The following is a 222,973-nucleotide window of genomic DNA, read 5'->3' as shown; positions in this document are numbered from 1 at the left end:
ACTGGCAGTCGAAAGCGGCGGTGGTGGTGGTGATGGTGTTCTTTCCCATGCTGGTGAACACCGTGCAGGGGCTTCAGGCCAGCGAGCGGATGCAGCGCGACCTCATGCGCACCTATGCCGCGAGCTATTGGCAGACGCTTTTCAAGCTGCGCCTGCCAGCCGCGATGCCCTTTGTCTTCAACGGGCTCAAGATCACCACCACGCTGGCGCTGATCGGTGCCATAGTTGCCGAATTCTTCGGCTCTCCGATCAAGGGCATGGGGTTTCGCATCTCGACCAGCGTCGGACAGCTTGCGCTCGATCTGGTCTGGGCCGAGATTGTGGTGGCGGCGATGGCCGGTTCGGCGTTTTATGGCGGGGTCGCTCTGCTGGAGCGGTCTCTGACCTTCTGGCATCCGTCGCAACGGGGGCGAGCATCATGATGGCAATAACAAGAATAACGACAACACCAACACGGAGAGAAAAACCATGAGACCGATTGGAATGACACTGGGTGCCGCGGCGCTTGGCCTCTGGGCCGGGATGGCGGCGGCGGCGGATCAGGTGGTGCTGCAACTCAAATGGGTCACGCAGGCGCAGTTCGCGGGCTATTATGTGGCGCTCGACAAGGGGTTCTACGAGGAGGAAGGGCTTGACGTGACGATCAAGCCCGGCGGCCCCGATATCGCGCCGACGCAGGTGATCGCGGGCGGCGGGGCCGATGTGACGGTGGAATGGATGCCCGCGGCGCTGGCGGCGCGCGAGAAGGGCCTGGCGCTGGTCAATATCGCGCAGCCGTTCAAGTCCTCGGGTATGATGCTGACCTGCCGCAAGGATAGCGGCGTGGCCACGACGGATGATTTTGTCGGGCGCACGCTGGGCGTCTGGTTCTTCGGCAACGAGTTTCCGTTCCTGAGCTGGATGAGCCAGCTTGGCCTCTCCACCGAGGGCGGCTCGGATGGCGTGACGGTGCTCAAGCAGGGGTTCAATGTCGATCCGCTGATCCAGAATCAGGCGGCCTGCATCTCGACCATGACCTATAACGAATACTGGCAGGTGATCGATGCAGGCTTTACCCCCGAGGAGCTGGTGGTGTTCAAGTATGAGGATCAGGGCGTGGCCACGCTTGAGGACGGGCTTTATGTGCTTGAGGACAAGCTGGCCGATCCGGCCTTTGCCGACCGCATGGTGCGGTTCGTGCGCGCCTCGATGAAGGGTTGGAAATGGGCCGAGGAGAACCCTGACGCCGCCGCCGATATCGTGCTGGAGAATGACGCCACCGGGGCGCAGACCGAAGCGCATCAGCGGCGGATGATGGGCGAAGTCGCCAAGCTGACGGCGGGCAGCAACGGCGCGCTTGACCCGGCCGATTACGAGCGCACGGTGCAATCGTTGCTTTCGGGCGGGTCTGATCCGGTGATCACGCGCGAGCCCGAGGGGGCCTGGACCCATGCGATCACCGATCTGGCGCTGAACTGAGCGCCGCGCAAGGCCCGGTCCGCACCGGGCCTTGACGTCACGGGGGGCGGATGCCCCGATGCCGTGTCTTTCATGGCCGTTTTTTCCTGTAGCGATGATGACAAGCCCGATTGCCGGGTCTAGAACGTCGCGAGCAAGAAGCGGGGGAACAGTCGTGCAGGGACATCAGGCGATCACGGGACGGATGGCTTTGCGGGCGGTGCGGCATGCCGCCTGCCCACGGGGTTGAGGCCACGCGCCCGCCGCGCGCCTCGAGGAGAAAGCAATGTCCTGGGTCCTTCTTGCCGAGCAGACGCTGAACGGGCTGTCCTTGGGGGTGATGCTGTTCCTGATGGCGGCGGGGCTGACGCTTGTTTTCGGCGTGATGGGGCTGATCAACCTCGCTCATGGCTCGCTCTACATGGTGGGGGGGTTTGCGGCGGCGGCGGTGGCGGCGGCGACGGGATCGTTCCTGCTGGCTCTTGCCGCGAGCCTTGTCGCGGCGGCCATCGCCGGGGTGATCGTGGAAATGACGGTGATCAGGCGGTTATACGACCGCGATCACCTCGATCAGGTTCTGGCAACATTCGCGCTTATTTTGGTGTTTTCCGAGGCCACGCGATGGGTTTTCGGCTCTTTTCCGCTGTTTCTCGACCGGCCCGACTGGCTTGGGGGGACGGTGACGCTGCCCCTGGGGATTGAGTATTCACGCTACCGGCTGGCGCTGATCGGGATCGGCCTGGCGATCGCGGGGGCACTGTTCTGGATGATCGCACACACGCGCATCGGCATCCGCATCCGCGCGGGTGAGAACGACCGCGAGATGATCGCGGCGCTAGGCGTCGATATCTCGCGGCTTTACACGCTGGTCTTCGCGCTTGGCGCGGCGCTGGCGGGACTGGCGGGGGCGCTGATCGGTGCGATTCAGTCGGTTCAGGTGGGCATGGGAGAGCCGGTTTTGATTCTGGCCTTCGTGGTGATCGTGATCGGGGGCATCGGCTCGATCAAGGGGGCGCTGGTGGGGGCACTGCTGGTGGGGCTGACCGACACGCTGGGAGGGTTTTTGCTGCCGAAGGCGCTTGGCCTTGTCCTGTCGGCTCCGGCAGCCACCTCGGTGGGGGCGTCTCTGGCGTCGATGTCCATCTACATCCTGATGGCGCTGGTGCTTCTGTTCCGGCCCCGTGGCCTGTTCGGAGGGGGCTGAGATGACACGCGAAAGCGCGCTGAACCTCGCAGTGATGGGGGCCTTGCTGGCGGTGCCGCTCTGGGCCTGGGCGGCGGACGAACCGTTCCTGATCACGCTCAGCACCCGCGCGGTGATCTTCGCCATCGCGGGCGTGGGTCTCAACGTTGCGCTCGGGCTTGGCGGGCTGGTCAGCTTTGGCCACGCGCTGTTCTTCGGGCTGGGCGGTTATGCCATGGGCATCCTCGCCTGGCACGCGCAGACCTACACCAATGTGACCGACTGGCCACTTGTCCTTGGCGGGACGAAATCCATGCCGCTGATCTGGCTGGTGGCGGTAATCACGAGCGCGCTTGCGGCGCTTGCTTTCGGTGCGCTGAGCCTGCGCACGGCCGGGGTGTATTTCATCATGATCACCCTCGCCTTTGCGCAGATGTTCTATTATTTCGCCATCTCCTGGCCGGCCTATGGCGGCGAGGACGGATTGTCGATCTATGTGCGCAACGGATTTCCCGGTCTCAACACCATGGACCCGATCCAGTATTTCGCGATCTGCTATGTGCTTTTGCTGATCGTGGTGCTTGCGGTCGGGCGACTGGCGGGATCGTCCTTCGGGCTGGTTCTGCGCGCCGCGCGCCAGAACGAAGAGCGCGTTCGGGCAGTGGGGCAGGCACCCTACCGGCTTTATCTGCTGGCCTTCACGATCTCGGGGGCGATCACCGGGTTGGCGGGGGCGCTGTTCGCCGATCTCAACCGCTTCGTGAGCCCGACAATGTTCAGCTGGCAGACCTCGGGCGAGATCATGATCTTTGTCATTCTCGGTGGGGTGGGGCGTGTCTATGGCCCGGTCGCGGGTGCGGCGCTTTTCATCCTGCTCGAACATGTGCTGGGCGGGCTGAGCGAGTTCTGGCACATCTATCTGGGCGCGATGCTGCTGGGGGTGGTGCTGTTCGCGCGCGGCGGCATCTACGGCCTTCTGGCGGGGCGGGAAGCGGGCCATGGCTGAGCCGATCCTCGATATCCGCGGGCTGACAAAGCATTTCGGTGGGCTGTGCGCGAGCCGCGACATCACTCTCGATCTGCGGCCTGGAGAGATCCACGCGCTGATCGGTCCCAATGGTGCGGGCAAGTCCACCCTCGTCAAGCAGATCGCCGGGGCACTTGTCCCCGATTCGGGCACGGTGCATTTCAGGGGGCAGGACGTGACCCGCCTTTCCACGGCGGCGCGGGCGCGCATGGGGATGGGACGGACCTTTCAGATATCGTCGCTGGCGATGGAGTATACCGTGTTGCAGAACGCGGTTCTGGGCGCGCTTTGCCATCGTGGCACGGTCTGGCGTCTGTTCGACCGGGTGATGCGCGACAAGGGCCTGCTGGCGGTGGCCGAGGAGGCGCTGGAGCAGGTGGGTCTGGCCGAGTTCCGCGCCGTGCGCACCGCAGAGCTGTCGCACGGGCAGCGGCGGCAGCTGGAAGTGGCTGTGGCGCTGACGCTCAGGCCGCAGGTATTCCTCATGGATGAGCCGATGGCGGGGCTGGGCGCAGAAGGCTCGCGGCGGTTGATAGAGTTCCTCTCGGGGCTGCGCGCGACGGCGCCGATCCTGCTGATCGAGCATGACATGGACGCGGTATTCAGTCTTGCCGATCGCGTCTCGGTGCTGGTCTATGGCGAGATCATCGCCACCGGCCCGGTCGCAGATATCCGGGCCAACGCGACCGTGCGCGCCGCCTATCTGGGCGAGGAGAACGCGCCATGACGTTGCTGTGGCTTGATCGCATCGCGGCCTTCTACGGCCCGTCGCAGGCGCTGTTCGACGTGACCATGACGGTCGCGGATGGCGAGGTGGTGGCGCTTATGGGGCGCAACGGCATGGGCAAGACCACCACCGTCAAGGTGATCTGCCGCCTGCTGCGCCAGCGCGGTGGCCATGTCCTGTTCGACGGCCGGCCGCTTGACCGGTTGCCTGCCCACAAGGCGGCGCGGGCGGGTATCGGGCTGGTGCCCGAGGGGCGACGCTGTTTCAGCAATCTCACTGTGCACGAGAACCTGATCGCGGCGGCGCGGTCCGGCCCCTGGGATCTTGCCGCCGTCACCCGGCTTTTCCCGCGCCTGTCCGAGCGGCGGGACCAGAACGCGGGCTCGCTCTCGGGGGGTGAGCAGCAGATGCTGGCGATCGGGCGGGCGCTGATGACCAACCCGCGGTTGCTGGTGCTCGACGAGGCGACCGAGGGCCTGGCGCCGGTGGTGCGGCAAGAGATATGGGCCGCCATTTCGCGCCTTAAGGCCGAGACCGGCATGGCCATCATCGTCATTGACAAATCGCTCGGGGAGTTGCGGCAGGTGGCAGATCGGGCGGTGATCCTGGAAAAGGGCGTGTCGGTCTGGACCGGCGCCATTGCGGGGCTCGGCCCCGACATCACCAATCGCTATCTCGGGATCTGAGCGGCCCCGGCGCTTGCGGGCGCGGCGTCTTCGAGGCGCAACTGCACCACCTGCCGCCCGCCCCAATGATTGATCTCCACCCGCCCCGCAAGGTGGAACCGCGCGCCGCCATGGCTGAGAAGCGCCGCGCCAAGCGGCCCCTCGGCGGCGCCGAAGGCGATGGCGTCAAGCGCCGCGCCCGTCCCGTCGTCAAAGCGCAGCTTGAGATGCGCGTCGCCCAGAACCTTGGAAAAACCGATCCGGCAATCGGGAAACACATAACGCGGCCCCGGCGCACCCGCGCCGAACGGCCCTGCCGCCTCGATCTGCTCGATCAATTCCACCGTCGCGGCACCGGGCATCAGCACCCCGTCAAGGCGCAGATCGGCGGGGCCGCCCACGCCTGCGCCCTGCCGCGCCAGCAACTCCGAAAGTCGCGCCATCGCCTCTTCCAGCCGGTCGCGCGCCACGCTCAGCCCGGCAGCCATCCGGTGCCCGCCGCCCTTGAGCAGCACGCCCTCGCGTGCCAACCGCTGCACCGCCGCACCAAGATCGACCCCCGCAACCGAGCGCCCCGAGCCCTTGCCCTCGGTCCCGTCAAGCCCGATCACCACAGCGGGGCGGTTCGCCGCCTCCTTGAGGCGGCTTGCCACGATCCCCACCACGCCGGGATGCCAGCCCTCGCCCGCGGCCCAGACCAGCGGCGCGTCAAACCCGCGCGCCTCGGCCTGCGCCATTGCGGCGGCGCGCACCTCCGCCTCGACCGCGCGCCGCTCCTCGTTGAGCGCCTCCAGCCGAAGGGCCAGCGCGCGCGCCTCGTCCGGATCATCCGTCGCCAGCAGCCGCGCGCCCAGATCCGCCTGCCCGATCCGCCCGCCGGCATTGACGCGCGGGCCAAAGACGAACCCCAGATGATAGGCGGCGGGGGCCGCATCGAGCCGCGCCACATCGCCAAGCGCCACCAGCCCGGCACGCTCGCGCCGCGCCATCACCCGCAACCCCTGCCGCACGAAGGCGCGGTTGATTCCCACCAGAGGGGCCACATCCGCCACCGTCGCCAGCGCCACCAGATCGAGAAGCGCCATCAGATCCGGCCCCGCGCGCCCTGCCTCGCGCAACTGCCGTCCCGCCTCTACCAGCATCAGGAACACCACGCCCGCCGCGCAGAGATGCCCCAGATCGCCGCTCTCGTCCTGCCGGTTGGGATTGACCACGGCCAGCGCGGGCGGCAGCGTTTCGCCCCCGAGATGGTGATCGAGCACCACCACATCCGCGCCGGACGCGGCGGCCAGCGCCTCATGGCTCATCGTGCCGCAATCCACGCAGAGGATCAGCTCATGACTCGCCGCCAGATCGCGCATCGCGGGCACGTTGGGGCCATAGCCCTCGTCGATCCGGTCGGGGATATAGAGCGTCGGCCGCCCGGCGCCCATCCGCCTGAGCCAGTCGATAACAAGCGCCGCCGAGGCCCCGCCATCCACGTCGTAATCGGCAAAGACCGCGATGCGCTCGCGGCACGCGACCGCGCGCAGGACCCGCGCCGCCGCCGCCTCCATGTCGCGCAAGGACCGAGGATCGGGCATCAGATCGCGCAGGGTGGGGCTGAGATAGTCCTCTGCCCCGGCCATCGGCACGCCAAGCCGCGCCAGCGTCTGACAGAGCGCGCGCGGCAACCCGGTCGCCTGCGCCATCGCTTCGGCCTGCCGCTCGACCTCGGCCCCCGGTCCGACCCAGCGCCGCCCGGTCAATGACGTTTCGACGCCAAGATAGGCCGTCATGCCCGCGCCCCGGCTTCTTCTGGCCCGAAATATCCCGGGGGAGTCGCCGCTTGCGGCGACGGGGGCAGCGCCCCCGGCCTTGGCGCGGTCTCAGTCACGCTTGCTGCGATAGGTCATGCGCCGCACCGATCCCGTGCGCGAACGCATCAGCAGCGTTTCGGTCTCGACGAAACCGGGGCGGCGATGCACACCCTTGAGGATCGAGCCATCGGTGACGCCGGTGGCGGCAAAGATCACCTGATCGGTCACCATCTCGTCACGGGCATAGACGCGGTCGAAGTCGGTGATCCCGGCTTTTGCCGCGCGCGCGCGTTCGTCGTCGTTGCGAAACACCAGTCGCCCCCACATCTGTCCGCCCATGCATTTGAGTGCGGCCGCCGCCAGTACGCCCTCGGGCGCGCCGCCGGTGCCCATATACATGTCGATACCGGTCGTGTCGGATTCCGCGCAATGGATCACGCCGGCCACATCGCCATCGGTGATGAGATGAACCGCCGCGCCGGTCTCGCGCAATTCGGCGATCATCGCCTCGTGGCGGGGCCGTTCGAGTACGCAGACGGTTATCTGCGAGGGGCGGCAGCCGCGCGCGGCGGCCAGAGCCTCGACCCGTTCGCGCGGGCTCATGGCGAGCGAGACGACATTCTCGGGGTAGCCCGGCCCGATGGCCAGTTTGTCCATATAGGTGTCGGGCGCGTGCAAGAGCGTGCCGCGCGGGGCCATGGCGATCACGGTGAGCGCATTGGGCATGGCCTTGGCGGTCAAGGTTGTGCCCTCCAGCGGGTCGAGCGCGATATCGACGCCGGGGCCGTCGCCGGTGCCCACCTCCTCGCCGATGAACAGCATCGGCGCCTCGTCGCGCTCGCCCTCGCCGATCACCACCACGCCCTTGATCGCCAGCATGTTGAGCTGTTCGCGCATGGCGTTGACGGCGGCCTGGTCGGCGGCCTTCTCATCGCCGCGCCCGATGAGATCGGCACAGGCGAGTGCGGCCTGTTCGGCCACGCGCGCGAGGCCAAGCGAGAGCATGCGGTCATTGAAAGCGATATCGGAACTCATGGGGCGATCCTTGCTGAAAGCGTCGGGTGAAAGACTAGAGAGCGCGCGGCGCACGCACAAGCCGCGCCTCAGACCTGTTCGATGCGCAGCGCGACGGGGGCCTCGGCCAGCACGTCGAGGCGGCGAATGGCGGCGAGGGCCGTGTCGAGCGCCTCGCGGTTGGTCTTGTGGGTGACGATGAGAACGGGCGCGGCCGATTCCTCGTGCTGATACTGACGCATCCGGTCGATGGACACCCCGGCTTCGCCCAGACAGGTCGCGACCTTGGCCAGCGCGCCGGGTTTGTCCACCAGCGCCATGCGCAGGTAATAGGGCGCGGGCGTGGCGCAGCTTGCGGGGGTGCAGCGGGTTAGGGTCGCTGCAGGCTGCCCGAAGGTCGAGAGCCGTGTGCCGCGCGCGATGTCGATCACATCGGCCATGACCGCGCTTGCCGTCGGGCCCATGCCCGCGCCGGGGCCGCGCAGCACGATCTGTTCCACCGAATCGCCTTCGAGCACGACCATGTTGGTGCCGCCTTCAAGCTGGCCAATCGGGCTGCCCGCAGGCACGAGACAGGGCGACATGCGGCTCTCCAGCCCGCGCCCGGTCATCTGCGCCACGCCCAGGAGCTTGATGCGATAGCCCATGTCGGCGGCGCGGCGGATATCATCGAGGGTGATACTCTGTATTCCCTCCAGACTCACCGCGTCGAAATCGACCTGGCAGCCAAAGGCTATGGCGGCAAGCAGGGCAAGCTTGTGGCCCGCGTCGATGCCGCCCACGTCGAGATTGGGATCGGCTTCGAGATATCCGAGCCGCGCCGCTTCCTCGAAAAGCGCGTTATAGCCCTGCCCGGTGGCTTGCATCCGCGTCAGGATATAGTTGCAGGTGCCGTTCATGACACCCATCACGCGGGTGATCTCGTTGCCCGCCAGCCCCTCGGTCAGGGCCTTGACGACCGGGATGCCGCCCGCGACGGCGGCCTCGAAGCGGATCACGCGGCCCGCCGCCTCGGCTGCGAGCGCGAGCGCCTGCCCGTGATGGGCCAGCATCGCCTTGTTGGCGGTGACCACATCCTTTCCGGCGGCGATGGCGGCCTCGGTTGCGGCCTTGGCGGGGCCGTCCGAGCCACCCATGAGTTCCACGAACACATCCACATCAGCGCGGCGGGCCAGCGCCACGGGATCATCCTCCCAGGCGTAGCCCGCAAGGCTCACGCCGCGGTCCTTGTCGCGCGAGCGGGCCGATACGGCACTGATCACCACCGGGCGTCCGGTCCGCGCCTCAAGCAGAGAAGCCTTCTGTCGCACGATCCGGACCACGCCGGTGCCGACTGTGCCAAGCCCGGCAATACCTAGGCGCAGGGGGGTGCTCATGGGGCCTCCGATCTTCGATCTCGCGTCACTTTCGGCGCGATGTAACGGGTTCCTCCGGCCCTTGCAACGCGGCATGGTGCCGGGTGTCGCGGTTTCAACCGTTCACGTCCCGTTGCATCCTGTCGTGTGTCGCGGCGTCGATCACGGGCGCACGCAGCCGGACCGCGCGCGCGCGCAGACGCTCGGCGCGGGCGTCAAGTTCCGATCCGGTCTCGGGTGTGATGCGGGGGGCGGGCACGGTGGCCCTGACATCCTCGACCGGCAACAGCGCGGGATAGGTCGCGGCCCGGTCGGACTCGGTCAGATCGCTGCGTGGGTAGGGATCGGCGCAGGCCCCGAGCAGGCTCAGACAGGTGAGGGCAGGGACAAGGCGCATGGGGCGAGGTCTCCGGGAAGCGGTGACCTTTCTTGCCATTCCCGCCGCGCAGGGGCAAGCGGGGCTTTGATCTGAACACATGTTCAGATAAACCGGGGGAATGGCACGAACCCAAGGCTCTCATTCCGACATCACCGGCCCGCGCGTGCGCGAGACCGCGTTGCGGCTTTTCGCGCGGCAGGGCTATGCCGCCGTCTCCATGCGGCAGATTGCGGGCGAGGTGGGGGTGCAGGCGGGCGCGCTCTACAACTACACACCCGACAAGCAGACGCTGCTGTTCGATCTCATGCGCACGCATATGGAGGATCTGCTGGCCGACTGGGATGCCGAGGCCCCGAAGGGCGGGGCGCGTGATGCGCTTGAGGCATTCACCCGCTTTCATATCCGCTTCAACACGCGCCGGGCCGATGCGGTCTTTGTGTCCTATATGGAATTGCGCAATCTCGAGCCGGACAATTTCGCGGTGATCGAGAGGCTGCGCCGCGCCTACGAAACCCGGCTGGAAACGATCCTGCGCCAAGGCGTTGCCGAAGGCGTCTTTGCCGTGGCCGAGCCGCGCATCGCGGCGATGGCGCTTATCGCCATGCTCACCGGCGTCAACACCTGGTTCCGCGAGCGCGGGCGCCTCAGCCTGACGCAGGTCGAGGCGCTTTACTGGGACATGGTGCGCAAGGCGGTCGCGGCCTGATGCGCCCGACCGCACCGCCACCACAGGAAAATTCCGGGATTTGCCCGCGGTTGAATTTTTTTCGGCGAAAAAAAATTCGGGTGGGGCGCCTAGCGGGGCTGATCGCGGATGAAGGTGCCGTTGCGCAGATCGCGCATCGCCTGGCGCAGCTCGTCCTCGGTGTTCATCACGATCGGTCCATGCCAGGCCACCGGCTCTTGCAGCGGCGCGCCAGAGATCAGAAGAAAGCGGATACCCTCGGGGCCTGCCTGCACGGTGATCTCGTCACCGCTGCCGAAACGCACCAGCGTGCGGTCGCCCGATGGGTCGCGAACATGCACCTCGCGGCCCGCTACCTCCTTTTCCAGCAGCACGCCGGCGGGGGCAGAGGCCGCGTCGAAGCGTCCGCTGCCCGCGAATATGTAGGCAAAGCTGCGCCGGTATGTATCGACCTTCAGCGTCTTGCGCCGACCCGGCGGCACCGAGATATCGAGGTATTGCGGATCGGCGGCAATGCCGTCGACAGGCCCGCGCCGCCCCCAGAAGCTGCCGGTGATGATGCGCGCGCGCGTGCCGTCATCGTCGATGACCTCTGGAATGTCGGCGGCCTTCACGTCCTGATAGCGCGGCGCGCACATCTTCTGCGCCGAGGGCAGGTTGGCCCAGAGCTGGAAGCCGTGCATCTGCCCGCTTGCGTTGCCGCGCGGCATCTCCTGATGCAGGATTCCCGAGCCGGCGGTCATCCACTGGACATCGCCCGCGCCGAGCGTGCCGGTATTGCCAAGGCTGTCGCCGTGATCGACCTCTCCGGCGAGCACATAGGTAATCGTCTCGATGCCGCGATGGGGATGCCACGGAAAGCCCTTGGCGTAACGCGCCGGGTCATCGTTGCGGAAATCGTCGAAGAGCAGGAACGGGTCGAGCTCGGTGGGGTCGAGAAAGCCGAAAGCGCGGTGCAGGTGTACGCCCGCTCCCTCCATCGTGGGAAGTGCGGTGCGGGTCTCGACAACGGGTCTGATGGACATGGTCACTCTCCTTCGCAGGGGATATAGGGGATCGAAAGGGCCGCAGGCAGGGGTGCGGCTGTTCGCAGGCAAAGACGGGCTGTGCATTTCTGCGCGCCCGCAAAGGGAGAGGGTCATGGGCAAGACAGAGCTTGACGCGGTGCTGGCCGCATCGCCGGGGCGGCGGATGATCGGCGTGGGGTCGCTCGGAGGGCTTGGCGCGATCATGCTTTACATGGCGCTTGCGCTTGCGCCCGGCCTTGGCTGGCAGGCGTTTCAGGTGGGGCTTGGGGGTGTCGCGCTGTGGTGCGCGCAAAGGATGTGGCGCGCGACGGCCGAGCGGCTGGAACTGAGCGCCGAGGGGCTGCGATCGAGCGACGGGCGTATCCTTGCGCCCATGGACGATATTGTTGCGGTGGATCGCGGTGTGTTTGCCTTCAAACCTTCGAACGGGTTCATGATCACCCTGCGCCACAAGGGTCCCTTTGTGTGGGAGCCGGGCCTTTGGTGGCGGATCGGGCGCAAGGTGGGGGTGGGCGGTGTCACCCCCGGAACGCCGGCCAAATACATGGCCGAACTGATCCAGGAGCGTATCGCCGCGCGCGGCAGTTGAGCGCGCTTAGCTGGTGCCAGAGGGGGCGCAGAGGTCGGTGAAGCAGAGCTGGGATGAAAAGCGCAGCGTCATGAACATGCGCGTGTCAAGGAACTGATCGCTGAGAAGACCGTTGGTGATGACCGGAACGTGCTTGCTGCGGCCTTCGACCATGATGAGATCCTGCCCCGCGACCATGAGCGGCACGATCGCGTTGACTGCCTCCATGTCGGCCTGGCTGAGAGGGGCCATCTCGCCCTGGCCGCGCACCTCGCTCCAGCGCAGTTCATGGCTGCCGCCATTGACCGTGTGAAAACGCACCACAGAGACGCGTAACTGTGACGGGCTGCGGGTGCCGACCATCATGTCGAAGGTGGCTTTGAGGTTGTCGAGAAAGGCGTCGTCGATCACTTCATTCTCGCGCGACAGGGCGTCTGTCACCGTATAGGTGGCCTTTTCCATAAGGCTTTTCTGGCGGAACATGTCGTAATACTCGAACGACAGGAACAGCCCCATCAGCAGAAAAGGCGTGATGACCACGGTCTCGACTGCGATCACTCCTCGCTCGTCATCGCGCAGGCGCGCAAGGCGTTTTGCCATCGACCGGAAAAGAGAGACAATCATCACAGTGGCTCCTGAACGAACGCGGATACGGCGATCAATGCGGCCTCGCCGCTGGTATCCTTGGTAAGGGCTCTTCCCAGGATCGCCTCGGGAAAGATCGGCCGATACTTGAGGCAGGCGCGCAGCAGCATCAGCTGGTTCTGCGAGCCGGGCGTGAATTCGCGCAGCGGGCGGGCGGGTTCTGCCTCGTCGGTGCAGTCGGGGGTCGCGTCGAGAGTTACGAAGTTGCGCAGGTCGGTCGGGACCATTTCGAGACGCAGCTTTTCCGTGCAGTTCAGCACCCCGATGGTATTGTCGCAGATGCGCTGCTTGATCTGGTCGTGTTGCGGCGCGGTGCCGGTGCCGAGCCGCACGTCGCGCACCGCGATATCGAGGCCGCGTTCCAGCATGACGGCACGGAAGGTCACAATCCCGAGCTCGATCGAGAAGATCATGAAGCCGATCAGGAACGGCGACAGGATCACGAACTCCATGCTCACCGTCCCCTCCTCGCGCCGCGTGAAGCGGCGCAACCATCGCACCATGCGCCGGGTCATTGTGTCAGCCTCAGATGCTTCACGTTGGCGGCGATCGAGCTGAAGGCAGAAGAGATCTCTTCGCCCTCGGAGCGATAGTAATGGCTGCCCGAGGTGGCGCATTTGGCCAGTTCGCGGTCTGCGGTGCCACCCTTGGGCACCTCGAAGCCGATCGAATAGACCACCACGCCCGCGCGCTTGGTGGCGCTGCACACGCTTTGCATCAGGGTGTTCTTCCTGGCTCCGTTCACGAACTCCGAACCGATATAGTCGTTCCACGCCCGGTCATCGCCCGTGATCCGTCGGTGATAATCCGGAGACATCAGGCCCCAGGCGATTTCCCAGTCAAGCTGAACGGTGGCGATGTAACCATCGACGGTATTCTTGAGGTTGCTGAACTGGGTGGGCGAGAGCCAGACCTGCTGTTCTTCCGTCGACTCGTCGATCGAATAGTACTGTTTCTTCGTCTGACTGTAGAGGTAATAGATCGATTTTCCGATGCCGTCGCCTTCGAAGATGCAGACCCACCTGTCGTCCGTGCACTTGGCCAGACCTGTGCTGCCTTCGAGGCGGATTTGCACGTTATTCTTGTTGTAGGCGTATTTGAACTGGCTGTCCCTATACCGAACCTCGAAGAGATCGGAATGCTTGCCACGATAGGCGGGGTTCGACCTGTCGAAGAAATAGGAGGTGGTGTTGGCGCCGTCGCCCATGAAGATGATCGCCTTGAGCGTTTCGCTGTCGCCGTAATCCGCAGGCACGCGGGCCAGGTCCGGATCCAGGTCGTTGGCGGCGATCATGGCGCTGGTGACCTGCCGGAAGGTCGGGTCAAGCAGCGCCGCGCCCCAGTTCATGCCCTCGTTGCCCGAGGTGTTGCCCGCGGGCAGCAGGCCGTCGATCTTGGCGTGCAGTTCCGAGACGCTCTTCGAATAGGGCAGGATACGGATGTAGTCGTCGTTGTAGCACGACCGCCAGCTTTGGTTGAGTTCGTCGCTGTAGAACCCGCCATAGACCGAGGTGTAGACCATCTGGTTCACCGGGATGCCGTTGCTGAGGGACGAGCTTCCGCTGGTCAGCGTGGCATGGGTGTAGTCGTTGTCCTTGAACTCCAGACAGGTCGAATAGTCGTGCGTCTCTTCCACGGCGAGCGCGTTGTAGATCGAAAGCGGCGGGCTGACCGAAAAGCTGAACGGCACGATCGAGATCACGGTGGAGCCGTCACGGGCATTGCCCATCACCAGATCGACGAATTCCTTGGCGGCCTTTTTCAGGTTGTCGATCTTGTTGTTGCTGGACATCGAACCCGACACGTCGAGCACCAGCACCACCTCGAGATTGGGAATGCGCACCTCGGCTGCGGACAGGGCGCTGACGTTGAGCGTATCGACCCCGTTGAGCTTCATCAGGTAGGTGTCGATTTCGGTCTGGGCCCGTGCGACGATGCGCGCGCTGTTGAGCGTCACGCTGATATCGCCCTTCTGCTGGCCCAGAAGGTAATCGGACTTTCCGGCCTTCGCGAAGTAATCCTCGATGATCGCCCGCGCCTCGGTTTCGTTGGACGCCGAAGCCGCAGCCAGAACGGCCCGGTCGAGCGTGGCCTGAAGACTGGAGCGTTCGGTTTCGTGTCGCATGGTGTCGAGCGCGAAGCCACCCATGACCAGCATTATGATGAAGAGGAAGAAGGCAAAAACGGTGGCCGACCCATCTTCTTGCCGCGCGAAGCGGTGCAACCGGACATGCAAGCCGCCATGCGTCTTGCGGCCCTGCATGGTCGGGGCGGTCATTAATTGTGGTCTTTCAAACAAACGCATCTCGTCACCTGTTCATAATGCCCGCACAGCAATGGCGGGCGAGCCGAAGGATCAATGTCTTTTCATCCCGAAATGTGGTATAAATGTGGCTTTCTGGGCGTCGAGAAGGATGCGTTAACCATTTGTAATTACAATTCAATACGCATGTTGATGTTGTCTCGGTTTCGTCAACAATCGATTTAACCCCTCCGGGAGCGTCCGGAATGAGTCGCACGCATGACGGGAAAGGGCCGGAATTTCGACTCGACATGCCGCCCGCGCCGCATAACCATGGCCCGTGCAAGGCGGCCGGCACGCATCGGTCTGCCCAAGCCGAGAGAGGGTAATCATGACCGACAGAAAAGAGCCGACATTCCGCGAAAGCGTGGACCTGATGTTCAACCGCGCGGTGGCGCTGATGGATCTTTCGCCGGGGCTCGAGGAAAAGATCCGCGTCTGCAATGCCACCTACACGGTGCGCTTTGGCGTGCGGCTGCGCGGGCAGATCCACACCTTCACCGGCTATCGCAGCGTCCATTCCGAGCATATGGAGCCCGTGAAGGGCGGCATCCGCTATTCCATGGCCGTGCATCAGGACGAGGTCGAGGCGCTCGCCGCGCTGATGACCTACAAATGCGCGCTGGTCGAGGTGCCGTTCGGCGGTTCCAAGGGGGGCTTGCGCATCGACCCGCGCGAATGGGAGGAGCATGAGCTTGAACAGATCACCCGCCGCTTTGCCTATGAGTTGATCAAGCGCGATCTGATCCACCCCGCGCAGAACGTGCCCGCCCCCGACATGGGCACGGGCGAGCGCGAAATGGCCTGGATCGCAGATCAGTACAAGCGCATGGCCACAACCGATATCAACTATCGCGGCTGCGTCACTGGCAAGCCGGTCAATGCCGGTGGCATCCAGGGCCGCACCGAGGCCACCGGGCGCGGTGTGCAATATGCGTTGCAGGAATTCTTTCGCCATCCCGAGGATATCGCGGCAGCGGGCCTGTCGGGCACGCTCGACGGCAAGCGGGTGATCGTGCAGGGCCTTGGCAATGTGGGCTATCATGCCGCCAAGTTCCTGTCGGAGGAAGACGGCTGCAAGATTACCGCAATCATCGAGCGCGACGGCGCGCTTCTTGATGACACCGGGCTTGATGTTGAGGCTGTGCGCAACTGGATCGCGCGCCATGGCGGCGTCGAGGGTTATCCGGGCGGGAGCTTTGTCCGCGAGGGGGCGAAGGTGCTCGAGGGTGCGTGCGACATCCTGATCCCGGCGGCTCTCGAAGGCGTGATCAATCTCGAAAACGCCGAGCGTATTACTGCGCCGCTCATCATCGAGGCCGCGAACGGGCCGATCACGGCGGGCGCGGACGAGATACTGCGCCAGAAGGGCACGGTGATCATTCCCGACATGTATGCCAACGCGGGCGGCGTGACGGTGTCCTATTTCGAATGGGTCAAGAACCTCAGCCATATCCGCTTTGGCCGGATCGGACGACGGCAGGAGGAGGCGCGCCACCAGTTGATTGTGAACGAGTTGGAGAGGCTCAACCGCGGCATCGGCGATGCCTGGGACATTTCGCCCGATTTCAAGCAGAAATACCTGCGGGGCGCGGGCGAGCTGGAACTGGTGCGCTCGGGGCTGGATGACACCATGCGCACCGCCTATCAGGCGATGCGCGAGATCTGGCATGGGCGCGAGGATGTGACCGACCTGCGCACCGCCGCCTATCTGGTGGCCATTGCCCGCGTGGCCGCAAGCTATCGCGCGATGGGGCTCTGACGCGGCCAGGTCGCGGAGCGACAAGAAAATGGCGCTAACGGGGGCGGAGTCCTGGCCTCGCTGTTGTTAAGACGGGGCAAGGCGCGCTCTGGCACGGAGGCAACATGCGGTTCTCGGCGCTGCGAATACTGAAGGAAGGGTTGACCGGCAATCGCGGTTGGCAGGCGCATTGGGCCGACGCCACGCCTAAGGATCGCTATGAGGTGGTGATCATCGGCGGCGGCGGGCATGGGCTGGCCACGGCCTATTACCTTGCCGCGCGGCACGGGATCACCAATGTGGCGGTGCTGGAAAAGGGGTATCTCGGCGGCGGCAATGTGGGGCGCAACACCACCATCGTGCGCGCCAATTATGGCTTGCCGGGAAATTCGGAATTCTACAGCCATTCGCTCCGGCTCTGGGAGGGGCTGGAGCAGGAGCTTAACTACAACGTGATGATGAGCCAGCGTGGCGTGCTCAACCTGTGCCATTCCGATGGCCAGCGCGACGCCTTCGCCCGGCGCGGCAACGCCATGCGAAATCAGGGCGACGATGCGGAACTTCTCGACCGCGAGGGCGTGCGCCGGATGGTGCCGTTCCTCGATTTCGAATCCGCGCGCTTTCCGATCCATGGCGGCCTCTTGCAGCGCCGCGCGGGCACCGCGCGCCATGACGCGGTGGCCTGGGGCTTTGCGCGGGGGGCAAGCGCGCGCGGCGTCGACCTGATCCAGAATTGCGAGGTCACGGGCATCGACATCGCGGACGGTCGCGTTACCGGCGTGCAGACCACGCGCGGGGCCATTCGCGCAGGCAAGGTGGCGATGATCGTCGCGGGCCGCTCCAGCCAGGTGGCGGCGATGGCCGGAATGCGCCTGCCGATCGAGAGCCATGTGCTCCAGGCTTTCGTCACCGAGGGGCTGAAGCCCTGCCTTGATCACGTCGTGACCTTCGGCATGGGGCATTTCTATATCAGCCAGTCCGACAAGGGCGGGCTGGTCTTTGGCGGCGATCTGGATTTCTACGCCTCTTACGCCGCGCGCGGCAACCTGCCCATGGCCGAGCATGTGATGGAGGCGGGGCTTGCGCTCATGCCGATGATCGGCAACGCGCAGCTTTTGCGCAGTTGGGGCGGGATCATGGACATGTCGCCCGACGGCTCTCCGATCATTGACCGCACCCATGTGGAGGGGCTGATCGTCAATTGCGGCTGGTGTTATGGCGGGTTCAAGGCGGTGCCCGGCTCTGGCGATGTGACCGCGCATCTCATTGCCACCGGAACGCCGCACCCGGTCGCCGCGCGCTTTCGTCTCGACCGCTTCGCCACCGGGCGCGGGCTGATGGACGAAGAAGGCACAGGCAGCCAGCACAACCTGCATTGAGGCGTGTGGAAAGGGTGGAGAATTGAGTATTTTCAGAACGATGAAGGAACAGGCGCGATGAGGCTTCCCTGTCCGCTCTGCGGCGCGCGCGATATCCGGGAGTTCAGCCATATGGGCGCGGCTCTGGCGCGGCCCGACGGCGGCGACTGGGGGCCTGACTGGAATGACTACCTGCACAACCGCGACAACCCGGCGGGACAGACCGAGGAGCTTTGGTATCACGGGCAAGGTTGCGGCGGCTGGCTCGTGGTCACACGCGATACGGTGCGTCACGAGGTGCGCGGCGCGCGGCTCGCGGGCGAGGGAGCGGGCGCATGAGGATCGACGGCAAGGGGCGCGGTATCGATCACAGCCGGGTGCTGCGGTTCAGCTTTGACGGGCAGGGCTATGAGGGGGTTGCGGGCGATACGCTGGCCTCGGCGCTTCTGGCCAACGGGGTGCGTATGGTGGCGCGGTCCTTCAAGTATCACCGCCCGCGCGGCATCATGACGGCGGGCAGCGAGGAGCCGAATGCGCTTGTGACGCTGGGGCGCGGTGCGGCGCAGGCCCCCAACCAGCGCGCGACCGTTGTGGAGATGCACGAGGGGCTGGAGGCGCGCAGTCAGAACCGCTGGCCCTCGCTCGGGTTTGACGTGCTGGCGGTGAATGACCTGATGGCGCCCTTCATTGGAGCGGGGTTCTATTACAAGACCTTCATGTGGCCGCGCGCCTTCTGGGAGCGGGTTTATGAGCCGGCGATCCGTCGCGCGGCGGGGCTGGGGGCGCTGTCGGGCGTGGCCGCCGAGGATGGCCATGAGCGCGCCTATGCCCATTGCGATCTCTTGGTGATCGGGGCGGGGCCTGCGGGGCTGATGGCGGCATGGGCGGCGGCGGAGGCGGGGGCGGATGTGATCCTGGCCGAGGAGGATCTGGCCCCAGGCGGGCGGCTTCTGGCCGAGGCCGAGGAGGTGGACGGGATTGAGGGCGCGGATTGGGCGGCGGGGCTGGCACGCGATCTGGCGGCGCGCCCGAATGTGCGGATCATGACGCGCACCTCTGTCACCGGGGCCTATGACGGCGGCACCTATGGCGCGTTCGAGCGCAGCGCGCCGGGGATGGCGGCGCGGCACGGCGCGCCCAAGGGCTGTTTCTGGCGGATCGTGGCGCGGCGCGCGGTGCTGGCCTCGGGGGCGCTGGAACGGCCGGTGGCCTTTGCCGCCAATGACCGGCCCGGCGTGATGATGGCGGGGGCTGTGCGCGCCTATCTCAACCGCTGGGGCGTGGCGCCGGGGCAGTCGGCCGTGGTCTTTGGCAATAATGACGGCGCACATCGCACGGTGGCGGATTTGCAGGGCGCAGGCGTGCATGTGGCGGCGCTCGTTGATGCGCGCACCGGGGTGGAGTGCGCGCTTGATGTGCCGTTCTATGCGGGGGCGCAGGTGACCGGCACAAGCGGGCGGCGCGGGTTGGAGGCGGTGATGGTGGCCACGGCCAAAGGCGAAGTGCGGCTCGCCGCCGATTGTCTTGCGGTGTCGGGCGGGTGGAACCCGACGGTGCATCTGGCCTGTCACATGGGCGCGCGACCCGTATGGGACGAGAGCCTTGCCGCCTTTCTCGCGCCTGAGGGCGCGGTGCCGGGGATGGAGGTGGCCGGGGCGGCGGCGGGGCGGTTCTCGACCCGGGCCTGTCTTGCGAGCGGGCTGGAGGCGGGACTGCGCGCCGCGCGCGATCTTGGTTTGCCCGTGCCGAATATCACCGCCCCCCCGGCGCAGGACGGGCGCTATGACATCCTGCCGCTCTGGCAGGTGCCGGGGCGGGGGCGGGCCTGGCTCGATTTCCAGAACGATGTGACGGTCAAGGATGTGGTGCAGGCAGCAAAAGAGAATTTCCGCTCGGTCGAGCATATGAAGCGCTACACCACGCAAGGGATGGCCCCCGATCAGGGCAAGAATTCCAACGTGGCCGCCCTTGCCGTGCTGGCGGCGGCGAGCGGGCGCACGATCCCCGAGACCGGCACGACGACCTTTCGCCCGCCTTATGTTCCGGTTCCCGTCGCGGCCATGGGGGCAGGCGCGCGCGGCAAGGGGTTCGCGCCCGAGCGGCTGACCACCTCGCATGGCGCGAGCGTCGTGCGCGGCGCGCCGATGATCGAGGCGGGGCTGTGGTATCGCCCGAGTTATTTTCCGCGAGCGGGAGAGACGCATTGGCGGCAGTCCTGCGATCGGGAGGTTGCGATGGTGCGGCAGTCGGTGGGGGTCTGCGATGTCTCCACTCTTGGCAAGATCGACGTGCAAGGCCCTGATGCCGCGCGGTTTCTGGATTTCGTCTACACCAATGCCATGTCGAAGCTGGCAGAGGGTCGCGTGCGCTATGGCCTCATGCTGCGCGAGGACGGGCATGTGATGGATGACGGTACCTGCGCGCGGTTGGGCGCGGCGCATTACCTTGTGACCACCACCACCGCGGCGGCGGGGCAGGTGATGCGACATCTTGATTTCGCGGCTCAGGTGCTGCGGTCTGATCTGGACGCGCGCGCGATCTCTGTCACGGAACAGTGGGCGCAATTCGCCGTGGCGGGACCGAACGCGCGCGACGTGCTGGCAGGTGTGCTTGATGAGGTGCCGGACCTGCCCTTCATGGGCTTTGGCGAGGTGCGTATCGGCGCGGTTGCGGCGCGGCTTTTCCGTATCTCGTTTTCGGGCGAGCTGGGCTATGAGATCGCCGTGCCCGCGCGCTTTGGTGCCGCGCTTTCCGATCTGCTGGTGGCGCGGGCCGAGGCAATGGGCGGCGGGGCCTACGGGATGGAGGCGCTCAATGTGCTGCGGATCGAGAAGGGGTTCATCACCCATGCCGAGATCCATGGCCGGGTGACGGCCTTCGACATCGGGATGCAGGGGGTGATGAGCACGAAAAAGGACTTTGTCGGCCGGGCAGCGGCGTCGCGTCCGGGGCTGATGGAGGAGGGACGCGAGCAGTTGGTGGGGTTGAAACCCGTCGGTGAAATCAAGGAAATCCTGGCCGGGGCGCATCTCTTTGATGAGGGGGCCGAGGCGGTGAGCGCCAATGACCGGGGCTATGTGACAAGCGCCTGCTATTCGCCCACGTTGGGGCATGTGATCGCGCTCGGCTTCCTTGCGCGGGGGCGGGCGCGGATCGGCGAGCGGGTGCGCGCGGTCGATCATCTGCGCGGCTCGGTCACGATCTGCGAGGTCTGCGCGCCTGGCTGGGTCGATCCCGAGGGAGGGCGGATGCGTGGCTGATCTGGTGGAGAAAAGCCCCTGCGCGGGGCTGGTGCCGGTGGCGGCGGGTGCGCTGCGCCTCTCGGAAATCGCCTTGGGACCGATAACGTCTGTCGCGCCCTACAAGGGGCAGGCGGCGGCGGTGGCGGCCATGCTCGGCGCGCAGGGGCTGGGCTGGCCCGCACCGGGGCAGGTGATCGCGCAAGGTGCTGCGCGGGTGCAGTGGTTCGGGCTGGATCTGGCGTTGTTGATCGGGGTCGCACCGGGGGCGGGGCTGGCCGATCATGCCGCGCTTGCCGATCAGTCCGACGGCTGGGCGGTGCTGCGGCTGGAAGGGGCCGGGGCGGGTGACGTGCTGGCGCGGCTCACGCCGCTTGATCTGCGCGAGAGCATCTTTGGCGTGGGGCAGACCGCGCGCAGCGATCTGGGGCATATGGCGGCGGCGATCACGAGGGTTGAGGCGGAGGCTTATGAAATCATGGGGTTCCGATCCATGGCCGGAACGCTGGTGCACGAGATGGCCGCCGCCATGACGCGGGTCGCGGCGCGGCGGACTTCCCCGGCAAAGGGGCGCTGACAGCGCCGGAATTTTCGCCTAGAGTGGCACCGGACCAGAGCCGGAGACCCAATATGCGCGCGCTTTTCGCCTGCTTTTTCGTTGCCTTGCCCATGGCTGCCACGGCGCAGAATCCGATCTGCGCGCCCACGGGCGAGATCGTCGCCGCCGCCGTCGAGGCGCGCAAGGCGGGGCAGGGGGCAGATGCGGCCAAGGCCGACATCACCGCCGGTCTGGGCGCGGCGAATGCACCCTTCGCCCCGGCCGTGCAACCGCTTGTGGATTGGGTCTACGAATTGCCCCAAGCCGATCTTCAAAAGGATGTGGCCGGGTCCTGGGTCACGCAATGCGAGACGCAGTGAACCACTGGACAGCCACGCGCCCTAGGCCGATATATAGGGCATGAGCCTGCCACCCGGATTCCTCGACGAATTGCAATCGCGCCTGTCCATCGCGCAGGTCGTGGGCCGCAAGGTCATGTGGGACAATCGCAAATCCAATCCGGCCAAGGGCGATCTCTGGGCTCCATGCCCCTTTCATCAGGAAAAAACCGCGTCTTTTCATGTCGATGACCGGAAGGGATTCTATTACTGCTTTGGCTGTCACGCCAAGGGCGACGCGATTTCCTTTGTCCGCGAGACTGAGAATGTGGAGTTCATAGAGGCCGTGCGCATCCTGGCTGCCGAGGTCGGAATGCAGATGCCCGAGCGCGATCCTCAGGCGCAGGTCAAGGCCGACCGGCGCGGGCAGTTGACCGAGGTGATGGAGCAGGCGGTCAAATATTTCGGCCTGCAACTGCGCGCAGGTGCCGGGGCGGCGGCGCGGGACTATCTCAAGGGCCGCGCTCTGGCGCCGCAGGTGCAGGAGCGGTTCGAGCTGGGCTTTGCCCCGGACGGCTGGCAGGGGCTGTGGGATCACCTGACGGGCAAGGGCGTGGCCCCCGATCTGATCCTCGCCTGCGGGCTGGCAAGGGAGAGCGACAGGGGCAGCAAGCCCTATGACGTGTTCCGCAACCGCATCATGTTTCCGATCCGCGACGCGCGTGGGCGCTGCATCGCCTTTGGCGGGCGGGCGATGGATCCGAACGACAACGCGAAATACCTCAACTCGCCCGAGACCGAGTTGTTTGACAAGTCCCGCACACTCTACAATCACGGCCCCGCGCGCGAGGCGGCTGGCAAGGGGCAGCCGCTGATCGTGGCCGAAGGCTATATGGACGTGATCGCGCTGGTGGCGGGCGGGTTCGAGGCGGCGGTGGCCCCTCTGGGCACGGCTGTGACCGAATATCAGGTGCAGATGCTGTGGCGCATGGCCGACGAGCCGCTGATCGCGCTCGACGGCGACAAGGCAGGGCTGCGGGCGGCCGAACGCGTGGTCGATCTGGCGCTGCCGCTGCTGGAGGCCGGGAAATCGCTGCGTTTCGTGCTGATGCCCGAGGGCAAGGACCCCGACGACCTGCTGCGCACGGGCGGCGCGCGGGCGATGCAGGCGCTGATCGACGACGCGCAGCCGATGGTGCAGCTTTTGTGGCGGCGCGAAACCGAGGGGCGCGATTTCGACAGCCCCGAGCGCAAGGCGGCGCTTGAACGGGTCTGCCGCGAGGCGACCGGGCGGATACGCGATCCGTCGGTGCGTGGGTTCTACGAGCGCGAACTCAAGGATTTGCGCTGGCAGCTTTTCAATCCGCGCCGCGTGTCTCCCGCGCCGCAACCCGGTGCGCGCAAGGGCCGGTGGCAACCTCCCGAAAACGCCCGTGCCAGCACGAAATCCTCGGCCCTGGTGTCGGCGGACCCTGCCGAGGCGATGCGGCTGCGCGAAGCGGTGATCCTTGCCGCGCTCCTGTCCTGCCCCGAGCTGGCCGAGGACTTCGAGCCGCAGATCGAACGGATGGAGTGTCGCGACCCCGAGCACGCGGCCCTGCGTGGGGCGATCCTGCGCCATGCCCATGCCGGTGCCGAGACGCTGCGCGCGCAGATCGCGGCGGAAATCGGCGATGGCCCTCTTGAAAAGCTCATGCGCCTGCCCCACGTCGCGATATCACCGCCGGTTCGTCATCGCGGGGATGCCGGGCGCGCCGCGCAGACCCTGCGCGAGGAATTCGCCAAACTGAGCGCGGGCAAGGGCATCGAGGACGAATTGCGCGAGGCGGTCGAAGACATCGAGGGGCTGGCCGACGAGACGGTGACATGGCGGCTCAGGCAGGCGGCGGAGGCGCGCAACCGTGCGATCCGAAGCCAGCAGGAGGACCGGACGGAATATGAAACGAGTGAGAATGGCGCGCGGCTCAACCGTGAGGAGCGGGCGGAATTTGCCGCCCTTCTTGACCGGCTGGGCATGGGCAAAGCGCCACGCTGAGGAATTTTGGTGAGGAAGACAAGGGAAATACCGGGTAGACGGGTGTGCGAATCATCTGATCGCGCTATTGATTCGCCTTAGCGAATCACCCCGCCCGCAAACGTCAAGGAGATGCGCATGGCCGCCAAGGATACCGACGACCACAAGCCCGACGAGCAGGATGCCGATGTTTCGCTCGACATGTCGCAGGCCGCGGTCAAACGGATGATCGCCGAGGCGCGGGAAAAAGGCTTTATCACCTACGACCAACTCAATCAGGTTCTGCCACCCGATCAGGTCTCGTCCGAGCAGATCGAGGACGTGATGTCGATGCTCTCGGAAATGGGCATCAACATCATTGAGGAAGAAGATGCCGAGGAGGAAGACGGGCGCTCGACCGCGATCGCCGAGATCGGGCGGCGCGGCGAGATCACGCTCGGCTCGGGGAAAGAGGAAAAGCTCGACCGCACGGATGATCCGGTGCGCATGTATCTGCGCGAAATGGGCAGCGTCGAGTTGCTCAGCCGCGAGGGCGAGATCGCGATTGCCAAGCGCATCGAAGCGGGCCGCAACACGATGATCGCGGGGCTTTGTGAAAGCCCGCTGACCTTTCAGGCCATCACCATCTGGCGCGACGAGCTTCTGGGTGAGGATATCCTGCTGCGTGACGTGATCGACCTCGAGGCGACCTTTGGCAACCAGCCGGGCGAGGAGGCGGGCGAGCCGGTGTTGGCCGCCAATGTGAGCACCCCGCCGTCTCGAACGGTGCGCAACGGGGCAGACGAAGAATTTGACGCCGATGGCAACCCGATCCACCGCGAGGAGGACGAGGAAGACGACGAGCAGGCCAACATGAGCCTGGCCGCGATGGAGGCCGCGCTCAAGCCGCGCGTGCTCGACACGCTCGACCGCATCGCAGAGGATTTCGCGCGGCTGAGCGACATGCAGGACAGCCGCATATCGGCCACGTTGAACGAGCATGCGTTGTTCTCGGCCGATCAGGAGGCAATCTATCAGACGCTGCGCTCCGAGATTGTGGAAATGGTCAATTCGCTGCATCTGCACAGCAACCGGATCGAGGCGCTGATCGATCAGCTTTACGGCATCAACCGCCGCATCATGCAGATCGATTCGGCGATGGTGAAGCTGGCCGATCAGGCGCGGATCAACCGCTCTGAATTCATCGAGGCCTATCGCGGGCGCGAGCTTGACCCCAACTGGCTTGATGACATGACACGCAAATCAGGGCGCGGCTGGCAGATGTTCCTGGAGCGTAGCCGTGACAAGGTCGAGGAGCTGCGCGCCGACATGGCGCAGGTGGGCCAATATGTGGGTCTCGACATCAGCGAATTCCGCCGCATCGTCAATCAGGTCCAGAAGGGCGAAAAGGAGGCGCGGCAGGCCAAGAAGGAGATGGTGGAGGCCAACCTTCGTCTTGTGATCTCGATTGCCAAGAAATACACCAACCGCGGCCTGCAATTCCTTGATCTCATTCAGGAAGGCAATATCGGCCTGATGAAGGCGGTGGACAAGTTCGAGTATCGCCGCGGCTACAAGTTCTCGACCTATGCGACCTGGTGGATCCGGCAGGCGATCACCCGCAGCATCGCGGATCAGGCGCGCACGATCCGCATTCCCGTCCATATGATCGAGACCATCAACAAGCTGGTGCGCACCGGACGTCAGATGCTGCATGAGATCGGGCGCGAGCCCACGCCCGAGGAACTGGCCGAAAAGCTGCAAATGCCGCTGGAAAAGGTCCGCAAGGTGATGAAGATCGCCAAGGAACCGATTTCGCTCGAGACGCCCATCGGCGACGAGGAAGACAGCCAGCTTGGCGATTTCATCGAGGACAAGAACGTCATCCTGCCCCTCGACAGCGCCATTCAGGACAACCTCAAGGAGACGACAACGCGGGTTCTGGCCTCGCTTACCCCGCGTGAGGAACGGGTTCTGCGGATGCGATTTGGTATCGGCATGAACACCGATCACACGCTTGAGGAGGTGGGCCAGCAGTTCAGCGTGACGCGCGAGCGTATCCGGCAGATCGAGGCCAAGGCGCTGCGCAAGCTCAAGCATCCCAGCCGCTCAAGGAAGCTGCGGTCCTTCCTCGACCAGTAGGATCGGCGCCAGCCCCTGCAAGACATGCCCCCCGCCGTCTGACGCGCGGGGGATTTTCGTGCTGTGATCCTGCGCCCCTCGATTGCACGGGATTGACGCGGCGCCGGCTTCGTGCCTATAAATGAACATCTGTTCAATAACCGGGCCGGGGAGGGATGGCGCGATGTTCAATGCGGTGATGACGTTTGATCTGGGCGAGGACGTGAACGCCTTGCGCGACATGGTGCATCGCTGGGCGCAGGAGCGGGTGAAGCCGATGGCTGCGCAGATTGACCGCGACAATGCCTTTCCGCCGGAACTCTGGCCCGAGATGGGCGAACTGGGCCTTCTGGGCATCACCGTGCCCGAGGAACATGGCGGCGCGGGGATGGGCTATCTCGCCCATGTGGTCGCGGTGGAGGAGATTGCGCGCGCCTCGGCCTCGGTCTCGCTCAGCTATGGCGCGCATTCCAATCTCTGCGTCAATCAGATCAAGCTCAACGGTAATGACGCGCAAAAGGCGAAATATCTGCCGGGGCTGGTCAGCGGCGCGCATGTGGGTGCGCTTGCGATGTCCGAGGCCGGGGCGGGCAGCGACGTGGTTTCGATGAGCCTGCGCGCCGAGCGGCGCAACGACCATTACCGGCTGAATGGCAACAAATACTGGATCACCAACGGGCCGGATGCCGATACGCTTGTGGTCTATGCCAAGACCGACCCGGCGGCGGGCAGCCGGGGTATCACGGCGTTCCTGATCGAGAAAAGCATGAAGGGTTTCAGCACCAGCCCGCATTTCGACAAGCTGGGGATGCGCGGCTCCAACACCGCCGAGTTGATCTTTGAGGATGTCGAGGTGCCCTTCGAGAACGTCCTGGGCGAGGAGGGGCGCGGCGTGCGCGTGCTCATGTCGGGCCTCGATTACGAACGCGTAGTGCTGGCGGGCATTGGCACCGGGATCATGGCGGCCTGTCTGGACGAGGTCATGCCTTATGTTTCGACGCGCAGGCAGTTCGGGCAACCCATCGGGTCATTCCAGCTGATGCAGGGCAAGATCGCCGACATGTATACGGCCATGAATTCGGCGCGGGCCTATGTTTACGAGGTGGCCAAGGCCTGTGACCGGGGCGAGGTCACGCGGCAGGATGCGGCGGCCTGCTGTCTCTATGCTTCCGAGCAGGCGATGGTGCAAGCGCATCAGGCGGTGCAGGCCATGGGCGGCGCGGGGTTCCTCAACGATGCGCCCGTCGCGCGGCTGTTCCGCGACGCGAAGCTGATGGAGATCGGCGCGGGCACGTCCGAGATCCGGCGGATGCTGATCGGACGCGAGTTGACGGCGGCGATGGCATGAGAGGGCGTGATCTGCGCACAGTCCGACCGGAGGCATGAAACGATGGCGCGGCATCTCCTTTTGCCGTTGGCGGGGCTGGTCGGGCTGGCTGGCGTGTTGGGGCTGCTCATGGGCCTGCGGGCGTTGAACACGACCGAGACCGATGTGATCGAGCGGATCGCCGCGCGTTATGTGGCCGAGACGGGCGGGGAGGCGCGGCTCAGCGATTGCGCCGCTACCCCGGCGTCGAGCGCGGGCCTGTGGCTGGTGGTGGCCTGTGTGCCGCAGGCGGGCGGGCGTGTGGAATATTTCGTGGACCGGTTCGGGCGGGTCGCGGACCGACGGGAGGAGGTGTGATGGAGATGCGGCCCTTGCTGCGACGCGCTTCCTATGAGGCGCTGTGCGACGGGTTTGGCTGGGACATCCCAGAGCGGCTCAACATGGCGGCGCAGGTCTGTGACGACTGGGCGGCGCGCGCGCCGGACCGTCTGGCAATTCGAGATCTTTCGGGCGAAGGCGCGCGGGAGGTGAGCTATGGCGCCTTGCGCGCCATGGCGGACCGGCTGGCGCTGGGGCTTGTGGCGCGCGGCGTGATGCGCGGCGACCGGGTGGGGGTGTTGCGCTCTCAGGGTGCCTGGTGTGCGGTGGCGCATATCGCGATCTGGAAAATCGGCGCGATTTCAATTCCCTTGTTCAAACTCTTCAAGCAGGACGCGCTCTTGAGCCGCGTGGGCGATGCGGGCGCGCGCGCGGTGGTGACCGATGCCGAGGGCGTGGGGCTGCTCGCCGCGATGCCCGAGGTGGCCACGCTGGTGCCCGAGGCCGAGACGCTGCCCGAGGGGCTGTTCGAGACGGTGGACACGGGCGCGGACGAGCCTGCGGTGCTGATCTATACCAGCGGCACCACCGGCAGCCCCAAGGGCGCGCTGCATGCGCATCGGGTGTTGACGGGGCACCTGCCGGGGGTGGAGTTGAGCCATGATTTCCTGGGGCAGCCGGGCGATTGCCTCTGGACGCCGGCCGACTGGGCCTGGATCGGCGGGCTGTTCGATGTGCTGATGCCGGGGCTGGCGATCGGCGTGCCGGTGGTGGCGGCGCGGATGGCGAAATTCGGAGTCGCGGAGTGCCTGAGGGTCATGCGGGAAGGCGCTGTCAGAAATGTATTTTTCCCCCCCACGGCGCTCAGGATGCTGAAGGCCGAGGGCGCGCGGATCGAAGACCTGCGGAGCGTGGCGAGCGGCGGTGAGCCGTTGGGGGCCGAGATGCTCGACTGGGGGCGGCAGGCGTTTGGCCTTACCATCAACGAGTTTTACGGGCAGACCGAGTGCAACATGGTGGCCACGTCCTGCGCTGCCCTCTTCAGCCCGGTGCCGGGCTGTCTCGGGCGGGCCGTGCCGGGGCACGCGGTGGCGGTGATCGACGCCGAAGGGCACGAGGTGCCGGGCGAGGGCGATATCGCGGTCAGGCGAGGATCGGCCTCCATGATGCTGGAATATTGGAAAAAACCGCGCGAGACGGCGGAAAAGTTTCGCGGCGACTGGCTGGTGACGGGCGACCGGGGGGTGATCGAGGACGGGTATATCCGGTTCGTGGGGCGCGAGGATGACGTGATCACCTCCGCCGGCTACCGGATCGGCCCGGCGGAGATCGAGGATTGCCTGCTGACGCATCCGGCGGTGGCGACGGTAGGCGTGGTGGGAAAGCCCGATCCCCTGCGCACCGAGATCGTCAAGGCCTATGTGGTGCTGCGTGCGGGCGTCAACCCGTCAGAGGTGCTGGCGAAAGAGTTGCAGTCTCATGTCAAGGAGCGCCTTGCAAGCTATTCCTACCCAAGGGAAATTGCGTTTTTGGATGCGTTGCCGATGACGGTCACGGGCAAGGTGATCCGTAAGGAATTGAAGGCGCGCGCGGCGGCGGAGGCGAACGCATGACCGGGCGTGTGGGCACACTGGCCATCAATAAAAAAGGGCCGGTGCGATGACCGGCCCCATGGTTCTGCTCTCGGGAGGGGAGAGATCAGAATTTCATTACATAGGCGATGTTGAACACCCAAGGGTCGATCTTGACCTTGCCGATATCGGCGCTACCCACCTTCACATCGGTTTCGATGTCGATATAGCGGATGTCGGCACGCAGGGCTGCGCGTTCGGAAATCGCGTAGTCAAGTCCGGCGTGAAGCGCGAGGCCCCAGCTATCGTCGAGATCGACATTCACGCCCGCAAGAGCGCCCTTGCCGGTCTCATCGAAGAAATAGGTGTAGTTGATACCCGCACCGACGAAGGGCGTAATCGGGCTGGCGTTGACGAAGTGATATTGCAGCGAGAGGGTGGGCGGCAGGTGCTTGACCTCGGCCACCTTGCCCGCGCCTTGCAGGTTCACGTCATGCTGGAAGGGCCAGGCGGCGAGAAGTTCAATGCCGATGCGGTCGGCGATGAAATATTCCACCGTGAGCGTCGGGCGCAGGTTGCCATCGACATCGACCTTGCCGGCGAGCGTGTTGGAATTCTGGCTCGGTTCGACCCAGCCAAGACCGAGGCCGAGGGTGATGTCGCCCTTGGACTGCGCGAGCGCGGGGGCGGCGGTCGAGGCCATGAGGGCGGCGAGGGTGAGGGCGGTAATCTTGGTCATGGTCTATCCACTCTTGTTCTGACACGCCCCGGTATGGCGCGGGTTGCGTCAAGTCACTTTGACGTGAATCAAGTTCGGCCCGCTGTGCTGCGCCGCGGCAAAATTGCAACAGTATCGGTTGGAGAGGAGCGACAGCCATGCGTCTGAAATCATCGGCCCTGCCGTCGTCGGAAGGCTTTGCCGCCAATCGCGCGGCGCATCTGGACGCGCTGCGCGGGATTGCGGAGGCGGCGGAACGGGCCGCCGAGGGCGGCGGCGCGGGCGCGCGCGCGCGGCATCTGTCGCGTGGCAAGATGCTCCCGCGCGAGCGGGTGGCGGGGCTGCTCGATCCCGGCAGCCCGTTTCTGGAGGTGGGGGCGATCGCGGCGCATGGCATGTATGACGGTGCGGCCCCTTGCGCCGGGGTGATCGCGGGCGTGGGGCGCGTGATGGGGCGCGACTGCATGGTGGTGTGCAATGACGCCACCGTGAAGGGCGGCACCTATTATCCGATGACGGTCAAGAAACATCTGCGCGCGCAGGAGATCGCCGAGGAGTGTCATCTGCCCTGCATCTATCTGGTGGATTCGGGCGGCGCGAACCTGCCCAATCAGGACGAGGTGTTCCCCGACCGCGATCATTTCGGGCGCATTTTCTACAATCAGGCCCGGATGAGCGCGAAAGGTATCGCACAGATCGCCGTGGTGATGGGCAGTTGCACTGCCGGCGGGGCCTATGTGCCCGCGATGAGCGATGTCACCATCATCGTGCGGGATCAGGGCACGATCTTTCTGGCCGGTCCGCCGCTGGTCAGGGCGGCAACGGGCGAGGTGGTGACAGCCGAGGATCTGGGCGGGGGCGATGTGCACACGCGCCTCTCGGGGGTGGCCGATTATCTGGCCGAGGATGACGGGCACGCGCTGGCCCTGGCGCGGCGCGCGGTGGGAAATCTGGGGGGCGGGGCGGAACCCGCCATCCGGTTCGAGGCACCCGAGGAGCCTGCCTATGATCCCGAGGAAATCCTTGGCGTGGTGCCTGCCGATCTGCGCACGCCCTACGATATCCGCGAGGTGATCGCGCGGCTGGTCGATGGCAGCCGTTTCGACGAGTTCAAGGCGCGGTTCGGCGAGACTCTGGTGACGGGCTTTGCCCATGTGACGGGTTGCCCGGTGGGGATCGTGGCCAATAATGGCGTGCTCTTTTCGGAGGCCGCCGCCAAGGGCGCGCATTTCATCGAATTGTGCAGCCAGCGGCGCATACCGCTGGTATTTCTGCAAAACATCACCGGCTTCATGGTCGGGCGCAAATACGAAAACGAAGGTATCGCGCGGCACGGGGCCAAGATGGTGACGGCGGTGGCCACTACAAGCGTGCCCAAGATCACCATGCTGGTGGGCGGCTCTTTTGGCGCGGGCAATTACGGGATGGCGGGGCGGGCCTATCAACCGCGTTTCCTGTGGACCTGGCCGAATTCGCGGATCTCGGTGATGGGCGGCGCGCAGGCGGCAGGGGTTTTGGCCACGGTCAAGCGCGACGCGATGGAAAAGCGCGGCGAGGCGTGGTCGGTCGAGGATGAGGAGGCGTTCAAGCGGCCCACGGTCGAGATGTTCGAGCGGCAGGCGCATCCGCTTTATGCCAGCGCGCGGCTCTGGGATGATGGCGTGATCGACCCGAGGAAAAGCCGCGATGTGCTCAGCCTTAGTTTGCGGGCCGCGCTCAACGCGCCGGTGGAGGAGACGCGCTTTGGCGTCTTCCGGATGTGAGGGTGGTGATGTCGGAATTTGAGTATTTGAAGAACGATGAAAGCAGGGGAGCGCGCCATGTTTGAGCGGATTCTGGTGGCCAACCGGGGCGAGATCGCGTGCCGCGTGATGCGCACGGCGCAGGCCATGGGCGTCGAGGTGGTGGCGGTCTATTCCGACGCCGACCGCGGGGCGGCGCATGTGGCGCTCGCCGACCGGGCGGTGTGGATCGGCGGGGCGGCCCCGTCCGAGAGTTATCTGCGCGGGGAGGCGATCATCGCGGCGGCGCTGGAAACGGGCTGCGGCGCGATCCATCCCGGTTATGGATTTCTGAGCGAGAACCCCGATTTCGTCGCGGCGGTGGCGGCGGCGGGGCTGGTCTTTATCGGGCCATCCGCGGCGGCCATTCGGGCAATGGGCCTCAAGGATGCCGCCAAGGCGCTGATGGAAAAGGCGGGTGTGCCGGTGGTGCCGGGCTATCACGGGGCCAATCAGGACCCTGAGCATCTGGCGGGGGCGGCGGATGCCATCGGCTATCCGGTTCTGATCAAGGCCGTGGCGGGCGGTGGCGGCAAGGGCATGCGGTTGGTGGAGGCGCCGGAGGTCTTCATGGAGGCGCTGGAGAGCGCCAAGGGGGAGGCGAGAACCGCGTTTGGCAATGCCGACGTGCTGATCGAGAAATACATTCAGAAACCCCGGCATATAGAGGTGCAGGTGTTTGGCGACGGCAGCCGCGCGGTGCATCTGTTCGAGCGCGATTGCTCGTTGCAGCGCCGTCATCAGAAGGTGATCGAGGAGGCCCCGGCGCCGGGCATGACCGCTGAGATGCGCGCGGCCATGGGCGGGGCGGCAGTGCGTGCGGCCGAGGCCATCGGCTATAGCGGTGCGGGCACGGTGGAGTTCATCGTTGATGGTGCGGATGGGCTGCGGCCCGACCGCTTCTGGTTCATGGAGATGAATACGCGTCTTCAGGTGGAGCATCCGGTGACCGAGGCGATCACCGGCGTCGATCTGGTGGAATGGCAGTTGCGGGTGGCGGCGGGCGAGGGCTTGCCCGCGCGCCAGGAGGATCTGGCAATCAATGGTCACGCCTTCGAGGCACGGCTTTATGCCGAGGATGTGCCCAAGGGGTTTCTGCCCGCAACGGGGCGGCTCGCGCATCTGGCCTTTCCGGCGGGTTGCCGCGCCGATAGCGGCGTGCGGGCCGGCGACGAGATCAGCCCCTGGTATGATCCGATGATCGCCAAGGTGATCACTCATGGGCCGACGCGCGCCGTGGCGCTGCGGCGGCTGTCATCGGCGCTGGAGCGCACGGAGGTGGCGGGGACGGTGACGAATCTTGCCTTTCTGGGCGCGCTGGCACAGCACGAGGGTTTTGCGCGCGGCGAGGTCGATACCGGGCTGATCGCGCGCGACATTGACACGTTGGTGGTGGTGCCGGAACCGGGACCGCGCGAGGTGGCGCTGGCGGTGCTGGCGGGCCTTGACCTGCTGGAGGGCGCACCGGAGGCGGCGGGGTTTGCGCTCTGGCAGCCGCTCTCGCGTGAGGTGCGGCTGATGCAGGGCGGCGAGGAGATCGTGGCGCGGCTCACCACGCTCTCAAGCGGGGCGCATGACGTGGAGATTGGCGCGGTGCGCGTCGAGGCGCGGCGCGTGGGCGGCCTGTGGCGGCTGGACGGGGAGCCTGCCGCGCCGGTGGCGGTGGACGGGCGGCGGGTGACGGTCTTTGCCGGGTTTGGGCTGAGCTTCGATCTGATTGATCCGCTCGACCGCGAGGGCGCGGCGGGGGCGGATGCCGACATCATCGAGGCGCCGATGCCGGGGGTGGTAAAGGCGGTCTTTGCCGCGCCCGGGCAGGTGGTGGCCAAGGGCGACCGGCTGGCGGTGCTGGAGGCGATGAAGATGGAGCATGGTTTGCTTGCGGCGCGCGACGGGGTGGTGGCCGAGGTGCTGGCGCGCGCGGGCGATCAGGTGAGCGCGGGGGCCGCGCTGGTGCGGCTGGAGGCGGGGGAATGATCCGGCTGCATCATGTGCCGCTGGCGCGGTCGTTCCGGGTGCTGTGGCTGATGGAGGAGATCGGACTCGATTACGAGGTGGCCTATTACTCGATCCGCGACGGGTCAATGCGCAGCCCGGAGTTTCTGGCGCTCTCGCCCGCTGGCCGCGTGCCGGTGCTGGAGCATGAGGGGGCCGTGTGGTTCGAGAGTGGCGCCATCGTGCAGATGCTGTGCGAGACCTACCCGGAGGCGGGGCTGATGCCTGCGCCGGGAAGCGCCGGGCGGGCGCACTGGCTGGAGATGCTGAGCTATGCCGAAACGGTGGGCTGTCTGCTGGAGAATCTCAACCTGAACCTTGTCTTTCTGCGCCCGCCCGCGAAGCCCTCGGTGCCGGTCGTGAAGCTTCTGAATGCGCGACTCAGGGCGGCGCTGGCGGCGATGGAGGCGCGGATGGCCGGGGACTACCTGTTGCCCTCGGGCTTCTCGGCGGCGGATATCATGTTCGGCTACGGGTTCGAACTGGCGCGCTATTACGTCGATCTGGACGCCTACCCGCGCCTTATGGCCTATTGGGAGCGGTTGCGCGCGCGACCCGCCTACGGACGGGCGAAGGCGCGTGACGGGGAGCAGGATATCTATGCGCGGGATTTCTACCCTGTGCCGGAGGAATAGCCATGACCGGGACGGTCGAGATCTTCGAGGTCGGTCCGCGCGACGGGTTACAGAACGAGAAACGGCGCATCGCCACGCGCGACAAGATCGCGCTGGTGGACCTGCTGAGCGAAGCGGGGTTTTCGCGCATCGAGGTGGCGAGTTTCGTCAGCCCGAAATGGGTGCCGCAGATGGCCGACAGCGCCGAGGTGCTGCGTGGAATCTCGCGCGCGCCCGGTGTGCGCTATGCCGCGCTGACGCCCAATATGCGCGGGCTGACGGACGCGCTGGAGGCGGGGGCAGACGAGGTGGCGATCTTTGGTTCGGCGTCAGAAGGGTTTTCACGCGCCAATATCAACGCCACGATCGACGAGAGCCTCGCGCGGTTCGCCCCGGTGATGGAGGCGGCGGGGGCCGAAGGGCTGCGGGTGCGCGGCTATGTGTCCTGCGTGGTCGAATGCCCCTACGACGGGCCGGTTGACCCGGCACAGGTGGTGCGGGTGGCCGAGAGCCTGTGGGAGATGGGCTGCTACGAGATCAGCCTTGGCGACACCATTGGGCGGGCGGCGCCCGAGGCGGTTGATGTCATGCTCGCGGCGGTCTGCGAGTCCGTGCCGGCGGAGCGGCTGGCGGGGCATTTTCACGATACCGGCGGCCGCGCGCTCGACAATATCGAGGTGGCGCTTGGGCGCGGCCTGCGGGTCTTCGACGCCGCCGTGGGGGGGTTGGGGGGATGTCCCTATGCGCCGGGTGCCGCCGGCAACGTGGCGACCGAGGCAGTGCACGAACGGCTGGTGTCGCTTGGCTACGAGACCGGGCTGAACCCGGATGTGCTGTCGCGCGCGGCGGCGATGGCGCGGGCGATTCGGGGAGGGGACAGATGACCGAGACAATCAGTATCGAGAGGGACGCGCGCGGAGTTGCGACGCTCACGCTTGACCGGGCGGAGAAGCATAATGCGCTCTCGGCTCAGATGATCGCCGAACTGCACGCGGCGGCAGAGGCGCTTGGTGCCGATTCGCGCGTGCGTGTGGTGGTGCTGGCGGCGCGCGGCAGGACGTTCTGCGCGGGCGGTGATCTGGGCTGGATGCGCGAGCAACTCAGTGCCGATCCCGTGACGCGGAGCCGCGAGGCAGGCAAGCTGGCGCATATGCTTCAGGCGCTCAATACGCTGCCCAAGCCGCTGATCGGCCGGGTGCAGGGCAATGCCTTTGGCGGTGGTGTGGGGATGATGAGTGTCTGCGACGTGGCGGTGGGGGCCGATCATGTGCTCTGCGCGCTGACCGAAACGCGGCTGGGGCTGATCCCGGCCACCATCGGACCCTATGTGGCGGCGCGCATGGGCGAGGCGATGGCGCGGCGGGTCTTCATGTCGGGCCGCCGGTTCGATGCGGCAGAGGCCGTGCGGCTGGGGCTACTGGCGCGGGAGGTGCCTGAGGCAGATCTTGATGCGGCCGTCGAGGCCGAGGTCGCGCCCTATCTCGACTGCGCGCCGGGGGCGGTGGCGCAGGCCAAGGCGCTGTTGCGCGGGTTCGGGCCGCGCATCGACGACGAGGTGATCGCCGCCACCATCGGCGCGCTGGCCGAGACCTGGGCGGGCGAGGAGGCCCCTGAAGGCATCGCCGCCTTCTTCGAACGACGCAGGCCGCGCTGGCAGCGTCCCTGAGTCGCGCGGATTTGCCGCGGCGCGGCGCGGGCGGTCAGAATCCTTGGCCAATTGTGCGTGAATACCGCATGCCGTTGCATGCAAACTGCGAAAATCGCGCTGTTGCGGTGGTTAATCCGTCCTGCCCTCGGTTGACCGCGTGATGGGGCAGGTTTAAACCCCGAAGAAGTATGCAGCCATCTTGATGCGCGCCCGGCGCGCGCATGAAAGGAGCCATCCCGTGGAAGAGATGCTGAGGGAATATCTTCCCATTCTGATCCTCTTGGCCGTTGCCATCGGTCTGGGCCTTGTCCTCATCCTTGCCGCTGTCGTCATCGCCGTGCGCAACCCCGACCCCGAAAAGGTGAGCGCCTATGAATGCGGCTTCAATGCCTTTGACGATGCGCGGATGAAATTCGACGTGCGGTTCTATCTTGTGTCGATCCTGTTCATCATCTTCGATCTGGAAATTGTCATGCTCTTTCCATGGGCGGTGGCCTTCGCGGATCTCAGTATGGCGGCGTTCTGGTCGATGATGGTGTTTCTGGCGATACTGACTGCGGGCTTTGCCTATGAATGGCGCAAGGGAGCGATGGAATGGCAGTGATGACGGGGGCCAACACCGCCGGGCCGGACCGCGAGGTCGCGACGCAGGCGCTTAACCGGGAGTTGCAGGACAAAGGGTTTCTGCTGACCTCGACCGAGGATATCGTCAACTGGGCGCGCACCGGATCGCTGCACTGGATGACCTTCGGTCTAGCGTGTTGTGCGGTCGAGATGATGCACACATCGATGCCGCGATATGACCTTGAACGCTATGGCACCGCGCCGCGCGCAAGCCCGCGCCAGTCCGACCTGATGATCGTGGCCGGCACGCTGACGAACAAGATGGCCCCGGCGCTGCGCAAAGTCTACGACCAGATGCCAGAGCCGCGCTATGTGATTTCCATGGGTTCCTGTGCCAATGGTGGCGGCTATTATCATTACAGCTACAGCGTCGTGCGCGGCTGTGACCGGATCGTGCCGGTGGATATCTATGTGCCGGGCTGCCCGCCCACTGCCGAGGCGCTGGTCTATGGCATCCTGCAATTGCAACGCAAGATTCGCCGGACAGGGACGATTGTCAGATGAGCAATGCATTGAAGGAACTTGGCGAATATATCGAGCTGAAGCGCCGCGATTGCGTGCTGGGCTGGGAGGTCGCACATGGCGAGCTGAGCGTCGATGTGGCGCTCTCGAACATCGCCGGGCTGGTGGAGTTTCTCAAGACTGACCAGAACTGTGCCTTTTCCACGCTGGTGGACATAACGGCGGTCGATTACCCCGAACGGCCCAAGCGGTTCGACGTTGTCTATCACTTGCTCAGCATGTATCAAAACCACCGCATCCGCCTGCGCGTCGCGGCGCGCGAAGAGGACATGGTGCCTTCGCTCACCGGTGTGCATCCGTCGGCCAACTGGTTCGAGCGCGAGGTGTTCGACATGTTCGGCATCTTGTTCTCGGGCCACCCGGACCTGCGGCGCATCCTGACCGATTACGGCTTTCGCGGGCATCCTCTGCGCAAGGATTTCCCGACCACGGGCTACACCGAGGTGCGCTATGACGAGGTGCAGAAGCGCGTGGTCTATGAGCCGGTGAGCCTGGTGCAGGAGTATCGGCAATTCGATTTCATGTCGCCTTGGGAAGGGGCCGAGTACATCCTTCCGGGTGACGAGAAGGAGGCGAAGTGATGGGCGCGAACTATGGCATGGGCATGGGGATGGGCATGGGTGGCCTGATCATGATGCTGGTTTTCGCCGCGCTTGTGGTGATCCCGTTCTGGCGGCTTCTGCCGCAATATGGCATTCCAAACTGGCTGGCGCTGTTCTCGATCATTCCTCTCGGGGCGCTGATCCTGCTCTGGGTGATGGCCTTCCGGGACAAGCTTTATGGAGGGCGGGAATGATGGACGGTTCCAACTTCGCAGACGCTCAGACCGGCGAGCAGAGGATCCGCAATTTTAACATCAACTTCGGCCCGCAACACCCTGCTGCCCATGGGGTTTTGCGCCTGGTGCTGGAGCTGGACGGCGAGTTGGTTAAACGCTGCGATCCGCATATCGGCCTGCTGCATCGCGGCACCGAAAAGCTGATGGAGAGCCGAACCTATCTCCAGAACCTGCCCTATTTCGACCGGCTCGATTATGTGGCGCCGATGAACCAGGAACATGCCTGGTGCCTGGCCATCGAACGGCTTACCGGAACGCAGGTGCCGCGCCGCGCGAGCCTTATCCGCGTGCTCTATTCGGAAATCGGCCGCATCCTCAATCACCTGCTCAATGTCACCACGCAGGCGATGGATGTGGGCGCGCTGACCCCGCCGCTCTGGGGCTTCGAGGAGCGCGAGAAGCTGATGGTGTTCTATGAGCGTGCCTGCGGGGCGCGGCTCCATGCCGCCTATTTCCGCCCCGGCGGCGTTCATCAGGACCTGCCGCCCGCTCTGATCGACGACATCGAGACCTGGGCCAACGAATTTCCGCGCGTGCTCGACGATCTCGACGGGCTTTTGACCGAGAACCGCATCTTCAAGCAGCGCAATGCCGATATCGGCGTGATCACGCAGCAGGAGGCGCTGGATTGGGGCTTTAGCGGCGTGATGGTGCGCGGCTCTGGCATGGCGTGGGATCTGCGCCGCGCGCAGCCCTATGAATGCTATGACGAGTTCGAATTCCTCATTCCGGTGGGCAAGAACGGCGATTGCTATGATCGTTACCTCTGCCGGATGGAGGAGATGCGCCAATCGCTGCGGATCATCCATCAGGCGATTGCCAAGCTGCGCGCGCCCGAGGGGCAGGGCGATGTGCTTGCGCGGGGCAAGATCACGCCGCCGTCGCGCGCCGAGATGAAAACCTCGATGGAGGCGCTCATCCATCACTTCAAACTGTATACCGAGGGTTTTCACGTCCCCGAAGGCGAGGTCTATGCCGCCGTCGAGGCCCCCAAGGGCGAGTTTGGCGTCTACCTGGTGGCCGATGGCAGCAACCGGCCCTATCGCGCCAAGCTGCGCGCGCCGGGCTATCTGCATCTGCAGGCGATGGATCATGTCGCCAAGGGGCATCAACTCGCGGATGTGGCGGCGATCATCGGTTCTCTGGATGTCGTGTTCGGGGAGATCGACAGGTGACCACGCCGCGCCTTTCTCGCGCGGGTGGCGTCTCGCTCGTTGCGCTTGCTCTGGTGGCAGGTTGTGTCGTGCCGCCAGAGGGCACGACGCGCGACGACCTGACCCGCTACGAGGAGGCGGCGAAAAGTCTCGACTGCACCCTCGTCACCGAGGGCGATTTTCTGGCCATGGAGATGCAGACGGGGCTGGTGCGCCAGCAGCTTCTCGACATCACCGGCCGTTACCTGTCCACCGGAGGGGCCGAGCGGCTGCCTGGCGGTGGCGTGAAACTGACCACAGGAGCCTGTGCCTGAGATGCTACGCCGTCTTTACCACGAGCAGCCCGAGAGCTTTGCATTCACCCCTGCCAATCAGGAGTGGGCCGAGGCGCAGATCAGCAAATATCCCGAGGGGCGACAGGCGAGCGCGATCATCCCGCTTCTCTGGCGCGCGCAGGAGCAGGAGGGCTGGCTGAGCCGCCCGGCGATCGAACATGTGGCCGACCGGCTGGGCATGGACTATATCCGCGCGCTCGAAGTGGCCACGTTCTATTTCATGTTCCAGCTCCAACCAGTTGGCAGCTTGGCACATTTTCAGATTTGCGGCACGTTGACGTGCATGATTTGCGGCGCCGAGGACCTTATCGCGGTCTGCAAGGACAAGATCGCGCCGAGGCCGTTCCAGCTATCGGAGGATGGCAAGTTCTCGTGGGAAGAGGTGGAATGCCTGGGGGCCTGCACCAACGCGCCGATGGCACAGATCGGCAAGGATTATTATGAGGACCTGACCGCCGAGCGGTTCGCGGAGATCATCGACGAGTTGGCCGCAGGCAAGGTGGCTGTGCCGGGTCCGCAGAATGGCCGCTACGCCGCCGAACCGAAATCGGGGCTGACCAGCCTCAGGGATTTCGAGAGCGGGCGCGCGCAGTATAACGCCAGCGCGCAGCGCGCCGTTGATCTGGGTGAAACCGTCAAGCGTATCGACGGCACCGAGGTGCCGATCCTCGCGCCATGGCGCGAGAAAGGAGCCAATCACAAGCCCGCGCCATCCTCGGTCAAGCTCAACGACGAGCCGGTGAAGACGGAGGCGAAGGCCGAGGCCCCGAAGGTCGCCCCGACCGAGGCCAAGCGGCCCGAGGCTCTGGCCGCGCCGCGCGCAGGCAAGGCGGACGATCTGACGAAGATCAAGGGCGTCGGTCCGAAACTGGAAAAGCTGTGCAACGCGCTCGGCTTCTACCATTTCGACCAGATCGCCAGATGGACGGAGGAAGAAGTCAGTTGGGTGGACCAGAACCTTGAAGGGTTCAAGGGAAGGGTCAGTCGCGACAACTGGGTCGAGCAGGCGAAACTGCTGGCCGAGGGCAAGGAGACGGAGTTTTCCGCCGGGGTCAAGAAAGGCGGCGCCGATTGAGACGGTCCGCCTGAGAGCCAACGGGAGAGAGAGACATGTCCGACACGTCGAAACTAAGCACTTGCCAGCTCGTTTGCTGGGGCCTGTCCGCGATTGCCGGCCTGGCGGTGCTCTGGTCTGCTACGGGTGCGGTCGGTTTCGTCGCCGCGTTGCTGCTTGGGGTGGCTTTCGCGGTGTTTCTCGGGCTTGTGTTCGGGAGGCTGATCTGCACCGGCTACAAGGCGCCGGACGAAACCGACGAGCGGTCCGCGCCGGCGGCGGAACCGACGGCAAGCGTGGCCATAGCGGCCGTTTCTGAAACGGCGGCGCCTGCGGTGAAGTCGGGCACGCTGCTGAAGGGCGAGGAAGAGCTGTCCGCGCGCAAGGGGGCCTGGCACTATGGTGAGCCCATGGCCCCTGGTGTCGGAGATGAAGGCAACGCCGAGACCGGCACCCGCCCCGAGCTGCTGAGCGCACCCAGGGACGGCAAGGCGGATGACCTGACGCGCATCAAGGGTGTCGGGCCGAAGCTGGAAAAGCTTTGCCACGAGTTGGGCATTTATCATTTCGACCAAATCGCGGCTTGGACCGCGACCGAGGTGGACTGGGTCGATGAGAACCTCAAGGGGTTCAAGGGCCGGGTGAGCCGCGACAACTGGGTGGAACAGGCGAAAGCCCTCGCCGCTGGCGGCAAGGGTCAAGCGAATTGAGCATGAAGGGCAATGTCGCAGCAGGATGCACATATCGCGCGCATGGGGCGCAAGGCCGCGCTGGTGATCGCCGGGACGGGGGTTCTCTGGATCCTCGCCACGCTGATCGGGGCCGAGTATGGCCTGAGCCTGCGTGTGCGCGCGCTGTTCGATCTGATGGCGCTTGGTGGCTTCGTCTACGCCTTCGTGCTGATCTATCAACTCTGGCGTGCGCGTCAGGGCAACCGGAGGTGACGGGATGCTGAAAGACCAGGATCGTATCTTTACCAATCTCTACGGGATGCATGACCGCAGCCTCAAGGGGGCCATGGCGCGTGGGCATTGGGACGGGACGGCGAAAATCCTCCAGAACGGGCGCGACTGGATCGTGAACCAGATGAAGGCCAGCGGGCTGCGCGGGCGCGGCGGCGCGGGCTTTCCCACGGGTCTCAAATGGTCCTTCATGCCCAAGGAAAGCGACGGGCGGCCCGCCTATCTGGTGGTCAATGCCGACGAATCCGAGCCGGGCACCTGCAAGGACCGCGAGATCATGCGCCACGACCCGCATACGCTGGTCGAGGGTTGCCTGATTGCCTCTTTCGCGATGAATGCGCATGCCTGCTATATCTACATTCGCGGCGAATATATCCGCGAGAAAGAGGCGCTTCAGGCGGCGATCGACGAGGCTTATGAGGCGGGTCTGATCGGACGGAACGCCTGCAAATCCGGCTGGGATTTCGACATCTACCTGCATCACGGCGCAGGCGCCTATATCTGCGGCGAGGAAACCGCCCTTCTGGAAAGCCTTGAAGGCAAGAAGGGGATGCCCCGGATGAAGCCGCCGTTTCCGGCGGGCGCGGGGCTTTATGGTTGTCCGACGACCGTGAACAACGTGGAATCGATTGCCGTGGTGCCCACCATCCTGCGGCGCGGGCCGGAATGGTTCTCGGGCTTTGGGCGCCCCAACAACGCGGGCACCAAGCTTTTCGCCATCTCGGGCCATGTCAACAATCCCTGCGTGGTCGAAGAGGCCATGTCGATCCCCTTCGAGGAGCTGATCGAGAAGCATTGCGGCGGGATTCGCGGCGGCTGGGACAATCTGCTGGCGGTGATCCCGGGCGGTTCCTCCGTTCCGTGCGTGCGCGGCGAGAACATGCGCGACGCGATCATGGATTTCGACTATCTGCAAAAGGATCTGCGCTCGGGCCTTGGCACCGCGGCGGTGATCGTGATGGACCGCAGCACCGATATCGTCAAGGCGATCTGGCGCCTGTCGAAATTCTACAAGCACGAAAGCTGCGGGCAATGCACGCCCTGCCGCGAGGGCACCGGCTGGATGATGCGGGTGATGGAACGGCTGGTGCGGGGCGAGGCCGAAATCGAGGAGATCGACATGCTGTTCGACGTGTCCAAGCAGGTCGAGGGACATACGATCTGTGCGCTCGGCGATGCGGCGGCCTGGCCCATTCAGGGCCTTATCCGCAATTTCCGCGACGAGATCGAGGACCGCATCCGCGCACAGAAGGCCGGGCGCATAAGCGCGGTGGCGGCAGAGTGACGGCGCTGCCGACATATCGTGGCCTTCTGGCCCTTGTGGTTTTCGGCGCGCTTCTGGCGGGTTGCACCAACCGCGAGGAACGTGTGCTGTTCGACGGAAACTATTATCCGGGCAAGGTGCGTGCAGAGCGCGACGACCGGCGCAACTTTACCGCTTCGGTCGGTCGGGCCGGACGCGGCATCGAGGGCGCGCGCAAGGCCGTGGTGCATGAGGCCACGCGCTATTGCATCGAGAATTTCGGCACCTCCACCATCGAATGGGACGGTGCGCGCGAGGGACAGGCGGGGCCTGTCCATACCCGTTCTGGCGATCGGGTTTCGGCGTCGGGGACATGCGTGATATGGCGTTGATCTCTGTCAAATCCCTGGTTCGGTCCGCCTGTTATTGCATGACAGGCCGCCGCCTTCCCATCTGCATCGCAGATGGGCGGGCCGCTGTGGCCGCGCCCCGGAATGACAGGAAAGGAGCCAGATCATGCGCATGATCCTAGTGGCAGTTCTCGGGACGGGGCTGGTGGCGCCGGGAGCGGACGCGTCCTCGCTCTCGCAGGAGAGGGACATCAACCAGCGGCTGCTCGAAATGTCGGTGGCCGATGAAATCCGCAAGCGCTGCGACAACATCTCGGCGCGGATGATCCGCGGGCTTCGGCTGATGAACGCGCTCAAGGCCGAAGCCATGCGGCGCGGCTACTCCGAGGCCGAGATCGAGGCCTATGTGAAGGACAAGGACGAGAAACGGCAGATGCGCGCGCGCGCGGATGCCTATATCCGGGCGCGTGGCGCCGAACCGAATGACGGGCCAAGCCTCTGCGCGCTTGGCCGGGACGAAATCGCGAAGCAGAGCCGGATCGGCGCGCTTCTCTGGGCAAGGTGAGACGGGATGGCGGACCTACGCAAGATCATCATCGACGGGCAAGAGGTCGAGGTCGAGGGGGCAATGACCCTCATTCAGGCCTGTGAGCAGGTGGGGATCGAGGTCCCGCGCTTCTGCTATCACGAGCGTCTCAGCATCGCGGGCAACTGTCGGATGTGCCTGGTCGAGGTACAGCCGGGGCCGCCGAAACCGGCGGCGTCCTGTGCCATGCAGGTGCGCGACATGCGTCCCTTTCCAGATGGCAGCCCGCCGCAGGTGAAAACCAATTCGCCCATGGTCAAGAAGGCGCGCGAGGGTGTGATGGAGTTTCTGCTCATCAACCACCCGCTTGACTGCCCGATCTGCGATCAGGGCGGAGAGTGCGATCTTCAGGATCAGGCGATGGCCTATGGCGTTGATTTCTCGCGTTACCGCGAGACCAAGCGTGCCTCTGAGGATCTTGACCTCGGGCCGCTGGTCGAGACGCATATGACGCGCTGCATCTCCTGCACGCGCTGCGTGCGCTTCACGACCGAAGTGGCCGGGCTGCATGTCATGGGCCAGACCGGGCGCGGCGAGGATTCCGAGATCACCTCCTATCTGGGCGAGACGCTGAACAGCAACCTTCAAGGCAATATCATCGACCTGTGCCCGGTGGGCGCGCTTGTCTCAAAGCCTTATGCCTTTACCGCCCGGCCCTGGGAGCTGACCAAGACCGAGACTATCGACGTGATGGATGCGCTCGGCTCCAGTATCCGCGTCGATACCAAGGGGCGCGAAGTCATGCGCATCCTGCCGCGCAACCATGACGGCGTGAACGAAGAGTGGATTTCCGACAAGACCCGCTTTGTCTGGGACGGGCTGCGTCGGCAACGGCTGGACAAGCCCTATATCCGTGAGAACGGACGTTTGCGCCCGGCAAGCTGGTCCGAGGCGCTTGGGGTTGCGGCGCAGGCGATCAAGGGCGCGTCGAAGCTGGCGGGTCTGGTGGGCGATCTGGCCCCGGTTGAGGCAGCCTATGCGCTCAAGCTCTTGGTCGAGGGGCAGGGCGGCGTGGTCGAGTGTCGGACCGATGGAGCGGCGCTGCCTGCGGGCAACCGCTCTGCTTATGTCGGCACGGCGCGGATCGAGGATATCGACAGCGCGAAACATATTACGCTCATCGGATCCGATCCGGGCGTCGAGGCCCCGGTACTGGGCGCGCGCATCCGCAAGGCCTGGCTCAGGGGGGCCAACATCACCCATCTGGGGGCTGCGGCAGCTCTTACCTTCGAAGCCGAGCGCAAGGGCGCGGATTTGGCGGCGCTGGCCGCGCTTGTGGCCGAGGCCGCCCCGCTCGATGGCGCGCTGGTGATCGTGGGGCAGGGCGGTTTGCGTGGGGCGAATGGCGCGGGCGTGCTGAGCCATGCCATGCAACTGGCCGAAAGGCAGGGCGCGGGGCTTCTGGTGCTGCACACGGCGGCGGGCCGCGTGGGCGCGATGGATGTGAATGCGACCTGCGAGGGCGGGATCGCGGCGGCGCTCGACGGCGCGGACGTGATCGTGAACCTCGGCGCGGACGAGATCGAGATCGCCAAGGGCGCTTTCGTGATCTATCAGGGCAGTCATGGCGACCGGGGTGCGCATCGCGCCGATGTTATCCTGCCTGCTGCGGCCTGGACCGAGGAAAACGGCCTTTTCGTCAACACCGAGGGCCGCCCGCAACTGGCGCTGCGCGCGGGCTTTGCCCCCGGCGAGGCCAAGGAGAACTGGGCGATCCTGCGCGCGCTTTCCGGCGAGATGGGCGAGGCGCTGCCCTTTGACAGCCTTGCGCAACTGCGTCAGGCGCTGGTCAAGGCGGTGCCACATCTGGCGCGGATCGACGAAGTGTCCGTGAATGACTGGCAGGCGGTGCCTGCGGTTGATCTCGGGGCGGGACGTCTGGAAACGGCCATCGCCGATTTCTACCTTTCCAACCCGATTGCCCGCGCCAGCGCGTTGATGGCGGAACTGAGCGCCAATGCCTGCGCGCGCCGGTCGCGTCCGGTGGCGGCCGAGTGAAGATGGTCGCGCCCCTCATACCGGCGCTCGCGCTTGGCCTTTCTGGCGGTCTTGCGGGCTGTGCCGAGCCTGAAGCGGTTGCCTTTGCTCCCGATTATCTCGGGGTCGAGACACGGCTTCTGGATGGGGATCTGGTAAATTTCCGCGTCACCATGCGCGGGGCGCGGGTCGGGCGGGACGTGGAGCGTTACGCCGAATGCGCTGCCGCGCAATACACGCTGATCCGGGGCTATGGATTTGCGCGTCATGTGCGTACCAACATGGTCGAACAGGGTGGTATTTGGCGAGGCGATGCGGTTTATACGATCTCGGAATCGCTGCCCCGAGGACTGAAGACAATCGACGCCGAAGTCGTCGCCGCGAGTTGTGCGGAAAACGGAATACCGATGGTATGAGGACCTGACCTGATGGCTGAATTCTTGACAACCCCGTTCGGGACCTTTGTGCTGATCCTCGCGCAAAGTCTGGCGATTGTCGGCTTCGTGATGATATCTCTGCTGTTCCTCGTCTATGGCGACCGCAAGATCTGGGCCGCCGTGCAGATGCGGCGTGGGCCAAACGTGGTTGGCATCTATGGCATTCTGCAATCGGTGGCCGACGCGCTCAAATACGTCGTCAAGGAGGTGGTGATCCCGGCCGGGGCGGATCGCCCGGTATTCCTGCTGGCGCCGATGATATCGTTTGTGCTGGCGATCCTCGCCTGGGCGGTCATTCCGATGAACGAGGGCTGGGTTCTGTCGGATATCAACGTGGCCGTGCTTTTCGTCTTTGCCGTCTCCTCGCTCGAGGTTTACGGCGTGATCATGGGGGGGTGGGCGTCGAACTCCAAATACCCGTTCCTCGGTAGCTTGCGCTCGGCGGCGCAGATGATTTCCTACGAGGTGTCCATCGGCCTGATCATCATCGGGGTGATCATCTCGACCGGCTCGCTGAATTTCAGCGCCATCGTCGCGGCGCAGGACACGGCCTATGGCTTTTTCGGCTGGTATTGGCTGCCACACCTGCCCATGGTGTTTCTGTTCCTCATCTCCGCGCTGGCAGAGACGAACCGACCGCCGTTTGATTTGCCCGAGGCCGAGTCCGAACTCGTTGCAGGCTTCATGGTGGAATATTCCTCGACCCCCTACTTGCTGTTCATGGCCGGGGAATATATCGCGATCTTCCTGATGTGCGCGCTCATGTCGCTGTTGTTCTTCGGGGGCTGGCTGTCGCCCATTCCCGGCCTGCCCGACGGGGTCTTGTGGATGTTCGGCAAGATGGTCGTGTTCTTCTTCATCTTCGCCATGGTCAAGGCGATCACCCCGCGCTACCGCTACGATCAACTCATGCGGATCGGCTGGAAGGTGTTCCTGCCCATGTCGCTCGGGTGGGTCGTGATCGTGGCATTCCTTGCGAAATTCGAAGTGTTCGGCGGGTTCTGGGCCCGTTGGGCGATTGGAGGCTGAGCCATGACGCAGATGGATTACGGACGCGCGGCGGGGTATTTCCTGCTCAAGGATTTCTTCGTCGGCTTCAAGCTGGGCCTGAAATACTTTTTCGCGCCCAAGGCGACGCTGAACTATCCGCACGAGAAGGGGCCGCTTTCGCCCCGGTTCCGCGGCGAGCACGCGCTACGCCGCTATCCCAATGGCGAAGAGCGGTGCATCGCCTGCAAGCTGTGCGAGGCGATCTGTCCCGCGCAGGCGATCACGATTGATGCAGAGCCGCGCGACGACGGCAGCCGCCGCACCACGCGCTATGACATCGACATGACCAAGTGCATATACTGCGGCTTCTGTCAGGAGGCCTGCCCGGTGGATGCCATTGTCGAGGGTCCGAATTTCGAGTTCGCCACCGAGACGCGCGAGGAGTTGTTCTATGACAAGGCCAAGCTGCTGGAGAACGGCGAACGCTGGGAGGCCGAGATCGCCCGTAACCTCGAAATGGATGCGCCCTACCGATGACCGATGCCCCCAACCCCTTCGAGATGATGATGCGCCAGGCCCAGGAAATGGCGCGGGCGATGAATCCGGCGCTTGAGAGCTTTTCACCCAAGGGGTTCGAGAAGCTGTGGCCGACCATGCCGAAGGAATTCATGGAAATGAGTTTTGGCAAGGGGATCAACAAGGACGGGCTCGATGCCAAGACACGGCTCTTGCTGACGCTGGCGGGGCTGACCATGCTGGGCGCGCAGAGCGACACGCAGATCCGCATGACCGTGCGCCATGCGCTCGAGGCGGGGGCCACGAAAGACGAGATAGCCGAGACCATCGCGCAGATGTCGATGTTTGCCGGTATTCCGTCGATGACCCGCGCGATGGAATTCGCGCGCGAGGTCATGGACGAAGCGGACGAGAAAGGAACAGGGAAATGACGATTGCGGCGATGTCCTTCTATCTCTTCGCGACGGCACTTCTGGTAGGGGCGCTTTTCACGGTCGTCAGCCGCAATCCGGTGCATTCGGTGCTGTGGCTGATCCTGTCCTTCATCAGCGCGGCGGGGCTGTTCGTGCTTCTTGGTGCCGAGTTCGTGGCGATGCTGCTGATCATCGTCTATGTGGGGGCGGTGGCGGTGCTGTTCCTCTTTGTGGTGATGATGCTCGATGTGGATTTCGCCGAGTTGAAGGCCGAGATGGCGAAATACATGCCGCTGGCGCTGCTGATCGGGGTGATCCTTCTCATGCAGTTCGGCATCGCCTTTGGCAACTGGGCGGCGGCGGACGGGGCCGAGGCCGCACGTCGCGCGGTGACGCCCGAAGGGGTGGAGAACACCGCCGCTCTGGGGCTGTTGCTCTATGACCAGTATTTCATCCTGTTCCAACTGGCGGGGCTGATCCTCTTGGTGGCGATGATCGGGGCGATCGTGCTCACGCTGCGCCAGCGCGAGGGCGTCAAGCGGCAGGACGTGCTGGCGCAAATGTATCGCGACCCCGCGAAGGCGATGGAGTTGAAGGACGTGCGGCCGGGTCAGGGACTGTAAAAGCCCCTGTCCGCCCCGGGCTTGACCGGGGGTTCTTGGGGCAAAGAGATCCCGGGTCAAGCCCGGGATGACGATAGAAAAGATGTTCCGGCAGGACTCGGGGCGCGACGCGAAGAGACGACAAACGGGCAGGACCCGGAGGGACAGACATGATCGGACTTGAACATTATCTGACGGTGGCCGCCGCGCTTTTCGTCATCGGGATCTTCGGGCTTTTCCTCAACCGCAAGAACGTGATCGTGCTGCTGATGTCGATCGAGTTGATGCTGCTGTCGGTCAACATCAACCTCGTCGCCTTTTCCGCCCACCTCAATGATCTGGTGGGGCAGGTCTTTACCCTTTTCGTGCTGACCGTGGCCGCCGCCGAGGCCGCCATCGGCCTTGCGATCCTCGTCTGTTTCTTCCGTAACCGCGGCACTATCGCCGTGGAAGACGTCAACGTGATGAAAGGCTGATCCCGATGATCTACAAGATAATCCTCTTTGCGCCGCTCATCGGGGCGATCATCGCAGGCTTTGGCTGGCGGATCATCGGTGACAAGGGCGCGCAATGGCTGACCACGGGGCTGCTGTTTCTCTCGGCCATCCTGAGCTGGGTGGTGTTCGTGCAAGGTGCGCACGAGGCGCAGGCGGTGCATATCCTCGACTGGGTGCAGTCGGGGACGCTTGACGCCGCCTGGTCGATCCGGGTGGACCGGCTGACCACGATCATGCTGATCGTGGTGACGACCGTCTCGGCGCTCGTGCATCTCTATTCCGTGGGCTACATGGCGCATGACGAGAATTTCCGCGAGAACGAGAGCTATCGCCCGCGTTTCTTCGCGTATCTCTCGTTCTTCACTTTCGCCATGCTGATGCTGGTAACCTCCGACAACCTCGTGCAGATGTTCTTTGGCTGGGAGGGGGTTGGTGTCGCCTCTTATCTGCTGATCGGGTTCTACTATCGCAAACCGTCCGCCAATGCCGCCGCGATCAAGGCTTTCGTGGTGAACCGGGTGGGCGATTTCGGCTTCGCGCTTGGCATCATGGCGATCTACTTCCTGACCGACTCGGTTCGGTTCGACGACATCTTCGCCGCCGCGCCGGAGCTGGCGGAGATGCAGCTTGCCTTTCTTTGGACCGAGTGGAACGCGGCCAACCTGATTGCGGTGCTTCTGTTCATTGGGGCCATGGGCAAATCGGCGCAGTTGTTCCTGCACACATGGCTGCCCGATGCCATGGAAGGCCCGACGCCGGTCTCGGCGCTCATTCATGCCGCAACCATGGTCACGGCGGGCGTGTTCCTTGTCGTGCGCATGTCGCCCTTGATGGAATACGCGCCGGAGGCGATGACTTTCGTGGTGTTCCTCGGGGCCTCGACGGCGTTTTTCGCCGCGACCGTGGGCCTTGTGCAGAACGACATCAAGCGCGTGATCGCCTATTCGACCTGTAGCCAGCTTGGTTACATGTTCGTGGCCGCCGGTGTGGGGGTCTATTCGGTGGCAATGTTCCACCTCTTCACCCACGCGTTTTTCAAGGCGATGCTGTTTCTTGGCGCAGGCTCGGTCATCCACGGGATGCATCACGAGCAGGACATGCGCAACTATGGCGGCCTGCGCAAGAAGCTGCCCTATACGTTCTGGGCGATGATGATCGGCACGCTCGCGATCACCGGCGTGGGGGTTCCTCTGACGCATATCGGGTTTGCCGGGTTCCTCTCGAAGGATGCGGTGATCGAGAGCGCCTTCGCCGGAACGATGGGGGGGTACGGCTTCTGGATGCTGGTGATCGCGGCGGCGTTCACCTCGTTCTATAGCTGGCGGCTGATGTTCCTGACCTTTTACGGCACCCCGCGCGGCGACAAGCACACCCATGAGCACGCGCATGAAAGCCCGATGGTCATGCTGGTGCCGCTTGGCGTGCTGGCGCTTGGCGCGGTGTTCGCGGGCATGATCTGGTATGGTCCGTTCTTCGGCTCGGAGGATCAGGTCAATGGCTGGTTCAACGGGGCGATCCTGATGGCCGAGGGCAACAGCGTGCTGCGTGACGCGCATTACGTGCCCACATGGGTCAAGCTCAGCCCCTTCGTGGCAATGCTGGGCGGGTTGCTGATGGCGCTCTGGTTCTATGTCTGGGATCCGGCGATGCCGCGGCGCGTGGCCGAGACCAACCGCCCGCTCTATCTGTTCCTGCTCAACAAGTGGTATTTCGACGAGATCTATGACTTCGTTTTCGTTCGTCCGGCCAAGGCGCTCGGAAGCCTGCTGTGGAAGCGCGGCGACGGCGATGTGATCGACGGCTCGATCAACGGGGTGGCGATGGGGCTTGTCCCGCGCCTTACGCGGCTCGCGGGGCGCGCACAGTCGGGTTATATCTTCACCTACGCCTTTGCCATGGTTCTCGGCATTGCCGCGCTCATCACCTGGATGACCATCTTCGGGGGGGCCAACTGATGGACAACCTTCTCTCCATCGTCACCTTCATCCCGGCCATTGCGGCGGCGATCCTCGCCATCTTCCTGCGCGGTGAGGATGCGGCAGCGCAGACCAATGCGAAATGGGTGGCGTTGATCGCGACCACGCTGACTTTCGTTGTTTCGCTCTTCATCCTGTTCGGGTTCGATGCGTCGAATACGGGTTTTCAGTTCGTGGAAGAGCGCGCATGGCTTCTGGGTCTGAAATACAAGCTGGGCGTGGACGGGATCAGCGTTCTCTTCGTGATGCTGACGACCTTCATGATGCCGCTGACGATTGCCGCGTCATGGGGCGTGACCACCCGCGTCAAGGAATACATGATCGCTTTCCTGCTTCTGGAAACGCTCATGCTGGGCGTGTTCATGGCGCTCGATCTGGTGCTCTTTTACCTCTTCTTCGAGGCGGGGCTGATCCCGATGTTCCTGATTATCGGGATCTGGGGCGGCAAGGCGCGGATCTATGCGGCCTTCAAGTTCTTTCTCTACACCTTCCTCGGTTCGGTGCTGATGCTGGTGGCGATGGTGGCGATGTTCGCCGAGGCGGGCACGACCGACATTCCCACGCTGCTGCGGCACGAGTTCGCCTCCGAGAATTTCTCGCTGCTGGGGATTCACATCATCGGCGGGATGCAAACCCTGTTGTTTGTCGCCTTCTTCGCCTCTTTCGCGGTGAAGATGCCGATGTGGCCGGTGCACACCTGGTTGCCCGATGCCCACGTTCAGGCGCCGACGGCGGGCTCGGTCGTGCTGGCGGCGATCCTGCTGAAGATGGGCGGCTATGGCTTTTTGCGCTTCAGCTTGCCGATGTTCCCGGTGGGGGCAGAGGTGCTGACGCCGTTCATCCTGTGGATTTCGGCGATTGCCATTGTCTATACCTCGCTGGTCGCGCTGGCGCAGGAGGACATGAAAAAGCTCATCGCCTATTCCTCGGTGGCGCATATGGGCTATGTGACGATGGGGATTTTCGCGGCCAATCAGCAGGGGCTTGACGGGGCGATTTTCCAGATGATCAGCCACGGCTTCATCTCCGGCGCGCTCTTTCTCTGTGTGGGCGTGATCTATGACCGTATGCATACCCGCGAGATCGACGCCTATGGCGGCCTCGTGAACCGGATGCCGGCCTATGCGCTCATCTTCATGTTCTTCACCATGGCCAATGTCGGCCTGCCCGGCACGAGCGGATTCGTGGGTGAGTTCCTGACGCTGGTGGGCGTGTTCCAGGTCAATACCTGGGTGGCGGCGGTGGCCACGACGGGGGTGATCCTGTCGGCGGCCTATGCGCTCTGGCTTTACCGTAGGGTGGTCTTTGGCGATCTGATCAAGGAAAGCCTGAGGACGATCACCGACATGAGCCGCCGCGAGCGCGCGATCTTTGCGCCGCTGGTGGCGATGACGCTGCTTCTGGGCGTCTATCCCCGACTTGTAACCGATATCACCGGCCCCTCTGTCGAGGCGCTGATTTCCAATGTCGAACTTGCCCAGTCCGTCGCGCGTGTCGCGACGGCAGTGGCGCAGGTCGCGCAGTAACCGGAGTCCCTGAACCATGCAGGCTGATCTGAACGTAATCCTGCCGGAAATCCTGCTGTCGGTCTACGCGATGGCGGCGCTTCTGGGGGCGGTCTATACCGGCAAGGACCGGCTCGCGCCGATGCTCGTGTGGGTGACGGCGGCGCTGATGGCGTTTCTGGCGATCTGGATCGGGATGGGGGGCTCGGGCACGCGCACGGCCTTCGGTGGCATGATCAACGATGACGGGTTTGCGCGTTTCGCCAAGGTCACGATCCTTCTGTCGGCGGCGGCTGTGCTGGTGCTGGGGCAGGACTACATGGAGCGCCGCGGCATCCTGCGGTTCGAATATCCCATCCTCGTCGCGCTTTCGGTCGTGGGCATGATGGTGATGGTCAGTGCGGGCGATCTGATGGCGCTCTATATGGGGCTGGAATTGCAATCTCTGGCGCTTTACGTGATCGCCTCGCTGCGGCGCGACAATCTGAAATCGACCGAGGCGGGGCTGAAGTATTTCGTGCTTGGCGCGCTCAGCTCCGGCCTGCTGCTGTTCGGGGCGTCGCTGGTCTATGGCTTTGCCGGCACGACGCTTTTCTCGGGCATCATCGCCGCCGCCGACGGGCAGACGCCGCTTGGCCTGCTGATCGGGCTGGTGCTGGTGATCTCGGGCCTCGCGTTCAAGATCTCGGCGGTACCGTTCCATATGTGGACGCCCGATGTCTACGAGGGCGCGCCGACGCCGATCACCGCCTTCTTCGCCACTGCGCCCAAGGTGGCGGCATTGGGTCTTTTCGCACGCGTGGTGCATGACGCCTTTGGCGGCGTGGTCGCGGACTGGCAGCAGGTGCTGGCGGCGCTCAGCCTTCTGTCGATGTTCCTGGGCGCGATCGCGGCGATCGGCCAGACCGATATCAAGCGGCTGATGGCCTATTCCTCGATCGCGCATATGGGCTATGCGCTGATGGGGCTGGCGGCAGGCACCGCGTTCGGCGTGCAGGCGATGCTGGTCTATGTGGCGATCTATGTCACGATGAATGTGGGCACCTTCGCCTTCATCCTGTCGATGGAGCGTGATGGGCAGCCGGTGACGGATATCCGCAGCCTCAACCTTTATTCAAAGGCCGAGCCGGGGCGGGCGCTGGCCATGCTGATCCTTCTGTTCAGCCTTGCCGGCGTGCCGCCGCTTCTGGGTTTTTTCGGCAAGCTCTACGTCTTGCGCGCGGCCTATGAGGGTGGGCTTGTCTGGCTTGCCGTGGCGGGGGTGGTGGCAAGCGTCATCGGCGCGTTCTACTATCTGCGCATCGTCTACTACATGTATTTCGGCGACGAGGGCTCGACGCTGGAAACCGGGCGCTCGCTGGTGCAATGGGCGTTCCTGATGGGATCGGCGGCGGTGATGGTGTTCGGCATCATCAACATGTTCGGCATCGAGACCATGGCGCAGGCGGCGGCGGCGACCCTTGTTCGCTGAGACGTGCGCCCGCGGCGGGGTAGGGATGCCTCCGGCGGGAGTATTTGGGGAACGATGAAACCGGGGGCGCGCAGCGACTGGCCCGAAGGCTATGGGCGGCGGGTGTTGGCGCGGGTGGACAGCACCAATGCGGAAGGCGCGCGGATTGCCGCGACGCTTTCGGGGCCGGAATGGATTCTGGCACTGGAACAGACGGCGGCGCGCGGGCGGCGGGGCCGGTCCTGGGCGAACCCGCCCGGCAATTTCGCGGCGACGCTGGTGATGCGGCCCTCGGAAAGCCCCGACCGGGTGGCGTTGCGATCTTTCGTGGCGTCGCTGGCGCTTTACGATGCGGTGGTGGCAGCGACGGGGCGGGCGGATGGTCTCGGGCTCAAATGGCCCAATGACGTGCTGCTCAATGGCGGCAAGCTGGCCGGGATTCTGCTGGAAAGCGCGGGGACGGGGGCGAGCCTTAACCATTTCGCAATCGGCATCGGGGTCAATCTCGTGGCCGCGCCGGACCTGGCCGAGCTGGAGGCGGGGGCGGTGCGTCCGGTCTCACTTTTGTCAGAGACGGGCGTGGCCATCGGCCCGGAGGCGTTTCTTGACCTGCTCGCGCCGGCCTATGCGCGGCATGAGGCGTCCTTTGTCACCTACGGCTTCGAACCCGTTCGCCGGGCCTGGCTTGACCGGGCGGCGCGCCTGGGCGATGTGATCACCGCGCGCACCACGCGCGAGAGCCATGAAGGCCGGTTCGAGACAGTGGACGGGGCCGGCAACCTGGTGTTGCTGACGCCGAGGGGCCGCAACGCCATCGCCGCGGCCGAGGTGTTTTTCTGAACGGGGGGCGGGACATGCTTCTGGCGATCGACTGTGGCAATACCAATACGGTGTTCTCGATCTGGGACGGGGAGCGTTTTCTGTGCACCCTGCGCACCTCGACCGAACATCAGCGCACGGCGGACCAGTATTTCGTCTGGTTCTCGACATTGCTCAACCACTACGGCATCAGGGCGCAGATCACCGATGTGATCATCTCATCGACCGTGCCACGCGTGGTGTTCAACCTGCGCGTCTTTGCCGACCGTTATTTCAATTGTCGCCCGCTGGTGGTGGGCAAACCCGAATGCCGCCTGCCGGTGGATGTGCGGGTGGATGCGGGCACGCAGGTGGGGCCCGACCGGCTGGTGAACACGGTGGCGGGGTTCGATCTGCATGGCGGGGATCTCATCATCGTGGATTTCGGCACGGCGACCACCTTCGACGTGGTGGACACGGACGGGGCCTATATCGGTGGGGTGATCGCGCCGGGGGTGAATCTGTCGCTTCAGGCGCTCCATGAGGCGGCGGCGGCGCTGCCGCATGTGGATGTGACCAAGCCCGACAAGGTCATCGGCACTAATACCGTCGCCTGCATGCAATCGGGCGTGTTCTGGGGTTATGTCGGCCTCGTCAATGGGATATGTGAGCAGATAACGGCCGAGCGCGGACGCGCCATGACGGTCATCGCAACCGGGGGGCTGGCCCCGCTTTTCCAGCAAGGCACGGATCTGTTCGACAGATTCGAGGATGAACTGACGATGCACGGACTGACCGTGATTCACGCTTATAACAAGGAGGGCTGACGCCCCATGAGCAGCGAACGTTTGATCTATCTGCCCCTCGGCGGGGCGGGTGAAGTGGGTATGAATGCCTATGTCTACGGCTATGGCAAACCGGGCAAGGAGCGGCTGATCCTTGTCGATCTGGGGCTGACATTCCCGGACATGGACAACTCGCCGGGGGTGGATCTGATCCTGCCGGATATTTCCTGGCTGGAAGCGCGCAGGAACCAGCTTGACGGCATATTCATCACCCATGCGCACGAGGACCATGTGGGCGCCGTGGCACATTATTATGACCGGCTTGGCGCGCCGATCCATGCCCGCGCCTTCACCGCCAATATCGCACGCGGCAAGATGGCAGAGTTCGGTCATCCTGAAACGGCCGTGCGCATCGCCTCACCCTGGCCCGAGACGGTCACGGCGGGGCCGTTCACGGTAGGATTCGTGCCCATCTCGCATTCCATCCCCGAAAGCTCCGGGTTGGTGATCGACACGCCCGATGGCCGCATCGTGCACACGGGCGATTTCAAGATCGACCTGACGCCGGGCGTGGGCGAGCCGTTCGATCACGATCTCTGGGCCTCGATCGGGGCGGCGGGCGTCAAGGTGCTGGCCTGTGATTCCACCAATGTGTTCAGCCATCACGAGGGGCGGTCAGAGAGCAGCGTGGCGCAGCCGATCACCGATCTGGTCGCGGATCGCCCCGGTATGGTGGTGGCCACGACATTTGCCAGCAACGTGGCGCGGGTCAAGACGCTGGCCGAGGCGGGGGCGCGCGCGGGGCGCTCGGTCTGCCTGATGGGGCGGGCGATGCGGCGGATGATCGAGGCCGCTGTGGAAAGTGGCGTGCTGACCGATTTTCCGCGCACGGTGACGCCGGAGGAGGCGGCCAACATGCCGCGCGAAAACGTGATGCTGATCGTCACGGGATCTCAGGGCGAGCGCCGCGCGGCAAGCGCGCAACTTGCCAATGGCAAGTATAACGGGATCACCATGAAGGAGGGCGATACGTTCCTCTTTTCCTCCAAGACCATTCCCGGCAACGAACGCGGGGTCATCCGAATCATCAACCAGTTTTCCGAACTGGGCGTCGATGTGATCGAGGGCGACGACCGCTATCACGTTTCGGGGCACGCCAACTGGCCCGATCTCGACACGATTCACAAGCTTCTGAAGCCGCAGATGCTCATTCCCATGCATGGCGAGCACCGGCATCTGCGCGAGCATGTAAAGCTGGCGCGCGCGAACCGGATCGAGGGCATTCTTGCCGTCAACGGCATGATGATCGACCTCAGCGGCAACGCGCCCAAGGTGGCCGAATATGTCGAGACCGGGCGCACCTATCTGGACGGATCGGTCAAGTATGGCGCGCTTGATGGTGTGGTGCGCGATCGTATCCGCATGGCACTCAACGGTCATGTGATGATCAACGTGATCCTCGACGAGGAGGACGAGCCGCTTGGCGAGCCTTGGGTCGAGACGATGGGGCTGGCAGGGACCGGGCGCTCGAACGCGCCGCTTGTCGATGTGCTGGAGGAGGATCTGGCGCAGTTCATGGGCCGCGCAGGCAACAAGGTGCTCGGCGATGACGACAAGCTTGAGGAAGGGCTGCGCCGGGTGGCCCGGCAGAGCGCACAGAACGAGATCGGCAAGCGGCCCGAGGTGACGGTGGTCATCAGCCGCCTGGCCGACTGAGGCGCGGCCATGCGGATTGCCTGCGTCATGGCCGAAGGGCGGGGGGATATGGACCTGCTGCTGCACGGGTTTGCCACGTGTGCGGCCGCGCAGGGGCTGCGGCTTTGCGGCACGGTACAGGTGAACTCCGATTGCGGGCCGGACCGGCCCTGCGACATGGATGTGCAGGTTCTGCCTGACGGGCCGGTCATTCGCATCTCGCAGAGCCTTGGCCCCGGCGCGCGCGGCTGTCGGCTTGATCCCGAGGCGCTGGAACAGGCGGTGACGGAGGCAGAGGCGCGGCTGAGCGTGGGCGTCGATCTGGTCATCGTCAACAAATTCGGCAAGCACGAAGCCGAAGGGCGCGGATTTCGCGCGCTGATCGCCGAGGCTGTCGCCCTTGGCGTGCCGGTGCTGGTGGGGGTGAACGGCCTGAACGCGCCGCGACTTGCCGAGTTCGTGGGCGGCGAGGTCGAGCGGCTCGATCCCGTGCCCGAGGCGCTCGACCGCTGGCTGGCCTCGCTTGGCTGAGCCACGGCTTTGCGATTGCGCGGGCCGGGGCAATGGTCTAACCCCTGCCGCGACAAGCGGAAGGATGCGGCCATGACCGAGACCCAAAACGGCATCACCTATGCAGAGGCGGGCGTCGATATCGATGCCGGAAATGCCCTGGTTGAGCGGATCAAGCCCGCCGCCGCCGCCACGAAACGGCCCGGCGTGATGTCGGGGCTGGGGGGCTTTGGCGGTCTGTTCGATCTCAAGGCGGCGGGCTTTACCGATCCGGTTCTGGTTGCCGCGACCGACGGGGTGGGCACCAAGCTGCGCATCGCCATCGACACCGGGATCGTGGATGGGGTAGGCGTCGATCTGGTGGCCATGTGCGTCAATGACCTGATCTGTCAGGGGGCGGAGCCGCTGTTTTTCCTGGACTATTTCGCCACTGGCAAGCTCGAGGTCGAAAAGGCTGCGCGCATCGTCGAGGGCATCGCGCGGGGCTGTGCCGCCTCGGGCTGCGCGCTTATCGGCGGCGAGACGGCGGAAATGCCGGGGATGTATCCGGCGGGCGATTTCGATCTGGCAGGCTTTGCCGTGGGCGCGCTGGAGCGGGGCACCGAATTGCCCAAGGGTGTGGCCGAGGGCGATATCCTGCTGGGGCTGGCCTCGGATGGGGTGCATTCCAACGGATACAGCCTCGTGCGCCGGATCGTCGAGATTTCGGGGCTTGGCTGGAATGATCCCTGCCCCTGGGGCGAGGGCACGCTTGGCGAGGCGCTGCTTGCGCCCACGCGGCTCTATGTGCGGCCCTTGCTCGTGGCGTTGAAGGCTGGCGGCATAAGGGGCCTTGCTCATATCACCGGGGGCGGTCTCACCGAGAACGTTCCGCGCGTATTGCCCGAGGGGTTGGGGGTCGAGATCGACCTTGGCGCATGGGAGTTGCCGGGGGTGTTTCGCTGGCTGGCCGCGACGGGCGGCATCGCAGAGGCGGAACTGCTCAAGACGTTCAACGCCGGCATCGGCATGGTGGTTGTCGTCGATCCCGCGCACGCAAGCGAGATCGAGGTCGCCTTGGCAGAGGCGGGCGAGAGCATCGCGCGCATCGGCAAGGTGGTGACGGGCGCAGGCGTGCGCTACGAGGGCCGCCTGCTGTGACGCGCCGCGTTGCGATTTTCCTCTCCGGGGGCGGGTCGAACATGCGCGCGCTGGTTGCCTCGATGACGGGCGAACACCCGGCGCGGCCGGTGCTCGTCTTCTCGAACGACCCGGAGGCGGGCGGCATCGCCTGGGCGCGGTCGCAGGGGATTGCGACCGAGGTGGTGGATCACCGCCCCTTCGGCAAGGACCGTGCCGCGTTCGAGGCCGAGATCGCCGCGCGGCTTGTGCCATATCGTATCGACCTGATCTGCCTTGCCGGGTTCATGCGGGTTCTCACCGCCGGGTTCGTTGGCCAATGGGCGGGGCGGATGATCAATATTCACCCCTCGCTCTTGCCGAAGTATCGCGGGCTTCACACCCATGCCCGTGCGCTTGAGGCGGGCGAGAAAGAGGCTGGTTGCACCGTGCATGAGGTCACGCCCGCGCTCGATGACGGGCCGATCCTCGGGCAGGCGCGGGTGCCGGTCCTGGCGGATGACACGCCCGAGACGCTGGCCGCGCGGGTGCTGGAACAGGAGCATGTCCTCTATCCGGCGGTGCTGCGTCGCTTTGCAGCCGGGGACCGGCATCCCATATACCTGCCCTGAGCGAGCATTTGCATCGGCCCCGAACTTGTCTATACGAGCCAGGGACGGGGCAAAACATGATGAAAGACAGATAGCAGGCATGCAGACCATCACCACCACCGACGCGCTTGCCGCCTTTTGCGAGGCCGCGCGCGGGCACGATTATGTGACCGTCGATACCGAGTTCCTGCGCGAGCGGACCTATTATTCGCGCCTCTGCCTTGTGCAACTGGCCATGCCGGGCAAGGGCAACGAGGGTGCGGTTCTGGTCGATCCGATTGCGGGGGGGGAGGCGCTCTCGCTCGATCCGCTTTACGCGCTGTTCGAGGATACGACCGTGGTCAAGGTCTTTCATGCCGCGCGGCAGGATCTCGAGATATTTCAGGTGGATGCCGGGGTTATCCCGACGCCTCTCTTTGATACGCAGGTGGCGGCGATGGTCTGCGGCTTTGGCGAGCAGGCGGGCTATGAGACGCTGGTCAAGCGAATCGCCAAGGCCGCGGTTGACAAGAGCTCGCGCTTCACCGACTGGTCGCGGCGTCCCCTCACGGAGGCGCAGATGACCTATGCGCTGGCCGATGTGACCCATCTGCGCCAGATCTACGAATTTCTCGCGCGCAAGATCGAAAGCACGGGCCGCGAAAAATGGGTGGCCGACGAACTGGCGGTGCTGAGGGATCCCGACACCTATCGCACCGACCCGGCCGAGGCGTGGCGGCGCGTCAAGACACGTAACACCGCGCCGAAGTTCCTGGCCATCCTGCGCGAACTGGCGCGCTTTCGCGAAGAATTCGCGCAGACGCGCGACGTGCCGCGCGCGCGCATCTTCAAGGATGACGCGCTGCTGGAACTGGCCGCGACCAAGCCGCAGACGCCCGAGGATCTGGGGCGCTCGCGCCTTTTGCTGCGCGAGGCGCGCAAGGGAGAGATCGCAGACGGCATCCTTGCCGCCGTCAAGGCCGGGCTGGAATGCCCTCCCGATCGGCTGCCGCGCATCGAGACCGAGACAAGGGACGCGCCCAACCCGGCGCTGGCCGATCTTCTGCGCGTGCTGCTCAAGGCCCGGAGCGAGCAGTCGGGTGTGGCCGCCAAGCTGATCGCAAACGCCGCCGATCTTGATCATATGGCCGCAGGCGGGCGCGATGTGCCCGCGCTGTCGGGCTGGCGTCATGAGGTGTTCGGGGCAGACGCGCTGCGGCTTTGCCGGGGCGAAATCGGTCTTGTGGTGCGCGGTGAGACGGTCGAGGCGGTGCCGCTCTGAGTGTCAGAGGCGGATGATGCGCTCGTTCTGCGCGGCGCGCACGCGGATCTCACGCACCTCGTCGAGCGTCTTGCGCGAGACAAAGACGCCTGCGAGAAGCATTCGGGCGCTTTCGGGGCCTTGCGGCGTATCCGCGGGTTGCACGGCACGCAATTCATAGCCAAGCACACCATTCACGGGGCTGGCCTCGGGATTGTCGGGCACAAGGCGCACATCAAAGGCGCCCTGCCGCAACGACAGCCCTTCGACCCGGACGATCACCCCGCCTGATGCCTGTTTGGCCTCAAGCGCGGTCACGACGGCGACCGGGGTGCCCTCGTAGGGCTGTTCGCGTCGGCGGCGCTGGATCGACGAAAACAGGCTTTCTTCGGAATCGGCCCCTTGCGGGATCAGGGGGTTGGTGTTCTCGGGGCTGGTCGCAGCGGCGCGGCGCGCGCGCCTGCGCCCGAACAGGCCACCCGATTCCCGGCGCGTGCGATCCCTGCCCGCGCCGCATCCCGCCAGCGCGCCCGCCGCCACAAGACCCAGAAATACCCGCCGTTTCATGCCCGATGCCCTCACCACGATCCGCGACTTGCCTAACCGATCGGCGCGGGGTTGAAAAGATGCAAGCGAGGGCTGGACCTGCCGCGCCCGTGCGCCTAGGTCTTGCGCGGTGACGCGGGAGAGCGGAATGGCAAGCGAAGCATTCGAGGATATCGTTGCGGATTTCGAGTTTCTAGAGGACTGGGAAGACCGATATCGCTATGTGATCGAGAAGGGCCGCGACATGGACCCGCTCGACGAGGCGCTCAAGGTGCCCGCCACGAAGGTCGAGGGCTGCGCCAGTCAGGTCTGGCTGCATCCGCGCATCGAGGGCGGACGATTTCATTTCGACGGCGACAGCGACGCGATGATCGTGCGTGGCCTCATCGCGGTCTTGCGCGCGCTCTACAACGGGGTGCCGGTGGCCGAGGTTGACCACGTCGATGCCCAAGCGGAACTGGCGCGGTTGGGGCTTGACGCGCATCTGTCGGCGCAACGCTCGAACGGGGTGCGCGCGATGATCGGGCGCATTCGCGCCGTGGCGGCAGAGGTGGCGTGATATTCGCAGGCTTTTCTTTGCGACAGTCTGCTGTTAGCCTTTTTCCATTGATGACGGTGCACTGATCCGCGCGCGCGGGCGGGCGGGGGGTTTTGATGGATATGCGTCTGGGGGTTCTGGCGGTCGCTGCAGCGGCGCTAGTGTCGGGATGGGCACCAGCGGCGTCGCCCGCCGCAACGGTCGTGGTGGATGGCCAGGATACGCCGGTTTACGATCACGGCGGTGGTTGCCGCAAAAGCTCGCCCCCCGGTCAGTGCTGTCACATGGAGAAGGCGACCGGGCGCGTGCACTGCCACTGATCCTTGCGGCAAGTGGTTGATCACAGTCACGGCAAGGCCATGTTCACAAGTTGGAAGAACCGCCAGACCCGAACGACACCGGAGAGGGACAATGACAGAAAGCGACACCACCGCCGATCTGCGCACCTTTCTGAAACCCTATACCCGCAAGAGCGATCTGCGCGGCGCGCTGTCCTTTCTCGGCACGCTTGTCATCTATGGTGGGGCACTCTGGGGGGCGGCGGGACTTGCCGGGGCGGGGCTGTGGTTGCTTGCGGTGCCGCTTGTGGGGCTGCTGGCCTTTGCCTCGGTGCGTCTCTACGTCCTGCAGCACGATTGCGGGCATCATTCGCTGTTTGCGACCGGCTGGCTCAACGATGCGGGCGGTCATGTCCTGTCCGTCTTTTCCCTGACGCCCTACCGGGTGATGCAGTTCAACCACAATCAGCACCATGCCTATCTCGGCAATCTCGATCACCGCGAGACGACCGAGATCCACACCATGACCCTGCGAGAATGGCAGACCGCGCCCTGGCATCGGCGGCTTTGGTATCGCCTTTATCGCAACCCGTTGATCATGCTGCCGATTGGCGCGCTGTTCACCTATTTCATCGCCTATCGCTGGCCGCGCAACACCGGTCGGGTGGGCGCATCTGGCGTGATCGCGCATAACCTCGTGCTGTGCAGCTATCTCGTGGCGGTCTGGGGCCTGCTTGGCGTGCCGGGGCTGGCGGTTCTGGGCGCGAGCGCGTTGATCGGCGGCGTGATCGGTGTGTTTCTGGTCTATCTCCAGCACAATTTCGAAGAGACCTACTGGGACCGCAAGCCCGATCTGGATTTCCGCAAGGCGACGCTGGTGGGATCAAGCTCGCTCGAGCTTGGCTGGCTGTGGGATCTGGGCACGGGCAATATCGCCTATCACGATCTGCACCATTACAATCCGGCCATTCCGTCCTACAATCTGCGTCGCTGTCAGAATGACTTGCCGGATCATCTCAAGAGCCACGATCCGATCCGCTGGCCCGAAGCGTTGCGTAGCTTCACGCTCAAGCTCTGGGATGAAGAGGGCGGTCGGCTCGTGCCGTTCCCCGAGGCGCGGCGGGCGCAGGCAATCGCGGCGGAGTAGCGGGCTCAGACAAGGCTCGGAACGCTTGAATCCTTCGCCATCCGTTCGCGTAGCCGTTCCAGCCCGCGCTCGCGCAATTGCCGCACCCGCTCGCGCGAGATGCCGTGGACCGCGGCCAGATCGTTGAGCGTGAGCGGCGGATCCTGCAAGACATTGGCCACGACGATACGCCGCTCGCGCTCGGGCAGGGTGTGGAAATGGCGGATCATGGCGGCACGCAGGCGGGTGCGGGCCTGCGTTTCGGCATAGGCGGCTTCGGTGTCGCTGTCGGGATCGGGCAGAAGTTCGACCGCCTCGCTGCCGTCCTCGGTCACGGGCGCGTTGAGCGAGGCGTCGCCATGGCCGAAGAGCGCGCGCATCTGCGCAAGCGTGCCAGGCGTGGTGCCGAGCGCATGGGCGATGCGCTGGTCTCGGTCGGGTGCGCTTTCGCCAGGGGCGGGCGGCATGGTTTCCTCGATGGCACCCAGTTGAAAGAACGCCTGCCGCGCCCGCGCCGAACGGCCCCGCCGCACCAGTGACCAGTTGAGCATCCGGTAATCCTGAAGCTCGGCGCGAATCCACCAGACCGCATAGGTCGAGAAACGGATACCGCGATCGGGGTCGAATCGATCCACGGCGCGCATCAGCCCCAGAAACGCCTGCTGCACCAGATCGGGATCGGCCTGCGCGCGGATGCGGGTCGCGCGCGCGACCATGGCGTGGGCCAGGGGACCGAAGGCAGTGAGCAGGCGGTTGCGCGCGTTCACATCCCCGTCGCGCTGCCAGGCCCGCGCAAGCCGCACCTCTTCTTCGGGGCTGAGCATGGCCGGGCCAGTCTTGCGGGTGCGATTCTGGCTGTTGTGAGGGAAATAAGGTTTGTTCATGGCGAGGTGGAGCCGATTATGATTTCGAATCGAAACTATCCTGTCGCCATCATCTGGTCAAATCAATTTCGCCTCGCTATCATATCGCCATGGACCAGGACACCGTATCCGACAGCGCCAATCTTGCTGAACTCCTTCTGCACGTTGCCCGTGCCGGCCAGGGAGAGGAGGCAGGGGCGGCGCAGCTCACGGCCGCGCAATGGACGGCGTTGCGGTTTTTCGCGCGCGCCAACCGCGCCTCGCGCACGCCCTCTGCCTTCGCCAGTTTTCAGGTGACGACCCGCGGTACCGCCTCGCAGACGCTCAAGACGCTGGAAGCGCGCGGGCTGCTGGCGCGGCGACGCTCTGACAGCGACGGGCGCAGCGTGCGTTTCGAGGTGACAGAGGCCGGGCGGACGATGCTGGGAAGCGATCCGCTGCGGCACCTGAGCCGCGCCATCGGCGAGCTGGCAGAGGTGGAGCGGGACGCACTCGGGCGGCTATTGCCCGATCTGGTCGCGCGGCTGGCAGAGATGCGCGGGGGCGAGGGAATCGGCACCTGCGATAGCTGCAGCCATTACGAGGCGCGCGGCCAGGGCGGCTATTGCGCCTGTGTGGCGATGAGCCTTGCGCCCTTCGAGATCGGCCAGCTCTGCACCCGCCACAGCCCGCGCGCGGCGGTGAGTGGGTAGGGGGGCTGTCCGCCCCCCGCCGCCCATGCGGGCGGCCCCCCCGAGGATATTTGCAGCCAGAAGAAGCTCAGGCCAGAACAGGCTCAGGCAAGCCTGCCCTCCGGCGTCAGCAGTGTCGTGCCGCCGAGCCAGGGCGCGAGCACCTCGGGCAGGTGCACCGAGCCATCGGCCTGCTGGCCGTTTTCCAGCACCGCAATCAGCGTGCGCCCGACCGCAAGGCCCGAACCGTTGAGCGTATGAACGAATTCGGGCTTGCCGCCGGTCGTGGGGCGGAAGCGCGCGTTCATCCGGCGCGCCTGAAAATCGCCGCAGACCGAGACGGAGGAAATTTCGCGATAGGTGTTCTGACCGGGTAGCCAGACCTCGATGTCATGGGTGCGCCGCGCGCCAAAGCCCATGTCGCCAGTGCAGAGCACGATCGTCCGATAGGGCAGGCCGAGGCGCTCCAGGATGCCCTCGGCGCAGCGCGTCATGCGGTCAAGCTCGTCGCGGCTGTGATCGGGATGGGTGATCGAGACCATCTCGACCTTCTCGAACTGGTGTTGGCGCAACATGCCGGCGGTGTCGCGGCCCGCCGATCCGGCCTCGGAGCGGAAGCATTGGGTATGGGCCACCATGCGGCGCGGCAGGCTTGCCTGCTCGACCGTCTCGCCATGGACAAGGTTGGTCAGCGTGACCTCGGCGGTGGGAATGAGCCACCAACCGTTGGTGGTCTCATAGCTGTCCTCGCCGAACTTGGGCAACTGGCCCGTGCCCTGCATCATTTCGGGACGCACCAGAACCGGCGTCCATGTCTCGGTCAGGCCGTTCTCGGTGATATGGGTATCGAGCATGAACTGCGCCAGCGCCCGGTGGAGCCGTGCGACCGTGCCCGAGAGCACGACGAAGCGCGCGCCGGACAGTTTGGCGGCGGCCTCGAAATCCATGCCCCTGATGACGGCGGGGATCTGGTAATGCTCTTTGGGTTGGAAATCGAATGTGGCGGGCGTGCCCCAGCGGCGCAGCTCTACATTATCGGCCTCGGTCGTGCCGTTGGGCACGTCGTCATGGGGTAGGTTCGGGATGGCCATGAGCATGTCGGTGAGCTGCGTATCGAAATCGCGCGCCTCGGCCTGCATCGCCGCAACCTCTGCCTTCTTCTCGGCCACCAGCGCGCGCAGCCGCTCGAACCCGGTCTCGTCGCCGCGCGCCTTGGCGGCGCCGACATCCTTGGATGCGCGGTTCTGCTCGGCCTGCGCGTTCTCGGCGGCGTGGATGCGTGCGCGCCGTGCCTCGTCGAGCGCGAGGATCTCGCCCGAGACCGGTGCGAGGCCGCGCCGGGCGAGGGCTGCGTCGAAGGCGGCGGCATTGTCGCGGATCGCGCGGATATCGTGCATGGGCATTTACCTCGGGTCGGATGAATCGTCACGCCGCGTGATAGACCAGATTTCGCGGCAAGGACAGGCCGCGCGCCGGTGCCCTTTCGTGCCTTGCAAAACCCCGGTCACGCCCCTAGGTTCGCGCCAAATCGCGGGGGTGGTCCCGCAGCATCAAGAAGGACGCGACCCGATGGAAGCCTTTGGCCAGTTCATTCCCCTCATTCTGATTTTTGCGATCATGTATCTGCTGCTGATCCGCCCGCAGCAGAAGAAGATGAAGGAACACAAGGCCATGGTCGCGGCGCTGCGTCGCGGCGATCAGGTGATCACGCAGGGCGGGCTGATCGGCAAGGTGTCGAAGGTCAAGGATGACAGTGAGATCGAGGTTGAACTGGCCGAGGGTATCAAGGTGCGCGTCGTGCGCCACACGGTTGCGCAGGTCATTTCCAAGACCGAGCCCGCCGAAGGCTGAGCCGCTCGCGATCCTATTCGAAAAGGCCCGATCATGCTGCAAATCGACCTCTGGAAACGTGTGACGATCTGGGCGGTTGTGGCGCTCGGGCTGCTGTTGGCGCTGCCCAACGGGTTCTATGGCAAGGTCGAGCGGCATAATGACGCGCGCGCGCTGGTCGAGGCCGGGGCCGATCCGGCGGCGCTGGCCGATGATCTGGCGCTGTGGCCCAACTGGCTGCCATCCGGCCTTGTCAATCTTGGGCTCGATCTGCGGGGCGGTGCGCATCTTCTGGCCGAGGTCAAGGTGGCCGATGTCTATCAGGCGCGGCTTGAGGGTATGTGGCCCGAGGTGCGTGACCTGCTGCGCGAGGAGCGCGATCGGGTCGGACCGATCCGGCTTCAACCTTCCGAGGGGCCGGAATTGCGGGTCCGGCTGGTGGAGCGGCCCGAGATGGCGCGCGAGGCCGCGGCTTTGGTGCGTGGCCTTGCCCGGCCCGTCACCACGATCACCGGGGTGGGCGCAAGCGATATCGACGTGACAACAGTCGGCGCGGATATCATCGTGCGGCTGAGCGAGGCCGAGCAACGCGCCACCGATGACCGGACCGTGCGACAGTCGCTCGAGATCATCCGCCGCCGGGTGGACGAGGTGGGTACGCGCGAGCCGACGATCATGCGGCAGGGGGCAGAGCGGATCCTCATTCAGGTGCCGGGCATCGGCTCGGCGGCCGAGTTGAAGGCGCTGATCGGCACGACCGCGCAACTGACCTTCCAGCCGGTGGTGAGCCGCAGCAGCGATCCGGGCGAGAACCCCGGAGCCGGCAACGAGATCCTGCCCTCGATCGACGAGCCGGGAGTCTATTACATCCTCGAACGTGCGCCGGTGGTGACGGGCGAGGAGCTTGTCGATGCGCAGCCCGATTTCGATCAGAACGGGCGCCCGGCGGTGTCGTTCCGCTTCAACCCCACGGGGGCGCGGAAATTCGGCGATTACACCGCGCAGAATATCGGCAACCCCTTCGCCATCGTGCTGGATGGCGAGGTGATTTCCGCGCCCGTGATCCAGAGCCATATTCCGGGCGGCTCGGGTATCATCACCGGGCGGTTCACGGTGGAGGACAGCACGCAACTGGCGGTGCTTCTGCGGGCGGGCGCGCTGCCGGCGGGGCTGGATTTCCTGGAAGAACGCACCATCGGGCCGGAACTGGGGGCCGACAGTATCGAGGCGGGCAAGGTTGCGAGTGTCGTGGCCTTTGCGCTGGTGCTGGTCTACATGGTGCTGAGCTATGGTCTCTTCGGGATTTTTGCAAATATCGCCCTCATTATCAATGTCGGGCTGATTTTCGGCCTTCTGAGCCTTGTCGGCGCGACGCTGACGTTGCCGGGGATCGCTGGGATCGTGTTGACCATCGGCATGGCGGTGGATGCCAATGTGCTTGTATTCGAGCGCATCAAGGAAGAGATGAAGACAGCCAAAGGCGCCGCGCGCGCCATCGAACTGGGTTATGAGAAGGCGTTGAGCGCCATCGTGGACGCCAATTTCACCACCTTCATCACCGCGCTCATCCTCTATGCGATGGGGTCGGGGCCGGTGCGCGGCTTTGCCATCACGCTTGGCCTTGGCATCCTCACCTCGGTGTTCACCGCGCTTTTCATAACCCGGCTGATCGCTGTCATGTGGTTCGAGCGCAAGCGGCCCAAGACGGTGCTGCAGGGCCGCGCGCTGCGGCTGGTGCCGGCGGAAACCTCGATCGACTTTTTCGGCCGCTGGAAGCTGTGGCTTGGGATTTCGGGGGTGATGATCCTTGTCGCGCTTGGCTCTTTCGCCGTTCAGGGGTTGAATTTCGGTATCGATTTCAAGGGCGGTACCACCATCCGCACACAGAGCGCGCAGCCGGTTGATGTCGGGCAATATCGCAACGCCATCGGCGATCTGGGGCTGGGCGATGTGAGCATCGCGGAAGTGTTCGATCCGACCTTCGGGCCGGAGGAAAACGTGGCGATGATCCGCATTCAGGCGCAGGACGAGGAGGAAAGCGTCGCGCCGCAAACCATCCTTCAGGTCGAGGCGGCGCTGAAACAGGCGGTGCCAGATATCCAGTTCACATCCGTGGAGAGCGTCGGGCCAAAGGTGTCGGGCGAGTTGATCACGGCGGCGGTGATCGCCGTTTTGCTCGCCATCGGGGCGGTGCTGTTCTACATCTGGTTGCGATTCGAGTGGCAATTCGCCGTGGGGGCGGTCATTGCGCTGGTGCATGACGTGGCGCTGACCATAGGCGTCTTTTCCGAATTGCAGATCCAGTTCGATCTGGCGATCATCGCGGCGCTGCTGACCATTGTCGGCTATTCGCTCAACGATACCGTGGTGGTGTTTGATCGCGTCCGCGAGAACCTGCGCAAATACAAGCAGAAGCCCCTGCGCGAGGTGCTCAACATCTCGATCAACGAGACGCTGAGCCGCACGGTGATGACCTCGGTGACGACGCTACTGGCGCTGATCTCGCTCTATGTGCTGGGCGGCGACGTGATCCGGGGCTTTGTCTTTGCGATGATATGGGGCGTGATCATCGGCACCTATTCGTCGATCTTCGTGGCCTCGACCGTGCTCATGTGGCTGGGCGTCAAGCGCGACTGGTCCAAGCCCGACGCCAATGCCGGAACGCAGTTCGCCAATGTAGATGCCTGAGGCGCTGGCGGGGGTTCTCGCCACGCCCGGTCTGGTCTGGCTGATCCTCGTCATCTCGGTGGCGGGGGTCGTGCGCGGGTTCACCGGTTTTGGCACGGCGCTGATCTTCGTGCCGGTGGCGGGGATGTTCCTGCCCCCTCAAATGGTGGTGGCGGTGATCACGCTGACGGGGATTGCCAGCACATCGGCGCTGTTGCCACGTGCCTGGGGGTTGGCGGACCGGGGAGAGGTGGCGATGCTCGCGCTCGCCGCGCTGGTGACGGTGCCGCTTGGGCTGTGGCTCATGGGAGTGCTTGATCCGGTCACGATCCGCTGGATCGTGGCGGCGGTGGCGGCGGTCACGCTGGGGGCGCTTGTTGCGGGCTGGCGATTCTCTGGGTGCGTCAGCCGCCCGATGCTGCTGACCATCGGCGCGGTGGCGGGGGTGATCGGCGGGCTGACGGGGCTTACGGGGCCGGTGGTGATCCTGTTCTACCTTGCCGGGCAGGCCATGGTGCAGACGGTGCGCGCCAACACGATCCTGTTTCTCGCCGCGCTCGACGCGGTGATCGTGGTCAATCTCTTGCTGCGCGGCGCGGTGGAGGGAGCGGTGTTCTTGCTGGCGCTTACGCTGGCGGTGCCCTATGTCCTCATGTCGCTGATCGGGCAGCGGCTGTTTGACCCGCGCCTGGAGCGGCTTTACCGTTGGGCGGCCTATGGGATCATCGCGCTGGCGGTGCTGAGCGGGCTGCCGCTCTGGAGATGAGGAGGATGCCATGCGCATGACCGAAATCACATTTGCCGGGGCGCGGCCTGTCGATGGCTATGGGCCGGGATTTTTCCGTGTGGGCGGTGGCGTGATCGAGGGGGCGATGCTGGTGACGGCAGAGTCGGCGCGGTCCTGGGCGGGGCTTGACGATCCTGCGCCGCTTGTGGCGCTTGCAGGCGCGGTGGACGTGATCTTTGTCGGTACCGGGGCCGAAATGGCGCATCTGCCCGTCGCTCTGCGATCCGCGCTCGAGGAGGCGGGAATCGGCGTCGAGTCGATGAACACGCCCGCCGCCTGCCGCACCTTTAACGTGCTGCTGTCCGAAGGTCGCCGTGTCGCTCTTGCCGCATTGGCGGTCTGAGTTTGGTGCTTTTCGCGGCGCGGGCTTTGGGCTAGGCAGGGCGCATGGTTCTGAGCGTTTCCGATCTGAGCGTCGCGCGCGGGGGGATCCCCGTTCTGGAAGGGGTGAGCCTGAGGCTTGCCCCCGGTGAGGCATTGGTGCTGCGCGGCCCCAACGGCATCGGCAAGACGACGATGCTGCGCACGGTGGCAGGGTTGCAACCGCCACTTTCCGGCCGGGTCGAGGTCGCGCCCGAAAGCCTCGTCTATGCCGGACATGCCGACGGGATCAAGGCGACGCTGACTGTTGAGGAGAACCTGAGCTTCTGGGCTCATGTCTTTGGAACCCAAGAGATTTCAGCCGCTGTTGATGCCTTCGACCTTGGCCCGCTCCGCAACCGCCCGGCGGGCGCGCTCTCGGCCGGGCAGAAGCGGCGGCTGGGGTTGGCGCGGCTTCTGGTGACGGGGCGCGCGGTCTGGGTGCTTGATGAGCCGACCGTGTCGCTTGACGTGGACGCGGTGGCGATGTTCGCGGGTGCCGTGCGCGCGCATCTGGCCGGCGGCGGGGCCGCGCTGATCGCTACGCATATCGATCTGGGGCTGTCGGAGGCGCGGATTTTCGATCTTGCGCCCTATCGAGCGGCGCCGCTGGCTGCGGATGATTTCGACGGGGCGTTCCTGTGATCGCGCTTCTGACCCGTGACATGCGGCTTGCGATGCGGGCGGGCGGGGGCTTTGGACTTGGGCTGGCGTTTTTCCTGATCGTGGTGGTGCTGGTGCCCTTTGGTGTCGGGCCGCAAAGCGCGCTCTTGTCCACGATCGCGCCGGGGATCCTGTGGCTGGGCGCGCTTCTGGCCTGCCTGTTGTCGCTTGACCGCATTCTTGCGCTCGACTGGGAGGACGGGAGCCTTGATCTGCTGGCCACCTCACCCCTGCCGATGGAGGGCATCGTGAGCGTCAAGGCGCTGGCGCATTGGCTCACGACCGGGCTGCCGCTGGTGCTGGCGGCCCCGGTTCTGGGGGTGCTTCTGAACCTGCCCACGCCCGGTTTCGGCTGGCTGCTGGCCTCGCTCGCGCTTGGCACGCCCGCGCTCAGCGTGATCGGCACGTTCGGCGCGGCGCTGACCGTGGGGCTGAAGCGCGGCGGGCTGCTGCTGAGCCTTCTGGTGTTGCCGCTCTACATGCCGACGCTGATCTTTGGCGCCGAGGTGGCGCGGCGCGGGGCCGAGGGGCTGGCGCTTGGCACGCCGCTTGCGCTTCTGGCGGGGATCACCTGCGGCACGATCGCGCTTTTGCCTTTCGCCTCGGCTGCGGTATTGAGGGTCAACCTGCGATGACGGAGGGATCAACCCCATGAATCTGAATGCTCTCTGGGAATATGCCAACCCAAAGAAGTTCATCGAGACGACGGACCGGGTATTGCCTGCCTTTGCCTGGCTTGCGGCTCTGATGCTTGTGGCTGGGCTGGTCTGGGGGTTCTTCTTTACACCCGACGATTTCCGGCAAGGCTCGACCGTCAAGATCATCTACCTGCATGTGCCCGCGGCGCTCATGGCGATCAATGCCTGGCTGATGATGCTGGTCACGTCGCTGGTGTGGATCGTGCGCCGCCATCATGTGAGCGCGCTTGCTGCGCGCGCGGCCGCCCCGGTGGGGATGGTGATGACGCTGATTGCGCTGGCCACGGGGGCGATCTGGGGTCAGCCGATGTGGGGCACCTGGTGGGCCTGGGATCCGCGCCTCACGAGCTTTTTGATCCTGTTCCTGTTCTATCTGGGCTATATTGCACTCTGGGAGGCGATCGAGAACGATGACACGGCGGCGGACCTGACCTCGATCCTGTGCCTTGTCGGCTCGGTCTTTGCGCTGCTGAGCCGTTATGCGGTCAATTTCTGGAATCAGGGGCTGCATCAGGGCGCGTCGCTCTCGGTCAAGCCGGGAGAGCGCATGGACATGGTCTACAAGCTGCCACTTTATGTGAGCATGGGGGGGTTCGTGCTTCTTTTCGTCGCGCTTGTGCTGATGCGAACGCGCACCGAGATCAGGGCAAGACGGATGCGCGCGCTTCTGGCGCGGGAAAGGATGCAGGCATGATCCCCGATCTGGGCAAATACGCGGTGCCGGTGCTGGCCTCCTACGGGGTGTCGCTGGTGTTGATCGCCGGGCTGGTCTGGGCGAGCCTGCATCGCTCGGCCCGCGTGCGCCGCGCCCTGGACGAGATCGAGAACCGGAGAAAAACCGATGGTTAAACCCTTGATGCTTGCCCCGGTTCTTGTGTTCGCTGCATTTGCGGCGCTGGCGCTGGTGGGGCTGAAACGCGAGAATCCAAACGAGCTTCCTTCGGCTTTGGCGGGCCGTACCGCGCCCGCGGTGCAGGTCACGCCGCTGGGATCGGGGCCGGTTTTCGGAGATGACGATCTGCGCGCCGAGGGGGTGAAACTTGTGAACTACTGGGCAAGCTGGTGTGCGCCCTGCCGGGTGGAGCATCCGAACCTTGAGCAACTGGCGCGCGAGGGGATCACGATCTATGGCGTGAACTACAAGGACAAGCCGGGCAATGCGCTCGGGTTCCTCGCGGAACTGGGCAACCCCTATGCCGCCATGGGGGCGGATGAGAGCGGGCGCATGGCGCTTGACTGGGGCCTTTACGGCGTGCCCGAAACTTTTGTGATCGACGGGCAGGGCAATATCGTGCTGCGCTTTGCCGGGCCGATCACCGAGCGGGTGCTGGAGAACACCATCCGCCCGGCGATCGAGGCGGCGCGGTAGGGGCGGCCCTCACTTCGCCGTGTCGCAATGCTGCGCCGTCGGGGCGGGCAGGGGGCAGGCGGGTTTGTCCACGGCTGCCGCACCGATCACGGCCATGGCACTCAGGAAACCGGCCTGTATCAGGATCAGGGTTGTGCGCATTCTGCGTCCTTTCTTGCTCGTCCCCTCTCAAGATGGGCCGCATCTCGCGGCACAGAAGGGGCGCGACCCGCACATTGGCGATACCCCGTCGTGATCGGCGGAATTCCGTGCAGATCCGCGCTCGGCTGGCGAGATTCCGCACAGGCCTGCGACGCGGGACATGCGGAAAACCGATAATCTTCATGCCGATATTTCAGTCACATTCCCCGCAAATCACGGCTATAGGTCGGTCGCGGTTCGGGCAGCGTCGCAATTCGCAAAGTGACCTTGCGACAAATTGACGAAAGCTGCGCGAAGGCAACCGCGCGCGCGCATGAATTCAGGGATTTCGGGCATGTCCGACCAAGAAGACGACATCATCCTTTCGGAACTCGACGACGAGGAGCTGGTCCAGCAGATGTTTGACGACCTCTATGACGGTCTCCGGGAGGAGATCGAGGAGGGGGTGAACATCCTTCTGGAACGCGGCTGGGAACCCTACCGCGTCCTGACCGAGGCGCTGGTGGGTGGCATGACCATCGTCGGCAAGGATTTCCGCGACGGCATCCTGTTCGTGCCCGAGGTGCTGCTTGCTGCCAACGCGATGAAGGGTGGCATGGCCATTCTCAAGCCGCTGCTGGCCGAGACCGGCGCGCCGCGTGTCGGCAAGATGGTGATCGGCACCGTCAAGGGCGACATCCACGATATCGGCAAGAACCTTGTCGGCATGATGATGGAGGGCGCGGGATTCGAGGTGGTCGATCTCGGGATCAACAACCCGGTCGAGAATTACCTGGAGGCGTTGGACACCGAAGGCGCCGACATTCTCGGCATGTCGGCGCTGCTGACCACGACCATGCCCTATATGAAAGTCGTGATCGACACGCTGGTGGAACAGGGCAAGCGCGATGACTACATCATTCTGGTCGGCGGCGCGCCGCTGAACGAGGAGTTCGGCCGCGCCATCGGGGCCGATGCCTATTGCCGCGACGCCGCCGTGGCCGTGGAAACGGCCAAGGACTTCATGGCGCGCAAGCACAACCGGCTGGCTGCGGGCTGAGCGCGACAAGGCACGCGTGACGGCCCGCCCGCGCGCGGGCCGTTCGCATTTGGAGGGCATGGCATGGACGCGCCGAGCGATCGGGATCTGACCGAGACGGGGCTGGCGGCGGCGGGCGCGGGGCGTATCCTGCTGATCGCCTGCGGCGCGCTTGCCCATGAGATCCTCGCGCTGAAGCGCGTCAATGGCTGGGATCATATGGATCTGCAATGCCTGCCCGCCAAGCTGCACCTTTATCCCGAGCGGATCACCGGAGAGGTGGAAAAGGCTGTCCTGCACGCGCGCGATACCTATGACCGGGTTTTCGTGGTCTATGCCGATTGCGGCACCGGAGGGCTGTTGCAGGTGAAATGCGCCGAGATGGGCGTCGAGATGGTTGCCGGGCCGCATTGCTACGCCTTCTACGAGGGGCTTGACCGTTTCGCCGCTCATGACGATGAGATCACTGCCTTTTACCTCACGGATTTCCTGGTGCGGCAGTTCGATGCCTTCGTTTGGCGGCCCATGGGGCTCGACCGGCACCCAGAGTTGCGCGACATGATCTTCGGCAATTACACCAAACTGGTCTATCAGGCGCAAACCGATGACGCCGCGCTGCGCGCCAAGGCGGAGGACTGCGCGCGCCGTCTGGGGCTTGATTACGAATACCGCTTTACCGGCTATGGCGATCTGGCCGGGGCACTGGCAGCGCAAGCGTAGGCCGGGTGCGCAAAGGTGGGGGCGGACGGTGCCTTGTGGCCAGAAGCGGCGGTTGAACGTAGTCACCGAGCTGCGCATCGCCGTGCCGGGGGGCGGCCCGGCGATGCGCAGCGGCCTTCGGCCTTGATTCCGCGCGGGGGCCGAGTTCCGAGCGTCAGAAGAAGACCAGCCCGCTCGCCACGTCGCTCAGCGCAGATGCGCCACGGCCTCGATGGTGCCGAAATCGGGGTATTGCAGGATCACCGCCACCGGCACGCCCTCGGGCCAGTCAACCGTCAATTCAAGCGGTCCGAGCGTGTCCCATTCGGCCACCTCGATCAGGTCGGTGACGATGTTGACATAGGTGATCGTGCGCCCCTCGTTTTCACCCCGGACGATCTCGACGGTTTCCTCTGGCAGGTAGCGGGCAAGCTGCACGATGAGCGGCATGGCGCGGGGGGCCTCTGATCCGGCCGCAAGATGCAGCGTTGCACCGTTGCGGATGACATCGACCGACAGCCCGTTCGCGCCCGCCTCGCGGTGCTTGTCGATCAGCGCGGTCACGTCGCGGAACCGGGTGCCCACGACGTGATCGGTGCCGTTTATGATCATCTGCGGGGTGTAGACCATCTTGCGCCCGCCCGCGCTTGCATAGCCGCGTTGGCGGGCGGTGTGAGCGGGGCTGGCGAATGTATCTTCCCAGCCAATGTAATCCCAGTAATCAACATGCAGCGACAGCGCGAGCACATCCTCGCGCGCGGCCAGGCTCTGGAAGAATTCGTCGGCGGGCGGGCAGGAGGCGCAGCCCTGCGAAGTGAAAAGCTCTATCACGACGGGGCGCTCGCCGGCCCCGGCGGGGCCGTAAAGCAGTGTGGCCCCGGTAAGAAGGCTGGCAATCACGTGTTTCATGTAGGGCGGTCCTGACGCATCGGCCTGTTGATCTGACCCTTTGAACCTAGGCGTTGAGGCGCGCGATGCCAACTCAAGGTTTCGCGAGACGATATGTGAATGCTGAAATGGAGATCAAATTGTGTGCAACAGTATACAAAAGCGCCGAGCGCCTCTTGATCGGGCGCGGAATATCGGTCAGAAGCGGGGCAAAAGTCATCCAGACCTGACCATGAAAGGACGGCACCCCATGCCTATCACAGTCGGACAAGACAGCGCCAAGACCCGCAAGACGCTGAGCGTCGGCGGCAAATCCATCGCCTATTACTCGATCAAGGCCGCCGAGGCCGCCGGTCTGGGTGATTTCTCGCGCCTGCCCGCCGCCCTCAAGGTCGTGCTGGAGAACATGCTGCGATTCGAGGACGGCAAGACCGTCTCGCTCGACGACATTCGCGCGTTTTCCGAGTGGGCCGCGAATGGCGGCCGTGCGAATCGCGAGCTGGCCTATCGTCCGGCGCGCGTGCTCATGCAGGATTTCACCGGCGTTCCGGCGGTTGTGGACCTCGCCGCCATGCGTGACGGGATCGTGGCGCTTGGCGGCGACGCGCAGCAGATCAACCCCCTGAACCCGGTTGATCTGGTGATCGACCACTCAGTGATGATCGACGAATTCGGCAATCCGCGCGCCTTCCAGATGAACGTGGACCGCGAGTATGAGCGCAACATGGAACGCTACCAGTTCCTGAAATGGGGGCAGGGTGCGTTCAACAATTTCCGCGTGGTGCCGCCGGGCACCGGCATCTGCCATCAGGTCAACCTTGAATATCTGGCGCAGACCGTCTGGACCGATACCGATCAGAACGGTGAGACGGTCGCCTATCCCGATACCCTCGTGGGCACCGACAGCCACACCACGATGATCAACGGCGTGGCCGTGCTTGGCTGGGGCGTGGGCGGGATCGAGGCGGAGGCCGCGATGCTGGGCCAGCCGATTTCCATGCTCATCCCCGAAGTGGTCGGCTTTGAGCTGACCGGCGCGATGATCGAGGGCACCACCGGCACCGATCTGGTGCTCAAGGTTGTGCAGATGCTGCGTCAGAAAGGCGTGGTGGGCAAGTTCGTGGAATTCTACGGCGCGGGACTCGATCACCTGCCGCTGGCGGACCGTGCGACCATCGCCAACATGGCCCCCGAATACGGGGCCACCTGCGGATTCTTTCCGATCGACGACGAGACCCTGCGCTATCTGCGCAACACCGGCCGCGACGAGGATCGCGTGGCGCTGGTCGAGGCCTATGCCAAGGAAAACGGGTTCTGGCGCGGCGCCGATTACGCGCCGGTCTATACCGACACGCTCAGCCTTGACATGGGCACCATCGTGCCGGCCATCTCCGGGCCGAAACGCCCGCAGGATTACGTGACCCTCGACAAATCCGCCGCCGCCTTCCTTGACGTGGTGAGCGAGTATCGCGGCAACGATGCCAGCCCCGCCGCCACCGACATGGACGCCGAGGGTCCGGCAACGGCTGTCGCCGCCGACCCGCGCAAATCGGTCAAGATCGAGGGCGAGGATTACAGCCTCCGCGACGGCTCGGTCGTGATCGCCTCCATCACCTCCTGCACCAATACCTCGAACCCCTATGTGATGATCGGGGCGGGTCTGGTGGCGCGCAAGGCGCGCGCGCTTGGCCTCACCCGCAAGCCCTGGGTCAAGACGTCGCTCGCCCCCGGCTCGCAGGTGGTGTCGCATTATCTTGAGGCCGCCGGGCTGCAAGAGGATCTCGACGCCATTGGCTTCAACCTCGTGGGCTATGGCTGCACCACCTGCATCGGCAATTCCGGTCCCTTGCAGGCGGAGATTTCCGAGGCCATCGCCGAAAGCGACCTGATCGCCACTGCGGTGCTCTCGGGCAACCGCAACTTCGAAGGCCGGATCAGCCCGGACGTGCGCGCCAATTACCTGGCCTCGCCGCCGCTGGTGGTGGCCTATGCGCTGGCGGGCGACATGAACATCGACCTGACGACCGAGCCGCTGGGGCACGACCGCGACGGCAACCCGGTCTATCTGAAGGATATCTGGCCCACGCAAAAGGAAATCGCCGAGCTGGTGGAGCGCACGGTGACGCGCGAGGCGTTCCAGTCGAAATATGCCGATGTCTTCAAGGGCGACGAGAAATGGCAGGCGGTCGAAACTTCGGAGGGCGAGACCTATGACTGGCCCGCGCAATCGACCTATGTCCAGAATCCGCCCTATTTCAAGGGCATGGCCAAAATGCCGGGCACCATCGCCGATATCGAAGGCGCGCGTGTGCTGGCGCTCCTGGGCGATATGGTCACGACCGATCACATCTCGCCCGCCGGCTCCTTCAAGGAAACCACCCCCGCCGGCAAATACCTGACAGAGCGTCAGGTGCCGGTGCGCGAGTTCAACTCCTACGGCTCGCGGCGCGGCAATCACGAGGTGATGATGCGCGGCACCTTCGCCAATATCCGTATCCGCAACGAGATGCTCGATGGGGTTGAGGGCGGTTACACCAAGGGCGCGGACGGGGCGCAGACCTCGATCTTCGACGCCTCGATGGCCTGGCAGGAACAGGGCGTGCCGCTGGTTGTGGTGGCCGGCGTCGAATATGGCGCGGGCTCCTCGCGGGATTGGGCTGCCAAGGGCACGGCGCTTCTGGGGGTCAAGGCGGTGATCGCCGAGAGCTTTGAGCGCATCCACCGCTCCAACCTGGTCGGCATGGGCGTCATCCCGTTCGAGTTCACCGGCGGACAGACCCGCAAGACTCTGGGCCTGACGGGGGATGAGACCTTTACCATCAAGGGCCTCGCCGATGTGACGCCGTTGCAGCAGGTGACCTGCACCCTCACCCGCGCCGACGGCTTGACCGAGGAGATCACCCTCAAATGTCGGATCGATACCGCCATCGAGAAGGAATATGTCGAACATGGCGGCGTGCTGCACTACGTGCTGCGCAACCTCGCCGGGGCCGCGTGATCCGCTGACGCTCGGGGGGCGGGCACAGCCCCGGCCCCCGGCACCCCGTCATCGTCCGGGTTGACCGGGCGATCTCCTGCCGTGTCCGTGCAGGGCAGTGGCCACACCGCCCTCAGCGCGCGGCGCTCGCCACCTCGAGCCCGTCGAGATAGAGGATATGCGGGCGGTCGAAATCGAGCCGCCAGAGATCGACCTCGGCCAAGCCTGTAAGGGTGACAAACTCGCCATCCACCAGCCGTGCGGCGGGCACTATCGCGTGATCGGCACCAAAAAGCGCCCGGGCGCGCCAGTCGCGCACGAGGATCGGCTGGCCTGCGGGCAGGATAACGTCGCGCTCGGGCCGCGTATGCCCGAGCGATCCGGCACGAATGCGCACCAGCGCCGCGCGTGCCCGCCGCCGCACGATTCCGCGCAACACCGCCATGCCCGCATCGCGCGTCACGATCCGATCGCCTGCGCGCAGATCCTCGGTCCGCCGCTCGCCATCAAGGGTCAGAATGATGCCGCCGGTCCAAAGGCCGGCCTCCTGCAAGGGGTCGAGAACGGCGCTGCCGCCGCCCGGACGCCCGACCGTATCCGGTTTCATGGCGTGTCTCGCTCTGTTACTGCCTCTTCTTTGGTGCAGATTATGTTAACATCCGGTTAATGTCGTGCCTTTTTGCGCCTTTGTGCGGTGGACCGCCGCATATTTTGCCCTCGCCAGCACGCGCGCGCTTTGCTATGGCAGGCCGCATCGTGCTCTCTGGCGCGGCCCGTGCGGGTGTGGCGAAACTGGTAGACGCACCAGATTTAGGTTCTGGCGCCGCAAGGCGTGGGGGTTCAAGTCCCTCCACCCGCACCAACCTGCCTTGACGGTCTGCGGGATGTCGCAGCCCGACGGAGCGCGGCAAGGTGGCGGCCAATTTGGGGTATATTGATACCTAATTTGTAAGATATTGTTTATGATAGATTATTTCAGAAAGAACGTCGTTGACCTGCAGGGACAAGCGCGTATAACCCGCCGATGATCGGTCAGGGATGATCCTGATCGGACTGCACTGGAACAACAACAAGGTTCTGCCCGAAATGAAGACGTTTTCCGCAAAACCGGCAGATATCGAGAAGAAATGGATCCTGATCGACGCCGAAGGCGTGGTTCTGGGCCGTCTCGCCTCGATCATCGCCATGCGCCTGCGCGGCAAGCACAAGGCCAGCTTTACCCCTCATATGGACATGGGTGACAATGTGATCGTCATCAATGCCGAGAAGGTGCAGTTGACCGGAAACAAGCGCGAGAAACCCAACTACTGGCATACTGGCCATCCCGGCGGGATCAAGAGCCGCACCACCGGCCAGATCCTCGAGGGCAAGCACCCAGAGCGCGTGGTCATGCAGGCCGTCAAGCGGATGCTGCCCGGCAACCGCCTGTCGCGAACCCAGATGACCCATCTGCGCGTCTATGCCGGCGCCGAGCACCCACATGAGGCCCAGAGCCCCGAAGTGCTCGATGTCAAATCCATGAACAAGAAGAATACGCGGGTGGCCTACTGATGAGCGACGCAATCAAAACCCTCGAAGGTCTCGAAGCGGTGGCTGGCGGTGCCAGTGTCGCGGTTGCCATGGACACCCCGCGCGAGCCTGAGCGCGATGCGCTTGGCCGTTCCTATGCCACCGGCAAGCGCAAGGACGCGGTCGCCCGCGTCTGGATCAAGCCCGGCTCGGGCAAGGTCACGGTGAACGGCAAGGAGATGACAGCCTATTTCGCGCGTCCGGTGCTTCAGATGATCCTGCGCCAGCCCTTCAGCGTGGCCGGCGTCGAGGGCCAGTTCGACGTGATGGCCACCGTCAAGGGCGGCGGCCTGTCGGGCCAGGCCGGCGCGGTCAAGCATGGCATCTCGAAGGCGCTTCAGCTTTATGAGCCGTCCCTTCGCGGCGCGCTCAAGGCCGCAGGCTTCCTGACCCGCGACAGCCGCGTGGTCGAGCGCAAGAAGTTCGGCAAGCGCAAGGCACGCCGCAGCTTCCAGTTCTCCAAGCGCTGAGCCGCTTTCTCAGATCAGCGAAAGGGCCGCCCTCGGGGTGGCCCTTTTTCGTTGCGGATGCGCCGCGGTCATGGCGTGCCGTTTGTCGCGCAACGGGTTAAACAAAAAGGGCCGCTTTCGCGGCCTTCCTGTAACCCTTTGATTTTGTGGGTTTCAAGTGGCGGACCGAGGAGGATTCGAACCCCCGACCCCTTGATTCGTAGTCAAGTACTCTATCCAGCTGAGCTATCGGTCCGTTGAGGCCAGCGTTTAGACTTTGCGGCAGGGCAATGCAAGGGCCTGTTGGCAGATTTATGATGGCTTGCCGAAATTTCCCTTGGGCAGGGTGATGCAGAACGAGGTGCCGCCTTCGTTGCTTTGCTCCAGCATCAGCCTGCCGCCATGACCACGCATCAGTTCGGCGGCGATGGTCAGGCCAAGCCCGGTGCCGCCCTTGCTGACACCGCCCTGAAACGGCTTGAACAGGTGCTCGCGTGCCTTGGGCGGCAGGCCGGGGCCGGTGTCGCGCACGCGGATGATCCATTCGTTCGCGTCTTCGGCCGCCATGATGGTGATCTCGCCAACGGCGCCGTTTCGCATGATGGCCTGCCGTGCATTGCGCACGAGATTGGCCAGAACGCGGTAAAGCTGCTCGCCGTCGGCCAGAAGCACGAGGTCGCTGGGCACGGCGTTGACAAGGCGCACCTCATGGCCCTCGACCGCCAGACGCTCGCTGTCGATCACATCGGCGACCAGTTCGCGCAGCCGGTGGCGCGCGAGCGTCGGCGCGGGTTCTTCGGCCTTGCCATAGGCCAGTGTCGATTCGCACAGATGCACCGCACGCGTGAGCGAGTTGACCAGCTTCGGCGCCATCCGCTTGACGCCGGGATCCTCGCTCATCTCGATGCGGTCGGTGAAAAGCTGCGCCGAGGTCAGGATGTTGCGCAGATCGTGGCTGACCTTGGCCACCGCGCCACCAAGCTGCGCCAGGTGTTCCTTCTGCTTGAGCGCACCGGTCAACTGGGTCTGGAGCGTCTGCAAGGTTTCCTCGGCTTCGCGCAGTTCGGTGATGCTGGAGGCCGGTTTCATCACCAGACGGGCGTCTTCGGGATTGGCGGCATAAGCCTGCATGTTGCCCACCACCCGCCGGATCGGGCGCACGAGAAAGCACTGCACCACCCAGAACAGCAGCGTGGCGGTGAAGATCGAGATGACCAACGACAGCCACAGGATGCGCAGGCCGTAATCGATCATGGCCGTGCGAAGCCCCGAGGTTTCAAGCGTTACCTCGATCAGCAGCCCCCCCATGCGCACCGGCTGGCCGATGACGCGGATCACCTCTGGTTCGGGGGTTGCAAGCCTGCGCATGGCGTCACGAATGAGGGTGAGCGCGGGCGCGTTTCGCAGATCGAAACTTTGCGTGACCGGTGCCGGCACGGGCGAGCTCAGGACAAGCTGGCGCGCCTCGTCGCGACGCAACACCACGTTGAACACCTCGGCATTGCGCAAGAGCTCGTCCTGAAGATCGGGCGTCATCTCGCCCTCGGCCAACAGCACGAGAGAAGCAATCTGCGACCGTTCCAGCCGATCGAGCAGGAACTGTTCGCGAAACCGTGCGATGGAGGGCACGAATATCAGCACTTCGGCCAGCATCACGAAGATGGCCGTGAGGATCAGGAAGCGTCCTGATAGCGATCTGAACACGCGCGCCCTCCCGTCCCGGTTCAGGGCAGCCAGCGTTGCACGAGCCTGACCACCCGTTTCACCATAGGGTTATCAAACAGCTTTGGCGAGAAATATGCCCCCGCCGCGCGCTTGTTGATCTCTCCCATGGTGGGGTAGGGCGCAACCATGTTCGCCACATGCTTCATTCCGAGCCGGTTGGCGAGGATGAAGGCCCAGAGGTTGATCAACTCGCCCGCCTGCGCCCCGGCGATCGACACGCCCACGGGGCGCCCGCGCACCACCATGACCTTGATGAGGCCATCGGTCTTGCGCTCGGCGATGGCACGGTCGTTGTGGCTGTAGGGAAAGCGCACCACCTTGAGATTGCCGCCGTGTTCCTCCCTGGCTTGCGCCTCGGTCAGGCCGACCTGCGCCAGTTCCGGGTCGGTATAGGTGGCCCAGGGGATATGGTCGGTGCGCATCTTCGCGGGCAGGCCAAGCACGGCCTGCCGGATGATCAACCCCGCCTGATAACCGGCCACATGAGTGAACTGCAGCCCCCCCGCCACGTCGCCGATGGCATAGACGCGCCGGTTGGTGGTGCGCATGGAGGCATTCACCTTGATCCCGCGCCGCGTGGTCTCGATCCCTGCCGCCTCGAGGTCGAGCCGGTCGGTATTGGCACGCCGCCCAACCGCCATGAGCAGGTGCGAGCCACGGAAGACGCGCCCGTCCTTTGCCGCGACCTCGATCGCACCGGCCTTGCCCCTGATCTCGTCGGCCATGGCGTCCTCGGCGATCTCGATTCCCTCCTCGGCAAAACGGTCGCGCACCACCTGCACCATCTCGGGATCGTCCTGCCCCAGAACCTTGGCCCCTTCGATCACCGTGACGGCACAGCCCAGACGCCGATGCGCCTGCGCCATCTCCATGCCGATGGGGCCGCCGCCGATGATCAGCAGGTGATCGGGCCGCTCGCGCAGGTCGAAAAGCGTCTCGTTGGTCTCGTATGGCACGGTGTCGAGGCCGGGGATCGGCGGCACCAGCGGGGAAGAGCCGGTAGCGATGATTACGCGCCGCGCGGTGATGAGGTGATCGCCCGCCTTGACCTCGGTGGGCGAAATGAAGGTGCCGAATTCGCGGATCACCCGCACGCCCAGACCCTCGAACCGCTCCTGGCTGTCCACCGGTGCAATCTGCGCGATGACGCCCGCCACATGATCCTTGGCGGCGGCATAATCCACCTGTGGCGTCACATCGGTCACGCCATATTGTGCGGCATGGGCCTGCGCATGGGCCGCCTTGCCGCTTGCGATCAGGGCTTTCGATGGCACGCAACCGAAATTGAGGCAGTCGCCGCCCATCTTGTGGCCTTCGAGCAGGATGACGCTTGCGCCCATCTGCACCGCGCCCGCCGCGACGGACAGCCCGCCCGAGCCGGCCCCGATGACCAGCACATCCGCATTCAGTTTCTGCATGATTAAACGTCCTTTTTACCGCGAAAATACTTGATCGCCATCGGCAGCGCCGCAAGCGCCGCCAACCCGAGGATGGGGCCGATGATCTGCGGTTCCCAAAGGAGGGAAAGATCGGGGCTCTCGCCCCGGTCGAACACCTCGCCCAGACCCACGCCGATCCATGTATAGACGATCCCGCCCGGAATGATCCCCAGAACGGTGGTGAAGGCAAAATTCACAAATCGCACCCCCACCAGAGCGGGCAGCAGGTTCGCCACGAAGAACGGCACCGCAGGCACCAGGCGCATCAGGAACAGCACGCTGATTTCGTTATCGTGCAGCCCCTGCTTGAGCCGCTTGAGTGTGCCGTCGGTGGTCTCGATCTTCGCCGCCAGCGTGCGCCCCAGCCCCCAGCGGGCAGCCAGAAAGATCACGATGGCCCCGAGCGAGGCCGCCGTCACGTTGAGCGCCGTGCCGAGTGTCAGGCCAAAGAGAAATCCGCCCGTGACCGAGGCCACCGCCGCACCCGGCAGCGAGAAGGCGACGATCAGGATATATGTGGCGATGAAGGCCAGTGCCATCAGCATGATATTGTCGTTGCGAAACGCCAGCAGCGCCTCGCGGTTGTCGCGCAGCGTGTCGAAGGTGATATGGTCCCGCAGCGTCACCGCCCCGATCACCGCGACGATGAGGATGACCGCCAGCGGCAGGTGCCGCATGAGGCCGGTCTTGCGCCGCGCGGGCGCGGGCGTGGGTGTGGTGCTCTGGTCCATGGCGTCCCCGGTTCTGGCTGTCACCGCTCCTAGATGCACGGTCGCGAGCAGGCTTGCCAGTGGCCTCACGAGGGGGTGATCACGGGTGAGGCCGGGGCGCATTCCTGTAACATGTCCATGCCGCGCGGAAATTGTCGCAAAAGGCCGGGCAGGGGGTTTGACTTGGCCGCGCGCCCTCTCTATAGACCGGGCTTCAGATGAATTCGGGCAGGGCGCGATTCCAGCGACCGCCGCCCGCCCAAGACCGGAGACGGAGCGATGAAACGCACCTTTCAACCCTCGAACCTCGTGCGCAAGCACCGTCACGGGTTCCGCGCGCGCATGGCCACCAAGGGCGGCCGCAAGATTCTCAATGCCCGCCGCGCCCGTGGCCGCAAGGTGCTGAGCGCGTAAGCGCCAGCTTTTGCTGATGATTTCGACGCCGCCGGAGGCCCCTGACTGCAAGGCAGGGATTACGCCCCCGGCGGTGTCTGCTTGCGTGCCCCGGATCGAGGTGATGCGCGCGCGTGCCGATTTCCTTGCCACCGCGCGCGGTCTGCGACAGGGCACCGGCACGATGATGGTGCAGGGGCGCGACCGGGGTGACGGTAACCCGTTGATCCGGGTGGGCTTTACCTGCTCGAAGAAGGTCGGTAATGCCGTTACCCGCAACCGCGCCAAACGCCGGCTGCGCGCGATCGCGCGCGAGCTTTTGCCGGATGGGGGGCAGCCGGGATGGGATTATGTGCTCATCGGGCGCGCTGATGCGACCGCCCTGCGCCCCTTCGACGACCTGCGCCGCGATCTGGCCCATGCGCTGCGCTGTCTGGGGCAGCGGCCATGACCCCGCTGGCCCGCCTTCTGGCCCTGCCGATCCGGGCCTATCGGCTAATCCTCTCGCCCTGGCTTGGCTGGCATTGCCGCTATCAGCCCACATGCAGCCAGTATGCGCTTGAGGCGCTTGAGGCGCATGGCGCGTGGCGCGGCGGCTGGCTGGCGGCGCGGCGCATTGCACGCTGCAATCCCTGGGGCGGCTGCGGTTACGACCCGGTGCCGGGGGCGTATAAGCAATGCGACCAAAACGCCCTTTCCCCCACCGGGGATACATGCGATAGGGACGCGCCAAACGAGACATCCATGGAGAAGCGGAATGGAGATTCGCGAGGCGCTCACCTTTGATGACGTTCTGCTGGTGCCGGCGGCATCATCGGTCCTGCCCTCGACCGCCGATACCCGCACCCGCGTCACGCGCTCCATCCATCTCAATATCCCGCTGTTGAGTTCGGCCATGGACACCGTAACCGAAGCGCGCATGGCGATCTGCATGGCGCAGGCGGGCGGCATGGGGGTCATTCACCGGAACCTGAGTGTCGAGGAACAGGCGCAGGAGGTGCGCCGTGTCAAGCGGTTCGAGAGCGGAATCGTCTATAACCCGATCACGCTGCGCCCCGATCAGACCCTGGCCGACGCCAAGGCTTTGCAGGAACGCTATAATGTCACCGGCTTTCCGGTCGTGGATGAATCGGGCCGCGTCGTGGGCATCGTCACCAACCGCGACATGCGCTTTGCCGAGGACGAAAAGACACCGGTGCGCGTGATGATGACCTCGGACAATCTCGCGATTCTTCAGGAGCCTGCGGATCGCGACGAGGCGAAATCGTTGATGAAGGCACGCCGCATCGAGAAACTGCTGGTGACCGACGGGCAGGGCAAGCTGACGGGCCTGCTGACCCTGCGCGACACCGAACAGGCCGTGCTCAATCCCACTGCATGCAAGGATCCACTCGGGCGGTTGCGTGTCGCGGCGGCCTCGACCGTGGGCGATGCAGGCTTCGAGCGCACGGCGGCGCTGGTGGAGGCGGGTGTGGACATGGTGGTGATCGACACCGCGCACGGTCATTCCGAAGGCGTGGCGCGCGCCGTCGAACGGGCCAAGACACTTTCGAACGAGGTGCAGATCGTGGCGGGCAACGTCGCGACCGCTGAAGCCACACGCGCGCTGATCGACGCGGGCGCCGATGCGGTCAAGATCGGGATCGGGCCGGGCAGCATCTGCACCACGCGGATCGTGGCGGGCGTCGGCGTGCCGCAGTTGACCGCGATCATGGACAGTGCCGGGGCGGCCGGCGACGTTCCGGTGATCGCCGATGGCGGCATCAAGTTCTCGGGCGATTTCGCCAAGGCGATTGCGGCCGGCGCCTCCTGCGCCATGGTTGGCTCGATGCTTGCGGGCACCGACGAGAGCCCCGGCGAAGTGATCCTCTACCAAGGGCGCAGCTTCAAGGCCTATCGCGGCATGGGCTCGCTCGGGGCCATGGCGCGCGGCTCGGCGGACCGCTATTTCCAGAAAGATGCGGCCTCTGACAAGCTCGTGCCCGAGGGAATCGAAGGGCAGGTTCCCTATAAAGGCTCGGCCGCGACGGTGCTCCATCAGCTTGTCGGAGGCTTGCGCGCCGCCATGGGCTATACCGGCTGCGCGACCGTTGACGAGATGCGCACCATGTGCCGTTTCGTGCGGATCACCGGGGCGGGACTCAAGGAAAGCCATGTCCATGATGTGCAGATCACCCGAGAAAGTCCCAATTACCGTATTGGCTAGGCTTCAAAAGGTCTTAAACGCTGAAACGAAGGTAGTTTCATGACCCCCGGCGCTCGTGTTGCGGCGGCGATCGTCGTGCTTGACTCGGTCCTTGAAGGTGCCCCGGCCGAGCGCGCCCTGACCAACTGGGCGCGTGCTGCGCGCTATGCCGGTTCGGGCGATCGCGCGGCGGTGCGCGATCATGTCTTTGGCGCGCTGCGCTGTTTGCGTTCTTTCTCCGCGCTTGGCGGAGGCGGGGACGGGCGCGCCCTCATGATTGGCAGCTTGCGCGCTCAAGGCATTGATCCAGATATTGTTTTTACAGGTCAAGGGCATGGACCCGCACCGCTTTCCGATATCGAGAAAGGGGGCGGACATACCCCGAGCGAGGCGGAAGCGCGCGATCTTCCCGACTGGCTCTGGCCATATTTCGAGGCCTCTCTCGGGCCCAAGGCAGCCGCCACCGCCGAGGCCCTGCGCCACCGTGCACCTGTCACGCTGCGCGTCAATGCGCGCCGGATCACGCGCGAGGCAGCGCAGGATCGGTTGAGCCGCGAGGGGATCGGGACGCGCGCCGTTGAGGGGGCGAGCTTCGCACTCCAAGTTCTTGAAGGTGTGCGGAAAATATCTCGGTCCATGCTTTACCGAGAGGGGCTGGTCGAGCTTCAGGATGCCAGCAGTCAGGCCGCGATGGAGGCGATTGCGCTGCCAGAGGGGGCGCGGGTGCTCGACTATTGCGCCGGTGGCGGCGGCAAGACGCTGGCGCTGGCGGCGCGACTGGACTGTGATTGGTTTGCCCATGACGCCGAGCTTCGGCGCATGACAGACCTGCCGGCGCGCGCCGCGCGTGCGGGCGTCCACATACGCCTGTGCGACACGCGCGAACTTGACGCGCTCGCGCCCTTCGACGCGGTGCTGTGCGATGTGCCCTGTTCGGGCTCCGGCACATGGCGGCGTGCGCCGCAGGCAAAATGGGCGTTGACGCCCGATCGTCTGCGGGAACTGACGGGCATCCAGAAGGACATCCTGCGTCGCGCTGCGGCACTGCTCGCACCAACGGGTGTGCTGATCTACGCGACCTGTTCGGTTTTCCGGCTCGAGAACGAGGATGTTGTGGGCAAAGCGTCAGGTGCCGCTCCGGGATGGTCGAGGCGCACCTGCCGTCGCTGGCAGGTTGATGCGGAAGGTGACGGCTTCTTTCTGGCGCACCTTTGGCGCGAATGAAAATTATTATAGTCAATCTTGACGAGAATTTCGGGTGGCCGTTAAGTCGATGTTAAGCCTTCGTGCGCAGGATCGCATGAACAGGCATTGGCATGAAAGGTGCGGCAGGTGGCTTTCCCGGAGAGTCCTGCGCAGGATTGGCAAACGCGCGGATCGCAGTCGGGGCGACGGGGGCTGGCTCTGGTGGTGGCCGCGGTCGTTCTGGCCCTCACGGCACTCCTGCTGGGTGATCGCACGCTTGCGCAACCGGTCGCGCTGTCCGCGGTGGTGATCTTACTTGGCGCGCTCTGGCTGCGCATCGGTCGGGCCGTGGCGCAGCGCCGCGCCCGCAGCGTCCGGGCTGATGTGATACGCCTGTTCGAGGATGATCCCGGTGCCGTGCTGCTGAGTGTCGCAGGCGGATGCCTCATCTTTGCGAATCACTCCGCGCGCAGGTTGTTCGGCAACAATGGCCAGGGCACGCTCGCCACACTCCTGAAAGAGCATCTGGCCAATCCGGGCGCCCTGCTCTTCCGGATGGAAAGCCGGGCCGAGGCCGTGGGCTCTTCGGTCGAGGATATCGTCACTCGCGACGGCCACATGCGCATCGTCCTGCACCGCGCCGGTGAGGGGCAGTTCGTCTGGCGCTTCGAGGTCCCTGCTGCGCGCGCCACGCAGGCATCGGATCAGCATCCGCTGCCCATGCTGACGCTCGGCCGCAACAATACCGTTCTCTACATGAATCCGGCCGCGCGTGAACTTGTCGGTGCCCGTGTCCCCTCGCTGGAGGCACTCGGGCTGACAGCGCCGCAATCCGGCAGCCTGTGCGAGATATCCACAGCCGCAGGACAGGTGCCTTGCATTTTTGTCGAACTGTCGGGGATCGCCGGGCGGCGCGAGATCTACCTTCTACCAGGCGCCCGGAATCCCGTGACCATGCCTGACAGCTGGGCGCTCTTCGATGACCTGCCCGTGCCGCTTCTCAAACTTGCGCGCGATGGCACCGTTCTGCGGGCCAATCCGCCGGCGCGTGCGCTACTGGATCATGCATCTCCCGACCCCGTTCTGCTTTCCGAACTTCTGGAGGGTCTCGGGCGCCCGGTTTCCGACTGGGTCGCCGACGCCGCCGCCGAGCGCGGATCGCTCAAGCCGGAATTCCTGCGCCTGCGCGGCAACGACAGGGACGCATTTGTTCAGGTGGCGCTGGGGCGCGCGCGCGATTCCGGCGAGATCGTTCTCATCGCCGTGCTGAGCGACGCGACCGAACTCAAGTCGCTTCAGGCACAATTCGTGCAGAGCCAGAAGATGCAGGCGATCGGCCAGTTGGCGGGCGGAATCGCGCATGACTTCAACAACCTTCTCACCGCGATCGCGGGACACTGTGACCTGCTGCTGATGCATCGTGATCCCGGAGACCCCGAGTATTCCGACCTCATGCAGATCAACCAGAACGTCAACCGCGCGGCCTCGCTGGTCGGGCAACTGCTCGCATTCTCGCGCAAGCAGACATTGTGCCCCACGCTTCTGGACCTGCGAGACACGCTTGCCGACCTGACCCACCTTCTCAATCGCCTCGTCGGAGAACAGGTGTCGCTGACCCTCGATCACGAGCCGGGGCTTTGGGCCATTCGCGCCGACAAGCGCCAGATCGAGCAGGTCATCATGAATCTCGTGGTCAATGCGCGCGACGCAATGCCGGGCGGCGGCGAAATACGGATCGTGACCCGTAATCGGGTTCTTGACGCACCCTTGCAACGGGACAGGGCAGTCGTGGCGTCGGGCCGATATGTGACGGTCGAGGTCAGCGATACCGGCCATGGCATCGCGCCCGACATGATCGCCAAGGTGTTCGAGCCGTTCTTCACGACCAAACGTGTGGGGGAGGGAACCGGGCTCGGGCTGTCGACCGCTTACGGGATCGTAAAGCAGACAGGCGGATTCATCTTTGCCGACAGCACCGAGAACGAAGGCACCACGTTCCAGCTGCTTTTCCCCGCCCATGACCATGCTTGCGTGGTCGAGCCCGTGCCTGAGCCTCTGACCCTGGCCGCGGCGGTCAGCGTTGGCGTCGTACTCCTGGTGGAGGACGAGTTGCCCGTCCGGGCATTCGCCAGCCGCGCGTTGCAACTGCGCGGCTTTACCGTGCTCGAGGCCGGATCGGCCGAAGAGGCACTCGAGCTCCTGACCGATCAGGCCTGCCATGTCGATGTGTTCGTGACGGATGTCGTGATGCCCGGCATGGACGGGCCGAACTGGGTCCAGAAGGCCCTGGCGCTGAGACCGGAGGTTCGGGTTGTGTTCATGTCGGGCTATGCGGAAGAGACCTTCGGCGACATCCAGGCGCGGATCGACAAGTCAGTATTCCTGCCGAAACCGTTTTCCCTCAACGATCTCGCCGAGACGGTCCAGAGGATGATGACGATGAAGGTGACATGAGGCGCGTCAAGCGCCCGCTTCCCGTCAGCGTGGCGCGCGCGCCACCGGGTGCGGCTCATACGCGCCGTCATCACCGATACCGGCATAGAGCGCGAAGTCGGCCGCATGGCGCCGGCGCAGCAGATCGAGCGTTTCCGGATCCAGAGCGAGCGGGCGCTCCGGGGACTGGTTGACTGCCTCGGGCATCACCGCGACACCGAGACGCGACTCCAGAAACCGGCGCAATCCAGCCTGGTCGTCATAGCGGAAAAGATGCGTCACCCGCGTCCCGTTGCGTTGCGGCTCGAGGAATTTCGCCTGGCTTCCGACCCGGGCGCAGTCAGGCGGATGGGCGCTGCAATAGGCGCGCACGAAGGCGTCGAACTCCAGACCATGGGTGCTGTTGGGATGCCCGCGCAGCGCCGCGCGCCCGCGGTAGCGATACCAGCTGCCCAGCCAGTCCAGCGGCTCTCGCATCACCGCGACGATCGCGATATCGGGGCCGACGAACCGTTCTACGGCCTGCCGGAAAAAGCGGTTGTAGCGAAAGACCGGCGCGTGCTTGAGCTCGGGCGGCGCATTGATCACAAGGGCGGCATGTTCGGAAAGCGCGCGCGCGTAGGCTGTCGTGCCCGTTTTCGGCACCGACAGGAAAACCAGCTTTTGTTGAGCAAAGATCAGCACGGCGGGACGCTCTCGGTTCGCGGGCCGGAAAACTCATCCGGCAGAAAAATCGTAACCTTGTGTTAAGTCTTTGAGACCAGAGTGTCACCAGTCGTTTTCCTGTTGCAAAGTTCTCTTTTTGTGCTCATGGTGCAAACGGAACATAGCAGGAACAAGAGTTGGCATTGCCGCCTCAGGCGGCCTGTGAAATAACGGAGCGAACACATGGCAATGGCGGATCTTCTCTCGATGGACAACAAACGCAGCGCGGACAAGCAAAAGGCCCTCGACAGCGCGTTGGCGCAGATCGAGCGGCAATTCGGCAAGGGTTCGATCATGAGGATGGGCGGCGACAATCCGATCGCCGATATCGAAGCCACCTCGACCGGTTCCATCGGACTCGACATCGCGCTTGGCATCGGCGGCATTCCCAAGGGCCGCATCGTCGAGATCTACGGGCCGGAAAGTTCAGGCAAGACAACGCTGACACTGCATTGCGTGGCCGAGGAGCAGAAGAAGGGCGGGGTTTGCGCCTTTGTCGATGCCGAACATGCGCTTGATCCGATCTATGCGCGCAAACTTGGTGTCGATCTTGACGAGTTGCTGATCTCGCAGCCCGACACCGGCGAACAGGCGCTCGAGATCGTCGATACGCTGGTGCGCTCCGGTGCGGTCAGCCTCATCGTGATCGACTCGGTCGCCGCGCTGACTCCGAAGTCGGAGCTTGAGGGAGAGATGGGCGATTCGAGCGTGGGCGTCCACGCGCGCCTGATGAGCCAGGCCATGCGCAAGCTCACCGGTTCGATCAGCCGGACCAAGTGCACGGTGATCTTCATCAACCAGATCCGCATGAAGATCGGGGTGATGTTCGGCAGCCCGGAGACGACGACAGGTGGCAATGCGCTCAAGTTCTACAGCTCCGTGCGCCTTGACATCCGCCGGATCGGCGCGATCAAGGATCGTGACGAGGTGGTAGGCAACGCCACCCGCGTCAAGGTGGTCAAGAACAAGGTTGCGCCGCCTTTCAAGCAGGTGGAATTCGACATCATGTACGGCGAGGGCATTTCCAAGACAGGTGAACTTCTGGATATGGGCGTGAAGGCCGGCGTGGTGGAGAAGTCCGGCAGTTGGTTCAGCTATGGAGATGAACGCATCGGTCAAGGACGCGAGAACGCCAAGAGCTATCTGAAGGAGAATCCAAAGACCGCCCTTGAGATCGAGGACAGGATCAGGGCGGCGCATGGCCTTGATTTCAGCGTTCCCGGCGGCGTGGACGATGATGTCATGGAAGCCTGAGGGCGCAGGTTCTGCGGTGGACACGGGGCGCGGGCGGGGCTAAATCGGCTCAACCGCGTGCCCATACCAGCCGGAAGTGCCAATCCATGCCAACGCTCAATGAAATCCGCTCTACCTTTCTGAACTTCTTCGAGCGCAACGGTCACCGAGTCGTCGATAGCTCGCCGCTGGTGCCGCGCAATGACCCGACGCTGATGTTTACCAATTCCGGCATGGTGCAGTTCAAGAACTGCTTTACCGGGGTCGAGCACCGCGATTACGTGCGCGCAACCACCAGCCAGAAATGCGTGCGTGCCGGCGGCAAACACAACGATCTTGATAATGTCGGCTATACCGCGCGCCACCATACATTCTTTGAAATGTTGGGAAATTTCAGCTTTGGCGACTATTTCAAGGAACAGGCCATTCCCTATGCCTGGGATCTGCTGACGCGCGATTTCGGCATCGACAAGTCGAAACTTCTGGTCACCGTTTACCATACCGATGACGAGGCCGCGGAAATCTGGAAGAAATACGCAGGGCTCCCCGACGAACGGATCATCCGCATCGCCACGGATGACAATTTCTGGTCGATGGGGCCGACCGGCCCGTGCGGCCCCTGCACCGAGATTTTCTATGACCATGGGCCGGAGATCTGGGGTGGCCCTCCGGGATCACCAGAGGAGGACGGTGACCGCTTCATCGAGATATGGAACCTCGTTTTCATGCAGAACGAGCGGTTCGAGGACGGCACCATGCGCGCGCTCGACATGCAGTCGATCGACACGGGCATGGGGCTCGAGCGGATCGGCGCGCTCTTGCAGGGCAAGCACGACAATTACGATACCGACCTCATGCGCGCGCTTATCGAGGCGAGTGCGCATGTCACCAGCCAGGACCCGGACGGGCCAGGGCGCGTGCATCACCGGGTGATCGCGGATCACCTGCGCTCGACCTCCTTCCTGATCGCCGATGGTGTCATGCCCTCGAACGAGGGACGCGGTTATGTGCTGCGCCGGATCATGCGCCGGGCCATGCGCCACGCGCACATGCTTGGTGCGAAGGATCCGGTCATGCACCGGCTTGTGCCTGCGCTCGTGGCGCAGATGGGGCAGGCGTTTCCGGAACTTGGACGCGCGCAGGCGTTGATCGAAGAGACGCTGCGGCTTGAGGAAACGCGCTTTCGCCAGACGCTCGAACGCGGGCTGCGCCTTCTCGACGAGGAACTGGCCGGGCTGCCCGAGACGGCGGCATTGCCCGGCGAGTCGGCGTTCAGGCTCTATGATACCTACGGCTTTCCGCTCGATCTGACGCAGGACGCGCTGCGCGAGAAGGGGCGCAGCGTCGATACCGACGGCTTCGATGCCGCCATGGCCGCGCAGAAGGCCAAGGCGCGCGCGGCCTGGGCCGGCACGGGTGAGGCGGTCGATCAGGCGATCTGGTTCGACATCGCCGAGGGCAAGGGTGCAACGGAATTTCTGGGTTACGACACCGAGAGTGCCGAAGGTCAGATCATGGCGCTGGTGCAGGAGGGCGCGGCGATCCAGGGGGCGCCCGAGGGCGCGCGCGTTCAGATTGTGGTCAATCAGACGCCGTTCTATGCCGAGGCGGGCGGTCAGGTGGGCGATACCGGCGTGATCGTGACCGCAACGGGGCGCGCGCGCGTGACTGACACGAAGAAGATCGCGGGCGTGTTCGCGCATCTTGCCGTGATCGAGGAGGGCGAGATTTCGACCGGGCAGGCCGCGCGCCTCACCGTCGATCACGCCCGTCGCAGCGCCATCCGCGCCAACCATTCGGCCACGCACCTGCTCCACGAGGCGCTGCGCCGTGCGCTCGGGGATCACGTCGCGCAACGCGGATCGCTCAACGCGCCCGACAGGCTGCGCTTTGATTTCAGCCATGCCAAAGCGCTGAGCGACGAGGAACTCGTCCGGGTGGAGGCCGAGGTAAACGAATTCATCCGCCAGAACAGCCCTGTCACCACGCGGATCATGACCCCCGACGATGCCCGTGCCATCGGCGCGCAGGCGCTTTTTGGCGAGAAATACGGTGACGAGGTGCGGGTCGTGTCGATGGGCACGCTGGAAGGCTCTGGCAAGGGAGCCAATGGCGCGACCTATTCGATCGAGCTTTGCGGCGGCACGCATGTGGGGCAGACCGGCGATATCGGCACCTTCGTGGCGCTTGGCGACAGCGCGTCAAGCGCGGGCGTGCGACGGATCGAGGCGCTTACCGGGGCGGCGGCCGTCGCGTATCTGAGCGGGCAAGCCGCGCGGCTCGGTTCGGTCGCCGCCGATCTCAAGGCGCGGCCCGAGGATGTCCCCGACCGCGTGCGCGCGCTGATGGACGAGCGCCGGGCGCTGGCCAACGAGGTGGCGCAACTGCGCCGTGAACTGGCCATGGCGGGCGGTGCAGGGCGGGCAACGGCCCCCGAGGCGCGCGAAGTGGGCGGCATGAGGTTCCTTGCGCAGGTGCTTTCGGGCGTGGAGGGGCGCGATCTGCCGCCGCTCATCGACGAGATCAAGGCGCGGCTTGGCAGCGGAGCGATCTTGCTTATTGCCGATACCGGCGGCAAGGTGGCGGTGGCGGCGGGCGTGACCGATGATCTGCTGACGCGTGTCTCAGCGGTCGATCTGGTGCGCGCGGCGGTGCCTGCGCTCGGTGGCAAGGGCGGCGGTGGCCGGCCCGACATGGCGCAGGGTGGGGGCAGCGATATTGCTGGCGCCGAGGCGGCGATCACGGCAGCGGAGGCGGTGCTCGCTTCCTGAAAGGAGGGGGAATGAGTGCCTATATCATTGGTCGGATCACGGTGACCGATCCGCAGGATTACCAGTCCTATGCCGCGCAGACCGTGGCGCTCGCCGAAAAATTCGGCGGTCGGTTCCTGGTCAAGGGCGGCGCGCAGATGGTGGTGGAGGGCAATTGCCCCGACCGCCATGTGATCATCGAATTTCCCGACCGAGACGATGCGCTTGCGTTCTACAATTCCGACGCCTATCGCCGCATCCTGCCGCTTGCGCTGTCGTCGAGCAGCCGCGATCTTGTCATCGTCGATGGCGTCTGACCCTGGTAAAGGAGTATCCCATGCCCGCCCTCTGGATTGCCCATGTGACCGTCACCGATACCGAGGCTTATGGCCGCTATGCCGCGCTTGCCGGGCCAGCGATCGCCAGACATGGCGGCGCGTTCATCGCGCGCGGCGGGCGCTATGTGCAGCTTGAGGGGCGTGACCGGGCGCGCAACGTGGTGGCGCGCTTTCCCTCGCTCGAGGCGGCGGAGGCCTGTTATCACAGTCCCGAATATCAGGCGGCGCTCGATCATGCACGCGGCGCATCCGAGCGCGATCTCGTCATCGTCGAAACCACCTGATCTGCCGCGCTTTTCTTTCGCGCGTCCCGGACGTAGGCTGAATACCGGATCCGGCGAGAGGAGAGCGCAGGGTGATGGGCGATGTCAGGCAGGATCTGGGTGATCAGGCATGGGGCGATGTGCTGCGCGCCATGGACCGCACCTATGCGGAACTGGTCGATTATCAGGAGCAGCTCGAGAGCCGCAATGCCGAGTTGACCGATCTGCGGCGGTTCCTGTCGTCGATCATGGTCTCGATAAGCGACTATCTCGTGGTGGTGGATCGCGGGGGTGTGATTGCCGATGCAAGCGCATCTTTCTGCGCCGCTCTCGGGCAGGAGGTTGCGGCACTGGCGGGCCGCCCCCTGCGCGGTTTTCTCGCCGCCCCTGACGCGGCGCGTCTCGATGAAGCGATGACCGAGGCGCTGGCGTTGCGCCGTCCGATCACGCTCGGGGCCGATCTCGTCACGCCCGGCGGGCCGGAGCCGGTGGAATTCTCGCTCTCGCCACAGCTTGACCGCCGGCGCAAATGCACGGGCGCGGTGCTGACGGGGCGGCCCATGGGGGAATTGCGCCGTGCCTATGAGCGGCTTGAGCAGAGCCACGAGGAATTGAAACAGGCGCAGGCGCAGCTTGTGCGCAACGAAAAGATGGCCTCGCTCGGGCGGTTGCTGGCCGGGGTGGCGCATGAACTCAACAATCCGATCAGCTTTGTCTATGCCAACACGCACACGCTCGAGAAATACCTGGCAAAGTTCGAGACCTATTTCGAGCGCGTGCAGGCCGGGGCGAGCCGCGCCGAGTTGATCTCCCTGCGCGAGGAATTGCGCCTTGATCGCAATCTCGCCAATCTCGCGCATGTGGTGCAGGGCGCGCGCGAAGGCGCCGAGCGGGTGCGCGACATTGTCGAGGATCTGCGGCGCCTGTCGGCGGATGGCGCGGGCGAGATGAACGATTTCGATCTGGTCGAGGTGGCGCGCGTCGCCGTCAACTGGATCGAGCGCGGCAGCAAATCTGCGCTTGAAATTGCGTTTTCCGGCGCGGCGCAAGCATGGGTGCGCGGGCGGCCGGGCCATATCCAGCAGGTGCTGATGAACCTCGTGCAGAACGCCGTCGATGCGATGGAGGGGATGGCGCGGCCCGCGCTCACGCTTGATTTCGCGCAGGCAGGCGATACGGTCACGCTCACGCTCACCGATATCGGCCCCGGCATCCCGCCCGAGACGCGCGCGGCCATCTTCGATCCGTTCTTCACCACCAAGGACGTCGGCAAAGGCACCGGTCTTGGCCTTGCCATCTCGCACAAGATCGTTGCCGAACATGGCGGCGCGCTGGAAGTGGTCGAAACGCCGTCGCCGGGCGCGGTCTTCCGCCTGACGCTGCCGGGGGTAGGGGTATGAATATCCTCTGGCTGCAATCGGGTGGCTGCGGCGGCTGCACCATGTCGCTTCTGTGTGCGGAGGATCCCGACGTGCTGACGCTGCTCGAGGGCGCGGGGCTGGAGTTTCTCTGGCACCCGACGCTGAGCGAGGCCAGTGGCGCACCTGTCCGCCACCTGCTTGAGGATCTGCGCATGGGTCACGCGCCGCTCGATATTCTCTGTGTCGAAGGCTCTGTTCTGCGCGGTCCGAACGGAACAGGTCGGTTTCACATGCTGTCAGGCACGGGCCGGTCGATGCTCGACTGGGTGCGGGATCTGGCGCCCAGGGCCGCGCATGTGGTCGCCGTCGGCACCTGTGCCACCTACGGCGGCATCACCTCGGCGGGCGAAAACCCGAGCGATGCGGTCGGGCTGCAATATGACGGTGCGCATCCTGGCGGTGCGTTGGCGGCCGGTTTCCGGTCGCGCGCGGGCCTGCCGGTCATCAACGTGGCGGGCTGCCCCACCCATCCGGACTGGGTGACCGAGACGCTTCTCATGATCGCGGCGGGCGAGATGCACGCCGAGGCGCTCGACCCATATGCCCGCCCGCGCTTTTACGCCGACCATCTCGTGCATCATGCCTGCCCCAAGAACGAGTTCTACGAATACAAGGCCAGCGCGACGCGGCTATCGGAAATGGGCTGCATGATGGAGCATCTGGGCTGCATCGGCACGCAGGCCGTGGGCGATTGCAACATTCGCGGCTGGAATGGCGGCAGTTCCTGCACGCGGGCGGGCTATCCCTGCATCAACTGCACCGCGCCCGAGTTCGAGGAGCCTGGCCATGGTTTCTCCGAGACCCCCAAATTCGCAGGGATCCCGCTGGGCCTGCCCTCGGACATGCCAAAGGCGTGGTTCATGGCGCTGGCAAGCCTGTCCAAGGCAGCGACACCCCCGCGCATTGCCGCCAACGCGCGCGCTGACCGCATCGTCGTGCCGCCAAGTGTCAAGGGGCCAAAATGATGAGCGGGGCGCGGCTTCTGGTCGGACCGTTCAACCGGGTCGAGGGCGATCTGGAGGTCACGCTTGACGTGGCGGAGGGGCGCGTGCGCGCGGCCCGTGTCAATTCGCCTCTTTTTCGTGGCTTCGAGCGGATGCTTCTCGGCAAGGGCGCGATGGACGCGCTCACGATCACGCCGCGCATCTGCGGCATCTGCTCGATCAGCCAATCGGCGGCTGCGGCGCGCACGCTGGCCGCAGCGGGCGGCATCACGCCTGCGCCCGAGGGCGAGAAGGCTGCCGCGCTGTTGCACGCGGTCGAGAACGTGGCCGACCACATGACCCATTTCAACCTTTTCTTCATGCCCGATTTCGCGCGGGCCGACTATGCCGGGCAGGGCTGGCATGCGCGCGCTGTTGCGCGCTTTACCGCGATGACGGGCACGGGGCTTCATGCGGCGATCGAAGCGCGGGCGCGGCTTTTGCATATCGTCGGGCTTCTGGGGGGCAAGTGGCCGCATACCATGGCGATTCAGCCGGGAGGAGTGACGCGCGCGCCGACGATGCGCGACAAGCTGCGGATGCAGGCGGGGCTGCGCGCGTTCCGGGCCTATCTGGAGGCGCAGATGTTCGGCGCGCCGCTGGAGGATTTCGTGGCGCTTGACAGCATCACCGCGCTGGAGCGGTGGACTACGGGCGACGTGGCGCTGTTTCTGGAAATCGCCGCCACGGCGGGGCTGGCGGATATGGGGCGGGGCGCGGGACGCTACCTTAGCTTCGGGGCCTATCCGGGGCCGGAGGGTCACGCCTTTGCCGCCGGTCTCTGGGTCAATGGCGCGCCTGCGCTGCTTGATCCCGCAGCGATCACCGAGGATCTGAGCCACGCCTGGATGCTGGGCAGGACGGCGCATCCCGCGGCGGGCGAGACCGTGCCCGATGCGGCGATGCGCGCGCCCGGCTATAGCTGGTGCAAGGCGCCACGCCTGGGCGGGCTTCCCTTCGAGACCGGCGCACTGGCACGGCAGGTGGTGGACGGGCATCCGCTCGCGCGTGCCTTGGCGACCGAGGGCGGGGTGCGGGCGCGGGTGATCGGGCGGCTGCTGGAGATCGCACGCACACAAGGGATAATGGAGCAGCTGGTGGCCGGGATGATCCCCGAGGCGTGCTTCATGGCCGATTGGACCGCCCCGCAGGAGGGCACGGGTGCGGGGCTGGTGGAGGCGGCGCGCGGCGCGCTTGGCCATTGGTGCCGGATCGAGGGCGGGCGCATCGTGTCGTATCAGATCATCGCGCCGACAACCTGGAATTTCAGTCCGCGCGATGTGCAGGGCGTGCCGGGGCCGCTGGAGGCGGCGCTGGTGGGGGCAGAGGTGCGCGCGGGCGAGGAGACGCCGCTTGCGGTGCAGCATATCGTGCGCAGCTTCGATCCCTGCATGGTCTGCACGGTGCATTGATGAGGGCGCGTGTGGCAGGGCGGTCCGGGGGCGCTGCCCCCGTCGCCGTTCCGGCGACTCCCCCGGGATATTTCGGGCCAGAAGAAGAGAAGGGCCATGATTGAAGGCTGGCGCATCCGCGTGCGCGGACAGGTGCAGGGAGTGGGCTTTCGCCCCTTCATCTGGCAACTGGCGCGCGAGATGGGGTTGCGCGGGCGGGTTCTGAACGATGCCGAGGGGGTGTTGATCGAGGCCGCAGGCGAAGGGCTGTTGGCGTTCGTGGCGGCCATTCCTCAACGCGCGCCGCCGCTGGCGAGGGTGGATGAGATGCGGCACGAGGCGGCGACGCTCGACCTGCCCGAGGGGTTCGAGATCGCGGCGAGCGGGGCGGCGGGGGCCGAGACGCGGGTGACGCCGGATGCCGCGAGTTGCGCCGCCTGCGTGGAGGAGATTTTCAGACCGGGACGGCGGCAGGGCTATGCCTTCACCAACTGCACCCATTGCGGACCGCGCTTTACCATCCTGCGGGGCCTGCCCTATGACCGGGCGCGCACGACGATGGCCGAGTTTCCGCTTTGTGACGCCTGCCACGCCGAATACGAGACCCCCGCCGACCGCCGGTTTCACGCGCAGCCGGTGGCTTGCCCGGATTGTGGCCCGCGCCTCTGGCTGGAGCCGGGAGGCGGCGATGCGATGGCCGGTGCGGTGGCCGTTCTGCGGGCGGGTGGTGTTCTGGCGATCAAGGGCCTGGGCGGATTTCACCTGGCCTGTGATGCGGGGAATGCCGAGGCCGTGACGCTCTTGCGCGCGCGCAAGCACCGCCCTGCAAAGCCCTTTGCGCTCATGGGCGGGCTGCCGATGATCCGGGCGCATTGCACGGTGTCCGAGGAGGAGGCGCGCTTGCTCAATGATCCCGCAGCGCCGATCGTCCTTTTGCGACGGGCGGGCGCGGGGCTGCCCGAGGCGGTCGCGCCGGGACAGGCCACACTTGGCTGGATGCTGCCCTACACGCCGCTGCATCACCTGCTGATCGACGCCTTTGGCGGGCCGCTGGTCATGACCTCCGGCAATCTTTCGGGCGAGCCACAGGTGATCGGCAACGCAGAGGCGCGCGAGAAGCTGGGCGGGTTCGCCGATGCGTTCCTGATGCATGACCGCGAGATCGCGCGGCGGCTGGACGACAGCGTCGAGCGTGCGCATCCGCCGATGATCCTGCGGCGCGCGCGGGGGCGGGTGCCGGGCACGCTGCCCCTGCCCGAGGGATTTGGCGATGCGCCACAGGTGGTGGCTTATGGCGGACAGATGAAGGCGGCGATCTGCCTTGTGAAGAACGCGCAGGCGTTGCTGGGGCATCATCTGGGCGCGTTGGATGAGGCGCTGAGCTGGGAAGCGTTCTTACAGGCGGATGCCGATTACGCGGGGCTTTTCGAGCACCGGCCCGCGTTGGTGGCCTGCGACCTGCACCCCGGCTATCGCGCCACGCAGCATGCCCGGACGCGCGGGCTGCCGGTCGTGGCGGTGCAGCACCATCACGCGCACCTGGCGTCCTGCCTGGCCGAGAACCTCTGGCCGCTAGATGGCGGGCCGGTGGCGGGTATTGTGCTGGACGGTCTGGGGTTGGGAGCGGATGGCGCGATCTGGGGTGGTGAAGTTCTGGTTGGGGATTACCGGGACTTCGTGCGACACGCCTGGCTGTCGCCGACACCCTTGCCGGGGGGGGATGCCGCGAACCGCGACCCTTGGCGTAACGCATTGGCACGGCTGGATCGGGCAGGCATGGGGGCGGTGGCGGATGCCCTTCTCGCGGAGCGCCCGCTCGCGCCCTTGCGCGCGGCGATGCGCGCGGGCGTCAATGCGCCGCTCTCCTCCTCTGCCGGGCGTCTCTTTGATGCCTTCGCCGCCGTGACGGGATTTGCGGGTGCGCAAGGATTCGAGGGCGAAGCGGCGATGTGGCTCGAGGCGCTGGCGCTGCGCGCCCCCGAAGGCGCCGGAACCTATCCGATCACCGGTGTGGCGGGGGCGCTCGACGACACGGCCCTCTGGCAAGCATGGCATGAAGACCATTGCCGGGGCACTGCGCCCGAGGTCATGGCGTGGCGCTTTCACGCCGGGCTGGCAGAGGCGTTTGCCCGCGCCGCGCGCGCCGCGGTCGCGGCGGGGGAGGCGCGTGCCGTGGCGCTATCGGGCGGGTGTTTCCAGAACGCGCTCTTGCAGCAGATGACGCGGGCCGCGCTTGGCGATGTGCCGGTGATGGTTCATCGCGTGACACCCGCCAATGATGGCGGGCTGGCGCTCGGGCAGGCGCTGGTGGCGGCGGCGCGGGTGGCAAGCGCCTGACCGGCGGGGCCGCAGGCTGGTTACGCTCTGGCCGGAACATGATGCCGTGTGACATCGTAATGCTTTGAAAAAACGATATATAAAACCTTTTGCCTGGGTCGGTCTTTTCGGTTTCCCGAAACCGCTCACGCTGCTCTCATGGATTTGGACGGGGTGCATGCTGCGGTATCCCGAGGGAGAGTGAACAAGCCGGGGAGGGCCAGCCTTGAGCCAGATCGAGACCTTTTACGACGTGATGCGCAGGCAGGGAATCACCCGGCGCAGCTTCATCAAATACTGTTCGCTGACCGCCTCGGCGCTAGGCCTTGGCCCGGCCTTCGTGCCAAAGATCGCCCACGCGATGGAGACCAAGCCGCGCACGCCGGTAATCTGGGTGCACGGGCTGGAATGCACCTGCTGTTCGGAGAGTTTCATCCGCTCGGCGCACCCGCTGGCGAAGGATGTGGTGCTGTCGATGATCAGTCTCGATTATGACGACACATTGATGGCAGCCGCCGGTCATGCCGCCGAAGAAGCGATGCGCGACACGATCGAGCGTTACAAGGGCCAGTATATCCTGGCGGTCGAGGGCAATCCGCCGCTCAACGAGGACGGGATGTTCTGCATCTCGGGCGGTAAGCCTTTCGTGGAAAAGCTGCGCTATGCCGCCAGGGACGCCAAGGCGATCATTTCCTGGGGGGCCTGCGCCTCCTATGGCTGCGTGCAGGCCGCCAAGCCGAACCCGACGCGGGCGACGCCGGTGCACAAGGTCATCACCGACAAGCCGATCATCAAGGTGCCGGGTTGCCCGCCGATTGCCGAGGTGATGACCGGGGTCATCACCTACATGCTGACCTTTGACCGCTTGCCGGAACTGGACCGGCAGGGGCGGCCGGCGATGTTCTACGGTCAGCGGATCCATGACAAGTGCTATCGCCGACCGCATTTCGATGCGGGGCAATTCGTCGAGGCCTGGGACGACGAAAACGCGCGCAAGGGCTATTGCCTCTACAAGATGGGGTGCAAGGGGCCGACGACCTATAATGCCTGTTCTACCGTGCGCTGGAACGAGGGCGTGAGTTTTCCCATTCAGTCGGGCCATGGCTGTATCGGCTGTTCCGAGGACGGGTTCTGGGATCAGGGCAGTTTCTATGACCGGGTGACCGACCTCACGCAATTCGGGGTCGAGGCCAATGCCGACCGGGTGGGTATGGCCGCCGCCGGTGTGGTGGGGGGGGCCGTGGCGGTTCATGCCGCCATCTCGGCGCTCAAGGCCGCGCAGAAGAAGACCCAAAGCCAAGCCAGCAAAGAGGAGGCGTAAGCCATGACCATGACCCCGAACGGCTATGACCTCGACACCACCGGCCGCCGCATCGTGGTGGACCCGGTGACGCGGATCGAGGGGCACATGCGCTGCGAGGTGAACGTCGATGACGAGGGCGTCATCCGCAACGCGGTCTCTACAGGCACCATGTGGCGGGGGCTGGAGGTTATCCTCAAGGGGCGCGACCCGCGCGACGCCTGGGCTTTTACCGAGCGGATTTGCGGGGTATGCACCGGGACGCATGCGCTGACATCCGTGCGCGCGGTCGAGGATGCTCTTGGCATCACCATCCCCGACAACGCCAATTCCATCCGCAACATCATGCAGCTCAATCTTCAGGTGCATGATCACATCGTGCATTTCTATCACCTGCACGCGCTCGACTGGGTGAACCCGGTGAACGCGCTGCGCGCCGATCCCAAGGCCACCAGTGAATTGCAGCAGGCGGTGAGCCCGTCGCATCCGCTCTCCAGTCCCGGCTACTTCAGGGATGTGCAGAACCGGCTCAGGAAGTTCGTGGAATCGGGGCAACTGGGCCTGTTCAAGAACGGATACTGGGACAATCCGGCATATAAATTGCCGCCCGAGGCCGATCTGATGGCCACGACCCATTACCTTGAGGCGCTCGACCTGCAAAAAGAGATCGTCAAGGTTCACACCATCTTCGGCGGCAAGAACCCGCATCCCAACTGGCTCGTGGGCGGTGTGCCCTGTCCGATCAACGTGCATTCCACCGGCGCGGTCGGGGCGATCAACATGGAACGGCTGAACATGGTCAGCTCCATCATCGATCTGTGCAACGAGTTCAATCGCAACGTCTATCTGCCCGATGTGATCGCCATCGGCGGATTCTACAAAGGCTGGCTGCATGGCGGTGGGCTGTCCTCGAAATCGGTGCTCGCCTATGGCGACATTCCCGAGCATCCCAACGATTTCTCGCCCGGGCAGCTCTACCTGCCGCGTGGAGCGATCATCAACGGCAACCTGGGCGAGGTCCATGACGTCGATGTGCGCGACCCCGAGCAGGTGCAGGAATTCGTCGATCATTCCTGGTATGAATACGGCACGCCGGGGCAGGGGCTGCATCCCTGGGACGGCGTGACCGAGCCACGCTTTGAACTGGGGCCGAATCTCAAGGGCACCAGGACCAACATCAAGCAGATCGACGAAGCCGCCAAATACAGCTGGATCAAGGCACCGCGCTGGCGCGGGCACGCGATGGAGGTGGGACCGCTGGCGCGCTATGTCGTAGGTTACGCCAAGGGCCACGAGGATATCCGCAATCAGGTGGATGGCCTTTTGCGTGCGCTCGATGTGCCTTTTGACGCTGTGTTCTCGACGCTGGGGCGCACGGCCGCGCGGGCGCTGGAATCGGAATATTGCGGTCGGTTGCAGAAGTATTTCTTCGACAAGCTGGTGCAGAACATCAAGAACGGCGACGAGAGCACCGCCAATATTGCCAAATGGGATCCTTCGACCTGGCCCAGGGAGGCCAAGGGCGTGGGCATGACCGAAGCCCCGCGCGGTGCGCTTGGGCACTGGATCAAGGTCAAGGATGGGCGCATCGAGAACTATCAATGCGTTGTGCCCACGACCTGGAACGGCAGCCCCCGTGACACGGCGGGCAATATCGGGGCGTTCGAGGCATCGTTGATGAACACGCCCATGGAGCGGCCCGACGAGCCGGTGGAGATCCTGCGCACGCTGCACAGTTTCGACCCCTGCCTTGCCTGCTCCACCCATGTCATGTCGCCCGAGGGCGCGGAACTGACCACCGTCAAGGTTCGTTGAGGAGGAGAGACCATGAAACACGCCGTGATCATCTGGCTGGCCAGCGCGGGCGGCGCATTTGCGCATGAAGGCCATGACATGACCCTGCCGCAGGAGGGGGCGGTGCATTGGCTGATGGCCCCTGTCCACGCGCCGGGGCTGGTGTTGCTGGCGGTGGTGCTGGCGGGGCTGGCGCTTTTGCGCGCCCGCCGCCGTTGAGGGCGTGCCATGAGCACCCCGCAAGCCGGACTTCACGACGCTGACGAGGCCGATATGGCCACGGTCAGCCGTCAGACCAGTGTCTATGTCTACGAGGCACCCGTGCGCCTCTGGCACTGGATTAACGCGCTGGCAATCCTGACGCTCGTCCTCACCGGCTACTTCATCGGAGCGCCGCCGCCCTCGATGCAGATTGCCGAGGCCACGCATCAGTTCGTCTTTGGGTATATCCGCTTCGCCCATTTCGCGGCGGGCTGGATCCTGACCGTGGGATTCCTGGGACGCATCTACTGGGCGATTTTCGGCAATCACCATGCGCGGCAACTTTTCTACCTGCCGATCTGGAATGGCCGGTGGTGGCGCGAGGTGTTCTTCGAGGTCCGCTGGTATCTTTTTCTCGAGAGCGAACCCAAGAAATACATGGGCCACAACCCCCTCGCGCAATTGGCGATGTTCTGTTTCATCACGCTGGGGGTATCGTTCATGATCGTCACCGGCCTCGCGCTCTATTCCGAGGGGTTGGGCAAGGACAGTCTGCTTTATGCGATGTTTGGCTGGGTGTTCACGCTGTTCGGCAACAACCCGCATTATGTGCACACCTATCATCATCTCGGGATGTGGTGGATCGTGATCTTCATGATCATTCATATCTATGTGGCGATCCGCGAGGATATCATGAGCCGCCAATCCATCGTCTCGACGATGATCTCGGGACACCGGACGTTCAAGGACGACCGCCCCGATTGACCGGGTCTCCATGCGGACGAACGGGCAGGCCATGCGCCTGCCCGTTGGTATTTCAGGCATCGGGTTGGGAAATGGATACTTATCTTCCATAAATTATGAAAAATGATCGAAAACTATCCATATTGGTCTGCCGACTGTCACCTAATATTCCATTAAACACTTGTTTTAAATTGATTTTATCAACAACGCGCAATTCAGCTTTTTCCGTATGCCTGCGCACAGGGCCCGTCCCATTCTGACCGGGAGGAGACAGGGGAGGAAGCGGGATGCCGCCACGGGTGCTCATTCTCGGCATTGGCAATGTGCTTTGGGCCGATGAGGGCTTTGGCGTGCGCTGCGTCGAGCGGCTGGCGGCGCGCTGGTCATTCCCCGATTGTGTGACGCTTCTCGATGGCGGCACGCAAGGCTTGTATCTTTTGCCGTTTCTCGAAGATGCCGACCGGTTGATCGTGTTCGATGCGGTCGATTACGGCCTCGCGCCCGGCATGCTCAAGATCGTCGAGGATGACGCCGTGCCCGCCTTCATGGGCGCCCGGAAGATGAGCCTGCATCAGACAGGCTTTCAGGACGTGATCGCCACGGCGCAACTGATGGGCTATTGCCCGGAGCGCCTGCTGCTGATCGGCTGTCAACCCGAGGAACTGGAGGATTACGGCGGAGGGTTGCGCGATGTCGTGGCCGCCCGGATCGACCCGGCGATCGCGGTGGCGCTTGAGCGTCTGCGTGGCTGGGGGATCGAGGCACGAGCGGGGCAGGGCGACGAGCGCCTGCTGGCCGATGCCGCCATCCGGCAAGACGCGTATGAGGCGGGCCGCCCGAGCGAAGAGGCGGCGTGCCGGGTGGGCGATGCGCGTTTTCTGCCGGGGCGGGGCTGAACGATGTGCGTGGGCATTCCCATGCGGGTTCTCTCGGTCGAGGGGATCGCCGCGCGCGCCACGGATGGCGAGGCGGAGGCGTTGATCGACTTGAGCCTGACCGGCCCGCTTGCCCCCGGCACATGGGTGCTGACCCATCTTGGCGGGGCGCGCGAGGTACTGGAAGAGGCAGAGGCGCACAAGATCGCCGCCGCCCTGCGCGCGCTCAGATCCATCATGGCCGGGGGCGGGGCTGGCGACGCCTTTGCCGATCTCGAGGCGTGCCCTCCCGCCCTGCCGCCCCATCTGCGCGCCGCCGCCGCGGCCGGCCGCACCACCGGATAGGAGACCCCCATGCATCCGCTCATTACCCGCCTCATCACCGATCTCGGCTGGCCGCTTCTTGACAGTCAGGAGGCGCTCGACGCCTTTACCGCCCAGCCCGGCGCACATGCGCTCTTTGTTCCCGGCGACGCCGTGCGCAACCTCGAGACAGCGGATGTGGCGGTGATCCTGCCAGAGCTGGCGATGGCCTTTCAGGGCCGGTTCGATTGCGCCGTGGTGGGCGATACGGTGGAGGCGGGCCTGCGCACGGCAACCGGTGTGCTGAAAACACCCGGCGTGATCTTTTACCGCGCGGGCCGCTTTGTCGGCGGGATCGCCAAGGTGCGTGACTGGGACGAGTATCTTTCGCGGATCACACAGATCCTGTCGCGCGCCGACGCCGCCTGAGAGGAGCGATATGACCAGCGATTTCATCCTCCCGCCCATGGGGTTCGGCCCCGGATCGCAACCCGAGGAAGGCGGCCCCGCCTTTCTGCCGCTGCCGCAGGACATGCGCGCCTATTCTCCCCGCATCCCCGAAATCGCGTTGGACGACCGCCTGACCCCCGCGCTTGACCTGCTCGGGCGCGTAGCCGGGGCGGCGGCGGAGGTGGGGCAGGGTGCTGCGCCGGTGCGAATCGACCTTTCTCGGCTCGATTCCGCCAACCGCGCACTGGTGGCCGAGACGCTCGGCGCGGGAGAGGTGGCAATCAAGGTGCAGGGCCGCCCCGCGCTTGCCATTCAGGAAAGCGTCTTTGCCGGGGTCTGGGCGGTGAAGGGCGCGGGCGTGGACGTGATCGAGGTGGCCCCCGTGCCCGAGGTCGCGCGCGTCCACGCCTTTGCGACGCGCCGTCCCGGCACGGGCGCGGCGACGCCCAGATCGCCGCAGGTGGTGAACGCGCCCCCGATCCTCGTAGAGCTTGTGGGCAAGTCAGAAGGCTTTGCCCCGACCCTGCCGGTTCATGTGGTGAACCTCACGCTTCTGCCTCATACGGAGGCCGATCTCGACTGGCTCGATCAGGCACTTGGGGCCGGGTCGGTCGATATCCTGTCGCGCGGCTATGGCAACTGCCGGATCACCGCGACGGCGCTGCCGCATGTCTGGCGGGTGCGGTTCTTCAACTCGATGGACGCGCTCATTCTCGACACGCTCGAGGTGACCGCGATGCCCGAGGTGGCGCTTGCCGCGCCCGAGGATCTGAGCGACAGCGCCGCGCGCCTTGTCGAGGTGCTGGAGGCAATCCAATGAGCGGGTTCGAGGGGTCCTATCTCGGCGCAAATGACCGGATCAGCGCGCAGGCGGTGATGGAGTGCAAGATCTGCTGGACGCCCTATGATCCCGCCGAGGGCGATGCGACACGGCAGATCGATCCCGGCACGCCCTTTGCCGCGCTGCCCGATGACTGGTCCTGCCCCGGCTGCGAAGCGCCCAAGGCGCAGTTTCTCGTCAATCACGATCCGGGGTCCGAGGCGGTGCAGGAGGCGGCGCGGGTCGCGGAACGCACCGCCGCGCTGGTGGCCGATTTCACCGAAATCTGGCATGCCAAGATGCGCGATGTACCGATAGTCAACAAGCTCTTGCAGGTCGAGGCGGTGGGGTTTCGGCTGCATGAGGGGCGGCCGCTGGGCGTGCTCGTCTCGCCGTGGTTCATGAACCTCGTGCTGCTGGCGGGCGAGGGCGAGGACTGGTCCGGTCTTGTGCCCGGCGCGAAGGAGGTGATCGGCTTTGCCTCGGGTGAGTATGAGTTCATCCACAACGTGCGCGAGATGGTGGGCGGCTACAAGGCGTGCGCGCTTTTCTCGCCGATGGGCGAGTTCCACAGCCAGGCGCAGGCGGTCGAGGTGGCGCGCGCGGTTATGGCGGCGCTGTTCGACGCGGCCAACCGCGCCGGGACGGACCGCGCCGCCGATATTCGCACCACACGCGAGGCAGAGCTTGCGCCGCCGCCCGATCTGTCCGGGATGCACGTGGCCCCCAGCCGCCGTGCTGTGATCACCGGGGGCATGGGCTAGGCGATGCTGGACCGGGCGGATATCCCCTCCGGGTTTCGCGCGATCCCCGCGCCGCCCATGCCGCTGGCGCGGCTGGTCGAAGGGCGGCCCGTCGAGGAGGTGGCCGAGATACTGCCGCGCCTTTTCAACCTTTGCCGTGTCGCGCAATCGGTGGCGCTGCGGCTGGCGCTTGGCCTGCCGGCGGGGGATATGGCCGGGCTGTCAGAGGAGATTGCCCGAGATCACCGGCTGAAACTCGGGGTGATCTGGCCCGCGCGGCTTGGGCTGGGCCGGTTGGCCTTGCCGCTCTGGTCGGAGGGCCTGCCCGAGACGCCCGAGGCGTTTGACGCCTTCATCAGCGGTGTAGCCCCGCTTGCCACGGTTCTGCGCGCGGTGCGGGACGGTTTCACGCCCGGTCTGGCCTGCTGCGCGCCCTTGCCAGAGGTGGTGGCGGCCACTGCTCTCGCGGCGACGGCACAGGAAAACAGCCCCGCCGCGCGGCATCTGACGCACCCCGTGATGCGCCGGATCGAGGAGACGGACGGGCGCGGGCCGCTCTGGCGTGTTTTTGCCCGCGCGCTGGATCTGGCGGCGGTGACGCGTGGCGCGCTGCCCGCGCCGCAACTCATCGGCCCCGGCGCGGCGCTGGTGCCCGCCGCGCGCGGCCTTTACGCTGTGCGGGCCGAGGTGCGTCGGGGCCGTGTCATTCGCCTGACGCGGGTGACGCCGACCGACCACCTGCTTGCCCCCGAGGGGATCATGGCGCAGTCGCTTGCCAGCCTCCCCGCCACGGCGCATTCTGAGGCACGGCTTGTGGCGGACCTGCTCGATCCCTGCGCGCCGGTCACGATCGAGGGGGGCGCGTGATGCACGAGATGTCGCTGGCCGAGGGGATCCGCCGGGTGATCGAGGATCAGGCCCGCGCCCATGCTTTCGCGCGGGTCACCTGCCTGCGGGTCGAGATCGGGCGCTTTGCCTGTGTCGAGAAACCGGCGCTGGAATTCGCCTTCGAGGTGGTCATGCGAGGCAGTCCCGCCGAGAACGCGCGGCTGGAGATGATCGACCTGCCGGGACGGGCGATCTGCTATGATTGCACGCGCGAGGTGGAGATCATGGCGCGGCTTGATCCCTGCCCGCTCTGCGGCGGTGGCAGGCTGATGCCCGTGGCAGGCGAGGAAATGCGGATCAAGGATATGGAGGTGATCTGATGTGCACTGTCTGCGGCTGCGGAACCGGCGCGGAGCAGGGGCATTCCCGTTCTGACGCGCATGGCCATTCCCACGATCATGCGCATGGCCATGGCCACGATCATTCCCATGGTGGTCTGCATTTCGGCCATGGCCCGGCGGGCACCGAGGTGCCGGGGATGTCACAGGTGCGGCTGATCGAGATCGAGACCGATATTCTGGCGAAAAACGGTGTTCACGCCGAGGCCAACCGGGCACGGCTGGCGGTGCTAGGGGCGTTCGCGGTCAATCTGGTCTCCTCGCCCGGATCGGGCAAGACGACGCTTTTGTGCCGCACCATCGAGGCGCTTGGCACGCATCCGCTGGCGGTGATCGAGGGCGATCAGCAAACCTCCAACGATGCCGAGCGCATCCGTGCCACCGGCGCGCAGGCGGTGCAGGTCAATACCGGCAAGGGCTGTCATCTAGACGGGCATATGGTCGGGCACGCGATGGACCATCTGACGCTTGCGCCGGGCGGTTTTCTGTTCATCGAGAATGTGGGTAATCTGGTATGCCCCGCCGCATTCGATCTGGGCGAGGATTGCAAGGTGGCGATCCTGAGCGTAACCGAGGGCGAAGACAAGCCATTGAAGTATCCCGACATGTTCACCGCGTCGCGGCTTGCGCTTCTCAACAAGGTCGATCTGGCCCCATATTGCCATGCCGATCTCGACGCCTATGAGCGCAACCTGCGCCGCGTCAATCCCGCCATCGAGGTGATCCGCGTCTCGGCCGCCACCGGGGCGGGCATGGATATCTGGCTCGACTGGCTGCGCGGCAGTCTTGCGCGCAAGGCGGCGCGGACGGCGGCGGAATAGGTCATGGCAAGCGCGCTGCCCACCCTGCTGCTGGTCGATGACGAGGCACATGCGCTCAACGCGATGCGCATGGCGCTGGAGGATGAATTCGACTGCCTGACCGCGCCCGATGCCGAGGCCGCGACACGGCTGATGGAGGAGAATTACGTTCAGGTGATATTCTGCGACCAGAGGATGCCGGGGCGCTCTGGGGTGGAGTTTCTGACCGAGGTGCGCGACCGCTGGCCCGATGTTGTGCGCATCATCATCACCGGCTTTACCGAGACCAATGACATGATCGCGGCCATCAACCGGGCGGGGATCTACCAGTTCCTGACCAAGCCCTGGCACCCCGACCACCTGCTCATGACCGCCAAGAACGCGACCCAACTGTTCCGGCTCAACCGCGAACATGCGCAGATGTCGCTGGAAATGCGCCATCTGCCCCGCAGCATGGAGGCGAAACTTGCAGATCAGCGCCGCGCGCTGCGCGAAGGGCTGGGATTCGAGTCGGTGCTACGCGCGCCCAATTCGCCGATGAACGCGGTGATCGAACAGGCGCGGCAATATGCGAGTTTCGACGTGCCGGTGCTCATAACCGGCGCGCCGGGCACGGGCAAGGCGGCGCTTGCGCGGGCGATGCATTACGCCTCCTTGCGCGCGGACCGGCCCTTTCACGAGATCGACGTGACCGGCGTGTCGGACGACATCCTTGAGGTGGAACTGTTCGGTGCGCGGCGCGGGGCGGTGACGGGCAGCCCCATGAGCCGCATCGGCCTTGTGCAGAAAGCCGACCGGGGCACGCTGTTTCTCAACGGTTTGCACGATCTGAGTCCGCGGATGCAGCTTGTGCTCTTGCGGCTGGCGACGGAGGGCGCCTGGCGCCCGCTCGGCGCGCATGAGATGAGCCGCAGCGATATCCGCCTCATCGCCGGGGCGGGAATCGATCTGCGCGCCGAGGTTGCGGCGGGGCGGTTTCGCTCGGATCTCTACTATGCGCTGGCGCGGGCGACGCTTGTCGTGCCGCCGCTGGCGGAGCGCCCGGGTGATCTGGGTATTCTCGCGCAGAGCCTGCTGTTTGACGCGGCGCGCGCCCATGGCAAGCCGGTGCAGGGCCTTTCGGAAGATGCGATCCGCTTTCTCGAGCAGTATGACTGGCCCGGCAACCTGCGCGAACTGGAGAACGAGGTCACGCGGATGCTGATATTCTCGCAGGACGCGCTGCTCGGGCCGGAGTTGATCTCGCGGCATATCCTTCAGGCGGTGCCGGGGCGGGCGGGCAGCGATCCGGCGCTCGACGCGGTGCTGACGGCGCGCGGCCCGCTCAAGACCCGGGTCGAAGAGATCGAGGCGCGCATCCTGCGCGAAACGCTCACGCGGCTGAGATGGAACAAGAGCCGCGCCGCCGAGGAGCTTGGCCTGAGCCGGGTGGGCCTGCGTGCCAAGATCGACCGCTATGATATCCGCGCACCCGGCAGGGCCGCGCAATCGGAGGAGGACTGAGCCATGTGTCTGGGAATTCCGGGGCAGATCATCGCCGTGACCGATCCCGCGCGCCTGATGGGGATGGCAGAGGTGTCGGGCGTGCGCCGCGAGGTGAGCCTTGCCTGTATCGCCACCGGCCCGCTCGAGGATCTGGTGGGGCAATGGGCGCTTATCCATGTCGGCTTTGCCATGGCGCTGATCGACGAGGATGAGGCCGCGAAAACGCTGGAGGCGCTGCGCGGCCTTGGCGAGGCGCAGGAGACGCTGGCGGCGATGGCCGAGGGCGCGGCGGCCCTGGAGGGACGGGCATGAGACATACGCAGGAATTCCGCGACCCGCAGGCCGCGCGCGCGCTGCTGGCGCGGATCGCCGAGAGTGCCGAGGCGCTGGGTGCCACACCGGAGAACCCGGTGCGCATCATGGAGATCTGCGGCGGGCATACCCATGCGATCTTTCGCTACGGACTGGACAAGCTGACCCATCCGGGGATCGAGTTCATCCACGGCCCCGGCTGCCCGGTTTGCGTGCTGCCGATGGCGCGGGTGGATGAATGCGTGCAGATCGCCGAGGATCCGCGCGTCATTTTCACCACCTTCGGCGATGCCATGCGCGTGCCCGGAACGCGCAAGAGCCTCATGCAGGCCAAGGCCGACGGCGCGGATATCCGCATGGTCTATTCGCCGCTCGACGCGCTGGAAATCGCACGACGCAATCCGGGGCGCGAGGTGGTGTTCTTTGGGCTCGGCTTCGAGACGACGACGCCCTCGACGGCGCTTTCGATCCAGCAGGCCGCAGCCGAGGGACTGAGGAATTTCAGCGTGTTCTGCAACCACATCACCGTGCCGCCGCCGATCAAGGTGCTGCTCGATGATCCGCATATGCGCCTTGATGGCTTTGTCGGGCCGGGGCATGTCTCGATGGTAATCGGTATTCACCCTTATGATTTCATCCCGCGCGACCACGGCAAGCCCATCGTCGTGGCCGGTTTCGAGCCGCTCGACCTGTTGCAATCAGTGCTGATGGTGCTGCGCCAGATCTGCGAAGGGCGCGCCGAGGTTGAAAACCAGTATGCCCGCGTCGTGCCCGAACATGGCAATCCGGTAAGCCTTGCGGCCATTGCCGATGTCTACGAGCCGCGCCCCTCTTTTGCGTGGCGGGGTCTGGGTGAGATCGACGAAAGCGGGCTGCAAATCCGCCCCGCCTATGCGGATTATGACGCCGAGGTGAAATTCGGCATCGGTTACGCGGCCGAAAGCCGCCATGTGGAAGAACCCGAGGGCTGTGCCTGCGGGGCGGTGATGACGGGGCGGATGAAGCCGGTGGCCTGCCCGCAGTTCGGGCGCGGCTGCACGCCCGAGATGCCCCTGGGCGCGCTGATGGTCAGCTCCGAGGGGGTGTGCGCGGCCTATTACCAGTATGGCGGCGCGCGGGCGGAGGCGGGGTAGGGGGCGCTGCCCCCGTCGCGCCCATGGCGCGACTCCCCCGGAGTATTTTTGGAAAGATGAAAGCATGAGTTTGAGGGAAACGCGGATCACGCTGGCCCATGGCGGTGGCGGCAAGGCGATGCGGGAGTTGATCGAGGACGTGTTCTGTGCGGCCTTCGCACCCGAGGCGATGGAGGATCAGGCCCGGCTGATGACCGACGCGCTTCAGCAGCCGGGCGCCCGGCTCGCGTTCACCACCGACAGTTTCGTGGTTGATCCTGTGGAGTTTCCCGGTGGCGATATCGGCAAGATCGCGGTCTGTGGCACGGTCAACGATCTGGCTGTGGGTGGCGCGGTGCCGCTCTGGCTGTCGGCGGCGTTCATTCTGGAAGAGGGGGTGGAGGTGGCGCTTTTGCGGCGGATCGTGGCCTCGATGCAGGCGGAGGCGCAGGAGGCCGGTGTGCGGATCGTTACCGGCGACACCAAGGTCGTCGGGCGGGGCATGGCCGACAAGGTCTTTGTCACCACCGCCGGGGTAGGGGTGATTCCGCCGGGCCGCGACCTGGCTGCGGCCCATATTTGTCCGGGCGACATGGTGCTGGTCAACGGCGTGCTGGGCGATCACGGCGCGGCAATCCTGGCGGCGCGCGGCGACATGGCGCTGTCGTCTGATATCGTATCGGACTGCCAGGGGCTGGGGCATCTGATGGCCGCCGTTCTGGTGGCGGCCCCCGGCACACGGGCGGCGCGCGACGCGACGCGGGGCGGAGTAGCCTCGGTGCTCAACGAGATGGCCGAGGCGGGGGGCTGCGGCATCGAGATCGACGAGGCGGCGCTGCCCTTGCGCCCGCAGGTGCGGGGGGTCTGCGAGATCCTCGGGCTCGACCCGCTTTACCTCGCCAATGAGGGTACGCTGGTTCTGGTGGTGCCCGAAGCCGAGGCCGAGGCAGCGCTTGCTGCCATGCGCGCGCGGCCCGAGGGCGCAGACGCGGTGGCCATCGGACGGGTGACCGGGGGACCGGCGGGGCGGGTCACGATGCGCACGCTTTTTGGCGGCGCGCGCATCGTCGATATGCTCGTGGGCGAGCAACTGCCCCGGATCTGCTGAGAGATCAGGTGACAAGCCGCAGATTGGGGCGGTCTCTCGGGTCAACACGCAGCGCGGTGCCTGTGCCCGCGATCACCGAGAAGGGCGCAGGATGCGTTGGCTCTGTAAGCGGCTGCACCTGCGCGCTGTCGATGGTGAAACGGCGCGCGGGCCGGCCGATATGGCCATGGGTCACGAGGCAGCCAAGCGCGCGCGACACGTCACCGAGATCGCTGCGCAGAGGCAAGAGCAGCATTGTCCCCGAGAGTGCGGGACGTCCCAGCCCGGCGCCGCTGTGAAGCCCGAGGCGCAGGGTTGCCGGCCGGTCGAAAAGATCGACGAGATGGAGCGCGAAAGACTTGCGCGCGGCGGGGGCGATGAAGCTGCACAGCGGCATGCCGCGCACCTCCATGCCCATCAGGTCGCTCAGGTGCATTCCCGCGATGCGCAGCCGCACGACACCCGGCGCGATGCGTTCGGCGATGAAGGCGTTGGACAGGAGCGGCTCGATCCGGCGCGGATCGATATCGGTCCGCTTGGGCACGTCCTGCCCTTTGCGGCATGCCTCCCAATGGGCACGGAAGGCGCGCAGATGCGCCTCGGTGCGAGCGCGCGCGCCGCTGTGTTGCGCCGCGTCGCTTTGTCTGTGTTCGTCCCACATCGTTGCACCTCACACCCTTGTCAAAGCCGCGATTCCGGCATCCCAGGAGCCCGGGCCGCGACGACACGCCAGCGATTGCCCCTCTGTTCGATGTCTTGAGAGTGCCACGATTTGCTTCGCATGTATCTAAAATTCGCGGTATCTGGTTAACCGCGAACCGGGAGCGGCAGTGCTTGCCAGCGGGGGTGGCAATGGCTAGGAGAGGGCAGCATCATCATCGGAAATGAGGCCCGCATGCTGCGATCCATGACTGCCTTTGCCACCCGGTCCGGGGCACGGGGGGACTGTGCCTGGACATGGGAGATGCGCGGCGTCAACGGCAAGGGGCTTGATCTGCGGTTGCGTCTGCCCGAGGGAATCGAGGGGTTGGAGGCGGCGCTGCGCGTGGCTGCGGGCAGGCGGCTGGCGCGCGGCAATGTGACGGCAAGCCTGCGGCTTCAATCGGCCGCGGCGGCGGCGGGGCTGGTGCTCAACGAGGCCGCGCTCGACGCCGCGCTGGCCGCTCTGGCAGAGACTGAACGGCGCGCCGACGCGCGGGGGCTGACGTTCGCACCGGCGACGGCGGCGCAGGTTCTGGGGCTGCGTGGCATTCTGGAACCGGGCGAGGCAGTGACGGCGCAGGCCGACCTCGCCGAGGTGCTTGCCGCCGATTTCGATGCGCTGCTGGCAGAGTTCACGGCCATGCGCGAAACCGAGGGCGCGGCTCTGGCCGAGGTTCTTGCAGGGCAGATTGACAGGATCGAGGCGTTGACCGGGGGCGCGGGCACCATGCTTGCCGCCCGCGCCGAGGCGATTGCCGAAAGCCATCGCGCGGCGCTGGCGCGGGTGATCGAGAAACCCGCCGAGATCGCCCCCGAACGGATCGCGCAAGAGCTGGCGCTCGTGGCGGTGCGGCTCGATGTGACAGAAGAACTGGACCGGCTCCGCGCCCATGTGGCGGCGGCGCGCGACCTGCTGGCGCAGGGCTCGCCGGTGGGGCGCAAGCTGGATTTCCTTGCCCAGGAATTCATGCGCGAGGCCAACACGCTCTGTTCCAAGGCGCAGAACGCGGGGCTGACGGCGATCGGACTCGAACTCAAGACGGTGATCGACCAGATGCGCGAACAGGTTCAGAATGTGGAATAGGCGGAGGGGGTGGACTTGAGTATCGTCACCAAGATGAAAGGCCAGGCATGAGCACGCGCCGGGGCCTTCTGATCATCCTGTCCTCGCCCTCGGGGGCGGGGAAATCGACGTTATCGCGGCGGTTGCTGGACTGGGATCCGAGTTTGAGCTTTTCGGTCTCGGCCACCACGCGCGCGCCGCGTCCGGGCGAAGTGGCCGGACGGGATTATCATTTTCTGACCGAGGAGGCGTTCAAGCACGAGGTCGCGGCGGGCGAGATGCTGGAGCACGCACATGTCTTCGGCAATTTCTATGGTTCGCCCAAAGGAGCGGTGCAGGTGGCGATCGAGGCCGGGCGCGATGTGTTGTTCGACATCGACTGGCAGGGGGCGCAGCAGATTCGCAACTCGGCGCTTGGCGCGCATACTTTGTCGATCTTCCTGCTGCCCCCTTCGATCCGCGAGTTGCACCGTCGCCTTCAGGAGCGCGGGCAGGACAGCGCAGAGGTGATCGCGCGGCGGATGCAGAAAAGCTGGGACGAGATAAGCCATTGGGACGGCTATGATTTCGTGCTGGTCAACGAGGATCTGGATACCACCGAGGCGCGCCTGCGCACGATCATCGAGGCGACGCGGTTGCGCCGGACCCAGCAGCCCTGGCTTACCGACCATGTGCGCGCGCTGCATGCCGAATTCGAGGAGACACGATGACCATTTATGCGCTCGACGGACACGCGCCGCAGATCGACCCCGACACATGGATCGCGCCCGATGCCAATGTGATCGGCAAGGTGGTGCTGGAGGCCGGGGTGTCGGTCTGGTTCGGCTCGACCCTGCGGGGTGACAACGAGGTGATCCATATCGGGTCCGGCACGAATGTGCAGGAAGACACGGTGATGCATACCGATATGGGGTATCCGCTGATGATCGGGACGGGCTGCACCATCGGGCACAAGGTGATGCTGCACGGCTGCACCATCGGCGAGAATGCGTTGATCGGCATGGGGGCGACTGTGCTCAATGGCGCGAAGATAGGGCGCGATTGCCTGATTGGCGCAGGGGCGCTCATCACCGAGGGCAAGGAGATCCCCGATGGCAGCCTGGTCATGGGGGCGCCGGGGCGGGTGGTGCGCGCCCTCGACGAGGCCGCGATCGCCCGACAGCGGGCGACGGCGCTGCATTACCAGGAGAACATGCGCCGGTTTCGCGCCGGGCTGAGCCGGGTCTGAGCGCCGATGAAGGGCTTTGCCTCGGTTCTGGCAGGGATGCCGTTCGCGGCGCTGCTCATCGGCCCGGACGAACGCATCCAAGCCGTCAATGATGCTGCCCGCGACATGCTGGGGCAGGGTATCGAAGGGCGACATTTCCTGACGGCGTTGCGGCAACCGGATGTGCTGGAGGCGATCGAGCAGACCACGCAGGACGGGCAGGCGCGGCGCAGGATTTTCCAGACATCGGAGGCGGGACGCGACAGCACCTTCCAGGTGCATGTGGCGCATGTGGATGCCGGCGAGACGGCGCGCGGGGTGTTGGTCAGCTTCGAGGATCTGACCGAGCGCGAGCAGGCGGCGCAGATGCGTCGCGATTTCGTGGCGAATGTGAGCCACGAGTTGCGCACGCCGCTGACCGCGCTCATGGGGTTCATCGAGACGCTGCAAGGGCCAGCGCGCCACGATCAGGCCGCCATCGACCGCTTTCTGGGCATCATGGCGCGCGAGGCGGCGCGGATGGAGCGGCTTGTGCATGACCTTCTGTCGCTGAGTCGGGTGGAGGGTGAGGAACGTGTTCGCCCGCGCGAACCGGTCGATCTCGCGGGGGTGATCGCCACGGTGATGACAATGCTCCGCCCGCTGGCGCGGGATCGCGGATGCGTGCTGCATTTCGAGGGGGCCGAGGGCTTTGTCGTGCCCGGCAACGCCGACCAGTTGCAACAGGTCTTCACCAACCTTGTAGAGAATGCGATCAAGTATGGCGGGCCTTCCAACCGTGTCGAGATCACGCTCGATCATCACGAGCGCGACGCCACACTCAGAAGCCCCGCGATCATCGCCAGCGTGCGTGATCATGGCCCCGGCATTGATCCGCTGCACATTCCCCGCCTGACCGAACGTTTCTATCGCGTGGACACGCATCGCTCGCGCGAGATGGGGGGGACGGGGCTGGGCCTTGCCATCGTCAAGCATATCGTCAACCGCCATCGCGGGCGGTTGCGCATCGCATCAGAGCCGGGGCAGGGCAGCACATTCACCGTGATTCTGCCCCGTTGGAGCGGGTGACCCGGATTTTTCGGGACAATTCGCGGACTGTCATAAAACCGTTACCAAAGTGTAACAAAAGGGTCGCCGTAACCGCTTAGCACGGGGCGAGACAGGCCGCCACGAGCGGACGTCTCTGAACCGAACCGAACCTGGGAGCGTTCCATGACCTTTCTCAAGACTACCGTTTCCGCCGCTGCGCTTGCGGCCCTTGCAGCAGGTGCCGCTCAGGCACGCGACGAGATCCGCATCGTCGGCTCATCCACCGTGTTCCCCTATACGCAGGCTGTTGCCGAACAGTTCTCGAACGTCACCGGCGCGCCCTCGCCCATCGTCGAATCGACCGGCACCGGCGGCGGCATGAAGATTTTCTGCGGCGGCATCGGCGAAGGCCATCCCGACCTCACCGGCGCGTCGCGCGCGATGAAGCCGTCGGAATGGGAGCTTTGCGCCACGAATGGCGTGACCGATGTGACCGAGGCGCTGATCGGCTATGACGGCCTGTCGATCGCGATTTCGCGCGCCGCGCCGAACGACTGGGATCTGACGCTGGAGCAGGTTTTCCTTGCGCTGGCCGCCGAACTCCCGACCGCCGATGGCTGGGTTGCCAATCCCAACAAGAAATGGTCCGACATCGACGCCAGCCTGCCCGACATTGCAATCCTCGCCTATGGCCCGCCGCCGACCTCGGGCACGCGCGACGCATTCGTGGAACTGGCCATGCACCCCGGCTGCGAAGCGCGCCCGGCGATGAAGGCCCTCAAGGAGGCTGACAAGGACGCGCACAAGGCCGCCGTCAAGGAAAAGTGCTCGCTGATCCGGCAGGACGGCCCCTTTGTGGACGCGGGCGAGAATGACAACCTGATCGTTCAGCGCCTCAATGCCGATCCGAACGCCATGGGCATCTTTGGCTATTCGTTCCTCTATGAGAACATGGATGTGCTCAAGGCCGTGAACATCAACGGTGTTGCGCCGTCCTCGGACAGCATCGGCGATTTCTCCTATCCGATCTCGCGCCCGCTCTACTTCTACGTCAAGAACGCGCATCGCGGCGTGATCCCGAACCTTCAGGAATTCATCGAGGAATACATGTCCGATGACGCGATGGAGCCGGGCGGCTATCTGTCCGAGCGCGGCATGGTCGTTCTTCCCGATGATGTGCGCGCAAAGACGCAGGATGCCGTGATCAACGGGGAATCCATGGCGGTTCCCCAGTCGTAAGGCAAAGCTGACCCCCAACCGCCCGGCCCCCGCGCCGGGCGGTTTCCTACCCCTCCCGAAAGACCAAGCCATGACCACCGCTGCCTTTCTCTGTCTCTTCGTGCTGGCCGTTGCGGGCTATGTGTGGAACCGGCAGGCTGCCTCGGCCATTCGTGCCGATGGCACCCGGCTCCATTCACTCGAAGGGTTTCACGGGTTCTACTCGCTTCTGACCGTGCTTGTGCCGGTCATTGTTCTCATTCTTCTGTGGTTGGTGTTTCAGGGGCCGGCAGTCGATTCGATCCTCAAGGCCGGGCTTGCCGACCGGCTGGCAGGGCTTGGCACCGGCGAGGTGCAATTGATCCTGGCCGAGATCAAGTCGATCTCGCGCGGGGCGGTGTTCGGCACACCGGAGCAATGGAAGTTCGACGCGGCGGAGAGGTATCTCGCGCTCAACGCGCGGGCGGATCAGTTGCTTCTGGTGCTGGTCCTGGCGCTGTCGCTCACGCTCGTCGTGCTGAGCCGCCGCAAGGTCGCGGCCGAGTTTCGCGCGCGCCATGGCGTTGAGCGGATTATTTCCGGGCTGATGATTTTCTGTTCCGTTGTGGCGATCTTCGTCACCGTCGGGATCATCGCCTCTCTGCTGTTCGAAACGGCCCGCTTCTTTGCCAAGGTTCCGGTGACCGAGTTCCTCTTCGGCACCAACTGGGAGCCGCAGATCCCGCTGCGCGAGGATCAGGTCGCCGCTGCCGGTGCGTTCGGCTGGCTGCCGGTGATGCTGGGCACGCTGGTGATCACCGTCATCGCGCTTTTTGTCGCGGTGCCGGTGGGGCTGATGTCCGCGATCTATCTCAATGAATTCGCGCCCAAACGTCTGCGCGCCGTGGCCAAGCCGTTCCTTGAAATCCTCGCCGGTGTGCCGACAGTGGTCTACGGCTTTTTCGCCATCCTTGTCGTGGCCCCGGCGATGCGCAGTTTCTTCGCCGCCATCGGTGTCGATGTCTCGCCCAATATCGCGCTTGCGGCGGGCAGCGTGATGGGGATCATGCTCATTCCCTTCATCTCGTCCTTTGCCGATGACGCGCTCTCGGCGGTGCCGCAGTCGTTGCGCGACGGGGCGCTCGGCCTTGGCGCGACGCGGGCAGAGATGATGACGACCGTGCTTTTCCCCGCCGCCATTCCAGGCATCGTCGGCGGCATCCTGTTGGCCGTGAGCCGCGCCATCGGTGAGACGATGATCGTGGTCATGGCTGCGGGCCTCATCGCCAAGATGACGATCAATCCGCTCGACAGCGTGACCACCGTCACCGTGCAGATCGTGACGCTGCTGATTGGTGACACCTCCTTTGACAACCCCAAGACGCTGGCTGCCTTTGCGCTCGGGATGATGCTGTTCATCGTGACGCTGGTGATCAACATTTTCGCTCTGCGCATCGTGCGCAAATACCGCGAAGCCTATGATTGAGGACTTGGCCCAATGACCGATCTTTCCACACAGGATGCTCCGTTCGCCGGGTCTGGCTCCAGCCTAATGAGGCGGCGCAACCGCCGGCAGGTGATGCTTCAGGGCCTTGGCCTTGCCGCGATCAGCTTTGCCGCGCTTATGCTCTTCGTCCTCATCGCCTCGCTGGTCTCGACGGGCTACAAGGCCTTCATCCAGACCCATATCACCGTTGAGGTGTTCGTCGATCCCGAGGAGATTTCCGTCGAGAAACTGCCGCGCGGAGGATTTCGTGACGTGCTACTGGCGAGCCTGCAAAAGGAATTCCCCGATGTCGAGGGACGCGCCGAATTGCGCAGCCTGCAAAACATCTTCTCCAACGGCGCACAATTCCAGTTGCGCGACATGGTGTCAGCGGATCAGTCGCTCATCGGCCAGACCGTGACGCTCCGCGCCCCCGTTTCTGACCCGTTCGACCAGTTGGCCAAGGGTCTTGTGAAGCGCGAAACGCCCGAACAGCTGCGCCGCGTGAGTGATCGGGAAATCGACTGGTTCGACACGCTCGACGCGGCCGGCAAGATCAGCCAGCCGGTCAACTGGGGTCTCATCACAAACGCCGACTCGCGCTTTCCCGAACTTGCGGGTCTCAAGGGCGCGCTCGTGGGTTCGTTCTGGGCGCTGCTTGTGTGTTTCCTCATCTCCTTTCCGCTCGGGATCGGCGCCGCGATCTATCTTGAGGAATTCGCCCCAAAAAACAGGTGGAGCGACCTTATCGAGGTGAACATCAACAACCTCGCCGCCGTGCCCTCGGTCGTGTTTGGCCTGCTTGCGCTTGCGGTGTTCATCGGCTGGTTCGGGATGCCGCGCTCGGCCCCCATCGTCGGCGGCATGACGCTTGCGTTGATGACCATGCCGACGATCATCATCGCCACGCGCGCGGCCTTGAAGGCGGTGCCGCCCTCGATCCGCGAGGCAGCCCTCGGGGTCGGGGCCTCCAGGCATCAGGTGGTGTTCGGCCATGTGCTGCCTCTGGCCATGCCGGGCATCCTCACAGGCACCATCATCGGTCTGGCGCAGGCGCTTGGCGAGACCGCACCGCTGCTGCTCATCGGGATGAATGCCTTCATCACCTCGGCGCCGACCTCGCCCTTTGACAGCGCCACCGCCCTGCCCACCCAGATCTTCATCTGGGCCGACAGCCCCGAACGCGGGTTTGTCAGCCGCACCTCGGCTGCTATCCTGGTGCTGCTGACCTTCCTGATCACGATGAACGCCGTTGCCATCTATCTGCGCAGCAAGTTCGAGCGCAAATGGTAACCCGGACCCGAGAGGACAGCGCAAATGTATGACACGCCCACCCTGGAGAGAACCGTGGACAGCAATACAGTAAAATTCTCGGCCCGCGATGTGCATGTGTTCTACGGCGAGACCGAGGCCATCAAGGGCGTGGATATCGATATCCTCGACAACACCGTGACCGCCTTCATCGGGCCGTCGGGCTGTGGCAAGTCCACCTTTCTGCGCTGTCTCAACCGGATGAACGACACGATCGACATCTGCCGCGTGACCGGAAAGATCCTGCTCGACGGGGCCGATATCTATGACAAGCACATCGACCCGGTGCAACTGCGTGCCAAGGTGGGCATGGTGTTCCAGAAGCCCAACCCGTTTCCCAAGTCGATCTATGACAACGTGGCCTATGGCCCGCGCATCCACGGCCTTGCCCGCACCAAGGCCGATCTTGACGTGATCGTCGAGAAATCGCTGCGGCGCGCCGCGCTCTGGACCGAGGCCAAGGACCGGCTGAACGAGCCGGGCACCGGGCTTTCAGGTGGCCAGCAGCAACGCCTGTGCATCGCTCGCGCCGTCGCCACCGCGCCCGAAGTTCTTCTGATGGACGAGCCGTGCTCGGCGCTTGATCCCATCGCCACCGCGCAGGTGGAGGAACTGATCGACGAGTTGCGTCAGGAATATTCGGTGGTGATCGTCACCCACTCGATGCAGCAGGCCGCGCGCGTCAGCCAGAAGACCGCGTTCTTCCATCTTGGCGATCTCGTGGAATTCGGCGAGACCGGCCAGATATTCACCAATCCCAGGGATCCGCGCACGGAAAGCTACATCACCGGGCGCATCGGCTGAGGCAAGGACCAGACATGACCGATCAACAGCATATCGTTTCTTCCTTCGATCGCGACCTCGAGACCATTCAGGCCCAGATCATGAAGATGGGTGGCATGGTCGAGCGCGCCATCGCCGATGCCGCGCGCTCGCTCGAGAGCCGCGACGAGGAACTGGCCGATGAAGTGCGCGGGCGCGACAAGGCCATCGACGCGCTTGAAGAGCAGATCAACGCCGAGGCCGCCCGTGTGCTGGCGCTTCGCTCGCCCACAGCAAGCGACCTGCGTCTCGTGCTGAGCGTGATCAAGATTTCTGCAAGCCTTGAGCGCATCGGGGACTATGCCAAGAACATCGCCAAGCGCACCTCCGTGCTTTCGACAATGGCACCGGTCAACGGCTCTCCGGCCGCGCTGCGGCGCATGGCGCGCGAGGTCGAGGAGATGCTCAAGGACGTGCTTGACGCCTATATCCAGCGCGACGCGGAGCTGGCGTATGAGGTGATCAACCGCGATCAGGACGTGGACCAGATGTATAACGCCATCTTCCGCGAGTTCCTTACCTTCATGATGGAAGACCCGCGCAACATCACCCCCTGCATGCACCTGCATTTCATCGCCAAGAATACCGAACGGATGGGCGATCTGGTCACGTCGATTGCCGAGCAGGTGGTCTACCTGGTTCTCGGGCACATGCCGGACGAGCCGCGCCCCAAGGGCGACAAGACATCGTCCGATCCCTCTATTGCCCCGGCCTGAAAAGGAGTCTCCACCCATGCCCGCCGACCAACCCACTGTGCTTCTGGTCGAGGACGAACCCGCGCAGCGCGAGGTTCTCGGCTACAATCTCGAGGCTGACGGGTTCCGCGTGCTGACGGCCTGCAACGGCGAAGAGGCGCTGATGATGGTGGCCGAGATGCCGCCCGACATCATCGTGCTCGACTGGATGATGCCTAACGTCTCGGGGATCGAGGTCTGCCGCCAGCTCAAGACCCGCTCCGAGACGCGCGGCATCCCGATCATCATGCTCTCGGCCCGCTCCGAGGAGGTGGACCGCGTGCGCGGGCTGGAAACCGGCGCCGATGACTATGTGATCAAACCCTATTCGCTGGTCGAACTCATGGCGCGCGTGCGCGCGCAACTGCGCCGCACCCGGCCTGCGAGCGTCGGCGAGCGGTTGGAATACATGGACATCGTGCTCGATGCCGAAACTCACCGGGTGACGCGCGCCGACAAGCCTCTGAAGCTTGGCCCGACAGAGTTTCGCCTGCTGTCCACCTTCATGGAAAAACCGGGCCGCGTCTGGTCGCGCGAGCAACTCCTTGATCGCGTCTGGGGCCGCGACATCTATGTCGATACCCGCACCGTCGATGTCCATATCGGGCGGCTGCGCAAGGCGCTCTGTCAATATGGCGGAAACGATCCGCTGCGCACCGTGCGCGGCGCGGGCTATGCCTTGGGATAGCGCAATTTCAGCGCGGCAAGAGATCCTCGTCCTCGGCCTGTCCCGCCAGCCAGTCGCGGAATTTGCAGAGCGCCGGATCGCGGCTGTTCTGCACTGGCCAGACCAGATAATAAGCCCCGGAAATCAGCGTCTTGTCCCCCCATGCTGATCCAAACCGCCCGGTCGCCAGATCCTGCTCGGCCAGGTAGTCGGGCAAGAGCGCCACGCCCAACCCATGCAATGCGGCCTGCGTGATGGTTGAAAATTGGTCATAGATCGTGCCGCTCACCCTGACCCCGGTCACGCCCTGCGCCTCGAACCACGCAGGCCAGGCATCGGGCCGCGTCTCGATCTGCAAGAGCGGCAGGCGCAACAGGTCCGCCGCCTGCGCAATCGGTGCATGTCGCGCCAGAAACTCGGGCGTGGCCACCGCCACGACCCGCTCGGTCCGCAGCCGCAGCGCCTCGGTTCCCAGCCAATCCGCCTTGCCGAAATGTATCGCCGCATCAAAGGGTTCCGCGACAAAGTTAAACGGTTTCAGCCGCGTTGACAGGTTGATCGTCACCTCCGGGTAGAGCCGCGCAAACTCGGCCAGTCGCGGCACCAGCCAGCGCATCCCGAATGTCGGCAGAATCGCAAGGCTCAGACTGCCCCCCGCCGGATTGACCGTCAGCGTGAGCGACGCTTGCGCAATCTGTTGCAGCGCGCCCCGGATTTTATCCGCATATTCCGCCGCCTCCGGGGTCAGGTGAATGCCGCGCCCTTGTCGGACGATCAACCCCACGCCAAGCTGATCCTCCAATGTTTTCAATTGCCTGCTGACCGCACTCTGCGTCTGTGACAATTCCGCCGCCGCCGCCGTGGCGCTGCCCAGACGGTCCAGCGCCTCCAGCGCGCGCAAGGACGAAATCGACGGAAGAAAGCGGCGGGGCAGGGTCATTGTTGCGGTTTGCTCATATGTCTATGTGAATTTATCGTTATTCATCGGCGTTTTGCCAGTGTAACCTGTGCTCAACCCGGAAAATACGACACAGGAGTCCCCCATGAACGCCAAAACCCCGACCCTGCGCGCCAAGGATGCCCCGGATTTGAACGCTTTCGATTGGGCCGATCCCTTCCACCTCAACGATCAACTCTCCGAAGAAGAGCGCATGATCACCGACAGCGCGCGCACCTTCGCGCAGGACGTGCTGCAACCGCGCGTCATCGCCGCCTATCGCGAGGAACGGGTGGACCCCGGCATCTTTCGGGAAATGGGCCAGATGGGCCTCTTGGGCACCACCATCCCCGAGGAATACGGCGGGCTTGGCGCCAACTATGTCTCTTACGGCCTCGTTGCCCGCGAAATCGAGCGGGTCGATTCGGGCTATCGCTCGATGATGAGCGTGCAATCCTCGCTGGTGATGTATCCGATCTATGCCTACGGGTCCGAAGAGCAGCGCCAGAAATATCTGCCTGGTCTGGCCAGTGGCGCTCTCATCGGCTGTTTCGGTCTGACAGAGCCGGACGCCGGCAGCGACCCCGCCGGCATGAAAACCCGCGCCGTGCGCACCGACAGCGGCTATCGCCTGACCGGCACCAAAATGTGGATTTCCAACAGCCCGATTGCCGATGTCTTTGTGGTCTGGGCGAAATCCGAGGCCCATGATGGCAAGATCCGCGGCTTCATCCTCGACAAGGGCATGAAGGGTCTCAGCGCCCCCAAAGTGGGCGGCAAGCTGAGTTTGCGCGCCTCTGTCACCGGCGAGATCGTGATGGATAATGTCGAGGTGCCAGAATCGGCTTTTTTGCCGAATATTCAAGGGCTTAAAGGCCCCTTTGGATGTCTAAACCGCGCCCGCTACGGCATTGCCTGGGGGGTCATGGGGGCCGCCGAATTCTGCTGGCACGCGGCGCGGCAATACGGGCTGGACCGCAGACAGTTCAACCGCCCGCTTGCCCAGACCCAGCTTTTCCAGCTGAAACTCGCGAATATGCAGACCGAAATCACCCTCGGGCTGCAAGCGGCGCTGCGCGTCGGCCGCCTGATGGACGAGGCCAACGCCGCCCCCGAAATGATCAGCCTGATCAAGCGCAACAATTGTGGCAAGGCGCTGGACATCGCCCGCCACGCCCGCGACATGCACGGCGGCAACGGCATTTCCGAGGAATTTCAGGTCATTCGCCATATGGTCAACCTGGAAACGGTCAATACCTACGAGGGCACGCATGATGTGCATGCGCTCATTCTTGGCCGGGCGCAGACCGGGCTTCAGGCCTTTTTCTGACCCAGGCAGCAGGAGCGCCAACCCTGACAAATACTCATGAATTCGACCCGAATAACCTGTGGCGCGCGAGCGCGGCAGAGGCGTTTTCAGCCCCTGCCTTTCAGGGTGATCGCAGTGCCGATCTTGCCATAATCGGTGGCGGGTATACCGGTCTTTCCGCCGCTCTGGTTGCAGCCGGGCAAGGCGCCCAGGTCACGCTGCTCGAAGCCGAGACGGTGGGCCATGGCGGCTCGGGGCGCAATGTCGGGCTGGTGAATGCCGGGCTTTGGCTACCGCCCGAGACGGTGAATGCGCAGCTTGGCCCCGATGCGGGCGAACGGCTCAACAGCATTCTGGGGGCTGCACCCGATCTCGTCTTCGATCTTATCGCGCGTCACGCCATCGCCTGCGAGCCGGTGCGCGCGGGCACGTTGCATCTTGCACACGCGCCCAAGGGTATGAAAGATATCCAAAATCGAGCCTACCAGCTCAAGGAACGCGGCGCACCGGTTCGCCTGCTTGATGCCGCCGAGACCGTGCGGCGCACTGGATCGGACCGTTTTGTGGGCGCGCTACACGATCCGCGCGCGGGCACAATCCAGCCGCTGGCCTATGCGCGGGGCCTGGCGCGCGCCGCCGCCGGGGCAGGGGCACGGTTGCACGAGCATAGCCCTGTCATCGCAGCCCAGCATGTCGGCGGACAGTGGATCCTGCGCACAGGAAGTGGCAAGCTGCGCGCGCGACGGCTGTTGGTGGCGACCAACGCCTATCACCGTCCCATGGCCGAGACCCCTCTGCCAGAGGTGCCGGTTGTGCAGTATTTCCAGATCGCAACCGCGCCTCTTGGGGATAATCTTGCAGGAGATATTCTCATGAATGGCGAGGGATGTTGGGATACCGGCCTGATCATGACATCGCTTCGCCGGGATCAGGCTGGTCGGATCGTGCTTGGCGGTATGGGCGGGGGCGGGCGAATCCACGAGGACTGGGCCCGCCGCAAGCTGGCGCAGCTCTTTCCGCGACTGCGCGAGGCGGCCATCGAACATGCCTGGTCAGGGCGCATCTCGATGACCGGCGATCATCTGCCGCGCATTCACAAGATTGGCCCGCAAGCATTTTCTATATATGGATATTCAGGGCGCGGAATAGGGCCAGGAACAGTCTTTGGCCGCGCCGCAGCTGAGGCGCTTCTGGCCAATGGCGAGACGGATCTGCCCGTGCCGGTGGTCGAGACCCATCGCGAAACCCTGGTGACGCTGAAATCGGTCTTCTACGAGGCAGGCGCCCGCGTGGTCCACCTTGCCGCCGCGAGATCATGACATTTTCGCACAGGTTCTGTGTCGCGGAGCGTCTTGGCGGCCCCCCAGCCGCCGCCTATCTGCCTCTGCATTGATCGGAGAGACACATGGCCCTGACAGAAACGACAGCGCGCTTCACCCAAGGCAATCTCTTCCGGCATGTCACCGTCATGTCGGTCACGTCCAGCCTTGGTATCGCCGCCATTTTCGCGGTCGATCTGATCGACGTGCTTTTCATCTCAATGCTGGGCCAGACAGAGCTTGCGGCGGCGGCCGGCTATGCCGGAGTGGTAATGTTCTTTGCCAGCGCGATGAATATCGGCCTGTCCATTGCGGCGGGAGCACTGGTGGCGCGAGGTCTGGGAAACCGGAACCGGCGTCTGGCGGCCGAACACGCGGCAAGCACGACGGTGGTGGCGTTGGCCTTCGGGGCTCTCGTGCCGCTGGTAACGCTTGCGAATATCGAGTTTCTTCTGGGGCTTGTCGGGGCCGAGGGGCAGGTGGCCGAACTGGCCGCGCGCTATCTGTGGATCATCCTGCCGACCACGGCGCTGTCGGGTCTGTCGATGGTGGCGGTGGCGGTGCTGCGCGCCCATGGCGACGCACGCGACGCCATGGTGCCGGCGCTTTTGGGCGCGGCGGTCAATGGCATCGCCGATCCGATCCTGATCTTCGCGCTCGGGCTGGGGCTGGACGGGGCAGCGATCGCGACCGTGCTGGCACGTCTGGCCACGGCGGTGCTGGCGCTCTGGTTGGCGCAAAGCCGACATCGCGCGTTCTGCTGGCCGGACGCGAAATGCCTGCGCCGCGACCTGCGCGACGCGCTTGTCATCGCACTGCCGGCGATGCTGGGCGCGGTGGCGACACCCGTGGGTGCGGCGATCATCACCCGCGAGATGGCGCGCCACGGCTCGGACGCGGTGGCGGGCATGGCTGTGATCAACCGGCTGGTGCCGTTTGTCTCGGCGGTGATCCTGGCGCTGTCGGGAGCGCTTGGGCCGATCTTTGCCCAGAATTTCGGGGCAGGGCGCATGGACCGGGTTCTGGGTACGTTCCATGAGGGGCTGCGCTTTTTGACGATCTATGTGCTGGGTGTGTCGGCACTGCTGTTCGTGCTGCGAGAACCCGTGGCCGATCTCTTCGATGCAAGTGGCAAGATGCGGGATTTGCTCTATCTTTTCATGGGGCCGCTGGCGCTTGCGATGATCTTCAACGGCGCTATCTTCGTGGCGAACGCGGCGTTCAACAATCTCGGGCATCCGGGTTATTCGACGTTGGTCAACTGGGGGCGTCACACGCTTGGCACCTGGCCGTTTGCGGTTGGCTTCGGGATGATCTGGGGGGCAGAGGGTGTGCTTGTCGGACAGGCGGTCGGCGGGGCCATTTTCTCGGTGTTAGGGCTCTGGCTCGGGCTGCGGGTGATCAAGGCACCATGCCGCGATCCGATAAGCGCGCATTATACGTGTCCGGATCAACGGATGCAGGTGGTGACAAACCGGAGCTATCGCTAGGGCGTATGGTTTGAGGAATCGCATAATATGTATTATGTAAAAAGAATTTGACGGAACGGCTGGAAAAGATACAAATTAAAAACATGAAATCAAGCAATTGAACGGTTGAGTTCAATATCGGCAGTTCCAGCGCAATAATCGTTCCTTCCTCTCGACATAGGTGGACCAAGAGGTTTATCCCGGATGCACAGGGAGAGTTCCGCATGCCATCCATTCTGATCCTGAACGGCCCCAATCTGAACCTGCTTGGCACACGCCAGCCCGAAGTCTATGGCCGAACCACGCTGGCCGATATCGAGGCAATGTGCCGTGCCCATGCGAGCACCCACGGCCTGAGCCTTGAATTTGAGCAGAGCAACCATGAGGGCGCGCTGATCGAGGCAATCCATGCGGCGCGCGGGCTGCATGGCGGGATCATTCTCAATGCGGGAGCGTATACGCACAGCTCGGTTGCCCTGATGGACGCGATCAGTTCGGCCGAGGTGCCGACGATCGAACTGCACCTCTCGAATGTCCACGCGCGCGAGAGCTTTCGCCACAGATCCTTTATCGCAAAAGTCGCGCTCGGGGTGATCTGCGGGTTCGGCGCGCAGGGTTATATCCTGGCCATAGATGCGATGCGCGGCCATCTGGAGCGCACGGAATGATCGACACGGCGGCTGTCATCCGGCTTCTGGATGCCACGACGATGGAAGAGCTGTGGGACATCCACACCCGCTGCATGGCCGACTACGGGTTTGACCGGCTGATCTATGGCTGCACGCAGTTCCGCACCGCGACATCGCTTGGCAATCCTGACGACTTCATCGTTCTGACCAATCACTCCCCCGCCTATATCGAAGGGTTTGTTAATGGTGGCCTGTATTTCCACGCCCCGATGGTGCGCTGGTCGCTGGAGAATGACGGTGCCTGCTCATGGTCGCTTCTGGAGACGCGCCTCGCCGCGAATGATTTCACCCCGCAAGAGCGCGCCGTGGTCGAGTTCAACCGCAAGCACAATGTCATGGCTGGCTATTCCATCAGTTTCAAATCGCTGCATCCGCGCATGAAGGCGGCAATCGCGCTGACCGCTCGCCCGGGGATGAGCCAGGCCGAGGTCGATTTTCTCTGGCAAGAGCACGGGAACGACATCCTTGCGCTCAATTGCATCGCGCATCGCTGCATCCTCTCCCTGCCCTACGATTCGTCAACACGCGCCTTGACCGATCGACAGCGTGAGGTTCTGGGTTGGGTCGGCGATGGCAAGACGGTGCAGGACATCGCGATTCTCATGGGGCTCACACCCGCCACGGTGGAGAAGCACCTGCGCCTTGCCCGTCATGCGCTTTCAGTCGAAACCACAGCGCAGGCGGTGCTCAAGGCCGCGTTCCAGAACCAGATTTTTGTCGTTGATCGCTGAAAGCCGGCTACCGCCGACGCCGGGGCAACAGGGCGCGGCCCGGTAAGGGAATCCTGACTTTCCTTACGCTGCGTAAAATCGCATTGTTGTGATGTTCCGTGAGTGGTGGCTTTTAAGCTTGGAACATCAGGGATGCCCCCAACTCGATTGTTTCCGAGGGGTGTATCCTCCCGGTTCGCCGGGTGCCGGTTGTCATTCTCTATTCGTCGAGAAGGGCAGCCGGCGTTAGACTGACCGTCGTCGTTTCATCCCCATTTGCGACCGGTTCAGGCGGTGCGCTCGTAGTGGGCGCACCGCGCCTTTCTCGGGCGCGCACAAAAAAGCCCCCGTCGCCGGGGGCTTTTCCGTGTGACGTTCCGAAAAGATCAGCCCTGGGCGACCTTGGCCACCTCGGCAGCGAAATCTTCCTGCTTCTTCTCGATACCCTCGCCCACTTCAAGACGCACGAAGGCGGTGATGGCAGTGCCTGCGTCCCTGGCGGCGGCCTCAACGGTCAGGTCTGGGTTCATCACGAAAGCCTGCCCAAGCAGGGTCGAATCGGCCATGAACTTCTTCATGCGGCCCACGATCATCTTTTCGATCACCGCCTCGGGCTTGCCCGATTCGCGGGCGATGTCGATCTGAACCTGGCGTTCCTTCTCGACCAGCGCCGGATCGAGCGCGGCCTCGTCGAGGGCGGCGGGGTTCGATGCGGCGATGTGCATGGCGACCTGACGGGCAAAGCCCTCATCGCCGTCAAACGCCACCAGAACACCGATCTTGCCCATGCCCCCGGCGGCGGCATTGTGCACATAGGACACGACACCCTTGCCCTCGACCCGCGCCATGCGGCGCAAGGACATGTTCTCGCCGATCTTGGCGATCTTGTCGGTGATCAGGTCCGCGACCGGTTTGCCGTCGACCTCGGCCGCCTTGAGCGCCTCAAGGTCGGTCACGCCGGTCGCGACCTTGGCGACATCGGCCACCATCGTCTGGAATTCGACATTCTTGGCGACGAAATCGGTCTCGGAGTTGATCTCGACCGCCACGCCCACGCCACCTTCGACGCGCACGGCGACAAGGCCCTCGGCGGCGGTCCGACCGGATTTCTTGGCGGCCTTGGCCAGGCCCTTGGTGCGCAGCCAGTCCACGGCTGCTTCCATGTCGCCGTCCGTCTCGGTCAGCGCCTTTTTCGCGTCCATCATGCCTGCGCCCGTGGTCTCGCGCAGTTCCTTCACCATTGCAGCAGTGATCGCCATCTGGGATCTCCTCAAAGTCTTGCGGGTCTCAGGGGGCGGGATAGCCCTGCCCCCGTGACGGTTTCGTGACGGATCAGCCTTCGGCCGGCTCGGTCACTTCGGCGAGCACCTCCTCGACCGGCGCATCTTCCAGCGCGCCAAGATCGACGCCGGCGGCACCAAGCTGCGCCGACATGCCGTCGAGGGCGGCGCGGCTCACGAGATCGCAGTAAAGCGCGATGGCGCGCGCGGCGTCATCGTTGCCGGGGATGATGTAATCCACACCCGCGGGCGAGCAGTTGGTATCGACCACGGCCACGACCGGGATGCCAAGCTTGTTGGCTTCGGCTATGGCCAGCGCCTCTTTCTTGACGTCGATCACGAACAACAGGTCGGGCACGCCACCCATCTCGCGGATACCGCCGAGGCTGGCCTGAAGTTTCGACTGATCGCGTTCGATGCCAAGACGCTCTTTCTTGGTCAGCCCCTCTGCGCCGCTTGCCAGCGCCTCGTCGATCTCGCGCAGGCGCTGGATCGATTGTGACACGGTTTTCCAGTTGGTGAGCGTGCCGCCCAGCCACCGATGGTTCATGTAATACTGCGCGCATTTCTCGGCGGCTTCGGCGACTGGTTGCGCCGCCTGACGCTTGGTGCCGACAAACAGCACACGCCCGCCCTTGGCGACGGTCTCACGGATCACGTTCAGTGCCACATCGAGCATCGGCACGGTCTGCGTCAGGTCGATGATGTGGATGCCGTTGCGCGCGCCATAGATGAACTCGCCCATGCGGGGGTTCCAGCGCTGCGTCTGGTGGCCAAAGTGAACGCCAGCTTCCAGAAGCTGACGCAGATTGAACTCGGGAAGAGCCATTGTCGTTTCCTTTTCCGGTTTGCGCCTTGGCACGGGAAGAGAAGCGATCGCTTCAACCGGTGGACAGTCGGGGATGTCTCCCCCGGCGGCCCGCCCATGCCTGCGGATTTACAGTGTCGCGCGTATATCCGTGGCAGTGCGCAGGTGCAACCCCAATGTCACTGCCCAGAGTCGCTGCCTGAAAATCGGCCATTGTGGCGCCCACGCGCGATGCCTAGATAGCAGCGTGGCCGAGCGATGGATTTCCGATGAACACGCCTTTCGACGAATTGCCCCACGAGCCGAAGAAACACAAGCGCCTGGCGGGCCTGCGCTCCAGCTTTCTGACCGGCATCGTGGTGATCGCCCCCGTCGCCCTCACGCTCTGGCTGATCTGGACGGTAGCAGGCTGGGTTGACGGGATGGTCTTGCCTCTCATTCCGGCGAATTACCAGCCCGGGCAATATATCGGCATCAACCTGCGCGGTATCGGTGTCATCATCTTCCTGATCTTCACGATCGTGGTGGGCTGGATCGCCAAGGGGTTGATCGGGCGCTCGCTGATCGGCTTCGCCGAGTCGCTGGTGAATCGAATGCCCGTGGTGCGCTCGGTCTATTCGGGCGTGAAACAGATCGCCGAAACGGTCTTTGCCCAGTCCGAGCGCAGTTTCGAAAAGGCGTGTCTGGTGCAGTATCCGCGCAAGGACGTCTGGGCCATCGGCTTCATCTCGACCGAAGCGCGCGGCGAGATCAACGCCAAGGCGCAGACCGCCAGCGAACTTCTGAGTGTGTTCGTGCCGACTACGCCCAATCCCACCTCCGGCTTTCTGCTGTTCTTTCCCCGAGAGGACGTGATCGAACTCGACATGTCGATCGAGGATGCGGCCAAGCTGGTGATCTCGGCCGGCCTCGTCTATCCGCCCGAAAGCAAGCCCGGGGACGGCAGCTCGCGCCGCCGCCGCGCCTAGGCCCCCTTCCCCGGGAATATCAGGCGAACTTCGCCTGCCGCGCCGCCCGCAGCCGCGCGAAATCCTCGCCTGCGTGATAGGACGACCGCGTGAGCGGCGTGGCCGATACCATCAGGAACCCCTTGCCATAGGCCGCTTTCTCATAGGCGGCGAATTCGTCCGGATGCACGAAGCGCGCCACCGCGTGATGCTTGGGGGTGGGTTGCAGATACTGACCGATGGTCAGAAAATCCACATCCGCCGCGCGCATGTCGTCCATCACCTGATGCACGCCCTGCCGGTCCTCTCCCAGCCCGACCATGATGCCCGATTTGGTGAACAGCGTCGGGTCAAGTTCCTTGACCCGTTGCAACAGGCGCAGACTGTGGAAATAGCGCGCACCGGGGCGCACCGTGGGGTAAAGCCCCGGCACTGTCTCGAGGTTGTGGTTGAACACGTCCGGCTTGGCCGCCACCACCACTTCCAGCGCCTCGGGGCCGCAATGCAGGAAATCGGGGGTCAGGATCTCGATGGTCGTTCCCGGCGCGCGGTGGCGGATGGCGCGGATGGTCTGGGCGAAATGCTCGGCCCCGCCATCATCGAGGTCGTCACGATCCACGCTGGTCACCACCACATGCTTCAGCCCCAGCTTGGCCACCGCATCGGCCACTCGCCCCGGCTCGAACGCATCAAGGTTCTGCGGCTTGCCGGTGGCCACGTTGCAGAAGGTGCAGCCGCGCGTGCAGATCTCGCCCATGATCATCATGGTGGCGTGCCCCTGCCCCCAGCATTCGCCGGCATTGGGACAGCCCGCCTCCTCGCAGACCGTCACCAGCTTGTGCTCGCGCATGATGCGATGGGTCTCGAAATACCCCTTCGAGGTCGGGGCCTTGACGCGGATCCAGTCGGGCTTTTTGGGCTGGGCATTATCGGGACGGTGCGCCTTTTCGGGATGACGCCCGCCGGGCAGTTTGAGATCACGCACGTTTCATTTCCCCGCGAATGGATTTGTAATCTTTTCAAAGTATATGGGACCGCGGTGAAGAGTGCCAGTAAGGCGTTACCACATGCCCGGTATGCGTCTGTGTAAACGGTGCCACCGATGTCACGAGTGTCCCGGTGTTCGGCGGCTCGCGGCGTTGACGTCGCGGGCCGTTTTTGTTGCGGCTTCGCCCGCCGCGCGCAGGATCTCGGCCAGATCGTCGAACCATTGCGCAGGCCCCGCTCCCGCGCGACGCACCAGCGCGATGCGGCGTGCGGGCTCAGGCGCGGCAAAGCGGCGCAACTCCAGCCCCGGTGCCGCCCGTGCCTCGGTCGCCGCCGCCATTTCGGGAATGAGGGTAAGGCCAAAGCCCGCGGCGACAAGCCGCGAGAGCGTGCCGAGCGATGACGCCCCGGTGTCGATCTGCGCATGTCCCCTGGCGCGCCCGCAAACCTCCAGCGCCTGATCGGTCAGGCAATGCCCATCTTCAAGCAGCAGGATCGGGCTTTGGCCAAGGGCCTTGGGATCGAGCGCATCCAGCGAATCGCCAAGCGCTGCAAGCCGCGCGGCGCTACCCGCCAGAAGGAACCGGTCCTCGAACAGCGCCACCGCCTCCAGCCCCTCGCAGGGCAAGGGCAGCGCCATGAGCGCCACGTCGATGCGGCCCGCGCGCAGATCGCTCGCCAGATCTTCGGTGCGCGCCTCGCGCACCCGCACATCAAGCGAGATGTCGCGCGAGCGCAGGCGCGCCAGCGCGCCGGGCAGGATATAGGGCGCGATGGTCGGGATGATCCCGAGCGAGAGTTCCCCCGCCAGCCCGCCGCGCCAACGCGCGGTTTCCTCAAGCGCCTGCATTTCCGCCAGCACCCGGTTGGCATGGGCAAGAACCCGGCGGCCAAAGGGCGTGAGCGCGATGTCGCGCGCACGCCGCTCTACCACCGAAGCGCCAAGCGTTGCCTCAAACTCGCGTATCTGGACCGAAAGCGCAGGCTGCGAGATATGCAGCGCCTCCGCCGCCCGCCCGAAATTTCGATGGCGGGCGAGCGATCGGAAATAGATCAACTGTCGCAGGGTGATGTTCATCGCGCCATGATCGGGCGCGCGCGGCCCGCGCGCAAGGGCGATCAGCCGATGAGGTCTGCGCGCCCGCCCAGCCGTTCGTAATGGCGTTTGAGCCGGTGCAACGCGATGCGCAGCACGATCTTGGCAGAACGAGCCGACCAGCCCATCTTGCGCTCGGCCGTCTCGAGCCCCTGAAGGTAGCAGCAGCAACGCAAAGCCACATCGCTCAGCCCTGGCCCCAGTTCGCGCAGCGCGCCGATGAGACGGGCGCGCGCCGCCTCGGCGCCATAGCCTGGCGCGGCGGGCGTACCGCTGCCCTCGTCCACATGGGCAAGGAAATGATCCCAGTTCTGCGCCGTGCGCGGGGCCATCTGCGCCAGTTCGAAATCCTCGCGCAGCCGTTCGCCGGCGCGGACAAGATCGGCGCTGAGAAACGGCGTGCCATCCTTTTCGCGCCGCCGCGCCAGCGCCGCAAGCGGCGTGTCGCTCGGGGCAAGGCGCGGCGGGGGCGTCCCGAACCCGTCATCGGTCAGCACCACCGCTGGTTCCCGCAAGCCGGTTGCGGCGTTCTCGTCCTCGGCCAGCAACTCGCCAAGCGCGGCACGCCCCTTCGTCGTGATGTGGTAGCGCGAGACGCGCCCCGGATTGTCGCAGCCGATCCACGCCTTGAGGGCCAGCGCCTCGGCCACCTCACGCTCGACCACCGCGGTGCGGGTTGCGCCGACCCCGGTCTCGCGCACCACAACGGCCCTGTCCATGTCAGAGGCCACCGCAAGCACGGCGCCCCGCTCGCACAGCCGTCGCAGCACACGGCGTGCCTCGGCGCGCAGCCGCGCCTCGCTGAGCGTGATCTTGTTCTTGGGTCGGATATCGTGACCTGTCATTCGGTGCTCCGTGGCTGAAAAACCGGTGATCCGTGACTTGCTCACCACACCGCCCAGACGTCGCAGCGCCTCATCCACAAGCAGATCGTCGCGGCGCGTCTCGAAGGCACGGATCTGGCGCAGCACGGTCGAGGCATGCCGCCCGGAATGCCGCGCGAGATCGCGGATCGTGGCCCCGCTTTCGGTATGCGCAAGGTAATGACGCGCCGCCTCGGGCACCCAGGACGGCACCTTGGAGAGGGTCGGTTTGGTTAGTAGCTGCTGTCGCATTGCAAGTCCCCAGAGTTCTGCCAGTCGCGGCACACGGGGTGCCGTCCATTTGTCCACAGGTTATCCACATGGTTTCTGCAACTTAAGCGTGTAAATCTTACCGGTTCGTTAACTGTTTCCGTAAAATCAACCTTCGTTTACAGAGCATGAACAATTTGCACCCTCACCGTGCGCTGTGTCCCGGCTCTGCGCAACGCCCTCCCGTCCCGTGCAAGGCTCGTCCCCGCATCCGCATGTGAGGAGATGAGACCATGCACGATATCCGCATGAAGCTTGGCCGCCTGTGTCGCCCGCCGCTGCTTGTGCGGGCCGCGAGGATCGGCGCGCAAGCCTATGTCCGCGAGCGCGCCCTACCCCGGCTGTTCGGTCCGGGGCACCTGCCACCGACCCCGAGCGCCCTCTCGCGGTTGATCGCGCTCGAGGCCGCCGAGGAGCAGGCAAGAAGAACGCGCGCCACGGGATACCGTGCCGCGCGTCATGTGGAGGTATTGATTGCCCTGATCGGTGAGGCGCAGATTCTGGCCGACGTGCCGCCCGCGCCTCAGCCGAAGGCGTCCGGCATCCCGGCCTTGCGCTGCGTCACATAGGCGTCAAGCGCCTCCGCGATGGCCGGGTCGAGCGAGGGCTGTTGGTAATCGGCCAGCATCTTCTTCATCCGTGCATTGGCAAGGGCCATCGTGTCGCGCCCGCCTTCCTCTGACCAGGTCTCGTAGGGCTTGTAATCGAGCAGGTCCGAGCGCCAGAAGGCGGTCTTGAAATTGGCCTGCGTGTGTGCGCAGCCCAGGAAGTGCCCGCCCGGCCCCACCTCGCGGATCGCGTCCATCGCCTGCCCGTTCTCGTCCATGAGAACGCCAAGCGCCAGATGGTGCAGCGCGCCAAGCTGATCGGCATCCATGACGAATTTCTCGTAGGACGAGACCAGCCCCCCCTCCAGCCAGCCGCAGGAATGCAGCATGAAATTCACCCCGGCCAGCAGCCCCATGTTGAGGCTGTTGGCGGTCTCATAGGCGGCCTGCGCATCGGGCAGCTTGGAGCCGGTGAACGCACCGGCCGAGCGATAGGGCAGCCCCAGCCGCCGCGCCAGTTGCCCCGCGCCATAGGTGATATGCGCGGCCTCGGGCGTGCCGAAGGTGGGCGCGCCGCTGTTCATGTCGATCGAGGTCACGAAGGCCCCCGCAATCACCGGCGCGCCAGGGCGCACAAGCTGGGAATAGGCGATCCCCGCCAGCACCTCGGCCAAAACCTGCGTGAGCGTCCCCGCCACCGTGGTAGGCGCCATCGCGCCCCCGACGATGAACGGAGATATGATGCTGGCCTGATTGTTGGCGGCATAGACCTCCAATGATCCCATCATCACATCGTCGAAGGTCATCGGCGAGTTGACGTTGATGAGGCTTGTCATCACCGTGTTCTGTTGCACGAACTCCGCGCCAAAGAGGATAGACGCCATCTCCACGCTGTCCTGCGCGCGCGACGGCTCTGTCACCGATCCCATGAACGGCTTGTCCGACAGCGTCATATGCGCCAGCAGCATGTCGAGATGGCGCTTGTTGACCGGAATATCCGTGGGCTCGCAGACCGTGCCGCCGGAATGGTGCAGCCATTTCGACATGTAGCCGAGACGCACGAAATTGCGGAAATCCTCGATGGTGGCATAGCGGCGGCCATGCTCCATGTCATGGACGAAGGGCGGGCCATAGACCGGGGCCAGAACGAGGTTGCGCCCGCCGATCTCGACATTGCGCGCGGGGTTGCGGGCGTGTTGCGTGAAGGTCGAAGGCGCGGTGGCGCAAAGCTGGCGGGCAAGTCCGCGCGGGATGCGCACCCGCTCGCCCCGCACATCGGCCCCCGCCTGCCGCCAGCGGTCAAGCGCGGCGGGGTTCTGCACGAAATTGACGCCGATCTCTTCCAGCACCGTATCGGCGTTCCACTCGATGATCTCAAGCGCCTCCTCGGTCAGCACCTCGAAATTGGGGATATTGCGTTCGATATAGCGCGCGGTCTCGACACTCACGGCGGTGCGCTCGGCCCGGCGCGCGGCCCCGCCGCCGCCCCGTGCCCGTCTGCCTTGCGTTACTGCCTCTGCCATGAAAGCCCCCTTCGTCTGAGCCGGACCACGCGTCGTCGAATGCCCGCGCTCGGGCGGACCATGCACCGCTTCTAGCGCGTCATGAAACCGGCCCTGTGACGGATTGCGGCGCATGGGGTGTGAAAACGACATGTTGCCGAAAGGCCATGATGGCGGTGCCGTTCCCTTTTCAGGGCAAAAAAGAGAATGGAGCCGCCCGCGCCCCTGTCTTAAAGACACGCATCCGTGAATATCGCCGCGCAATGACGCGGCCCGATCCTGGAACAGCCGATGACACGTTTCTCCACCCTTCTGCAAGCAGCCGCAGCGCTCGCCCTTGGCACGCTTGCCGGCCCCGCCGCCGCTACCAACGGTTATTTCGCCAATGGCTATGGCGGGCAGTCCAAGGGCATGGCGGGCGCGGGTGTTGCGGTATCGACCGGTGTTCTGGGCATGGCGCAAAACCCCGCCACCGGCGTCAAGCTTGGCAACAGCGCCGCGCTCTGCCTAAGCTTTTTCTCGCCCGATCGTGACGTGACCATCGCGCCGGGCGGGCCTCTTACACCGGGCAAGTTCTCGTCCGATAACGATATTTTCGTGATCCCCTGCGGCGGGGTCAATTTCGAGCTTGGCGGGCGCGCAACCCTCGGGGCCTTTGTCTTTGCCAATGGCGGCATGAATACCGAGTTCGACACCAACTTCTTTGCAGGCTTCGGCGCGGGGTCCTCGCCCTTGGGTGTCAATCTCGAACAGGCGTTCATCTCGGTGAACCTCGCCTATCAGGTCACGGACCGCCTGAGCGCAGGCGTCTCGCCCATTCTTGCGGTGCAGCGGTTCAAGGCCGAGGGGCTGGAGGCCTTCGACAATCCCGGATTTTCGGTTGCGCCCGGTCAGGTGACGAATCGCGGCCATGACTGGTCCACCGGCGGCGGCGTCAATCTCGGGCTGCTCTATGAGGCAAGCGCCGCCTGGACCCTTGGCGCGGCCTATCGCAGCCGTATCCAGATGTCGCGCTTTGACAAATACAGCGGCCTTTTCGCCGATGGCGGCGATTTTGACATTCCCGCCATGCTCACGCTTGGCGCGGCCTACACCCCCGCCGCCCTGCCCGACTGGACCTTTACCGGCGAATATCAGCGGATTTTCTATGGCGAGATCGACGCCATCGCCAACCCGAGCGCACCACCCAATGGCCCGCTTGGCGCGCCCGGTGGCCTTGGCTTCGGATGGGAGGATGTCGATGTCTGGCGGCTGGCCGCGATCTGGCGCAAATCCGACCGGCTGACGCTGCGCGGCGGCGTGAGTTATTCGAGCGATTTCATCTCCAACAGCGGCGAGGTGGTCATCAACACCATCGCCCCCGGCACGCCGCAATGGCATTTCTCGGTTGGCGGCAGCTATGCGCTCAATGACCGCTGGGAGGCGACATTCGCCTATACCCACGCGGTTTCCAACAGTTTCAGAGGCGCGAACCCGGCGCTGACCGGCGTGCCCCAGAACGTCAAGATCCGGATGCACCAGAACGAGGTGGTTACAGGCCTCAGCTATCGCTGGTAGCCACAGGCTTGCACAGGGCCGAGGGGCGCATTATTGGGCGATCATGAGCCAGAACATCCACGACCGCCTTTTGATCATCGACTTCGGCAGCCAGGTGACGCAGCTGATCGCGCGCCGCCTGCGCGAGTTGAACGTCTATTGCGAAATCCACCCCTATCAGAACGTGACCGGGGCGCTGCTGCACGAGATGAGGCCGCGCGCGGTGATCTTCTCGGGCGGGCCAGACAGCGTCACGCGAGAGGGTAGCCCCCGCCCGCCGCGCGCCGTCTACGATCTCGGCGTGCCGATCCTCGGCATCTGCTACGGCCAGCAGGTGATGATGCACGACCTTGGTGGGCGCGTCGAGGCGGGCGAACATGCCACCGCCGAGTTCGGTCGCGCGTTTGTTACGCCCGCAGGGATCGAGAGCGATCTGCTCGACGGCTGGTTCACCGACGGCGCACGCGAACAGGTCTGGATGAGCCATGGCGATCATGTCTCTGACATCGCGCCCGGATTCGAGGTTCTGGGCACCTCGCCCGGCGCCCCCTTTGCCATCACCGCCGACCGCGCGCGCCGCTTCTACGCCGTGCAGTTCCACCCAGAGGTGCACCATACCCCCAACGGCGCGCGGCTTTACGAGAATTTCATCCGCCTTGCCGGGTTCAAGGGCGACTGGACCATGGGTGCCTATCGTGAAGAGGCGATTGCCAAGATCCGCGCTCAGGTGGGCGACAAACGGGTGATCTGCGGCCTCTCGGGCGGGGTTGACAGCTCGGTTGCCGCCGTTCTCATCCACGAGGCGATCGGCGATCAACTGACTTGCGTGTTCGTCGATCACGGCCTTCTGCGGCAGAACGAGGCCGAAGAGGTCGTGGCCATGTTCCGCGACAGTTACAACATTCCGCTCATCCATGCCGATGAGGCAGAGCTTTTCCTGGGTGAACTTGACGGCGTAAGTGATCCGGAAACCAAGAGAAAGATCATCGGGCGGCTGTTCATCGACGTGTTCCAGAAATACGCGGGGCAGATCGAGGGCGCGGAATTTCTGGCGCAGGGCACGCTTTATCCCGACGTGATCGAAAGCGTCAGCTTTTCCGGAGGCCCCTCTGTCACGATCAAGAGCCACCACAACGTCGGCGGCCTGCCCGAGAAAATGGGCCTGAAACTGGTCGAACCGCTGCGCGAGTTGTTCAAGGACGAGGTACGCGCCTTGGGCCGCGAATTGGGCCTGCCCGCATCTTTCATCGGCCGCCACCCCTTTCCCGGCCCCGGCCTTGCCATCCGCTGCCCCGGCGAGATCACCCGCGAAAAGCTCGAGATTCTGCGCAAGGCCGATGCAGTCTATATCGACCAGATCCGCCGCCACGGGCTTTACGATGAGATCTGGCAGGCCTTCGTTGCCATCCTGCCGGTGCGCACCGTGGGCGTGATGGGCGACGGGCGCACCTATGATTTCGCCTGCGCGCTGCGTGCGGTCACCTCGGTGGACGGCATGACCGCCGATTACTACCCCTTCACCCACGATTTCCTGGGCGAGACCGCGACGCGGATCATAAATGAGGTCAAGGGCATCAACCGCGTGACCTATGACATCACCTCCAAACCGCCGGGGACGATCGAGTGGGAGTGATCCGCCTGACCGGGCGGATGACCTGCGCAGACCATGAGATCGACATCGCCCGCGCCGCCCTGCCCGAGCATATCCGTCTGAGCCGCGCCGAGCCGGGCTGCCTCTCGTTTGATGTGACCGAGACCGCGCCGGGCGTGTTCACCGTGACAGAGAGCTTTGCCGGCCGTGCCGCATTCGACGCCCACCAGAACCGCACCCGCGCCAGCGACTGGTGGCGCGTGACCGGCCACATGCCCCGCACATTCACCATGAGCGAAGAATGACACCGGCCATTCCCGCGCCGCAGACGTTGCGCGCAGCACTCTGGATGCTGGGCGCGGTGGCGTCGTTTTCCTCGATGGCGGTGGCGGGGCGGGCGGTCAGCCTCGATCATGACACGTTCGAGATCATGCTCTACCGCTCCATCGTGGGCTTTGTCGTCGTGGTGATCGTGGCGCGCGCGACTGGCCATCTGGGCGAGGTGCGCCGGGACCGTCTCGGCCTCCATGCCATCCGCAACCTGTTTCACTTCACCGGCCAGAACCTTTGGTTCCTGGCGATCACGCTCATTCCGCTGGCGCAGGTCTTCGCGCTCGAATTCACCTCGCCGCTCTGGGTTCTGATGCTCTCGCCGCTGGTTCTGGGCGAGCGGCTGACGCGCGTCCGGGTGCTGGCCGCGCTTCTGGGCTTCATCGGCATCCTGATGGTCACGCGCCCCAGCCCCGACACGCTGAGCCTCGGCCAGCTTGCCGCCGCCTGCGCCGCCCTCGGTTTCGCCGGCTCCATCCTCGCCACCAAGCGCCTCACACGTCACGAAAGCCTTACCTCGATCCTGTTCTGGATGACGCTCATGCAGATCGGACTTGGCCTCATCTGCGCGGGCTATGACGGCGATATCGCCTGGCCCTCTGCCGCCGCCCTGCCCTGGCTCGTTCTCATTGGCCTCGCGGGACTTGTGGCGCATCTGTGCCTGACCACGGCGCTTGCGCTCGCTCCCGCCACGGTTGTGGTGCCGGTGGATTTCCTGCGCCTGCCTCTGATCGCGGTGATCGCGCTCCTGCTCTATGGCGAGGCGATCGAGCTTTGGGTGATCCTGGGCGCGGCGGTGATTTTCGGGGCAAATTACCTCAATCTTTGGTCGGAAACACGCTCCAGGCGTTAATGATGACTTTAAAAAACCCGTTTAGCCTGTGTTTCTCTCGCAACCCTGATGGCGCCTGAAGATTGTGACGCGGCGTCAGAGATTGACCGATTCCCGTGTGGGTATAGTGTGCGCCGATAACACTCAGGAGGGGGACAGATGAAAGACTACATGATGGCTGCCACAGCGCTCGCCATGACGGCCACGATGGCGGATGCGGGCGGGATCGAACGGCGCGGCGATCCGTCGATGATCCTGTTCGAGAAAAGCAAGAACTATGCGGAATTCTCGGTGGTGAACGTCAACCCGTCCGTGTCGGGCACGCCGCTTCCCGGTGTTCCGACAGGACCGACCGGCAACATCCTGAAAAGCTATCGCAACTTTGCGGGCGGTATCAAGACCGACATCAACGACCGGTTCACCCTGGGTCTTGTGATCGACGAACCTATGGGGGCCGATGTCGATTACAAAACGCCCGGTTCGTTCTTTGCCGGTTCGGATGCCGATGTCGGTTCCATCTCCGTGAACCTTCTCGCCCGTTACAAGGTCTCCGACCGCTTCAGCGTCTATGGCGGGCTGCGTTACATGGGACTTGATGGCGACATCACCGTGATCTCGCCGGTGACCGCGCCTCTGGGCTCCGGTCCGGGAACGCCCTACACGCTGAGCGTGGACAAGGATTATCAGTTCGGATACCTGCTCGGCGCGGCCTATGAGATCCCCGATATCGCGCTGCGTTTGGCCCTGACCTACGAATCCAAGACCGAGCACGACTTCAAGGACAACACCGGGGCAAGCTTCGACGTGGAAATTCCGCGCGCGATCACGCTCCACTTCCAGTCGGGCATTGCCGCCAACACGCTGGTCTTCGGATCGATCAAATGGCGTGAATGGACCGAGTTCACCGTTCAGCCGTTTGACTTCATCTCCTTCGCGAGCGGCGCACCGGTGAACGTGCCGATCGCCTTCAACAAGGATGACGTCTGGACCTACGAGCTTGGCGTCGGCCGCCGCGTCAACGCGAACTGGAGCGGGGCCGCCACCATCGGCTACGAGAAACAGGAAGGCTCGCAAGTCGGTAACCTCGCGGGCACGGACGGCTTCATTCGCTACGGCCTTGCGGCGATCTACGAGAATGACGCGATCAAGATCACGACCGGGATCAGCTATATTGACCTCGGCAACGCAAACTCGAATGTGACCGCGTTCAGAAACAACGATGCCATCGCCGTGGGCACCAAGATCGGCTTCAAGTTCTGAAGCCACACCGGGACACGAACACGAACCCCGCCCCTCACAGGGCGGGGTTTTCCTTTGGCCTCTTGCCAAACCCGCGTGAAAACAGCAGGTAAGACGCGCAAGACAAGGAGCCGCCGATGATCTATCAGACCGCCCGCGACTGGCGCGCCGCCCCGCAGAAGCGGGTGCTTTTCTATGGCATGTCGGGGCTGGGCAAGACCCATGTCTCGCAGATGCTGCGCGATTCAGGTGGCTGGTTCCACTACTCGATCGATTACCGGATCGGCACACGCTACATGGGCGAACTGATCGTCGACAACGCCAAGGCGCACGCCATGCAGGTGCCCTTCCTGCGCGACCTGCTCCTGACGGATTCGATCTATATCGGCTCCAACATCACCTTCAACAATCTCACCCCGGTCTCGACCTATCTGGGCAAGCCCGGCGCGGCCGCGAAGGGCGGAATGCCGATGGAAGAATATCGTCGCCGGCAGGAGCAGTTCCGTCAGGCCGAGATCCACGCGCTGATGGACACGGCCTATTTCATCGAGCGCAGCCAGCGGCTCTATGGCTATCCGCATTTCGTCTGCGATACGGGTGGCTCGATCTGCGAATGGGTCGATGGCGACGACCCCGCCGACCCGATCCTGACCGAGCTTTCGCAGCATTGCCTGCTGGTCTATATCGAAGGCAGCCAGGCACATACCGCCGAGCTCATCCGCCGCTTTGACCGCGCGCCCAAGCCGATGGCCTATCAGCCTGATTTCCTGACCCGCGTCTGGGATGAATATCTGCGCAAAAACAATCTGTCAGAGGCCGAAGTTGACCCGGATGACTTCATCCGCTGGACCTATGCGCAGGCGCTTTCACATCGCCAGCCGCGCTATGAGGCGATGGCGAAATGGGGCGTGCGGGTGAGCGCGGATGAGGTGGCCGCGGCCACCGATGCCGCGCGTTTCGAGACCCTCATAGCCACCGCCATCGACCGCCGCACCGTCTGAGACGAGAGGACCGCCCATGCCCATCAAGATCCCCGCCACCCTGCCTGCCTACGATGTTCTGCGGCGCGAGGGCGTGATGGTGATGGACCCGGATCAAGCCGCCCGGCAGGATATCCGCCCGCTCCGCATCGGCCTGCTCAACCTCATGCCCAAGAAAATCCAGACCGAGAACCAGTTCGCGCGGCTGATCGGTGCCACGCCGTTGCAGATCGACTTTGACCTCATCCGCATGAGCGAGCACCAGGCCAGGAACACCGCCGCCGAACATATGGAGAGCTTTTACCGCCCGTTCTCGGATGTTGCGGCCTCGGGCGACAAATACGATGGCCTCATTATCACCGGCGCGCCGATCGAACATCTCGATTTCGACGCCGTGACCTATTGGGACGAGCTGGCCCGCGTGTTCGACTGGACCCAAAGCCATGTGCATTCCACCTTCGGCGTCTGCTGGGGCGGGATGGCGATGATCAACCACTTCCACGGCGTCAGGAAACACATGCTGCCCGCCAAGGCATTCGGCTGTTTCCGGCACCGAAACATGGCCCCTGCCTCGCCCTATCTGCGTGGATTCTCCGACGATTGCGTGATCCCCGTCAGCCGCTGGACCGAGATGAAGCGCGCCGAGATCGAGGCCGTGCCGGGCCTGCGCATTCTTCTGGACAGCGACGAGGTCGGCCCCTGTCTTGTCGAGGACACGGACCACCGCGCGCTCTATATCTTCAACCATTTCGAGTATGACAGCGACACGCTCAAGCAGGAATATGACCGCGATATCGCGGCGGGAACGCCGATCAACGTGCCCTGCAACTACTACCCGGGCGACGATCCCGCGCGTGGGCCGCTCAACCGCTGGCGCAGCCACGCGCATCTGCTCTATGGCAACTGGGTGTCGGAGATTTACCAGACAACCCCCTATGACAGCGCGAAAATCGGGATGGAGACGACCGATCTGCGGCTGTGAGACAGATTGCCTGACAGCGGCAAAGCGCCCATACTGCGCATGAAAACTGCGAGGCCACCCATGGACCTGCCCTTTGACGGCGCGATCAGCACCTTTTACGAGACCGAAGCGCCCGAGGCGATCCGCAAGGCCATCGCGCGCGCCGAGAAAAGCGATGTGCTCGACACCTGCTTTCCGTATTCCGAGCGGATGGACCGCAAACCCTACGAAAAAGCCTTTGACAAGCTCCAGATCGAACTTGTGAAGCTGCAACATTGGGTGCGCGAGAGCGGCGCGCGCGTGGCGGTGGTGTTCGAAGGGCGCGATGCCGCTGGCAAGGGCGGCACGATCACCCGTCTCACCCAGAACCTCAACCCGCGTGGCGCGCGCGTCGTGGCCCTGCCCAAGCCCTCGGATCAGGAGGCGACACAATGGTATTTCCAGCGATATATCGCCCATCTGCCCGCCGCCGGAGAGATCGTTCTCTTTGACCGAAGCTGGTATAATCGCGGTGTGGTCGAACCCGTCTTTGGCTTCTGCACCCCCGCTCAGCGTGCGCATTTCTTCGCGCAAGTGCCCGATTTCGAGCGAATGCTGGTTCAGGAAGGCATCCATCTCGTGAAATTCTGGCTCAACGTGGGTCGTGCCGAGCAGTTGCGCCGTTTTCTCGACCGCGAGCGCGACCCGCTCAAGCAATGGAAGCTGAGCTGGATCGACGTAGAGGGTCTGAAACACTGGGACGCCTACAGCGCCGCCATCGCCGAAACCCTCACCATGACCCACAATGTGCACGCGCCCTGGACCGTCGTGCGCTCGGACGACAAGCGGCGCGCGCATCTCGCGGTAATGCGCCACCTGCTTGCCGGGCTCGATTACGCACGCAAGGACGTGAGGGCCGTTGATGCCGCCGATCCCGCGATCACCGGCGGCCCGGAGATTTGGAGTTCCTGACGGCGCTCAGTCGGCCTCGCGGATCAGTCGGTAAAGGTGCCATGTCGCATGGCCCAGAAGCGGCAGCACGATGAACAGCCCCAGAAAAGCCGGCAGAAGCGCCACGAAGGTCAGTCCTGCGATCAGTGCAGCCCAAGTCAGCATCGGCACCGGATTTTCCGTCACCACATTGAAGCTTGTCAGCATCGCAGTCACGAAATCCACCTCGCGATCCAGCAGAAGCGGCAGCGCAATCACCGTGATCGCGTAGATCAGCAGTGCGAAACAGGCCCCCACGCCCGTGCCGACCACCAGCATGCTCAGCCCCTCGCGTGTGAGGTAGATGTCAAACGACGATGACACGTTCGTCATCGTGGACAGCCCTAGGAACAGCGCAAAGATCATATGCGCAAGAAAGAACCAGAACAGAAACACCATCACGATGATGGCGCAGATCGAGGGCAGTTGCCGCCGCCTCTGTTGCGCGATCACGCCAAGGATTTCGCCCATCACCAGCGGCTCGCCCGCGCTCAGCCGACGGCTCACCTCATATAGCCCCACGGCAGCGAAAGGTCCCACCAAGGGAAAGCCCACAGCGGCGAAGACCAGCCAGTAACTCTTGCCCGTGGCCCATGTCACTGCGGCCATGACCAGCCCCACCGCCACATAGACCCCGGCAAAGAGCACCGCATATCCCGGCGCGCGGCACATGTCCGCCCACCCCCGGCGCAGCGCCTCGCCCAGCATGGCAAGGCTTACCGCGCCCATCTCAGGCACGCCCTCGGGCCGCGTTTCGGTCATCCTGTTCCTCCCGGTTTTTCGGGCAGGTTAGCCAAGGCTGACGCCCCCGCAAAGATCGAACTTGGACTCAGCTTTTGTCGCTCATTTCGGCGGGATCGAATAGGTGAGACTTGCCCGCGCCACCGGCTCTGCCATACCCTCCGAAAAGATCAGCACGTCGCCGACCGCCAGCACCCGCCCCAGCTTCAACAGCCGACACTCTGCGATCAGGTCCGCGCCCGCCGCGGGCTTGCGCATGAAATCAATCGAACAATTCGTCGTGACAGAAAGCGCCTCTGGCCCGATCATCGCCAGCAGCGCAAGGTAGACCGCCACATCGGCCAGTGCAAAGATCGACGGCCCCGAGACCGTGCCACCGGGACGCAAATGCCGCTCGCCCACGCAAAGCCGCACGCGGATGCGCCGCTCGCCCACCTCCTCGATGGCAAAATCCGCGGCCACCTGCGGAAACTCGCGCCCGAGAAACACGGTCAGCTCCTGCGCCGTCATCGTCACGTCCATTCCTTCCCTCCGTCCGCTTGTGGCGCTAGAGTGACCCCAACTGAAGGAGAGAGACAAGATGCCAATTCTTGACCGCACCGATGAGGGCGCCATCGCGCGCCTCACGCTCAACTCGCCCGGCAACCTCAATGCGCTCTCGGACGCGATGCTCGCCGCCCTTCATGCCGAATTCGACCGCCTGGCCAGGGATCGCACCATCCGCGTCGTGACGCTGCGCGGCACCGGCAAGGCGTTCTGCGCGGGCCATGACCTCAAGGAGATGCAGGCCGCACGCCAATCGCCGGATGCGGGCCGCGCCTATTTTGCCGATCTCTTCGCCCGCTGCACGGCCGTGATGACCGCCATCCGCAACCTGCCGCAACCTGTCATCGCCGCCCCCCACGGCATCGCCACCGCCGCAGGCTGTCAGCTTGTGGCGTCCTGCGACATGGCCGTGGCGGCGCAGGGCACGCGCTTTGGCGTCAATGGCGTCAATATCGGGCTTTTCTGCTCCACCCCCATGGTGGCGCTCTCGCGCAACGTGCCGCGCAAGCAGGCGTTCGAGATGCTCACCACCGGCGCCTTCATCGACACCGACCGCGCGCAGGCACTCGGCCTCATCAACCGCGCCGTGCCCGAAGAGCGGCTCGACGAAGAGGCGATGGCGCTCGCCGGGATCGTCGCGGCCAAGCTGGGCAGCGCCGTGCGCATCGGCAAACGCGCCTTTTACGAACAGTTGGAAATGGGGCTCGATGCAGCTTATGCCCATACCGGCGCGGTCATGGTCGAGAACATGCTCAACCGCGACACCGACGAGGGCATCACCGCCTTTATCGCAAAGCGCGCGCCCGACTGGCAGCAATGACGCCCCTTTCCAAACCCCGCCCTTTCCCCTAGATCGCGCCCCATGACACAGGTTCTCAACATCGTCGGCGGCGGCATGGCCGGATCAGAGGCCGCATGGCAGGCTGCCAGTATGGGCGTGGACGTGGTGATCCACGAGATGCGCCCCAAGGTGGCCACGTTCGCGCATCGCACCGGCGATCTGGCGGAAATGGTCTGCTCCAACTCCTTCCGTTCGGACGATGACGAGCAGAACGCCGTTGGCCTGCTGCATTGGGAGATGCGCGCAGCGGGCGGGATCATCATGGAGATGGCCGACCGCCACCGCCTGCCCGCGGGCGGCGCGCTTGCCGTGGATCGCGACGCCTTTTCGAGATCGGTGACCGAGCGGCTGCGCGCCCATCCGAAGATCACCGTGAAAGCCTCTGAATTCACGTCACTTCCCGAGTCCGGCCAGTGGATCATCGCCACCGGCCCGCTGACCTCCGACGCGCTCGGCGCCGCCATCGCGCACGAGACCGGACGCGACGCGCTCGCCTTTTTCGACGCCATCGCCCCCATCGTGCATTTCGACAGTATCGATATGTCAAAGGCATGGATGCAGTCGCGCTACGACAAGGGTGACACCGAAGAAGAGCGCACCGCATACATCAACTGCCCGATGGACCGCGACTGCTACGAAGCCTTCATCGACGCGCTGCTGGCCGCGGAAAAGACCGAGTTTCACGAAGGTGAAACGGCGGGCTATTTTGACGGCTGCCTTCCCATCGAGGTCATGGCCGAACGTGGTCGCGAGACGCTGCGCCACGGCCCGATGAAGCCCGTGGGCCTCACCAACCCGCACCAGCCCGAGATCAAGGCCCATGCCGTGGTGCAACTGCGCCGCGACAACGCACTTGGCACGCTCTACAATATCGTGGGCTTTCAGACCAAGATGAAGTATGGCGCGCAATCGTCTGTTTTCAGAATGATTCCGGGACTTGAGAATGCAAGTTTTGCGCGCCTTGGCGGCATTCACCGCAACACGTTCCTGAATTCGCCCACACTTCTCGATCGGCAGATGCGCCTGCGCACACGGCCCCATATCCGCTTTGCCGGACAGATCACCGGGGTCGAGGGCTATGTGGAATCCGCCGCCATGGGCCTTGTCGCCGGACGCCTTGCCGCCGCCGACATCCTTGGGAACACCCTACCCGAGGTGCCGCAGGACAGCGCCATGGGCGCGCTGCTGCATCATATCACCGGCGGCGCCGAGGCCAAAAGCTTTCAGCCGATGAACGTGAATTTCGGCCTTTTCCGCCCCGTTGAAGGTCTGAAAGGCGGGCGGCGCGGGCGCGTGCATCGCTACAAGGCCTATACTGACCGCGCCAAGGCGGCGTGGCGGGATTGGCTCGCCGTGCAAAACATGAGCTTCGTCTCGTAATACATTGCAAATATGTTTATAACTCGCTTTGCACCTTCGCCAACCGGGCTTCTGCATCTGGGCCATGCGTTCTCGGCCATGCTCGCGCATGACATGGCGCGCGCGGCGGGCGGCACATTCCTTTTGCGCATCGACGATCTCGACCAGGGCCGTTGCCGCCCCGAATGGGAGGCGCGGATCTTCTACGATCTCGCCTGGCTCGGCCTTGACTGGCCCGAACCTGTGCTGCGTCAATCCACCCGCCTGCCGCGCTACCGCGCCGCGCTGCAATCGCTCTGGGAACGGGGCCTGCTCTATCCCTGCACCTGCACGCGCGCCGATATTCGCGCCGCCGCCTCCGCCCCGCAGGAGGGCGCGCCGCTGCACGGCCCAGATGGCCTGATCTATCCGGGCACCTGCCGCCCCGCAGCCCCGCCAACAGGGACGATGCCCATGGGCAGCGCGCTGCGCCTTGACATGGGGCGCACATTGGAAACACTCGACAACCCCCTGTCTTTCAAGGAACAAGATGCATTGATTACCCTTGGAGACTTGACCGGGACGATAGGGGATATTGTCCTCGCCCGCCGCGACATGGGGGCCTCATACCATCTCTCGGTCGTGCTCGACGATGCCGATCAGAAGATCACCCATGTGATCCGCGGCGAAGACCTGCTGGCGGCCACGTCGATCCACGTCCTGCTTCAGCACCTTCTTGGCCTGCCCACGCCTGCCTATCACCACCACCGCCTGATCCGCGATGAGCGAGGCAGGCGCCTCGCCAAGCGCGACGACGCCCGCGCCATCGCCACCTATCGCGCAGAGGGCGCAACCCCGCAGAGCATCCGCGCCATGTTGGGGCTGTAACGCTTCAGGGTTGCGAAAAACCTCACTCCGACCCTGGCAACGGCGCCATGATCTCCACCTCCGCGCCCTCGCGCACAGCCAGGTAGAAGCACGACCGCCGGTCGGTATGGCAGGCAGGCCCGGTCTGGCGCACCAGCACCAGAAGGCAGTCGCGATCACAATCGACGCGCATCTCCACAAGTTCCTGCACATGACCCGAGCTTTCGCCCTTGATCCAGAACTCCGCGCGCGATCGGCTCCAATAGGTCACCCGCCCTGTCTCAAGAGTACGCGCCACCGCTTCGGCGTTCATCCAGGCCATCATCAGCACCTCGCCGGTCTCGGCTTCCTGCGCAATGGCGGGGACAAGGCCACGGGCATCATACTTTAGTGTCGCGGGGTCGAATCCCATGGCAAAATCCTTTTGCATCCGTGCCAGTCGCGTCTATTTATGGGGCAACGGACGAAAGGGAAAGCCATGAGCGGCGAAACCGACCTGATCAAGCTCTATTCCGCGCGCATCCTGGAACTGGCGTCGGACATCCCGCATCACGGACGGCTTGAGGCGCCACAGGCAACCGTCAAGCGGCGCGCGCCGCTTTGCGGCTCGACAGTAACCATCGATCTGTCGTTATCGGATGACCGCATCTCGGACTATGCCGCCGAAGTGCGTGCCTGCGCGCTCGGGCAGGCGGCGGCAAGCGTGGTGGGGGCCAATATCATCGGTTGCGATCTGGCGCAGGTGCGCACGGCCCGCGACGCGCTGCGCGAAATGCTGAAATCCGACGGCCCGACCCCGCCTGCCCCCTTCGCCGGGCTCGAAGTGCTGCGCCCCGCGCGCGATTACAAGAACCGCCATGCCTCGATCCTGCTCACGCTCGAAGCGGTGACCGAGGCGCTGGAGGAGATCGCCGCGCAGACCTCCTGCGCCTGATTGTGTCAGACCGCTCGCACATTTGCGTCGCGCGGTGAGGGGCCGTTTCACTTTCCCTTTCGCTTTTCGTGCCTAGTTGCTCTTGTAACAGCGAGGGATTCGACATGGCCCAAGGCCCGCTCGACGAGAAGAGCCCGCTGATCGGGCGGTTCGACCAATCCTTTCTCATCCACATGATCCGCGATTTCTTCGTGCTTCTGGTGCTGGTCACGGTGCTCGAATTCGCGCTCAAGGCGGGAACGGTCTATTACGGCTTTCGTGTGCAGGGACCAGAAGTGGTGCAAGAGGCCGTCGGGAGCATCGCCGACGATGTGCGCTCGATCATGCGCAACGAGGGCGGGCCGGTGGCGGCGCGCACGCTCTATCCGATCCTCGAGCGCAACTGGGGCGATCTGGGCTATCGCATCGCCATCACCCCCTCGCCGGTCACCGTCACCTCCATCGAGGCGGGTTTCGGCTTTACCCCCGAAGGCATCCCGCAGGGCGACTGGCCCGCGCGCCTGCACAATATCGCCAAACAGCCCATCACGGCCGAGCCCTTCTGTCTTGCCTGTCACACCGAGGCCAATGTCGGCGATGTGCTTGGGGCGGTGGTGGTGCGGCGCGATCTGGCCACGGATTTCGCCGAATGGGTGACCGACATGCGCCTCACCGCCACGCTGTCGGTGGGCAAGATCGTGCTGCATTCGGTGCTGCTGTTTCTCATCCTGCGCGCGCGGCTCGAGCCGCTTCTGGGCCTGCGCGCGGTGGTCAGCAACCTTGCACGCGCCTATGGCGGGCTGACGCACCGGGCCGAGATTCGCACGGCGGACGAGTTCGGCGTGCTGGCGCGCGATTTGAACCTGTTTCTCGACCGGGTCTGCAAACTGATGGAGGAGCTTGACGCCGTGCTCGCCCGTGTCGTCGCCGTCAATGCCGATATCGTCAGCATCCAGAGCGACTTGCGAGACCGGATCGATTGTCTCACCAGCCGGATCCGGCGGCTTGAACGCTCGGCCATGCTCAGCGCCAAGGCCGAGCCGCGCCTGTCGCAGGCCTGGTTCGACGCGGCGCGCACGGCTGTCCGCACGCTCGAAGAAAAGAGCGGTGCGCGCGAGGTGGAAGGTCTGGTCGAGGATCTGCATGCGGTCGTGAGCAATGCCGAGGCGCAAATTGCCACGACCGAGCGCGTCTTTGCCGATCTGGGAGAGTTGGGCGACGAAAGCGACCAACTCAAGCGTGCCATGTCCGAGATGATCCGGCTGGAGGAGCGGATGCGCGGCATCGTCGAGACCGGCTCGGTTCTGGTTCAGCGGATCAACCCGCCAACGACCGAGGCGTAAAAAAACCGCCGCACGTTCCGGGGAACGGCGGCGGATCAGTGGCCGGATACGCGGCCCATCGGGACTATCGGGCGGAATGAGGCAAACCCGAAACCCTTGGGACAGGCAGAGAGCACGATCCCCGTGTTGGGACAGGGGGGACCGAGATGAGCCGCGCACCGGCAGGCAGAAACCCTTCAGAACATAGCGGGCAGATAGAGCGCGCCGATGAGCGTCACCATCAGGGCGAAGGCCCCGATCACATCGCCAAGGATGGTGTCCCCGGCGCGGCTGGCGGCGGTCCTGATCTGGTGCAACATGGCGGTATCCTCCGTTATGTTGCTTGATTGTTCTCATATCCCGCGCGCCAAGTAAAGAACTTTATAAGAACAAACGAGAACAAAACCTAACCCACTGAAATCAGGCGGATCGCCTGATCGCGTTCCATCAGCCACAGCAATACCCGCGCCGCCCGTCCGCGCGGTGAGGCCAGATCGGGGTCATCGGCCAGCAACTTCCGCGCATCGGATTGGGCCACCGCCATCAGCGCCGATTGCGCCTCAAGATCCGCCACACGAAAGCGCGGCAGCCCTGATTGCGCCGTCCCGATCAGATCGCCTGCGCCGCGCATCTCCAGATCGACTTCGGCTATGCGAAACCCGTCCTCGGTGTCGCGCATCGTTTCCAGCCGCTTGCGCCCACCCTCCGACAAGGGCGCCTGATACATCAGCAGGCAGGTCGAGGCCGCCGTGCCGCGCCCCACCCGCCCGCGCAACTGGTGCAGCTGGGCAAGGCCAAAGCTCTCGGCGCGCTCGATCACCATGATCGAGGCATTGGGCACGTCTACCCCGACTTCGATCACGGTCGTGGCCACAAGGACGCTTGTTTCACCACGCTGAAACCGCGTCATGGCGGCGTCCTTGTCCTCGGGCGGCATCTGGCCATGAACCAGCCCCACCCGCCCCTCGCCGAGCGCGGCACGCAGGCGACGATACCGTTCCTCGGCGCTCGACAGGTCCACCGCTTCGCTTTCCTCGACCAGCGGGCAGACCCAATAGGCTTGCCGCCCCTCGGCGATGGCGTGGCGCAGGTGGTCCACGACCTCATCCATCCGCCCCGTGTTGACGAGCGCAGTCTTGATCGGCAGGCGGCCGGGCGGCTTTTCATCGAGCACGCTCACATCCATGTCGCCATATTGCGCGAGCGCGAGGCTGCGCGGAATGGGCGTTGCCGTCATCACGAGAACATCGGCCTGCGCGCCCTTCTGGCCCAGTTCCAGCCGCTGGCGCACGCCGAAACGGTGCTGCTCATCGACAATGGCCAGTCGCAAATCGGCGAATTCCACGTCCTTCTGGAACACCGCATGCGTGCCCACGAGAATGTCGGTCTCCCCCGCCGCCAGCGCCCGCAACTTGGCGCCGCGCGCAGCGCCCTTGTCGCGTCCCGTGAGGATGTCGAGCCGCACCCCCGCCGCCTCGGCCAGCGGTGTCAGCCCCTGAAAATGCTGGCGGGCAAGGATCTCGGTCGGGGCCATCAGCACCCCCTGCCCGCCCGCCTCGACCGCAATGAGAAGCGCCTTGAACGCCACCAGCGTCTTGCCGGCGCCCACATCGCCCTGAAGCAGCCGGTTCATGCGCATCGGCGCGCCCATGTCGGCGGCGATATCGGCAATCGCGCGGGTCTGTGCATTGGTCAGCGCAAAGGGCAGCGCGGCCACGACCCGCGCCTGCAACTCTCCGGTTCCCACCGTCGCGCGGCCCTTGGCGCGGCGCAGATGGCTGCGTGCGAGGGCCAGCGTCATCTGATGCGCCATCAACTCGTCATAGGCCAGTCGCTCGCGGGCAGGGCTGGCGGGCGCAAGATCGCGTGCCGATCCGGGTGAATGCGCCACGCGCAGCGCGTCGTGCCAGTCGGGCCAGCCGGCCTGAGCCTTTTGTGCCGGGTCGATCCATTCCCCGAGACGCGGCGCACGCAGCAGCGCCGATTGCGCGGCCTTCGCCATCACCCGCTGCGTCACCCCGGCGGTCAGCGGATAGACCGGTTCGAAATCGGGGATCTCGCCCGCCTCCTCGACCGGCACGACGTGATCGGGATGCACCATTTGCGCGATGCCGTCGAAAAGTTCTACCTTGCCCGAAACAAGCCGCCGCGCGCCCGTGGGCAGAAGGCGGCGCAAGTGGTCGGCGCGCGCGCGAAAGTAGATCAGGTGAAAGCTGGTCGCTGCGTCCTCGACCACCACGCGATAGGGCGCGGACGGGCGCGCGGGCGCGTCATGGCGTCCCACCACCACCTCGACCGTAACCACGCCGGGGATCTCGGCCCCCTGCACAGTGGCGCGGCGGCGGCGATCCACCCCGGACCAGGGCAGCGTGAACAAGAGGTCGCGCGGCCGGGTGATGTCTAGCGCAGCAAGCGACTGCGCGGTTTTCGGCCCCACGCCCTCGAGCGTCTCGATCCCCGCAAAAAGCGGAAAGAGGATCTCGGGCCGGGTGCTCATTGGGCCCCGACGAGGGCAAGCCACGCGTCCTCGTCAATCACCTCGATGCCAAGCTCTACCGCCTTCTTCGCCTTCGATCCGGCCCCCGGCCCGGCAATCAGCAGATCCGTGCGCGCGGAAACGCTGCCTGCCACCTTGGCGCCGAGCGCCTCGGCACGCGCCTTGGCCTCGGCACGGGTCATCTTTTCCAGCGTGCCGGTAAAGACCAGCGTCTTGCCCGCCACCGGGCTACCCGAAGTGTCGGGGCGCGCGGCGGCTTCCACCTCGAGATGGGCGGTGAGCCGATCGATGCTCGCGCGTTCATGCGGCTCGGTCATCGCCTGCACAAGGCTGGTTGCCATCACTTCGCCCACCCCGTCGATGCCAAGAAGCCGCTCCCACTCGGGCCCCTGCAGAGCGCGGGCACTGTCCATGGCCGCCGTGAACTCTGCCCATGTCCCGTAATGGCGCGCGATAAGGCTGCTTGCCTGTTCGCCCACATGACGGATGCCAAGCGAGAAGAGAATCCGCGAAAAGGAAATTTTCCGCTTCTCGTCAATCGCCTCAAAGAGGTTCTTCGCGCTTTTCTCCCCCCAACCCTCGCGGTTTTTCAACTGCTGAAGTCCCTGTCCGTAGCGCGCCTCCAGCGTGAAGATATCCGCCGGTTCACGGATCCAGCCGTCGCGATAGAAGGCCTCTACCTGTTTCGCACCCAGCCCCTCGATGTCAAAGGCAGCGCGCGAGACGAAATGCTTGAGCCGCTCCACCGCCTGTGCCGGGCAGATCAGGCCACCCATGCAGCGGCGCACCGAATCGCCCGGCTCGCGGCGCGCCTCCGAGCCGCATTCGGGGCAGGTCTCGGGAAAGCGATAGGGTGTTGCATCGGCTGGGCGCTTCGAGAGATCGACATCGGCGATCTTGGGGATCACGTCGCCCGCGCGATAGACCTGCACCCAGTCGCCCACGCGGATATCCCTACCCTCGCGGATCAGCCCGCCCTTGCTGTCGCGCCCGGCGATGTAATCCTCGTTGTGCAGGGTCGCGTTGCGCACCACCACACCACCGACCGTGACCGGGCCGAGCCGCGCCACCGGGCTGAGCGCGCCCGTGCGCCCTACCTGAATGTCGATCGCCACAAGCCGCGTCCAGGCCAGTTCGGCGGGGAACTTATGCGCGATGGCCCAGCGGGGCGTGGTGGCGCGAAAGCCGAGCCGCGCTTGCAGCGAGAGATCGTTGACCTTGTAGACCACCCCGTCGATGTCATAGCCGAGCGTGGCGCGGTCCTGTTCGATCTTTCGGTAGTGATCGATGAGCGCCGTCGGACCGTTGCAGAGGGTGGTAAGCGGGTTGGTCTGAAAGCCGAGGTCACCAAGCCGCGCCATCGCGCCCATCTGGGTGGCAGCAAGCGGCGCGGAGGTCTCGCCCCAGCCATAGGCGAAGAACCTCAGCGGGCGCGCGGCGGTGATTGTGGCGTCAAGCTGGCGCAGCGATCCTGCGGCGGCATTGCGCGGATTGGCGAATGGCTTGTCTCCCCTTTCGGCCTGCCGCGCGTTGAGCGCCTCGAAATCGGCATGGCTCATGTAGACCTCGCCACGCACTTCAAGGATGTCGGGCGCGCCCTCGATCCATGCAGGAATGTCGGCGATGGTGTGGGCATTGGCGGTCACGTTCTCGCCCGTCTCGCCATCGCCACGCGTGGCGGCCGTCACGAGGTGCCCCGCCTCGTAGCGCAGGCTGAGGCTCAGCCCGTCGATTTTCGGCTCGGAGGTATAGGCGAGCGGGGCACTGTCGCTCAGACCAAGGTAACGACGGATGCGGGCATCGAATTCAACGATGTCTTCGGCCTCGAAGGCATTGGCAAGGCTCAGCATCCGGACCGAATGGCGGGTCTTGGCAAAGCCCTCGGCAGGGGCCGCACCCACCTGATCGGAGGGGCTGTCGGCGCGTTTCAGCGCGGGAAAGCGCGCCTCGATCGCGGCGTTGCGCGCCTTGAGCGCGTCAAATGCCGCGTCGGACATCACCGGCGCGTCCTCAACATGGTAGGCGGCATTGGCACGCGCCAGCACATCTGCCAGCCGCGCCAGCTCGGCGCGCGCCTGCGCCTCGGTCAGCCGCTCGACGGCAATCTCCTCAGACATCGGCCCCTCTCTTGTCCGCCCTCCCGAGTGATAGGGCGGCGGCGGGGCAAGGTCCAGATGTGCCGCTCAGGCCCCGATGGCGAGCGGCGCACCCGAGTGCGCCGCCGGCTCGGGATCGCGCAGCACATAGCCGCGCCCCCAGACCGTCTCGATATAGTTCTCGCCGCCCGTGGCCTCGACCAGCTTCTTGCGCAGCTTGCAGATGAACACGTCGATGATCTTGAGTTCGGGTTCGTCCATGCCGCCGTAGAGATGATTGAGGAACATCTCCTTGGTCAGCGTCGTGCCCTTGCGCAAGGAAAGAAGCTCCAGCATCTGGTACTCCTTGCCCGTCAGGTGCACCGCCTGACCGGCGACATCGACTGTCTTGGCATCGAGATTGACATTGATCCTGCCGGTCCGGATGACCGATTGAGAATGCCCCTTGGAGCGGCGGATGATCGCGTGAATGCGCGCCACAAGCTCGTCTCGGTGGAATGGCTTGGTAAGGTAATCATCCGCCCCGAAGCCGAAGCCCTTGAGCTTGCTTTCGGTATCATCCGCACCCGAAAGGATCAGGATCGGGGTCGAGACCCGCGCCAGCCGCAACTGGCGCAGAACTTCATATCCGTTCATGTCCGGCAGGCCCAGATCGAGCAGGATCAGATCGTAATCGTAGAGTTTGGCAAGGTCGATCCCTTCCTCCCCCAGATCGGTCGTGTAGACATTGAGATTGGCATGAGTCAGCATCATCTCGATGCTTTTGGTTGTGGTGGGGTCATCCTCGACGAGCAATACACGCATAAGGTTTCTCCGTTCAATGGTGCCGCTTTGTTCCCGACACTGATCAGAAATGGTTAACCCACCGTTACCGATGGAAAATATTTCTGTTACACACCCATAGATTGTCAATATTGTTTGCGTGATGTGACCCTTAAACCTTTTTTCCCGTGTTTTCTGGCGGCAAGCACCCAGCTGTCGAACTCCTCATCGCTCAATCTATAGATGTTCATTGCTTCCCGCCGGGAGATCAACCCAAGCGCGACCCCCATCACGACCGCAAGCTTGCGGGAGGCGACCCAACGCTCGGTATCGGCGGGTGGCAGATCGGCGCGGCTGAATACGGTGCCATCGGGCAGAGTGACCGCCCTTGGCCCACCGACTTTCTTGAGATACATCCCTTTCACCCCTTCACTGATGCGGCTATCAGGATGCGCAAGCGCGCTTAACAGGGGGTGAAACAAAGCCTTGATAATGCTTACGATTTTCTTATATCTCTACCGATCTTGACGGAGCGCGCCATGTCCCTGGACACCCCCACCCCCTTGAATTCATTGGGCTTTCCAAAGCCGCCTGCCGAAACGCGGGTGGTGGTGGCGATGTCGGGCGGTGTCGATTCCTCGGTGGTGGCGGCGCAACTGGCGGCCGAGGGTTATGACGTGGTGGGCGTCACGCTCCAGCTTTACGATCACGGCGCGGCGCTGGCGAAAAAGGGCGCGTGCTGTGCGGGCATCGACATTCACGATGCCCGCCGCGTGGCCGAAGGCATGGGTTTTCCCCATTATGTGCTCGATTACGAGAACATCTTTCAGAATGCCGTGATCGACGAATTTGCCGAGAGCTATCTTGCGGGGGCAACGCCGGTGCCCTGCATCCGCTGCAACGAGCGCGTGAAGTTCAAGGACCTGTTGCAGACTGCCCGAGACCTTGATGCCGATTGCATGGCGACGGGCCATTATATCCGGCGCGAAATGGGGGAGAATGGCCCCGAGCTGCATTGCGCGGCCGATTCGGCGCGCGATCAGTCCTATTTCCTGTTCTCCACCACGCCCGAACAACTGGAATTCCTGCGCTTTCCGCTGGGGGGGCTTGCCTCCAAGGCCGAGACGCGGGCGCTCGCCGCGCGTCATGGCCTGATCGTGGCCGACAAACCAGACAGCCAGGACATCTGTTTTGTGCCGGGGGGCGACTATGCCGCCGTGATCGAGAAGCTGCGCCCCGGCGCCGCCGATCCGGGCGAGATCGTCCATGCGGACGGGCGCGTGTTGGGGCGGCATGACGGGGTGATCCATTACACCATCGGCCAGCGGCGCGGGCTTGGCATCGGCGGGCTGGAGGAGCCGCTCTATGTGGTGCGCCTCGACGTGGAAGACCGCCGGGTGATCGTCGGCCCCAAGGCGATGCTGGCCACCCGCACCGTGCCGGTGCGCGAGATCAACTGGCTGGGCGATGCACCCCTCACCTCGCGGTCCGAATGGCCGATCTCGGTCAAGGTCCGCTCTACCCGACCGCCGCGCGAGGCGATCCTGCGGCCCCTCTCGGACACCGAGGCCGAGGTGGAATTGCTGACCCCCGAGGAAGGCGTCTCGCCCGGTCAGGCCTGCGTGTTCTATCAATCAAAGGGCAGCCGGGTTCTGGGCGGCGGTTGGATCTGGCGCGGCAACTGAGGCGCCACGACCGCCGGTTTTCCCTTGCGGTGCGACCATCACGCCAATAGAAGGCGCCTGATCTTGACCGCCGCGGACGCCTCCGCGGCCCGATGCATATGGAAGGACGAACATGCAGGTCACCGAAACCCTCAACGAAGGCCTCAAGCGCGGCTACAGGATGATCCTGTCGGCGGCCGATCTTGATGCCAAGGTCACCGACAAGCTCAAGGAAGCGCAGCCCGAGATCGAGCTGAAAGGCTTTCGCAAGGGCAAGGTACCGTTGCCGCTCCTGAAAAAGCAGTTCGGCACCCGGATGCTTGGCGAGGCGATGCAGGAAAGCGTCGATGACGCGATGCGCACCCATTTCGAGGAAAAGGGCGAGCGTCCGGCCTTCGAGCCTGACGTGAAGATGGCCAATCAGGACTGGAAAGAGGGCGACGATGTCGAGATCGAGCTGAGCTATGAGGCTCTGCCCGATGTTCCGTCGGTTGACCTTTCAGGCGTCAAGCTGGAGCGCATGGTCGTAAAGGCCGACGATGCCGCCGTTGACGAGGCGCTAGGCAATCTTGCCGAGAGTGCCCAGGACTTCAAGGACCGCAAGAAAGGGTCCAAGGCCAAGGACGGCGACCAGGTGGTGATCGACTTCGTCGGCAAGCTCGATGGCGAGCCCTTCGAAGGTGGCAGCGCCGAGGATTACCCGCTCACGCTCGGTTCCGGCAGCTTCATCCCTGGCTTCGAAGAGCAGCTTGTCGGCGTCAAGGCGGGCGAGGAAAAGGCCGTCACGGTCAATTTCCCCGAGGACTATCAGGCGCCGCATCTGGCGGGCAAGGAAGCGGTGTTCGACTGCACCGTGAAGGCCGTCAAGGAACCCGTCGCGGCAGAGCTGAATGACGAGTTGGCGCAGAAATACGGCGCCGAGAGCCTCGACGCGCTGAAAGAGCAGATCCGCGAGCGGCTCGAACACGAATATGCCGGGGCGGCCCGTGCCATCCTCAAGCGCAACGTGCTCGACGCGCTTGATGAGTTGGTGAGCTTTGATCTGCCCCCCACCATGGTCGAGACCGAGGCCAAGCAGATCGCACATCAGCTCTGGCACGAGGATCACCCCGAAGAGCAGGGCCACGACCACGGCGAGATCGCGCCGACCGAGGAGCAGGTGAAACTGGCCGAGCGCCGTGTGCGCCTCGGGCTCTTGCTGGCCGATCTGGGCCAGAAGGCCGAAGTGCAGGTCACGGATGCCGAGATGACACAGGCGGTGATGACCCAGGCGCGGCAATATCCGGGTCACGAGCGCGAATTCTTCGAATTCGTGCAGAAGAATCCGCAGATGCGCCAGCAACTGCGCGCGCCGATCTTCGAGGACAAGGTGATCGACTATGTGGTCGAACTGGCCGAGGTGACCGACAAGGAAATCGCGCGCGAGGAGCTTGAAAAGGCCATCGAGGCGATGAACGAAATGTGAGCCACGCGCCACATCCGACACAATGAAAAAGGGCCGCCCCGGGGAGATGTGGGGCGGCCCTTGTCGTTCTGACACCCGGAGCGGGCAAAGCCCGACTGGGGGATGCGCAAGATTGGGGGATCAGGCGCTGATATCCGAGTGCGAACGAACCCGATCGGCCAGCGCCGCCTTGAGGCGCATCGCGTCGATCCGCTCCCTGGCGTTACAAGCCGTTGCGATCTGCTCGTCGCAATAGTCTTCGAGTGGGGTTTTCCGCGTCCCTGCCCCGGCGATTGCCGGCAGCAAAAGAGCGGCTTCATCTGGGATAAAAACGTCCGTTTCGATGCCCGAGAAGGCGCGGATACGCTCGATCCGCTCATCGGTGCAATCGAGCAGCGCCGCAAGCGCGGGCACCTTGCCCATATCGGCCTGACGCCCGACATAATCATATGGGGCATTGCCCGACCGCTTTAGAACGCGGTCCATGACCGGGTCGATTACGGTAACGATATCCGAAACCCCCGCGCGCTTGGCCGCCTCGAGCGAGGCGATCATCAGTTCGCAGGTGGCATAGGAAACCGAGTTGCGACCCCGTCCACGCCCGAGACGCTGCGTATCGACACAGAATCGCGTCGATTCCCAGAGCGAGGCGCTGCGCAGTGGCGGCTCTCCGTCGAGAATGTCGAAGAACACGTCCGACAGCATGTGCGGACCGGTGGTTTGCAGGGCGCGCACACAGGAAACGACGTGCCCTTCCTCATCGAGGCCGACGGCATAGGCCGGATCGAGATCGTCGAAGACGTCGCGTTCGCGCCCATCGACAACTTCCACCTGCCAGCCCAGCCTGTCGCCGAAGACGCGCGCACGCAGTCTGAACATCTCGTCGAGGACGTGCGCGAATTTCGGTTTGTTAACCGCATCTATTACCAGAATCATGTTTTTCCCCTTGCAGATACGTCCGTGAGTGTGGATTTCGGAGCTGAGCGTATTTTGCACGGGTGAGTGTAGTGAAAATTGGCGGGCGGGATATTCGGGAAATCCCGTAAAACAGCACGTTCCAATCACGGGAAGGTGAGTGTCATTGCAATTCAATGCAAATCCTGAGCGGATTTTCGCGCTCTGTCCCGATTTTTAGCGGCTTTTGGCCTAGCGCGGGTATATCAGCCCAAGGTTGATGGCCCGCCCGATCGCCTGCGGCGTGGTCAGCGCCTGAAGCTTTTGACGCGCCGAGCGCAGGTGCACCTCGACGGTGCGATGCGAGATCGACAGGATATCGCCGATATCCTGTTGCGATTTCCCCGCCGCCGTCCATTGCAGGATCTCGATCTCGCGGGTGGACAGGCTCGGGGCATTCAGAACGCGGCTGAGCGGTTCAGAGCGGATGATCGTATCATGCATGTGCACGGCGGCGGCTTGTAATTCGCCAATGATCCCGCCGAGCAACATCTCCCATTCCCGGCGCGGGCAGTCCCGCAGGACACTGAACCCCCCGACATCCCCAAAGGGGCCACGTACCGGGATCGTCAGGCCGCGATCGGTGATGCCAAAGGCGCGGGCATCACGGAACACGGTCTGGAACTCGGCACCTCTTTCCAGACGGGCCCAATCCACCGGGGCGATGGATTGCCGCGCCTTGTGAAGCACCGGATCGATTTCGTAAAACTTGTTCTCGAGATAATGACTTGACCAGTCGATATCGTAGGTCATGAAGCCGTGAGACGTGCCCGTGACCGGATTGATCCCCGCATAGGCAACATGATCCAACTCGAAACGCTCACGCACCGTATCAAGAAAGCGGCGAAAGCGCCTACCGGTTTTATCGGCATCATCCGGCTCGATCGGGTCCATCACCTGCCTCTTGTTGCCTCCGGGATCTTGCCTGATCGACGTCGGTTCGGGCCAGCCACACCGTTCCGGGGACGTCACCCGATACGACCGTGCCGAAAGCGTGACCCCGAACACCTGAGCAAACATCGCATCAAAACGATGCGAACCGTAACATCACACGCGCTTGCTTGTCGATAGCCGAATCAAAAGGGCCGTGCGCATGTCGCGCACGGCCCTTCTTGCCTGGGTTGTGCGGAATCAGTCGTCCCGGCGGTCGCTGTCCTGGCCAAAATCGTCGTCCGACGCGGCGCCACCGATATCGTCGAAAAGCTCTGCAATCTCGAAATCGGCTGCGGCTTCGGCCTCGGCTGCGGCGTCCCGGATGCTCTTGCCCGTGGCCTGGATCTCGGCCTCTTCGGGCGAACGCGCAACGTTCAGCTCGATTGTCACGGTCACCTCGGGGTGCAGCATCACGCTGACGTCATGCAGGCCCAGTTCCTTGATCGGGCGGATCAGCGCGACCTGCTTGCGTTCGATCTTGAAGCCGTTCTCGGTCGCCGCATCGGCCGCGTCGCGGGTGCTGACGGACCCATAAAGCGCGCCGCTGTCCGAAGCCTGCCGAATCACGATGAATTGCTGTCCGCCAAGGCGCGCGGCCATGGCTTCGGCTTCCTTGCGGGTTTCAAGGTTCTGCGCCTCGAACTGCGCCTTGCGCGCGGCAAAATCGGCGATATTGCGCTCGGAGGCGGTCAATGCCTTGCCCTGCGGCAGCAGATAATTGCGCGCGAAACCGGCTTTGACATCGACCACGTCGCCCATCTGGCCAAGCTTGGCCACACGTTCCAGAAGGATCACTTGCATCGGGTCACTCCTTATTTCACGGCGTAAGGCAGCAGCGCAAGGAAGCGCGCGCGCTTGATCGCGCGCGACAGTTCGCGCTGCTTCTTGGCCGAAACGGCGGTGATGCGCGACGGCACGATCTTGCCGCGCTCCGAGATGTAGCGTTGCAGCAGGCGCGTGTCCTTGTAGTCGATCTTGGGCGCGTCATCGCCCGAGAAGGGGCAAACCTTGCGGCGGCGGAAAAATGGTTTGGTAGCCATGGGTTATCGTCCTTTTCTCACACGACGGTTCAGCGGCGTTCACGGCGTTCGGGCCGGTCGCCACGCTCGCCACGCTCGCCACGTTCCTCACGCTTCTGCATCTGCACCGAGGGCCCCTCTTCATGGGCATCCACCTTGATGGTCAGCACGCGCATGACGTCGTCATGCAGCCGCATCAGGCGTTCCATCTCCTGCACGGCGGCAGAGGGGGCGTCGGTCTTGAGAAAGGCGTAATGGCCTTTGCGGTTCTTGTTGATCTTGTAGGCCATCGTCTTGACACCCCAGTACTCGCTTTCGAGGATCTTGCCCCCGTTATCGGCGAGAACCGTGCCAAAATGTTCGATCAGCCCTTCGGCCTGCGCGTTGGAAAGATCCTGACGCGCAATCATCACATGCTCGTAAAGCGGCATGCCGTCTCCATTTCTGTCAAGGCGCATTTCATAGGGCGGGCAATGCCCTTTCGCGGCCCGTCCACGAGAGTCTGCGCGGATGATAACGATTGCGAAAGGTTGCAGGCATATAGCTTGGCCCGGCGCGCGCCGCAAGACCGGATGTCTTCGCCCAGTCATGGCCACGGCCACGCCCAAATTCGGGCTGGTTTGGCGGCGAACCATGGTTTGCACGACACATGACATCACTGGGTGAAGGAGCATGCCAATGGTTTCTTTCGCGGATTACGAGCGCGCGTTCACGACACCGCCACAGCCCGGCGATGCCGATCCTGTCGCTCCGGCCGAGGCCGGGTCTGGTCTTCTGCGGACTGCCCTCTTGCTTGTCGGGGCAGGGCTCGTGTTGGCGGCATTCGGCGTTTGGGTTCTGCCCTCGGGGGCGGCCGATCCTGCGATGATGCTGATCAGGCTGGTGTTTTCCCTGGGCCTGTTTGGGGGGGGGATGCTCTGCATTCACGCAGGTCGGATGCCCGACACGCGCCCCGAGGTGCAGATCGACGGACGACGCGGTGAAATCCGCGTCATCCACGGCAAGACCGCAAGCGCACCCGCGCATTCGGTGGTGCACCGGATCGACGACCTAAAGGAGCTGTCCCTGCGCGATGGCCTGTTCAGCGCCCGCGACGGCGCCGGGCGCCTGATCGTGTCGCTCGAACTCGTCGATGCCCGGACCGAGGCTGACTTGCGCAAGGCGCTTTCGCTTGCCGTGTGACCGGCCCCGCAGGCCAATGTTCGCCAATACACAAGGTTTGTTTGAAACTGCGGTATTGTTCAATTCGAGCAGGAAACCGATCTTGGCAAGGTCAGCTTGACAGACCCGTATTGGAGATTTCCGCATGAACCGTATCCTGCTCGCCGCCGCTTTCACGTTCGGAACCACCGCCGCCCTCGCCGCGCCCGAGACCTATGAACTCGATCCAAGCCACAGCCAGGTGGTGTTCGCATATGATCACCTCGGATTCTCGACCACGACCGGCATGTTCTCGGGCTTCGAGGGTGTGATCGAATTCGACGCCGAGAACCCGACCAATTCCTCGGTCCGCGTGTCGATGCCGCTCATGTCCATGTTCACCGGCTGGGAAAAGCGCGACGAACATTTCATGTCCAACGATTTCTTCGGCACGCAGGAGGGCGATCTCATCACCTTCACCTCCACCGGCATCGAGGTGACCGGCGAGAATACCGCCCTCATCACCGGCGATCTGACGATCAGGGACACCACCCGCTCGGTCGTGCTCGACACGGTGATGAACAAGAAGGTGGATGCCCACCCGATGAACAACCTTCCGTGGATCGGATTCGACGCCACCACCACGCTTCTGCGGTCGGATTTCGGGGTCGATATGGCCGTGCCGTTCATCAGCGACGAGGTCGAGCTGCGCATCTCCATCGAGGCCGGCAAGCCCGAATAATTCCGCCGCGCGCGGCGCTTCTCGGGCCGTCCGCACCGCGCGGGCGGCTCTTTTCCGTCTCAGGTGCCGTATGCGCGGCGCGCGCCCGTCACCGTATCGGCCGCCGCCAACAGCGCACCCGCGATCACGTCGCACTCGGCCCTTGTCAGCCGCGCAGGCAGCCGCACATCGCAGGCCCGCATCAGCATCGCGCGCGTGCGCGGCAACTCCGGCACCCCGCCGGGCAGAAACTGCCAGTTCCAGAAGGCACGCGCATTGTCCGCGCTCTGGCCAAAGATCTGCACCTTGACGCCGCGTGCTGCGGCCGCCCCGGCAAAGGCGCGCGTCTCGGGCCCGTCCATGCCCACCAGGTTGAACTGGATCGAATCCGGCGCGCGCTCCTCTCCCGCCAGCGCCTCGGGCACAGAGAACCAGGGAGAAGCGTTGAGCCGTGCCGCCATGTGGTCATGATTGGCCCGCCCTGCCCGCACCCGGCCTGCAATCTCGGGGATCTGTGCGCGGATGATCGCCGCCGACAGATTGTTGAGCCGCAGATTATAGAGCGGAAGCCGGTTCTGCCAGCGGGCGAATGCCAGTTCCAGCGTCGAATCGGGCGCGCCTATGTGCTTGGCCCAGTTGTGCTCATAAGCCCCCGACATGATCACCGCCCGCGCCACCAGATCGGCATCGTCGGTGATGAGGATACCCCCCTCGCCCGCGTTCACCAGCTTGTAGGACTGAAAGCTGAAACAACCCACCCGCCCGATGGTGCCGATCCGTCGCCCCCGCCAGAGCGTGCCAAGCGAATGCGCCGCATCCTCGATCACCGGCAGGCCACGCGCATCCGCCAACGCCATGATCGCATCCATGTCCGAGGTATGGCCGCGCATATGGCTCACCAGAACGGCATCGACGCCATCAAGCTTCGCCGCGAAATCCGAAAGGTCGATCCGGTAATCCTCGCCCACCTCGCACAGCACCGGCACGAGGTCGGCATGGATGACCGAAGACGGCACTGCCGCAAAGGTGAAGCCTGGGATCAGAACCCGCGCCCCGCGCGGCAAATCGAGCGCCTTGAGCGACAGAAACAGCGCCGCCGAGCACGACGAGACCGCCAGCGCATAGCGCACCCCCATGGCCTCGGCAAACTCCCGCTCCAGCAACGCCACCGGCGCATCCTGCGGGGCGGTATAACGAAACAGATCGCCACTCGCGAGCATCCGCTCGATCTCGGCGCGGGCGGCCTCGGGAATGGGATCGGCGTCGTGAACGTTTGGAACCTGCGTCATGTTTTCGGCTTTCCTGAAAGTGGCTTTCGGCTTTTCGGAACATATAGGCCCGAAATGTGACAAATTGTCAAAGCAACTCAGAAGCCAAGCCGGTCGCGCAGCGCAAACCAGCTCATCGCCAGCACCAGAAGCGGGCTACGCAGCGCCGCACCGCCCGGGAAGGCCGGGCATGGCACCCGCGCCATTGCGTCAAACCCCGCCGCCTGCCCCTGAACCGCCCCGGCCATGAGCCGCCCCGCCAGCGTGGCGGTGCCCACCCCATGCCCCGAATAGCCAGACGCCGACAGGATGTTCGGCGCAAGCCGCACCAGATAGGGCATCCGCCGCATGGTGATGGCAAGCGTTCCGCCCCAGGCATAGTCGAGCGGCACGCCCGCCAGATGCGGAAAGATCTCCAGCATGGGCTTCGCGACCGTCGCCCGGATATCGCGCGGAAACCGGTAGCCATAGCTCTCTCCGCCGCCAAACAGCAGCCTCCCGTCATGGCTCAGACGAAAATAATTCACCACGAATTTCGTATCCGCCACCGCCACGTCGCGGGTCAGAACGCGCCGTGCGTCTTCACCCAGGGGTGCCGTCGCCACGATGAAATTGTTTATCGGCATGACCCGTGCGGCAACCCGGCGATCCAGCCCGCCCAGATAGCCGTTGCAGGCGAGGATCAGGTGCTCGGCCTCCACATGGCCCGCATCGGTGGCCACCCGCACATGCGGCCCGCGGCGGATGTCATGCACCTCGGACCCTTCGAAGATGCGCACGCCCGCGCGCTCCGCCGCCTCTGCCAGCCCAAGCGCATAGGCCAGGGGGTGCAGATGCGCCGCCCCCATGTCGAGCGTGCCGCCCTTGTAGGCGGGCGAGGGGCAGAGCGCGGCAAAACCCGCCGCGTCCAGGGTCTCGATCTGCTCATAACCATATCGCGCCGCCAGGTGCTCGGCATAGGCATGCTCCGCCGCCGCCTCGCGCGCGGTGAAACAGGCATGGGCCACGCCCGGCTTCAGGTGGCACTCGATTCCGTGCCGCGCCACGAGCGATTTCACAAGATCCTTGGCTTCCTCGGCCAGTTGCCACAGATGCGCGGCGTCCCCCTCGCCCAACAGCCGCTCAAGCGCGGTCTGCGCCATGCGCTGCCCGCTGCCCAACTGCCCGCCATTGCGCCCCGACGCCCCGAACCCCACGCGCTGCGCCTCAAGAAGCACCACGTCAAGCCCCGCCTCCGCCAGGTGCAACGCCGCCGAAAGCCCGGTATAGCCGCCCCCCACCACGCAGACATCGGCCCGAACCGCGCCCCGCAAAGGCGCATGACGCGGCAGCGGCTTGACCGTCGCGGCATACCAGCTTGGCGGATAGTCTCCCCGCCGGTCATTGGCATGGAGCAGGTTCATCGCTTCACCGTTCCGAAAATACTCAAATCCCCGCGCTGCATTCCGCTCAGACGTTCAACAAAAGATGCTCCCGCTCCCACGGGCTGATAACCTGCAGGAATTCCTCGTATTCGGCCCGCTTCACGATGCCATAGACGCGGGCGAATTCCGGGCCGAGAATCCCGTGCAGGTCTTTCGCCTCCTCGAACAGGTCAAGCGCATCACCCATCACATTGGGGATATCCGGCTCGCCGGTATAGGCGTCGCCCTTGAACTGCTTGTCGGGCCATTCCTCTTTCATGATCCCCAGAAGACCGCAGGCAAGGCTTGCCGCGATCCCGAGATAGGGATTGCAGTCCATCCCCGCCATCCGGTTCTCGACCCGGCGCGAGTCCGGCCCCGAGAGCGGCACGCGGATACCCGTGGTGCGGTTGTCGCGCCCCCAGGCAAGGTTGATGGGGGCAGCGTGATCCCTGACATAACGGCGGTAGGAATTGACGTAAGGTGCCAGCACCGCGATGGCCGAGGGCAGGTGTTTCTGCAAGCCGCCGATGAAGTGAAAGAACAGGTCCGTCTCTCCCCCCTGCGGCCCGGCAAAGAGGTTGCGACCGCTCTCCATATCCAAGATCGAGTGATGGATATGCATGGCGCTGCCCGGTTCGTCCGCGATCGGCTTGGCCATGAAGGTGGCAAAACAGTCGTGGCGCAGCGCGGCCTCGCGGATCAGCCGCTTGAAATAGAACACCTCGTCGGCAAGCTTGATCGGGCTGCCATGGCGCAGGTTGATCTCCAACTGCCCCGCGCCACCCTCCTGCGTGATGCCGTCGATCTCGAAGCCCTGCGCCTCGGCGAAATCGTAGATATCGTCGATGACGGGGCCGAATTCATCCACTGCCGTCATCGAATAGGCCTGCCGCGCGGCCGCCGGACGGCCCGAGCGGCCCATCATGGGCTTGATGCTCTGCGCCGGGTCAAGGTTGCGCGCGACCAGAAAGAATTCCATTTCGGGGGCGACAACCGGCTTCATCCCGCGCGCATGATACATCTCGACCACCCGCCGCAACACGTTGCGCGGGCTGTAGGGAATCGGCGCGCCCTCGCGGTCAAAGGCGTCATGGATCACCTGAAGCGTCCAGTCCGCCGTCCAGGGTGCGGCGGTGGCGGTGCTCATGTCGGGGCGCAGGATCATGTCGCGCTCGATGAAGCCCTCCTCGCCTGCCGCCTCGCCCCAGTCACCGGTGATGGTCTGGTAGAAGATCGAATCGGGCAGGTGAAAATATTGCTGGCGCGCGAACTTGCTCGCCGGCACCGCCTTGCCGCGCGCGATGCCGGGCAGGTCGGCGATGATGCACTCAACCTCGTCGAGGCGGCGGTCATGCAGATAGGCTTGCGCCGCGGGCGGCAGGGCAGCGATGAGTTGGCTCATGTCAGCCATGGCGTGCGCCTTTCCTGAGGACATCCGCGATGGTTCCGGCCATGGCGGCGCTGTCGGTGGGGGTGTCGAGCAGGGCGCGGGCGTGATCGCGTAGCGGATCGGGCACGACGCCGATGGCGCGATACTCGATCAGGCGGTCCATCATGGTCGCGTCGAACTCGGGATGGGGCTGAACGGTGAGTATCCGGTCGCCAAGACGCAGCGCGGCGATCTCGCAACCTTCGGCGCGCCCCACCACCTCGGCCCCCGGCGGGGCGAGGACGACCTGATCCTGGTGCCAGGCGTTAAGGGTGAGCGGCGTGCCGTCGATCTCGTATTCGGTGGGCCCGACGCGCCAGCCGCCGGGATGTTTGATCACCTCGCCGCCAAGCGCCTGCGCGATGATCTGATGACCAAAACAGACCCCCACGAGGGGCCGCCCGGCATCACGGATCGCGCGGATCAGCGCCTCCAGCGGTGCGATCCACGGATGATCCTCGTAGACCCCATGTTTCGAACCGGTCACGAGCCAGCCATCGGCGGCATGCGCTCCGTCGGGAAATATTCCGTCCACCACGTCATAGGCGTCGAATTCGAACCCGTGCCCATCCAACAGGCGCGCGAACATCGCGTCGTAATCACCAAGCTCGCCCAGGACGATGTCCGGGGCGTGGCCGGTCTTGAGGATGCCGATTCTCATGGAGCCTCTTTTTGATCAAATTTTTGGCGCAACATCACGATGACATTACACCGTTTCGAGATAGGTCTTCCAGTGGTCTCGCGCCGGTATCTCGGACATGTGTGCCAGTTCCTGCCGCTTGGTCATCACAAGGTTGCCGACCAGATCGGGGTGGAAGATGCGCGCGATCATGGGGTCGCGCTCGAAGCGGCGGATCGCCGAGGCCCAGTCCGGGGCAAGCTGCGGCAGGTCCGCCTCATAGGCGTTGCCGCTGATCGGTTCGGGCGGCGTCATGCCGTCCTCGATCCCGGTAATCGCGGCGCCAAGGATGGCGGCGAAGGTCAGGTAGGGGTTGATGTCGCCCCCCGCCACGCGATGTTCGATGCGTCGCGCGGTATTGGGACCGCCGGGAATGCGCACCGCGGCGGTGCGGTTCTCATAGCCCCAGCCAGCCCCGGTCGGCGCATGTGCGCCCGGCACAAGACGGGTGTAACTGTTTGCGTGTGGCGCGAAAATCAGTGTCGAGGCCGGCATGGCCGCAAGACAGCCCGCGACGGCGGCCCGCAGCGTATCGGTGCCCCGGTCGGTGCCGTCGTCAAACACGTTGCGACCTTCCCGGTCCAGCACCGAGAAATGCATGTGCATGCCGTTGCCGCTGTCATCGCCAAAGGGCTTGGCCATGAAGGTCGCGACAAAGCCATGCCGCCGCGCCAGCCCCTTGATCAGCGTCTTGAACAGCCAGGTATCATCGGCGGCGCGCATGGCGGATTGGTGATTCAGGGTCAATTCGAACTGCCCGATCCCGGCCTCGCTGATGGCGGATTCCACCGGAATATCCATCTCTGCCCCCGCAGCATAAAGCGCGCTGAGGAAGGTATCAAAGGCATCCATCTGCCCCAGGCTGAGAATGCCGGGCGCCTTCATGCGCCGCCCGGATCGCGGATCGCGCACTGTTTTCAGATACTTGCCACTGGGATCGACCAGCGTGAACTCAAGCTCGGTGGCGGCGAACACCTCCCAGCCGCGTGCAGCATAACGCGCCAGAACGGTGACGAGCGCATGGCGTGGATCGCCCGCGAAGGGCGTCCCGTCCTCGTGATGCATGACCATCGGCACAAGGCCCTGCGGCTCTTCAAGCCAGGGCAGCGGCACCGCGCCGCGCGCCGTTGGAAACAGCCGCCCGTCCATGTCGCCGCTCTCGAATACCAGCGGCGAGCCTTCGATATCGGCCCCGAAGATGTCGAGGTTCAGCGACGACAGCGGCATGCGCACCGAGCCGTCGGCAAGTTTGTCGGCAAAGCTCGCGGGCAGACGCTTTCCGCGCATCCGGCCATTGAGATCGCAGGCGGCCACGCGGAATGTCTGGAACTGGGTAAGGTCCATCGGAAAGGTCCTGAAAGAGGTTTTGGCAAGCCTAGCCCGGCGCGGGGGGCTTTGCCAAGAATAATTTGATCAAAAATTTGCAGAGCATGTGCGGGTTCTGCTTTCTCGCCGTCATCGTCCGGCTTGACCGGACGATCTCCCGCTCAGGGGGATCCTCGGGTCAAGCCCGAGGATGACGGAGAAAGCGGCTCAACTGAGGCGCTGCTGCCAGCGCGCCTCCAGCCGCTCGATCTCGGCGATGCGCTCTTCGGTCCTGGGGTGGCTCAGCAACCAGGCAGGCATCACTGCACCGGCTCCATGGGTCAGCGCCTCCAGCTTCTGGAACAGCGACTTTTGCGGCGCGGTGCCGATCCCGGCCTTGGTCAGAAGTGCTGCGGCATAGGCGTCGGCCTCATACTCGTCGCCGCGCGACAGCCGCGCTGCCAGAAGCGTCGTCAGCGCGTTGGCGATGAGCACCCCCAGCCCCGGCACGAACCGCGACAGCAGCATGGCCAGCGCGGTGCGCAGCGCGTTCTGCCCGGAAAAGTCGATCATCCGCCGCCGCGAATGGCCGAGCGCCACATGGCCAAGCTCATGGGCGATGACCGAGCCCATTTCCTCGGCCGTGACCTCGCCCGACTGGAACTTGCGATAGAACCCGCGGGTTATGAAGATGCGCCCGTCCGGCGCGGCCAGCCCGTTGACCGGGTCGATCTCGTAGAGATGAACCCGCACGCGCGGCAGATCGAGTGCGCGCGCAAGCCGGTCGGTCACGGATTTCAGACGCGGATCGGCCAGTTCGGTCGAGCGCGCGTCAAGCTCGCGCGTGGTGCGCCAGACCGAGAGGCGATACAGCGCCAGCGCATAGAGCAGCGCGAGCAGGATGGGCATGACCTTCAACATGGGTTAAATATGGGACCGCGCCCCGGCGCTGGCAAGCGCCGGAGCGGACTGGACCGTCCCGGCCTGCGCGCGTATCGATGGGCAGGCAACAGGGAGTGCGGGTGATGAACATGCAGGTCTATCTTTTCCTTGCGCTGGCGATCGTCGCCGAGACGGCCGGGACAACCGCGCTACAGGCCAGCCAGCAGTTCACCCGGCTCTGGCCGTCGGTTCTGGTGGTGGTGGCTTATGCGATCAGCTTCTACCTTCTGGCGCTCACGTTGAAATACATGCCCGTGGGTGTGGTCTATGCAATCTGGTCGGGGCTGGGGATCGTGCTCATCGCCACCATCGGCTATGTGATCTTCGGCCAGAAGCTCGACCTGCCCGCCGTGATCGGCACGGCGATGATCCTTGCGGGGATCGTGGTGATCCAGCTTTTCTCGAAGGTCTCGCCGCATTGACGGCATGAAAACGGCTGGAAAACTGCGGCCCTTCCCGCTATCCCCACGGCAGGACCGACCCGGAGATCCCTGATGCCCGAGACCATCACCGAACGTTGCGAGGCCAAGGGGCTGCGGATGACCGGCCAGCGGCGGACCATCGCAGAGGTGCTGGAATCCGCCGACGATCATCCCGATGTAGAGCAACTGCACGCCCGCGCCGCCGCACGCGACGCGCGCATCTCCATCGCCACGGTGTATCGCACGGTCAAGCTGTTCGAGGAGGCGGGCATTCTCGACAAGGTCGAATTCGGCGACGGGCGCGCGCGTTACGAAGATGCCGAGCGCGAGCATCACGACCACCTGATCGACATGCAATCGGGCGAGGTGATCGAATTCGTCGATCCCGAGATCGAGGCGTTGCAGGAAAAGATCGCCGAAAAGCTGGGCTATCGGCTGGTGGGGCACCGGTTGGAACTTTACGGCGTGCCCCGGCGGAAGGGCTAGACCATGGACCGGGTGATGCGGCTGGCCATCGGCTCGGTGCTGGTGGGTTTGTTCGTCATGGCGCTCAAGGTGGTGGCCTGGCAGGTCACCGGCTCGCTCGCGCTCATGTCCGATGCGCTGGAAAGCCTTGTCAATCTGGCGACGGCGGCGGCGGTGATCGTGGCGTTGCGCGTGGCCAAGCGTCCGGCGGACGACAACCACCCTTACGGGCACCACAAGGCCGAATTCTTCTCGGCGGTGCTTGAAGGGGTGCTGATCGTGCTGGCCGCGCTCTTTATCCTGCGCGAGGCCTGGTCCGGATTCTTCGCACCACGCGCGATGGACGAGCCGATCCTCGGCATGGCGATCAGTGCGGGCGCGGGCGCGATCAACGGGATCTGGGCCTGGCTGCTGATCCGCGAGGGACGCGCGCACCGCTCGCCCGCGCTGGTGGCCGATGGCAGGCACCTGATGACCGATGTGGTCTCTTCCGTCGGGGTTCTGATCGGCGTGGCGCTTGCGGTGATCACCGGCTGGTGGGTGCTCGACCCGGTGATGGCGGTGCTGGTGGCGCTCAACATCCTGTGGTCGGGCTGGATGGTGATCAAGGGATCGCTGAGCGGGCTGATGGACGAGGCGGTGTCGGAAAACGAACAGGCCACGATCCGCGCGGTGATCGCGCGCGCGGCGCGCGACGGCGTGGCGCTCGAGGCGCATGACCTGCGCACCCGCCACGCAGGCCCCGTCACCTTCATCGACTTTCATCTGGTCGTGCCGGGCGAGACCTCGGTCGAGACGGCGCACGTGCTTTGCGACCGGATCGAGGCGGCGCTGATGACGGCCCTGCCCGATGCGCGCGTCACGATCCATGTGGAACCAGAGCACAAGGCCAAGGAAGGCGCCCATGTCAGCCTGAACTAGCGGCATCTCTGGCCATTGATTTCCGCCGCCATTTGCGCCAAACCCGCCTGAAACCATCACCAAAGGCCCGCCATGACCCGTATCGACGCCAAATTCGCCGAGCTGAACGCCGCTGGCCGCAAGGCCTTCGTCTCCTACATCATGGCCGGGGATCCGGACATGGAAACATCGCTTGCGGTGATGAAGGGGCTGCCCGAGGCGGGGGTTGATGTGATCGAACTGGGCGTGCCCTTTACCGATCCCATGGCGGATGGTCCGACCATTCAGCTTGCCGGACAGCGCGCGCTCGCGGGGGGCATGACGCTTTCGAAGGCGCTCGACATGGTAACCGAGTTTCGCAAGGGCGACGACACGACGCCCATTGTGCTCATGGGCTATTACAACCCGATCTACAATCGCGGCGTGGCTCGGTTTCTGGCGGATGCAAAGACGGCGGGCGTTGACGGGTTGATCGTGGTCGATCTGCCGCCCGAAGAGGATGAGGAACTGTGCCTGCCCGCCAATGCGGCGGGGCTGAACTTCATCCGCCTCGCCACCCCCACCACCGACGATGCGCGCCTGCCCAAGGTACTCCAGAATACCTCCGGCTTCGTCTATTACGTCTCGATCACTGGCATCACCGGTGCGGCGGCGGCCGAAGCGGCGGATGTGGCCCCCGAGGTGGCGCGGATCAAGGCGCAGACCGACCTGCCGGTGATCGTGGGATTCGGCATCCGCACGCCCGAGACCGCGCAAACCATCGCCAGTGTCGCCGATGGCTGCGTCATCGGCTCGGCCATCGTGGGCGAGATCGCCAAGGGGCGGCCGGTCGCGGAGGTGCTCGAATTCGTGCGCGGGCTGGCGGCCGGCGCTCATCGCGCCTGAACGCATCATCAGGCCCGACAGACCGGGTTGTGAGAGATCCTCCGGTCAAGCCGGAGGATGACGCGCGCAACACGTCCCCGTCACCCCCGGACTTGATCCGGGGGTCTCCGCCCCACGGCGCGCCTCAGCGCGCCATCACATAGGTATGGATCGAGAACACGCAGGCGCGCGTCTCGGGCAGGCGCAGCACGCATTGCCGCTCGGACCGCAGATAGGGCAGGCGCGCGCGGGCCGCGTCATCGACGTTTTCGCGCAGCGGATGATAAAGCGCCGGATCGCCATAGCCATGGGCGTTGAACCGCCACAGCGGGCGCCCCGGCTGCACCCCGTCGAACAGGCGCTGCACGCGCGGCGCGATCCCGGGATAGTCGGGAACGGGGATGTGAATCGCCAGAAGCGGGCGGTCGATCTTCTCCGCCAGCCGCCAGCTTGCCGGAAAACACAGCACGGCGGCGGTGAGCACATGTTCTTCGCCGCGTTTCTCCATAATGCAGAGATCCTCCTGCACCAGATGGCCGAGGGTCAGCATCGGGTCGGCCCGGTCAATGGGCACGGTCACGCCATCGGGGCGATGCACCCCACTTGTGGAAATCTCGTATCCCGTTCCGTATTCCGCCAGCCAATCCAGCACGAACTGCAAAAGCTCGTCCATCGCCGGCCCCGCCCCCCCGGTCACGGCCAGCACATCGGCACGGCGCTCGGACAAGAGCCGTGCGCGTTCGGCCATTTGCGCGGCAAAGGACTCATCGACCAGCAGCCACTCGGCCATGCCCAAAGGCGCGACCCCCGGCAGCGGGCGCGGCGCGGTCACATCATAGGGGATCGCCGTTTGCAGGATCGCGATCATGGCACCTCTCGCCTATACTCTGTCACCATGTGGTAATCCTTGCGCGGCCCGCGCACATGCCATTCCACGCGGAAGGCGGGCCAGCGGCTGAAATCATACTGCCCGTCATACTGGTCCGGGTCGCACCAATGCGCCACCGCGCCGCCCTCGGGGGGCACCTCGTGAAAGGGCCGCCCGTCCTCGAAAGCCACGCATAGCCCCGGCCCCCAGAGCATGCGGCGTGTGACCTGCATCGGCGCATGGCCCGGCACACGCATCTCGCCCGCCTCCTCGCAGATCAACCCCGCCCCCTCGCGCCGCCAGACCGCGCGCCCTGTCACATGCGTCACCCGCCCGCCTGCCTCGGTCACGCGGCGCTCAAACCGCCACGCGCCTTCGAAATCCGCCAAGTGTCGCACGTCCCGCACCCTGCCTTGCCGCGCCCCGCCTCTGCCACTAGAAGCGCACCAAACCCCATCCGCCAAAGGACGACAAGATGATCCCGCGCTATTCCCGCCCCGAAATGGTCCATATCTGGGAGCCTTCCACGAAATTCCGCATCTGGTTCGAGATCGAGGCCCATGCCTGCGACGCCATGGCCGATCTGGGCGTGATCCCGCGCGAAAATGCGCAAGCGGTCTGGAAAGCGAAGAACGTTGAGTTCGACGTTGCCCGCATCGACGAGATCGAGGCCGAGACCAAACACGACGTGATCGCCTTCCTCACCCATCTGGCCGAGCATGTGGGCAGCGACGAGGCGCGATTCGTCCATCAGGGCATGACCTCATCGGACGTGCTCGACACCTGTTTCAACGTGCAGCTCACCCGCGCCGCCGATCTCCTCATCGCCGATACCGAGGCGCTTCTGGCAGCCCTCAAGCGCCGCGCGTATGAGCACAAGGACACGATCCGCATCGGGCGCAGCCACGGCATCCATGCGGAACCCACCACGATGGGGCTGACCTTCGCGCGGTTCTACGCCGAGATGAACCGCAACCTCACCCGCCTGCGCACCGCGCGCGAAGAGATCGCCACCGGGGCCATTTCCGGCGCGGTCGGCACCTTCGCCAATATCGACCCCCGCGTCGAGGAACATGTCTGCGCGCAGCTTGGCCTGAACCCTGAACCCATCAGCACGCAAGTCATCCCGCGCGACCGCCACGCGGCCTTTTTCGCCACGCTCGGCGTTGTCGCCTCCTCGATCGAGAACATCGCCATCGAGATCCGCCACATGCAGCGCACCGAGGTGCTGGAGGCAGCGGAATTCTTCTCCATGGGGCAAAAGGGCTCTTCGGCCATGCCGCACAAGAAAAACCCGGTGCTGACCGAGAACCTGACAGGGCTCGCGCGCATGGTGCGCTCGATGGTCATTCCGGCGATGGAGAATGTGGCGCTCTGGCACGAGCGCGATATCTCGCACAGTTCCGTCGAGCGCATGATCGGCCCCGACGCGACGATCACGCTGGATTTCGCGCTGGCGCGCCTCACCGGTGTCATCGACAAGCTGCTGGTCTACCCCGAAAACATGCTGAAGAACCTCAACAAGTTCCCCGGCCTTGTCATGTCGCAGCGCGTGCTTCTGGCACTGACGCAGGCCGGCGTCAGCCGCGAGGACGCCTATAGGCTGGTGCAGCGCAACGCGCTCAGGGTCTGGGAGACGGGCGTTGACTTCAAGACCGAGCTTTTGAACGACGCAGAGGTGACAGCGGCGCTCAGCCCGACGGAAATCGAGGAAAAATTCGACCTCGGCTATCACACGAAGCATGTGGACACGATCTTTGCCCGTGTTTTTGGCAAGGTATGATCGGTCAACAGGCAGACACGAATGCCCGGCGGCCATGACGGCGCCGCACCCGGCCTTGTGCCGCTCACATGCTGAAACGACCGGGGCGGGATGATACCCCGCCCCTTTTCACTGTTCCTGAAATACTCAAAACAGCAACGCCGCCGCGCTCAGGCCGGCATCCGCTCCTCGACGATCCCCGCCCAGAAGCTGCACCCCGCCGGGATCGCCTCGTCGTTGAAATTGTATTGCGGGTGGTGGACCATCGCCGTGTCGCCATTGCCCACAAGGATATAGGCGCCGGGCCGTTCCTCGAGCATGAAGGCGAAATCCTCGCCGCCCATGACCAGCGGCGCATCATCGCAGCCGCCGCTGACCTTGGCCGCAACGCTGGCCGCGAACGCGGTCTGTTCCTCGTGGTTGACCATCACCGGATAGCCGCGATGATAGGCCACCTCGGCGCTGCCGCCAAAGCCTGCCGTCACATGCTCGGCCAGTGCGCAGATACGCGCCTCGGCCAGATCGCGCATCGCCGCGCTCATGGTGCGCACCGTGCCCTTGAGATGCACGCCCTGCGGGATCACGTTGAACGCGTTGGAGGATGTCTGGAAGGACGTGACCGACACCACCACCTGATCCACCGGATCGGCATTGCGGCTGGCGATGGTCTGGAGGGCAGTCACCAGATGCGCGGCCATCACGGTCGTGTCCACGGTCTCGTGCGGTTTGGCGGCGTGCCCGCCCTTGCCCGTCAGCGCGATGTCGAACTGATCGGTCGCGGCGAAGAATGCGCCGGGACGGATGGCAAAGCTGCCCACGGGGCGGCCCGGCCAGTTATGCATCCCGTAAACCTCCTGAATGCCGAAGCGGTCCATCATGCCATCCTCGCACATCGCGCGGCCCCCGGCACCGCCTTCCTCGGCGGGCTGAAAGATCACCACCGCCGTGCCGTCGAAATTGCGCGTCTCGGCCAGATATTGCGCGGCCCCAAGCAGCATGGCGGTATGCCCGTCATGACCACAGGCATGCATCGCGCCGGGCGTCTTGCTGGCGTAATCCACCCCCGTCGCCTCATGGATGGGCAGCGCGTCCATATCGGCGCGCAGCCCGATCACCCGACCAGAGCCGTTGGATTTGCCCCGGATCACGCCCACCACACCGGTGCGTCCGATGCCCGTCACCACCTCGTCGCAGCCGAACGCCTTCAGCTTCTCGGCCACAAGCGCGCTGGTGCGGTGCGTCTCGTAGAGGATTTCGGGGTGGGCGTGGATATCGCGGCGCCATTCGGTGATTTCCGGGTGCAATTCGGCGAAACGGTTCTTGACGGGCATGACGGCCTCCCTGTGCGCGTGTGTATCGCCGCGCAAGGTGGCGCAAAGGGCGGGCGGCGGCAAGGGGCCGCCCACCCGTAAAGGATCACAAGTCGCGGATGGCAAAGCGCCCCGCACCGAACAGGGCCGAGAGCTGTGCCACCTCGATCCGCTTGCCCGCGTCGGGGCCGTCGGCGGTGCGCACGCTTGCGGGATAGGTCCAGTCCGGCGCCGTGATATCGACCTCGCGCAGCACCTGCGCGCCGCGCCGCACGCGCAGAAGATAGCGCTCGGCTTCCTCGCCAAGCGGCACATCGGGCGTGTCCCAGCGGTCGCCGCCGATCCGCGTGCGCCGCACCCATGTCACGCGCAGATCGCCGCCCGCCTCGACCGCGCGCAGATGCACCGGCGCAAGGGGGCGCAGCCCGATTCCGTCAAAGGCCAGCACCGCATGGCCAAAGCTCGGATCGTCCACCGGGCGGCCCCCCGGCCCGATGCGGTAATGGCGGGCCTGCCCGCGCTGCGCCTCGGTCAGGCCTGTCTGCTGCGGCACCCCGTCAAGACGCACCAGGATCGAGCCGGGCGGCCACACCCCTGCGCCCTCGGTCCCCAACTGCCCGCGCAGCCGGTGGCGCAGGATATACGTCTCGGGCGCGACAAGCTCAGCGTCGCGGAACTGGAACAACTCCCAGCCATTCGGCGTGCCGTCGCCGATCGCGCAGAGATTGGCCCCGCCCAGCAAGGCCGTGTCACTCACACTCTCAAGCCGCCCGTGGCGCAACCGCACGAAAAGGCCCTCGCCCCGGTCGATCCGCCCCGGATGGGCGGGGAAAAGCGGGGTCTCGGTCAGCCCCACCGTGGCCTGCGCCGCAATCACCGCATCAAGCGCGTAATTCGCGTCCTCCTCCGAGGCATAAAGCGCCACCGTCCCCGGCCAGGGATCGGCGATCACCGCCAGATGCGGCGCATGGGGCACCTCCTCGCCGCTCATCAGTGGCAGATCGAGGAACAGCGGCGTCACCGGCCCCGCTGCCACGAAGGGGCGCAGCCGCGCGGGCGCGCCCTCGATCAGCACGGGGCGAAAACTCTCGGGGTCGGTGCGCGTGGCCTCCACGCGCTGCACCCCCGCCATCTGCTCCACCCGGTCGATGCGATAGCGCCCGCCGCCTGCCCCCTCGGGCAGTTCCAGCACATCGCCTGCCCCGATCAGCAGCCGCGAGGGCGGCAATGTCAGCCGCAGCGTATCGACCGAAAGCCGCGCCTCCGACAGCCACCGTTCCACCACCTGCCGCCCTTCCGCGCGCGTCAGCACAAGCGGCATCTCCGAGGTGGCCACCGCGTGCGTGGCCTCATCGGGCAGGATCGCCTCCTCGGCCACCGCCTCGTAATCGGCCTCCGCCTCGATGAACCGCAGCCGCACGCGCCCCGCCAGTTCCAGATCGCTGCCGCGCGTCTCCTCCAGCGCGCCGCCAAGTTCGGGATCGCGCACCACCCGGTTCAGATCGACCAGATGATCGGCGCGCCCGTCGCGGCGGCGGAACCCCAGAACGCCGCCGCGCTCCACCGCGTCCACGCCGTAGGCCATCAGCAGCGGTTGCAGCGCCGCGCGCGCCGAACCCACCTGATCCACCAGATAGCCGCGCAGAAACGCCTCCGCGCGCGCCACATCACGCGCCGCAACGCCTGCGCGTCCGGCAATCTCTGACACCACCTCGCCCAGCCTGCGCCCGCTCGCGCGCCCCGTGATCCAGTGCCCGCGCGCATAGTTCTCGCCATCCGACCACAGGCCGGTATTGCCCGGAAACCACGGGAAAGGCCGCGCATCCCAGGCCCAGACACAGGCATGATCCATGTCGATCATAGGCCCGCCATAGATCTCCGAGAGCGGGTTGCGCGCGGGGCCGGACCAATACCCCGTCACCGCGCGCAGATACTGCATCTGGATCAACTCATCGCGCTGCCCGGTGGAAAACCGCGGCAGGCTCGATTCCGAGGATTTGGGATCGAGAAACTTGTTCGGCTCGTTGGTGCCCTTGTCCACCGCCGCACAGCCATATTCGGTAAAGCGGATGGGTTTCGACTGCGGCTCCCAAGCGGTCGGCTCTTCGCTGCGCACGCCGCCCACCCGCTCGTGATGGGCCTTGCCCCACCAGTTGCGCAGATCCTTGAACCGCCAGATCCACGCCTCGTCATGATCGCCATCGGTGATCGGCACACGTCGCTGCGCCGCCCGCGCCTCCTCGGAGGGGTAGAACCAGTCATACCCCTCGCCACCCTCGATATTGGCCTGCAAGTAATCGAGATCATGAATCGACGGCCAGTCACGCGCATCAAGATGCTCATGCCCCTCGCGCCAGTCCGAGAGCGGCATGTAATTGTCGATGCCGACAAAGTCGATATTGTCATCCGCCCAAAGCGGATCGAGGTGAAAGAACCGGTCGCCATCCCCCGGCTGATAGCCGAAATACTCGGTCCAGTCGGCGGCGTATGTGATCCTGACCTCCGGCCCCAGGATCGCGCGCACCTCGGCGGCCAGCGCCCGAAGCTGCGCCACCGCCGGAAAGCTGTCGCCCACGCCCCGGATCTGCGTGAGCGCGCGCATCTCCGACCCGATGGCAAAGCTCTCCACGCCCCCCGCCGCCGCGCAAAGCGCCGCCTGATGCAGGATGAAGCGCCGGTAGGACCATTCGTCAGGGCCGCTATAAACCACCGGGCTGCGCTTGACCCGGCCACCGAAGGTGAGAAGATCAAGCGCGCCGGTCCCCGGCTCCTCCACCGGCACCGCCGCCACCGGCGTCACGGTGAAATCCGCCGCCCGCGCCGCCCCGAAGAACCCCGCCACCTGCGCCTCGGCCTCTGCCGTGCGATCGGGGCTGCCGGGCTGGCCCGGTGCCTTCGACGTGGTGATCCGCCCGCGCCAGGGCAAAACCGGTTGATCGCCCGCATCGCGCCACGGATCGGGCAGGCCGTTGCCCGCCATCTGCTCCATCAGGATGAACGGATAGTAAAGCACGTCCTGACCCGCCGATTTCAACGACAGGATCGCCTCCACCACCGCCTGATCGGCGGGCGTGCCGCCATAGACCTCGCGGCCCTGCGCATCCTTGGGCACCTCGCCCGCCTGCGCCCGCGTCAGGCTCGACACCGTCCAGGGCATATTGCGGGATTCAAACGCCTTTTTCTCCACCCGAGGCCGTATTCGACAGTCCCCGCAGCGCAGATCGTCGCCGAACCAGCTCACGATCAGCGAGGTCGCGCGCACCTGCGGCAACTCCTCTCGCAAGGCTTCGAGTGCCACCACGAAATCGGGCCGTTCCTGGGCTGTGTTGATATTGGCCGGGCCGGACGCGCCAAAGCCGAAATCCATCATCACCGGCGTGGTGGCCAGCGCATATTCCCCCGTTCCGGGCAGCATCGCCACACCGCGCACCGCGCGCACCGGGTCAAGCGCCGCCCCCTCGCCCCCCGCCTGCGACGGGCGGCAAACCTCAAAGCTGAATTGCGGCATCCGCGTGCCAAAGGCCGAAAGGTCCAGATCCTCGATCACCACATAGGCCGTGCCGCGATAGGCAGGCACGTTGCCCGCACCCTCCACCGCCTCGATCACCGAATCGGGCATCTGATCGCGCGTGCCGGGATAGACCCGCATGTTGAGGCTTGCGGGTGCAATCTCGGTCCCGTCGGCCCAGACCCGCGCCACGCGACCGATCTCACCCTCGCAAAGCGCAAGCGCAAGGCTCACCGAATAGCTGATCGTGCGTGTGTCCGGCGTGGCGGGCTTGGGGCTGCCCTTGCCGCCACCCTGTCCGCGCGTCACAGAGACATTCTCGCGGAACTCGGTGGCCCAGATCACCTGACCGCCGACGCGCATCCGCCCATAGACCTGCGGGATCGCGTCGCCCTCGCCCGCGCCCGTCAGGCGCAAGCGGCTCACGCGGCCCGTTTCCACCACGCCAGACCCCTGGCCCAGCAACCGCTGGTCGATGGACCGCCCCACCAGCGCGCCCGCAAACCGCCCGATGGCGACCGACGACAGCCCCAGAACCGACCCGCCGACCGCGCCGCCAATCGCTGCGCCTGCGGCTGACAGAAGAATCGTTGCCATGATCTATCCCTCCAAAGGAAAGGCAAAACGCGCGACGATGCGCCGCCGCCAGGGCAGGCTCAGCGCGTTTTCCACCACCCCATGCCCCGAATAGGCGTGAATGAACGTGGCCCGCGCCCCCATCCCGGCGGCAAACCCCAGATGCTTGGCCACCGCCCCCTCGCGCATCCGGAAAAGCAGCACGTCGCCCGGTGCCTCGTCGTCGAGCGGCTTCGCGTACAAATGCCGCAGCGCCGCCGCCCACAGCGCCTCCTCGCGCGCGGGCTCTGCCCAGTCCATCGAATAGGCGGGCGGGCGCTCGGGCTCCTCGCCCATCACCTCGCGCCAGACGCCGCGCACAAGCCCAAGGCAATCGCACCCCGCGCCCCGGCACGCCGCCTGATGCCGGTAGGGCGTGCCAAGCCAGCCGCGCGCCGCGACCACGATCCGCGCGCCGCTCATCGCCGCCTGCTCCCGCCGTCAAGACGCGGCGATTTCGCCGGATCCGTGATCACCCAGTCATCGCCGGGAATATCCGGGAAGCCCTGAAAATTCAGCAGGTTGCCGAACTTGAACTGACAGGTTGGCATGGCCTTGTCACAGCCTGCCTCGATGCGCAGCCCGTCGCCGGGCGCGACCCGCGCCCCCAGCGGATGCCACAGCTCGATGATGCGCCCTGCCCCCGCAATCGTATCGCGCTTGATCAGGCCCATGAGGCCCGCCGCTGCCCCGCTCGTCACCCGCAGCACACCATGGCGGAACCAGTCCTCGGCAAAGCCCCCCATCTGCGCAAAGCGAAACACGCGCCCGCCCGCCACCCCTTCGGCGGGCCGCTCTGCAACATACCCAGGCGTATCGAGATCGAAGGTGCACTCGTGATCCCCCAGAATGGCGCTGCACCGCTTCTGGAAAACCCGTCCCAGCGGCACATTCAGCGCCTCCGTCAATCCGCGCAACTCGGCCTCGAACGCGCCCCCCGCGCGCCTGATATCGCCCAATGACCCGGCGAAAACCTCCAGCCGCTCCGCCACGTCCTGCCAGTTCACTACCCAGGCCCGCAGCCGCGCGCCGTCATACCGCCCGGCCTCGATCTCGGCCTCCGTGATCCCCTCGTCCGAGAGCGCACCAAACGCCTCCGTATTGTTGACGGCCAGCCCGGTGCTTTCTTCCACCGCGCGCGCGCTCATCCCCGTGCCGGGGCGAAAGGCGATGCCATCGAACAAGAGCGTGCGATCGTGATCGGTGAACCCCATCACCAGCCCGTCGCGGCGCACAAGCGCCCAGCACCGGCACACGGTGGTGATCCCCCGCCCCAGATGCACGGCCAGGGCACAGGCTCCTGCCCCGCTCACAGCCGGACCTCCACCACCGGCACATTCGGCACCTCGCCTGCCTGAAAGCTCGCAAGGCTCACCTGAATGCGGTCGGTATCGAACCGCACCGGCACGTCGAACTCATAGCCCGCCGTCACCGGCACGCCCATGTTGGGCGGCTCGGAAAAGGTGACGATACCGGTCGTCTCATCGACCTCGTAATGCACCCCCTCGCGCATCTCCACATCGCCAAGCCCCATGCGCACGCTGCCGCGCACCGGCTTGACGATGGGCCGCACCGCCTCGAACGCCCCCGAGCGATAGGTCTTGACCAGTTGGAACGCCACCGTCGCATCATCCCCCACCCCGATCCGCTGATCGTCAAAGGCGGGCGCGGCCCCGGCACGGCTCGACTTGAAATCGGCCCAGTCCTTCCAGCGAAACCCGTAAAGCTGCCCCTGCCGCGCCTCGAAAAACGCGATCAGCGCCTCGATATCCTCAAGGCTGCGCAACGCCACGCCCGCATCATACCGCCTGCGCGCCTGCGCCCAGGGGCTGTTGCGCTCCTCATGTCCACTTGCCAGCGTGACGATCTCGGTCAGCCGCTCCGGCCCGCCGACCGAGCCAAAGCTCAGATTGGCCGGAAACCGTATCTCGTGAAATCCCATCTCTGCCTCCCGCTTACCGGTTGCGCGCGCCGCGCCCGATCACGCGGCCAAGCTGTGCGGCGATCTGCCCCTGAGAACGGCGAAAGCCGTCCACATCGGGCGTGGTCACGTTCATCACCACGCTGACCGCGCCGCCCCCCTGCGCGCGCACGCCAAGCCGCCCGTCCGACCCGCGCGAAAGCGGCAGGATCGCCTCCGGACCCGCCTCGCCCATCAACCCGGTGCGCCCGCCGCGCATCGGGAAAGCGACCGGCCCGCTCACCACGCCCCCCGTGGCAAAGGGCATGACCCGCCCTTGCGTGAACCCAGCCCCCTTCGCAAAAGGCAACAGCCCACCCAAAAGCGCGCCGACACCTTGCGACAAAAGCCCCCCCACCTGATCCGTGACGGGCCGCACCGCGTCGTTGAACGCGGTGTTGACGAGGGTCGTGGCCAGCCGCCGCAGGCTCTCGCTCAGGCTGTCGCCCTCCACCACCGCGCCGCGCAACGCGCCCCTCAGACCCCGGCTCAATCCCCTCTCAAGGCTCTGCGCGTCCTGCCCGGCGGCGGAAAGACCACCCCGCACCCGGCCCAGTTCCCCGGCAAAGGCCGCGGCCATCGCCCCGGCCTGCCCCATCGCCGCATCGAGGGCCGCGATCTGCGCCTCCAGATCGTCCGCACGTTCCAGATCATCCATCGCCCAAATCTCCTGTCCCGTCGGGGAAGGCCGCCAACAGCGCCTCCAGTCCCGCCCGCGCCATCGGGCGCGGCCCGTGGCCCTCGCCCAGCATCAGCCGCAATTCCACCGGCGTCAGCGTCCAGAATTCCGCCGGGCGCAGCCCCAGCCCCTGCACGCCCGCACGCAACAGCGCGGGCCAGTCGAACCGCGCGCTCATCCCCCGCCCTCCGGCAAGGCAAAGGCCCGCGTCAGCAACTGCGCCGCCGCCCGCGCCGCCATCAGCGGCCCGCCCTCGATTTCCGCGCTCAGCAGGTCCGCCGCGCTCCCGCGCCAGCCACCGCCGCGCAGCCCCGCCACGATCACCGCCAGCACATCGCGCGAGGAAAACGCCCCCGTCTCGAACCGCGCCACCAGATCGACCAGCGATCCCGTCTCCAGCGCCGCCTCCATCTCCGCCAGCGCCCCGAGCGTGAGCCGCATCACGCAACCCTCGCCATCCAGCACCAGCGCCACCTCGCCTGCCCAGGGGTTCACCATCGCCTCAGAGCGCCGTAAAGGTCAGCCGCCCCGCCGAGGCCAGCGCCACCTCATAGGTCGCCTCGCCGTCATGCGTGCCGCCATAGTCTATGGAACTCACCTGAAACGGCCCCTCGATGGTGCCGAAATCGGGGATGATCACCTGAAAATCCGGCATTTCCCCGTCAAAGAAGATCTGCCGCATCCGTGCATCGCTCGCCGCGTCGCGAAAGATCCCCGACCCGCTCAGGTTGGCCGATTTGACGCCCGCGCCCGCCAGCAATTCCCGCCAGCCCCCCGCCGACTCGAGGCTCGTCACATCCACGCTCTCGGCGTTGAAGCTGACGCGCGTCGCGCGCAGGCCTGCCACGGTCTGAAAATTGCCGCCGCCCGTAAGATCGACCTTGATGAGAAGGTCCTTGCCGTTCTGAACTGCCATCTTGGTTCTCCGTTGCTCAAGTCTCAAACGCTGTCATCGATGCGCGCCCGGAATGTCAGATCAACCCGCCGCCGCTGGCCCGCGCCGCTGCGGACCGCCCGCGCGCGCAGGAAACTCAGCGCCACCAGACGCCCCCGCGACAGGCCGAGCGCCGCCCCGTCAAGCGCATCGCTCACCGCCCCCGCCGCCTGCTTGGCGGCCAGAAACCCCGCCGCCTCGGAGATGACAGAGACGGTCACGCGGTGCTCTGCCCCCGCGCCGCTCCCGTCGCCGCGTTCGCGTACCTCCTCGGGGCCAAAGGTGACATAGAGATCGGGCGCACGCCCCTTGGGGACCGCATCATGGATCGCGCCGCCCACCAGCGCGCCCAGCGTCGCATTCCCCGCCAGACGCTCATAGATCGCCACCTGAAGCGCGGCCGCCACGCCATAGCTCATGCCACCACCTCCTCTTCGGCCCAAAGCGTCAGGTATCCCGGCCCCGCCGCGCTCTCGGTCACCGCCTCGATTGCGAACACCCGCGCACCATCGCGCAGCCGCTGTCCTGGCACGGGGCGCGACGGTGCGCCCTGCGGTGCGGCCCGCACCGTGATCCGGTAGGCCGCGCGCGCCACGCTCGCGCCCTCGCCCGGCCCCTCACGGCCCGTGCGCGCTTCCACCTTGGCCCAGAGTGTGCCGCGCACCTCCCAGGCGTGCGCGAACCCGCCCGCGCCATCGGCCACCCGCGCCCGTGCCTCCAGCACCAGAGGGCGGGAAAGCCTCACCCCCGCCCTCATCGCACGCCCCCCCCGAGCAGGCGCACCTTGCGATAGCGCTCGATCAGGCTTGCCACGCCGAAGGGCATACAGCCCTCGCGCAATGCGGTCTCGGCGCGGTGTTCATAGAAATGCGCCGCCAGCATCAGCACCGCTTGCCCCAGATCGGGCGGCAGATCGCCCCAGCCCGCACCATAGCCCGCGCGAAACACGATCTCGGCGACCCCCCCCGAGGGCACCATCGGCAAAAGCGTGCCCACAGGCCGCAGCACCGGGCGATGCGCGTCGCGCTCCAGCCGATAAAGGCTCGGCTCGATCACCTCGGCCTCGTCGCGGCGGTCGCGCAACACGAGGCGCAGGACCGCGCTGACCGGCGCCACAGGCAAAGCCTGCCCCGTGACATCCTGCCAGCCGTGCATGACCCATGAAAAATCCCGTTCGAGCAGCACCTTGCCGGTGCGTCCCTCGATCGCGGCCATGGCTGCATGCAGAAATCCCTCCAGAACCGGATCCTGAATATCGTCATCCGCAAAGCCGGTGCCCAGCCGCAGATGCGCCTTGAACGCCGCCAGCGGCAATGCGGCAGCCGTCACCGCGCTTTCTTCCATCAGCAACATGGACCATCTCCATCATTCCGGACCCTCCCGCTTGTGCGGCGCGTGCCGCCCGGCCTTGCCCGGACGGAGGGGAAGCTGAGCAAAGCCGCTTTTGCGACACGCGCCTCGGGACGGGGGCAAACACGCCCCCGCCCGCCGTCACCGCACGCCTCAGGCGGCGGCGAACCGCAACAGCTTGATCGCCTTGAAATCGCTCACATCCCCGCCCACGCGCTTGGTGGCATAGAACAGAACATGCGGCTTGGCGCTGAACGGATCGCGCAGGATGCGCAGGTCGGGCCGCTCTGCCACCGTGTAACCGGCGCGGAAATCGCCAAAGGCTATGGCATCCGCGCCCGCCGCGATATCGGGCATGTCCTCGGCGACCAGCACCGGATAGCCCATCAGCCGCGCCGGCTCCCCGGCGGCAAGGCCATCCGACCACAGGAACCGCCCGTCGGCATCCTTGAGCTTGCGCACCACGCCGGCGGTGCGCGAGTTCATGACAAACGTGGCATTGGCGCGGTATTCCGCCCCCAGCGCGTAGACCAGATCGACAATCGGATCCGGGCCGCCCAGGTCGCCCGCGACGCCCGTAGGCACATAGCCCAGATTGCCCCAGACCCAGACGGCATTATCCACCGCCGGACGACTCAGGAAACCGCGCGGCTTGTCCAACCCGTCGCCACTGATAAACGCCGCCGCCTCGGCGCGCGCGAAGCGGTCGGCGATGCGCGCCGCCAGCCAGCCCTCCACGTCAAAGGCGCTGTCGTCCAGCAGCCGCTGGCTCGCCTTCGGCAACGCGCTCAGCTCATGCAGCGCGATCGAGATGCGGTCGATCACCGGCGTATCGCTCTCGGCCACAGCCCCCGTTTCGGTCGCCCAGCCGTGGCCCACGTCCGTATGATCCACCAGCACGTCAAAGCTCGTGGCTTCCACCGTCACCACATTCGCGATGGCGCGGATCGAGGCGGTGGAATTCATCACCGACCGGATCGTCTCCGAGGTCTGCGGATCGACCAGATAGCCGCCCTCGGCCGCAACCGAGGTGTTGAGCGCCTTGCCCTCCATCTCCAGCCCGCGCAGCCCGTCATCATCGCCCGAGCGCAGATAGGCGTCAAACGCCTTGCGATGCGGCGCACCGCTGTCCCGCTCACCCGCGAGATGCGGGCGGCCCTGCACCAGGCTCTTGCGTTCGATCATCGTCATCTTGTCATCCTGTTGTTGAAACCGCTTGCTGATCTCGGCCCGAAAGCCCTTGAACTCGTTGAGAAACCCGCCCATGGCCTCGCGCATCTCGGCGACCGGGGGCATATCCTCCCCGGTCCGAGCCTTCGTCTCGGTCGTCATCGTCAACTCCTCTCGGTTACGGGTCGGGCGGCTCAGGGCCGCGCCATTTCCCGGCGCGCCGCCCGCAGCACGGCCGCCAGATCGCGCCAGGTGTCGCCGGGGTCTTCCCCCTTGGCGGCCACCCGCGCACTGGGCAGCATCGGAAAGGTCACCAGCGACACCTCCCAAAGCTCCAGTTCCCGCAAGAGCCTGTGGCCCTTCTCGTTCCGGCTCGCGCGCAGCGTGCGATAGCCGATACTCAGCCCGTCAAGCGCCCCCGCGGCAATCAGCGCCGCCGCCTCGCGCGCCCGCGCCACCCCGTCAAGCAGCCGCCCCTTGACATGAAGGCCGCGCACATCCTCGCGCACCTCGTCCCAGATCCCGATGGGCTCGCGCGGGTCATGCTGCCAGAGCATCCGAACCTTGCGCCCCTCGGCCGCCAGCCGCTTCAGGCTCGCCGCATAGGCACCTCTGGCCACCACGTCGCCGCCTTGATCGGGCGCATCGAACAGGCTTGCATAGCCCTCGATCGCGCCCGCCTCCGTGACCCGCAAGGCATCCGTGGCACCACCCATGACTTTCCGTTCCAGTCCCGTCTCCATCACCTCGCCCTTTCGCCTCATCCCGGCAGCGCCGCCAGTATCGGCTGAAACGCCTGCACCAGCACCGCCGCCGCCACCCCATAGACCGCCAGCCACAACCGCCGCTCCAACCGTTCCAGCGCCGCCTCCATCCGCTCCAGCCGCTCCACCATCGCGCGATGCTGCAAGTCAGAGACCCGCTCATGCGCCTCAAGCCGCAGCGCGGGCGCGCAATCGAACGTCTCGAACCCGTAGCGCGGCGGCGGGGCCTGCTCAGCCATCCGCGCCCGCCTCCGGCAGCGGCGGCAATCCCAGCAGCGCCCGCTTTTCCCTCTGCGTCAGGAAATTGGCCCCGGTCACGCGCGCCCATTGCGCATCGCGCTCGGCGGCCAGCGCCGGCACCCGGTCAAGATCGGGCGACAGATCAAGCGCTTCGCCGCTGAATCTCGTCAGCCACGCCGCCACCGCCGCCGTCACCCGCGCCGCCAGCGGCAGCACCGTCAGGCGGTAAAACGCCCGGTTCGCCTCCTGGTAATTGGCGAATGTCGCGTCGCCCGGAATGCCCAGCAGCATCGGTGGCACGCCAAAGGCCAGCGCGATCTCGCGCGCCGCCGCCTCCTTGGTCTTCTGGAATTCCATGTCCGAGGGCGAGAATCCCATCGGCTTCCAGTCAAGCCCGCCCTCCAGCAGCATCGGCCGCCCCGCATTGCGCGCGCCCTGATGATGCGCCTCCATCTCGCCCACCAGCCGGGCATATTGATCCTCGGTCAGGTTCCCCTGCCCCTCGGCGCCTTTATAGACAATCGCCCCCGAGGGCCGCGCCGCATTGTCCAGAAGCGCCTTGGACCAACGGCTTGCCGCGTTGTGCACGTCAATGGCCTGCGCCGCCGGTTGCAGGGGCGACAGACCGTAATGGTCGTCCTGCGGGTGAAAGCTCCTGATATGGCAGATAGAGGGCGCGCCCTCGCCCAGCGAAAACCGGTGCTTGCGCCCGCCCACCTGATAGTCATAGCCCACCGGCCAGCCATCCGGTCCCGGCACCACGCTCATCCGGTCCGAGCGCAGCACATGCAGCTCCAGCGGCACGCCCGTCCCGGTCCCCACCGCCTCGACATAGGCGTTCCCGCTCAGCAGAAGCTGGCCATAAAGCGCCTCGAACAGCTCTGCCTGTCCCTGCGCCGGATTGGGGGCCTTCACCAGATCAAGCACCGGATGCGCGGCAAAACGGCGTTCGCAATCCTGCAACACCAGCGGCAATGCCGCCGCCGCCTCGGCGATCATCTTGACGCAGCGAAACCCCACCGGATTGCCCGAGAACCCCGCACGCATCAGGCTCACCGCATCGCGCGGCCCCCAGGCCGTGCACCCCTGCATCCCCCAGGCGATGACCCTGCCCGCGGCGCTTGCCTTCGTCTCGGGCGGCTCCGTTGCCGCCGCCCCTCCCTGCCGGAAGAAATCCAGTATCATCGCGTGCTCCTTCACATCGGCGCGTGAAGGGCATCAGACGGTGAAAGGTTTAAGACATTCTCACCCCACCGCGCGCGTGTACCCAATTCGCGTCATCTGTGTGCGCAATGAACGCGCCAGAAGATGTCGATATCGCCACGATAAATAGCCGGTCATTGCGCCGAAACCTTGCATTCTCCGGTTTCCCTTGCGCCTGCAAAACTTTTCTGTAAACAAATCTCATGAAAAGGAGACAAGAATGACAGACCTTTCGAAACTTTCGTCGCAACAACTTGAAAACCTCGCAAAAGAGGCGCACGAAATGGCCGCCGCCAAAAAGGAAGAAGAAAAGAAACAGCTTCGAGCGGCGCTTGTAAATCGCATCCGAGAGGCCGGTTTTACCATCGGCGATATATTTCCCGGCGCAGATACGGCAATCCGGAAAACCGTTAAATCGGGCGTGAAATACCGCGACCCCGCCGATCCCTCCAGAACCTGGACAGGGCGCGGCCGCAAGCCCGGTTGGCTGGTCGCGGCCGAGTCTGCTGGCCGCTCGCTTCAGGATTTCGCGGTCTGAAACGAAAAGGGCGCGGAAATGCCGCGCCCTTTTCTTCATGGGATCATGCCATTCAAACGGCTTCTGCCTGCCGTGTGCCCGCCCGGAACGATGCGAGTTCCTCAGCCACAAGAAACGCCAGTTCCAGAGATTGCGACGCATTAAGCCGCGGATCGCAGGCTGTATGGTAACGATCCGACAGGTTTTCCTCGGACAATGCCCGCATTCCCCCGGTGCATTCGGTCACATCCTGCCCGGTCATCTCGAAATGCACGCCACCCGGAATGGTGCCTTCGGCCCGGTGAATGGCAAAGAACTCCTGCACTTCCCGCAGCACCAGTTCAAAAGGCCGGGTCTTATAGCCGGTGGCCGACTTGATCGTGTTGCCATGCATCGGATCACAAACCCAAAGCACCTTCGCGCCCTCCTCCTGCACCGTGCGAATGAGGCGGGGCAGGTTCTCGCCCACCTTGCCCGCCCCGAACCGTGCAATCAGGGTAAGGCGGCCCGCCTCGTTCTCGGGGTTGAGCGTGGCCAGAAGCCGCTTGAGATCCTCGACGCTCGTGGTCGGCCCGCATTTGAGGCCGATGGGGTTGAGCACCCCGCGCAGGAACTCTACATGCGCCCCGTCCGGCTGGCGCGTGCGATCCCCGATCCAGAGCATGTGCCCCGATCCCGCCAGCCACTTTCCGCTGGTGGAATCGAGCCGGCACAGCGCCTCTTCGTATTCCAGCAAAAGACCCTCATGCGACGTGTAGAAATCCACCGTTCTGAGCGTGTGCGCACGGTCGCTGTCGATCCCCGCCGCCTTCATGAAATCGAGCGCATCCGAGATGTGATTGGCCATCTCGCGATATTTCGCGGCCTTCTCGCCCTCGGTAAAACCGAGCGTCCATTGATGCACCTGATGCACGTCCGCATAGCCGCCGGTCGAGAAGGCGCGCAACAGGTTCAGCGTCGCCGCCGCCTGCGTATAGGCCTGCAACATCTTTTCGGGATTGGGACTGCGCGCCTCGGGGGTGAAGGCCAGCTCGTTGATAATGTCGCCGCGATAGCTGGGCAGTTCCATGTCCCCGATCACCTCGGTGGGTGCCGAGCGCGGCTTGGCGAATTGCCCCGCCATGCGACCGACCTTGACCACCGGAACCTTGGCGCCATAGGTCAGCACCATCGCCATTTGCAGCATCACCTTGAAGGTGTCGCGGATCGCATCCGCCGAGAACTGGTCGAACGCCTCGGCGCAATCGCCGCCCTGCAACAGGAATGCCTCGCCGCGCGAGGCCGCCCCCAGCGCGCGCTTGAGCCGTCGCGCCTCACCAGCAAAGACGAGGGGCGGATACTGGCGCAGGCGTTCCTCGACCAGGGCAAGCGCCCCTGCATCGGGATAATCCGGCATCTGCACCCGCTCTTTCGCGCGCCAGCCGGTTTTTTGCCATTCGATCATCGTCAGTCTCCGCTATGTCTGTCGGTCGGGCCTTTTCTATACCCGACCCCGAAACCATAGACCATATCCCGGCCTGGTCAAAATGCGACACGATTGCGCCGGTTTCCCTTGTGAATCGCAACCGTTTCGTGAAAGTGGCGAAGTATCACGCGCCGCGACGGGGAAATTGGCCATGATACCTGAGCTGGAGACCATAGAGGTGGACGCGCCCAAGGCACCGACGCGCTTTGTGTTCGTGCTTCTGGACAAGTTCACCCTGCTCAGTTTCGCGGCAGCCGTGGAATGCCTGCGGATCGCCAACCGGCTTTCGGGGCAGACGCTCTATACCTGGCACATCACCAGCGACAGCGATGGAGAGGTGACATCCTCTGCCGGTGTGCGCTTTACCATCGATGCCCCCCTTGGCGAATTGAACCGCGAGGATATCGTGCTCGTCTGCGGCGGCATGGACGTGCACAAGGCCGCGACCAAGCGCATGCTCAACTGGCTCCGGCGCGAGGCGCGGCGGGGCTTGCGCATGGGGGGGCTCTGCACCGCCTCCTATGTGCTCGCAAAGGCGGGGCTGCTTGATGGCAAGCGCGCCACGATCCACTGGGAGAACCACGACGCCTTTCTCGAAGAGTTCGACGAGGTGGACCTGACGAAATCGGTCTTTGTCGTCGATGGCAACCGGATGAGCACGGCGGGTGGCACTTCGTCCATCGACCTGATGCTGAGCCTCATTGCCGACACCCATGGCGAAAAGTTGGCCAACGCGGTGGCCGATCAGCAGATATATTCCTCGATCCGCACCGATCAGGACACGCAGCGTCTCTCGGTGCCGACCCGCATCGGCGTCCGCCACCCCAAGCTGAGCCAGGTCATTCAGGCCATGGAGGCCAATATCGAAGAACCGATCAGCCCCTCGATCCTCGCGCGCGAGGTGGGCATGTCCACGCGCCAGCTCGAACGGCTCTTTCGCCGCTATCTCAACCGCAGCCCGAAACGCTATTACATGGAATTACGACTGCAAAAGGCGCGCAATCTTTTGATGCAAACCGACATGACGGTTATCAACGTGGCGCTTGCCTGCGGTTTTGCCAGCCCGTCGCATTTCTCGAAATGCTACCGGGCGCATTACCACACCACGCCCTATCGCGAGCGCGGCGCGCATGGGGCGCGGCTGTCTGTTTGAAAACGCGGTAAAGCGGGGGCCAGCCCCCGCACCCCCGGGATATTTATGGCCAGAAGAATGGATCAGCCAGGTGTTATCCGATAGGCCGCACCATTGCCCACGCTCAGAAACCAGATACTGCCATCAGGCGCCTCGCGGATATCGCGCACGCGCGCGGTCTCGGCGGATTTGAGTCGCTCGGCCTCAGTCAGGGGATTGCCCGAAAGACGCGAGATCATCCCGAACTTGAGCGCGCCCACGAGGACATGTCCGCGCCACTCGGGCCAGAGCGTGCCGGAATAGATCACCATCCCCGAAGGCGCGATGGAAGGATCCCAGTAATGCACGGGCTGCTCCATCCCGTCCTTGTGCGTTCCCTCACCAATCCGCGCCCCCGAATAATGCCTGCCATAGGCGATCACCGGCCAGCCGTAATTCGCGCCGCGCACCACAAGGTTGACCTCGTCGCCGCCGCGCGCCCCGTGCTCGACCACCCAGAGCCGCCCCTCGTCGTCAAGCGCCGCCCCTTGCGCGTTGCGATGACCATAAGACCAGATTTCAGGCCGCGCGCCCGGCCTGTTCACGAAGGGATTGTCGGATGGCACAGAGCCGTCCCGGTTGATGCGGATGACCGTGCCGTTCTGATTGGAGATGTCCTGCGCCGTGGGACCATCGCCCCGGTCGCCAATGGTGACAAAAAGCGTGCCGTCGCGCGCCTCGACCAGCCGCGAGCCGAAATGCCGCCCGCCGGAAGAACCGGGTACAAGTTCGAAGATCACCTGCATATCCTCCAGCCGCACCCCGTCCTGAGACAGCCGCGCGCGCGCCACCGCCGTGCCCGCGCCACCCGGTTGCGGCCTCGAAAAGCTCAGGAATATCTCGCGCGTCGCCGCAAAATCACGTGGCACCAGCACATCAAGAAGCCCCCCCTGCCCCCGTGCCGCCACCTCTGGCACGCCCGCCACCGCGCGCGTCTCGCCACCTGCCACATGCAGGAACCGCCCGCCACGTTCGGTAATCAAGAGCCCGCCATCAGGCAAAAACCCGAGCGCCCAGGGTTCGGTCAGCCCCGCCACCATCCGCGTAACCGTCAGCTTGCCCGCGCTCGTATCGAGCGCATGGGCCGGAAGGGTGATCAGAAGCGCAAGACAAAGGGTGATGAAGCGGGGCATGGGCGTCTCCTTTTCCCACCCCATATGGGGTGGTCAGGCGCGTTTGCCAGTGATCAGCGAAATCCCCATCAACTCGAGCACCTTCGCCTCGATATGCGGCGCGTTCATCGCCGCCACGTCATACATCTGCTCGGCGCTCGCCTGATCTATGAAGATATCGGGCAGCACCATTGACCGGAACTTCAGGCCCCGGTCGAACACTCCTTCCTCGGCGAGCAACTGGCCGACATGACTGCCAAACCCGCCGATGGCCCCCTCCTCCACGGTGATCAGCGCTTCGTGCCGCCCGGCCAGATCGAGGATCATCTCGCGATCAAGTGGTTTGGCAAAGCGCGCATCGGCCACCGTCGGCGTGATCCCGCGCGACTCCAGCGCCTCGCAGGCTGCGCGCACTTCGGACAGCCGCGTGCCGAAGGAGAGGATCGCCACCCCCGCCCCCTCGCGGATCATCCGTCCCTTGCCGATCTCAAGCGGTACACCACGTGCGGGCATCTCGACCCCCACCCCCTCGCCGCGTGGATAGCGGAACGCAATCGGCCCCGCGTCATGCGCCGCTGCCGTGGCGACCATATGGACAAGTTCCGCCTCGTCTGCGGCGGCCATGACCACAAACCCAGGCAGGTTCGCCAGAAATGCCACGTCGAAAGCCCCGGCATGGGTTGCCCCGTCAGCCCCGACAAGGCCCGCGCGATCAATGGCAAACCGGACGGGCAGGCGCTGGATTGCCACGTCATGTACAACCTGATCATAACCGCGCTGCAAGAACGTCGAGTAGAGCGCACAAAAGGGCCGCATCCCCCCAGCCGCTAGACCGGCGGAAAACGTCACCGCATGCTGCTCTGCGATGCCCACATCAAAGAGCCGCGACGGATAGCGCCCGGCAAAGAGGTTCAGCCCGGTGCCATCCGGCATCGCCGCCGTCACTGCGCAGATGCGCGGATCCTCTGCCGCCTCGGCCAGAAGCGCGTCGGCAAAGACGCGCGTGTAACTCGGCGCGTTCGACGGTGCTTTCACCTGCTTGCCGGTCAGCACGTCGAACCGTGCCGTCGCGTGGCCACCGTCTCGCGCCTCCTCCGCCGGGGCATAGCCCTTGCCCTTCTTCGTCAGCACATGGATGAGCATCGGCCCCGTGGCCCGCGCCCTGACCGTGCGCAGCACGGGCAGAAGCTGATCGAGATCATGACCGTCGATGGGCCCGACATAGGAAAACCCCAGTTCCTCGAAAAGCGTGCCGCCCACGGCCAGCCCCTTGAGCATGTCCTTGGCCCGCCGTGCGCCCTCCTGAAAAGGGGGCGGCAAAAGCGAGATCGCGCCCTTGGCGGCGGCCTTGAATTCCTGGAAGGGCTCGCCCGCGTAAAGCCGCGAGAGATAGGTCGAAAGCGCACCCACTGGTGGCGCGATGGACATCTCGTTGTCGTTGAGAATGACGAACAGCCGCTTCTTCAGGTGGCCCGCGTTGTTCATCGCCTCGAACGCCATGCCTGCGCTCATCGCCCCGTCACCGATCACCGCGATGGCATCGCCATGGCCGGTCTCGCAGGGCCCTCCCAGATCGCGCGCCACGGCAAAGCCAAGCGCCGCGCTGATCGAGGTGGAGCTATGCGCCGCGCCGAAAGGGTCATAAGGCGACTCGCTGCGCTTGGTGAAACCCGACAGACCGTCCTTCTGCCGCAAGCTGCGGATGCGATCCCGCCGCCCGGTCAGGATCTTGTGCGGATAGCACTGGTGCGACACGTCCCAGATGATCTTGTCACGCGGCGCGTCGAACACATGGTGCAGCGCCACGGTCAGTTCCACCACCCCCAGCCCCGCGCCCAGGTGCCCGCCGGTCTCCGAGACCGCCGAAATCGTCTCGGCGCGCAGTTCATGGGCAAGCTGCACAAGTTGCGCGTCGCTCAACCGCTTGAGATCGGCGGGAACGTTGACCTGATCGAGAAGCGGTGTTTTCGGACGGTCGGACATGGCACCCCTCCCCGGGGGAAACTCAGCTTTCGCGCGAGATAACGAAGCGGGCCAGATCACGCAACCCGTCGCCCCGCGCGCCATAACAGGATAGCGCGTCGCAGGCGCTGTCAACCAGTGTGTGTGCGCGCGCGCGCGCGCCCTCCAGCCCCAGCAGCGACACGAAGGTGGCCTTGCCCGCGGCGGCATCCTTGCCCACGGCCTTGCCGGCCGCCGCCGCATCGCCGGTCACGTCGATCACGTCATCCTGAATCTGGAATGCAAGGCCAAGCGCGCGCGCATAGGCGGTCAGCGGCGCGGGATCGGCCCGCGCCATGATCGCGCCTGCGGTGGCCGCCCATTCGATCAGCGCGCCGGTCTTGCCCGCCTGCAACGCGGTGATCTCGTCAAGGGTCAGCGGCGCGGGCGCGCTCTCGGCCGCAATGTCGCGCGCCTGCCCCAGCACCATTCCCCGCCCGCCCGCCGCACGCGCAAGGCCAAGTGCCAGGTCGGCCCGCACATCGCCCGCCCCGCTGCGGGGATCGGCCGCCATCTCGAAGGCCAACGCCTGAAGCGCATCACCCGTCAGGATCGCGATGGCCTCGTTCCATGCGACATGCACCGTGGGTTGCCCCCGGCGCAGCGCGTCATCATCCATAGCGGGCAGATCGTCATGCACAAGGCTGTAGGCGTGCATCGCCTCTATCGCCCCCGCAGGCCAGAGCGCCGCCGCCTCCGCCACCCCCAGCATCCGCGCGCCTTCCAGCACCAGATGCGCACGGATGCGCTTGCCGCCGCGCGTGGCATAGCGCATGGCATCGGTGATCGGCCCTGAGGGATAGGCCCCGAGCACAGCCGTCAGGTGATCCGTGACGAGCGCCGCGTCGCGGATCAGAGCCGCCCGCATCACCCCTCCGACAACGGGCGGCTGCCCGTGGGGTTGCCCTCGGCGTCGAGGGTGATGGCGTGAACCTTCTCCTCGGCCTCTTTCAGCTTTTCCTCGCAGCGCTTCTTGAGAAGCGCGCCGCGCTCATAAAGCGTGATCGACTCGTCAAGCGCCACATCGCCGCGCTCCAGACGGCTCACCACCTGTTCCAGTTCCTGCATTGCCTGTTCAAAGCTCAGTTCCGTGACGGGGGTCGCGCTCATGCTGTCATCCTGCTGCCTGAATTCCGGGCTTGACCTTAGCCGCGCGGGCGAGCGGGCGCAATTCGGTTGACGCCGCGCGGGGCCTCGGGAAAAACTCCGGCCATGTCCGATGCCCCCCCCCTGCCCGAAATCGACCTGCCCGACGGGGCGGTGATCACCGAGGTTCTGCGCCATGTGCCGGGCAAGCGCGCGATCTTCGCCGGACACTGGCGCGGCCGCGCGGCAATCTTCCGGCAGGCAGAGCGCGCCACCGCCGAGATGCAGGCCCGCGAATGGCAGGAGGCGCGGCGCATCTGGCCCTATATGCAGGGCGCTCGATTCCGCGTGACCGAACCGCTGGCCTATCTGCCTGAACTGCGCCTGATGGTGATGGAACGCGCCCCGGGCACGCCGCTTCTGCAATGGCTCTGGCAGACCGAACCAGAGGCGCGCGGCGCGGCGCTTGCCCCCGCCGCCCAATGGTTACGCCGCTACACGGATGCCTCTGAAAGCTGGACCGGCGCCGCGCCCGAGGGCTGGCTGGCGCGCGCGGGACGCTGTGCCGAAGCACAACCCTTCGACCATCTGCGCAAGATCGAATCCGAGATTCTCGCCGCTCTTCGGTCCCTCGCGCAGCGCCTTGACGGGGCCGAATGGCGGGTAGCGGTCTGCCATGGCGATTTTCACCCCAACAATCTGCTCAGGGACGGCGATCGCTTCACCGGCATCGACACGGGCGGTTCGGCGCACATGCCGGTCTGCAAGGATATCGCGCGCTTTCTGATGCATCTCGCGCGGCGCGGCATGGCCCCGTCGGGCGCGGCGTGGTGCGGGGTCGATGCCGCCCTCGCGCGCCAGTTCACCGAGACCTTCGCCTTGACCGAGACGGAACGACGCACGGTGCTGCCGTTCTTTCTCGGGGTCGAGGCGCTCTTGCGGGTCGAGACGCCGGCGATCAAGCCGCGACGCCTGCGTCTCGCGGAAACGGTATATGCGGCATTGCGCGATGATCTGGAAACCTTGCTTCAGACGTGACCCGCTGAGCTTCCGCCACACGAGCCTCCGGTCGCGCCGCCGGGCGACACAGCCTTTACCGCCCCCGAAACAGCCCCCCCAGAATACCGCGCACCAGCCGCCGCCCGGTCGTGCCCTGCAACTCCTTGACCACCGCAGAGGTGATTGCACCGCCAAGGCTCTCGGTGGCACGGCCGCGCGTCGTCCGCCCCGGTTGCGCCCCGCCCGAATAGCGTCGCGCCGCCTTGAACTCGCGCTCCGCCTGCTTTTCAGCCAAGGCGCGCGCCTCGGCCTCTTCGGCCTCCTTCGCCGCCGCCTCGACCCGAGCGGCAAGAATTTCGAACGCAGAATGACGGTCAATCGCCGTCTCATACTTGCCCGCCACCGGCGAGGCGGCAATGACCGCGCGTCGCGTGGCCGCGTCACAGGGGCCAAGCTGCGTCGCGGGCGGGCGAATGAGCGTGCGCTCGACCACCCCCGGCACCCCCTTGCCCTCCATGAGCGATGTCACTGCCTCGCCCGTGCCGATATCGCGAATCGCCTCGAACGTGTCGAAAAGGGGATTGGGGCGATAGGTCTCGGCGGCGCGCTTGAGCGCGCGTTGATCACGCGCGGTAAAGGCGCGCAGCGCGTGCTGAAACCGGTTACCCAACTGTCCGAGGATCGCATCGGGCACGTCATCAGGGTTCTGGGTGATGAAATAGACCCCCACACCCTTGGACCGGATAAGCCGCGCCACCTGCTCGACCTTGTCCACCAGCGCCTTGGGCGCGTCGTCAAAAAGAAGATGCGCCTCGTCGAAGAAAAACACCAGGCGCGGCTTGTCGGGATTGCCCACCTCGGGCAGTTTCTCGAATAACTCCGACAGTAGCCACAAAAGAAACGTCGCATAAAGGCGTGGCGAATTGATCAGCCTGTCGGCGGCAAGGATATTGACATGGCCCCGCCCCTCGGGCGTCACGCGCATGAGATCGGCCAGATCCAGGGCAGGTTCGCCGAAGAAATGCCCGCCCCCCTGATTTTCCAGCACCAGCAGCGCCCGCTGGATCGCCCCGACCGAGGCCGCGGTCACATTGCCATAGCGCAGCGAAAATTCCGAGGCCGACTGCCCCACAAAGATCAACAGCGCCTGCAAATCCTTGAGATCAAGCAGCGGTAGCCCCTCTTCGTCGGCCACGCGAAATGCGATGTTGAGCACCCCCTCCTGCGCATCGGAGAGCGACATGAGCCGCGCCAGCAACAGCGGCCCCATCTCGGCCACCGTGGTGCGCACCGGGTGGCCCTGATCGCCGAACACGTCCCAGAAGATCACAGGGAACGCGTCGTAGTGAAACCCGTCAAAGCCAATGCGCGTAGCGCGTTCGGTGAACGCACCATGCAGCTTGCCCTCGGCACTGCCTGCGACCGCCATCCCCGAAACATCGCCTTTGATATCCGACAGGATCACCGGCACGCCCGCATCCGAGAAACCTTCGGCGAGGATTTGCAGCGTCACCGTCTTGCCAGTGCCCGTCGCCCCGGCAACAAGCCCGTGCCGGTTGCCGAATTTCAACAGCAACTCCTGCGCCTCTGCATAGTCTGACCCGCCGCCACCCACAAAAATCGCCTCGGACACGCCAATCCTCCCGGTCCAGAAATAGTCACGGTCCGACCATACAAAGTTAACCTTTCGGTGCCACACTGTTTTCACGCCCGGTCTCATTTGTCCTCCGGGATTGGGTGACTTCCTCCCTGTCAGACTGGCCGCATCCACGGGTGCGGCCTTTTTTCACGGTCCCGCGACATAGGCAGTTGACGCAACATGGCTTCTGTCATAGCGTATTTCTCAAATACTAAGTCGGCCAGTCCGACGGGGAGAGATGACGAAAGAGGCCCATGGGCCTCTTTCTTTTTGGCACGACCGCCCACCCCACCCTTCGCGCGAATTCCTGCCGGACCGGCCCCGGGCAGACGTGTTTTTCGCCCTGACAGTTGCGGGCCGACGTGGTAGATCGCCTGTCAGACCATTTCTGCAATCCATGGGGAAAAGATGTCCAAGACCGTGTTCCGCCTCTCTCTCGCTGCCCTGCTTGCCGTCTCGACCGGGGTCGGCGCGCAACAGGCCGAGGCTCCGGCAGCCGAAGCCCAGACCGAGGTTCCCCTCAATCCGGTGACCGGACTCGATATCGGGCGCGAGGTTCCCGACGAGAACACGCCCTTTATCCGCGAAACACATGGCGACTGGGCCATTCGCTGCTTTCCCGCGCCCGAAGACCAGGACGATCTGTGCCAGATGTATCAGCTTCTGACCGAGCAGGCAGGCAATCCGGTGGCCGAGTTCAGCCTTTACCGGCTGGAGGGCGCAGGTCAGGTCGTGGCCGGCGCCACGCTCGCGGTGCCGCTCGGCACGCTGCTCACCGAAGAGGTCAAGCTCTCGGTCGATAACGCCAAGGCCAAGAGCTATGCCTATTCCTTCTGCACCATGGCGGGATGCTTCTCGCGCATCGGGTTGGCGCAGGCCGATGTCGATGCGATGAAGCGCGGCGCAAAAGCCACGATCGAGATCGTTCCCGCCCAGGCCCCCGACCAGAAGGTGCGCATCGACGTCTCGCTCACGGGCTTCACCGCTGCCTATGAAGCCGCATCGACGATCACGAACTGAGAAACGGGTTGTCCTCGGGTTCGACCCGAGGACAACCCGTCAGGCAAATCGTCTGAGCGCCAGCACCGCGTTCAGCCCACCAAAGGCGAAGGCGTTGGACAGGGCCACCTCCACCCTTGCCTCGCGCGCCTGGTTGGGGACCACATCAAGCGCGCATTCCGGGTCCGGCTCTTCATAGCCGATGGTGGGCGCAATGATTCCGTCGCGCAGCGCCATGATGCAGGCCAGCAACTCGACCGCCCCGGTTGCGCCGATAAGATGGGCATGCATGGATTTTGTCGAGGAAATCATCAGTTGGTCCGCGTGCGGCCCGAACACATCGGCCACCGCGGCGCATTCGGTCTTGTCATTGGCGGCCGTCCCGGTGCCATGGGCATTGATATACCCCACCTCGTCGCGGTTCACGCGCGCGTCGCGCAAGGCCCCCTCGATCGCCCGCGCGGCACCCTGTTTCGAGGGCATGACAATGTCGGACGCATCCGACGTCATCGCGAAGCCCACCACTTCTGCGAGAATGTCGGCGCCCCGCGCCTTGGCGCGTTCCAACTCCTCGAAGACAAAGATCGCCGCCCCCTCGCCCTGCACCATGCCGTTGCGATTGGCCGAGAACGGCCGACAGGCGTCGCGGCTCATCACGCGCAGCCCCTCCCAGGCCTTGACCCCGCCGAAACAGAGCATCGATTCCGATCCGCCGGTGACCATCACAGGCGTGATCCCGCCATGCACCATCTGGAACGCCTGCGCCATCGCGTGATTGGACGAGGCACAGGCGGTCGAGACCGTAAATGTCGGCCCCTTGAGGTTGAACTCCATCGACAGGTGGCTGGCCGCGGCATTGTTCATCAGCTTGGGCACGACGAAGGGATGGACGCGGTTCTTGCCCTCCTCATAGACAGAGCGGTAATTCTCGTCGAGCGTGGTCATGCCGCCGCCCGAATTGCCAAGAATCACGCCCGCCCGCGCCGCCAGTTCGCCCTTGAACTCAAGCCCCGCCTGCCCGATCGCTTCGCGCGCGGCGATCAGCGTGAACTGGGTAAAACGGTCATAGAGTGCCAGTTGCTGCCGGTTGAACCGCACCTCGGGGTCATAGCCCTTGACCTGCGCGCCGATGCGGATCGACAGCCGCTCGACATCGCGAAATTCCAGCTCGCCTATGCCGCAACGCCCCTCGCGCATCGACTCCAGCGTCGCAGGCACGTCGTGTCCAAGTGCGTTGATCGTGCCCGCCCCGGTAATGACGACCCGTTTCACGACTGCTCTGCCAGCAGTCGCTCGATGCCCGCGATGATGGACCGCACCGAGGAGATGTCGAACTCGCTCTTTTCCGGCTCGTTGGCGTTGAACGGCACCGCAATGTCAAAGGCTTCCTCGATGGCGAAGATGCTCTCGACAAGGCCGAGGCTGTCGATGCCCAGATCCTCCGGCGTGCTGTCGAGGGAAACGTCAGAGGGCTCGAGCCCCGACTGTTCGGCGATGATCCCGATCACCCGATCCTGAATACTGCTCATGATGTGGTCTTTCCTTTCACCGCCCCGGCGCGGACGACTCTCGGGGGACTTGTGCGTCAGTTCCGTAACGAAATTTTAACGGCTGCGGGCCATTCGCACAATCTTTTGCGACGAGGAACGGCGACGGGAACACGACATCCGACGCGATATACAATCACGTCCGGCAGGCAGTGCGAGACAGGCGCAAGCGGCGCACGGTGTGTTCAACCGTTCAGGCCACCCAGCCTGACACCCGCGCGTTCGAGCGCCTCCCAGATACGCGCGTCACGCCCATAGATATCGTCGCGATACTGCACCGCGCCTCCTGCCTGCGTCACCGCCGTGCGATAGATCAGGTGAATCGGCACATGTTTCTTGAGATTCACATAGGTCTCTCGCCCGGTATCAAGCACGGAATGAAAGAAACTCTGCGGATCGGCCTCCTGCCGCGACAGCAACTCATAGGCAAACTCGAAAGGTTGCTGGAGCCGGATGCACCCGGAACTGAAATCGCGTTTTTCCGGTTGGAACAGGTGCTTTTGAGGCGTGTCGTGAAGATAGATGTTCCACTTGTTCGGAAACATGAACTTCACCAGACCGAGCGCGTTGTTATCCGAAGGCGGCTGCTTGACCGCGAAGGGGAAGTTGCGCCCCGTATAGGCGTTGAAATTCACCGCCCCGCGCGGCACCTCTCGGCCGCTGCTGTCGTAGAGCTTGAGGTAAGAGGCCGCGTTGCGGTTGCCCTGAAGCTTTGGCAGATAATCGCGTGCCACGATCGAGCGCGGCACATGCCAGGTCGGATTGATCACCATGTATTTCATCTGATCAGAGAATTCGGGGCTGCGCCGATCGCCGGCATTCTTGCCGATCACCGCCCGGGTCTCGAAGGTGACGCGATCATCGTCGATGATCCTGGCGCTGAAATCGGCCAGGTTGACCAGGATGTGCCGCGTGCCGCGCTCGGCGGGCAGCCAACGCTCGCGCTCCATCGCGACGATGACGGATTTCAGTCGCTGCTCTGGGCCGGTGTTGATCGCCGCCATCGTCGCCGGACCGGCGACACCATCCGTTTCCAGCCCGTGATTCCCCTGGAATGCCTGAACCGCCGCCTGGATCGTGCCGTCATAGCTTGCCGTCGCGCTGCGTGACAGATACCCCATGGCCACCAGACGGTCACGCAACGCCAGCACAGCCGGACCGGTCGCGCCGGGTCTCAGGCTGTCGGCCGGGACCACCGCCCCCCAACCACCCGCCGCGACGCGCCGTTCGAGGATCAGCTTGTGCTTCTGCAACCGCCTGTATTCATTCGATTGCGGCGCCAGCGCACGGATCACGGCGCGCGGCTCGCCGACCCGCATCTTCTCAAGCAGGTCCGGGGCCGAACGGCGCACCACGTCGCGCTTGATGTCGAAATCTACGCGCGACGGGACCACGACACCGCTTTGCAGATCGCGCGCGTAGGCAAGATAGGCCCGGCTCAGCGCCACCTCCGCCTCGGCCAGCGCCTGTGCCGAACGGATATCACCCAGCCGCGCCAACAGTCCCGGCAGATCGTACCGTGCCACAGGCAGGCCGTGCATATCCGCATCACCAAGCGCGCGCAGCAACGCGGCGCGCCGCGCAGGATCCTGCGCCGATTCACCCGTCCAGAGCGGCGCGTGACCGACACCGCGATAATACTCCGCCAGTTCACGATCCGTCGCGGTCGCGTCCTCCAGCGCCTGCGTGAACGCCGTATTCATCGCGTGCGCCTGCGCCTGTGCCATCGCCTCGGACAGCGCGGTCGAGAACGCGGGCGAGATCACCGCACGATTGCCTTCGGCCCGAAGCCCGGTCGCGGCCACTGCTCCGACAACGCTCAGGGCCGCCCCCCAACCCCGCAACCCGGACAACTTGCGCATGGTCATTCCCCTTCATTCTCATCACTCCGAGAGTGTCAATATTTCAGCAAAACATCAATTTATTCCTAACCAAATCGTGTCACGATCCCCCAAATCCGCGTGACACGGATAGACCGATGACTGCATCCCAATTGCACCACCACAGGCCAATGATGCGCAAAATCCCGCCGAAACCGCCTGACGTTCACGCAGTATGACAAAAGGGGGCTTGGTAGATGATTTCCGTTATGCGATACAAAACGCGCATCTGGGGGATGACCAAGGCCGCGGCACAGCGGCGCATACAGACGACGGGACAGGCGCAATCGATCATGACTGACTTCAGTTCCACTGGATTCTCACGCCGTGGCGTGCTGGCAGCCTTTGCCGCAACCATTGTGACCGCGGCACCAACGTTCACCAATGCAGCCGGGTTGCTGCGCGGCGCGGGGGACATCCGCCGTCTGCGCATGGTCTCGCCCCGCACAGGCGAGAGGATCGACACGATCTACTGGATCGAGGGAAAATACATCCCCGAGGCCATGAACGAGATCTCGCTCTTCATGCGGGACTGGCGCACCAATCAGACCCATCAGATCGACGCGCGCGCCGTGGATATACTCGCGGCAAGCCACAACCTGCTCGACGCACGCGAACCATACACGCTTCTGAGCGGCTATCGCAGCCCGCAGACCAATGCCATGCTGCGCTCACGTTCGGGCGGGGTGGCCAAGAATTCGCGCCACATGATCGGCGAGGCCGCCGACCTGCGCCTCGGCAGCCGCTCGGTCGATCAGATCTATCGCGCGGGCGTGGCCTGTGGCGGGGGCGGCGTCGGCAAGTATTCGGGTTCGAATTTCGTCCACATGGATTGCGGACCTGTGCGCAGCTGGGGCCGCTGAACCAATCGATCTGTGGCTGATCGCGATTGAGAGGCGGTGCGTATGCGCCGCCTTTTTCAGTGTACGTTTTCTGGTGCGGGTGGTCGGACTCGAACCGACACTCCTTGCGGAAAGGGTGTTTGAGACCCTCGCGTCTACCATTCCGCCACACCCGCGCCTGATGTGTCTCTAGCCGAGCGCAACGGCCCCGTCCAGAGGCTCCCCGTACGAAATCGCCGCACGGGGCTTGACCGCGCCGACTGTGCGTGGTGTCTCGCCGCAGAGCCGAAGGAGACCCCATGCTGCGCGCGCTTTATGACTGGACGATCCGCATGGCGGAGCACCCGCGCGCGCTCTGGGTGCTGGCGGCGATTTCCTTTGCCGAAAGTTCGGTTTTTCCGATCCCGCCGGACGCTCTGATGATTCCGATGATCCTCGCCCGACCATCACGGGCGTGGCTCATTGCCGCCGTCGCCTTGATATCTTCGGTGGTGGGGGGAATGCTGGGCTATGCCATCGGCGCATTCGCCTTTCAGGAAATCGGCCAGCCGGTCCTTGCCACGCTCGGCAAGTCCGAGGCCATCGCCGCCTTCAACACCCGGTTCAACGATTTCGGTTTCTGGGCGGTGCTGACGGCTGGGGTGACGCCCTTTCCCTACAAGGTCATCACCATCATGTCGGGCTGGACGGGGATGCCAGTGGCCACTTTCCTCGCCACCTCGATCCTCGCGCGCGGGATCCGGTTCTTCCTTGTCGCCGCGCTGTTGTGGAAGTTCGGCGCGCCGATCCGCGATTTCATCGAGCGCCGACTTGGCCTCTTGACTATCCTCTTCGTTCTGCTGCTCTTTGGTGGTTTCTACATCACGCGCTATCTGTAAAGCCATGACCAGACAGAAAACCCTGATCCTTCTTGCCGCCGCCGGCTCTGCTGCACTTCTTCTGGGTGCCCTCGCCTTTCAGCATATCGGCGGGATGGCCCCTTGCAAACTCTGCATCTGGCAGCGTTGGCCGCATGGCATTGCCGTCGGTATCGGGGCCGTGGGGCTTGTGGCCCTGCCTGCGCTCATGGCTGCTCTTGGCGCGCTTGCGGCGCTCGCCACCGCTGCCATCGGCGGCTATCACACCGGGGTCGAGCGCGGCTGGTGGCAAGGCCCCAGCGATTGCTCGGGTGGCCCCATCTCATCGCTCAGCACCGAAGATCTCTTTGCCCAAATCATGGCCGCGCCACTGGTGCGTTGCGATGAGGTGCCGTGGGAGATGTGGAGCCTTTCGATGGCAAGCTGGAACATGCTCGCCTCGCTCGGGCTGATGCTTATCTGGCTGATGGCACTGCGCGCGCGCCCGTAGGGGCGGGCAGGCCCCTACCCGCCCGATTTCCATGTATTGAGCAACAGGCTTGTCTCCGAACTGGCGATTCCGTCGAACCGCCGGATCTGCGCCAGCACCTGATCGAGCGCCTCAAGCGTCTCGGTTCCAATCTCGACGATGAGATCCCAGCGTCCGTTGGTCGCATGGATCGCGCGCACCGCACTCAGCCCGTTCAATTGCCTGATGATCCGGTCCGTGCCGCGCCCCTCGATCCCGAGCATCATCAGCCCGCGCACCGGATCGCGCAGCGTGTCGCCACGCAGCACCACCGAAAAACCCACGATTTCGCCCTTCGCTTGAAGCCGCTCGATGCGCGCGCGCACGGTGGTGCGCGACACACCCAGATCAAGCGCCAGATCGGAGAGAGAAGCGCGCGCATCGTGGCGCAGCGCCGAGAGCAGGCGGCGGTCAGTCTCGTCCATATCGAAGCCTTTTGCGTTCGTTTCGCAGGAATTGCCCCCGATATGCGCAAATTACCTGCTTCTAATCAACCGGATTCGAAGCCACCTTCTGAGCAACACGCCACAGGAGGCCAGACATGCCCGCCAAGGATATCATTCTCATCGGTGCGCCCGTCGATAGCGGCAAGGACCGGCGCGGCTGTCTCATGGGGCCGGATGCCTATCGCACCGCCGGGATTGCCGAGGCGCTGGCCGATCTTGGCCATCGCGTGAGCGACCGGGGCAACCTGAGCCCCCCGCCGACCGTTCCCGCGCCCGGAATGCCACCCCATGTCCACGCGCCTGCAGAGACCGCAGCCTGGACCGCCGCGCTCATGACCGCGGCGCAGGCGACCATGCAGGACGGCCTGCCCATCTTCCTCGGGGGCGATCACAGCCTCTCGCTCGGCTCGGTCGCAGGCGTGGCGGCCCATGCGGCCCTCACCAAGCGCCCGCAATTCGTGCTCTGGCTCGACGCCCATAGCGACTATCACACGCCGCAGAGCACCGCCTCGGGCAATCTGCACGGCACCCCCATCGGCTATGTCACCGGGCGTGCAGGCTTTCACGGCTTTCCGCCGATGGCCGATCCGATCCCCGAGCAGAACATCTGTCTGCTGGGTCTGCGTTCGGTGGATGCGGCAGAGCGCGCGGCGCTTGAGCAGACGAACATCCGCCGCCACGACATGCGCGAGATCGACGAGCGCGGCATTTCCAGCCCGCTTTCGGAATTCCTCGATCATGTCGCGGCTCAAAACGGCGCGCTCCATGTCTCGCTCGATGTGGATTTTCTGGATCCCTCCGTTGCCCCCGCAGTTGGCACCACCGTTCCCGGCGGGGCCACTATCCGCGAGGCGCATCTGGTCATGGAGATGATCTGCGATTCGGGGCTGATGACGTCGTTAGACCTGGTAGAACTGAACCCCTTTCTCGACGAGCGCGGCCGCACAGCCCAGGTGATGGTCGATCTCGCCGCTTCGGCCCTTGGCCGGCGCGTCTTCGACCGCCCGACCCACGCCCATATCTGAGGAGCCGCCCATGCCGCTTACCCCTTCCGACAAGGCCCTCGTGCCTTTCGTCTCGGTCGATCACATGATGAAACTCGTGCACCATATCGGCATCGAGCCGATGCTGATCGGCCTCGCCGAGTATATCGAGGCTGATTTCCGCCGCTGGGAACTGTTCGACAAGACCCCGCGCATCGCCTCGCATTCCGCCGAAGGGGTGATCGAGTTGATGCCCACCTCGGATGGCGAGGTCTATGGCTTCAAATATGTGAACGGCCACCCCAGGAACACAAAGGCCGGACTTCAGACCGTGACCGCCTTCGGGCTTCTGGCCAATGTCGGCAACGGCTATCCGGTGCTGCTGAGCGAAATGACCGTGCTCACCGCGCTGCGCACCGCCGCCACCTCGGCCATGGTGGCGCTCCACCTTGCCCCCAAAGGGGCCGACACCATGGCGATGATCGGCGCGGGTGCGCAATCGGAGTTCCAGAGCCTCGCCATGAAGGCGCTGGTGGGTCTGAAATCCGTGCGGCTCTACGACATCGATCCCATGGCCACCGAGAAAGCCGCGCGCAACCTCACCGGCATGGGGCTTGAGGTGGTCGCCTGCCGCTCCGCCGAAGAGAGCATGGAGGGCGCGCAGATCATCACCACCTGCACCGCCGACAAGCAATATGCCACGATCCTTACGGATAACATGGTGGGCGCGGGCGTGCATATCAACGCCATCGGCGGCGACTGCCCCGGCAAGACGGAACTGGCCCCGGCGATCCTGCACCGCGCCTCGATCTTCGTGGAATATCCCGAACAGACCCGCATCGAGGGCGAGATCCAGCAGCTTGCGCCCGATCACCCGGTCACTGAATTCTGGCAGGTGCTGGCGGGCACCGCACCGGGGCGCCGCGACGCCGCCGAGATCACGCTGTTCGACAGCGTGGGCTTTGCCATCGAGGATTTCTCGGCGCTGCGCTATGTGCGCGACCGGATCGCGGGCACCGATCTCTTTACCCCGCTTGACCTGCTTGCCGACCCGGACGATCCGCGCGACCTTTTCGGGATGGTGATGCGGGCGGGCCCCGGCGCGGGCTGATGCGTGCCCTTGCCAAGCCTGTCTCGACACGGCAGGCTTGCGCCATGCTCGACGCTGGAAACTCACATCTTCTGTTGATCGACTATCAGACCCGCCTCATGCCCGCGATCCATGAGGGCGCGCGGGTCATCGCCAATGGCAGCCGGCTATTGCAGGCCGCGCGTCTGCTTGACGTGCCGCGCAGCTTTACCGAGCAGAACCCCGACAGGCTCGGGCGCACGGTGCCGGACCTTGCGCCAGAACCGGGCGAGACCGTGTTGGCGAAAATGAACTTTGACGCCTGCGCCGACACCGCGCTGACCAAGGAAGTCCCCGCCGGTCAACGCCTTGTCGTTTGCGGCTGCGAGGCCCATGTCTGCGTGTTGCAAACGGTTCTGGGGCTGCTGAACGCCGGGCGCGACGTGGTGCTTGTGGCCGATGCCACAGCCTCGCGCGTGACCGGCAATCGTGACACCGCACTGGCGCGCATGGCGCGGCACGGAGCCGAGATCGTCACCACCGAAATGGTTCTTTTCGAGTGGTTGAAAAGCGCCAGCCACCCACGTTTCCGCGAGGTGCTGGCGCTCATCAAATAGGCTCAGGCGGCTTGACGCGTGCGGCGGCGACTGCGTGCCGCTGCTCCCGGCTTTGCCTGTCCCGGTTTTGCAGAGCCATAATTGCCCCCGCCATAACCGCCGGCCCCCATCTTGGCCCCACCCGGCTTTCCGCCGCCACCGCTCCGGCGCGGTCCGCCCCGGCCTGCGGGCTTGGCTTTCTGGCCCGGCATCACTTCCCACGCGGTGCCCGAGGCGACCGGGATGGTCATGCCCAGCACCTTCTGGATATCCTTCAACTCGCCCATCTCATCGGGTGCGCAAAAAGCAATCGCCGCCCCGTCGCGCCCGGCGCGCGCCGTGCGCCCGATCCGGTGCACGTAGTTATCAGGCACGTTCGGCAGTTCGTAATTATAGACGTGTTTCACATCGGGAATATCAAGGCCGCGCGCGGCCACATCGGTCGCCACCAGCACCTTGGCCTGCCCGTCACGAAAGGCACGCAGCGCGCGATCCCGCTGACCCTGGCTTTTGTTGCCATGGATCGTGGCCACGGCATAACCCGCCTGCTCCAGCCGTTGCGCCAGCTTGTCGGCACCATGTTTGGTGCGGCCAAAGACCAGCGCAAGCTCGTCGCGATGTTTGTCCAACAATTCGATCAGCAGGTCGGCTTTCGCGGCCTTGGCGATGAAATGCACTTCCTGCGTGACCTTGTCGGCGGCCTTGCCCGGAGGGCTGACCTGCACGCGGCGGGGGTTCTTCAGATAGCTCGCGGCGATCTCTTCCATCTGTTTCGGCATGGTGGCCGAGAACAGCATGGTCTGGCGCGCGGCGGGAAGAAGGCCAGCGATGCGGCGCAGCGCATGGATAAAGCCCAGATCAAGCATCTGATCGGCCTCGTCAAGCACCAGAAATGCCGCCGTATCGAGACGCAGCGCGCGCCGGTCGATGAGATCGAGAAGCCGCCCCGGCGTGGCGACCAGAATATCGCAGCCGCGATCCATCCGGTTGACCTGTGCGCTGATCGACGTGCCGCCGACAACAAGGTTGATGCGGATGGGGCTGTCCTTGACCAGCGGCATGAGCGCGTCGCGGATCTGCCCCGCCAGTTCGCGCGTCGGCGCAAGGATGAGGCTGCGCACCGATTTGGGCGCCGGCCGTTCGGGATTCGCCATCAGCCCTGCCACCAGCGGCAGGCCAAAGGCGAGCGTCTTGCCGGTGCCGGTCTGCGCCAGCCCCATCACGTCGTCGCCACCAAGCGCGTGCGGAATCGCACGGGTCTGAATCGGCGTCGGCTCGGTGATACCAAGAGCGACAAGTTTGCGGGTCAGCGCCTCGGGCAGGCCCATCGTGTCGAAAAGAGTCAAATCAAGTCCTTTCAGGCGCCGGGCCCTTGCCCGCGCACCCGTGATCGTGGTTGCACCATGGGCAGGGCGGGGCCACATGCCCACACCCTCCGGCCGGTGTCTGGCCCCACGCGTGATCTTGGGAACAGGTCAGCGACATTTCATTTTGAACGGCGCAAGGCACCGGGCTGCTCACGCGGCAGGAAATGTCGGTTGAGCGGGATATGGCAATGCGCGAGCGTGAAGTCAAGCACCCTTGCGGACCCGCGCCCTTGTGCCCGAAGGATCATCCGTGTCGGGCATTGACGCCGAAGGTCCGGTCCGTCGTCATGCTTCAGAGGGTTGCGTTGACCGCACCTCCGTCCAGCAAGAGGTTCTGCCCGATGATGAAGCCGGCATGCTGACTGCACAGGAACGCACAGGCCGCACCGAATTCCTCTGGCGTGCCGTAGCGGCCTGCGGGAATCGTCGCTGCGCGCTGCGCGCGCGCCTCCTCGGGGGTGATCCCCTCGCGCTCGGCCACGCCTTGGTCAAGCGACACGGCGCGGTCGGTCGCATGGATGCCCGGCAGCAGGTTGTTCATCACCACGCCCTTGCCCGCAACCTGCCGCGCCGTCCCCGCCACATAGCCGGTCAGCCCGGCGCGCGCCGCGTTAGACAGGCCCAGAACGGGAATCGGCGCCTTCACCGATTGCGAGGTTATGTTCACGACCCGCCCCCAGCCACGCGCCATCATTCCTGGCACCAGTGCCGTGATCAGCGCGATCGGGGTCAGCATGTTGGCATCGAGCGCGCGCACGAAATCGTCGCGCCCCCAGTCCGTCCACATCCCCGGTGGCGGGCCGCCGGCATTGTTGACAAGGATATCCACCTCGCCCGCCTGATCAAGCACCGCCGCGCGCCCCTCCTCGGTGGTGATGTCCGCCGCGACCGCGACCACCGCGACCCCGTGCACGGACCGAATCTCTTCTGCCGCCGCCTCAAGCGCCTCAGCCCCGCGCGCGTTCATCACCAGATCAACACCCGCCTCGGCAAGCGCCCTTGCGCATCCAAGTCCAAGCCCCCGCGAAGACGCGCAGACCAGCGCGCGCCGCCCCCTGATACCCAGATCCATCGCGTGTTCCTCCTGCTGTTCACGCGGAGTTAACACCGCTCGGCAAGAAATGGCCAGAGAAGCGATTGTCGGGATTTCTTGCCGGAATTGACCAGAAGGTGCCACATTCCTACCCTACCCTCTCCACACAATCCTCCACGACTCGAGAAAACCGGAAATGACAGCACCGAAGACCCGCCCGGCCCAGTCCATCCTTGTCCATGAAGCAGACGATCTGCGTGTGGTGAACGGGGCGAATCTGGGCGATGCGCTGTCCTTTGCCGATGAGCTCGACCTTGACGACATTTACGAACTCGGACTGCGATCGCGTACGCGGCGACTGGCACTGGTGATGGACGGTGAAGGCCCGTTCACGATCGGCGAGGGGTCCGAGCTTGGCATCCCCGGTGCCCCGGTTCATCTGGATGCCCGTCTCACGCTCATGCCCGCCTCGGGCAACGTGGTCGAGTTGCTGATCTTCGTGGAAACCGATGGCGAAGGCTGCGTTTCGGCCACCTATGCCATGCCGCTTGCGGATCTGAGCCCGCGCCTCGGCTATGCGCTGGTCGGGATCGACCGTGCGGGAGCACGGCAACGCTTCGCGCAGGCGGCCTGTGTCTCGTTCACACGCGGCACACGAATCACAATGGCGACCGGTGCCCAGGTCCCGGTCGAGGACTTGCACCCCGGTGACATGGTGCTGACCCGCGATGACGGCCCGCAGCCTCTGCGCTGGATAGGGCAGAACACGATGCGCGCGGTCGGCGAGTTCGCGCCGGTGCGGATCAGCGCAGGCACCCTCAACAACAGTGACGACCTGCTGGTCAGCCCCGATCACCGGCTTTTCATCTACCAGCGTGACGATACGATCGGCGCCGGCCATCGCGAGGTGCTGGTGCGCGCGCGGCACCTCGTCAACGACGACAGCGTGCGCGTCGAGACGGGTGGCCATGTTGATTATGTGCAACTGCTGTTTGACAGGCACCAGATCATCTATGCCGAGGGAATCGCGGCAGAGACCCTGCTGCTTGATCCGCGCACGCGCCCGGCCTTGCCCGAAGAAGGCCACAGCGGCATTGCAAGCAGGGTCGAGCACGACACGCGAACCCATCTGCAATTCGAGATCAGCCGCGCGCTGCTCGACCACCCCAATGCCGCCGAACTGCTCAAGCGCGCCTCGACCCGTTAGGCCGACAATCCTCAGCGCCCCTCGAAATGCGGCGACCGCTTTTCCAGAAAGGCGACGATTCCCTCCTTGAAATCGCGGGTCTGGCCACAACCGCCTTGCAGCCGCGCCTCGAGATCAAGTTGCGCGTCGAGCGTGTTGGACCAGCTTTCGCGGATTGCCTGCCGCACGCGGGCAAAGGTCTGTGTCGGCCCCTTGGCCAGTTGGCCCGCGCGCGCGCGCCACTGCGCGGCAAAACCGTCATCGCTCACACATTCCCAGATCATGCCCCAGTCACTGGCCTGTCGGGCGCTGATCGGCTCGGCGAAAAGCGCCGCGCCCATGGCCTTGGCCATCCCTATCTGACGCGGCAGAAACCATGTGCCGCCCGCATCCGGGACAAGGCCGATGCGCGTGAATGCTTGCAGGAAATAGGCGCTCTCGGTGGCGATCACCACATCGGCCAGCAGCGCCAGATTGGCCCCTGCGCCCGCCGCCGGCCCGTTCACCGCCGAAATAACCGGCACCGGGCAATCGGTAATGGCGCGCAGCATCGGCACATATTCCTCGCGCAAAACCCGCTCCAGATCGAGGTTGGCCACGTTGCCGCCATCGGTCAGGTCCTGCCCCGAACAGAACGCGCGGCCATTGCCGGTCAGCACCACGGTGCGCGCATTGCGCCCCGCATGGGTCATGGCATCCGTGATCTCGGCGCGCATCTGCGCGTTGAGCGCGTTCATCTTTTCGGGCCGGTTGAGGCACAGGACAGCAATGCCCCCGGAGATGTCGAGCGTGATGGTCTGATAATCCTTCATGCGGGCGGGCCTTTCACTGATCCTGCGCTCTTTAGACCGCAGCGCGCGGCCAAGGCCAAGCGAAACGGCGCGTCAGTCCCGCAGAATGTCGCGCAGCCGCGACTCTTCTTCCTTGCTCAGCCGCGCGGTCTCTGGCTCGGGCGCGATGGCGCGGCGGCGCAGGTAAACCCCACCCATGATCAGCCCCGCCCCGAACATGATCGGCCCCGCAAGCCACAAGAGCAGGTTCGCGCCGGTGGTCTTGGGCTTCAGCAGCACATATTCGCCGTAACGGTCAACGATATAGGACACCGCTTCTTCGTTGCTGTCGCCCGCGACCAGACGCTCGCGCACCAGAAGTCGCAGGTCGCGCGCCAGTTCGGCGTTGGAATCGTCGATGCTCTCGTTGCGGCAGACAAGGCAGCGCAAGCCCGATGATATGTCACGCGCCCGTTCCTCCAGCACCGGATCGTCAAGGATCTCGTCGGGCTGCACCCCAAGCGCGGGCGCAGCCAGAAGGCAAAGCACAAGAAGGAGGCGTTTCATTCCGCGGGCACCCCTTGCGGCAGTTTGCGCGCGCCTGCAGCCACGCGGAACCGCCGATCACTGAGCGACAAGAAGCCACCAAGCGCCATCAGGATCGAGCCACCCCAGATCCAGTTGGCCAGCGGCTTGTAATAGCTGCGCACTGCCCAGCCACCGCCGTCCTGCGGATCGCCCACGGCAATATAGATGTCGCGCAGGAAGCCATTGTTCAGCGCGGCCTCCGTGGTGGGCATCTGCGCCACTGGATAGACGCGCTTCTCGGGATGCATGGTGCCCAGAACCCGACCCTCACGCATCAGCGTGAAATTGGCCATGGTAGAGAGGTAATTCGGCCCCTCCAAATCCTCCACCGTGTCGAGCCGCAGCGTATAGCCCGCGATATCCACGGTGTCGCCCTCATGCATAACGCGGATATCCTCCAACTCCCAGGCCATCATCGCGGCGACGCCCGCGATGGTCACGCCAAAACCGGCGTGGGCCACCGCCTTGCCCCAGTCGGCGCCCGGCAGGCGCGCGAGACGGGCAAGCCGCCCCTGCCCCCGCCCGGTGCGCGACCACAGGTCAATGCCCGCGCCCATCACCAGCCAGGCGGCAAGGAACAGGCCCATCGGCCCAAGCGCCGAGCGCCCGGACTGCACCGCCCAGGCCAGCGCGCCAATGGCCACGGCAAGGATGAAGGCAGGCACAAGCGGGCGCACGATCCGCCCCAGTTTTGCCCGTTTCCACGGCAGCATCGCCCCCACCGGCAAGATCAGGCCAAGCCCGATCATGAAGGGCGTGAAGGCCGCGTTGAAGAACGGCTCTCCCACCGACAGCTTGCGGTCAAAGGCCATTTCCGCCACCAGCGGCCAGATCGTGCCGACAAAGACAACGAAGGCCGACACCGCCAGAAGGATATTGTTGAGCACCAGCACCGATTCGCGGCTGACCATGGAAAACACGCCCTTGGCCTGCATCGCGCCTGCGCGCACCGCGAACAGCGTAAGCGCCCCGATCATGAAGATCGCGAGAATGCCCAGCAGGAACACGCCTCGCTCGGGATCGGTGGCGAAGGCGTGAACGCTTGTCAGAACGCCCGATCGGGTGATGAACGCCCCCACCATCGAGAATCCGAAGGCGATGATTGCCAGCAGGATGGTCCAACTTTTCAGCGCCTCGCGCTTTTCCACCACGATCGCGGAGTGCAACAGCGCCGCCGCTATGAGCCAGGGCATGAACGAGGCGTTTTCCACCGGATCCCAGAACCAGAACCCGCCCCAGCCCAACTCGTAATAGGCCCACCAGGAGCCAAGCGCGATGCCGATGGTCAGAAAAATCCACGCCGTCAGCGTCCAGGGCCGCACCCAGCGACCCCAGGCGGCATCGACGCGCCCCTCGATAAGGGCGGCCACCGCAAAGGAGAACGTCATCGAAAGACCCACATAGCCCAGGTATAGAAACGGTGGATGAAAGGCGAGGCCGGGATCCTGCAACAGCGGATTGAGATCCTGCCCGTTGAAGGGCGGCACCGCCATACGCAAGAACGGGTTGGAGGTCAGCAGGATGAAAAGAAAGAATGCCACGCCGACCATCGCCTGAACCGCCAGCACCCGCGCCTTGAGCGTGGGTGGCAGGTTTGCGCCGAACCACGCCACCGCCGCGCCGAACAGCGCAACGATCAGCACCCATAGCAGCATCGACCCTTCGTGATTGCCCCAGACGCCCGTGACCTTGTAGAGCATCGGCTTGTCGGTATGGCTGTTGAGGACCACCAACCGCACCGAGAAATCCGAGATCACGAAGGCATAGGTCAGCGCGGCAAACGCAGCCGCCGTAAGCAGGAACTGCGCCGTCGCCGCAGGTTCGGCCACCGCCATCCAGCCGGGCCATCGCTTGTGCGCGCCGATCAGCGGAATGGTGGCCTGAAGCACTGCCACAAGACAGGCGAGGATGAGGGCGAAGTGACCGAGTTCTGTAATCATGACCGGGATGATAGCGCAGCGGCGCGGGCGGTCCAATCGCAATCGGCCCGTCGCGCGGATCACATTGTCGCGGTTTGCGCTCGCCATTCGGCCAGCGCCCGGTTCGCCTCCGGCTCTGTCACCGCGAGCACCACCCGCGCATTCGCGCCCGGATCGGCGGCCCCGGGGCTGTCGGCACGCAGCGCGCGCATGGTCGCCACCGTCTCGACCACCTGCGGCGCGCGCGCCAGCGTCGTTGCGAGCGAGCGTTGGAACTCCTGCCCCTTGGCCTGATGGCGAGCGCCGAAATAGAAACTGACGATCGCCCCCAGAAGCCACCACAGCGGCTCTGGCACCAGCGCCAGGCCCGCCATGCGCTCGCCAAACCACAACGGATCGACCATCGCCGCCACCATCAGCCCCAGCGTGCCAAGCGCCATCGCCGGGCGGGGCAGACGGTTCAGCCCGTCGATGATCCGGTCGAACAGCCCGCGCTCCGTGACGTGGAACTCCGCCGCCATCTGGTCGAGTGCTGCGCGTTGCATCTCGGCGCCGCGCGCATCGGCGGCTTCCGCGTTGACGCGGAACACCTCCGCCGTCTCGCGCACGATATTGCTGCCGCCAAACAGTATCCGCAGGACATCGCTTACCATGCCGCCACCCTTGCGTTGAATTCCGCTTCGCTGAGATGAAAGCGTGGCGCGATGAACTCTTCCGCGCGCCGGATCCAGCCACCCTTGGCCCCGCTGCGCGTGCGCGCGAACTTGCGGCTGGCGATACGGGCATCGGCAAGGCGGAGGTAATAATTGCGCCGCGCGATCCCGTAGGCGTCGGCGATGTGATCGGGCGCGGCGTTTGCTGCGGCCTCTGTGGCGGCCACGGTCTGCGGCCCGATCACCCCGTCCACATCGACCGCATGGCCCATCTCGCGCAACAGTCGTTGCAGGATGCGCACCGCATTCGCGCCCGCGTTCACCTGCATGTCGAAGACGCTCGGGCGCAGCGCCTCGGGCAGGCGCGCGATCCCGGTGCGATGGTAATACTGCTCAATGAAGATATCGACGGCGCGCGCGCGGGTGAGCACGCGAACATCAGCAGTGTCGATGATTCCGTTGCCGTCAAGGTCAAGCCCCAGACGGCGCATGGTGTGGATCGTGATCCCGAAATTCGTGGCCCCGCCCGGATCGTCGGGATCGTCCACGAAACCGCCCTCGCGGGCGACGATGTCCTCGGCCAGCTGCCGGACGCTGCGCATCTGCTCCACCTCTTGCCTTGTGCCGTGGCAAGTGTGGCGATGCGATTATTAACGTCGCCTGTGCGGGGCGCGCGGTGCAGGGCGGGGGCGCTGCCCCCGTCGCGCATCCGCGCGACTCCCCCGGGATATTTCAGGCCAGAAGAAACCGCTCAGCTGTCCTTGGGGT

232 protein-coding genes, 3 tRNA genes and 1 pseudogene (2 of these 236 only partly in view) are annotated in these 222,973 nt (G+C 64.9%); 152 read left to right on the top strand and 84 right to left on the bottom strand.

Annotation, left to right across the window (positions count from 1 at the left end; all coding sequences use genetic code 11):
* The 6 genes from KAK09_RS01735 to KAK09_RS01710 all read left to right on the top strand — a co-directional run.
* A protein-coding gene (locus KAK09_RS01735; protein ID WP_210877102.1) for an ABC transporter permease crosses the window boundary here: on the top strand, window positions 1–422 show its 3' portion. 427 nt of this gene lie to the left of the window's left edge; the window shows 422 of its 849 coding nt (coding positions 428–849); its start codon lies beyond the left edge, outside the window; its stop codon occupies window positions 420–422.
* A gap of 46 nt (window positions 423–468) precedes the next feature.
* Entirely contained in the window at window positions 469–1,458 is a 990-nt protein-coding gene (locus KAK09_RS01730; protein WP_210877101.1) for an ABC transporter substrate-binding protein, read from the top strand.
* Between the two features lie 265 nt (window positions 1,459–1,723).
* Window positions 1,724–2,641 carry a branched-chain amino acid ABC transporter permease gene (locus KAK09_RS01725; RefSeq protein WP_210877100.1) on the top strand — a complete coding sequence of 306 codons (918 nt, stop codon included), beginning with the start codon at window positions 1,724–1,726 and terminating at the stop codon, window positions 2,639–2,641.
* 1 nt (window position 2,642) lies between these two features.
* A complete protein-coding gene (locus KAK09_RS01720) occupies window positions 2,643–3,626 on the top strand; it encodes a branched-chain amino acid ABC transporter permease (RefSeq protein ID WP_210877099.1) in 984 nt (327 codons plus the stop codon).
* The gene (locus tag KAK09_RS01715; protein WP_210877098.1) at window positions 3,619–4,374 is read left to right on the top strand and encodes an ABC transporter ATP-binding protein; all 756 of its coding nucleotides are present in this window, start codon (window positions 3,619–3,621) and stop codon (window positions 4,372–4,374) included. Before KAK09_RS01720 ends, KAK09_RS01715 begins: the two co-directional genes overlap by 8 nt.
* Window positions 4,371–5,060 (top strand): ABC transporter ATP-binding protein, encoded by a 690-nt coding sequence (locus KAK09_RS01710; RefSeq protein ID WP_210877097.1) that lies wholly within the window; start codon window positions 4,371–4,373, stop codon window positions 5,058–5,060. Before KAK09_RS01715 ends, KAK09_RS01710 begins: the two co-directional genes overlap by 4 nt.
* Here the strand turns inward: KAK09_RS01710 and recJ are convergent.
* The 4 genes from recJ to KAK09_RS01690 form a co-directional block, all read right to left on the bottom strand.
* On the bottom strand, window positions 5,045–6,817 hold the full coding sequence (gene recJ, locus KAK09_RS01705; RefSeq protein WP_210877096.1) for a single-stranded-DNA-specific exonuclease RecJ: 1,773 nt from the start codon (window positions 6,815–6,817) through the stop codon (window positions 5,045–5,047). The genes KAK09_RS01710 and recJ overlap by 16 nt on opposite strands.
* A 90-nt stretch (window positions 6,818–6,907) precedes the next feature.
* The gene (gene glpX, locus KAK09_RS01700; protein WP_210877095.1) at window positions 6,908–7,873 is read right to left on the bottom strand and encodes a class II fructose-bisphosphatase; all 966 of its coding nucleotides are present in this window, start codon (window positions 7,871–7,873) and stop codon (window positions 6,908–6,910) included.
* A gap of 68 nt (window positions 7,874–7,941) precedes the next feature.
* Window positions 7,942–9,228 carry a homoserine dehydrogenase gene (locus KAK09_RS01695; protein ID WP_210877094.1) on the bottom strand — a complete coding sequence of 429 codons (1,287 nt, stop codon included), beginning with the start codon at window positions 9,226–9,228 and terminating at the stop codon, window positions 7,942–7,944.
* Between the two features lie 94 nt (window positions 9,229–9,322).
* Window positions 9,323–9,604 (bottom strand): hypothetical protein, encoded by a 282-nt coding sequence (locus KAK09_RS01690; protein ID WP_210877093.1) that lies wholly within the window; start codon window positions 9,602–9,604, stop codon window positions 9,323–9,325.
* Window positions 9,605–9,704: 100 nt separating this feature from the next.
* On the opposite strand from KAK09_RS01690, the gene KAK09_RS01685 reads away from it, so the two are divergent.
* Entirely contained in the window at window positions 9,705–10,292 is a 588-nt protein-coding gene (locus KAK09_RS01685; RefSeq protein ID WP_210877092.1) for a TetR/AcrR family transcriptional regulator, read from the top strand.
* Between the two features lie 89 nt (window positions 10,293–10,381).
* On the opposite strand, the gene KAK09_RS01680 is transcribed toward KAK09_RS01685, so the two are convergent.
* Entirely contained in the window at window positions 10,382–11,296 is a 915-nt protein-coding gene (locus tag KAK09_RS01680; RefSeq protein WP_210877091.1) for a pirin family protein, read from the bottom strand.
* 115 nt (window positions 11,297–11,411) lie between these two features.
* Between KAK09_RS01680 and KAK09_RS01675 the strand changes: the two genes are divergently transcribed.
* Entirely contained in the window at window positions 11,412–11,888 is a 477-nt protein-coding gene (locus KAK09_RS01675) for a hypothetical protein (protein ID WP_210877090.1), read from the top strand.
* 6 nt (window positions 11,889–11,894) lie between these two features.
* Here KAK09_RS01675 and KAK09_RS01670 read toward each other — a convergent pair whose 3' ends face one another.
* The 3 genes from KAK09_RS01670 to KAK09_RS01660 are packed head-to-tail and all read right to left on the bottom strand — an operon-like array spanning window position 11,895 to window position 14,790.
* Complete coding sequence (locus KAK09_RS01670; protein WP_247650999.1) at window positions 11,895–12,491, bottom strand: TadE/TadG family type IV pilus assembly protein; 597 nt, start codon at window positions 12,489–12,491, stop codon at window positions 11,895–11,897.
* On the bottom strand, window positions 12,491–12,964 hold the full coding sequence (locus KAK09_RS01665; RefSeq protein ID WP_247650998.1) for a TadE/TadG family type IV pilus assembly protein: 474 nt from the start codon (window positions 12,962–12,964) through the stop codon (window positions 12,491–12,493). The genes KAK09_RS01670 and KAK09_RS01665 overlap by 1 nt, the downstream gene beginning before the upstream one ends.
* 59 nt (window positions 12,965–13,023) lie before the next feature.
* Window positions 13,024–14,790, bottom strand: a complete 1,767-nt coding sequence (locus KAK09_RS01660; protein ID WP_247650997.1) for a pilus assembly protein TadG-related protein — start codon at window positions 14,788–14,790, stop codon at window positions 13,024–13,026.
* Window positions 14,791–15,145: 355 nt separating this feature from the next.
* Between KAK09_RS01660 and KAK09_RS01655 the strand changes: the two genes are divergently transcribed.
* From KAK09_RS01655 to KAK09_RS01605, 11 genes are all read left to right on the top strand, one after another.
* Window positions 15,146–16,576 (top strand): Glu/Leu/Phe/Val family dehydrogenase, encoded by a 1,431-nt coding sequence (locus KAK09_RS01655; protein ID WP_210877088.1) that lies wholly within the window; start codon window positions 15,146–15,148, stop codon window positions 16,574–16,576.
* 104 nt (window positions 16,577–16,680) lie between these two features.
* On the top strand, window positions 16,681–17,934 hold the full coding sequence (locus KAK09_RS01650; protein ID WP_210877087.1) for a sarcosine oxidase subunit beta family protein: 1,254 nt from the start codon (window positions 16,681–16,683) through the stop codon (window positions 17,932–17,934).
* A 57-nt stretch (window positions 17,935–17,991) separates the two neighbouring features.
* Window positions 17,992–18,252, top strand: a complete 261-nt coding sequence (locus KAK09_RS01645; RefSeq protein WP_210877086.1) for a sarcosine oxidase subunit delta — start codon at window positions 17,992–17,994, stop codon at window positions 18,250–18,252.
* Window positions 18,249–21,173 carry a sarcosine oxidase subunit alpha family protein gene (locus KAK09_RS01640; protein ID WP_210877085.1) on the top strand — a complete coding sequence of 975 codons (2,925 nt, stop codon included), beginning with the start codon at window positions 18,249–18,251 and terminating at the stop codon, window positions 21,171–21,173. The genes KAK09_RS01645 and KAK09_RS01640 overlap by 4 nt, the downstream gene beginning before the upstream one ends.
* Window positions 21,166–21,729 (top strand): sarcosine oxidase subunit gamma family protein, encoded by a 564-nt coding sequence (locus tag KAK09_RS01635; protein ID WP_210877084.1) that lies wholly within the window; start codon window positions 21,166–21,168, stop codon window positions 21,727–21,729. Before KAK09_RS01640 ends, KAK09_RS01635 begins: the two co-directional genes overlap by 8 nt.
* A 53-nt stretch (window positions 21,730–21,782) precedes the next feature.
* A complete protein-coding gene (locus tag KAK09_RS01630; protein ID WP_210877083.1) occupies window positions 21,783–22,070 on the top strand; it encodes a DNA primase in 288 nt (95 codons plus the stop codon).
* Window positions 22,071–22,110: 40 nt separating this feature from the next.
* Window positions 22,111–24,063 (top strand): DNA primase, encoded by a 1,953-nt coding sequence (gene dnaG / locus KAK09_RS01625; RefSeq protein WP_210877082.1) that lies wholly within the window; start codon window positions 22,111–22,113, stop codon window positions 24,061–24,063.
* Between the two features lie 117 nt (window positions 24,064–24,180).
* A complete protein-coding gene (gene rpoD / locus KAK09_RS01620) occupies window positions 24,181–26,163 on the top strand; it encodes an RNA polymerase sigma factor RpoD (RefSeq protein ID WP_210877081.1) in 1,983 nt (660 codons plus the stop codon).
* A 163-nt stretch (window positions 26,164–26,326) separates the two neighbouring features.
* Window positions 26,327–27,490: an isovaleryl-CoA dehydrogenase gene (locus tag KAK09_RS01615; protein WP_210877080.1), complete on the top strand. Its 1,164-nt coding sequence runs from the start codon at window positions 26,327–26,329 to the stop codon at window positions 27,488–27,490.
* Window positions 27,491–27,532: 42 nt separating this feature from the next.
* The gene (locus tag KAK09_RS01610) at window positions 27,533–27,826 is read left to right on the top strand and encodes a hypothetical protein (protein ID WP_210877079.1); all 294 of its coding nucleotides are present in this window, start codon (window positions 27,533–27,535) and stop codon (window positions 27,824–27,826) included.
* On the top strand, window positions 27,826–29,400 hold the full coding sequence (locus tag KAK09_RS01605; RefSeq protein WP_418895508.1) for an AMP-binding protein: 1,575 nt from the start codon (window positions 27,826–27,828) through the stop codon (window positions 29,398–29,400). Before KAK09_RS01610 ends, KAK09_RS01605 begins: the two co-directional genes overlap by 1 nt.
* A gap of 85 nt (window positions 29,401–29,485) precedes the next feature.
* Here KAK09_RS01605 and KAK09_RS01600 read toward each other — a convergent pair whose 3' ends face one another.
* The gene (locus KAK09_RS01600) at window positions 29,486–30,097 is read right to left on the bottom strand and encodes an OmpW/AlkL family protein (RefSeq protein WP_210877078.1); all 612 of its coding nucleotides are present in this window, start codon (window positions 30,095–30,097) and stop codon (window positions 29,486–29,488) included.
* A gap of 137 nt (window positions 30,098–30,234) precedes the next feature.
* Between KAK09_RS01600 and KAK09_RS01595 the strand changes: the two genes are divergently transcribed.
* The 34 genes from KAK09_RS01595 to rnd all read left to right on the top strand — a co-directional run bounded on the left by KAK09_RS01595 (window position 30,235) and on the right by rnd (window position 60,903).
* The gene (locus KAK09_RS01595) at window positions 30,235–31,839 is read left to right on the top strand and encodes a carboxyl transferase domain-containing protein (protein WP_210877077.1); all 1,605 of its coding nucleotides are present in this window, start codon (window positions 30,235–30,237) and stop codon (window positions 31,837–31,839) included.
* Window positions 31,840–31,896: 57 nt separating this feature from the next.
* Window positions 31,897–33,834, top strand: coding sequence for an acetyl/propionyl/methylcrotonyl-CoA carboxylase subunit alpha (locus KAK09_RS01590; RefSeq protein ID WP_210877076.1), 1,938 nt, complete (start codon window positions 31,897–31,899; stop codon window positions 33,832–33,834).
* Complete coding sequence (locus tag KAK09_RS01585) at window positions 33,831–34,487, top strand: glutathione S-transferase family protein (protein ID WP_210877075.1); 657 nt, start codon at window positions 33,831–33,833, stop codon at window positions 34,485–34,487. Before KAK09_RS01590 ends, KAK09_RS01585 begins: the two co-directional genes overlap by 4 nt.
* Before the next feature lie 2 nt (window positions 34,488–34,489).
* Window positions 34,490–35,350, top strand: a complete 861-nt coding sequence (locus KAK09_RS01580; RefSeq protein ID WP_210877074.1) for a hydroxymethylglutaryl-CoA lyase — start codon at window positions 34,490–34,492, stop codon at window positions 35,348–35,350.
* The gene (locus KAK09_RS01575) at window positions 35,347–36,132 is read left to right on the top strand and encodes a crotonase/enoyl-CoA hydratase family protein (protein ID WP_210877073.1); all 786 of its coding nucleotides are present in this window, start codon (window positions 35,347–35,349) and stop codon (window positions 36,130–36,132) included. Before KAK09_RS01580 ends, KAK09_RS01575 begins: the two co-directional genes overlap by 4 nt.
* Window positions 36,133–36,352: 220 nt before the next feature.
* Window positions 36,353–36,718: an NADH-quinone oxidoreductase subunit A gene (locus KAK09_RS01570; protein ID WP_210877072.1), complete on the top strand. Its 366-nt coding sequence runs from the start codon at window positions 36,353–36,355 to the stop codon at window positions 36,716–36,718.
* Complete coding sequence (locus KAK09_RS01565) at window positions 36,709–37,242, top strand: NuoB/complex I 20 kDa subunit family protein (protein ID WP_210877071.1); 534 nt, start codon at window positions 36,709–36,711, stop codon at window positions 37,240–37,242. The genes KAK09_RS01570 and KAK09_RS01565 overlap by 10 nt, the downstream gene beginning before the upstream one ends.
* Window positions 37,239–37,841 carry an NADH-quinone oxidoreductase subunit C gene (locus tag KAK09_RS01560; RefSeq protein WP_210877070.1) on the top strand — a complete coding sequence of 201 codons (603 nt, stop codon included), beginning with the start codon at window positions 37,239–37,241 and terminating at the stop codon, window positions 37,839–37,841. Before KAK09_RS01565 ends, KAK09_RS01560 begins: the two co-directional genes overlap by 4 nt.
* Window positions 37,841–38,056 (top strand): hypothetical protein, encoded by a 216-nt coding sequence (locus KAK09_RS01555; protein ID WP_247650996.1) that lies wholly within the window; start codon window positions 37,841–37,843, stop codon window positions 38,054–38,056. The genes KAK09_RS01560 and KAK09_RS01555 overlap by 1 nt, the downstream gene beginning before the upstream one ends.
* A complete protein-coding gene (locus KAK09_RS01550; RefSeq protein WP_210877355.1) occupies window positions 38,056–39,273 on the top strand; it encodes an NADH-quinone oxidoreductase subunit D in 1,218 nt (405 codons plus the stop codon). The genes KAK09_RS01555 and KAK09_RS01550 overlap by 1 nt, the downstream gene beginning before the upstream one ends.
* The gene (locus tag KAK09_RS01545) at window positions 39,270–39,566 is read left to right on the top strand and encodes a hypothetical protein (protein ID WP_210877069.1); all 297 of its coding nucleotides are present in this window, start codon (window positions 39,270–39,272) and stop codon (window positions 39,564–39,566) included. Before KAK09_RS01550 ends, KAK09_RS01545 begins: the two co-directional genes overlap by 4 nt.
* A gap of 1 nt (window position 39,567) precedes the next feature.
* A complete protein-coding gene (nuoE, locus tag KAK09_RS01540; RefSeq protein WP_210877068.1) occupies window positions 39,568–40,662 on the top strand; it encodes an NADH-quinone oxidoreductase subunit NuoE in 1,095 nt (364 codons plus the stop codon).
* A 35-nt stretch (window positions 40,663–40,697) separates the two neighbouring features.
* Window positions 40,698–41,351: an NADH:ubiquinone oxidoreductase gene (locus KAK09_RS01535; RefSeq protein ID WP_210877067.1), complete on the top strand. Its 654-nt coding sequence runs from the start codon at window positions 40,698–40,700 to the stop codon at window positions 41,349–41,351.
* Between the two features lie 12 nt (window positions 41,352–41,363).
* On the top strand, window positions 41,364–41,585 hold the full coding sequence (locus KAK09_RS01530; RefSeq protein WP_210877066.1) for a DUF5337 domain-containing protein: 222 nt from the start codon (window positions 41,364–41,366) through the stop codon (window positions 41,583–41,585).
* Between the two features lie 4 nt (window positions 41,586–41,589).
* Entirely contained in the window at window positions 41,590–42,888 is a 1,299-nt protein-coding gene (gene nuoF, locus KAK09_RS01525) for an NADH-quinone oxidoreductase subunit NuoF (protein WP_210877065.1), read from the top strand.
* Entirely contained in the window at window positions 42,885–43,238 is a 354-nt protein-coding gene (locus KAK09_RS01520; RefSeq protein ID WP_210877064.1) for a hypothetical protein, read from the top strand. Before nuoF ends, KAK09_RS01520 begins: the two co-directional genes overlap by 4 nt.
* A 124-nt stretch (window positions 43,239–43,362) precedes the next feature.
* Window positions 43,363–43,761, top strand: a complete 399-nt coding sequence (locus tag KAK09_RS01515; protein ID WP_247650995.1) for a DUF5333 domain-containing protein — start codon at window positions 43,363–43,365, stop codon at window positions 43,759–43,761.
* A gap of 6 nt (window positions 43,762–43,767) precedes the next feature.
* Window positions 43,768–45,780, top strand: a complete 2,013-nt coding sequence (nuoG, locus tag KAK09_RS01510) for an NADH-quinone oxidoreductase subunit NuoG (RefSeq protein ID WP_210877063.1) — start codon at window positions 43,768–43,770, stop codon at window positions 45,778–45,780.
* 2 nt (window positions 45,781–45,782) lie between these two features.
* Complete coding sequence (locus KAK09_RS01505) at window positions 45,783–46,175, top strand: hypothetical protein (RefSeq protein ID WP_210877062.1); 393 nt, start codon at window positions 45,783–45,785, stop codon at window positions 46,173–46,175.
* Window positions 46,176–46,187: 12 nt separating this feature from the next.
* Window positions 46,188–47,225, top strand: a complete 1,038-nt coding sequence (nuoH, locus tag KAK09_RS01500) for an NADH-quinone oxidoreductase subunit NuoH (protein WP_210877061.1) — start codon at window positions 46,188–46,190, stop codon at window positions 47,223–47,225.
* 3 nt (window positions 47,226–47,228) lie between these two features.
* A complete protein-coding gene (nuoI, locus tag KAK09_RS01495; RefSeq protein ID WP_210877060.1) occupies window positions 47,229–47,723 on the top strand; it encodes an NADH-quinone oxidoreductase subunit NuoI in 495 nt (164 codons plus the stop codon).
* Window positions 47,720–48,133 carry a carboxymuconolactone decarboxylase family protein gene (locus KAK09_RS01490; protein ID WP_210877059.1) on the top strand — a complete coding sequence of 138 codons (414 nt, stop codon included), beginning with the start codon at window positions 47,720–47,722 and terminating at the stop codon, window positions 48,131–48,133. The genes nuoI and KAK09_RS01490 overlap by 4 nt, the downstream gene beginning before the upstream one ends.
* Window positions 48,130–48,738 (top strand): NADH-quinone oxidoreductase subunit J, encoded by a 609-nt coding sequence (locus KAK09_RS01485; protein ID WP_210877058.1) that lies wholly within the window; start codon window positions 48,130–48,132, stop codon window positions 48,736–48,738. The genes KAK09_RS01490 and KAK09_RS01485 overlap by 4 nt, the downstream gene beginning before the upstream one ends.
* Window positions 48,739–48,887: 149 nt before the next feature.
* Window positions 48,888–49,193 (top strand): NADH-quinone oxidoreductase subunit NuoK, encoded by a 306-nt coding sequence (gene nuoK, locus KAK09_RS01480; RefSeq protein ID WP_210877057.1) that lies wholly within the window; start codon window positions 48,888–48,890, stop codon window positions 49,191–49,193.
* Between the two features lie 8 nt (window positions 49,194–49,201).
* Complete coding sequence (nuoL, locus tag KAK09_RS01475) at window positions 49,202–51,169, top strand: NADH-quinone oxidoreductase subunit L (protein ID WP_210877353.1); 1,968 nt, start codon at window positions 49,202–49,204, stop codon at window positions 51,167–51,169.
* Window positions 51,169–52,716, top strand: a complete 1,548-nt coding sequence (locus KAK09_RS01470; RefSeq protein ID WP_210877056.1) for an NADH-quinone oxidoreductase subunit M — start codon at window positions 51,169–51,171, stop codon at window positions 52,714–52,716. The genes nuoL and KAK09_RS01470 overlap by 1 nt, the downstream gene beginning before the upstream one ends.
* 16 nt (window positions 52,717–52,732) lie before the next feature.
* Window positions 52,733–54,166: an NADH-quinone oxidoreductase subunit NuoN gene (gene nuoN, locus KAK09_RS01465; RefSeq protein ID WP_210877055.1), complete on the top strand. Its 1,434-nt coding sequence runs from the start codon at window positions 52,733–52,735 to the stop codon at window positions 54,164–54,166.
* Between the two features lie 54 nt (window positions 54,167–54,220).
* Window positions 54,221–54,985 carry a biotin--[acetyl-CoA-carboxylase] ligase gene (locus KAK09_RS01460; RefSeq protein WP_210877054.1) on the top strand — a complete coding sequence of 255 codons (765 nt, stop codon included), beginning with the start codon at window positions 54,221–54,223 and terminating at the stop codon, window positions 54,983–54,985.
* 14 nt (window positions 54,986–54,999) lie between these two features.
* Window positions 55,000–55,770 carry a type III pantothenate kinase gene (locus KAK09_RS01455; RefSeq protein WP_210877053.1) on the top strand — a complete coding sequence of 257 codons (771 nt, stop codon included), beginning with the start codon at window positions 55,000–55,002 and terminating at the stop codon, window positions 55,768–55,770.
* Between the two features lie 6 nt (window positions 55,771–55,776).
* Window positions 55,777–57,444 carry a ribonuclease J gene (locus KAK09_RS01450; protein ID WP_210877052.1) on the top strand — a complete coding sequence of 556 codons (1,668 nt, stop codon included), beginning with the start codon at window positions 55,777–55,779 and terminating at the stop codon, window positions 57,442–57,444.
* A 9-nt stretch (window positions 57,445–57,453) separates the two neighbouring features.
* On the top strand, window positions 57,454–57,954 hold the full coding sequence (locus KAK09_RS01445; RefSeq protein ID WP_210877051.1) for a DUF2478 domain-containing protein: 501 nt from the start codon (window positions 57,454–57,456) through the stop codon (window positions 57,952–57,954).
* 72 nt (window positions 57,955–58,026) lie between these two features.
* Window positions 58,027–59,073, top strand: coding sequence for a phosphoribosylformylglycinamidine cyclo-ligase (gene purM / locus KAK09_RS01440; RefSeq protein WP_210877050.1), 1,047 nt, complete (start codon window positions 58,027–58,029; stop codon window positions 59,071–59,073).
* Window positions 59,070–59,663: a phosphoribosylglycinamide formyltransferase gene (gene purN / locus KAK09_RS01435; protein ID WP_210877049.1), complete on the top strand. Its 594-nt coding sequence runs from the start codon at window positions 59,070–59,072 to the stop codon at window positions 59,661–59,663. Before purM ends, purN begins: the two co-directional genes overlap by 4 nt.
* A 79-nt stretch (window positions 59,664–59,742) precedes the next feature.
* Window positions 59,743–60,903 (top strand): ribonuclease D, encoded by a 1,161-nt coding sequence (gene rnd, locus KAK09_RS01430; RefSeq protein WP_210877048.1) that lies wholly within the window; start codon window positions 59,743–59,745, stop codon window positions 60,901–60,903.
* A gap of 3 nt (window positions 60,904–60,906) precedes the next feature.
* On the opposite strand, the gene KAK09_RS01425 is transcribed toward rnd, so the two are convergent.
* Complete coding sequence (locus KAK09_RS01425; protein ID WP_247650992.1) at window positions 60,907–61,449, bottom strand: hypothetical protein; 543 nt, start codon at window positions 61,447–61,449, stop codon at window positions 60,907–60,909.
* 127 nt (window positions 61,450–61,576) lie between these two features.
* Here KAK09_RS01425 and KAK09_RS01420 point away from each other — a divergent pair, with 127 nt between their 5' ends.
* The 3 genes from KAK09_RS01420 to KAK09_RS01410 all read left to right on the top strand — a co-directional run bounded on the left by KAK09_RS01420 (window position 61,577) and on the right by KAK09_RS01410 (window position 63,391).
* Window positions 61,577–61,987, top strand: a complete 411-nt coding sequence (locus tag KAK09_RS01420; RefSeq protein ID WP_210877046.1) for a SufE family protein — start codon at window positions 61,577–61,579, stop codon at window positions 61,985–61,987.
* Between the two features lie 95 nt (window positions 61,988–62,082).
* Complete coding sequence (locus KAK09_RS01415) at window positions 62,083–62,286, top strand: hypothetical protein (protein WP_210877045.1); 204 nt, start codon at window positions 62,083–62,085, stop codon at window positions 62,284–62,286.
* A gap of 91 nt (window positions 62,287–62,377) precedes the next feature.
* Window positions 62,378–63,391 carry a fatty acid desaturase gene (locus KAK09_RS01410; RefSeq protein WP_210877044.1) on the top strand — a complete coding sequence of 338 codons (1,014 nt, stop codon included), beginning with the start codon at window positions 62,378–62,380 and terminating at the stop codon, window positions 63,389–63,391.
* A gap of 5 nt (window positions 63,392–63,396) precedes the next feature.
* Here the strand turns inward: KAK09_RS01410 and KAK09_RS01405 are convergent, their stop codons facing one another.
* Complete coding sequence (locus KAK09_RS01405) at window positions 63,397–64,254, bottom strand: sigma-70 family RNA polymerase sigma factor (RefSeq protein WP_210877043.1); 858 nt, start codon at window positions 64,252–64,254, stop codon at window positions 63,397–63,399.
* Between the two features lie 89 nt (window positions 64,255–64,343).
* On the opposite strand from KAK09_RS01405, the gene KAK09_RS01400 reads away from it, so the two are divergent.
* On the top strand, window positions 64,344–64,925 hold the full coding sequence (locus tag KAK09_RS01400; protein WP_210877042.1) for a MarR family winged helix-turn-helix transcriptional regulator: 582 nt from the start codon (window positions 64,344–64,346) through the stop codon (window positions 64,923–64,925).
* Between the two features lie 83 nt (window positions 64,926–65,008).
* Here KAK09_RS01400 and serS read toward each other — a convergent pair whose 3' ends face one another.
* Entirely contained in the window at window positions 65,009–66,301 is a 1,293-nt protein-coding gene (serS, locus tag KAK09_RS01395; RefSeq protein ID WP_210877041.1) for a serine--tRNA ligase, read from the bottom strand.
* A gap of 172 nt (window positions 66,302–66,473) precedes the next feature.
* On the opposite strand from serS, the gene yajC reads away from it, so the two are divergent.
* Genes yajC through KAK09_RS01350 form a run of 9 tightly spaced genes read left to right on the top strand, consistent with a single transcriptional unit; the run spans window position 66,474 to window position 73,278 of the window.
* The gene (gene yajC, locus KAK09_RS01390; protein ID WP_210877040.1) at window positions 66,474–66,755 is read left to right on the top strand and encodes a preprotein translocase subunit YajC; all 282 of its coding nucleotides are present in this window, start codon (window positions 66,474–66,476) and stop codon (window positions 66,753–66,755) included.
* Window positions 66,756–66,788: 33 nt separating this feature from the next.
* Entirely contained in the window at window positions 66,789–69,422 is a 2,634-nt protein-coding gene (gene secD / locus KAK09_RS01385) for a protein translocase subunit SecD (protein WP_210877039.1), read from the top strand.
* Window positions 69,415–70,167 carry a sulfite exporter TauE/SafE family protein gene (locus tag KAK09_RS01380; RefSeq protein WP_210877038.1) on the top strand — a complete coding sequence of 251 codons (753 nt, stop codon included), beginning with the start codon at window positions 69,415–69,417 and terminating at the stop codon, window positions 70,165–70,167. Before secD ends, KAK09_RS01380 begins: the two co-directional genes overlap by 8 nt.
* A 10-nt stretch (window positions 70,168–70,177) precedes the next feature.
* Window positions 70,178–70,531: an Mth938-like domain-containing protein gene (locus KAK09_RS01375; protein WP_210877037.1), complete on the top strand. Its 354-nt coding sequence runs from the start codon at window positions 70,178–70,180 to the stop codon at window positions 70,529–70,531.
* A gap of 44 nt (window positions 70,532–70,575) precedes the next feature.
* Window positions 70,576–71,193 carry a heme ABC exporter ATP-binding protein CcmA gene (gene ccmA / locus KAK09_RS01370; protein WP_210877036.1) on the top strand — a complete coding sequence of 206 codons (618 nt, stop codon included), beginning with the start codon at window positions 70,576–70,578 and terminating at the stop codon, window positions 71,191–71,193.
* Entirely contained in the window at window positions 71,190–71,846 is a 657-nt protein-coding gene (gene ccmB / locus KAK09_RS01365) for a heme exporter protein CcmB (RefSeq protein ID WP_210877035.1), read from the top strand. The genes ccmA and ccmB overlap by 4 nt, the downstream gene beginning before the upstream one ends.
* 16 nt (window positions 71,847–71,862) lie before the next feature.
* Complete coding sequence (locus tag KAK09_RS01360) at window positions 71,863–72,603, top strand: heme ABC transporter permease (RefSeq protein ID WP_210877034.1); 741 nt, start codon at window positions 71,863–71,865, stop codon at window positions 72,601–72,603.
* Window positions 72,600–72,758, top strand: coding sequence for a heme exporter protein CcmD (gene ccmD / locus KAK09_RS01355; RefSeq protein ID WP_210877033.1), 159 nt, complete (start codon window positions 72,600–72,602; stop codon window positions 72,756–72,758). The genes KAK09_RS01360 and ccmD overlap by 4 nt, the downstream gene beginning before the upstream one ends.
* Window positions 72,751–73,278 carry a DsbE family thiol:disulfide interchange protein gene (locus tag KAK09_RS01350; RefSeq protein WP_247650991.1) on the top strand — a complete coding sequence of 176 codons (528 nt, stop codon included), beginning with the start codon at window positions 72,751–72,753 and terminating at the stop codon, window positions 73,276–73,278. Before ccmD ends, KAK09_RS01350 begins: the two co-directional genes overlap by 8 nt.
* Before the next feature lie 9 nt (window positions 73,279–73,287).
* Here KAK09_RS01350 and KAK09_RS18975 read toward each other — a convergent pair whose 3' ends face one another.
* Window positions 73,288–73,419, bottom strand: coding sequence for a hypothetical protein (locus KAK09_RS18975; protein WP_272491236.1), 132 nt, complete (start codon window positions 73,417–73,419; stop codon window positions 73,288–73,290).
* A 334-nt stretch (window positions 73,420–73,753) separates the two neighbouring features.
* Between KAK09_RS18975 and KAK09_RS01345 the strand changes: the two genes are divergently transcribed.
* Entirely contained in the window at window positions 73,754–74,458 is a 705-nt protein-coding gene (locus KAK09_RS01345; protein WP_210877032.1) for a corrinoid protein, read from the top strand.
* 63 nt (window positions 74,459–74,521) lie between these two features.
* The gene (locus tag KAK09_RS01340) at window positions 74,522–75,157 is read left to right on the top strand and encodes a DUF1638 domain-containing protein (RefSeq protein ID WP_210877031.1); all 636 of its coding nucleotides are present in this window, start codon (window positions 74,522–74,524) and stop codon (window positions 75,155–75,157) included.
* A gap of 186 nt (window positions 75,158–75,343) precedes the next feature.
* Here the strand turns inward: KAK09_RS01340 and KAK09_RS01335 are convergent, their stop codons facing one another.
* Window positions 75,344–76,045 (bottom strand): DUF1223 domain-containing protein, encoded by a 702-nt coding sequence (locus KAK09_RS01335; RefSeq protein WP_210877030.1) that lies wholly within the window; start codon window positions 76,043–76,045, stop codon window positions 75,344–75,346.
* A 229-nt stretch (window positions 76,046–76,274) separates the two neighbouring features.
* On the opposite strand from KAK09_RS01335, the gene acnA reads away from it, so the two are divergent.
* Window positions 76,275–79,022 carry an aconitate hydratase AcnA gene (gene acnA / locus KAK09_RS01330; protein WP_210877029.1) on the top strand — a complete coding sequence of 916 codons (2,748 nt, stop codon included), beginning with the start codon at window positions 76,275–76,277 and terminating at the stop codon, window positions 79,020–79,022.
* Window positions 79,023–79,134: 112 nt separating this feature from the next.
* On the opposite strand, the gene KAK09_RS01325 is transcribed toward acnA, so the two are convergent.
* Window positions 79,135–79,608, bottom strand: a complete 474-nt coding sequence (locus KAK09_RS01325) for a Hint domain-containing protein (RefSeq protein ID WP_210877028.1) — start codon at window positions 79,606–79,608, stop codon at window positions 79,135–79,137.
* A gap of 170 nt (window positions 79,609–79,778) precedes the next feature.
* Between KAK09_RS01325 and KAK09_RS01320 the strand changes: the two genes are divergently transcribed.
* The 3 genes from KAK09_RS01320 to rpsI all read left to right on the top strand — a co-directional run bounded on the left by KAK09_RS01320 (window position 79,779) and on the right by rpsI (window position 81,040).
* Window positions 79,779–79,863: transfer RNA gene (locus KAK09_RS01320), tRNA-Leu, on the top strand.
* A 224-nt stretch (window positions 79,864–80,087) separates the two neighbouring features.
* Window positions 80,088–80,552 carry a 50S ribosomal protein L13 gene (gene rplM / locus KAK09_RS01315; protein WP_210877351.1) on the top strand — a complete coding sequence of 155 codons (465 nt, stop codon included), beginning with the start codon at window positions 80,088–80,090 and terminating at the stop codon, window positions 80,550–80,552.
* On the top strand, window positions 80,552–81,040 hold the full coding sequence (rpsI, locus tag KAK09_RS01310) for a 30S ribosomal protein S9 (protein ID WP_210877027.1): 489 nt from the start codon (window positions 80,552–80,554) through the stop codon (window positions 81,038–81,040). Before rplM ends, rpsI begins: the two co-directional genes overlap by 1 nt.
* 158 nt (window positions 81,041–81,198) lie before the next feature.
* Here the strand turns inward: rpsI and KAK09_RS01305 are convergent.
* The 4 genes from KAK09_RS01305 to KAK09_RS01290 form a co-directional block, all read right to left on the bottom strand.
* Window positions 81,199–81,275 (bottom strand) — tRNA-Arg (locus KAK09_RS01305).
* A gap of 56 nt (window positions 81,276–81,331) precedes the next feature.
* Window positions 81,332–82,723, bottom strand: a complete 1,392-nt coding sequence (locus KAK09_RS01300) for an ATP-binding protein (protein ID WP_210877026.1) — start codon at window positions 82,721–82,723, stop codon at window positions 81,332–81,334.
* 20 nt (window positions 82,724–82,743) lie between these two features.
* A complete protein-coding gene (locus tag KAK09_RS01295) occupies window positions 82,744–84,162 on the bottom strand; it encodes a dihydrolipoyl dehydrogenase family protein (protein WP_210877025.1) in 1,419 nt (472 codons plus the stop codon).
* Between the two features lie 2 nt (window positions 84,163–84,164).
* Window positions 84,165–84,914 carry a TVP38/TMEM64 family protein gene (locus KAK09_RS01290; RefSeq protein WP_210877024.1) on the bottom strand — a complete coding sequence of 250 codons (750 nt, stop codon included), beginning with the start codon at window positions 84,912–84,914 and terminating at the stop codon, window positions 84,165–84,167.
* A 258-nt stretch (window positions 84,915–85,172) separates the two neighbouring features.
* Between KAK09_RS01290 and rpmH the strand changes: the two genes are divergently transcribed.
* The 6 genes and pseudogenes from rpmH to KAK09_RS01260 all read left to right on the top strand — a co-directional run bounded on the left by rpmH (window position 85,173) and on the right by KAK09_RS01260 (window position 91,110).
* Complete coding sequence (gene rpmH, locus KAK09_RS01285) at window positions 85,173–85,307, top strand: 50S ribosomal protein L34 (protein WP_210877023.1); 135 nt, start codon at window positions 85,173–85,175, stop codon at window positions 85,305–85,307.
* Window positions 85,308–85,323: 16 nt separating this feature from the next.
* Window positions 85,324–85,737, top strand: a complete 414-nt coding sequence (gene rnpA, locus KAK09_RS01280) for a ribonuclease P protein component (protein WP_210877022.1) — start codon at window positions 85,324–85,326, stop codon at window positions 85,735–85,737.
* A pseudogene (gene yidD, locus KAK09_RS01275) lies at window positions 85,734–85,973 on the top strand (membrane protein insertion efficiency factor YidD); the annotation flags it as partial. The gene rnpA and the pseudogene yidD, both read left to right, overlap by 4 nt.
* A gap of 70 nt (window positions 85,974–86,043) precedes the next feature.
* On the top strand, window positions 86,044–87,492 hold the full coding sequence (guaB, locus tag KAK09_RS01270) for an IMP dehydrogenase (protein ID WP_210877020.1): 1,449 nt from the start codon (window positions 86,044–86,046) through the stop codon (window positions 87,490–87,492).
* A 39-nt stretch (window positions 87,493–87,531) separates the two neighbouring features.
* Window positions 87,532–88,695, top strand: a complete 1,164-nt coding sequence (locus KAK09_RS01265) for an RsmB/NOP family class I SAM-dependent RNA methyltransferase (RefSeq protein WP_210877019.1) — start codon at window positions 87,532–87,534, stop codon at window positions 88,693–88,695.
* Between the two features lie 108 nt (window positions 88,696–88,803).
* On the top strand, window positions 88,804–91,110 hold the full coding sequence (locus tag KAK09_RS01260; RefSeq protein WP_336244402.1) for a hybrid sensor histidine kinase/response regulator: 2,307 nt from the start codon (window positions 88,804–88,806) through the stop codon (window positions 91,108–91,110).
* Between the two features lie 24 nt (window positions 91,111–91,134).
* Here KAK09_RS01260 and KAK09_RS01255 read toward each other — a convergent pair whose 3' ends face one another.
* Window positions 91,135–91,773, bottom strand: coding sequence for a gamma-glutamyl kinase (locus KAK09_RS01255; protein WP_210877018.1), 639 nt, complete (start codon window positions 91,771–91,773; stop codon window positions 91,135–91,137).
* Window positions 91,774–91,977: 204 nt separating this feature from the next.
* Between KAK09_RS01255 and recA the strand changes: the two genes are divergently transcribed.
* The 24 genes from recA (at window position 91,978) to hypE (ending at window position 115,762) form a co-directional block, all read left to right on the top strand.
* Entirely contained in the window at window positions 91,978–93,048 is a 1,071-nt protein-coding gene (gene recA, locus KAK09_RS01250) for a recombinase RecA (RefSeq protein ID WP_210877017.1), read from the top strand.
* Between the two features lie 86 nt (window positions 93,049–93,134).
* Window positions 93,135–95,798, top strand: a complete 2,664-nt coding sequence (gene alaS, locus KAK09_RS01245) for an alanine--tRNA ligase (RefSeq protein WP_210877016.1) — start codon at window positions 93,135–93,137, stop codon at window positions 95,796–95,798.
* 11 nt (window positions 95,799–95,809) lie between these two features.
* Window positions 95,810–96,094 (top strand): DUF1330 domain-containing protein, encoded by a 285-nt coding sequence (locus KAK09_RS01240; protein ID WP_210877015.1) that lies wholly within the window; start codon window positions 95,810–95,812, stop codon window positions 96,092–96,094.
* Between the two features lie 20 nt (window positions 96,095–96,114).
* Entirely contained in the window at window positions 96,115–96,399 is a 285-nt protein-coding gene (locus tag KAK09_RS01235; protein WP_210877014.1) for a DUF1330 domain-containing protein, read from the top strand.
* Between the two features lie 74 nt (window positions 96,400–96,473).
* On the top strand, window positions 96,474–97,778 hold the full coding sequence (locus KAK09_RS01230) for a sensor histidine kinase (protein ID WP_210877013.1): 1,305 nt from the start codon (window positions 96,474–96,476) through the stop codon (window positions 97,776–97,778).
* A complete protein-coding gene (locus KAK09_RS01225) occupies window positions 97,775–98,764 on the top strand; it encodes an NADH-quinone oxidoreductase subunit B family protein (protein WP_210877012.1) in 990 nt (329 codons plus the stop codon). The genes KAK09_RS01230 and KAK09_RS01225 overlap by 4 nt, the downstream gene beginning before the upstream one ends.
* On the top strand, window positions 98,764–100,194 hold the full coding sequence (locus KAK09_RS01220; RefSeq protein ID WP_210877011.1) for a nickel-dependent hydrogenase large subunit: 1,431 nt from the start codon (window positions 98,764–98,766) through the stop codon (window positions 100,192–100,194). Before KAK09_RS01225 ends, KAK09_RS01220 begins: the two co-directional genes overlap by 1 nt.
* Window positions 100,195–100,290: 96 nt before the next feature.
* Window positions 100,291–102,510 carry a carbamoyltransferase HypF gene (gene hypF, locus KAK09_RS01215; RefSeq protein WP_210877010.1) on the top strand — a complete coding sequence of 740 codons (2,220 nt, stop codon included), beginning with the start codon at window positions 100,291–100,293 and terminating at the stop codon, window positions 102,508–102,510.
* A 205-nt stretch (window positions 102,511–102,715) separates the two neighbouring features.
* Entirely contained in the window at window positions 102,716–103,810 is a 1,095-nt protein-coding gene (locus KAK09_RS01210) for a hydrogenase small subunit (RefSeq protein ID WP_210877009.1), read from the top strand.
* Between the two features lie 3 nt (window positions 103,811–103,813).
* Window positions 103,814–105,604, top strand: coding sequence for a nickel-dependent hydrogenase large subunit (locus tag KAK09_RS01205; RefSeq protein ID WP_210877008.1), 1,791 nt, complete (start codon window positions 103,814–103,816; stop codon window positions 105,602–105,604).
* A gap of 12 nt (window positions 105,605–105,616) precedes the next feature.
* Window positions 105,617–105,802: a hypothetical protein gene (locus KAK09_RS01200; protein WP_210877007.1), complete on the top strand. Its 186-nt coding sequence runs from the start codon at window positions 105,617–105,619 to the stop codon at window positions 105,800–105,802.
* Between the two features lie 9 nt (window positions 105,803–105,811).
* Window positions 105,812–106,549 (top strand): Ni/Fe-hydrogenase, b-type cytochrome subunit, encoded by a 738-nt coding sequence (gene cybH / locus KAK09_RS01195; RefSeq protein WP_210877006.1) that lies wholly within the window; start codon window positions 105,812–105,814, stop codon window positions 106,547–106,549.
* Window positions 106,550–106,815: 266 nt separating this feature from the next.
* Complete coding sequence (locus tag KAK09_RS01190) at window positions 106,816–107,424, top strand: HyaD/HybD family hydrogenase maturation endopeptidase (RefSeq protein ID WP_210877005.1); 609 nt, start codon at window positions 106,816–106,818, stop codon at window positions 107,422–107,424.
* Window positions 107,425–107,427: 3 nt separating this feature from the next.
* Window positions 107,428–107,748: a HypC/HybG/HupF family hydrogenase formation chaperone gene (locus KAK09_RS01185; protein WP_210877004.1), complete on the top strand. Its 321-nt coding sequence runs from the start codon at window positions 107,428–107,430 to the stop codon at window positions 107,746–107,748.
* A gap of 9 nt (window positions 107,749–107,757) precedes the next feature.
* Complete coding sequence (locus KAK09_RS01180; RefSeq protein WP_210877003.1) at window positions 107,758–108,135, top strand: thioredoxin domain-containing protein; 378 nt, start codon at window positions 107,758–107,760, stop codon at window positions 108,133–108,135.
* A 10-nt stretch (window positions 108,136–108,145) separates the two neighbouring features.
* A complete protein-coding gene (locus KAK09_RS01175) occupies window positions 108,146–108,976 on the top strand; it encodes a hydrogenase expression/formation protein (protein ID WP_210877002.1) in 831 nt (276 codons plus the stop codon).
* The gene (gene hybE / locus KAK09_RS01170; RefSeq protein ID WP_210877001.1) at window positions 108,973–109,740 is read left to right on the top strand and encodes a [NiFe]-hydrogenase assembly chaperone HybE; all 768 of its coding nucleotides are present in this window, start codon (window positions 108,973–108,975) and stop codon (window positions 109,738–109,740) included. The genes KAK09_RS01175 and hybE overlap by 4 nt, the downstream gene beginning before the upstream one ends.
* A 3-nt stretch (window positions 109,741–109,743) precedes the next feature.
* Window positions 109,744–110,586 (top strand): hydrogenase expression/formation protein HupK, encoded by an 843-nt coding sequence (locus KAK09_RS01165; protein ID WP_210877000.1) that lies wholly within the window; start codon window positions 109,744–109,746, stop codon window positions 110,584–110,586.
* A complete protein-coding gene (gene hypA, locus KAK09_RS01160; protein WP_210876999.1) occupies window positions 110,586–110,927 on the top strand; it encodes a hydrogenase maturation nickel metallochaperone HypA in 342 nt (113 codons plus the stop codon). The genes KAK09_RS01165 and hypA overlap by 1 nt, the downstream gene beginning before the upstream one ends.
* The gene (hypB, locus tag KAK09_RS01155) at window positions 110,927–111,766 is read left to right on the top strand and encodes a hydrogenase nickel incorporation protein HypB (protein ID WP_210876998.1); all 840 of its coding nucleotides are present in this window, start codon (window positions 110,927–110,929) and stop codon (window positions 111,764–111,766) included. Before hypA ends, hypB begins: the two co-directional genes overlap by 1 nt.
* A gap of 3 nt (window positions 111,767–111,769) precedes the next feature.
* Window positions 111,770–113,248 carry a sigma-54-dependent transcriptional regulator gene (locus tag KAK09_RS01150; protein WP_210876997.1) on the top strand — a complete coding sequence of 493 codons (1,479 nt, stop codon included), beginning with the start codon at window positions 111,770–111,772 and terminating at the stop codon, window positions 113,246–113,248.
* Between the two features lie 3 nt (window positions 113,249–113,251).
* Window positions 113,252–113,542, top strand: a complete 291-nt coding sequence (gene hypC, locus KAK09_RS01145; RefSeq protein WP_210876996.1) for a HypC/HybG/HupF family hydrogenase formation chaperone — start codon at window positions 113,252–113,254, stop codon at window positions 113,540–113,542.
* On the top strand, window positions 113,539–114,675 hold the full coding sequence (gene hypD / locus KAK09_RS01140) for a hydrogenase formation protein HypD (RefSeq protein WP_210876995.1): 1,137 nt from the start codon (window positions 113,539–113,541) through the stop codon (window positions 114,673–114,675). The genes hypC and hypD overlap by 4 nt, the downstream gene beginning before the upstream one ends.
* A gap of 64 nt (window positions 114,676–114,739) precedes the next feature.
* On the top strand, window positions 114,740–115,762 hold the full coding sequence (hypE, locus tag KAK09_RS01135; RefSeq protein WP_210876994.1) for a hydrogenase expression/formation protein HypE: 1,023 nt from the start codon (window positions 114,740–114,742) through the stop codon (window positions 115,760–115,762).
* Window positions 115,763–115,766: 4 nt separating this feature from the next.
* On the opposite strand, the gene KAK09_RS01130 is transcribed toward hypE, so the two are convergent.
* Complete coding sequence (locus KAK09_RS01130; protein ID WP_210876993.1) at window positions 115,767–116,402, bottom strand: PAS domain-containing protein; 636 nt, start codon at window positions 116,400–116,402, stop codon at window positions 115,767–115,769.
* Between the two features lie 234 nt (window positions 116,403–116,636).
* Between KAK09_RS01130 and KAK09_RS01125 the strand changes: the two genes are divergently transcribed.
* From KAK09_RS01125 to phoB, 10 genes are all read left to right on the top strand, one after another.
* Window positions 116,637–117,527 carry a YicC/YloC family endoribonuclease gene (locus KAK09_RS01125; RefSeq protein WP_210876992.1) on the top strand — a complete coding sequence of 297 codons (891 nt, stop codon included), beginning with the start codon at window positions 116,637–116,639 and terminating at the stop codon, window positions 117,525–117,527.
* A gap of 47 nt (window positions 117,528–117,574) precedes the next feature.
* The gene (gene gmk, locus KAK09_RS01120) at window positions 117,575–118,216 is read left to right on the top strand and encodes a guanylate kinase (protein WP_210876991.1); all 642 of its coding nucleotides are present in this window, start codon (window positions 117,575–117,577) and stop codon (window positions 118,214–118,216) included.
* Window positions 118,213–118,734, top strand: coding sequence for a gamma carbonic anhydrase family protein (locus tag KAK09_RS01115; RefSeq protein ID WP_210876990.1), 522 nt, complete (start codon window positions 118,213–118,215; stop codon window positions 118,732–118,734). The genes gmk and KAK09_RS01115 overlap by 4 nt, the downstream gene beginning before the upstream one ends.
* 6 nt (window positions 118,735–118,740) lie before the next feature.
* The gene (locus KAK09_RS01110) at window positions 118,741–119,781 is read left to right on the top strand and encodes an ATP-binding protein (protein WP_210876989.1); all 1,041 of its coding nucleotides are present in this window, start codon (window positions 118,741–118,743) and stop codon (window positions 119,779–119,781) included.
* 144 nt (window positions 119,782–119,925) lie between these two features.
* Window positions 119,926–120,981 carry a substrate-binding domain-containing protein gene (locus tag KAK09_RS01105; RefSeq protein ID WP_210876988.1) on the top strand — a complete coding sequence of 352 codons (1,056 nt, stop codon included), beginning with the start codon at window positions 119,926–119,928 and terminating at the stop codon, window positions 120,979–120,981.
* A 70-nt stretch (window positions 120,982–121,051) separates the two neighbouring features.
* On the top strand, window positions 121,052–122,425 hold the full coding sequence (pstC, locus tag KAK09_RS01100; protein ID WP_210876987.1) for a phosphate ABC transporter permease subunit PstC: 1,374 nt from the start codon (window positions 121,052–121,054) through the stop codon (window positions 122,423–122,425).
* A 12-nt stretch (window positions 122,426–122,437) separates the two neighbouring features.
* Window positions 122,438–123,718, top strand: coding sequence for a phosphate ABC transporter permease PstA (pstA, locus tag KAK09_RS01095; protein ID WP_210876986.1), 1,281 nt, complete (start codon window positions 122,438–122,440; stop codon window positions 123,716–123,718).
* Window positions 123,719–123,742: 24 nt separating this feature from the next.
* Window positions 123,743–124,540: a phosphate ABC transporter ATP-binding protein PstB gene (gene pstB, locus KAK09_RS01090; RefSeq protein WP_210876985.1), complete on the top strand. Its 798-nt coding sequence runs from the start codon at window positions 123,743–123,745 to the stop codon at window positions 124,538–124,540.
* Window positions 124,541–124,554: 14 nt separating this feature from the next.
* The gene (gene phoU / locus KAK09_RS01085) at window positions 124,555–125,274 is read left to right on the top strand and encodes a phosphate signaling complex protein PhoU (protein ID WP_210876984.1); all 720 of its coding nucleotides are present in this window, start codon (window positions 124,555–124,557) and stop codon (window positions 125,272–125,274) included.
* 16 nt (window positions 125,275–125,290) lie between these two features.
* Window positions 125,291–125,980 carry a phosphate regulon transcriptional regulator PhoB gene (phoB, locus tag KAK09_RS01080; protein WP_210876983.1) on the top strand — a complete coding sequence of 230 codons (690 nt, stop codon included), beginning with the start codon at window positions 125,291–125,293 and terminating at the stop codon, window positions 125,978–125,980.
* 7 nt (window positions 125,981–125,987) lie between these two features.
* On the opposite strand, the gene KAK09_RS01075 is transcribed toward phoB, so the two are convergent.
* Window positions 125,988–126,899 carry a LysR substrate-binding domain-containing protein gene (locus KAK09_RS01075; protein WP_210876982.1) on the bottom strand — a complete coding sequence of 304 codons (912 nt, stop codon included), beginning with the start codon at window positions 126,897–126,899 and terminating at the stop codon, window positions 125,988–125,990.
* A gap of 103 nt (window positions 126,900–127,002) precedes the next feature.
* On the opposite strand from KAK09_RS01075, the gene KAK09_RS01070 reads away from it, so the two are divergent.
* The 5 genes from KAK09_RS01070 to KAK09_RS01050 all read left to right on the top strand — a co-directional run bounded on the left by KAK09_RS01070 (window position 127,003) and on the right by KAK09_RS01050 (window position 132,413).
* Window positions 127,003–128,226 (top strand): acyl-CoA dehydrogenase, encoded by a 1,224-nt coding sequence (locus KAK09_RS01070; protein WP_210876981.1) that lies wholly within the window; start codon window positions 127,003–127,005, stop codon window positions 128,224–128,226.
* A 23-nt stretch (window positions 128,227–128,249) separates the two neighbouring features.
* Window positions 128,250–129,524, top strand: coding sequence for an NAD(P)/FAD-dependent oxidoreductase (locus KAK09_RS01065; protein ID WP_210877349.1), 1,275 nt, complete (start codon window positions 128,250–128,252; stop codon window positions 129,522–129,524).
* An 86-nt stretch (window positions 129,525–129,610) separates the two neighbouring features.
* Window positions 129,611–131,014: an MATE family efflux transporter gene (locus KAK09_RS01060; protein ID WP_210876980.1), complete on the top strand. Its 1,404-nt coding sequence runs from the start codon at window positions 129,611–129,613 to the stop codon at window positions 131,012–131,014.
* A gap of 203 nt (window positions 131,015–131,217) precedes the next feature.
* On the top strand, window positions 131,218–131,661 hold the full coding sequence (aroQ, locus tag KAK09_RS01055; RefSeq protein ID WP_210876979.1) for a type II 3-dehydroquinate dehydratase: 444 nt from the start codon (window positions 131,218–131,220) through the stop codon (window positions 131,659–131,661).
* On the top strand, window positions 131,658–132,413 hold the full coding sequence (locus KAK09_RS01050) for a LuxR family transcriptional regulator (RefSeq protein WP_210876978.1): 756 nt from the start codon (window positions 131,658–131,660) through the stop codon (window positions 132,411–132,413). The genes aroQ and KAK09_RS01050 overlap by 4 nt, the downstream gene beginning before the upstream one ends.
* A gap of 365 nt (window positions 132,414–132,778) precedes the next feature.
* Here KAK09_RS01050 and tsf read toward each other — a convergent pair whose 3' ends face one another.
* Both tsf and rpsB read right to left on the bottom strand, forming a co-directional pair.
* Window positions 132,779–133,651 (bottom strand): translation elongation factor Ts, encoded by an 873-nt coding sequence (gene tsf, locus KAK09_RS01045; protein ID WP_210876977.1) that lies wholly within the window; start codon window positions 133,649–133,651, stop codon window positions 132,779–132,781.
* Between the two features lie 73 nt (window positions 133,652–133,724).
* The gene (rpsB, locus tag KAK09_RS01040; RefSeq protein ID WP_210876976.1) at window positions 133,725–134,501 is read right to left on the bottom strand and encodes a 30S ribosomal protein S2; all 777 of its coding nucleotides are present in this window, start codon (window positions 134,499–134,501) and stop codon (window positions 133,725–133,727) included.
* A 248-nt stretch (window positions 134,502–134,749) separates the two neighbouring features.
* On the opposite strand from rpsB, the gene KAK09_RS01035 reads away from it, so the two are divergent.
* Window positions 134,750–135,448, top strand: a complete 699-nt coding sequence (locus KAK09_RS01035; RefSeq protein ID WP_210876975.1) for a DUF502 domain-containing protein — start codon at window positions 134,750–134,752, stop codon at window positions 135,446–135,448.
* Window positions 135,449–135,467: 19 nt separating this feature from the next.
* Here KAK09_RS01035 and lipA read toward each other — a convergent pair whose 3' ends face one another.
* The 3 genes from lipA to KAK09_RS01020 all read right to left on the bottom strand — a co-directional run bounded on the left by lipA (window position 135,468) and on the right by KAK09_RS01020 (window position 138,625).
* The gene (gene lipA, locus KAK09_RS01030) at window positions 135,468–136,412 is read right to left on the bottom strand and encodes a lipoyl synthase (protein ID WP_210876974.1); all 945 of its coding nucleotides are present in this window, start codon (window positions 136,410–136,412) and stop codon (window positions 135,468–135,470) included.
* Window positions 136,413–136,532: 120 nt separating this feature from the next.
* The gene (locus tag KAK09_RS01025) at window positions 136,533–137,492 is read right to left on the bottom strand and encodes a hydrogen peroxide-inducible genes activator (protein ID WP_210876973.1); all 960 of its coding nucleotides are present in this window, start codon (window positions 137,490–137,492) and stop codon (window positions 136,533–136,535) included.
* 41 nt (window positions 137,493–137,533) lie between these two features.
* Complete coding sequence (locus KAK09_RS01020; RefSeq protein WP_210876972.1) at window positions 137,534–138,625, bottom strand: DUF6456 domain-containing protein; 1,092 nt, start codon at window positions 138,623–138,625, stop codon at window positions 137,534–137,536.
* A gap of 251 nt (window positions 138,626–138,876) precedes the next feature.
* On the opposite strand from KAK09_RS01020, the gene KAK09_RS01015 reads away from it, so the two are divergent.
* Complete coding sequence (locus KAK09_RS01015; RefSeq protein WP_210876971.1) at window positions 138,877–139,212, top strand: DUF6477 family protein; 336 nt, start codon at window positions 138,877–138,879, stop codon at window positions 139,210–139,212.
* Here the strand turns inward: KAK09_RS01015 and KAK09_RS01010 are convergent.
* Window positions 139,167–140,714: a trimethylamine methyltransferase family protein gene (locus tag KAK09_RS01010; protein ID WP_210876970.1), complete on the bottom strand. Its 1,548-nt coding sequence runs from the start codon at window positions 140,712–140,714 to the stop codon at window positions 139,167–139,169. The genes KAK09_RS01015 and KAK09_RS01010 overlap by 46 nt on opposite strands.
* Before the next feature lie 270 nt (window positions 140,715–140,984).
* On the opposite strand from KAK09_RS01010, the gene KAK09_RS01005 reads away from it, so the two are divergent.
* The 8 genes from KAK09_RS01005 (at window position 140,985) to ppk2 (ending at window position 149,113) form a co-directional block, all read left to right on the top strand.
* Window positions 140,985–142,250 (top strand): OmpP1/FadL family transporter, encoded by a 1,266-nt coding sequence (locus tag KAK09_RS01005; RefSeq protein WP_210876969.1) that lies wholly within the window; start codon window positions 140,985–140,987, stop codon window positions 142,248–142,250.
* Between the two features lie 43 nt (window positions 142,251–142,293).
* On the top strand, window positions 142,294–143,862 hold the full coding sequence (gene guaA / locus KAK09_RS01000) for a glutamine-hydrolyzing GMP synthase (RefSeq protein WP_210876968.1): 1,569 nt from the start codon (window positions 142,294–142,296) through the stop codon (window positions 143,860–143,862).
* Entirely contained in the window at window positions 143,853–144,125 is a 273-nt protein-coding gene (locus tag KAK09_RS00995) for a putative quinol monooxygenase (RefSeq protein ID WP_418895507.1), read from the top strand. Before guaA ends, KAK09_RS00995 begins: the two co-directional genes overlap by 10 nt.
* On the top strand, window positions 144,122–145,003 hold the full coding sequence (locus KAK09_RS00990) for a DMT family transporter (RefSeq protein WP_247650990.1): 882 nt from the start codon (window positions 144,122–144,124) through the stop codon (window positions 145,001–145,003). Before KAK09_RS00995 ends, KAK09_RS00990 begins: the two co-directional genes overlap by 4 nt.
* Before the next feature lie 138 nt (window positions 145,004–145,141).
* Window positions 145,142–146,242: an OmpP1/FadL family transporter gene (locus tag KAK09_RS00985; RefSeq protein ID WP_210876967.1), complete on the top strand. Its 1,101-nt coding sequence runs from the start codon at window positions 145,142–145,144 to the stop codon at window positions 146,240–146,242.
* Between the two features lie 116 nt (window positions 146,243–146,358).
* The gene (locus tag KAK09_RS00980; RefSeq protein WP_210876966.1) at window positions 146,359–147,222 is read left to right on the top strand and encodes an ATPase; all 864 of its coding nucleotides are present in this window, start codon (window positions 146,359–146,361) and stop codon (window positions 147,220–147,222) included.
* 16 nt (window positions 147,223–147,238) lie between these two features.
* On the top strand, window positions 147,239–148,183 hold the full coding sequence (gene metA / locus KAK09_RS00975) for a homoserine O-acetyltransferase MetA (protein WP_210876965.1): 945 nt from the start codon (window positions 147,239–147,241) through the stop codon (window positions 148,181–148,183).
* 60 nt (window positions 148,184–148,243) lie between these two features.
* Entirely contained in the window at window positions 148,244–149,113 is an 870-nt protein-coding gene (gene ppk2 / locus KAK09_RS00970) for a polyphosphate kinase 2 (RefSeq protein WP_210876964.1), read from the top strand.
* A 6-nt stretch (window positions 149,114–149,119) separates the two neighbouring features.
* On the opposite strand, the gene KAK09_RS00965 is transcribed toward ppk2, so the two are convergent.
* Window positions 149,120–149,893 carry a DUF2189 domain-containing protein gene (locus tag KAK09_RS00965; protein ID WP_210876963.1) on the bottom strand — a complete coding sequence of 258 codons (774 nt, stop codon included), beginning with the start codon at window positions 149,891–149,893 and terminating at the stop codon, window positions 149,120–149,122.
* Window positions 149,894–149,974: 81 nt separating this feature from the next.
* Window positions 149,975–150,394, bottom strand: coding sequence for a PaaI family thioesterase (locus KAK09_RS00960; RefSeq protein WP_210876962.1), 420 nt, complete (start codon window positions 150,392–150,394; stop codon window positions 149,975–149,977).
* A 40-nt stretch (window positions 150,395–150,434) separates the two neighbouring features.
* On the opposite strand from KAK09_RS00960, the gene KAK09_RS00955 reads away from it, so the two are divergent.
* Genes KAK09_RS00955 through gluQRS form a run of 3 tightly spaced genes read left to right on the top strand, consistent with a single transcriptional unit; the run spans window position 150,435 to window position 153,485 of the window.
* Window positions 150,435–151,238 (top strand): enoyl-CoA hydratase, encoded by an 804-nt coding sequence (locus tag KAK09_RS00955; RefSeq protein WP_336244412.1) that lies wholly within the window; start codon window positions 150,435–150,437, stop codon window positions 151,236–151,238.
* Between the two features lie 42 nt (window positions 151,239–151,280).
* On the top strand, window positions 151,281–152,639 hold the full coding sequence (trmFO, locus tag KAK09_RS00950) for a methylenetetrahydrofolate--tRNA-(uracil(54)-C(5))-methyltransferase (FADH(2)-oxidizing) TrmFO (RefSeq protein ID WP_210876960.1): 1,359 nt from the start codon (window positions 151,281–151,283) through the stop codon (window positions 152,637–152,639).
* Between the two features lie 12 nt (window positions 152,640–152,651).
* Window positions 152,652–153,485: a tRNA glutamyl-Q(34) synthetase GluQRS gene (gene gluQRS / locus KAK09_RS00945; RefSeq protein WP_210876959.1), complete on the top strand. Its 834-nt coding sequence runs from the start codon at window positions 152,652–152,654 to the stop codon at window positions 153,483–153,485.
* A 22-nt stretch (window positions 153,486–153,507) separates the two neighbouring features.
* On the opposite strand, the gene hisI is transcribed toward gluQRS, so the two are convergent.
* Complete coding sequence (gene hisI / locus KAK09_RS00940) at window positions 153,508–153,876, bottom strand: phosphoribosyl-AMP cyclohydrolase (protein ID WP_210876958.1); 369 nt, start codon at window positions 153,874–153,876, stop codon at window positions 153,508–153,510.
* 66 nt (window positions 153,877–153,942) lie between these two features.
* Between hisI and KAK09_RS00935 the strand changes: the two genes are divergently transcribed.
* On the top strand, window positions 153,943–154,398 hold the full coding sequence (locus KAK09_RS00935; protein ID WP_210876957.1) for an iron-sulfur cluster assembly scaffold protein: 456 nt from the start codon (window positions 153,943–153,945) through the stop codon (window positions 154,396–154,398).
* A 104-nt stretch (window positions 154,399–154,502) separates the two neighbouring features.
* Entirely contained in the window at window positions 154,503–155,720 is a 1,218-nt protein-coding gene (locus KAK09_RS00930; RefSeq protein WP_210876956.1) for a methyl-accepting chemotaxis protein, read from the top strand.
* A gap of 176 nt (window positions 155,721–155,896) precedes the next feature.
* On the opposite strand, the gene KAK09_RS18970 is transcribed toward KAK09_RS00930, so the two are convergent.
* From KAK09_RS18970 to sciP, 5 genes are all read right to left on the bottom strand, one after another.
* The gene (locus tag KAK09_RS18970) at window positions 155,897–156,019 is read right to left on the bottom strand and encodes a hypothetical protein (RefSeq protein ID WP_272491235.1); all 123 of its coding nucleotides are present in this window, start codon (window positions 156,017–156,019) and stop codon (window positions 155,897–155,899) included.
* Between the two features lie 86 nt (window positions 156,020–156,105).
* Complete coding sequence (gene recG, locus KAK09_RS00925; protein ID WP_210876955.1) at window positions 156,106–158,196, bottom strand: ATP-dependent DNA helicase RecG; 2,091 nt, start codon at window positions 158,194–158,196, stop codon at window positions 156,106–156,108.
* A complete protein-coding gene (ligA, locus tag KAK09_RS00920) occupies window positions 158,193–160,313 on the bottom strand; it encodes an NAD-dependent DNA ligase LigA (protein WP_210876954.1) in 2,121 nt (706 codons plus the stop codon). The genes recG and ligA overlap by 4 nt, the downstream gene beginning before the upstream one ends.
* A 66-nt stretch (window positions 160,314–160,379) precedes the next feature.
* Complete coding sequence (gene ctrA, locus KAK09_RS00915) at window positions 160,380–161,096, bottom strand: response regulator transcription factor CtrA (protein WP_210876953.1); 717 nt, start codon at window positions 161,094–161,096, stop codon at window positions 160,380–160,382.
* A gap of 104 nt (window positions 161,097–161,200) precedes the next feature.
* Window positions 161,201–161,470 carry a CtrA inhibitor SciP gene (gene sciP / locus KAK09_RS00910; RefSeq protein ID WP_210876952.1) on the bottom strand — a complete coding sequence of 90 codons (270 nt, stop codon included), beginning with the start codon at window positions 161,468–161,470 and terminating at the stop codon, window positions 161,201–161,203.
* Window positions 161,471–161,593: 123 nt separating this feature from the next.
* Here sciP and mnmA point away from each other — a divergent pair, with 123 nt between their 5' ends.
* Entirely contained in the window at window positions 161,594–162,739 is a 1,146-nt protein-coding gene (gene mnmA / locus KAK09_RS00905) for a tRNA 2-thiouridine(34) synthase MnmA (RefSeq protein ID WP_210876951.1), read from the top strand.
* A 112-nt stretch (window positions 162,740–162,851) separates the two neighbouring features.
* On the top strand, window positions 162,852–164,183 hold the full coding sequence (tig, locus tag KAK09_RS00900; RefSeq protein ID WP_210876950.1) for a trigger factor: 1,332 nt from the start codon (window positions 162,852–162,854) through the stop codon (window positions 164,181–164,183).
* A gap of 120 nt (window positions 164,184–164,303) precedes the next feature.
* Here the strand turns inward: tig and KAK09_RS00895 are convergent, their stop codons facing one another.
* From KAK09_RS00895 to rpsF, 5 genes are all read right to left on the bottom strand, one after another.
* Window positions 164,304–165,098 carry an acyl-homoserine-lactone synthase gene (locus KAK09_RS00895; protein ID WP_210876949.1) on the bottom strand — a complete coding sequence of 265 codons (795 nt, stop codon included), beginning with the start codon at window positions 165,096–165,098 and terminating at the stop codon, window positions 164,304–164,306.
* Between the two features lie 210 nt (window positions 165,099–165,308).
* Entirely contained in the window at window positions 165,309–166,010 is a 702-nt protein-coding gene (locus KAK09_RS00890) for a LuxR family transcriptional regulator (protein WP_210876948.1), read from the bottom strand.
* A gap of 237 nt (window positions 166,011–166,247) precedes the next feature.
* The gene (rplI, locus tag KAK09_RS00885; protein WP_210876947.1) at window positions 166,248–166,850 is read right to left on the bottom strand and encodes a 50S ribosomal protein L9; all 603 of its coding nucleotides are present in this window, start codon (window positions 166,848–166,850) and stop codon (window positions 166,248–166,250) included.
* An 11-nt stretch (window positions 166,851–166,861) separates the two neighbouring features.
* Window positions 166,862–167,089 (bottom strand): 30S ribosomal protein S18, encoded by a 228-nt coding sequence (gene rpsR / locus KAK09_RS00880; RefSeq protein ID WP_210876946.1) that lies wholly within the window; start codon window positions 167,087–167,089, stop codon window positions 166,862–166,864.
* A 29-nt stretch (window positions 167,090–167,118) separates the two neighbouring features.
* On the bottom strand, window positions 167,119–167,499 hold the full coding sequence (rpsF, locus tag KAK09_RS00875) for a 30S ribosomal protein S6 (RefSeq protein WP_210876945.1): 381 nt from the start codon (window positions 167,497–167,499) through the stop codon (window positions 167,119–167,121).
* 247 nt (window positions 167,500–167,746) lie between these two features.
* Here rpsF and KAK09_RS00870 point away from each other — a divergent pair, with 247 nt between their 5' ends.
* Together KAK09_RS00870 and KAK09_RS00865 are read left to right on the top strand one after the other, a co-directional pair.
* On the top strand, window positions 167,747–168,250 hold the full coding sequence (locus tag KAK09_RS00870) for a hypothetical protein (RefSeq protein WP_210876944.1): 504 nt from the start codon (window positions 167,747–167,749) through the stop codon (window positions 168,248–168,250).
* Between the two features lie 124 nt (window positions 168,251–168,374).
* Window positions 168,375–168,950, top strand: coding sequence for a YceI family protein (locus KAK09_RS00865; protein ID WP_210876943.1), 576 nt, complete (start codon window positions 168,375–168,377; stop codon window positions 168,948–168,950).
* A 59-nt stretch (window positions 168,951–169,009) separates the two neighbouring features.
* Here the strand turns inward: KAK09_RS00865 and KAK09_RS00860 are convergent, their stop codons facing one another.
* From KAK09_RS00860 to KAK09_RS00835, 6 genes are all read right to left on the bottom strand, one after another.
* Window positions 169,010–170,218, bottom strand: a complete 1,209-nt coding sequence (locus KAK09_RS00860; RefSeq protein ID WP_210876942.1) for a DegT/DnrJ/EryC1/StrS family aminotransferase — start codon at window positions 170,216–170,218, stop codon at window positions 169,010–169,012.
* A 77-nt stretch (window positions 170,219–170,295) separates the two neighbouring features.
* Window positions 170,296–171,600, bottom strand: coding sequence for an NAD(P)/FAD-dependent oxidoreductase (locus KAK09_RS00855; RefSeq protein WP_210876941.1), 1,305 nt, complete (start codon window positions 171,598–171,600; stop codon window positions 170,296–170,298).
* A gap of 46 nt (window positions 171,601–171,646) precedes the next feature.
* Window positions 171,647–173,014 (bottom strand): glutamine synthetase family protein, encoded by a 1,368-nt coding sequence (locus KAK09_RS00850; protein WP_210876940.1) that lies wholly within the window; start codon window positions 173,012–173,014, stop codon window positions 171,647–171,649.
* The gene (locus KAK09_RS00845; protein WP_210876939.1) at window positions 173,007–173,693 is read right to left on the bottom strand and encodes a type 1 glutamine amidotransferase; all 687 of its coding nucleotides are present in this window, start codon (window positions 173,691–173,693) and stop codon (window positions 173,007–173,009) included. Before KAK09_RS00845 ends, KAK09_RS00850 begins: the two co-directional genes overlap by 8 nt.
* 45 nt (window positions 173,694–173,738) lie before the next feature.
* A complete protein-coding gene (locus tag KAK09_RS00840; RefSeq protein ID WP_210876938.1) occupies window positions 173,739–175,055 on the bottom strand; it encodes a glutamine synthetase family protein in 1,317 nt (438 codons plus the stop codon).
* A 189-nt stretch (window positions 175,056–175,244) separates the two neighbouring features.
* Window positions 175,245–175,937, bottom strand: a complete 693-nt coding sequence (locus KAK09_RS00835) for a M48 family metalloprotease (RefSeq protein WP_210876937.1) — start codon at window positions 175,935–175,937, stop codon at window positions 175,245–175,247.
* A 110-nt stretch (window positions 175,938–176,047) separates the two neighbouring features.
* On the opposite strand from KAK09_RS00835, the gene KAK09_RS00830 reads away from it, so the two are divergent.
* From KAK09_RS00830 to trpA, 4 genes are all read left to right on the top strand, one after another.
* Window positions 176,048–176,380: an SMR family transporter gene (locus KAK09_RS00830; RefSeq protein WP_210877346.1), complete on the top strand. Its 333-nt coding sequence runs from the start codon at window positions 176,048–176,050 to the stop codon at window positions 176,378–176,380.
* A gap of 72 nt (window positions 176,381–176,452) precedes the next feature.
* Window positions 176,453–176,866, top strand: a complete 414-nt coding sequence (locus KAK09_RS00825) for a Fur family transcriptional regulator (RefSeq protein WP_210876936.1) — start codon at window positions 176,453–176,455, stop codon at window positions 176,864–176,866.
* Between the two features lie 3 nt (window positions 176,867–176,869).
* Window positions 176,870–177,766, top strand: a complete 897-nt coding sequence (locus tag KAK09_RS00820; protein ID WP_210876935.1) for a cation diffusion facilitator family transporter — start codon at window positions 176,870–176,872, stop codon at window positions 177,764–177,766.
* Between the two features lie 72 nt (window positions 177,767–177,838).
* On the top strand, window positions 177,839–178,630 hold the full coding sequence (gene trpA, locus KAK09_RS00815) for a tryptophan synthase subunit alpha (RefSeq protein ID WP_210876934.1): 792 nt from the start codon (window positions 177,839–177,841) through the stop codon (window positions 178,628–178,630).
* A gap of 124 nt (window positions 178,631–178,754) precedes the next feature.
* On the opposite strand, the gene KAK09_RS00810 is transcribed toward trpA, so the two are convergent.
* Together KAK09_RS00810 and KAK09_RS00805 are read right to left on the bottom strand one after the other, a co-directional pair.
* Window positions 178,755–179,477: a heme-dependent oxidative N-demethylase family protein gene (locus KAK09_RS00810; protein WP_210876933.1), complete on the bottom strand. Its 723-nt coding sequence runs from the start codon at window positions 179,475–179,477 to the stop codon at window positions 178,755–178,757.
* Window positions 179,474–179,875 (bottom strand): DUF6314 family protein, encoded by a 402-nt coding sequence (locus KAK09_RS00805; protein ID WP_210876932.1) that lies wholly within the window; start codon window positions 179,873–179,875, stop codon window positions 179,474–179,476. The genes KAK09_RS00810 and KAK09_RS00805 overlap by 4 nt, the downstream gene beginning before the upstream one ends.
* A 77-nt stretch (window positions 179,876–179,952) precedes the next feature.
* Between KAK09_RS00805 and purB the strand changes: the two genes are divergently transcribed.
* Window positions 179,953–181,260, top strand: coding sequence for an adenylosuccinate lyase (gene purB, locus KAK09_RS00800; protein ID WP_210876931.1), 1,308 nt, complete (start codon window positions 179,953–179,955; stop codon window positions 181,258–181,260).
* Window positions 181,261–181,409: 149 nt separating this feature from the next.
* On the opposite strand, the gene KAK09_RS00795 is transcribed toward purB, so the two are convergent.
* From KAK09_RS00795 to KAK09_RS00720, 16 genes are all read right to left on the bottom strand, one after another.
* Window positions 181,410–182,570, bottom strand: coding sequence for a M20 aminoacylase family protein (locus KAK09_RS00795; RefSeq protein ID WP_210876930.1), 1,161 nt, complete (start codon window positions 182,568–182,570; stop codon window positions 181,410–181,412).
* A gap of 85 nt (window positions 182,571–182,655) precedes the next feature.
* On the bottom strand, window positions 182,656–186,654 hold the full coding sequence (locus tag KAK09_RS00790) for a baseplate multidomain protein megatron (RefSeq protein ID WP_210876929.1): 3,999 nt from the start codon (window positions 186,652–186,654) through the stop codon (window positions 182,656–182,658).
* Between the two features lie 3 nt (window positions 186,655–186,657).
* Entirely contained in the window at window positions 186,658–187,095 is a 438-nt protein-coding gene (locus tag KAK09_RS00785; protein WP_210876928.1) for an NlpC/P60 family protein, read from the bottom strand.
* Window positions 187,092–187,985: a DUF2163 domain-containing protein gene (locus KAK09_RS00780; protein WP_210876927.1), complete on the bottom strand. Its 894-nt coding sequence runs from the start codon at window positions 187,983–187,985 to the stop codon at window positions 187,092–187,094. Before KAK09_RS00780 ends, KAK09_RS00785 begins: the two co-directional genes overlap by 4 nt.
* Window positions 187,982–188,614, bottom strand: coding sequence for a phage distal tail protein, Rcc01695 family (locus tag KAK09_RS00775; RefSeq protein WP_210876926.1), 633 nt, complete (start codon window positions 188,612–188,614; stop codon window positions 187,982–187,984). The genes KAK09_RS00780 and KAK09_RS00775 overlap by 4 nt, the downstream gene beginning before the upstream one ends.
* A gap of 13 nt (window positions 188,615–188,627) precedes the next feature.
* Window positions 188,628–189,290 (bottom strand): phage tail tape measure protein, encoded by a 663-nt coding sequence (locus tag KAK09_RS00770; protein ID WP_210876925.1) that lies wholly within the window; start codon window positions 189,288–189,290, stop codon window positions 188,628–188,630.
* The gene (locus KAK09_RS00765) at window positions 189,283–189,489 is read right to left on the bottom strand and encodes a rcc01693 family protein (RefSeq protein ID WP_210876924.1); all 207 of its coding nucleotides are present in this window, start codon (window positions 189,487–189,489) and stop codon (window positions 189,283–189,285) included. Before KAK09_RS00765 ends, KAK09_RS00770 begins: the two co-directional genes overlap by 8 nt.
* Window positions 189,486–189,809 carry a gene transfer agent family protein gene (locus KAK09_RS00760; RefSeq protein ID WP_210876923.1) on the bottom strand — a complete coding sequence of 108 codons (324 nt, stop codon included), beginning with the start codon at window positions 189,807–189,809 and terminating at the stop codon, window positions 189,486–189,488. The genes KAK09_RS00765 and KAK09_RS00760 overlap by 4 nt, the downstream gene beginning before the upstream one ends.
* Before the next feature lie 4 nt (window positions 189,810–189,813).
* Window positions 189,814–190,227 (bottom strand): phage major tail protein, TP901-1 family, encoded by a 414-nt coding sequence (locus KAK09_RS00755; protein WP_210876922.1) that lies wholly within the window; start codon window positions 190,225–190,227, stop codon window positions 189,814–189,816.
* A 23-nt stretch (window positions 190,228–190,250) separates the two neighbouring features.
* Window positions 190,251–190,664 (bottom strand): DUF3168 domain-containing protein, encoded by a 414-nt coding sequence (locus KAK09_RS00750; RefSeq protein WP_210876921.1) that lies wholly within the window; start codon window positions 190,662–190,664, stop codon window positions 190,251–190,253.
* A complete protein-coding gene (locus KAK09_RS00745) occupies window positions 190,661–191,002 on the bottom strand; it encodes a head-tail adaptor protein (RefSeq protein WP_210876920.1) in 342 nt (113 codons plus the stop codon). Before KAK09_RS00745 ends, KAK09_RS00750 begins: the two co-directional genes overlap by 4 nt.
* Window positions 190,999–191,598, bottom strand: coding sequence for a head-tail connector protein (locus KAK09_RS00740; RefSeq protein ID WP_210876919.1), 600 nt, complete (start codon window positions 191,596–191,598; stop codon window positions 190,999–191,001). Before KAK09_RS00740 ends, KAK09_RS00745 begins: the two co-directional genes overlap by 4 nt.
* Before the next feature lie 150 nt (window positions 191,599–191,748).
* Complete coding sequence (locus KAK09_RS00735; protein ID WP_210876918.1) at window positions 191,749–192,927, bottom strand: phage major capsid protein; 1,179 nt, start codon at window positions 192,925–192,927, stop codon at window positions 191,749–191,751.
* 32 nt (window positions 192,928–192,959) lie between these two features.
* A complete protein-coding gene (locus KAK09_RS00730; protein WP_418895506.1) occupies window positions 192,960–193,508 on the bottom strand; it encodes an HK97 family phage prohead protease in 549 nt (182 codons plus the stop codon).
* Between the two features lie 17 nt (window positions 193,509–193,525).
* Window positions 193,526–193,768, bottom strand: coding sequence for a GTA head formation protein, RCAP_rcc01685 family (locus KAK09_RS00725; RefSeq protein WP_210876916.1), 243 nt, complete (start codon window positions 193,766–193,768; stop codon window positions 193,526–193,528).
* The gene (locus tag KAK09_RS00720; protein WP_210876915.1) at window positions 193,761–194,954 is read right to left on the bottom strand and encodes a phage portal protein; all 1,194 of its coding nucleotides are present in this window, start codon (window positions 194,952–194,954) and stop codon (window positions 193,761–193,763) included. Before KAK09_RS00720 ends, KAK09_RS00725 begins: the two co-directional genes overlap by 8 nt.
* A gap of 238 nt (window positions 194,955–195,192) precedes the next feature.
* On the opposite strand from KAK09_RS00720, the gene KAK09_RS00715 reads away from it, so the two are divergent.
* The gene (locus tag KAK09_RS00715; protein WP_210876914.1) at window positions 195,193–195,510 is read left to right on the top strand and encodes an H-NS histone family protein; all 318 of its coding nucleotides are present in this window, start codon (window positions 195,193–195,195) and stop codon (window positions 195,508–195,510) included.
* 52 nt (window positions 195,511–195,562) lie between these two features.
* On the opposite strand, the gene KAK09_RS00710 is transcribed toward KAK09_RS00715, so the two are convergent.
* Window positions 195,563–196,933, bottom strand: a complete 1,371-nt coding sequence (locus KAK09_RS00710) for a class II 3-deoxy-7-phosphoheptulonate synthase (protein WP_210876913.1) — start codon at window positions 196,931–196,933, stop codon at window positions 195,563–195,565.
* Between the two features lie 172 nt (window positions 196,934–197,105).
* On the opposite strand from KAK09_RS00710, the gene KAK09_RS00705 reads away from it, so the two are divergent.
* Window positions 197,106–198,107: a GlxA family transcriptional regulator gene (locus KAK09_RS00705; protein WP_210876912.1), complete on the top strand. Its 1,002-nt coding sequence runs from the start codon at window positions 197,106–197,108 to the stop codon at window positions 198,105–198,107.
* Between the two features lie 62 nt (window positions 198,108–198,169).
* On the opposite strand, the gene KAK09_RS00700 is transcribed toward KAK09_RS00705, so the two are convergent.
* From KAK09_RS00700 to KAK09_RS00685, 4 genes are read right to left on the bottom strand one after another with little or no spacing between them, the layout of a single operon-like run.
* Window positions 198,170–199,258 (bottom strand): PQQ-dependent sugar dehydrogenase, encoded by a 1,089-nt coding sequence (locus KAK09_RS00700; RefSeq protein WP_210876911.1) that lies wholly within the window; start codon window positions 199,256–199,258, stop codon window positions 198,170–198,172.
* Between the two features lie 33 nt (window positions 199,259–199,291).
* Complete coding sequence (dxs, locus tag KAK09_RS00695; RefSeq protein WP_210876910.1) at window positions 199,292–201,220, bottom strand: 1-deoxy-D-xylulose-5-phosphate synthase; 1,929 nt, start codon at window positions 201,218–201,220, stop codon at window positions 199,292–199,294.
* Between the two features lie 22 nt (window positions 201,221–201,242).
* Window positions 201,243–202,106 (bottom strand): polyprenyl synthetase family protein, encoded by an 864-nt coding sequence (locus KAK09_RS00690; protein ID WP_210876909.1) that lies wholly within the window; start codon window positions 202,104–202,106, stop codon window positions 201,243–201,245.
* Complete coding sequence (locus KAK09_RS00685; RefSeq protein WP_210876908.1) at window positions 202,106–202,348, bottom strand: exodeoxyribonuclease VII small subunit; 243 nt, start codon at window positions 202,346–202,348, stop codon at window positions 202,106–202,108. The genes KAK09_RS00690 and KAK09_RS00685 overlap by 1 nt, the downstream gene beginning before the upstream one ends.
* A gap of 102 nt (window positions 202,349–202,450) precedes the next feature.
* On the opposite strand from KAK09_RS00685, the gene KAK09_RS00680 reads away from it, so the two are divergent.
* Window positions 202,451–203,362, top strand: a complete 912-nt coding sequence (locus KAK09_RS00680; protein ID WP_210876907.1) for a phosphotransferase — start codon at window positions 202,451–202,453, stop codon at window positions 203,360–203,362.
* A 55-nt stretch (window positions 203,363–203,417) separates the two neighbouring features.
* Here the strand turns inward: KAK09_RS00680 and KAK09_RS00675 are convergent, their stop codons facing one another.
* Window positions 203,418–204,956, bottom strand: a complete 1,539-nt coding sequence (locus KAK09_RS00675) for a helicase HerA-like domain-containing protein (protein WP_210876906.1) — start codon at window positions 204,954–204,956, stop codon at window positions 203,418–203,420.
* A 414-nt stretch (window positions 204,957–205,370) separates the two neighbouring features.
* Between KAK09_RS00675 and KAK09_RS00670 the strand changes: the two genes are divergently transcribed.
* On the top strand, window positions 205,371–205,982 hold the full coding sequence (locus KAK09_RS00670; protein ID WP_210876905.1) for an invasion associated locus B family protein: 612 nt from the start codon (window positions 205,371–205,373) through the stop codon (window positions 205,980–205,982).
* Window positions 205,983–206,021: 39 nt separating this feature from the next.
* Here KAK09_RS00670 and KAK09_RS00665 read toward each other — a convergent pair whose 3' ends face one another.
* The 3 genes from KAK09_RS00665 to KAK09_RS00655 form a co-directional block, all read right to left on the bottom strand.
* Complete coding sequence (locus KAK09_RS00665; RefSeq protein ID WP_210876904.1) at window positions 206,022–207,233, bottom strand: beta-ketoacyl-ACP synthase II; 1,212 nt, start codon at window positions 207,231–207,233, stop codon at window positions 206,022–206,024.
* Complete coding sequence (locus KAK09_RS00660; RefSeq protein ID WP_210876903.1) at window positions 207,230–207,490, bottom strand: acyl carrier protein; 261 nt, start codon at window positions 207,488–207,490, stop codon at window positions 207,230–207,232. The genes KAK09_RS00665 and KAK09_RS00660 overlap by 4 nt, the downstream gene beginning before the upstream one ends.
* Window positions 207,491–207,693: 203 nt before the next feature.
* Window positions 207,694–209,370 (bottom strand): L,D-transpeptidase family protein, encoded by a 1,677-nt coding sequence (locus KAK09_RS00655; RefSeq protein ID WP_247650989.1) that lies wholly within the window; start codon window positions 209,368–209,370, stop codon window positions 207,694–207,696.
* Between the two features lie 311 nt (window positions 209,371–209,681).
* On the opposite strand from KAK09_RS00655, the gene mepK reads away from it, so the two are divergent.
* Window positions 209,682–210,251, top strand: coding sequence for a peptidoglycan L,D-endopeptidase MepK (gene mepK / locus KAK09_RS00650; RefSeq protein WP_210876902.1), 570 nt, complete (start codon window positions 209,682–209,684; stop codon window positions 210,249–210,251).
* Between the two features lie 71 nt (window positions 210,252–210,322).
* Here mepK and KAK09_RS00645 read toward each other — a convergent pair.
* Window positions 210,323–210,406 (bottom strand) — tRNA-Leu (locus KAK09_RS00645).
* A 123-nt stretch (window positions 210,407–210,529) separates the two neighbouring features.
* Between KAK09_RS00645 and KAK09_RS00640 the strand changes: the two genes are divergently transcribed.
* On the top strand, window positions 210,530–211,108 hold the full coding sequence (locus tag KAK09_RS00640) for a YqaA family protein (RefSeq protein WP_210876901.1): 579 nt from the start codon (window positions 210,530–210,532) through the stop codon (window positions 211,106–211,108).
* Window positions 211,109–211,112: 4 nt separating this feature from the next.
* Window positions 211,113–211,577 carry a disulfide bond formation protein B gene (locus tag KAK09_RS00635; RefSeq protein ID WP_210876900.1) on the top strand — a complete coding sequence of 155 codons (465 nt, stop codon included), beginning with the start codon at window positions 211,113–211,115 and terminating at the stop codon, window positions 211,575–211,577.
* 14 nt (window positions 211,578–211,591) lie between these two features.
* Here the strand turns inward: KAK09_RS00635 and KAK09_RS00630 are convergent, their stop codons facing one another.
* Window positions 211,592–212,020, bottom strand: a complete 429-nt coding sequence (locus tag KAK09_RS00630) for an Lrp/AsnC family transcriptional regulator (protein ID WP_210876899.1) — start codon at window positions 212,018–212,020, stop codon at window positions 211,592–211,594.
* 116 nt (window positions 212,021–212,136) lie between these two features.
* Here KAK09_RS00630 and rocF point away from each other — a divergent pair, with 116 nt between their 5' ends.
* From rocF to KAK09_RS00615, 3 genes are read left to right on the top strand one after another with little or no spacing between them, the layout of a single operon-like run.
* Complete coding sequence (gene rocF, locus KAK09_RS00625; protein ID WP_210876898.1) at window positions 212,137–213,066, top strand: arginase; 930 nt, start codon at window positions 212,137–212,139, stop codon at window positions 213,064–213,066.
* Window positions 213,067–213,076: 10 nt separating this feature from the next.
* A complete protein-coding gene (locus tag KAK09_RS00620; RefSeq protein ID WP_210876897.1) occupies window positions 213,077–214,135 on the top strand; it encodes an ornithine cyclodeaminase in 1,059 nt (352 codons plus the stop codon).
* The gene (locus KAK09_RS00615) at window positions 214,135–214,710 is read left to right on the top strand and encodes an isochorismatase family protein (RefSeq protein ID WP_210876896.1); all 576 of its coding nucleotides are present in this window, start codon (window positions 214,135–214,137) and stop codon (window positions 214,708–214,710) included. Before KAK09_RS00620 ends, KAK09_RS00615 begins: the two co-directional genes overlap by 1 nt.
* A 2-nt stretch (window positions 214,711–214,712) precedes the next feature.
* On the opposite strand, the gene KAK09_RS00610 is transcribed toward KAK09_RS00615, so the two are convergent.
* Both KAK09_RS00610 and KAK09_RS00605 read right to left on the bottom strand, forming a co-directional pair.
* Entirely contained in the window at window positions 214,713–216,035 is a 1,323-nt protein-coding gene (locus tag KAK09_RS00610) for a DEAD/DEAH box helicase (RefSeq protein WP_247650988.1), read from the bottom strand.
* A gap of 313 nt (window positions 216,036–216,348) precedes the next feature.
* A complete protein-coding gene (locus tag KAK09_RS00605) occupies window positions 216,349–217,128 on the bottom strand; it encodes an SDR family oxidoreductase (protein ID WP_210876895.1) in 780 nt (259 codons plus the stop codon).
* A 157-nt stretch (window positions 217,129–217,285) separates the two neighbouring features.
* On the opposite strand from KAK09_RS00605, the gene KAK09_RS00600 reads away from it, so the two are divergent.
* Entirely contained in the window at window positions 217,286–218,296 is a 1,011-nt protein-coding gene (locus KAK09_RS00600; RefSeq protein WP_210876894.1) for a Hint domain-containing protein, read from the top strand.
* 11 nt (window positions 218,297–218,307) lie between these two features.
* Here the strand turns inward: KAK09_RS00600 and KAK09_RS00595 are convergent, their stop codons facing one another.
* From KAK09_RS00595 to ccmE, 6 genes are all read right to left on the bottom strand, one after another.
* Window positions 218,308–219,087, bottom strand: a complete 780-nt coding sequence (locus tag KAK09_RS00595) for an enoyl-CoA hydratase-related protein (protein ID WP_210876893.1) — start codon at window positions 219,085–219,087, stop codon at window positions 218,308–218,310.
* 72 nt (window positions 219,088–219,159) lie between these two features.
* Window positions 219,160–219,612 carry a cytochrome c-type biogenesis protein gene (locus KAK09_RS00590; RefSeq protein WP_210876892.1) on the bottom strand — a complete coding sequence of 151 codons (453 nt, stop codon included), beginning with the start codon at window positions 219,610–219,612 and terminating at the stop codon, window positions 219,160–219,162.
* On the bottom strand, window positions 219,609–221,573 hold the full coding sequence (locus tag KAK09_RS00585; protein WP_210876891.1) for a heme lyase CcmF/NrfE family subunit: 1,965 nt from the start codon (window positions 221,571–221,573) through the stop codon (window positions 219,609–219,611). Before KAK09_RS00585 ends, KAK09_RS00590 begins: the two co-directional genes overlap by 4 nt.
* A 59-nt stretch (window positions 221,574–221,632) precedes the next feature.
* A complete protein-coding gene (locus KAK09_RS00580) occupies window positions 221,633–222,205 on the bottom strand; it encodes a holin family protein (RefSeq protein ID WP_210876890.1) in 573 nt (190 codons plus the stop codon).
* Window positions 222,199–222,807, bottom strand: coding sequence for a holin-associated N-acetylmuramidase (locus tag KAK09_RS00575; protein WP_210876889.1), 609 nt, complete (start codon window positions 222,805–222,807; stop codon window positions 222,199–222,201). Before KAK09_RS00575 ends, KAK09_RS00580 begins: the two co-directional genes overlap by 7 nt.
* 149 nt (window positions 222,808–222,956) lie before the next feature.
* On the bottom strand, window positions 222,957–222,973 hold the 3' end of the coding sequence (gene ccmE, locus KAK09_RS00570) for a cytochrome c maturation protein CcmE (protein WP_210876888.1). The gene runs 430 nt beyond the window's last position; 17 of the gene's 447 nt are visible here — the last part of the coding sequence; its start codon lies off the right edge, out of view; the stop codon is at window positions 222,957–222,959.

The organism is Roseovarius autotrophicus (genome assembly GCF_018069895.1).
GTDB classification, from domain to species: Bacteria; Pseudomonadota; Alphaproteobacteria; order Rhodobacterales; family Rhodobacteraceae; genus Roseovarius; species Roseovarius autotrophicus.
Note: the sequence above shows the minus strand (reverse complement) of the source record. Positions and strands in the feature narration are given on the sequence as shown.

Coding starts and splice junctions, on each gene's coding strand:
- KAK09_RS00870 (WP_210876944.1), top strand. CDS start 167,747: ATGGTTTCTTTCGCGGATTACGAGCGCGCGTTCACGACACCGCCACAG.
- rnpA (WP_210877022.1), top strand. CDS start 85,324: ATGATTTCGACGCCGCCGGAGGCCCCTGACTGCAAGGCAGGGATTACG.
- nuoI (WP_210877060.1), top strand. CDS start 47,229: ATGACGCAGATGGATTACGGACGCGCGGCGGGGTATTTCCTGCTCAAG.
- KAK09_RS01265 (WP_210877019.1), top strand. CDS start 87,532: ATGACCCCCGGCGCTCGTGTTGCGGCGGCGATCGTCGTGCTTGACTCG.
- KAK09_RS00755 (WP_210876922.1), bottom strand. CDS start 190,227: ATGGCAGTTCAGAACGGCAAGGACCTTCTCATCAAGGTCGATCTTACG.
- KAK09_RS00660 (WP_210876903.1), bottom strand. CDS start 207,490: ATGAGCAGTATTCAGGATCGGGTGATCGGGATCATCGCCGAACAGTCG.
- acnA (WP_210877029.1), top strand. CDS start 76,275: ATGCCTATCACAGTCGGACAAGACAGCGCCAAGACCCGCAAGACGCTG.
- KAK09_RS01450 (WP_210877052.1), top strand. CDS start 55,777: ATGAGCAGCGAACGTTTGATCTATCTGCCCCTCGGCGGGGCGGGTGAA.
- rpsF (WP_210876945.1), bottom strand. CDS start 167,499: ATGCCGCTTTACGAGCATGTGATGATTGCGCGTCAGGATCTTTCCAAC.
- recA (WP_210877017.1), top strand. CDS start 91,978: ATGGCAATGGCGGATCTTCTCTCGATGGACAACAAACGCAGCGCGGAC.
- gluQRS (WP_210876959.1), top strand. CDS start 152,652: ATGTTTATAACTCGCTTTGCACCTTCGCCAACCGGGCTTCTGCATCTG.
- KAK09_RS01710 (WP_210877097.1), top strand. CDS start 4,371: ATGACGTTGCTGTGGCTTGATCGCATCGCGGCCTTCTACGGCCCGTCG.
- KAK09_RS01325 (WP_210877028.1), bottom strand. CDS start 79,608: ATGAAACCGGATACGGTCGGGCGTCCGGGCGGCGGCAGCGCCGTTCTC.
- KAK09_RS01375 (WP_210877037.1), top strand. CDS start 70,178: ATGCGCATGACCGAAATCACATTTGCCGGGGCGCGGCCTGTCGATGGC.
- KAK09_RS00620 (WP_210876897.1), top strand. CDS start 213,077: ATGCCGCTTACCCCTTCCGACAAGGCCCTCGTGCCTTTCGTCTCGGTC.
- ppk2 (WP_210876964.1), top strand. CDS start 148,244: ATGGACCTGCCCTTTGACGGCGCGATCAGCACCTTTTACGAGACCGAA.
- KAK09_RS00850 (WP_210876940.1), bottom strand. CDS start 173,014: ATGGCTGACATGAGCCAACTCATCGCTGCCCTGCCGCCCGCGGCGCAA.
- KAK09_RS01580 (WP_210877074.1), top strand. CDS start 34,490: ATGACCGGGACGGTCGAGATCTTCGAGGTCGGTCCGCGCGACGGGTTA.
- pstB (WP_210876985.1), top strand. CDS start 123,743: ATGTATGACACGCCCACCCTGGAGAGAACCGTGGACAGCAATACAGTA.
- KAK09_RS01615 (WP_210877080.1), top strand. CDS start 26,327: ATGTTCAATGCGGTGATGACGTTTGATCTGGGCGAGGACGTGAACGCC.
- rplM (WP_210877351.1), top strand. CDS start 80,088: ATGAAGACGTTTTCCGCAAAACCGGCAGATATCGAGAAGAAATGGATC.
- KAK09_RS01715 (WP_210877098.1), top strand. CDS start 3,619: ATGGCTGAGCCGATCCTCGATATCCGCGGGCTGACAAAGCATTTCGGT.
- KAK09_RS00710 (WP_210876913.1), bottom strand. CDS start 196,933: ATGATCGAATGGCAAAAAACCGGCTGGCGCGCGAAAGAGCGGGTGCAG.
- ccmA (WP_210877036.1), top strand. CDS start 70,576: ATGGTTCTGAGCGTTTCCGATCTGAGCGTCGCGCGCGGGGGGATCCCC.
- KAK09_RS00690 (WP_210876909.1), bottom strand. CDS start 202,106: ATGCGGGCGGCTCTGATCCGCGACGCGGCGCTCGTCACGGATCACCTG.
- KAK09_RS01665 (WP_247650998.1), bottom strand. CDS start 12,964: ATGGAGTTCGTGATCCTGTCGCCGTTCCTGATCGGCTTCATGATCTTC.
- rpsI (WP_210877027.1), top strand. CDS start 80,552: ATGAGCGACGCAATCAAAACCCTCGAAGGTCTCGAAGCGGTGGCTGGC.
- KAK09_RS01335 (WP_210877030.1), bottom strand. CDS start 76,045: ATGAAACACGTGATTGCCAGCCTTCTTACCGGGGCCACACTGCTTTAC.
- hypC (WP_210876996.1), top strand. CDS start 113,252: ATGTGTCTGGGAATTCCGGGGCAGATCATCGCCGTGACCGATCCCGCG.
- KAK09_RS01185 (WP_210877004.1), top strand. CDS start 107,428: ATGTGCGTGGGCATTCCCATGCGGGTTCTCTCGGTCGAGGGGATCGCC.
- nuoF (WP_210877065.1), top strand. CDS start 41,590: ATGCTGAAAGACCAGGATCGTATCTTTACCAATCTCTACGGGATGCAT.
- KAK09_RS01655 (WP_210877088.1), top strand. CDS start 15,146: ATGACCGACAGAAAAGAGCCGACATTCCGCGAAAGCGTGGACCTGATG.
- KAK09_RS00580 (WP_210876890.1), bottom strand. CDS start 222,205: ATGGTAAGCGATGTCCTGCGGATACTGTTTGGCGGCAGCAATATCGTG.
- KAK09_RS01640 (WP_210877085.1), top strand. CDS start 18,249: ATGAGGATCGACGGCAAGGGGCGCGGTATCGATCACAGCCGGGTGCTG.
- rpsR (WP_210876946.1), bottom strand. CDS start 167,089: ATGGCTACCAAACCATTTTTCCGCCGCCGCAAGGTTTGCCCCTTCTCG.
- purM (WP_210877050.1), top strand. CDS start 58,027: ATGACCGAGACCCAAAACGGCATCACCTATGCAGAGGCGGGCGTCGAT.
- KAK09_RS01105 (WP_210876988.1), top strand. CDS start 119,926: ATGACCTTTCTCAAGACTACCGTTTCCGCCGCTGCGCTTGCGGCCCTT.
- KAK09_RS01035 (WP_210876975.1), top strand. CDS start 134,750: ATGAACACGCCTTTCGACGAATTGCCCCACGAGCCGAAGAAACACAAG.
- KAK09_RS01225 (WP_210877012.1), top strand. CDS start 97,775: ATGAATATCCTCTGGCTGCAATCGGGTGGCTGCGGCGGCTGCACCATG.
- rnd (WP_210877048.1), top strand. CDS start 59,743: ATGCAGACCATCACCACCACCGACGCGCTTGCCGCCTTTTGCGAGGCC.
- KAK09_RS01535 (WP_210877067.1), top strand. CDS start 40,698: ATGTCCGACACGTCGAAACTAAGCACTTGCCAGCTCGTTTGCTGGGGC.
- rplI (WP_210876947.1), bottom strand. CDS start 166,850: ATGCAAGTGATCCTTCTGGAACGTGTGGCCAAGCTTGGCCAGATGGGC.
- KAK09_RS00820 (WP_210876935.1), top strand. CDS start 176,870: ATGGACCGGGTGATGCGGCTGGCCATCGGCTCGGTGCTGGTGGGTTTG.
- KAK09_RS01445 (WP_210877051.1), top strand. CDS start 57,454: ATGCGGATTGCCTGCGTCATGGCCGAAGGGCGGGGGGATATGGACCTG.
- alaS (WP_210877016.1), top strand. CDS start 93,135: ATGCCAACGCTCAATGAAATCCGCTCTACCTTTCTGAACTTCTTCGAG.
- KAK09_RS01020 (WP_210876972.1), bottom strand. CDS start 138,625: ATGCGACAGCAGCTACTAACCAAACCGACCCTCTCCAAGGTGCCGTCC.
- ctrA (WP_210876953.1), bottom strand. CDS start 161,096: ATGCGTGTATTGCTCGTCGAGGATGACCCCACCACAACCAAAAGCATC.
- KAK09_RS01675 (WP_210877090.1), top strand. CDS start 11,412: ATGGGCAAGACAGAGCTTGACGCGGTGCTGGCCGCATCGCCGGGGCGG.
- KAK09_RS00715 (WP_210876914.1), top strand. CDS start 195,193: ATGACAGACCTTTCGAAACTTTCGTCGCAACAACTTGAAAACCTCGCA.
- KAK09_RS01595 (WP_210877077.1), top strand. CDS start 30,235: ATGCGTCTGAAATCATCGGCCCTGCCGTCGTCGGAAGGCTTTGCCGCC.
- pstC (WP_210876987.1), top strand. CDS start 121,052: ATGACCACCGCTGCCTTTCTCTGTCTCTTCGTGCTGGCCGTTGCGGGC.
- KAK09_RS01015 (WP_210876971.1), top strand. CDS start 138,877: ATGCACGATATCCGCATGAAGCTTGGCCGCCTGTGTCGCCCGCCGCTG.
- guaA (WP_210876968.1), top strand. CDS start 142,294: ATGAGCCAGAACATCCACGACCGCCTTTTGATCATCGACTTCGGCAGC.
- KAK09_RS00725 (WP_210876916.1), bottom strand. CDS start 193,768: ATGGCTGAGCAGGCCCCGCCGCCGCGCTACGGGTTCGAGACGTTCGAT.
- KAK09_RS00615 (WP_210876896.1), top strand. CDS start 214,135: ATGCGTGCCCTTGCCAAGCCTGTCTCGACACGGCAGGCTTGCGCCATG.
- KAK09_RS01230 (WP_210877013.1), top strand. CDS start 96,474: ATGGGCGATGTCAGGCAGGATCTGGGTGATCAGGCATGGGGCGATGTG.
- ligA (WP_210876954.1), bottom strand. CDS start 160,313: ATGTCTGAGGAGATTGCCGTCGAGCGGCTGACCGAGGCGCAGGCGCGC.
- KAK09_RS00655 (WP_247650989.1), bottom strand. CDS start 209,370: ATGCGCAAGTTGTCCGGGTTGCGGGGTTGGGGGGCGGCCCTGAGCGTT.
- KAK09_RS00735 (WP_210876918.1), bottom strand. CDS start 192,927: ATGACGACCGAGACGAAGGCTCGGACCGGGGAGGATATGCCCCCGGTC.
- glpX (WP_210877095.1), bottom strand. CDS start 7,873: ATGAGTTCCGATATCGCTTTCAATGACCGCATGCTCTCGCTTGGCCTC.
- KAK09_RS00895 (WP_210876949.1), bottom strand. CDS start 165,098: ATGATTCTGGTAATAGATGCGGTTAACAAACCGAAATTCGCGCACGTC.
- KAK09_RS01455 (WP_210877053.1), top strand. CDS start 55,000: ATGCTTCTGGCGATCGACTGTGGCAATACCAATACGGTGTTCTCGATC.
- KAK09_RS00685 (WP_210876908.1), bottom strand. CDS start 202,348: ATGAGCGCGACCCCCGTCACGGAACTGAGCTTTGAACAGGCAATGCAG.
- hypD (WP_210876995.1), top strand. CDS start 113,539: ATGAGACATACGCAGGAATTCCGCGACCCGCAGGCCGCGCGCGCGCTG.
- KAK09_RS01460 (WP_210877054.1), top strand. CDS start 54,221: ATGAAACCGGGGGCGCGCAGCGACTGGCCCGAAGGCTATGGGCGGCGG.
- phoU (WP_210876984.1), top strand. CDS start 124,555: ATGACCGATCAACAGCATATCGTTTCTTCCTTCGATCGCGACCTCGAG.
- KAK09_RS18970 (WP_272491235.1), bottom strand. CDS start 156,019: ATGTTGCACCAGATCAGGACCGCCGCCAGCCGCGCCGGGGACACCATC.
- KAK09_RS01165 (WP_210877000.1), top strand. CDS start 109,744: ATGCTGGACCGGGCGGATATCCCCTCCGGGTTTCGCGCGATCCCCGCG.
- KAK09_RS00935 (WP_210876957.1), top strand. CDS start 153,943: ATGAGCGGCGAAACCGACCTGATCAAGCTCTATTCCGCGCGCATCCTG.
- KAK09_RS01290 (WP_210877024.1), bottom strand. CDS start 84,914: ATGGACCAGAGCACCACACCCACGCCCGCGCCCGCGCGGCGCAAGACC.
- KAK09_RS00635 (WP_210876900.1), top strand. CDS start 211,113: ATGACCAGACAGAAAACCCTGATCCTTCTTGCCGCCGCCGGCTCTGCT.
- purB (WP_210876931.1), top strand. CDS start 179,953: ATGATCCCGCGCTATTCCCGCCCCGAAATGGTCCATATCTGGGAGCCT.
- serS (WP_210877041.1), bottom strand. CDS start 66,301: ATGCACGATATCCGCGCGATCCGCGACAATGCCGCCGCCTTCGACGCA.
- rpmH (WP_210877023.1), top strand. CDS start 85,173: ATGAAACGCACCTTTCAACCCTCGAACCTCGTGCGCAAGCACCGTCAC.
- gmk (WP_210876991.1), top strand. CDS start 117,575: ATGAGCACGCGCCGGGGCCTTCTGATCATCCTGTCCTCGCCCTCGGGG.
- KAK09_RS01555 (WP_247650996.1), top strand. CDS start 37,841: ATGGGCGCGAACTATGGCATGGGCATGGGGATGGGCATGGGTGGCCTG.
- KAK09_RS00965 (WP_210876963.1), bottom strand. CDS start 149,893: ATGACCGAAACGCGGCCCGAGGGCGTGCCTGAGATGGGCGCGGTAAGC.
- dxs (WP_210876910.1), bottom strand. CDS start 201,220: ATGTCCGACCGTCCGAAAACACCGCTTCTCGATCAGGTCAACGTTCCC.
- KAK09_RS00785 (WP_210876928.1), bottom strand. CDS start 187,095: ATGAGCGGCGCGCGGATCGTGGTCGCGGCGCGCGGCTGGCTTGGCACG.
- KAK09_RS01560 (WP_210877070.1), top strand. CDS start 37,239: ATGAGCAATGCATTGAAGGAACTTGGCGAATATATCGAGCTGAAGCGC.
- KAK09_RS00600 (WP_210876894.1), top strand. CDS start 217,286: ATGACAGCACCGAAGACCCGCCCGGCCCAGTCCATCCTTGTCCATGAA.
- KAK09_RS00730 (WP_418895506.1), bottom strand. CDS start 193,508: ATGGAGACGGGACTGGAACGGAAAGTCATGGGTGGTGCCACGGATGCC.
- KAK09_RS00575 (WP_210876889.1), bottom strand. CDS start 222,807: ATGCGCAGCGTCCGGCAGCTGGCCGAGGACATCGTCGCCCGCGAGGGC.
- KAK09_RS00845 (WP_210876939.1), bottom strand. CDS start 173,693: ATGAGAATCGGCATCCTCAAGACCGGCCACGCCCCGGACATCGTCCTG.
- KAK09_RS01485 (WP_210877058.1), top strand. CDS start 48,130: ATGACGATTGCGGCGATGTCCTTCTATCTCTTCGCGACGGCACTTCTG.
- KAK09_RS01650 (WP_210877087.1), top strand. CDS start 16,681: ATGCGGTTCTCGGCGCTGCGAATACTGAAGGAAGGGTTGACCGGCAAT.
- KAK09_RS00890 (WP_210876948.1), bottom strand. CDS start 166,010: ATGGACCCGATCGAGCCGGATGATGCCGATAAAACCGGTAGGCGCTTT.
- dnaG (WP_210877082.1), top strand. CDS start 22,111: ATGAGCCTGCCACCCGGATTCCTCGACGAATTGCAATCGCGCCTGTCC.
- KAK09_RS00960 (WP_210876962.1), bottom strand. CDS start 150,394: ATGGACGTGACGATGACGGCGCAGGAGCTGACCGTGTTTCTCGGGCGC.
- KAK09_RS01645 (WP_210877086.1), top strand. CDS start 17,992: ATGAGGCTTCCCTGTCCGCTCTGCGGCGCGCGCGATATCCGGGAGTTC.
- KAK09_RS01205 (WP_210877008.1), top strand. CDS start 103,814: ATGACCATGACCCCGAACGGCTATGACCTCGACACCACCGGCCGCCGC.
- KAK09_RS01410 (WP_210877044.1), top strand. CDS start 62,378: ATGACAGAAAGCGACACCACCGCCGATCTGCGCACCTTTCTGAAACCC.
- trpA (WP_210876934.1), top strand. CDS start 177,839: ATGACCCGTATCGACGCCAAATTCGCCGAGCTGAACGCCGCTGGCCGC.
- KAK09_RS01590 (WP_210877076.1), top strand. CDS start 31,897: ATGTTTGAGCGGATTCTGGTGGCCAACCGGGGCGAGATCGCGTGCCGC.
- KAK09_RS00670 (WP_210876905.1), top strand. CDS start 205,371: ATGTCCAAGACCGTGTTCCGCCTCTCTCTCGCTGCCCTGCTTGCCGTC.
- KAK09_RS01175 (WP_210877002.1), top strand. CDS start 108,146: ATGACCAGCGATTTCATCCTCCCGCCCATGGGGTTCGGCCCCGGATCG.
- KAK09_RS00640 (WP_210876901.1), top strand. CDS start 210,530: ATGCTGCGCGCGCTTTATGACTGGACGATCCGCATGGCGGAGCACCCG.
- nuoG (WP_210877063.1), top strand. CDS start 43,768: ATGGCGGACCTACGCAAGATCATCATCGACGGGCAAGAGGTCGAGGTC.
- KAK09_RS00740 (WP_210876919.1), bottom strand. CDS start 191,598: ATGTTGCTGATGGAAGAAAGCGCGGTGACGGCTGCCGCATTGCCGCTG.
- nuoK (WP_210877057.1), top strand. CDS start 48,888: ATGATCGGACTTGAACATTATCTGACGGTGGCCGCCGCGCTTTTCGTC.
- KAK09_RS01190 (WP_210877005.1), top strand. CDS start 106,816: ATGCCGCCACGGGTGCTCATTCTCGGCATTGGCAATGTGCTTTGGGCC.
- KAK09_RS01575 (WP_210877073.1), top strand. CDS start 35,347: ATGACCGAGACAATCAGTATCGAGAGGGACGCGCGCGGAGTTGCGACG.
- KAK09_RS00760 (WP_210876923.1), bottom strand. CDS start 189,809: ATGGTGAACCCCTGGGCAGGCGAGGTGGCGCTGGTGCTGGATGGCGAG.
- KAK09_RS01630 (WP_210877083.1), top strand. CDS start 21,783: ATGCGCGCGCTTTTCGCCTGCTTTTTCGTTGCCTTGCCCATGGCTGCC.
- hypF (WP_210877010.1), top strand. CDS start 100,291: ATGATTGAAGGCTGGCGCATCCGCGTGCGCGGACAGGTGCAGGGAGTG.
- KAK09_RS01420 (WP_210877046.1), top strand. CDS start 61,577: ATGGCAAGCGAAGCATTCGAGGATATCGTTGCGGATTTCGAGTTTCTA.
- KAK09_RS01470 (WP_210877056.1), top strand. CDS start 51,169: ATGGACAACCTTCTCTCCATCGTCACCTTCATCCCGGCCATTGCGGCG.
- KAK09_RS01670 (WP_247650999.1), bottom strand. CDS start 12,491: ATGATTGTCTCTCTTTTCCGGTCGATGGCAAAACGCCTTGCGCGCCTG.
- KAK09_RS18975 (WP_272491236.1), bottom strand. CDS start 73,419: ATGCGCACAACCCTGATCCTGATACAGGCCGGTTTCCTGAGTGCCATG.
- KAK09_RS01110 (WP_210876989.1), top strand. CDS start 118,741: ATGAAGGGCTTTGCCTCGGTTCTGGCAGGGATGCCGTTCGCGGCGCTG.
- recJ (WP_210877096.1), bottom strand. CDS start 6,817: ATGACGGCCTATCTTGGCGTCGAAACGTCATTGACCGGGCGGCGCTGG.
- hisI (WP_210876958.1), bottom strand. CDS start 153,876: ATGGGATTCGACCCCGCGACACTAAAGTATGATGCCCGTGGCCTTGTC.
- KAK09_RS01050 (WP_210876978.1), top strand. CDS start 131,658: ATGATCGACACGGCGGCTGTCATCCGGCTTCTGGATGCCACGACGATG.
- cybH (WP_210877006.1), top strand. CDS start 105,812: ATGAGCACCCCGCAAGCCGGACTTCACGACGCTGACGAGGCCGATATG.
- KAK09_RS01115 (WP_210876990.1), top strand. CDS start 118,213: ATGACCATTTATGCGCTCGACGGACACGCGCCGCAGATCGACCCCGAC.
- KAK09_RS00700 (WP_210876911.1), bottom strand. CDS start 199,258: ATGCCCCGCTTCATCACCCTTTGTCTTGCGCTTCTGATCACCCTTCCG.
- KAK09_RS01360 (WP_210877034.1), top strand. CDS start 71,863: ATGAATCTGAATGCTCTCTGGGAATATGCCAACCCAAAGAAGTTCATC.
- KAK09_RS01685 (WP_210877092.1), top strand. CDS start 9,705: ATGGCACGAACCCAAGGCTCTCATTCCGACATCACCGGCCCGCGCGTG.
- rpoD (WP_210877081.1), top strand. CDS start 24,181: ATGGCCGCCAAGGATACCGACGACCACAAGCCCGACGAGCAGGATGCC.
- sciP (WP_210876952.1), bottom strand. CDS start 161,470: ATGTATCTCAAGAAAGTCGGTGGGCCAAGGGCGGTCACTCTGCCCGAT.
- KAK09_RS01730 (WP_210877101.1), top strand. CDS start 469: ATGAGACCGATTGGAATGACACTGGGTGCCGCGGCGCTTGGCCTCTGG.
- KAK09_RS00765 (WP_210876924.1), bottom strand. CDS start 189,489: ATGAGCGCGCGGTTCGACTGGCCCGCGCTGTTGCGTGCGGGCGTGCAG.
- hypA (WP_210876999.1), top strand. CDS start 110,586: ATGCACGAGATGTCGCTGGCCGAGGGGATCCGCCGGGTGATCGAGGAT.
- KAK09_RS00810 (WP_210876933.1), bottom strand. CDS start 179,477: ATGATCGCGATCCTGCAAACGGCGATCCCCTATGATGTGACCGCGCCG.
- KAK09_RS01200 (WP_210877007.1), top strand. CDS start 105,617: ATGAAACACGCCGTGATCATCTGGCTGGCCAGCGCGGGCGGCGCATTT.
- KAK09_RS01585 (WP_210877075.1), top strand. CDS start 33,831: ATGATCCGGCTGCATCATGTGCCGCTGGCGCGGTCGTTCCGGGTGCTG.
- KAK09_RS01505 (WP_210877062.1), top strand. CDS start 45,783: ATGGTCGCGCCCCTCATACCGGCGCTCGCGCTTGGCCTTTCTGGCGGT.
- nuoE (WP_210877068.1), top strand. CDS start 39,568: ATGCTACGCCGTCTTTACCACGAGCAGCCCGAGAGCTTTGCATTCACC.
- hypE (WP_210876994.1), top strand. CDS start 114,740: ATGAGTTTGAGGGAAACGCGGATCACGCTGGCCCATGGCGGTGGCGGC.
- KAK09_RS01340 (WP_210877031.1), top strand. CDS start 74,522: ATGGACGCGCCGAGCGATCGGGATCTGACCGAGACGGGGCTGGCGGCG.
- mepK (WP_210876902.1), top strand. CDS start 209,682: ATGACTGACTTCAGTTCCACTGGATTCTCACGCCGTGGCGTGCTGGCA.
- KAK09_RS00830 (WP_210877346.1), top strand. CDS start 176,048: ATGCAGGTCTATCTTTTCCTTGCGCTGGCGATCGTCGCCGAGACGGCC.
- KAK09_RS01725 (WP_210877100.1), top strand. CDS start 1,724: ATGTCCTGGGTCCTTCTTGCCGAGCAGACGCTGAACGGGCTGTCCTTG.
- KAK09_RS01550 (WP_210877355.1), top strand. CDS start 38,056: ATGGACGGTTCCAACTTCGCAGACGCTCAGACCGGCGAGCAGAGGATC.
- recG (WP_210876955.1), bottom strand. CDS start 158,196: ATGAGCACCCGGCCCGAGATCCTCTTTCCGCTTTTTGCGGGGATCGAG.
- trmFO (WP_210876960.1), top strand. CDS start 151,281: ATGACACAGGTTCTCAACATCGTCGGCGGCGGCATGGCCGGATCAGAG.
- metA (WP_210876965.1), top strand. CDS start 147,239: ATGCCCATCAAGATCCCCGCCACCCTGCCTGCCTACGATGTTCTGCGG.
- KAK09_RS01295 (WP_210877025.1), bottom strand. CDS start 84,162: ATGCAGAAACTGAATGCGGATGTGCTGGTCATCGGGGCCGGCTCGGGC.
- KAK09_RS01600 (WP_210877078.1), bottom strand. CDS start 30,097: ATGACCAAGATTACCGCCCTCACCCTCGCCGCCCTCATGGCCTCGACC.
- KAK09_RS00770 (WP_210876925.1), bottom strand. CDS start 189,290: ATGGATGATCTGGAACGTGCGGACGATCTGGAGGCGCAGATCGCGGCC.
- rpsB (WP_210876976.1), bottom strand. CDS start 134,501: ATGGCTCTTCCCGAGTTCAATCTGCGTCAGCTTCTGGAAGCTGGCGTT.
- KAK09_RS01425 (WP_247650992.1), bottom strand. CDS start 61,449: ATGAAACGGCGGGTATTTCTGGGTCTTGTGGCGGCGGGCGCGCTGGCG.
- KAK09_RS01180 (WP_210877003.1), top strand. CDS start 107,758: ATGCATCCGCTCATTACCCGCCTCATCACCGATCTCGGCTGGCCGCTT.
- KAK09_RS00825 (WP_210876936.1), top strand. CDS start 176,453: ATGCCCGAGACCATCACCGAACGTTGCGAGGCCAAGGGGCTGCGGATG.
- aroQ (WP_210876979.1), top strand. CDS start 131,218: ATGCCATCCATTCTGATCCTGAACGGCCCCAATCTGAACCTGCTTGGC.
- KAK09_RS01380 (WP_210877038.1), top strand. CDS start 69,415: ATGCCTGAGGCGCTGGCGGGGGTTCTCGCCACGCCCGGTCTGGTCTGG.
- KAK09_RS00745 (WP_210876920.1), bottom strand. CDS start 191,002: ATGAGGGCGGGGGTGAGGCTTTCCCGCCCTCTGGTGCTGGAGGCACGG.
- KAK09_RS00865 (WP_210876943.1), top strand. CDS start 168,375: ATGAACCGTATCCTGCTCGCCGCCGCTTTCACGTTCGGAACCACCGCC.
- KAK09_RS00775 (WP_210876926.1), bottom strand. CDS start 188,614: ATGGGATTTCACGAGATACGGTTTCCGGCCAATCTGAGCTTTGGCTCG.
- KAK09_RS00680 (WP_210876907.1), top strand. CDS start 202,451: ATGTCCGATGCCCCCCCCCTGCCCGAAATCGACCTGCCCGACGGGGCG.
- KAK09_RS01075 (WP_210876982.1), bottom strand. CDS start 126,899: ATGACCCTGCCCCGCCGCTTTCTTCCGTCGATTTCGTCCTTGCGCGCG.
- KAK09_RS01060 (WP_210876980.1), top strand. CDS start 129,611: ATGGCCCTGACAGAAACGACAGCGCGCTTCACCCAAGGCAATCTCTTC.
- KAK09_RS01695 (WP_210877094.1), bottom strand. CDS start 9,228: ATGAGCACCCCCCTGCGCCTAGGTATTGCCGGGCTTGGCACAGTCGGC.
- KAK09_RS01565 (WP_210877071.1), top strand. CDS start 36,709: ATGGCAGTGATGACGGGGGCCAACACCGCCGGGCCGGACCGCGAGGTC.
- KAK09_RS01660 (WP_247650997.1), bottom strand. CDS start 14,790: ATGACCGCCCCGACCATGCAGGGCCGCAAGACGCATGGCGGCTTGCAT.
- phoB (WP_210876983.1), top strand. CDS start 125,291: ATGCCCGCCGACCAACCCACTGTGCTTCTGGTCGAGGACGAACCCGCG.
- hypB (WP_210876998.1), top strand. CDS start 110,927: ATGTGCACTGTCTGCGGCTGCGGAACCGGCGCGGAGCAGGGGCATTCC.
- ccmD (WP_210877033.1), top strand. CDS start 72,600: ATGATCCCCGATCTGGGCAAATACGCGGTGCCGGTGCTGGCCTCCTAC.
- KAK09_RS00605 (WP_210876895.1), bottom strand. CDS start 217,128: ATGGATCTGGGTATCAGGGGGCGGCGCGCGCTGGTCTGCGCGTCTTCG.
- KAK09_RS00795 (WP_210876930.1), bottom strand. CDS start 182,570: ATGCCCGTCAAGAACCGTTTCGCCGAATTGCACCCGGAAATCACCGAA.
- KAK09_RS01345 (WP_210877032.1), top strand. CDS start 73,754: ATGTCCGACCAAGAAGACGACATCATCCTTTCGGAACTCGACGACGAG.
- KAK09_RS01025 (WP_210876973.1), bottom strand. CDS start 137,492: ATGAACATCACCCTGCGACAGTTGATCTATTTCCGATCGCTCGCCCGC.
- tsf (WP_210876977.1), bottom strand. CDS start 133,651: ATGGCGATCACTGCTGCAATGGTGAAGGAACTGCGCGAGACCACGGGC.
- KAK09_RS01125 (WP_210876992.1), top strand. CDS start 116,637: ATGCTGCGATCCATGACTGCCTTTGCCACCCGGTCCGGGGCACGGGGG.
- hybE (WP_210877001.1), top strand. CDS start 108,973: ATGAGCGGGTTCGAGGGGTCCTATCTCGGCGCAAATGACCGGATCAGC.
- KAK09_RS00590 (WP_210876892.1), bottom strand. CDS start 219,612: ATGAAACGCCTCCTTCTTGTGCTTTGCCTTCTGGCTGCGCCCGCGCTT.
- KAK09_RS00835 (WP_210876937.1), bottom strand. CDS start 175,937: ATGTTGAAGGTCATGCCCATCCTGCTCGCGCTGCTCTATGCGCTGGCG.
- KAK09_RS01405 (WP_210877043.1), bottom strand. CDS start 64,254: ATGAACAAACCTTATTTCCCTCACAACAGCCAGAATCGCACCCGCAAG.
- KAK09_RS01130 (WP_210876993.1), bottom strand. CDS start 116,402: ATGTGGGACGAACACAGACAAAGCGACGCGGCGCAACACAGCGGCGCG.
- mnmA (WP_210876951.1), top strand. CDS start 161,594: ATGTCCCTGGACACCCCCACCCCCTTGAATTCATTGGGCTTTCCAAAG.
- yajC (WP_210877040.1), top strand. CDS start 66,474: ATGGAAGCCTTTGGCCAGTTCATTCCCCTCATTCTGATTTTTGCGATC.
- KAK09_RS00705 (WP_210876912.1), top strand. CDS start 197,106: ATGATACCTGAGCTGGAGACCATAGAGGTGGACGCGCCCAAGGCACCG.
- KAK09_RS00720 (WP_210876915.1), bottom strand. CDS start 194,954: ATGATACTGGATTTCTTCCGGCAGGGAGGGGCGGCGGCAACGGAGCCG.
- KAK09_RS01490 (WP_210877059.1), top strand. CDS start 47,720: ATGACCGATGCCCCCAACCCCTTCGAGATGATGATGCGCCAGGCCCAG.
- KAK09_RS01605 (WP_418895508.1), top strand. CDS start 27,826: ATGGAGATGCGGCCCTTGCTGCGACGCGCTTCCTATGAGGCGCTGTGC.
- KAK09_RS00790 (WP_210876929.1), bottom strand. CDS start 186,654: ATGGCAACGATTCTTCTGTCAGCCGCAGGCGCAGCGATTGGCGGCGCG.
- KAK09_RS01720 (WP_210877099.1), top strand. CDS start 2,643: ATGACACGCGAAAGCGCGCTGAACCTCGCAGTGATGGGGGCCTTGCTG.
- KAK09_RS01010 (WP_210876970.1), bottom strand. CDS start 140,714: ATGGCAGAGGCAGTAACGCAAGGCAGACGGGCACGGGGCGGCGGCGGG.
- KAK09_RS00980 (WP_210876966.1), top strand. CDS start 146,359: ATGATCTATCAGACCGCCCGCGACTGGCGCGCCGCCCCGCAGAAGCGG.
- KAK09_RS01690 (WP_210877093.1), bottom strand. CDS start 9,604: ATGCGCCTTGTCCCTGCCCTCACCTGTCTGAGCCTGCTCGGGGCCTGC.
- KAK09_RS01240 (WP_210877015.1), top strand. CDS start 95,810: ATGAGTGCCTATATCATTGGTCGGATCACGGTGACCGATCCGCAGGAT.
- KAK09_RS01415 (WP_210877045.1), top strand. CDS start 62,083: ATGGATATGCGTCTGGGGGTTCTGGCGGTCGCTGCAGCGGCGCTAGTG.
- KAK09_RS01070 (WP_210876981.1), top strand. CDS start 127,003: ATGAACGCCAAAACCCCGACCCTGCGCGCCAAGGATGCCCCGGATTTG.
- KAK09_RS00750 (WP_210876921.1), bottom strand. CDS start 190,664: ATGAGCTATGGCGTGGCGGCCGCGCTTCAGGTGGCGATCTATGAGCGT.
- KAK09_RS01680 (WP_210877091.1), bottom strand. CDS start 11,296: ATGTCCATCAGACCCGTTGTCGAGACCCGCACCGCACTTCCCACGATG.
- KAK09_RS01150 (WP_210876997.1), top strand. CDS start 111,770: ATGGCAAGCGCGCTGCCCACCCTGCTGCTGGTCGATGACGAGGCACAT.
- nuoN (WP_210877055.1), top strand. CDS start 52,733: ATGCAGGCTGATCTGAACGTAATCCTGCCGGAAATCCTGCTGTCGGTC.
- KAK09_RS00930 (WP_210876956.1), top strand. CDS start 154,503: ATGGCCCAAGGCCCGCTCGACGAGAAGAGCCCGCTGATCGGGCGGTTC.
- KAK09_RS01610 (WP_210877079.1), top strand. CDS start 27,533: ATGGCGCGGCATCTCCTTTTGCCGTTGGCGGGGCTGGTCGGGCTGGCT.
- KAK09_RS00585 (WP_210876891.1), bottom strand. CDS start 221,573: ATGATTACAGAACTCGGTCACTTCGCCCTCATCCTCGCCTGTCTTGTG.
- tig (WP_210876950.1), top strand. CDS start 162,852: ATGCAGGTCACCGAAACCCTCAACGAAGGCCTCAAGCGCGGCTACAGG.
- rocF (WP_210876898.1), top strand. CDS start 212,137: ATGCCCGCCAAGGATATCATTCTCATCGGTGCGCCCGTCGATAGCGGC.
- KAK09_RS01235 (WP_210877014.1), top strand. CDS start 96,115: ATGCCCGCCCTCTGGATTGCCCATGTGACCGTCACCGATACCGAGGCT.
- KAK09_RS00860 (WP_210876942.1), bottom strand. CDS start 170,218: ATGACGCAGGTTCCAAACGTTCACGACGCCGATCCCATTCCCGAGGCC.
- nuoH (WP_210877061.1), top strand. CDS start 46,188: ATGGCTGAATTCTTGACAACCCCGTTCGGGACCTTTGTGCTGATCCTC.
- KAK09_RS01400 (WP_210877042.1), top strand. CDS start 64,344: ATGGACCAGGACACCGTATCCGACAGCGCCAATCTTGCTGAACTCCTT.
- KAK09_RS00595 (WP_210876893.1), bottom strand. CDS start 219,087: ATGAAGGATTATCAGACCATCACGCTCGACATCTCCGGGGGCATTGCT.
- KAK09_RS01530 (WP_210877066.1), top strand. CDS start 41,364: ATGTCGCAGCAGGATGCACATATCGCGCGCATGGGGCGCAAGGCCGCG.
- KAK09_RS01350 (WP_247650991.1), top strand. CDS start 72,751: ATGGTTAAACCCTTGATGCTTGCCCCGGTTCTTGTGTTCGCTGCATTT.
- KAK09_RS00990 (WP_247650990.1), top strand. CDS start 144,122: ATGACACCGGCCATTCCCGCGCCGCAGACGTTGCGCGCAGCACTCTGG.
- KAK09_RS00840 (WP_210876938.1), bottom strand. CDS start 175,055: ATGGACCTTACCCAGTTCCAGACATTCCGCGTGGCCGCCTGCGATCTC.
- guaB (WP_210877020.1), top strand. CDS start 86,044: ATGGAGATTCGCGAGGCGCTCACCTTTGATGACGTTCTGCTGGTGCCG.
- pstA (WP_210876986.1), top strand. CDS start 122,438: ATGACCGATCTTTCCACACAGGATGCTCCGTTCGCCGGGTCTGGCTCC.
- KAK09_RS01515 (WP_247650995.1), top strand. CDS start 43,363: ATGCGCATGATCCTAGTGGCAGTTCTCGGGACGGGGCTGGTGGCGCCG.
- secD (WP_210877039.1), top strand. CDS start 66,789: ATGCTGCAAATCGACCTCTGGAAACGTGTGACGATCTGGGCGGTTGTG.
- KAK09_RS00855 (WP_210876941.1), bottom strand. CDS start 171,600: ATGAACCTGCTCCATGCCAATGACCGGCGGGGAGACTATCCGCCAAGC.
- KAK09_RS00630 (WP_210876899.1), bottom strand. CDS start 212,020: ATGGACGAGACTGACCGCCGCCTGCTCTCGGCGCTGCGCCACGATGCG.
- KAK09_RS01220 (WP_210877011.1), top strand. CDS start 98,764: ATGAGCGGGGCGCGGCTTCTGGTCGGACCGTTCAACCGGGTCGAGGGC.
- KAK09_RS01005 (WP_210876969.1), top strand. CDS start 140,985: ATGACACGTTTCTCCACCCTTCTGCAAGCAGCCGCAGCGCTCGCCCTT.
- KAK09_RS00985 (WP_210876967.1), top strand. CDS start 145,142: ATGAAAGACTACATGATGGCTGCCACAGCGCTCGCCATGACGGCCACG.